This window comes from Brachybacterium squillarum M-6-3 (assembly GCF_000225825.1).
GTDB lineage: Bacteria > Actinomycetota > Actinomycetes > Actinomycetales > Dermabacteraceae > Brachybacterium > Brachybacterium squillarum.
On the sequence record NZ_AGBX01000001.1, the window covers coordinates 1,136,630 to 1,362,527 of the forward strand.

Annotated in this window: 205 protein-coding genes, 1 pseudogene and 1 other annotated feature (2 of these 207 cut by a window edge); of the genes and pseudogenes, 104 read left to right on the plus strand and 102 right to left on the minus strand. The window is 72.5% G+C overall.

The features are described from left to right. The 13 genes in view from OM98_RS15485 to OM98_RS05030 are tightly spaced (at most 56 nt apart) and all read left to right on the plus strand, a layout consistent with a single transcriptional unit that may run on beyond the window. Positions 1 to 1,701: the 3' portion of a non-ribosomal peptide synthetase/type I polyketide synthase gene (locus OM98_RS15485; RefSeq protein ID WP_280990798.1), read on the plus strand. It extends 14,367 nt beyond the left edge of the window; the window shows 1,701 of its 16,068 coding nt (coding positions 14,368-16,068); the start codon falls outside the window, past its left edge; the stop codon is at positions 1,699 to 1,701. Then, a complete protein-coding gene (locus tag OM98_RS15820; RefSeq protein ID WP_010533485.1) occupies positions 1,698 to 3,572 on the plus strand; it encodes a polyketide synthase in 1,875 nt (624 codons plus the stop codon). Before OM98_RS15485 ends, OM98_RS15820 begins: the two co-directional genes overlap by 4 nt. Then, complete coding sequence (locus OM98_RS04980) at positions 3,569 to 3,808, plus strand: acyl carrier protein (protein ID WP_010533486.1); 240 nt, start codon at positions 3,569 to 3,571, stop codon at positions 3,806 to 3,808. Before OM98_RS15820 ends, OM98_RS04980 begins: the two co-directional genes overlap by 4 nt. Positions 3,809 to 3,833: 25 nt before the next feature. After that, positions 3,834 to 5,177: an aspartate aminotransferase family protein gene (locus OM98_RS04985; protein WP_010533487.1), complete on the plus strand. Its 1,344-nt coding sequence runs from the start codon at positions 3,834 to 3,836 to the stop codon at positions 5,175 to 5,177. Then, entirely contained in the window at positions 5,177 to 6,166 is a 990-nt protein-coding gene (locus OM98_RS14775) for a hypothetical protein (RefSeq protein WP_010533488.1), read from the plus strand. Before OM98_RS04985 ends, OM98_RS14775 begins: the two co-directional genes overlap by 1 nt. Continuing rightward, a complete protein-coding gene (locus tag OM98_RS04995) occupies positions 6,163 to 6,924 on the plus strand; it encodes a thioesterase II family protein (RefSeq protein ID WP_010533489.1) in 762 nt (253 codons plus the stop codon). Before OM98_RS14775 ends, OM98_RS04995 begins: the two co-directional genes overlap by 4 nt. Continuing rightward, positions 6,921 to 8,279 carry an MFS transporter gene (locus OM98_RS05000; protein WP_010533490.1) on the plus strand — a complete coding sequence of 453 codons (1,359 nt, stop codon included), beginning with the start codon at positions 6,921 to 6,923 and terminating at the stop codon, positions 8,277 to 8,279. The genes OM98_RS04995 and OM98_RS05000 overlap by 4 nt, the downstream gene beginning before the upstream one ends. Before the next feature lie 3 nt (positions 8,280 to 8,282). Then, complete coding sequence (locus OM98_RS05005) at positions 8,283 to 8,774, plus strand: DUF6790 family protein (RefSeq protein WP_010533491.1); 492 nt, start codon at positions 8,283 to 8,285, stop codon at positions 8,772 to 8,774. Continuing rightward, positions 8,771 to 11,179: an ABC transporter permease gene (locus OM98_RS05010; RefSeq protein WP_029362696.1), complete on the plus strand. Its 2,409-nt coding sequence runs from the start codon at positions 8,771 to 8,773 to the stop codon at positions 11,177 to 11,179. Before OM98_RS05005 ends, OM98_RS05010 begins: the two co-directional genes overlap by 4 nt. A 6-nt stretch (positions 11,180 to 11,185) precedes the next feature. Beyond that, complete coding sequence (locus OM98_RS05015; RefSeq protein WP_010533493.1) at positions 11,186 to 11,953, plus strand: ABC transporter ATP-binding protein; 768 nt, start codon at positions 11,186 to 11,188, stop codon at positions 11,951 to 11,953. Positions 11,954 to 12,009: 56 nt separating this feature from the next. Further along, positions 12,010 to 12,240: an acyl carrier protein gene (locus OM98_RS05020; RefSeq protein WP_010533494.1), complete on the plus strand. Its 231-nt coding sequence runs from the start codon at positions 12,010 to 12,012 to the stop codon at positions 12,238 to 12,240. Next, positions 12,237 to 13,457, plus strand: coding sequence for a beta-ketoacyl-[acyl-carrier-protein] synthase family protein (locus OM98_RS05025; RefSeq protein WP_029362697.1), 1,221 nt, complete (start codon positions 12,237 to 12,239; stop codon positions 13,455 to 13,457). Before OM98_RS05020 ends, OM98_RS05025 begins: the two co-directional genes overlap by 4 nt. Next, positions 13,454 to 14,182, plus strand: coding sequence for a 4'-phosphopantetheinyl transferase family protein (locus tag OM98_RS05030; RefSeq protein WP_010533496.1), 729 nt, complete (start codon positions 13,454 to 13,456; stop codon positions 14,180 to 14,182). Before OM98_RS05025 ends, OM98_RS05030 begins: the two co-directional genes overlap by 4 nt. Here OM98_RS05030 and OM98_RS14780 read toward each other — a convergent pair. The 3 genes from OM98_RS14780 to OM98_RS05045 are packed head-to-tail and all read right to left on the minus strand — an operon-like array spanning position 14,151 to position 16,046. After that, positions 14,151 to 14,675 (minus strand): P-loop nucleotide/nucleoside kinase family protein, encoded by a 525-nt coding sequence (locus OM98_RS14780; RefSeq protein ID WP_010533497.1) that lies wholly within the window; start codon positions 14,673 to 14,675, stop codon positions 14,151 to 14,153. The two genes, OM98_RS05030 and OM98_RS14780, sit on opposite strands and share 32 nt — an antisense overlap. A gap of 1 nt (position 14,676) precedes the next feature. Continuing rightward, a complete protein-coding gene (locus tag OM98_RS05040) occupies positions 14,677 to 15,147 on the minus strand; it encodes a SufE family protein (RefSeq protein ID WP_010533498.1) in 471 nt (156 codons plus the stop codon). Further along, positions 15,144 to 16,046 (minus strand): sulfurtransferase, encoded by a 903-nt coding sequence (locus OM98_RS05045; RefSeq protein ID WP_010533499.1) that lies wholly within the window; start codon positions 16,044 to 16,046, stop codon positions 15,144 to 15,146. Before OM98_RS05045 ends, OM98_RS05040 begins: the two co-directional genes overlap by 4 nt. Before the next feature lie 622 nt (positions 16,047 to 16,668). Here OM98_RS05045 and OM98_RS05050 point away from each other — a divergent pair. Then, the gene (locus OM98_RS05050) at positions 16,669 to 17,106 is read left to right on the plus strand and encodes a VOC family protein (RefSeq protein WP_010533500.1); all 438 of its coding nucleotides are present in this window, start codon (positions 16,669 to 16,671) and stop codon (positions 17,104 to 17,106) included. 22 nt (positions 17,107 to 17,128) lie between these two features. Here OM98_RS05050 and OM98_RS05055 read toward each other — a convergent pair whose 3' ends face one another. The 5 genes from OM98_RS05055 to OM98_RS05070 form a co-directional block, all read right to left on the minus strand. Further along, the gene (locus tag OM98_RS05055) at positions 17,129 to 18,157 is read right to left on the minus strand and encodes an asparaginase (RefSeq protein ID WP_010533501.1); all 1,029 of its coding nucleotides are present in this window, start codon (positions 18,155 to 18,157) and stop codon (positions 17,129 to 17,131) included. Further along, a complete protein-coding gene (locus OM98_RS05060; RefSeq protein ID WP_010533502.1) occupies positions 18,154 to 18,786 on the minus strand; it encodes an SRPBCC family protein in 633 nt (210 codons plus the stop codon). The genes OM98_RS05055 and OM98_RS05060 overlap by 4 nt, the downstream gene beginning before the upstream one ends. A gap of 84 nt (positions 18,787 to 18,870) precedes the next feature. Then, a complete protein-coding gene (locus OM98_RS05065; protein WP_010533503.1) occupies positions 18,871 to 20,034 on the minus strand; it encodes a methyltransferase domain-containing protein in 1,164 nt (387 codons plus the stop codon). Between the two features lie 139 nt (positions 20,035 to 20,173). Next, positions 20,174 to 20,956: an HNH endonuclease gene (locus tag OM98_RS15120; RefSeq protein WP_083837693.1), complete on the minus strand. Its 783-nt coding sequence runs from the start codon at positions 20,954 to 20,956 to the stop codon at positions 20,174 to 20,176. Positions 20,957 to 21,021: 65 nt separating this feature from the next. Continuing rightward, positions 21,022 to 21,450, minus strand: a complete 429-nt coding sequence (locus OM98_RS05070) for a hypothetical protein (protein ID WP_010533505.1) — start codon at positions 21,448 to 21,450, stop codon at positions 21,022 to 21,024. Positions 21,451 to 21,582: 132 nt separating this feature from the next. Here OM98_RS05070 and OM98_RS05075 point away from each other — a divergent pair, with 132 nt between their 5' ends. Further along, entirely contained in the window at positions 21,583 to 22,215 is a 633-nt protein-coding gene (locus tag OM98_RS05075) for a GPP34 family phosphoprotein (RefSeq protein ID WP_010533506.1), read from the plus strand. A gap of 27 nt (positions 22,216 to 22,242) precedes the next feature. Here the strand turns inward: OM98_RS05075 and hrpB are convergent, their stop codons facing one another. The 3 genes from hrpB to OM98_RS05090 form a co-directional block, all read right to left on the minus strand. Further along, positions 22,243 to 24,798 (minus strand): ATP-dependent helicase HrpB, encoded by a 2,556-nt coding sequence (gene hrpB / locus OM98_RS05080; protein WP_010533507.1) that lies wholly within the window; start codon positions 24,796 to 24,798, stop codon positions 22,243 to 22,245. Between the two features lie 25 nt (positions 24,799 to 24,823). Further along, positions 24,824 to 25,282 carry an Lrp/AsnC family transcriptional regulator gene (locus OM98_RS05085; protein WP_029362698.1) on the minus strand — a complete coding sequence of 153 codons (459 nt, stop codon included), beginning with the start codon at positions 25,280 to 25,282 and terminating at the stop codon, positions 24,824 to 24,826. Positions 25,283 to 25,547: 265 nt separating this feature from the next. Continuing rightward, positions 25,548 to 26,108, minus strand: a complete 561-nt coding sequence (locus tag OM98_RS05090) for a hypothetical protein (protein ID WP_010533509.1) — start codon at positions 26,106 to 26,108, stop codon at positions 25,548 to 25,550. 108 nt (positions 26,109 to 26,216) lie between these two features. On the opposite strand from OM98_RS05090, the gene OM98_RS05095 reads away from it, so the two are divergent. Further along, a complete protein-coding gene (locus OM98_RS05095; RefSeq protein WP_029362699.1) occupies positions 26,217 to 27,038 on the plus strand; it encodes a type II toxin-antitoxin system HicA family toxin in 822 nt (273 codons plus the stop codon). A 281-nt stretch (positions 27,039 to 27,319) separates the two neighbouring features. Here OM98_RS05095 and OM98_RS05100 read toward each other — a convergent pair whose 3' ends face one another. From OM98_RS05100 to OM98_RS05130, 7 genes are all read right to left on the minus strand, one after another. Further along, positions 27,320 to 28,087: a MerR family transcriptional regulator gene (locus OM98_RS05100; protein ID WP_010533511.1), complete on the minus strand. Its 768-nt coding sequence runs from the start codon at positions 28,085 to 28,087 to the stop codon at positions 27,320 to 27,322. A gap of 154 nt (positions 28,088 to 28,241) precedes the next feature. Next, positions 28,242 to 28,877, minus strand: a complete 636-nt coding sequence (locus OM98_RS05105) for a hypothetical protein (RefSeq protein ID WP_010533512.1) — start codon at positions 28,875 to 28,877, stop codon at positions 28,242 to 28,244. A 135-nt stretch (positions 28,878 to 29,012) separates the two neighbouring features. Continuing rightward, positions 29,013 to 29,936, minus strand: a complete 924-nt coding sequence (locus OM98_RS05110; RefSeq protein WP_010533513.1) for a sulfite exporter TauE/SafE family protein — start codon at positions 29,934 to 29,936, stop codon at positions 29,013 to 29,015. Positions 29,937 to 30,145: 209 nt separating this feature from the next. Next, the gene (locus tag OM98_RS05115) at positions 30,146 to 30,604 is read right to left on the minus strand and encodes an RrF2 family transcriptional regulator (protein WP_010533514.1); all 459 of its coding nucleotides are present in this window, start codon (positions 30,602 to 30,604) and stop codon (positions 30,146 to 30,148) included. Then, positions 30,601 to 30,954: an Rdx family protein gene (locus OM98_RS05120; protein ID WP_010533515.1), complete on the minus strand. Its 354-nt coding sequence runs from the start codon at positions 30,952 to 30,954 to the stop codon at positions 30,601 to 30,603. The genes OM98_RS05115 and OM98_RS05120 overlap by 4 nt, the downstream gene beginning before the upstream one ends. A 94-nt stretch (positions 30,955 to 31,048) precedes the next feature. Further along, complete coding sequence (locus OM98_RS05125; protein ID WP_010533516.1) at positions 31,049 to 32,053, minus strand: bile acid:sodium symporter family protein; 1,005 nt, start codon at positions 32,051 to 32,053, stop codon at positions 31,049 to 31,051. Positions 32,054 to 32,130: 77 nt separating this feature from the next. Next, a complete protein-coding gene (locus OM98_RS05130) occupies positions 32,131 to 33,630 on the minus strand; it encodes a glutamate-cysteine ligase family protein (RefSeq protein WP_010533517.1) in 1,500 nt (499 codons plus the stop codon). Between the two features lie 192 nt (positions 33,631 to 33,822). Here OM98_RS05130 and OM98_RS05135 point away from each other — a divergent pair, with 192 nt between their 5' ends. From OM98_RS05135 to OM98_RS05155, 5 genes are all read left to right on the plus strand, one after another. Further along, on the plus strand, positions 33,823 to 34,431 hold the full coding sequence (locus OM98_RS05135; RefSeq protein ID WP_217491403.1) for a DUF3500 domain-containing protein: 609 nt from the start codon (positions 33,823 to 33,825) through the stop codon (positions 34,429 to 34,431). Positions 34,432 to 34,530: 99 nt separating this feature from the next. Continuing rightward, complete coding sequence (locus tag OM98_RS15825; protein WP_010533519.1) at positions 34,531 to 34,878, plus strand: hypothetical protein; 348 nt, start codon at positions 34,531 to 34,533, stop codon at positions 34,876 to 34,878. Positions 34,879 to 35,310: 432 nt separating this feature from the next. Further along, positions 35,311 to 35,703, plus strand: a complete 393-nt coding sequence (locus tag OM98_RS05145; RefSeq protein WP_010533520.1) for a DUF2255 family protein — start codon at positions 35,311 to 35,313, stop codon at positions 35,701 to 35,703. A gap of 154 nt (positions 35,704 to 35,857) precedes the next feature. Then, the gene (locus OM98_RS05150) at positions 35,858 to 36,703 is read left to right on the plus strand and encodes a sugar phosphate nucleotidyltransferase (protein ID WP_139017576.1); all 846 of its coding nucleotides are present in this window, start codon (positions 35,858 to 35,860) and stop codon (positions 36,701 to 36,703) included. A 63-nt stretch (positions 36,704 to 36,766) separates the two neighbouring features. After that, positions 36,767 to 37,573 (plus strand): hypothetical protein, encoded by an 807-nt coding sequence (locus OM98_RS05155; RefSeq protein ID WP_010533522.1) that lies wholly within the window; start codon positions 36,767 to 36,769, stop codon positions 37,571 to 37,573. A 147-nt stretch (positions 37,574 to 37,720) separates the two neighbouring features. Here the strand turns inward: OM98_RS05155 and OM98_RS05160 are convergent, their stop codons facing one another. After that, positions 37,721 to 38,623 (minus strand): DMT family transporter, encoded by a 903-nt coding sequence (locus tag OM98_RS05160; protein WP_010533523.1) that lies wholly within the window; start codon positions 38,621 to 38,623, stop codon positions 37,721 to 37,723. 193 nt (positions 38,624 to 38,816) lie between these two features. Between OM98_RS05160 and OM98_RS05165 the strand changes: the two genes are divergently transcribed. The 6 genes from OM98_RS05165 (at position 38,817) to OM98_RS05190 (ending at position 43,039) form a co-directional block, all read left to right on the plus strand. Beyond that, on the plus strand, positions 38,817 to 39,701 hold the full coding sequence (locus tag OM98_RS05165; protein ID WP_010533524.1) for an aminodeoxychorismate lyase: 885 nt from the start codon (positions 38,817 to 38,819) through the stop codon (positions 39,699 to 39,701). A 95-nt stretch (positions 39,702 to 39,796) separates the two neighbouring features. Further along, positions 39,797 to 40,318, plus strand: coding sequence for a PTS sugar transporter subunit IIA (locus tag OM98_RS05170; RefSeq protein ID WP_245528719.1), 522 nt, complete (start codon positions 39,797 to 39,799; stop codon positions 40,316 to 40,318). Then, a complete protein-coding gene (locus tag OM98_RS05175) occupies positions 40,315 to 40,779 on the plus strand; it encodes an NUDIX domain-containing protein (protein ID WP_010533526.1) in 465 nt (154 codons plus the stop codon). Before OM98_RS05170 ends, OM98_RS05175 begins: the two co-directional genes overlap by 4 nt. A gap of 47 nt (positions 40,780 to 40,826) precedes the next feature. Further along, a complete protein-coding gene (locus tag OM98_RS05180) occupies positions 40,827 to 41,687 on the plus strand; it encodes an aldo/keto reductase (protein WP_010533527.1) in 861 nt (286 codons plus the stop codon). A gap of 88 nt (positions 41,688 to 41,775) precedes the next feature. Further along, a complete protein-coding gene (locus OM98_RS05185) occupies positions 41,776 to 42,195 on the plus strand; it encodes a hypothetical protein (RefSeq protein WP_010533528.1) in 420 nt (139 codons plus the stop codon). A 22-nt stretch (positions 42,196 to 42,217) separates the two neighbouring features. After that, on the plus strand, positions 42,218 to 43,039 hold the full coding sequence (locus OM98_RS05190; RefSeq protein ID WP_010533529.1) for a serine hydrolase: 822 nt from the start codon (positions 42,218 to 42,220) through the stop codon (positions 43,037 to 43,039). A 6-nt stretch (positions 43,040 to 43,045) separates the two neighbouring features. Here the strand turns inward: OM98_RS05190 and OM98_RS05195 are convergent, their stop codons facing one another. The 8 genes from OM98_RS05195 to OM98_RS05235 form a co-directional block, all read right to left on the minus strand. After that, a complete protein-coding gene (locus tag OM98_RS05195; protein WP_010533530.1) occupies positions 43,046 to 43,510 on the minus strand; it encodes an SRPBCC family protein in 465 nt (154 codons plus the stop codon). 171 nt (positions 43,511 to 43,681) lie between these two features. Further along, positions 43,682 to 44,827: a dipeptide epimerase gene (locus OM98_RS05200; protein WP_010533531.1), complete on the minus strand. Its 1,146-nt coding sequence runs from the start codon at positions 44,825 to 44,827 to the stop codon at positions 43,682 to 43,684. Continuing rightward, a complete protein-coding gene (locus OM98_RS05205) occupies positions 44,824 to 45,978 on the minus strand; it encodes a DUF819 family protein (protein ID WP_010533532.1) in 1,155 nt (384 codons plus the stop codon). The genes OM98_RS05200 and OM98_RS05205 overlap by 4 nt, the downstream gene beginning before the upstream one ends. Positions 45,979 to 46,132: 154 nt before the next feature. Next, entirely contained in the window at positions 46,133 to 46,453 is a 321-nt protein-coding gene (locus OM98_RS05210; protein WP_010533533.1) for a DUF3870 domain-containing protein, read from the minus strand. An 850-nt stretch (positions 46,454 to 47,303) separates the two neighbouring features. Beyond that, the gene (locus tag OM98_RS05220; RefSeq protein WP_010533535.1) at positions 47,304 to 48,806 is read right to left on the minus strand and encodes an NAD-dependent succinate-semialdehyde dehydrogenase; all 1,503 of its coding nucleotides are present in this window, start codon (positions 48,804 to 48,806) and stop codon (positions 47,304 to 47,306) included. A 127-nt stretch (positions 48,807 to 48,933) separates the two neighbouring features. Beyond that, on the minus strand, positions 48,934 to 50,040 hold the full coding sequence (locus OM98_RS05225; protein WP_010533536.1) for an alcohol dehydrogenase catalytic domain-containing protein: 1,107 nt from the start codon (positions 50,038 to 50,040) through the stop codon (positions 48,934 to 48,936). Beyond that, positions 50,037 to 50,456 (minus strand): FmdB family zinc ribbon protein, encoded by a 420-nt coding sequence (locus OM98_RS05230; protein ID WP_010533537.1) that lies wholly within the window; start codon positions 50,454 to 50,456, stop codon positions 50,037 to 50,039. The genes OM98_RS05225 and OM98_RS05230 overlap by 4 nt, the downstream gene beginning before the upstream one ends. A 12-nt stretch (positions 50,457 to 50,468) precedes the next feature. Further along, entirely contained in the window at positions 50,469 to 51,293 is an 825-nt protein-coding gene (locus OM98_RS05235) for an N-acyl homoserine lactonase family protein (RefSeq protein WP_010533538.1), read from the minus strand. A gap of 140 nt (positions 51,294 to 51,433) precedes the next feature. Here OM98_RS05235 and OM98_RS05240 point away from each other — a divergent pair, with 140 nt between their 5' ends. After that, positions 51,434 to 53,293, plus strand: a complete 1,860-nt coding sequence (locus OM98_RS05240; protein ID WP_010533539.1) for a helix-turn-helix domain-containing protein — start codon at positions 51,434 to 51,436, stop codon at positions 53,291 to 53,293. Positions 53,294 to 53,319: 26 nt separating this feature from the next. On the opposite strand, the gene OM98_RS05245 is transcribed toward OM98_RS05240, so the two are convergent. From OM98_RS05245 to OM98_RS05255, 3 genes are all read right to left on the minus strand, one after another. Further along, a complete protein-coding gene (locus tag OM98_RS05245) occupies positions 53,320 to 53,652 on the minus strand; it encodes a hypothetical protein (protein WP_010533540.1) in 333 nt (110 codons plus the stop codon). A 19-nt stretch (positions 53,653 to 53,671) separates the two neighbouring features. Next, positions 53,672 to 55,369 carry a sodium:solute symporter family protein gene (locus OM98_RS05250; protein WP_010533541.1) on the minus strand — a complete coding sequence of 566 codons (1,698 nt, stop codon included), beginning with the start codon at positions 55,367 to 55,369 and terminating at the stop codon, positions 53,672 to 53,674. 158 nt (positions 55,370 to 55,527) lie between these two features. Then, complete coding sequence (locus tag OM98_RS05255; protein WP_280990799.1) at positions 55,528 to 57,441, minus strand: glycoside hydrolase family 15 protein; 1,914 nt, start codon at positions 57,439 to 57,441, stop codon at positions 55,528 to 55,530. Positions 57,442 to 57,573: 132 nt separating this feature from the next. Between OM98_RS05255 and OM98_RS05260 the strand changes: the two genes are divergently transcribed. After that, entirely contained in the window at positions 57,574 to 57,843 is a 270-nt protein-coding gene (locus OM98_RS05260; protein WP_010533543.1) for a hypothetical protein, read from the plus strand. 17 nt (positions 57,844 to 57,860) lie between these two features. Here the strand turns inward: OM98_RS05260 and OM98_RS05265 are convergent, their stop codons facing one another. Continuing rightward, entirely contained in the window at positions 57,861 to 58,130 is a 270-nt protein-coding gene (locus OM98_RS05265; RefSeq protein WP_010533544.1) for a hypothetical protein, read from the minus strand. A 395-nt stretch (positions 58,131 to 58,525) separates the two neighbouring features. Here OM98_RS05265 and OM98_RS05270 point away from each other — a divergent pair, with 395 nt between their 5' ends. Genes OM98_RS05270 through OM98_RS05280 form a run of 3 tightly spaced genes read left to right on the plus strand, consistent with a single transcriptional unit; the run spans position 58,526 to position 61,670 of the window. Then, positions 58,526 to 59,869: an ABC transporter substrate-binding protein gene (locus OM98_RS05270; RefSeq protein ID WP_010533545.1), complete on the plus strand. Its 1,344-nt coding sequence runs from the start codon at positions 58,526 to 58,528 to the stop codon at positions 59,867 to 59,869. Next, positions 59,866 to 60,750 carry a carbohydrate ABC transporter permease gene (locus tag OM98_RS05275; RefSeq protein ID WP_010533546.1) on the plus strand — a complete coding sequence of 295 codons (885 nt, stop codon included), beginning with the start codon at positions 59,866 to 59,868 and terminating at the stop codon, positions 60,748 to 60,750. The genes OM98_RS05270 and OM98_RS05275 overlap by 4 nt, the downstream gene beginning before the upstream one ends. Then, positions 60,747 to 61,670: a carbohydrate ABC transporter permease gene (locus OM98_RS05280; RefSeq protein WP_029362702.1), complete on the plus strand. Its 924-nt coding sequence runs from the start codon at positions 60,747 to 60,749 to the stop codon at positions 61,668 to 61,670. The genes OM98_RS05275 and OM98_RS05280 overlap by 4 nt, the downstream gene beginning before the upstream one ends. An 80-nt stretch (positions 61,671 to 61,750) precedes the next feature. On the opposite strand, the gene OM98_RS15830 is transcribed toward OM98_RS05280, so the two are convergent. From OM98_RS15830 to OM98_RS05300, 6 genes are all read right to left on the minus strand, one after another. Next, the gene (locus OM98_RS15830; RefSeq protein WP_175285940.1) at positions 61,751 to 61,924 is read right to left on the minus strand and encodes a hypothetical protein; all 174 of its coding nucleotides are present in this window, start codon (positions 61,922 to 61,924) and stop codon (positions 61,751 to 61,753) included. Then, positions 61,909 to 62,151 (minus strand): hypothetical protein, encoded by a 243-nt coding sequence (locus OM98_RS15510; protein WP_139017578.1) that lies wholly within the window; start codon positions 62,149 to 62,151, stop codon positions 61,909 to 61,911. The genes OM98_RS15830 and OM98_RS15510 overlap by 16 nt, the downstream gene beginning before the upstream one ends. A gap of 45 nt (positions 62,152 to 62,196) precedes the next feature. After that, entirely contained in the window at positions 62,197 to 62,814 is a 618-nt protein-coding gene (locus tag OM98_RS05285; RefSeq protein WP_010533549.1) for a hypothetical protein, read from the minus strand. Positions 62,815 to 63,101: 287 nt separating this feature from the next. Next, the gene (locus OM98_RS05290) at positions 63,102 to 65,144 is read right to left on the minus strand and encodes a S9 family peptidase (protein ID WP_010533550.1); all 2,043 of its coding nucleotides are present in this window, start codon (positions 65,142 to 65,144) and stop codon (positions 63,102 to 63,104) included. 80 nt (positions 65,145 to 65,224) lie between these two features. Beyond that, positions 65,225 to 65,524 carry a hypothetical protein gene (locus tag OM98_RS15980; protein WP_010533551.1) on the minus strand — a complete coding sequence of 100 codons (300 nt, stop codon included), beginning with the start codon at positions 65,522 to 65,524 and terminating at the stop codon, positions 65,225 to 65,227. 183 nt (positions 65,525 to 65,707) lie between these two features. After that, entirely contained in the window at positions 65,708 to 66,292 is a 585-nt protein-coding gene (locus tag OM98_RS05300) for a helix-turn-helix domain-containing protein (RefSeq protein WP_010533552.1), read from the minus strand. 75 nt (positions 66,293 to 66,367) lie between these two features. Between OM98_RS05300 and OM98_RS05305 the strand changes: the two genes are divergently transcribed. Further along, entirely contained in the window at positions 66,368 to 67,255 is an 888-nt protein-coding gene (locus OM98_RS05305; RefSeq protein ID WP_010533553.1) for an NAD(P)/FAD-dependent oxidoreductase, read from the plus strand. Here OM98_RS05305 and OM98_RS05310 read toward each other — a convergent pair. The 7 genes from OM98_RS05310 to OM98_RS05335 form a co-directional block, all read right to left on the minus strand. Continuing rightward, entirely contained in the window at positions 67,233 to 67,997 is a 765-nt protein-coding gene (locus OM98_RS05310) for a class I SAM-dependent methyltransferase (RefSeq protein ID WP_010533554.1), read from the minus strand. The genes OM98_RS05305 and OM98_RS05310 overlap by 23 nt on opposite strands. Further along, positions 67,994 to 68,239, minus strand: coding sequence for an ATP-binding cassette domain-containing protein (locus tag OM98_RS16135; protein WP_245528720.1), 246 nt, complete (start codon positions 68,237 to 68,239; stop codon positions 67,994 to 67,996). The genes OM98_RS05310 and OM98_RS16135 overlap by 4 nt, the downstream gene beginning before the upstream one ends. A gap of 9 nt (positions 68,240 to 68,248) precedes the next feature. After that, complete coding sequence (locus OM98_RS14490; RefSeq protein ID WP_010533556.1) at positions 68,249 to 68,770, minus strand: ABC transporter ATP-binding protein; 522 nt, start codon at positions 68,768 to 68,770, stop codon at positions 68,249 to 68,251. Next, positions 68,767 to 69,753, minus strand: a complete 987-nt coding sequence (locus tag OM98_RS05320) for an ABC transporter substrate-binding protein (RefSeq protein WP_010533557.1) — start codon at positions 69,751 to 69,753, stop codon at positions 68,767 to 68,769. Before OM98_RS05320 ends, OM98_RS14490 begins: the two co-directional genes overlap by 4 nt. A 57-nt stretch (positions 69,754 to 69,810) precedes the next feature. Next, the gene (locus tag OM98_RS05325) at positions 69,811 to 70,854 is read right to left on the minus strand and encodes a FecCD family ABC transporter permease (protein WP_010533558.1); all 1,044 of its coding nucleotides are present in this window, start codon (positions 70,852 to 70,854) and stop codon (positions 69,811 to 69,813) included. Positions 70,855 to 70,957: 103 nt separating this feature from the next. Next, entirely contained in the window at positions 70,958 to 71,377 is a 420-nt protein-coding gene (locus OM98_RS05330) for an ArsR/SmtB family transcription factor (protein WP_010533559.1), read from the minus strand. A gap of 165 nt (positions 71,378 to 71,542) precedes the next feature. Then, on the minus strand, positions 71,543 to 74,200 hold the full coding sequence (locus tag OM98_RS05335) for an excinuclease ABC subunit UvrA (protein ID WP_010533560.1): 2,658 nt from the start codon (positions 74,198 to 74,200) through the stop codon (positions 71,543 to 71,545). 186 nt (positions 74,201 to 74,386) lie between these two features. Here OM98_RS05335 and OM98_RS05340 point away from each other — a divergent pair, with 186 nt between their 5' ends. The 3 genes from OM98_RS05340 to OM98_RS05350 are packed head-to-tail and all read left to right on the plus strand — an operon-like array spanning position 74,387 to position 77,456. Further along, the gene (locus tag OM98_RS05340; protein ID WP_010533561.1) at positions 74,387 to 76,081 is read left to right on the plus strand and encodes a carbon starvation CstA family protein; all 1,695 of its coding nucleotides are present in this window, start codon (positions 74,387 to 74,389) and stop codon (positions 76,079 to 76,081) included. Next, entirely contained in the window at positions 76,078 to 76,341 is a 264-nt protein-coding gene (locus OM98_RS05345) for a cory-CC-star protein (RefSeq protein ID WP_029362706.1), read from the plus strand. The genes OM98_RS05340 and OM98_RS05345 overlap by 4 nt, the downstream gene beginning before the upstream one ends. Then, on the plus strand, positions 76,332 to 77,456 hold the full coding sequence (locus OM98_RS05350; RefSeq protein WP_010533563.1) for an ArsA family ATPase: 1,125 nt from the start codon (positions 76,332 to 76,334) through the stop codon (positions 77,454 to 77,456). Before OM98_RS05345 ends, OM98_RS05350 begins: the two co-directional genes overlap by 10 nt. A 4-nt stretch (positions 77,457 to 77,460) precedes the next feature. Here OM98_RS05350 and OM98_RS05355 read toward each other — a convergent pair whose 3' ends face one another. Genes OM98_RS05355 through sbnA form a run of 3 tightly spaced genes read right to left on the minus strand, consistent with a single transcriptional unit; the run spans position 77,461 to position 81,693 of the window. Then, positions 77,461 to 78,900 (minus strand): alanine racemase, encoded by a 1,440-nt coding sequence (locus tag OM98_RS05355; protein ID WP_010533564.1) that lies wholly within the window; start codon positions 78,898 to 78,900, stop codon positions 77,461 to 77,463. Next, entirely contained in the window at positions 78,897 to 80,597 is a 1,701-nt protein-coding gene (locus OM98_RS05360) for an FAD/NAD(P)-binding protein (RefSeq protein WP_010533565.1), read from the minus strand. Before OM98_RS05360 ends, OM98_RS05355 begins: the two co-directional genes overlap by 4 nt. Further along, the gene (sbnA, locus tag OM98_RS05365; RefSeq protein WP_083837717.1) at positions 80,590 to 81,693 is read right to left on the minus strand and encodes a 2,3-diaminopropionate biosynthesis protein SbnA; all 1,104 of its coding nucleotides are present in this window, start codon (positions 81,691 to 81,693) and stop codon (positions 80,590 to 80,592) included. Before sbnA ends, OM98_RS05360 begins: the two co-directional genes overlap by 8 nt. 143 nt (positions 81,694 to 81,836) lie before the next feature. Here sbnA and OM98_RS05370 point away from each other — a divergent pair, with 143 nt between their 5' ends. The 7 genes from OM98_RS05370 (at position 81,837) to OM98_RS05400 (ending at position 88,689) form a co-directional block, all read left to right on the plus strand. Beyond that, positions 81,837 to 82,343, plus strand: coding sequence for a pyridoxamine 5'-phosphate oxidase family protein (locus OM98_RS05370; RefSeq protein ID WP_010533567.1), 507 nt, complete (start codon positions 81,837 to 81,839; stop codon positions 82,341 to 82,343). Further along, a complete protein-coding gene (locus OM98_RS14495; RefSeq protein WP_010533568.1) occupies positions 82,340 to 82,675 on the plus strand; it encodes a hypothetical protein in 336 nt (111 codons plus the stop codon). Before OM98_RS05370 ends, OM98_RS14495 begins: the two co-directional genes overlap by 4 nt. Before the next feature lie 89 nt (positions 82,676 to 82,764). Beyond that, a complete protein-coding gene (locus tag OM98_RS05380) occupies positions 82,765 to 83,736 on the plus strand; it encodes a PRD domain-containing protein (RefSeq protein ID WP_010533569.1) in 972 nt (323 codons plus the stop codon). Positions 83,737 to 83,953: 217 nt separating this feature from the next. Further along, positions 83,954 to 85,813, plus strand: coding sequence for a beta-glucoside-specific PTS transporter subunit IIABC (locus OM98_RS05385; RefSeq protein WP_010533570.1), 1,860 nt, complete (start codon positions 83,954 to 83,956; stop codon positions 85,811 to 85,813). A 37-nt stretch (positions 85,814 to 85,850) separates the two neighbouring features. After that, positions 85,851 to 87,284, plus strand: coding sequence for a glycoside hydrolase family 1 protein (locus OM98_RS05390; protein ID WP_010533571.1), 1,434 nt, complete (start codon positions 85,851 to 85,853; stop codon positions 87,282 to 87,284). Positions 87,285 to 87,390: 106 nt separating this feature from the next. Next, the gene (locus tag OM98_RS05395) at positions 87,391 to 88,266 is read left to right on the plus strand and encodes an HAD hydrolase family protein (RefSeq protein ID WP_010533572.1); all 876 of its coding nucleotides are present in this window, start codon (positions 87,391 to 87,393) and stop codon (positions 88,264 to 88,266) included. A gap of 180 nt (positions 88,267 to 88,446) precedes the next feature. Then, on the plus strand, positions 88,447 to 88,689 hold the full coding sequence (locus tag OM98_RS05400) for a FitA-like ribbon-helix-helix domain-containing protein (RefSeq protein WP_029362708.1): 243 nt from the start codon (positions 88,447 to 88,449) through the stop codon (positions 88,687 to 88,689). 61 nt (positions 88,690 to 88,750) lie between these two features. Here the strand turns inward: OM98_RS05400 and OM98_RS05405 are convergent, their stop codons facing one another. The 3 genes from OM98_RS05405 to OM98_RS05415 are packed head-to-tail and all read right to left on the minus strand — an operon-like array spanning position 88,751 to position 92,592. Continuing rightward, positions 88,751 to 91,075, minus strand: coding sequence for an AAA family ATPase (locus tag OM98_RS05405; RefSeq protein WP_010533574.1), 2,325 nt, complete (start codon positions 91,073 to 91,075; stop codon positions 88,751 to 88,753). 55 nt (positions 91,076 to 91,130) lie between these two features. Continuing rightward, positions 91,131 to 92,156, minus strand: coding sequence for a DUF3039 domain-containing protein (locus tag OM98_RS05410; protein WP_010533575.1), 1,026 nt, complete (start codon positions 92,154 to 92,156; stop codon positions 91,131 to 91,133). Positions 92,157 to 92,196: 40 nt separating this feature from the next. Then, complete coding sequence (locus OM98_RS05415) at positions 92,197 to 92,592, minus strand: helix-turn-helix domain-containing protein (protein ID WP_010533576.1); 396 nt, start codon at positions 92,590 to 92,592, stop codon at positions 92,197 to 92,199. Between the two features lie 155 nt (positions 92,593 to 92,747). Here OM98_RS05415 and OM98_RS15520 point away from each other — a divergent pair, with 155 nt between their 5' ends. The 4 genes and pseudogenes from OM98_RS15520 to OM98_RS05425 all read left to right on the plus strand — a co-directional run. Then, positions 92,748 to 93,059, plus strand: a complete 312-nt coding sequence (locus OM98_RS15520; RefSeq protein ID WP_010533577.1) for a transposase — start codon at positions 92,748 to 92,750, stop codon at positions 93,057 to 93,059. Then, positions 93,017 to 93,119: a sequence feature (AL1L pseudoknot), on the plus strand. It overlaps the preceding gene by 43 nt. Then, positions 93,056 to 93,805, plus strand: a complete 750-nt coding sequence (locus tag OM98_RS15140) for an IS3 family transposase (protein ID WP_010533578.1) — start codon at positions 93,056 to 93,058, stop codon at positions 93,803 to 93,805. It overlaps the preceding feature by 64 nt. The genes OM98_RS15520 and OM98_RS15140 overlap by 4 nt, the downstream gene beginning before the upstream one ends. Before the next feature lie 8 nt (positions 93,806 to 93,813). Continuing rightward, on the plus strand, positions 93,814 to 95,163 hold the full coding sequence (locus OM98_RS05420; protein WP_425358395.1) for an IS30 family transposase: 1,350 nt from the start codon (positions 93,814 to 93,816) through the stop codon (positions 95,161 to 95,163). A 4-nt stretch (positions 95,164 to 95,167) separates the two neighbouring features. Continuing rightward, positions 95,168 to 95,470, plus strand: a pseudogene (locus OM98_RS05425) (integrase core domain-containing protein); the annotation flags it as partial. 493 nt (positions 95,471 to 95,963) lie between these two features. Here OM98_RS05425 and OM98_RS05435 read toward each other — a convergent pair. Beyond that, a complete protein-coding gene (locus tag OM98_RS05435; RefSeq protein WP_010533582.1) occupies positions 95,964 to 96,167 on the minus strand; it encodes a cold-shock protein in 204 nt (67 codons plus the stop codon). Positions 96,168 to 96,705: 538 nt separating this feature from the next. Between OM98_RS05435 and OM98_RS05440 the strand changes: the two genes are divergently transcribed. Then, the gene (locus tag OM98_RS05440) at positions 96,706 to 98,046 is read left to right on the plus strand and encodes a NupC/NupG family nucleoside CNT transporter (protein ID WP_010533583.1); all 1,341 of its coding nucleotides are present in this window, start codon (positions 96,706 to 96,708) and stop codon (positions 98,044 to 98,046) included. 234 nt (positions 98,047 to 98,280) lie between these two features. On the opposite strand, the gene OM98_RS15145 is transcribed toward OM98_RS05440, so the two are convergent. The 3 genes from OM98_RS15145 to OM98_RS05455 form a co-directional block, all read right to left on the minus strand. After that, positions 98,281 to 98,592 (minus strand): CsbD family protein, encoded by a 312-nt coding sequence (locus tag OM98_RS15145; RefSeq protein ID WP_010533584.1) that lies wholly within the window; start codon positions 98,590 to 98,592, stop codon positions 98,281 to 98,283. 68 nt (positions 98,593 to 98,660) lie between these two features. Beyond that, the gene (locus OM98_RS05450) at positions 98,661 to 99,323 is read right to left on the minus strand and encodes a response regulator (RefSeq protein ID WP_010533585.1); all 663 of its coding nucleotides are present in this window, start codon (positions 99,321 to 99,323) and stop codon (positions 98,661 to 98,663) included. Further along, a complete protein-coding gene (locus tag OM98_RS05455; protein WP_010533586.1) occupies positions 99,320 to 100,606 on the minus strand; it encodes a sensor histidine kinase in 1,287 nt (428 codons plus the stop codon). The genes OM98_RS05450 and OM98_RS05455 overlap by 4 nt, the downstream gene beginning before the upstream one ends. A 104-nt stretch (positions 100,607 to 100,710) precedes the next feature. On the opposite strand from OM98_RS05455, the gene OM98_RS05460 reads away from it, so the two are divergent. From OM98_RS05460 to OM98_RS05505, 10 genes are all read left to right on the plus strand, one after another. Continuing rightward, a complete protein-coding gene (locus tag OM98_RS05460) occupies positions 100,711 to 101,451 on the plus strand; it encodes a GAP family protein (protein WP_010533587.1) in 741 nt (246 codons plus the stop codon). A 134-nt stretch (positions 101,452 to 101,585) separates the two neighbouring features. Beyond that, positions 101,586 to 102,905 (plus strand): alpha/beta fold hydrolase, encoded by a 1,320-nt coding sequence (locus OM98_RS05465; protein WP_010533588.1) that lies wholly within the window; start codon positions 101,586 to 101,588, stop codon positions 102,903 to 102,905. 143 nt (positions 102,906 to 103,048) lie between these two features. Beyond that, a complete protein-coding gene (locus OM98_RS05470; RefSeq protein WP_010533589.1) occupies positions 103,049 to 103,690 on the plus strand; it encodes a TetR/AcrR family transcriptional regulator in 642 nt (213 codons plus the stop codon). Positions 103,691 to 103,834: 144 nt separating this feature from the next. Beyond that, positions 103,835 to 105,520 (plus strand): purine-cytosine permease family protein, encoded by a 1,686-nt coding sequence (locus tag OM98_RS05475; RefSeq protein ID WP_010533590.1) that lies wholly within the window; start codon positions 103,835 to 103,837, stop codon positions 105,518 to 105,520. A 3-nt stretch (positions 105,521 to 105,523) separates the two neighbouring features. After that, positions 105,524 to 105,826 (plus strand): urease subunit gamma, encoded by a 303-nt coding sequence (locus OM98_RS05480; protein ID WP_010533591.1) that lies wholly within the window; start codon positions 105,524 to 105,526, stop codon positions 105,824 to 105,826. Between the two features lie 6 nt (positions 105,827 to 105,832). Then, the gene (locus tag OM98_RS05485; protein ID WP_010533592.1) at positions 105,833 to 106,228 is read left to right on the plus strand and encodes an urease subunit beta; all 396 of its coding nucleotides are present in this window, start codon (positions 105,833 to 105,835) and stop codon (positions 106,226 to 106,228) included. Further along, a complete protein-coding gene (locus OM98_RS05490; protein ID WP_010533593.1) occupies positions 106,225 to 107,928 on the plus strand; it encodes an urease subunit alpha in 1,704 nt (567 codons plus the stop codon). Before OM98_RS05485 ends, OM98_RS05490 begins: the two co-directional genes overlap by 4 nt. 89 nt (positions 107,929 to 108,017) lie before the next feature. Further along, entirely contained in the window at positions 108,018 to 108,770 is a 753-nt protein-coding gene (locus OM98_RS05495; protein WP_010533594.1) for an urease accessory protein UreF, read from the plus strand. Beyond that, positions 108,763 to 109,578 carry an urease accessory protein UreG gene (gene ureG / locus OM98_RS05500; RefSeq protein ID WP_010533595.1) on the plus strand — a complete coding sequence of 272 codons (816 nt, stop codon included), beginning with the start codon at positions 108,763 to 108,765 and terminating at the stop codon, positions 109,576 to 109,578. Before OM98_RS05495 ends, ureG begins: the two co-directional genes overlap by 8 nt. Then, positions 109,575 to 110,309, plus strand: a complete 735-nt coding sequence (locus OM98_RS05505; protein WP_010533596.1) for an urease accessory protein UreD — start codon at positions 109,575 to 109,577, stop codon at positions 110,307 to 110,309. Before ureG ends, OM98_RS05505 begins: the two co-directional genes overlap by 4 nt. A gap of 52 nt (positions 110,310 to 110,361) precedes the next feature. On the opposite strand, the gene OM98_RS15835 is transcribed toward OM98_RS05505, so the two are convergent. Next, positions 110,362 to 110,502: a hypothetical protein gene (locus tag OM98_RS15835; protein WP_175285941.1), complete on the minus strand. Its 141-nt coding sequence runs from the start codon at positions 110,500 to 110,502 to the stop codon at positions 110,362 to 110,364. A gap of 544 nt (positions 110,503 to 111,046) precedes the next feature. On the opposite strand from OM98_RS15835, the gene OM98_RS16140 reads away from it, so the two are divergent. The 3 genes from OM98_RS16140 to OM98_RS05515 all read left to right on the plus strand — a co-directional run bounded on the left by OM98_RS16140 (position 111,047) and on the right by OM98_RS05515 (position 112,303). Further along, a complete protein-coding gene (locus tag OM98_RS16140; protein ID WP_245528722.1) occupies positions 111,047 to 111,328 on the plus strand; it encodes a hypothetical protein in 282 nt (93 codons plus the stop codon). Then, positions 111,244 to 111,678: an aldo/keto reductase gene (locus OM98_RS15150; RefSeq protein WP_245528742.1), complete on the plus strand. Its 435-nt coding sequence runs from the start codon at positions 111,244 to 111,246 to the stop codon at positions 111,676 to 111,678. Before OM98_RS16140 ends, OM98_RS15150 begins: the two co-directional genes overlap by 85 nt. Before the next feature lie 127 nt (positions 111,679 to 111,805). Beyond that, positions 111,806 to 112,303, plus strand: coding sequence for an FBP domain-containing protein (locus OM98_RS05515; protein ID WP_010533599.1), 498 nt, complete (start codon positions 111,806 to 111,808; stop codon positions 112,301 to 112,303). Positions 112,304 to 112,329: 26 nt separating this feature from the next. Here OM98_RS05515 and OM98_RS05520 read toward each other — a convergent pair whose 3' ends face one another. The 10 genes from OM98_RS05520 to OM98_RS05565 all read right to left on the minus strand — a co-directional run bounded on the left by OM98_RS05520 (position 112,330) and on the right by OM98_RS05565 (position 127,228). Continuing rightward, positions 112,330 to 112,977 (minus strand): nucleoside/nucleotide kinase family protein, encoded by a 648-nt coding sequence (locus OM98_RS05520; RefSeq protein ID WP_010533600.1) that lies wholly within the window; start codon positions 112,975 to 112,977, stop codon positions 112,330 to 112,332. Then, the gene (locus OM98_RS05525; RefSeq protein WP_010533601.1) at positions 112,970 to 116,353 is read right to left on the minus strand and encodes a UvrD-helicase domain-containing protein; all 3,384 of its coding nucleotides are present in this window, start codon (positions 116,351 to 116,353) and stop codon (positions 112,970 to 112,972) included. The genes OM98_RS05520 and OM98_RS05525 overlap by 8 nt, the downstream gene beginning before the upstream one ends. After that, positions 116,350 to 119,310: a PD-(D/E)XK nuclease family protein gene (locus OM98_RS05530; protein WP_010533602.1), complete on the minus strand. Its 2,961-nt coding sequence runs from the start codon at positions 119,308 to 119,310 to the stop codon at positions 116,350 to 116,352. The genes OM98_RS05525 and OM98_RS05530 overlap by 4 nt, the downstream gene beginning before the upstream one ends. Before the next feature lie 73 nt (positions 119,311 to 119,383). Beyond that, positions 119,384 to 120,385, minus strand: coding sequence for an IS481 family transposase (locus tag OM98_RS05535; protein WP_010533603.1), 1,002 nt, complete (start codon positions 120,383 to 120,385; stop codon positions 119,384 to 119,386). A 220-nt stretch (positions 120,386 to 120,605) separates the two neighbouring features. Next, positions 120,606 to 122,120: a CotH kinase family protein gene (locus tag OM98_RS05540; protein ID WP_010533604.1), complete on the minus strand. Its 1,515-nt coding sequence runs from the start codon at positions 122,118 to 122,120 to the stop codon at positions 120,606 to 120,608. A 69-nt stretch (positions 122,121 to 122,189) separates the two neighbouring features. Continuing rightward, positions 122,190 to 122,786 carry a hypothetical protein gene (locus OM98_RS05545; RefSeq protein WP_010533605.1) on the minus strand — a complete coding sequence of 199 codons (597 nt, stop codon included), beginning with the start codon at positions 122,784 to 122,786 and terminating at the stop codon, positions 122,190 to 122,192. Positions 122,787 to 122,826: 40 nt separating this feature from the next. Beyond that, the gene (locus OM98_RS05550) at positions 122,827 to 124,011 is read right to left on the minus strand and encodes a hypothetical protein (protein ID WP_010533606.1); all 1,185 of its coding nucleotides are present in this window, start codon (positions 124,009 to 124,011) and stop codon (positions 122,827 to 122,829) included. A 184-nt stretch (positions 124,012 to 124,195) separates the two neighbouring features. Beyond that, positions 124,196 to 125,314, minus strand: a complete 1,119-nt coding sequence (locus tag OM98_RS05555) for an SPFH domain-containing protein (protein WP_010533607.1) — start codon at positions 125,312 to 125,314, stop codon at positions 124,196 to 124,198. A 142-nt stretch (positions 125,315 to 125,456) separates the two neighbouring features. Continuing rightward, the gene (locus OM98_RS05560) at positions 125,457 to 126,218 is read right to left on the minus strand and encodes a glutathione peroxidase (RefSeq protein ID WP_010533608.1); all 762 of its coding nucleotides are present in this window, start codon (positions 126,216 to 126,218) and stop codon (positions 125,457 to 125,459) included. 98 nt (positions 126,219 to 126,316) lie between these two features. Then, on the minus strand, positions 126,317 to 127,228 hold the full coding sequence (locus OM98_RS05565; protein ID WP_010533609.1) for a PfkB family carbohydrate kinase: 912 nt from the start codon (positions 127,226 to 127,228) through the stop codon (positions 126,317 to 126,319). Positions 127,229 to 127,310: 82 nt separating this feature from the next. Here OM98_RS05565 and OM98_RS05570 point away from each other — a divergent pair, with 82 nt between their 5' ends. Next, positions 127,311 to 129,266 carry a penicillin-binding transpeptidase domain-containing protein gene (locus OM98_RS05570; RefSeq protein ID WP_010533610.1) on the plus strand — a complete coding sequence of 652 codons (1,956 nt, stop codon included), beginning with the start codon at positions 127,311 to 127,313 and terminating at the stop codon, positions 129,264 to 129,266. 131 nt (positions 129,267 to 129,397) lie between these two features. Then, positions 129,398 to 130,372 carry an alpha/beta hydrolase fold domain-containing protein gene (locus tag OM98_RS05575; protein ID WP_050812615.1) on the plus strand — a complete coding sequence of 325 codons (975 nt, stop codon included), beginning with the start codon at positions 129,398 to 129,400 and terminating at the stop codon, positions 130,370 to 130,372. Positions 130,373 to 130,375: 3 nt separating this feature from the next. Here OM98_RS05575 and OM98_RS05580 read toward each other — a convergent pair whose 3' ends face one another. Beyond that, positions 130,376 to 132,544 carry an NADPH-dependent 2,4-dienoyl-CoA reductase gene (locus OM98_RS05580; protein ID WP_010533612.1) on the minus strand — a complete coding sequence of 723 codons (2,169 nt, stop codon included), beginning with the start codon at positions 132,542 to 132,544 and terminating at the stop codon, positions 130,376 to 130,378. A gap of 260 nt (positions 132,545 to 132,804) precedes the next feature. On the opposite strand from OM98_RS05580, the gene OM98_RS05585 reads away from it, so the two are divergent. Then, entirely contained in the window at positions 132,805 to 133,947 is a 1,143-nt protein-coding gene (locus tag OM98_RS05585; protein WP_010533613.1) for an ATP-binding protein, read from the plus strand. Positions 133,948 to 133,957: 10 nt separating this feature from the next. On the opposite strand, the gene OM98_RS05590 is transcribed toward OM98_RS05585, so the two are convergent. Beyond that, positions 133,958 to 135,010: a S66 family peptidase gene (locus OM98_RS05590; RefSeq protein WP_010533614.1), complete on the minus strand. Its 1,053-nt coding sequence runs from the start codon at positions 135,008 to 135,010 to the stop codon at positions 133,958 to 133,960. Positions 135,011 to 135,259: 249 nt separating this feature from the next. Between OM98_RS05590 and OM98_RS05595 the strand changes: the two genes are divergently transcribed. Further along, the gene (locus tag OM98_RS05595) at positions 135,260 to 135,922 is read left to right on the plus strand and encodes a hypothetical protein (RefSeq protein ID WP_010533615.1); all 663 of its coding nucleotides are present in this window, start codon (positions 135,260 to 135,262) and stop codon (positions 135,920 to 135,922) included. An 84-nt stretch (positions 135,923 to 136,006) separates the two neighbouring features. Here the strand turns inward: OM98_RS05595 and OM98_RS05600 are convergent, their stop codons facing one another. Both OM98_RS05600 and OM98_RS05605 read right to left on the minus strand, forming a co-directional pair. Further along, a complete protein-coding gene (locus OM98_RS05600) occupies positions 136,007 to 136,753 on the minus strand; it encodes a 3-keto-5-aminohexanoate cleavage protein (protein ID WP_010533616.1) in 747 nt (248 codons plus the stop codon). A gap of 40 nt (positions 136,754 to 136,793) precedes the next feature. After that, positions 136,794 to 137,309, minus strand: coding sequence for a GNAT family N-acetyltransferase (locus OM98_RS05605; RefSeq protein WP_010533617.1), 516 nt, complete (start codon positions 137,307 to 137,309; stop codon positions 136,794 to 136,796). An 81-nt stretch (positions 137,310 to 137,390) separates the two neighbouring features. Here OM98_RS05605 and OM98_RS14505 point away from each other — a divergent pair, with 81 nt between their 5' ends. The 3 genes from OM98_RS14505 to OM98_RS05615 all read left to right on the plus strand — a co-directional run bounded on the left by OM98_RS14505 (position 137,391) and on the right by OM98_RS05615 (position 138,971). After that, positions 137,391 to 138,212, plus strand: coding sequence for a GNAT family N-acetyltransferase (locus tag OM98_RS14505; protein WP_010533618.1), 822 nt, complete (start codon positions 137,391 to 137,393; stop codon positions 138,210 to 138,212). Between the two features lie 18 nt (positions 138,213 to 138,230). Beyond that, positions 138,231 to 138,434, plus strand: coding sequence for a hypothetical protein (locus tag OM98_RS16145; RefSeq protein ID WP_010533619.1), 204 nt, complete (start codon positions 138,231 to 138,233; stop codon positions 138,432 to 138,434). Between the two features lie 87 nt (positions 138,435 to 138,521). Next, complete coding sequence (locus OM98_RS05615; protein WP_010533620.1) at positions 138,522 to 138,971, plus strand: DnaJ family domain-containing protein; 450 nt, start codon at positions 138,522 to 138,524, stop codon at positions 138,969 to 138,971. A gap of 65 nt (positions 138,972 to 139,036) precedes the next feature. Here the strand turns inward: OM98_RS05615 and OM98_RS14800 are convergent, their stop codons facing one another. Continuing rightward, entirely contained in the window at positions 139,037 to 139,945 is a 909-nt protein-coding gene (locus OM98_RS14800) for a maleylpyruvate isomerase N-terminal domain-containing protein (RefSeq protein WP_010533621.1), read from the minus strand. Positions 139,946 to 140,032: 87 nt separating this feature from the next. On the opposite strand from OM98_RS14800, the gene OM98_RS05625 reads away from it, so the two are divergent. Further along, the gene (locus OM98_RS05625) at positions 140,033 to 140,782 is read left to right on the plus strand and encodes a VOC family protein (RefSeq protein ID WP_010533622.1); all 750 of its coding nucleotides are present in this window, start codon (positions 140,033 to 140,035) and stop codon (positions 140,780 to 140,782) included. Between the two features lie 40 nt (positions 140,783 to 140,822). Here the strand turns inward: OM98_RS05625 and OM98_RS05630 are convergent, their stop codons facing one another. After that, a complete protein-coding gene (locus OM98_RS05630) occupies positions 140,823 to 142,364 on the minus strand; it encodes an MFS transporter (RefSeq protein ID WP_010533623.1) in 1,542 nt (513 codons plus the stop codon). Positions 142,365 to 142,492: 128 nt separating this feature from the next. Between OM98_RS05630 and OM98_RS05635 the strand changes: the two genes are divergently transcribed. Continuing rightward, positions 142,493 to 143,038, plus strand: a complete 546-nt coding sequence (locus tag OM98_RS05635) for a TetR/AcrR family transcriptional regulator (RefSeq protein WP_139017580.1) — start codon at positions 142,493 to 142,495, stop codon at positions 143,036 to 143,038. A gap of 47 nt (positions 143,039 to 143,085) precedes the next feature. Here the strand turns inward: OM98_RS05635 and OM98_RS05640 are convergent, their stop codons facing one another. Then, a complete protein-coding gene (locus OM98_RS05640; RefSeq protein ID WP_010533625.1) occupies positions 143,086 to 144,873 on the minus strand; it encodes an aryl-sulfate sulfotransferase in 1,788 nt (595 codons plus the stop codon). Between the two features lie 171 nt (positions 144,874 to 145,044). On the opposite strand from OM98_RS05640, the gene hchA reads away from it, so the two are divergent. Beyond that, the gene (hchA, locus tag OM98_RS05645; protein WP_010533626.1) at positions 145,045 to 145,914 is read left to right on the plus strand and encodes a glyoxalase III HchA; all 870 of its coding nucleotides are present in this window, start codon (positions 145,045 to 145,047) and stop codon (positions 145,912 to 145,914) included. A gap of 24 nt (positions 145,915 to 145,938) precedes the next feature. On the opposite strand, the gene OM98_RS05650 is transcribed toward hchA, so the two are convergent. Continuing rightward, complete coding sequence (locus OM98_RS05650; protein WP_010533627.1) at positions 145,939 to 146,217, minus strand: hypothetical protein; 279 nt, start codon at positions 146,215 to 146,217, stop codon at positions 145,939 to 145,941. Positions 146,218 to 146,789: 572 nt separating this feature from the next. Here OM98_RS05650 and OM98_RS05655 point away from each other — a divergent pair. From OM98_RS05655 to OM98_RS05665, 3 genes are read left to right on the plus strand one after another with little or no spacing between them, the layout of a single operon-like run. After that, positions 146,790 to 147,161, plus strand: a complete 372-nt coding sequence (locus tag OM98_RS05655; RefSeq protein WP_139017581.1) for a hypothetical protein — start codon at positions 146,790 to 146,792, stop codon at positions 147,159 to 147,161. Between the two features lie 50 nt (positions 147,162 to 147,211). Beyond that, positions 147,212 to 149,647 carry a hypothetical protein gene (locus tag OM98_RS05660; protein ID WP_010533629.1) on the plus strand — a complete coding sequence of 812 codons (2,436 nt, stop codon included), beginning with the start codon at positions 147,212 to 147,214 and terminating at the stop codon, positions 149,645 to 149,647. 22 nt (positions 149,648 to 149,669) lie between these two features. Continuing rightward, positions 149,670 to 150,059, plus strand: coding sequence for a DoxX family protein (locus OM98_RS05665; RefSeq protein WP_010533630.1), 390 nt, complete (start codon positions 149,670 to 149,672; stop codon positions 150,057 to 150,059). Between the two features lie 65 nt (positions 150,060 to 150,124). Here OM98_RS05665 and OM98_RS05670 read toward each other — a convergent pair whose 3' ends face one another. After that, entirely contained in the window at positions 150,125 to 151,051 is a 927-nt protein-coding gene (locus tag OM98_RS05670; protein ID WP_010533631.1) for an NADP-dependent oxidoreductase, read from the minus strand. A gap of 60 nt (positions 151,052 to 151,111) precedes the next feature. Then, entirely contained in the window at positions 151,112 to 152,623 is a 1,512-nt protein-coding gene (locus tag OM98_RS05675) for an amidohydrolase (protein ID WP_010533632.1), read from the minus strand. A gap of 205 nt (positions 152,624 to 152,828) precedes the next feature. On the opposite strand from OM98_RS05675, the gene OM98_RS05680 reads away from it, so the two are divergent. From OM98_RS05680 to OM98_RS16150, 15 genes are all read left to right on the plus strand, one after another. Continuing rightward, the gene (locus OM98_RS05680) at positions 152,829 to 153,752 is read left to right on the plus strand and encodes an ABC transporter ATP-binding protein (protein ID WP_010533633.1); all 924 of its coding nucleotides are present in this window, start codon (positions 152,829 to 152,831) and stop codon (positions 153,750 to 153,752) included. 33 nt (positions 153,753 to 153,785) lie between these two features. Beyond that, positions 153,786 to 154,622, plus strand: coding sequence for an ABC transporter permease (locus OM98_RS05685; protein WP_010533634.1), 837 nt, complete (start codon positions 153,786 to 153,788; stop codon positions 154,620 to 154,622). Positions 154,623 to 154,744: 122 nt separating this feature from the next. Beyond that, the gene (locus tag OM98_RS05690; protein ID WP_010533635.1) at positions 154,745 to 155,974 is read left to right on the plus strand and encodes an ATP-binding protein; all 1,230 of its coding nucleotides are present in this window, start codon (positions 154,745 to 154,747) and stop codon (positions 155,972 to 155,974) included. Continuing rightward, the gene (locus OM98_RS05695) at positions 155,971 to 156,615 is read left to right on the plus strand and encodes a response regulator transcription factor (protein ID WP_010533636.1); all 645 of its coding nucleotides are present in this window, start codon (positions 155,971 to 155,973) and stop codon (positions 156,613 to 156,615) included. Before OM98_RS05690 ends, OM98_RS05695 begins: the two co-directional genes overlap by 4 nt. Before the next feature lie 150 nt (positions 156,616 to 156,765). Beyond that, a complete protein-coding gene (locus OM98_RS05700; protein ID WP_010533637.1) occupies positions 156,766 to 157,692 on the plus strand; it encodes a Na+-dependent transporter in 927 nt (308 codons plus the stop codon). A 261-nt stretch (positions 157,693 to 157,953) separates the two neighbouring features. Then, complete coding sequence (locus OM98_RS05705; RefSeq protein WP_010533638.1) at positions 157,954 to 160,221, plus strand: heavy metal translocating P-type ATPase; 2,268 nt, start codon at positions 157,954 to 157,956, stop codon at positions 160,219 to 160,221. Beyond that, positions 160,218 to 162,305, plus strand: coding sequence for a heavy metal translocating P-type ATPase (locus OM98_RS05710; protein ID WP_010533639.1), 2,088 nt, complete (start codon positions 160,218 to 160,220; stop codon positions 162,303 to 162,305). The genes OM98_RS05705 and OM98_RS05710 overlap by 4 nt, the downstream gene beginning before the upstream one ends. A gap of 78 nt (positions 162,306 to 162,383) precedes the next feature. Beyond that, positions 162,384 to 164,291, plus strand: coding sequence for an ABC transporter ATP-binding protein (locus OM98_RS05715; RefSeq protein WP_010533640.1), 1,908 nt, complete (start codon positions 162,384 to 162,386; stop codon positions 164,289 to 164,291). Between the two features lie 163 nt (positions 164,292 to 164,454). Continuing rightward, a complete protein-coding gene (locus OM98_RS14805; protein WP_010533641.1) occupies positions 164,455 to 165,384 on the plus strand; it encodes a class I SAM-dependent methyltransferase in 930 nt (309 codons plus the stop codon). Between the two features lie 181 nt (positions 165,385 to 165,565). Further along, entirely contained in the window at positions 165,566 to 166,807 is a 1,242-nt protein-coding gene (locus OM98_RS05725) for an SPFH domain-containing protein (RefSeq protein WP_010533642.1), read from the plus strand. A 6-nt stretch (positions 166,808 to 166,813) separates the two neighbouring features. Continuing rightward, positions 166,814 to 168,604 carry a hypothetical protein gene (locus tag OM98_RS05730; RefSeq protein WP_010533643.1) on the plus strand — a complete coding sequence of 597 codons (1,791 nt, stop codon included), beginning with the start codon at positions 166,814 to 166,816 and terminating at the stop codon, positions 168,602 to 168,604. A 28-nt stretch (positions 168,605 to 168,632) separates the two neighbouring features. Next, positions 168,633 to 168,956: a hypothetical protein gene (locus OM98_RS05735; protein WP_010533644.1), complete on the plus strand. Its 324-nt coding sequence runs from the start codon at positions 168,633 to 168,635 to the stop codon at positions 168,954 to 168,956. Next, on the plus strand, positions 168,956 to 169,480 hold the full coding sequence (locus OM98_RS05740) for an AAA family ATPase (protein ID WP_010533645.1): 525 nt from the start codon (positions 168,956 to 168,958) through the stop codon (positions 169,478 to 169,480). Before OM98_RS05735 ends, OM98_RS05740 begins: the two co-directional genes overlap by 1 nt. A gap of 98 nt (positions 169,481 to 169,578) precedes the next feature. Next, a complete protein-coding gene (locus OM98_RS15525) occupies positions 169,579 to 170,232 on the plus strand; it encodes a DUF6318 family protein (protein WP_010533646.1) in 654 nt (217 codons plus the stop codon). 46 nt (positions 170,233 to 170,278) lie between these two features. Continuing rightward, positions 170,279 to 171,232 carry a PKD domain-containing protein gene (locus OM98_RS16150; protein ID WP_245528723.1) on the plus strand — a complete coding sequence of 318 codons (954 nt, stop codon included), beginning with the start codon at positions 170,279 to 170,281 and terminating at the stop codon, positions 171,230 to 171,232. A gap of 52 nt (positions 171,233 to 171,284) precedes the next feature. Here the strand turns inward: OM98_RS16150 and OM98_RS05755 are convergent, their stop codons facing one another. Next, a complete protein-coding gene (locus OM98_RS05755; protein ID WP_010533648.1) occupies positions 171,285 to 172,031 on the minus strand; it encodes an IclR family transcriptional regulator in 747 nt (248 codons plus the stop codon). Positions 172,032 to 172,210: 179 nt separating this feature from the next. On the opposite strand from OM98_RS05755, the gene OM98_RS05760 reads away from it, so the two are divergent. Next, positions 172,211 to 174,907 (plus strand): GcvT family protein, encoded by a 2,697-nt coding sequence (locus OM98_RS05760; protein WP_010533649.1) that lies wholly within the window; start codon positions 172,211 to 172,213, stop codon positions 174,905 to 174,907. 382 nt (positions 174,908 to 175,289) lie between these two features. Here the strand turns inward: OM98_RS05760 and OM98_RS05765 are convergent, their stop codons facing one another. The 19 genes from OM98_RS05765 to OM98_RS05850 form a co-directional block, all read right to left on the minus strand. Then, positions 175,290 to 176,324 (minus strand): IS30 family transposase, encoded by a 1,035-nt coding sequence (locus OM98_RS05765; RefSeq protein WP_010533650.1) that lies wholly within the window; start codon positions 176,322 to 176,324, stop codon positions 175,290 to 175,292. A gap of 306 nt (positions 176,325 to 176,630) precedes the next feature. Beyond that, positions 176,631 to 177,464, minus strand: coding sequence for a 4'-phosphopantetheinyl transferase superfamily protein (locus OM98_RS16480; RefSeq protein WP_083837704.1), 834 nt, complete (start codon positions 177,462 to 177,464; stop codon positions 176,631 to 176,633). Beyond that, positions 177,398 to 177,745 (minus strand): hypothetical protein, encoded by a 348-nt coding sequence (locus OM98_RS05770; RefSeq protein ID WP_010533652.1) that lies wholly within the window; start codon positions 177,743 to 177,745, stop codon positions 177,398 to 177,400. Before OM98_RS05770 ends, OM98_RS16480 begins: the two co-directional genes overlap by 67 nt. A 7-nt stretch (positions 177,746 to 177,752) precedes the next feature. Then, on the minus strand, positions 177,753 to 179,330 hold the full coding sequence (locus OM98_RS05775) for a class I adenylate-forming enzyme family protein (RefSeq protein WP_010533653.1): 1,578 nt from the start codon (positions 179,328 to 179,330) through the stop codon (positions 177,753 to 177,755). A gap of 26 nt (positions 179,331 to 179,356) precedes the next feature. Then, the gene (locus tag OM98_RS05780) at positions 179,357 to 179,800 is read right to left on the minus strand and encodes a nuclear transport factor 2 family protein (protein ID WP_010533654.1); all 444 of its coding nucleotides are present in this window, start codon (positions 179,798 to 179,800) and stop codon (positions 179,357 to 179,359) included. Continuing rightward, a complete protein-coding gene (locus OM98_RS05785; RefSeq protein WP_010533655.1) occupies positions 179,790 to 180,200 on the minus strand; it encodes a nuclear transport factor 2 family protein in 411 nt (136 codons plus the stop codon). The genes OM98_RS05780 and OM98_RS05785 overlap by 11 nt, the downstream gene beginning before the upstream one ends. Next, positions 180,197 to 181,150: an MBL fold metallo-hydrolase gene (locus OM98_RS05790; RefSeq protein ID WP_175285943.1), complete on the minus strand. Its 954-nt coding sequence runs from the start codon at positions 181,148 to 181,150 to the stop codon at positions 180,197 to 180,199. The genes OM98_RS05785 and OM98_RS05790 overlap by 4 nt, the downstream gene beginning before the upstream one ends. Then, positions 181,147 to 182,055: an aromatase/cyclase gene (locus OM98_RS05795; protein ID WP_010533657.1), complete on the minus strand. Its 909-nt coding sequence runs from the start codon at positions 182,053 to 182,055 to the stop codon at positions 181,147 to 181,149. Before OM98_RS05795 ends, OM98_RS05790 begins: the two co-directional genes overlap by 4 nt. Before the next feature lie 17 nt (positions 182,056 to 182,072). Beyond that, positions 182,073 to 182,846 carry an SDR family NAD(P)-dependent oxidoreductase gene (locus OM98_RS05800; protein WP_033194813.1) on the minus strand — a complete coding sequence of 258 codons (774 nt, stop codon included), beginning with the start codon at positions 182,844 to 182,846 and terminating at the stop codon, positions 182,073 to 182,075. 18 nt (positions 182,847 to 182,864) lie between these two features. Beyond that, a complete protein-coding gene (locus tag OM98_RS05805; RefSeq protein WP_010533659.1) occupies positions 182,865 to 183,116 on the minus strand; it encodes a phosphopantetheine-binding protein in 252 nt (83 codons plus the stop codon). A 36-nt stretch (positions 183,117 to 183,152) separates the two neighbouring features. Further along, entirely contained in the window at positions 183,153 to 184,349 is a 1,197-nt protein-coding gene (locus OM98_RS05810; protein ID WP_010533660.1) for a beta-ketoacyl synthase N-terminal-like domain-containing protein, read from the minus strand. Further along, positions 184,346 to 185,671 (minus strand): beta-ketoacyl-[acyl-carrier-protein] synthase family protein, encoded by a 1,326-nt coding sequence (locus OM98_RS05815; protein ID WP_050812617.1) that lies wholly within the window; start codon positions 185,669 to 185,671, stop codon positions 184,346 to 184,348. The genes OM98_RS05810 and OM98_RS05815 overlap by 4 nt, the downstream gene beginning before the upstream one ends. 34 nt (positions 185,672 to 185,705) lie before the next feature. Continuing rightward, positions 185,706 to 186,398 carry a TetR/AcrR family transcriptional regulator gene (locus OM98_RS14810; protein WP_010533662.1) on the minus strand — a complete coding sequence of 231 codons (693 nt, stop codon included), beginning with the start codon at positions 186,396 to 186,398 and terminating at the stop codon, positions 185,706 to 185,708. Between the two features lie 1,063 nt (positions 186,399 to 187,461). After that, on the minus strand, positions 187,462 to 188,820 hold the full coding sequence (locus OM98_RS05825) for a flavin reductase family protein (protein ID WP_010533663.1): 1,359 nt from the start codon (positions 188,818 to 188,820) through the stop codon (positions 187,462 to 187,464). Beyond that, complete coding sequence (locus tag OM98_RS05830) at positions 188,817 to 190,121, minus strand: aromatic ring-hydroxylating oxygenase subunit alpha (RefSeq protein WP_010533664.1); 1,305 nt, start codon at positions 190,119 to 190,121, stop codon at positions 188,817 to 188,819. The genes OM98_RS05825 and OM98_RS05830 overlap by 4 nt, the downstream gene beginning before the upstream one ends. 199 nt (positions 190,122 to 190,320) lie before the next feature. Then, positions 190,321 to 191,115 (minus strand): sarcosine oxidase subunit gamma family protein, encoded by a 795-nt coding sequence (locus OM98_RS05835; RefSeq protein ID WP_010533665.1) that lies wholly within the window; start codon positions 191,113 to 191,115, stop codon positions 190,321 to 190,323. Beyond that, the gene (locus tag OM98_RS05840) at positions 191,108 to 194,059 is read right to left on the minus strand and encodes a glycine cleavage T C-terminal barrel domain-containing protein (protein WP_010533666.1); all 2,952 of its coding nucleotides are present in this window, start codon (positions 194,057 to 194,059) and stop codon (positions 191,108 to 191,110) included. The genes OM98_RS05835 and OM98_RS05840 overlap by 8 nt, the downstream gene beginning before the upstream one ends. Beyond that, the gene (locus tag OM98_RS05845; RefSeq protein ID WP_010533667.1) at positions 194,056 to 194,397 is read right to left on the minus strand and encodes a sarcosine oxidase subunit delta; all 342 of its coding nucleotides are present in this window, start codon (positions 194,395 to 194,397) and stop codon (positions 194,056 to 194,058) included. The genes OM98_RS05840 and OM98_RS05845 overlap by 4 nt, the downstream gene beginning before the upstream one ends. A 46-nt stretch (positions 194,398 to 194,443) precedes the next feature. Next, complete coding sequence (locus OM98_RS05850) at positions 194,444 to 195,661, minus strand: sarcosine oxidase subunit beta family protein (RefSeq protein WP_010533668.1); 1,218 nt, start codon at positions 195,659 to 195,661, stop codon at positions 194,444 to 194,446. 201 nt (positions 195,662 to 195,862) lie between these two features. On the opposite strand from OM98_RS05850, the gene OM98_RS05855 reads away from it, so the two are divergent. Beyond that, a complete protein-coding gene (locus OM98_RS05855; protein ID WP_010533669.1) occupies positions 195,863 to 196,510 on the plus strand; it encodes a GntR family transcriptional regulator in 648 nt (215 codons plus the stop codon). Between the two features lie 20 nt (positions 196,511 to 196,530). On the opposite strand, the gene OM98_RS05860 is transcribed toward OM98_RS05855, so the two are convergent. Further along, entirely contained in the window at positions 196,531 to 197,463 is a 933-nt protein-coding gene (locus tag OM98_RS05860) for a LysR family transcriptional regulator (RefSeq protein WP_010533670.1), read from the minus strand. Between the two features lie 215 nt (positions 197,464 to 197,678). Here OM98_RS05860 and OM98_RS05865 point away from each other — a divergent pair, with 215 nt between their 5' ends. Together OM98_RS05865 and OM98_RS05870 are read left to right on the plus strand one after the other, a co-directional pair. Then, the gene (locus OM98_RS05865; RefSeq protein WP_010533671.1) at positions 197,679 to 198,902 is read left to right on the plus strand and encodes an endonuclease/exonuclease/phosphatase family protein; all 1,224 of its coding nucleotides are present in this window, start codon (positions 197,679 to 197,681) and stop codon (positions 198,900 to 198,902) included. A 163-nt stretch (positions 198,903 to 199,065) separates the two neighbouring features. Beyond that, the gene (locus OM98_RS05870; RefSeq protein ID WP_010533672.1) at positions 199,066 to 199,902 is read left to right on the plus strand and encodes a sulfurtransferase; all 837 of its coding nucleotides are present in this window, start codon (positions 199,066 to 199,068) and stop codon (positions 199,900 to 199,902) included. 63 nt (positions 199,903 to 199,965) lie between these two features. On the opposite strand, the gene OM98_RS05875 is transcribed toward OM98_RS05870, so the two are convergent. Beyond that, the gene (locus tag OM98_RS05875) at positions 199,966 to 201,762 is read right to left on the minus strand and encodes an alpha/beta hydrolase (RefSeq protein ID WP_010533673.1); all 1,797 of its coding nucleotides are present in this window, start codon (positions 201,760 to 201,762) and stop codon (positions 199,966 to 199,968) included. A gap of 73 nt (positions 201,763 to 201,835) precedes the next feature. Between OM98_RS05875 and OM98_RS05880 the strand changes: the two genes are divergently transcribed. Continuing rightward, positions 201,836 to 202,774, plus strand: coding sequence for an NAD(P)-dependent oxidoreductase (locus tag OM98_RS05880; RefSeq protein ID WP_010533674.1), 939 nt, complete (start codon positions 201,836 to 201,838; stop codon positions 202,772 to 202,774). 29 nt (positions 202,775 to 202,803) lie between these two features. On the opposite strand, the gene mtnN is transcribed toward OM98_RS05880, so the two are convergent. Next, positions 202,804 to 203,562: a 5'-methylthioadenosine/S-adenosylhomocysteine nucleosidase gene (gene mtnN / locus OM98_RS05885; RefSeq protein WP_010533675.1), complete on the minus strand. Its 759-nt coding sequence runs from the start codon at positions 203,560 to 203,562 to the stop codon at positions 202,804 to 202,806. A 155-nt stretch (positions 203,563 to 203,717) separates the two neighbouring features. On the opposite strand from mtnN, the gene OM98_RS05890 reads away from it, so the two are divergent. Next, complete coding sequence (locus tag OM98_RS05890; protein ID WP_010533676.1) at positions 203,718 to 204,617, plus strand: alpha/beta hydrolase fold domain-containing protein; 900 nt, start codon at positions 203,718 to 203,720, stop codon at positions 204,615 to 204,617. A 66-nt stretch (positions 204,618 to 204,683) separates the two neighbouring features. On the opposite strand, the gene OM98_RS05895 is transcribed toward OM98_RS05890, so the two are convergent. Together OM98_RS05895 and argS are read right to left on the minus strand one after the other, a co-directional pair. Continuing rightward, entirely contained in the window at positions 204,684 to 205,394 is a 711-nt protein-coding gene (locus OM98_RS05895) for a lysoplasmalogenase family protein (protein WP_010533677.1), read from the minus strand. A 135-nt stretch (positions 205,395 to 205,529) separates the two neighbouring features. Further along, positions 205,530 to 207,296, minus strand: coding sequence for an arginine--tRNA ligase (argS, locus tag OM98_RS05900; RefSeq protein ID WP_010533678.1), 1,767 nt, complete (start codon positions 207,294 to 207,296; stop codon positions 205,530 to 205,532). A gap of 141 nt (positions 207,297 to 207,437) precedes the next feature. Here argS and OM98_RS05905 point away from each other — a divergent pair, with 141 nt between their 5' ends. From OM98_RS05905 to OM98_RS05935, 8 genes are all read left to right on the plus strand, one after another. Beyond that, positions 207,438 to 207,857, plus strand: coding sequence for a YccF domain-containing protein (locus tag OM98_RS05905; protein WP_010533679.1), 420 nt, complete (start codon positions 207,438 to 207,440; stop codon positions 207,855 to 207,857). A gap of 251 nt (positions 207,858 to 208,108) precedes the next feature. Further along, positions 208,109 to 210,094 carry a DUF7937 domain-containing protein gene (locus OM98_RS15985; RefSeq protein ID WP_010533680.1) on the plus strand — a complete coding sequence of 662 codons (1,986 nt, stop codon included), beginning with the start codon at positions 208,109 to 208,111 and terminating at the stop codon, positions 210,092 to 210,094. Positions 210,095 to 210,216: 122 nt separating this feature from the next. Beyond that, complete coding sequence (locus tag OM98_RS05915; protein WP_010533681.1) at positions 210,217 to 211,530, plus strand: uracil-xanthine permease family protein; 1,314 nt, start codon at positions 210,217 to 210,219, stop codon at positions 211,528 to 211,530. A 339-nt stretch (positions 211,531 to 211,869) separates the two neighbouring features. Next, on the plus strand, positions 211,870 to 212,394 hold the full coding sequence (locus tag OM98_RS05920) for an AAA family ATPase (RefSeq protein WP_033194814.1): 525 nt from the start codon (positions 211,870 to 211,872) through the stop codon (positions 212,392 to 212,394). A gap of 268 nt (positions 212,395 to 212,662) precedes the next feature. Next, positions 212,663 to 213,403, plus strand: a complete 741-nt coding sequence (locus tag OM98_RS16410) for an ABC transporter ATP-binding protein (RefSeq protein WP_342626424.1) — start codon at positions 212,663 to 212,665, stop codon at positions 213,401 to 213,403. Further along, a complete protein-coding gene (locus OM98_RS16415; RefSeq protein ID WP_342626425.1) occupies positions 213,343 to 213,663 on the plus strand; it encodes an ATP-binding cassette domain-containing protein in 321 nt (106 codons plus the stop codon). Before OM98_RS16410 ends, OM98_RS16415 begins: the two co-directional genes overlap by 61 nt. A 37-nt stretch (positions 213,664 to 213,700) precedes the next feature. Continuing rightward, on the plus strand, positions 213,701 to 214,627 hold the full coding sequence (locus OM98_RS05930; protein WP_010533683.1) for an ABC transporter substrate-binding protein: 927 nt from the start codon (positions 213,701 to 213,703) through the stop codon (positions 214,625 to 214,627). Between the two features lie 38 nt (positions 214,628 to 214,665). Then, the gene (locus tag OM98_RS05935; protein WP_083837722.1) at positions 214,666 to 216,699 is read left to right on the plus strand and encodes an iron ABC transporter permease; all 2,034 of its coding nucleotides are present in this window, start codon (positions 214,666 to 214,668) and stop codon (positions 216,697 to 216,699) included. Between the two features lie 4 nt (positions 216,700 to 216,703). On the opposite strand, the gene OM98_RS05940 is transcribed toward OM98_RS05935, so the two are convergent. Further along, on the minus strand, positions 216,704 to 217,780 hold the full coding sequence (locus OM98_RS05940) for an ornithine cyclodeaminase (RefSeq protein WP_010533685.1): 1,077 nt from the start codon (positions 217,778 to 217,780) through the stop codon (positions 216,704 to 216,706). A gap of 296 nt (positions 217,781 to 218,076) precedes the next feature. After that, on the minus strand, positions 218,077 to 224,220 hold the full coding sequence (gene pulA, locus OM98_RS16350) for a pullulanase-type alpha-1,6-glucosidase (RefSeq protein ID WP_010533686.1): 6,144 nt from the start codon (positions 224,218 to 224,220) through the stop codon (positions 218,077 to 218,079). Positions 224,221 to 224,692: 472 nt separating this feature from the next. Here pulA and exaC point away from each other — a divergent pair, with 472 nt between their 5' ends. Beyond that, positions 224,693 to 225,898, plus strand: partial view of an acetaldehyde dehydrogenase ExaC gene (gene exaC, locus OM98_RS05955; protein ID WP_010533687.1) — the 5' portion only. It continues 318 nt past the right edge of the window; the window shows 1,206 of its 1,524 coding nt (coding positions 1-1,206); it begins with the start codon at positions 224,693 to 224,695; its stop codon lies off the right edge, out of view.

A 225,898-nucleotide genomic window follows, 5' to 3' on the forward strand; every position in this document is an offset into this window, starting at 1 on the left:
CTGACCGGTTTCTGCACGGGCGCCGACGTCGACCCGGAGACGGTGCGACGAGAGCTCGCCTCCCTCCTGCCCGTCACCCTGGTCCCGCAGCATCTGCTCCCGGTGGACCGGTTCCCGCTGACGCCCCATGGGAAGGTCGACCACCGCGCCCTCGCCGATCGGATCGAGAAGGACGCGGGGACGGGAGGGGCCGAGCGGCACCGGGACTCCGGTCGTGGCACGACCGCGGCACCCCCGGGGGCAGACGCACCCCTCACCGATGCCGAAGGCGTGCTCTCCGTGATGCGGGAGGTGCTGCTCCTGCCCGAGCTCGGTCCGGAGGAGGACATCTTCGCCGCGGGTGCGCAGTCGATCCAGGCCATCGCCCTCTCCCGGGAGCTGCGTCGACGGGGGCTCGACGTCCCGGTCGCGGAGATCTTCCGCCGGCCCTGCGCCGCCCAGCTGGCCCCGGCCGCCGAGCCGGCGTCCGCCGCCACGTCCCCGGCCCCCTCCGAGGCCCTCTGTCCCGCACCGACCTCAGGGACCCGCACTCCGCAGCAGGCGGCGGAGGAGGCGAAGGGCCTGGCCGCGCGTCGGCGGGGTCCGGTGCAGGACACCCTGCCCCCGGGAGCCGTCTTCCGATGGCACGACCGGGGCGTCGTCGAGGCCTCCCTCCAGCACACCCTCCCGCACGCGGAGGAACAGGGGGTGCGTCGTGCCCTGTCCTCGGTGCTCGCTCGGCACGACGCCCTGCGCATGCGTCGGGAGGACGGGCGCCTCGAGGTGCTCGTCCCGGAGGCGATGGCGGGCATCGAGGACCAGCTGCCGCTGATCGACCTCGGCGAGGAGGACCCGGACGCCGTGGTCCGCGAGCTGCTGGCCGAGGAGACGGAGCTCGCGACCGCCGAGGGTCTGCTGTGGCGGCTCGTGCTGCTGCGGATCCCCGGGACGGGGATCCGGCTGCTGTGGCGACTGCACCACGGCATCTTCGACGCCGCCAGCGCCGCGATCCTGCAGGAGGAGATCGAGGCCGCCCTCGAGGACCGGCCGCTCCCGCCGGAGCCCGCCGGGATCGCACGCCACCCCGGTCAGCAGTCCGGGGACTGGCCCTCGGGGGAAGATCTGGACGGCGACCTGTGGGGCCGGCGGACCGCGGAGCAGCTCGATGCGCTGCGGCCCGCCCACGGGACCCTCGAGAGCCGCTTCCGGGTGCCCCTGGGCGAGGAGGACCCCTGGATGCTCGCGCTGCAGCAGGTGGTCCAGCATCTCCAGGGGCTGACGGGGGGCGAGGCCGCGCTCGCCGTCGTGAGCGACTGCCGGTCCTGGCGCGGGGAGCCGCGGATCCAGGCGATCGGCGAGTTCCTCGACCTGGTGCCCGTCCTCGTGCCCGAGGGCCTCGAGGGGGAGGAGACGGTCGCCGCGGTGGCGGACCGGCTCGACGGGTGCCGACGCCGCGGCGAGCACCATCTCGCCGGGCTCGAGGACCCGGATGCCGTGGAGGGGGACCCCGTCCGGGACGCCTTCCGCGCCCCGGAGCGTCCCGCCCTGGTGCTGCTCAACTACCAGGGCGTGCAGACGGAGGCCGAGCCCCCGCGGAGGGAACACCCCACTGTGGGGATCGCGGACGTCCACGTGAACGCCTGGAGCGACGGGCAGGACCTGCACCTGCACTGGATCTGCGCCGCTCGACCCGACGGCCCGGACGCGGAGGAGGCACCGTGACCGAGACACCCGTCGTCATCACCTCCCTGGCCCTGCGACTGCCCGGGGCCCGCAGCGCGGACGAGCTGTGGGAGCTGCTGCGGGAGGGGCGCTGCCAGATCGCCCCCGTTAGCCCGGAGCGGCGCGCCCTGACCGGCTGGTCCGACTGGGAGGACCCCATCGGCGAGGTGTCGGGGATCGACCGCTTCGACCACGAGTTCTTCGACATCCCTGCCGAGGAGGCGGCCCTCCTGGACCCCCAGCAGAGACTGCTGCTGGAGGTCGCCCACGAGGCCGTGACCGCCGCCGGGCTGGTCGAGGCCGGCGGCACGGAGCCCCGCCGCAGCGCGGTCGTGATGGCCCTGGCCACCAACTCCTACTTCGGCCTGCTCTGCGAGCGCCTCGGCCGCAGGGGGGAGGAGGTGCTGCAGCCGCGCACCATCGTGGACATCATGAACAGCGGGGTCGCCTCCCGCATCTCCCACGAGTACAACCTCACCGGCCCCGTCTACGCCATGGACACCGCCTGCTCCTCCTTCCTCGCCGCCCTGGTGCAGGGGATGACGGCGATCCGGCACGAGGGTTGCGAGAGCGCCGTGATCGGCGGGGCGAACCTGCTCAGCGCGCCGTACACCACGATGTTCTGCCGCTCGGCGGGCATCACCACGCCGGGCGGCCGTGCCCGCGTCTTCGACGCCGAGGCGGACGGCACGGTGATCGGCGAGGGTGTGGTCGTCGCCGTGCTGGAGCGGGAGGACCTCGCCCGGGAGCGGGGACGCACGATCCTGGCCCGCGTGGCGGGCGCCGCCATCACCAACGACGGGTCCTCCCTCTCCATCATGGCGCCCAACCCGCGGGGCCAGGCCGAGGTGATCCGGCGCTGCTACACCGACGGAGCCGGAGGGGTCGATCCCCGACGGGTGGGATGCATCGAGGCCCACGGCACCGGAACCCGCATCGGCGATCCCGTCGAGGTCCGTGCTCTCTCCGGCGTCTTCCACCGCGAGGAGCTGCTCGGCCGGAGTGTGGCGCTCGGTTCCGTGAAGAGCAACATCGGCCATCTGCTCGCCGCCGCAGGCGGGGCCGGGCTGGCCAAGCTGGTGCTCTCCCTGCGCCACCGTGCGGTCCCCGCGACCCTGCACGTGAGCACCGTCAATCCTCTGCTCCAGCTCCAGCGCACCCCCTTCGAGGTCGCCACCGAGGAGCGGGACTGGCCGGCGCCACCGCAGGGAGCCCGGCTGGGCGCCGTCACCTCCCTCGGCCTCGGCGGAACGAACGCGCACGTCGTCCTAGAAGAGGTCGAGGAGGGGCCGCGGACGGTCTCGGAGCGGTCCGCGGGAGGGGAGACCTCCCTGTGCCTGAGCGCCCGGGACCCCGCCGCCCTGGAGCGGATGATCGAGGCGCTGCCCCCGCTGCTCGCCGACCCCCGCTGGGCGCTGTCCGACATCGCCCACACCCTGAACCGTTTCCGGTCCGCGGAGCGATGGAGGGCCCGGGTCCGCATCGATCGGTCCCGCCGCGAGATGACCACGGTCGAACGCGCGGAGATCGGACGCCGGGTCCGCCGGGTGCTGCTTGACCCCGACCACGCCGCCGCTCCGGAGGCGGAGACGCTGCGCGCGCTTCTCGGCCCCGCCCTCCGACCCCGGACGGCCGATCCGCGTCCGGGAGAGCTCTCCGTCTCCCTGTCCGCCGCTCCGGCGGGGGAGCGGGGGCTGAGCATCGCCCCCGGGACGGATCCCGTCGGGATCGCGGCCGCCCTGTTCCTCCAGGGCTGCTCCGTGCGCTGGCACGTCGTCCACCCCGACGGCAGCGGCGTCGTCCTGCCCATCGTCCCCTATCCCTTTGCAGGCCCCTCGCACTGGATCCCCGTGGAAAGAAGGAACCCATGAACGACGACCAGATCCTCGATCTCCTCATCCGGCAGGTCGCCGCCGAGCTGGGGACGGATCCCGACCAGGTGGAGCCGGACGCCAGCTTCATGCGACTCGGGGTGTCATCCGTGCAGGCGCTGAAGATCGTGAACCGCCTGCGGCAGGAGCTGGGGCGCGACATCAACCCCGTGGCCCTGTTCGAGTTCACCACCATCGAGCAGATGAGCGAGTACCTGGCCGATGAGAGCTCCTGAGCCGACAGCGGCCCCCGAGGCCGACATGGATGCACCGCGCATCGAGGCCAACCGCGCCTACCACGAGCGTCTCAAGCAGGTGCTCGCCGGAGGCGTGCACTACAACTTCAACATGCCCTGGGAGGAGATCCCGCTGCACGTGGCCTCGGCCCGGGGGAGCCGGATGATCGACCTCGACGGCAGGGAGTACCTGGACCTGTATGCGCGGTTCGGGGCCAACATCCTAGGCCACCGGCACCCCGCCTACCTCGCGGCCCTGCACGCGGCGCTCGAGGACGTCCCCGGCGTCAGCCACGGCACCGAGGATCTGGCCCCGGCCCTCGCCCTCCAGCGCCACCTCCCCTCCGCCGAGCTGGTCCGCTTCGGGCTCTCGGGCAGCGAGATCGTGCAGATGGCCCTGCGTCTGGCCAGGGCGCACACCGGACGGGACGACTTCCTGCGTTTCGTCAACCACTACCACGGCAACGCGGATCCGCTGCTGGGCGGACGGGTCGAGGACACTCGGCATCCGGTCCCCGTCGAGTACCGCGGCGACTACCGGGGGACCCGCGGACGCGCCCCGGGGAGCTTCAAGAACTCGTGGATGATCCCCTGGAACGACCTCGAGGAGCTGGAGACCTTCTTCGTCCGTCACGGGGAGTCCCTGGCCGCGGTGCTCACGGAGCCCGTCTGCGTCAACGGGGGGTCGATCGAGCCCGTCCCGGGATTCCTGGAACGGCTCCGCGAGCTGTGCACCGAGCACGGCGTGGTCCTGATCTTCGACGAGATGATCACCGGCCTGCGCATGGGCCTCGGCGGCGGACAGGCGCACTACGGCGTCACCCCCGACCTCACGACCCTCGGCAAGGCGATCGCCGGCGGAGCCCTACCGGTCTCGGCCCTCGTGGGCAGGGCGGAGATCATGGCGCACCTGGAGTCCAAGAAGGTGATCCACGCGGGGACCTTCAACGGCTATCCGCTGGGGGGCGCCGCCGTGGCCGAGACCGTCGGGATCCTGGAGAGGGAGGAGGGTGCCGCGCTCACGACGATGCTCTGCCAGGGAGACGAGATCGGGCGGGTGCTCACGGAGTGCGCCGCCGAGGCGGGTCTGCCCTTCATCGTCCAGGGCCCGCCGGGGTGCGCCTCCTTCCACATCCGCTCCGCCCCGTTGACGGATCCGCGCCAGTACGACTTCGCCCTGATGGGGAAGGACATCGTCGCGGCCACGGCGCTGCAGCGTCACGGGGTGCTGATCTCCAGCATCACCCGGCTGTATCCGAACGTGCAGTGGGGCGAGGAGGACTCCGCGCTGCTCGCGGAGCGAGCCAGACCGGCCCTCGTCGAGGCGCGCGAGCTGATCGACCAGTTCTCCGGGACGGGGGCCGCCTGATGCCTTCGCTGCTCACGCGCCTCCGGGCGCCCCGACCCCTGCTCCTCCTCTTCCTGCTGCTCGGCGTCGCCCCGGTCTGGGCCCTGGCCGTGACCTATCTCGTCGCCTACGACCTCGCGTACAAGACGCTTGGGGAGCTCACACTGCGCAACCCGCTGGTGATCATCGCCCTGAACGCGACGGCCATCGCGGGGGTGGTCGTGCTGCTGGTCTATGACGGACCGCGAGCGCTGCGCAACCTCCTGGCCAGTCTGATCCCCCGCCCCCGGGACCTGGTCTGGGTGCCGATCCTGATCGCCGCGATGATCCTCTACCTGGTGGGCGTCCGGGCGATCTGCTCCCTGCTGGGGATCCCTGTCCCCGCTGAACCGGCGCCGGGTCTCGAGAAGGTCTCCATCTGGTGGGGTCTGTTCCTCGGGGAGACCGGGATGCTCGCCATCGCGCTCGGCGTGTTCGGAGTGCTCCTGCCGCTGCTGCAGCGCATCACCGGGGATCGGCTGAGGGCCGGTCTCGGCACCGGTCTCGTCCTGGGACTGATCGTGGCCCCCGGGAACATCTTCGCCAGCTTCGACCAGGCCACCGCGTGGCCGCTGTACACGGTGCAGTTCTGCGTGCTCGGAGTCTTCAGCAGCTATCTGCTCAGCGCCGTGAAGGGCAATATCCTGTTCTTCCTGCTGGCGTTCTGGGTCTCGGCCTCCGGCACCGCCATGGGGATGTACTACTTCATGCCTCTGACCCAGCTGGTGCAGATCGCCGTGTTCGTGGTGTTCACCCTCGTCCTGCGCGCCTGGCTGGGCAGGCGTACCGGGCCGGGCATGCCTCCGCCCCACACCTTCCCCGAGTACCTCGAGTCCCGGTACACCCGGGAGCAGGGGGCGCCGATCCCCGGACGGGGGGACCGCAGCCGCACGCTGTCGGGCTTCGCGCGGGGACCCGCCCCCAGGGACGCGGTCGGCACCGTGACGCCGGATCCGGGGACGACGCCATGAGCCCGGACGACCTCTGGTGGCACCTGCGTCCCCGACCCGGGGGGCGCCAGCTGGTGCTGGTCCCTTTCCTGGGGGGCTTCGTCGCCTCCTTCCATCCCCTCGTCGACGAGCTCGGGGACGACTGGGACGTGTGGTGCGCGAACCCTCCCGGTCACGCCTCGTCCTCCCGCCCTCCCGTGGTCGTGCTCCGGGATCTGGTGGAGCAGTACGCCCGTGCTCTGGCGCCCGTCCTGCGACCGGGGGCCGTGCTGCTCGGTCATAGCCTCGGGGCGTACCTCGCGCACAGGATCGCAGCCCTCCTGGCGGAGACGCCGACGGCGCGCCCCGCGCCCTCGCACCTGGTCCTCTCCGCGGCCGCCGCGCCGGAAGAGGTCCCGGCGCGCGGGTATCACCTGCTCGAGGATGCGGAGCTCGCGGAGCGGGCCGGCGGTGAGGACATGCTCTCCGGGGAGATCCTCGCGGATCCTTCGCTCCTCGCCGTCTTCCTGCCCGGCATCCGAGCCGACTTCGCGGTACTGGACGCGGTCGGATCGGCACCCCCGCCCCGGGTCGGGCTGCCGACGACCCTGGTGCTTGCAGCGGCGGATCCGCTGACCGCCGCTGGCCGTGCGGAAGGCTGGCGTGCGCACTGCACAGGCCCCCTGGACCGTGTGGTCCTGCGCGGCGTCGGGCACATGCACATCACCCGGGACCCCGCGGGGATCGCCGCCACGCTCGACCGCCTCGACCCGGAGCCGAGCCCGGAGGGGCGGCCGTGAGCGCCGCGCCGGAGCAGGCTCGGGCCACGGGGCACGGGCCGGGGACGACAAAGGCCCTGCGTGCCTTCCTCGCCATCTGGCTCGCGCAGATGATCGCTCGCCTCGGCAACGGGCTGACCGCCTTCGGGATGGCGATCTACGTCTACCAGCAGAGCGGGCGTGCCCTCGACGTCAGCCTGGTGACGCTCGCGGCCTTCCTCCCGGCCGTGCTGCTCGAGCCCTTCGCGGGGGTGGTCGCGGACCGCTACGACCGCCGTCTGCTGATGATCCTCTCCGACACCGGCGGCGCGCTCGGGCTGTTCGCGCTGCTCGGGGCGATGCACCTCGGTGTCGACTCGCTGACGGTGATCTGCGTCTGTGTGGGCGTGAACTCCGCCTTCGCGTCTGTGATGGATCCCGCCTACCGCTCCACCGTCACCGATCTGCTCAGCCCCGACCAGTACGCCCGTGCCGGAGGCCTGGTCCAGCTCGCCTCCGCCGTGCAGTTCCTTCTCGCCCCCGCCCTTGCCGGTGCGCTGCTGATCGTCGTGGACGTCTCCGTCCTGGTCCTGATCGACGCGCTGACGTCCGTGGTCACTGCGACGGCGATGGCCGTGATCTGGCGGCAGATCCGGGCGCATCCCCCGGAGGCGGGTCCCGGCTTCTGGGCGGACCTGCGCTTCGGGATCGCCTTCCTCCGGCAGCAGCACGGCGTCCTGGTGCTGATGGTGCTCCTGAGCCTGGTCACCTTCGCCCTGGGCGTGCTCCAGACCCTGCTCACCCCGCTCCTGCTCGACCTCTCCGACGAGCACGTGGCCGGGTACGTGCGGTCCCTCGCCGCCATCGGTCTGCTGGTGTCCAGCGTGGTGATCGGTGCCCTGAACCCCCGGGGCCGGATGCTGCGGATGCTCTGCCTGGGGCTGGCCGCCGGGGGTGCCGCCGTGATCGTGCTGGGTGCGACCACGTCCATCATCGTCATCACGATCGCCGCGTTCTCCCTGTTCCTGACCCTCCCCCCGATGAACACGGGGATCGAGGTGCTCGCACGATCGGCGATCCCGAACCACGTGCAGGGGCGGGTCTGGGGACTGATGGGCACCCTGTCCCAGCTCGGCTACGTGGCGGCCTACGCGCTCAGCGGGCTGCTGGCCGACGACCTCTTCACCCCCTCCCTCCGACCCGGGGGAGCGCTCGCCGACTCCGTCGGGGCCGTGCTGGGCACCGGGCCCACCCGCGGCATCGGTCTCATGTTCATCCTGATGGGCCTGCTGATGTTCGTGCTGGCCCTCGTCATCCCCCGTGTCCGCAGCGTCCGCGAGATCGAGCACCACTACCGCTCCTCGCTCTCCCCGTCCCCCCACCTCGAAGGAGCGTGACCCGTGGCCATATTCGTCGTCATCGGGGCCGGCGTCCTCACCGCCCTCGTCCACCTCGCCGTACGCGGATTCGACGTGTCCACCGTCGACCTGCTACGCATCCTGCTGCTGCACCAGTTCGTGGTGACCCACGGGATCATCGCCGCGATCGGCTTCGTCACCAACGTGCTCACCCCCGAGCGGACGGCCCGGCAGCTCGGCTGGCCCGGTGGTCCGTTCCAGATCAAGTACGGCTTCTCGCAGCTCGGACTCGGGGTGATGGGGGCGCTGTGCATCGTCCTCCAGGGCCAGTTCTGGGCCGCCATGCTGATCACCATGTACATCTACGGCGCCAGCGGTCTGTGGACCCACACCCTGGAAGTCCGGCGCAAACATCGGGAGACTGGTCGATGGGACCGGATCGAGATCAGCAACATGGTGCTGGACGTCGTCTACCACGTCGTCCTGACCGTGATGTCCCTGCAGATCCCTGGCGTCTGGGAGGTCGGACGATGACCATGAGAGCCCTGGGACGGCGCATGCTGTCCCGTGACCTGCGCAAGGACCTCGGTGTGACGCTGAGCCTGCTGGTGGTGCTCACGCTCAGTGCGCTCCTGATGGCCACCGGCGCCCTCGTCGTCGAACGCCTGACGGCGGCGAGCAACGAGCTCTTCGCGCAGACGAAGCCGCCCCACTTCCTGCAGATGCACTCCGGGGACTACGACACGCGCGCCCTCGAGGACTTCGCCGCCGACCACCCCGAGATCGAGTCCTGGTTCATCGAGGACATGGTCGGGGTGGACGGCTCCGCGCTGACCTGGTCCAGCGCGTCGAGCGGAGAGAGCGGCTCGATGGCGGACAGCCTCATCGACAACCTCTTCGTCACGCAGAGCACCGACTTCGACCTGCTCGTCGACGAGGACGGCACCGCCGTCCAGCCAGAATCCGGCACGGTGTACATCCCGGTGACCTACGCCCTGCGCTACGACCTGGCGGCCGGGGACACCCTCCGGATCGACACCGGGGACGAGGACCTCGAGCTCACCGTCGCGGGCACCGTCCGCGACGGCCAGATGGCCTCCTCGCTGTCCTCCTCGACCCGTTTCGTCGTCTCCGCCGAGGACTGGGAGACCATGTCCGGAGGCAGCGGCGTCACCTCAGAGATCATCGTCGAGTATCGCCTGCAGGACGAGTCGGAGATCCCGGCCTTCCAGAGCGCCTACGAGTCCGAGGCGGACCTGCCCCAGAACGGGCAGGCCGTGACCATCACCCTGATCCGACTGATCAACGTGATCAGCGACGGCCTGGTGGCGATCGCCCTGGTGTTCGTGAGCCTGGTGCTGATGGTGATCGCCCTGCTGAACCTCCGTTTCGTGATCCGCGGGACACTGGAGAACGAGGTCCGCCGGATCGGCACCATGCGCGCCATCGGGCTGCCGGCCGCCACCATCAGCGGCCTCTACCTGCGCCGGTACCGGATCCTCACCCTGCTCGGGTGCGTGCTCGGCGGCCTCGGCTCCCTGGGGGCCACGGCGCTGCTCACCCAGGGCATCGCCGCCAACTACGCCCGCGCCCCGATCGGGCTGTGGAGCGTGGTGGTGCCCGTGCTGGCACTCCTCGCGGTCTACGTGATGGTGATGCTGATGTGTCGGGGGGTGCTGCGCTCCGTCCGACGGGTCGACGTGGTCGGTGCACTCGTCCACGGCAGCCTGCTGGGCCCCGCCGCGACCGCCCGGCGGGCTCGACGACGCCTCCGGGCCGCTCGTCGGACCTCCCTCGCCTCGGCTCCCGGCGGGACCGTGAATCGCCGCCTGGCCCTGCTCACCCTGCGCGCTGAGGCGAGGCAGTGGGTCCTGGTGCCGCTGGTGTTCGCCCTCGCCGCCGTCGTCGTCACCGTTCCCTTCGCGGTCTACTCCACCTTCGCGAGCCCGCAGTTCATCACCTACATGGGGGCGCCTGACCGGGACATCCGGTCCGATGTGCGCTTCTCCGACGACGTGGCCGGGACCGCCGATGAGGTGGTCCAGGCCATGGAGGCCACCGATGGACTGAGCGCCGTCACGGTCTACGGCAGCGTGCTGCGGCAGATCGGAGGGGAGGAGGGCTGGCAGACGCAGGCGATCGACGTGGGCGACCACTCGGGCGACGGCATCCAGTACGTCCACGGCTCGGCCCCCGGGGACGACGAGATCGCCCTCTCGGTCCTGGCCGCCGAGGCTTTCGGGGTCGACGTCGGCGGGGAGATCGCCCTGCGCGACGGAGGGGAGGGCGGCGAGCTGACCACGCACGTCGTCAGCGGCATCTACCAGGACGTCACCAGCGGCGGGCTCACCGCCAAGATGCAGGGGGAGGCGCCCGACGACGCCTCCGCCTACACGATCTACGCCGATGTGGACGACGGGCTCTCCGCCTCCACCGTCGCGAGCGACCTCTCCGAGCAGGTGCCCGACGCCTCCACCATCCCGATGGCCGAATACGTTCAGCAGACCTTCTCCTACGTGACCGGGGCCCTGCGCAGCGCCGCCCTGATCGCGGTGGTCTTCGGGATCGGTGTGGCCGTGCTCATCACCGCCCTGTTCCTCCGCCTCCGCCAGGCGCAGGAGCGACCCCGCAGCGGGGTGCTGCGCGCCCTCGGCTTCAGCAGCGGGGAGATCGGCGGGCAGACACGGCTGCGCACGGCGATCGTGGTGATCACCGGAGTCGTCCTCGGGGCACTCGGTGCCGCCCTGCTCAGCCCGCCCGTCGTCGGCGTGGTGCTCAGCGCCGCCGGCCTTGGCCTGACCAACTTCGCCTTCCTCACCTCCATCCCGCTGACGTGGGGGCTCCTCCCGGCGGTCCTGGCCCTGGCCGGGTACCTGACCTCCCTCGTCCTGACCCGGAGCTCCCGCTCCGATGACCTCTCCGCCTGGCTGAAAGGGTGACACCCCATGACCACGACGATGCCCCCGACGACGTCCGAACCGGTGCTCAGCGCCCACGGGATCCGCAAGTCCTTCGCGACCAGCGACCCTCCCACCGAGGTGCTGCGCGGGATCGATCTGGAGGTGGCGACCGGGGAGTTCCTGGCGGTGATGGGCGCGTCCGGCTCCGGCAAGTCCACCCTGCTGTACGCCATCAGCGGGCTGGACCGGCCGGACACCGGGGAGATCGCGCTCGAGGGGAAGGACCTCACGGCCCTGACCGAGAAGGAGATGAGCGCGCTGCGGCTGCACCGCATGGGCTTCATCTTCCAGCAGGGGTACTTCCTGGACAACCTGACCATCCGCGACAACATCCTGCTGCCGGCGCTGAAGGCGGAGCCCTCCGGGGCCGATGCGGCGGTGGACGAGCTGCTCGAACGGTTCGGCATCGACCACATCGCGGGCCACGGGGTCACCGAGGTCTCCGGCGGGCAGCTCCAGAGGGCCTCGATCTGCCGGGCCCTCGCCACCGACCCCGCCGTGCTCTTCGCCGACGAGCCCACCGGTGCGCTGAACAGTGCCATGACCGAGGAGGTGATGACCGCGATCGGCGACGTGCACGCCCGCGGGACCACCGTGGTGATGGTGACCCACGACCCCCGGGTGGCCTCCCGCGCGGATCGCGTCGTCTACCTGCGCGACGGGGACGTCGTCGACGAGACCCGCCTGACGGGCGCCGACCCGGAGCAGCGCGAGCACGACCTGCAGGACTGGCTCAGCCGCAACGGGTTCTGAGCGCCATCCCACCCCCTCCCGCCCGCGAGAGCGGGCCCGCCCCGAAAGGCCCTTCCATGGACAGCGACTCCTACCTTGACGTCCTCGCCGATTTCGCGGAGACCCCGCGCGAGCGGATCACGATGGAGGCCGAACTCGCCGACATCGGGCTCGACTCGCTCAGCCTGCTCGAGATCATCATGCGCCTGGAGACGGCGACGGGAGCCTCCCTCGACGTCGACCAGGGCGTGACGACCGTGCAGGAACTCTTCGACCACGTCCGTGAAAGGGCGGGCGAGGCGTCATGAGCGCGCGGGTCGTGGTCACCGGAATGGGGGTCGTCGGACCGCTCGGGCCTGACCTGCCGCGCACGGCCTCCGCGCTGATGGCCGGAGAGCACGGGATCGTGCCCCGGGAGGCCACGTCGGAGGGGGACGACATCCGGGTGCACGCCCCCGTACGGGGCCTCGACGTCGCCGAGCACTTCCCCCGCCGCGAGCTGCATCGCATGGACCGATTCGCCCAGCTCGCCGTCGTGGCCGCGCGGGAGGCCGCCAGCCGGGCCGGCCTCGAGGAGAGCGTGGACCGTGACCGGCTCGCCGTGCTCCTCGGGACGGCGCTCGGCGGGGTCCACAGCGGCTTCGAGGCGCAGCAGCAGCTCACCGCGTCCGGCGTGCGGCGGGTCTCCCCTCTGACCATCCCGACCATGATGGGCAACTCGGCGGCCGCCGGGGTCGCCATCGACCTGGGCGCAGGCGGAGAGGTGGTGACCCCGGTCGCCGCCTGCGCCTCCGGCACCGTCGCCATCGGCCAGGCGATGCGGATGATCCGCCACGGCGAGGCCGAGGTGGTCGTGGCCGGGGGCAGCGAGGCGATGACGGCCCCCGTGGTCTATGCCGGCTTCCAGAACCTGCGCGCCCTCACCCGGGCCACGGACCCGGACCGGGCCTCCCTCCCCTTCGACCGGGACCGCTCGGGATTCGTCATGGGGGAAGGGGCCGCCGCGCTGGTCCTCGAGGCGGAGGACCATGCCCGGGCCCGCGGGGCCGCGATCCTCGGCGTCGTCGCCGGCTACGCCTGCACCGACGACGCCCACCACATCACCGCCCCCGAGGAGAGCGGCGCCGCGGTGCAGCGCGCGATCCGGGCCGCGCTCCGCGACGCCGGGGACGACGGTGCGCTCGTGCACGTCAACGCCCACGGCACCGGCACCGCCCTGAACGATCGCGTGGAGGCGCGAGCCCTCGCCGCCGAGCTCGGCGACCGTGCCGTGGTCACCTCCACGAAGTCGATGACGGGTCACCTCGCCGGCGCGGCCGGGGCACTGGAAGCCGTCGCGGGGCTCATCGCGCTCCAGGAGCAGCGGGTGCCCGCCACGGTCGGCACCCGGCAGCTCGACGAGGGGATCGACATCGATGTCGTCCTCGGATCGGCGCGCGCCGTCGCCTTCTCCACCGTGCTCTCCCTCTCCCTCGGGTTCGGCGGCCACAACGCGGCCCTCGTGCTCCGCCGTCCCGAGGCATGATCGACCTGGTCCTCTGCCGCTACCGGGAGTGCAGCCCCGCCGGGGTCCGGCGGCTGGCGGAGCGGCTGCCGCGGGAGCGCGCCGAGCGGATCTCCCGTCTGCACCGGGAGCAGGACCGACGCGCGGGGATCCTCGTCCACGGACTGATGGCGCACCTGTGGCGGGAGCGCGAGGGGGCCCCGATGCCGGCCTGGTCCCGCCGCCCCGGGGGCAAGCCCTGGGCCCCGAACGCCCCCGACCAGGGGTTCTCCCTGTCCCACGACGCCGAGCACGGTGCCTGCGCGCTCGCGCGGCGGGAGCTCGGCGTGGACGTGCAGGGACCTGTCGGCTTCGACGCGGCGCTCTTCAGCCGGATCGCCACGCGACGGGAGGCGGACCTGCTCCCTCGCTTCCGGATGACCGGCGACCTCTCGGTGCTGTGGACCCGCAAGGAGGCACGGGTGAAGTGCAGCGGTGCGGGGCTGCGCGCGGACCTGCGCACCGTGGACACCGGTCCCTGCCCGGAGCTGCTGACGGTCGGCGACGGCCCTGGAGGTCGTCTGCGCTGTACGCTCGCGGTGGAGCGGGAGCCCGGGCTGCGCGCGGAGCTGGTCAGGCTGCGCTGGGGCACCTGCGACGACGACGGCACCTGGTGGCTTCGGGATGCGCCGGGTCTGCGCCGGGCCGCGTCGGACGGCAGCTGGGGCGAGACGATCAGTGCCGCGTCCCCGGCAGTCCTCGGATGAGGGCCGTTTCGTCCACGGGGACCGTTCCGTCGAGGACCACCAGCGGTCCCTCCGCCGGCGTCGGCACCTCGAAGGAGTCGAAGAACGCCGCCGCGGCGGCCGGGTCGATCACCACGTCGTCCCCACCCGCCTCGGCGCGGCGGCTCAGGCGGTCCAGCGCCGTCGCCCGCGGCGTGCGCACGAACACGGTCACCGGCGTATGCCCGGGCAGCCGCCCGCGGAGGGTGTCGCGCATCACCGCGGTGGAGAAGGAGTAGTCCAGCACCACGTCCCGGCCCTCCGCGAGCAGGCCGTCCAGGCGCTCGCGGAGCTCGGCGTCGATGACCGCAGCCTGCTCGCGGGTGATCACGCCGTGCCAGCAACGGGCGAAGGCCTCCGCGTCCACCGAGAGGCGGGTGAAGCCCTCCGCCTCGAGGGCGCGGGCCGTCGTCGTCTTCCCGGACCCGGCCGCCCCGCACATGAACACCACGTGCGGGGGCCGGGGCGGGGTCATCTCAGAGCCCGGCCTTCTCGGACAGCTGGCGCTTGATGCGGGCGAGCATGCCCGCCATGCCGTTCAGCCGCAGCGGGCTGACCACCTCGGCCAGGCCCAGCTGGGTGGTCACCGCGTCGGGGGTGTCCACCACCTCGCCGACCGTGCGGCCGTCCAGGGCCTCCGCCAGGATCGCCGCGAAGCCGCGGGTCGTGGGGGCCTCCGGCGGCGCCGAGAAGAACAGGTGCGCGGTGGCCTCGCGGCCCGTGCCCTCCACCTCGGTGAGCAGGAAGATCGGGGACTGGCACTCGGGCACCGGCTCCAGCAGCTCGGGATGCTCGGCGTAGCGCTCCGGCAGCTCCGGCAGGGAGCGGGAGAACTCCAGCAGCAGCTGCAGGCGGTCCTTCGGGCCCAGCGCGTGGAAGTCGTCGGCGATCTCGGCGAAGGCCTCCGGCAGCGCGTCGCCGGCGGGGTTGGTCGGGGCGGGGCTCATCGGGTCGGGACCTCGCCGGGCTCGGTGCCGATGGCGATCGGGGTGCGCACGGCGTTGCCCCACTCGGTCCAGGAGCCGTCGTAGTTGCGGACGTTCTCGAAGCCCAGCAGGTAGCGTAGCACGAACCAGGTGTGGGAGGAGCGCTCGCCGATGCGGCAGTAGGCGATCACCGGGGCGGCGGCGTCGAAGCCCAGCTCATCGAGGTAGATGGCCTCCAGCTCCGCGCGGGGCTTGAAGCGGCCGTCCTCCTGGGCGGCGCGGGCCCACGGCACCGAGCGGGCGGTGGGGATGTGGCCGCCGCGGATCGTGCCCTCCTGCGGGTAGTCGGGCATGTGGGTGCGCTCGCCGGAGTATTCCTGCGGGGAGCGCACGTCCACCAGCTGCCCGCCGAGGAAGGCCTGGACGTCCTCGCGGAAGGCGCGGATCGGCGCGTCGTCCCGCTCGATCACGGGGTAGCCGGAGGTGGCGGCGACCTCGGGCGCGTCGGTGGTCATGGGGCGGCCCTCGGCCTCCCAGGCGGCGCGGCCGCCGTCCAGCAGGCGCACGTCGGCGTGGCCGAACAGCTCGAACACCCACAGGGCGTAGGCGGCCCACCAGTTCGACTTGTCGCCGTAGACGACCACGGTGGTGTCGCGGGTGATGCCGGAGGCGTCCATGAGCTGGGCGAAGCCCTCGCCGTCCACGTAGTCGCGGGTGACGGGGTCGTTGAGGTCCAGGTGCCAGTCCACCTTGATCGCGCCGGGGATGTGGCCGGTCTCGTACAGCAGCACGTCCTCGTCGGACTCCACCACCACCAGGCCGGGCTCGCCGAGGTGTTCGGCCAGCCAGTCGGTGGTGACCAGCTTCTCGGGGTGGGCGTAGTCCTGCAGGGCGGGGCTCGGGTCGTGGGGGACGGGCATCGTTCACCTCTTCGGATCGGGCGGCGCGCGGCGGGTCCCTGGTTCCGGAGCGTCGGGGCCGCGGCGGTGCCCGGTGGAAGTCCCGACCGGGCCGCGCATCCCCGCCCCGGACGCCGTGACCGGCGCGCACGCGGGAGCGGACCCCACCAGTCTGTCACCCCCGCCCACGCCCCGCGCCGACCGCGTGACCCAGGTGACGGCCGCGCGGCCGTGGCGGCGGTCTCGCCGCGCATCCCGGCGCCTCCGGCATCCCCGCCGCACATGGCGGCGCTCGCCAGCGCTTCCCCGTGCCCGTCCCTTCCCCGTGTCCATGAGATGGAGCGTGGGAGGCAGTGCCTCGATATGGGCGGGGCGCTGTCGCTCTGACTCCATCCTGTGGACGCGTCTCCCGCTGATCGGCCCCTTCTCGCACCGGGCGACCGGTGGTGCTGTCCACCGGATGTACTCAGGTGGCACGTCGCCTGCATATGACTTGCGACCTGCCAGCTGAGTCCATCCGATGGACAGGATGCTGACCGTCGGAGGTGTGTGAGGCGCTGGTGGTGGCGCGGGAACGGGTCCGGGCGCGGGTGTCGTGCCGGAAAGGCGCCCCGGCGGGAGGCCGGGGGCCTACGGTGGCCGCATGGAGACCCACGAGCAGGATCCCAGCGGCCCCGTCATCCCGAAGCTCGACCTGATCGTCCTGGACTGTCCCGATGCCCTCGCGCTCGGCACCTTCTACGCGAAGCTGCTGGGCTGGCAGATCGAGGAGGGGTCGGACGAGGAGTGGACCACCCTCGACCCGCCGCGCGGCGGCATCACCCCGGAGAACCCGGACGGCGAGGCCACCCTCGCCTTCCAGCAGATCGCCGACTTCTCCGCCCCCACCTGGCCGACCGGCACCCACCCCCAGCAGTTCCACCTGGACCTCTCGGTGCCGGACATCGAGGCCGCCGAGCCGCGCGCTCTGGCGCTCGGGGCCCGCCGCCACGAGCACCAGCCTTCCGGCAGTGGCTCCTTCGTGGTCTACCTCGATCCGGCCGGGCACCCGTTCTGCCTGGTCCAGCACGCAGTGATCTGACCGGCCCGGAGACCGCCCGGGATCAGTAGGCGAAAGCGGCGAACTCCTCGCGGATGCGGGCGGGGTCGGCGCCATCGGCGAGGAGCACCTGCAGTAGCAGGCGGGCCTTCTGCGCGGGCAGGGCGCCGGCCATCACGGCGCCGTGGGCGATGAGGTCGACCTCGCTGCCCGGGTAGTCGTAGTGCCGGTCGGAGGTGCCGCCGGTGGCCACGCGGGTCGCGATCACCACCGGCACCCCGGCCTCCACCAGCGCGGCCACCCGCGGCACGGCCCGGGCGGCGACGTGTCCCATGCCCACCCCGGCCACGACCAGGCCGTCGAGCACGCCCGGGGCGAGCCCGTCCAGCAGGGCGAGGTCCTCGCCGATGCTCGCCTCGAGGGTCACCACGCGCGGTAGCTCATCCGGCAGCGGACACGGCATCATCCCCGTGCGCTCCAGCGGGCGGTACAGCAGGCGCAGGTCCTCCTCGCCCACCAGGGCCACCGGCCCCGAGGGTTCCGAGGCGAAGGCGTCGATGGAGCGGGATGAGGTCTTGGAGACCCGGTCCGCCAGGTGCACGAGGGCGTCGAACACGGCCAGCACGCCGAGCCCGCGGGCGGCAGGGGCGGCGGCGGTGCGCACCGCGTCGCGGACGTTCGCGGGACCGTCGGCGCCGGGTGCGTTCGCGGGACGCATCGCCCCGGTCAGCACCAGCGGCGCCTCCCGGTCCCAGCGCCGGTTCAGCAGGAAGGCCGACTCCTCCAGGGTGTCGGTGCCGTGGGTGAGGACCACCCCGGCGGCCCCCGCGTCCACCGCCTCCCGGGCGCGGGCCAGCACGCGGGCGAGGTGCGCGGGCCGCACCGAGGGGGAGCCGACGTTGTCGATCTCCTCGTGGCTGACGGCGACGCCGTCGATCATCGTCCGGGCCAGGTCCGCGCCGGTGGAGGCGTCCGGGGCGGCCCGACGCCCCGACTCGTCCTGACGCATGAAGATGGTGCCGCCGAGGGACAGCAGCACCACGTGGGCGCGCGGCGCCCCCGGGACGGTCGCCGGCTGATCGGGCTCGCTCATGCCTCGGGGGACTCCTCGCCCAGGTAGAAGGCGGCGGTGCGCTCGGCGGCCTCGCGGGCGGCATCCGGGTCGGCCCCGGCGGCGATGTCGGAGGCGGCCCAGGCGGCGGCGGTGTCCCGGGTGAACTCGGCGGCCTCCGCGCTGGTCTCCCAGCCGGCGAACTGTCCGGTCTTGAGGTCGGCCGAGCGGTCCTCGAGGTGGGCGGCGAGGGCGAAGATCGCGCCGTCCCAGCCGCAGCCGGTCGCCGCGGGGCCGAAGCGGTCCCAGTGCTCCCCGGCCGGGTTGCGGTGGCGCAGGGTGAACCGGGATCCCTCGTCCGCGGCCTCGACGCCGAGCTCGAGCTCGCTGGTCGAGCCCATGGATTCCCAGCTCAGCAGCACCGACGACGGCTTCTCACAGCGCTGGACGGTGCCGGTGGTGCCCATCTCGGCGAGCTCGTAGCGGCCGCCCTCGCGCAGCTCGCCGGTGGGGCGGAGGAACCAGACGGCGAGGCGCTCCGGGTCGGTGAGCGCGTTCCACAGCTCCTCGGGGGTGACGGAATAGGTCTGGGCGAGGATCACGTCGTGGCCGCCGTCGACGGGGACGACGGTGCGGGTGACTTCGGAGAGCTGGGCGGCGGTGCTGGCCATGGTGACCTCCTGGATGCGGGAAGAGCGGATGCGGATGAGGCTATCGGGCGGCACCGACGAGCCTGCCAGGAGCAGGAGACGCTGTCAGGCGCGACGCAGCCGCACGATCACCTCGGCGTGCTCGGTGTGCGGGAACATGTCGACATAGCGGGCGGCGACGACCCGCAGCGACGGCATCGCAGCGAGGTCGGTGGCCAGGGTGCGCGGGTTGCAGCTGGAGTAGACGACGTCGCCCACCCCGCTGGTCTCCAGGAAACCGGCCAACGCGGCGCCGATGCCGCGGCGCGGCGGGTTCACGACGACGACATCCGCCGGGCCGTGGGCAGCGACCTCGCCCAGCGCCCAGGCGGTCGCGTCCTCCGCCAGGAACTCGGCGTCGATCCCTGCCGTCCCGGCGGCCTCGCGGGCCCCGTCGATCGCCTCGGTGGAGACCTCCACCCCGGTGACGCGGGCGGCGGGCACGGCGCGGGCGATGTGCAGGGAGAAGCCGCCGAGCCCGCAGTACAGGTCCCAGACCCGGGGTGCGCTCCGGCCGCGCGCGGCCACGATGTCGGCCACCCAGGCGGCGCCCTGGCGGTACAGCTCCCCGGCAACCTCGGTGTGGGTCTGCAGGAAGGAGCGCGGACGCGCGAACAGGGTGACGTCCCCGGTGCGCACCGGGATCGAACCCTTACCGGCCAGGGGGATCTCGGTGGCGCCCTCCACCTGGGTGGTGTGCTCGGGATGGATGTTCGCACTGAGGGAGACGATCGAGGGGTGCGCCGCCAGCAGCGTCGGGGCGTGCTCACGGATCCTGCTCAGTGCCTTCTCCGAACGCAGCACCAGACGGATCCCGTGCTGCCGATCAGGAGTCGCCGTGACCAGGACGTTCTTGATCTCGCCGCGGCGGCGGGCCACGTCGTAGGGCGGCACCTGTGCGCGACGGATCAGGGCCTTCACCCCGCCCAGCACCTCCTCGACGCCCACGGGGTACAGCGGGCAGTCGGAGAGGTCCGCCGTCTCGGGCTGCCCCGGCAGGCCCAGCACCGGGTCCTGCGCGGTGCCGGTCACCGCCATCTTGCCGCGGGCCCGGAAGCCCTGCTCGGCGCCGGTGATCGGCGCCTGCCAGACGGCCTCGGCCGGGGCGCCCAGATGCGGGGCGAGCAGGGTGCGGACGCGGTCCTCGCCCTCGCTGACCTGGCGGGCACGGGGGAGGGGCAGCAGGGTGCAGGAACGGCACGCGCCGGCGTCGAAGTGGTGGCACTGCACGGGCACGATCGTACGGGGCGGCAGGGTCGCGACGCGGGGTCGTCCCCGCGCCCCGGTCCACGGTGTGGGGAATCTGTGTCCCGAACACTCGAATAGAAGGGAGCGAGGAACGGGTTGGCTTTGCGCGGAAGACGAAGAGTTAGAATGCCCGATCGATATTAACCCAGACAGGTTTGTCGTCTATGATTCTTAGAAGTGGAGGCTTGGTGTCGAGTGCTCTGTGATGATTCGGGCAGAGTAGCCTCCCGTTTTCTATAGAAGACTCCCCACCCTTCGAGTCGGGGACAAGGTGGGCAGCCTCGAGTACCTGGACTTGATTTAATCCGCAGACATAGCACTCGTGCGGGTAATGAGTGAGCAGAAGTTGTCGGAATCTCTTCTGGTGCTTCCGTCGGCGAACTTCGGCGAGACCGTATTCGCGCAGAACGGATTCGTCTGCCGAGGAATCTTTCTGACTATTGTCAATTGATAGTAGGTGTGATTGCCAAGCGGCTTCGACTTGAGGAAGTCTGTCGCTCTCTATTTTGACGCCACCCCCTGGTGCCTGCCAGGCGGCCGATGGGGCGTCGATTTCAAGTTCCCGAAGCGGGAGAACCTCCTCAATGGGTAGCACTGTGTCCCAGAAAACCTGTATGAAGGAATCGTTGCGGTAGGGGAGTTTTGGCGCGTTCGCGTCGGCTTTAACTTTACTTGCCGCTCGACCGGAAGCTATTATTCCCCTGCCCCGATTGCCGGTTAGTCGCAGAAAGATTCGATCGCCTGGATTTATATTTTTCGTGCGGTTTCCGGTGGTCCATCGATCCTGAACAACACCCCCTGTACGGGTGGTCCTGACAGCTTCTTCGAACACCCCGTTTTGCTCCCAATTGAAATCCTTGGGATTCCACTGCAGGACGAATGCATGTAGGTTATTGATTGCCATTGTGTAGCTTCTTTTGCTGGGTGTTGCGACGAATTCGAGGAGGATCGTCAGTACGTCTCGCTTGCTCAGCCCTTGTCGATCTCGCCCTTCTTCGCGTCCTCGTCCTGCTCGGCCACGAAGGCCTCGAGGATCTCGGTGCGCAGGGCATCGACCTTCTTGCGCAGCGACTTGACGTCCGCAGCGGAGCTGCCCGGGGCAGTGAGGAGCTGGGCGGCACGGTCGTACTTCTCCAGCTGCGCGGCCCAGGCCTTCGCCCGCTGCGCCTCGGCCTCGTCATCGGCGGAGCGCTCGAGGAACTCGACCTGGTCGCGCAGCACCTCGATGGTCTCGATGACCTCCTGCGGGGTGGAGCCGCGGTTCTTGAACAGGGTCTCGGCCTGCTCGAGCACCCTGGTGCGCACCTGCGGGTTGTTCCAGACCTGCGTGAGCAGCCCGATCACCACCGGCCCCAGGAACTTCGCCAGCCTGATGAATGCCGATCCCTTGCCCGCCATGTGCCCTCCTCGCCGTGCGGTGCGTCGTCGGCACGACCGTACACGGCGGCCCTGACGAACCCCGTGCCCGGGCGGACACGCCTCCGCCGATGGTCGGATGCCGTCGCGCCCCGGGCCGCGCAGACTGTCCCCATGACGCATGCGACCCTCGCCGCCGAGCTGTTCCTGCTGCTGACCAATGACGCCGGTCGGCAGAACGCCACCATGGTGCGCCGTCCCGCGCTGAACGCGGCGGCACTGCTCGACCTGGAGCTGCGTGAACGGATCACGGTCGGGGAGGGACGCAACCCGCGCCTGGAGGTGCGCGACCGGACCGCCCCCGGCGACCCGGCCCTGGACGCGGCGCTGGCCTTCCTCGCCGGCCAGCGCAGCGCGAAGACCTACCAGACCATCACCCACCACAAGCTGGACCTCACCGGCCCCCTCGGCGAGCAGGCCGAGCTGGCCGGCTCCGTGGTCCGCAAGGACGGCTGGTTCACCACCTCCTGGCCGGTGGCCGATCCCGGCATCGAGCAGGACCTGCGCAACCGTCTCGCCGCCGCGATCGCCGACCCGGGCCTGGCCAGCCGCCAGGACGCCTACCTGCTGGAGCTGCTGCGCGCCCTGCGCGTCGAGCACCGGGTGCTGAAGGACGAGGCCGCCCCGCTGGGCCGCCGCGAGCTGGCGCGAGTGGTCGAGGACGTCTCCACCGGCCACCCCGTCACCCGCAATCTCCACACCGCCATGCAGGCGGTCGCGACTACCGCCACCTCGGCCAGCTTCTGATCTTCTACGCCGCCGGCGCGGCCCGGGTCAGCGCTCCCCGGCCCGCCGCACCCGTGCCGTCGCCTCCGCCGACCAGGGGTCCTCGGGCCAGGGGTGCTTGGGGTAGCGGCCGCGCATCTCCCTGCGCACCTCCCGGTAGGGGCCGTCCCAGAAGGAGCGCAGGTCGTCGGTGATGGCGAGCGGCCGACGAGCGGGGGAGAGCAGGTGGATCAGCACCGGCACCCGGCCCTCGACCAGCCGCGGCGTCTCGTCCAGGCCGAACATCTCCTGCAGCTTCACCGCGACGACGGGGCGCGCCTGTCCGTCCGCTGGGTCGGGGTAGTCGATCCGGGCGGTGTGGCCGGAGGACACGGCGAGGCGCTCGGGCACGAGGGCATCCACGCGGGAGGCCTCGGGCCAGGGCAGCAGCAGCCGCAGCCCGGCGGCCACGTCGATCCGGTCCAGCCGTGGGGAGCGGCCGGTGACCTGCGGTCCCAGCCAGGCATCGAGGTCCGCCAGCAGCGCCTCCTCTGACATGTCGGGCCATGGTGCCCCGAGCTCCCGGTGCAGCAGTCCCAGCCGCGCCCGCAGTGCGACCGCGGCGGGGGACCATTCCAGGGCGTCGAGCCCGTGCTCGCGCACCGCGGCGAGCACGGAGCGGCGGGTGTCCTCCGGCTCGGCGGTGACGGGCGTGCTGGTCAGCACGATCGCGCCGAGCGCCCGCTGCTGCCGCACGCGCACCGCACCGTCGTCGATGCGCGCCCGGCGCTCCTCGCGCAGGAGCCCCGCCCCGGCCGAGAGGGCGTCCGTCTCGCGCAGCGGGGAGGCGGCACGGATGACGGCGCCGGTGCCGTCCCCGGCGCGGCCCTCCACCCGCTGCACCTCCCAGACGGCCAACCACTCCCGGCCCAGCAGTCCGCTGCCCTCGGGCAGGGCCGCCCGGGTGCCGCCGGCCAGCAGGTAGCTGCGCGAGCCCGCGCCGGTGCGGCGGGCGATCCGTTCGGGCCGGCCCAGCGCCAGCACCAGGCCCGCCTCCTCGGCGCCCTCGCGGTCCTCCGCGGGCGCGCCCTGTGTCCCCGGTCCAGCCGCGGCGATCCGCGCCAGGCGGTCCCGCTCCCGCCGCCAGCGATCCGCCCCGGGCGTCCGACCCGACCGCAGTTCCCGCAGCAGTACCTGGAGGTCTGCGCCGCGGGGGCGATGGTCGCCGGCCACCGCGGCCACCACCTCGGCGGCCCGGCGCGCGGCATCCGCCCCGGGGAGCGCCGCCGCTCCGTCCAGCAGCGCCCGCGCCTCCCGCACCCCGACGGGCAGCGTCGCCACCCGGTCCCCGGACGCGGTGGTGCGGCCGGTTCCGTCCACCAGGCCGAGCGCCCGCAGCGTCGATTCGGCCGCGGTGATCTCGGCGGCAGGCGGCGGGGTCAGCAGGGCCAGGCCCTCGCCGCGCGGCGTGCCCCAGCGGGCCAGCAGCAGCGCCGCGTCGGTGAGGTCCGCGGTGGTGATCTCCGGCGGATCCTGGGCGGGCATCCCGGCCTGGTCGGTGGCGGAGAAGGCGCGCATGGCCCGACCGGGTCCCTGGCGGGCGGCGCGGCCGGCGCGCTGCTCGATCGCGGCGCGGGAGGCGGAGACGGTCACGAGCCCCGCCATGTCCCGTCCGCGGTCGCGCCGCACCTGCCGGGACAGGCCCGCATCGACCACCAGCCGCACCCCCGGCACGGTGAGGGAGGACTCCGCGAGCGCCGTAGAGACCACGATGCGTGGCAGGTCCCCGTCCCGCCGACCCCCGGTGGCGCGGTCCTGCGCCGCGACGGGCAGGCGTCCGTGCAGCGGCAGCACCTCCACCGCGCCGCCCACACGGTCCCGCAGCCGGGCCACCAGCTCGTCGACCTCCCGGGCACCCGGCACGAACACCAGGGCGTCGCCCTCGCCGGTGGCGTGCGCCCGCGCGGTCACCTCCGTCAGATGGTCGAGGAGGGCCCAGGTCACGCCGCGGTCGTGCAGCCGCGGCCCCGGCGGCGGGGCGTGCTCGACTTCCAGTGGGTGCAGGACGCTCGGCACCTCCACCACCGGCGCCCCGCCCAGCAGCTCCGCCACGGCCCCCGCATCGAGGGTCGCGGACATCGCCCCCACCAGCAGGTCCTCCTGCAGGGATCGCACCTCGGCGATCATCCCCAGCAGCAGATCGGTCTCCAGGGAGCGTTCGTGCACCTCGTCCAGCAGCACCGCGCCCACGCCCGGCAGCTCCGGGTCCGCGAGCAGGCGGCGCAGCAGCACACCCGGGGTGAGCAGCTCGATCCGGGTGTCGGCCCCGACCCGGCGCTCCCCGCGAACCGTGAAGCCCACCGGTCCGCCGACGGCGCTGCCGTCCAGGGCGGCGATCCGGCGGGCCGCGGCCCGCACCGCCACCCGTCGCGGCTGCGTGACCAGCGTCGTGCCCCGCGTCCGGTTCGCGACCAGCGGCGGCAGCAGCGTCGTCTTGCCGGTGCCCGGAGGGGCCGTGACCACCATCGCGCCGTGATCGGCGGCCGCCTCCAGTGCGGCGGCGGCCTCCGCGACCGGCAGACCCTCGCCGATGCGGGCCAGGTCGAAACGGTGCGGGGCGGTCATCCGCCCATCCTCCCGCAGGCCGGGCTCAGGCCGGGCCCAGGTGCCGAGAGGGCAGCGGCGAGGAGCAGACCACGCTCGTGGTGATCGACCCCAGCCCGGCCACGCGGCCGGTGATCCGCTCCAGGCCCCGCATCGAGCGGGCCTGCACCTTCAGCAGGAAGCAGTCGGAGCCCGTGGTGTGGTGCGCCTCGACGATCTCCGCCACCTGCTCGAGCATCTCGTGCACGGGCCGGTAGCGGCCGGAGGGGTAGGCCAGGCGCACGAAGGCCGTGATCGTGTAGCCGAGCGCCTCGGGATCGACTCGTGCCTCGTAGCCGGTGATCACCCCGGCCCCGGTCAGGCGCCCCAGTCGTCCCGCGGTCGCGCTCGCCGAGAGGGACACCTCCCGGGCCAGCGCTGCGGCGCTGAGCCGCCCGTCGCGCTGCAGTGCGGTGATCACCGCATGATCGGTGGGATCCAGGGTGATCCGGGGATGCGACGGCATGAGGCCGAGACGAGCGCCGATTCCCCGGCCGAAGACCCTGTTCGACGGGGATCCGATCTTCCGTGAGGTCGCCGAGATCGGCAGGATCGACCCCATGACCAGCAACGACAGCACCCGCGCCGCGCTCAGCCTCTCCGAGCTCGGCTACGGCCGCGTGCGGGAGCTGATCGGAGGCTACGAGTACTGGGTGCGCGAGGGCTTCGCCGTGGTCGACGACGAGGGCCGGCGCCGCGCCGCCCCCGAGATCCCCTCGCCGCGCCGGCGCTCAGTCGATGAGGTCGAACTCGACCTGCTCGGTGTCGGTGCAGACGCTGGTGATGGAGATGGTCCACAGATCGATGGTGACGGTCTCACCGAGAGTCGCCGGCTCGATCGGACGGGGATCGCCCCCGCCGATGGCGGCCTCGAGCTCGGCGTGATCGCCGTCGATGCCGGTCACCGTGATGGTGAGGGTCTCGCCGGAGCGCTCGGGCAGCTCGGGCTCGGCCGGGTCCTCGTCGACGCGGGCCGAGTAGGCGCCCTCGCCGGTGCAGGGCGCGGGAGCCTCGAAGCCCTCGGGCACCGGCGTGACGGCGTAGGCCTCCGCCGACGCGGTGCTGCTCTCCGCCGTGCTGCTCTCCTCGGTGGGCGACTCCTCGGCCGCGCCGCCGCCGGCGTCGGAGGCACCACCCGCATCGGAGGAGGCGCTGCTGCTCGCGCCGGCGTCGGAGGCGGAGCCGCCTGCCGGGCTCGCCTCCTCCTCGGCGCCGGCGCAGCCCGCGGCGACCAGGGCGAGGGCGGCCAGGGCGGTCGCGAGACGGGCGGGGCGGCGCACGGTGCGGGTCATGCGGGGACGTCCTTCGGGTGGGGGTCCGGATGGCGCCCAACCTAGCCGACGCCTCCCGACGTGACACCATCGGGTCACCGCCTCGCCCCGTCCCGGGAAGGAGCCCCCGTGGCCACCGATCCGCCGCGCCGCACCCCTCGCCCCACGCCGCGCGCCCTCGGCGGCAGCACGGACCCGGCCGCCCGCGTGCGCCCCGTGGACTGGTCGGCCACCCCGCGACGTGGGGCGTCCGACAGGGGAAGCGACACCGGGCAGACGTCACGCCGTACGGAGGGCAGGTCTCCCGATGCCGGCGCGAGCCCCTCCGACCGTCTGCCGCGGTCCGCGCCGCGCCGCCGGGCGGAGACCGTCGAGCTGTCCCGGCCCGCCCCGGCGCCGCCCGCGGACGCCGTGCACTCCCTGCTGCCCGAGGACCCCCGTCCCCGTCCGCGTCCGCTGCGGCTGGAGGACGCCGAAGTGCGGATGGTCGGCGTCGACGGGGTGGACCGCGAGGCCGTGGTGATGGCCGTTGCCGAGCCGGAGGATGCCTGGACCGCCGACGCGGGCAGCAGCGACCACTTCCTCCGCGGGGGCCTGGTGGTGCAGGTGCGCCGGGCCGACAACACGGTGATCGGCCTGTTCTCCGACCGCTACGCGCTGTCGGTGCGACCGGAGGAGTACGAGCCGGCCCCCGAGCTCGCGGAGCTGGCGGCCGGCCCCAGCACCCGCGGCGGACGCGGTACGCGGCACCCCACCTCGCGGCGGGAGCTGCTGCGGCGTATGGAGCAGGAGGGCTTCGTGGTCACTCCTGGGGCAGGCCACGGCCGGGTGCGCCATCCGGACCATCCGGGGTTGTTCGTCCCCTTCGCCTCCACCCCCTCGGACCGTCGCTTCACCCGGCACGCGGTCGCGCAGATCCGTCGCGTCTTCGGCATCGACCTGCGGCGCTGACCCGGCGCATCACCAGCCCCGACCGGCGAAAAGACCCCTGAACAGGAAAGTGCCCCGGCTCGTCCCCACGAGCCGGGGCCATCCCTTTCCCCCGCGTTCCGGATCTGTGGATCCCGCCTCCTCCTCAGTCAGCGGATCCTCCGGTAACGCGATGAGACAACTACACACCCCGACGCTCGGCATTCACTGGAGCGGGGCTGGCAAGGTCCTGGGAATCCCGGACCGGGCCGCCGTGCCGAGTGCGCGACGGGACGGTCGTCACGGCGTCCCATCGCCGTCGATCAGGTGGGGTCCTCGACCTGACCAGGAACTTCACCGCGATGCGCCGCCAGGATCGACAGCGAGGACTGGCCCAGGAGCCGCAGCGTGCGGATGAGGCGGTCGTAGGCGAGGCTGCCCGATATGGCTCGCATCACGGTGACATCCGCCGAGATGCCGGGCTCTGCGGCGTCCTCACCCTCCGCCTCGGCGGGGCCCGAGGCGGCGGTCGGTGCCGTCGGGTGCATCCCGTCGTACTCGCCGCGGTTGCTGCGCAGCAGCCCGATCTCGGTCTCGGCGATCGAGGCGACCGGCCGGGCGAAGCGCAGCAGCAGGTCGTTCTCGGTGCTCCAGCCCCAGGCGTCCAGGAAGCGCAGCACCTCGTCCAGGGCCTCGCGCGGCCGGGTCGGCACGTCGGGCCACCCCAGCTCCGTCATCAGGGGCAGAACAGCCGGGTGCTCGCCCGGCGACGACTCGACCTCGTCCGTGCCGGAGGACTCCGGGGCGGCGGGGGACGGGCCGAGCAGGATCATCTGCGCCTCGGTGAGGGCGTCCATGACGGTCTTCTCGGGGTCGTCGAGCACCGCAGTGAGGGCGGCGATGCGCGGGATGGGGGCGTCGGCCATCTCGCGCAGCACCTGGATCAGGGCGAGACGGTCCAGGTGCGCCTGGCCGTAGTCCTGCTGGGTGCTGCTCAGGCGGCGTCCGGGAGGGAGCAGGCCCTCCCGGCGGTAGAACTTGATGGACGCGGTGCTGACCCCAGAGGTCTCCGCGAGTTCGGCAAGCTGCATGTGCTGCTCCTTCGGGCGAAACGGCCCCCGTGGTCATCGGGATGAGTCCTACTATCTCGCGCCGATGGCCGAAGGGCTAGTACGAAAGGGGGAAATCGGACAGACGCAGGCCGGCATCCGGGACGGGATGCCGGCCTGCGGGGTGGTGCTGCGGTCAGTCCAGCGGGATATCCGCCGGCTCGCCGCCGGTGGCCACGGCGTCGGTGTAGGTGACGGCCTCGATGCTGACACCGGCGGGGATGTCGGCGTAGAGGTCGGCCTCGGCGGTCTCCCCGGGGGCGATCCATGGGCCGCTGGTCGAGAAGCTGCCGTAGTAGATCGGGTAGGTGGAGCCGTCGTCGCCGACCATCTGGAAGGCCTCGCCGTCCAGGCCGATGTCGGTGGTGTTGTAGTTGGTCAGGTCGAGGGAGACACCGACGAAGCTGCCGGAGGCGGGGTAGTAGGTCTCCCCGTCGATCTGGAGTGAGTCGAAGCTGCCGGTGTCGACCACCAGGACCGACACCGAGTCCTTGTCCCCCTGGGTGACGGGCTCCTCCTCGGGATCGCTCGGCGGGGCGGAGGTGGTGGTCGTGGTGTCCTCGCGGGTCAGCAGCCAGATGCCGACACCGCCCCCGCCGAGCACGAGGGCGCCGACGAGCAGCACCAGGCAGCCGAGAGCCACCCAGATCCCGGTGCGGCTCTTCCGCGGCGTCGCGGGGGTCGTGCCGGCGGGTCCGCTCGCGTAGACGCCGCCCTGGCCGGCGGGGCCGTAGGGGGAGGGGTGCTGCGGGGGGAACGGGGGCTGTGTCATCGCGGACCTCTTCGTGGTGGACTGCCGCCACGCTAGGTGCGCCCGGCGGTCACCGGCGATGGGGAGAGGTCCCCGGCGCCCCTGGTCAGAGCGTGGTGCTGTCGGTCCTTGAGCCCCTTGGATCCTGCGGTCCGGTCAGGACGTCGGCGCTGCCGTGACCTCCTGCTCGGCCCGGGCTGAGGCGGCGGGCAGATCCCGCTCCCCCCGATGGCGACGCACCGAGTGCACGACGGCGGCGATCCACGCCAGCACCACGAGCCCCAGCACCGCCGACCGCAGCAGCGGGTCGAGGCCGAGCGTTTCCAGGTTCACCAGGGTGCGTGCGTTGGTCAGCACGATCAGCCCGCCGACGGCGGAGCCCAGCACCCGTGGCGGCAGCAGGCGCACCAGCCAGGCCGCGATCGGGGCCGCGACCAGTCCGCCGAGCAGCAGGGCGAGCGCCCAGCGGTAGTCCACCCCGGCCCCGCCGAGGCCCACCAGGAAGCCCAGGCTCGCGGCGACGGCCACGAAGAACTCGCTGGTGTCGATGGAGCCGATGACCTTGCGCGGCTCCAGGCGCCCGCTGGCAAGGATCGCCGGAGTGCCCACCGGGCCCCAGCCGCCGCCCCCGGTCGCGTCCATGAAGCCGGCGAGCAGACCCAGCGGGGCGAGGAACCGCTTGCGCAGGGGCTGGCCGAGGCGGTCCGTGCGCAGGCCGCGGACCGTGAAGCGGATCAGGACGTACAGCCCGAGCGCGAGCAGCAGCACGGCCATCACGGGGGTGGCGATCTCCGTGGACAGCCAGGAGAGGAAGGTGGCCCCGGCGAAGGCGCCGATCGCGCCGGGCACGCCGATCTTCGCCACCACGCCCCAGTCGACGTTGCGGAACGTCCAGTGGGAGACCCCGGAGGCGACGGTGGTGCCGATCTCGGCGAGGTGCACGGTGGCCGAGGCCGCCGCCGGGTTGGTGCCGATCGCGAGCAGCAGCGTGGTGGAGGTGACGCCGTAGGCCATGCCGAGGCTGCCGTCCACGAGCTGCGCGGCGAATCCCACCAGGGCGAGGAGGACGAGGGTGCGCACGAGGAGATCTCCTGTCGTCGGGACGGCGGGGAGCGGCGTGCTCACGGTGGGCGGGTGGCTCACGGGGAGCGGCCGTGCCGTCGCGACGAGAGTATCCGAGTAAATCACTCGGATTCAACGGGAATGTCATTCGCGGACATCCGCCGTCACGCGCTGGCGGGACTGCGCGGGGGAGGGAGTGAGCCGGTGCGATGCGGTGCGGTGGAGGCTCAGGGGTTGTGCCAGGCGGCGTCGTCGTCGGTGAGGCCGACGACCTCGGCCGGCAGCGTGCCGTCCACGAGGTCCTGCAGGCTGACCTCCTCCAGCACGGCGCGCACGTTCACCCGCAGGGCCACCCACACCTCGCGCAGCGCGGCCGCGGAGCCGGTGTACTCCAGGTCGCCGGGGCGGGCATCGCGGACGTGCACCAGCGGGCCGTCGACGGCGCGGACCACGTCGGCCACCGTGATCGCGGTGGCGGGCCGGGCGAGTACGTAGCCGCCGCCGGCGCCGCGGCGGCTGGTGACGATCCCGCCCCGTCGCAGGGAGGACAGGATCGCCTCGAGGAAGCGGTGGGGGATCGCCTGGGCACGGGCAAGGGCCTCGGCGGGCACGGGGGAGTCGCCGCCCGCGGCGGCCAGCTCGACGGCGGCCCGCACGGCGTAGTCGGCCTTGGCGGAGATCCTCATCGCCGGGGATCGTCGTCGTCGGCGTCAGGGGTGGCGGTGTCGGGGGTGTCGCCGGGGGAGTGCTCGCCCTGGGCGGCGCGGTCGGCGTGGCCGAGGGAGCGCTCCGGGGCGACGAGGTCGCGCACCCGACGCTTGAGCTCGGTGATCTCGGGGAAGCCGCCCTCGCGCTTGCGGTTCCACACGGGGGTGCCGTCCACGTCGATGCGGAACATGCCGCCCGTGGCGGGGATCAGCGCCACCTCGCCGAGCTCCTGCTCGAAGGTCTGCAGCAGCTCCCCCTGGTACCACTGCGCGCGCAGCAGCCAGCGGCACTGCGTGCAGTAGGTGATGCTCAGGCGCGGGGCGGGCATGGACTCAGCCTGCCACAACGCCCCGAACCCGACGAGGTGCTGCCGTGCGGGCGCCGCCCGCCGCGCGCCGCCCCTGGCCCCGCGCCGGACGCCCTCAGTGCTCGCGGGTCGCGGCGCGGGCATCCATCCGGCGGTAGATCGCGGCGAGGATCGCCCCGGAGATGTTGTGCCAGATCGAGAACACCGCGGCGGGCAGGGCCGCGACGGGGGAGAAGTAGGTGGCGGCAAGCGTCGCCGCGAGGCCCGAGTTCTGCATGCCGACCTCGATGGACACGGTGCGGGCGCTGCGGACGGGCTGCTTCAGGGCTCGGGCCACGCCGTAGCCCAGCAGGTAGCCGAGCGCGTTGTGGAGCACCACGGCGGCCAGCACGGTGAGGCCCGCCGCGAGCACCTGGTCGGCGCTGTTGCCGACGACGGCGGCGACGACCAGGCAGATCGCCAGCACCGACACCCACGGCAGGGCCGGCAGGATCCGCGCCACGAACCGGCCCAGCAGCAGGCGCACCACCAGGCCGCCGAGCACCGGCAGCAGCACGACCTGGAGGATCGACAGGGCCATCGCCCCGCCGTCCACCGGCAGGTACTGCCCGGCCAGCCACAGCGTGAGCAGCGGCGTCAGCAGCGGAGCCAGCAGGGTGGAGATGGTGGTCATGGTGACCGAGAGCGCGGTGTCGGCCTTGGCCAGGTAGCAGATGACGTTCGAGGAGGTGCCGCCGGGGGCGCAGCCCACCAGGATCACGCCCGCGGCGAGCTCGGTGGGCAGGCCCAGCAGCAGGCTGACGCCCAGGCCGATCAGCGGCATGATCACGAACTGCGCGATCACGCCCAGGAGGACCGGCAGCGGGCGCCGCGCCACCAGGGTGAAGTCCGGGATGGTCAGGGTCAGCCCCATCGCGAACATGATGATGCCCAGCAGCGGGTTCACCACCTGGATCAGCGCGGAGGCCGGCCCCGGCAGCACGAAGCCGATCACCGCGGCGCCGAGCACCAGCAGCGGGAAGACCGTCACCGCGAGCCGGGCGGAGCGTTCCTCGGAGGTGCTGCCCGGGGCGTTCGGCGCGGAGGAAGCGGGGGTGCGGGGTTCCTGGGGCTGCGTCATCACCCGGCGACCCTAGGCCGGGACGCCACGATCCGAGACCCCGCTCCCGCATCCCGGACGCGCCCGGCGCGCAGGGGTCAGGCGCGGCCGCTGCGGGCGGGGACCGCCCACTCGTGCACGGGGGCGCCGGAGTCGACACCCTCGCGGTACAGCCGCGTCATCTCCGCCAGGGCCTGCGGGCGGTCCATGCCGCGCAGCTCCAGCGAGGTCACGGTGTCGATCTGCCAGCGGGCGCCGTTGCGGCCGGTGCGGGCGCGGGCGATGAGGATCCGCTCGTAGCGCTCCACCGCCTCGCCGGCGGCGCCGAGGTCGCGCAGTCCCTCCATCGCCTGCGGGATGAGCTGGTCCAGCAGCAGGTCGGCCGCCCGGATGCGGCCCACCCGGGGCCAGCGGATCCGCGCCTCCAGGCCCCAGCGGGCGCACTGCTGGAAGGCGTCCGAGGCCTGCTCGAAGCTCATCCGCGACCACAGCGGCCGTCGCTCGTGCACCAGGGAGTGCATGAGGCCGTAGAAGAAGGCGGCGTTGGCGGCCATGTCGGCCGGGGTGGGGCCGGAGGGCAGCAGGCGGTTCTCCAGCCGCAGGTGCGGAAGGCTCGTGCCGGGGTCGTAGATCGGTCGGTTCCAGCGCCAGACGGTGCCGTTGTGCAGCATCAGCTCGTGCAGCCGGGGGGAGGAGCCCTCGGTCAGCAGCGGCTCCTCCGCCATCTGCCGCGACTCCGGGATCAGCGCCGGGAACAGTCGTACGTTCTCCTCGAAGAGGTCGAACATCGAGGTGATCCAGCGCTCGCCGAACCACACCCGCGGCTGCACGCCCTGGGTGGCGTACTCGGGCGGGCGCGTGTCCAGGGCCTGCACGAAGGTGGGGATGCGGGTCTCGTGCCATAACCGCTTGCCCAGCAGGAACGGCGAGTTCGCGGCAAGGGCCACCTGCGGTCCGGCCACCGCCTGCGCCGCATTCCAGGCCGCGGCGAACTGCTCGGGCGGCACCTGCAGATGCAGCTGGAAGGAGGTGCAGGCCGACTCCGGGGCGATCGAGTCGAAGGTCGCGGACAGTCCCCGGCCCTCGCCGGAGATCTGCAGCTGGATCTCCTCGCCGCGGGCCTGCAGCACGCTGGACTCCAGCGCCTTGTAGCGGGCGCCCTCGGCGCGCCAGGCCTCGCCCTCGAAGAGGTCCTCGGTGATGGTGGGCAGGTGCCCGATGGGCAGGATCCGCGCGCCGTGCTCGCGGGCGGCGGCGTCGGCGGTGTCGATGCGGTCGCCGAGGGAGTCCTCCAGGTCCAGCAGCCCGATGCCCTGTGGGACGGTGACCGGCAGGTTCGCCTCCACGTTGAAGGCGCCGATCTCGTGGACGAAGTCCTCGTCGTCGATGGTGCCCAGCACCTCGGCGGCCTTCAGGGCCGGGGCCATCGAGTCCTCGGCGGCCAGGTTCATCTCCAGCTCGACGCCGATGGTGCCCTCGTCGACGAACTCGGCCGTGTCCAGGAAGGACTCGAAGATGTCGAGGTTGCGTCGCAGCTCGTGGCGGTAATGCGTGCGCTGGCCGCGGGTGTACTCGGTCGACCCTATCTCGCGTCCCATGCAGACCTCCTGCGGCCCTGTCGGCATGCCACGACGGCATGTGCTCCTCATCCTGGCACGAGCACGGGCGGGCAGTGCATATCGGGCCCGAGCCGCGAGACCCGTCCGGTCTGCGCCGATGCCCCGGACGCACAGCAGATGCGCAGGTTCAGGGCAGTCCGGTCGGGTCCGGCGATTGCTGGGTTCCCGGACATGAGCACGATGCAGCCTCTCCCCGACGGGGAGATGTCCAGCGACGGCGGCGGCGCACCTTCCGGTGGTAACCCCGACAGCGACTCCAGCGATGTGGGGGGCGCGGCCTCCGGCGGCACCGGGAACCAGGCGCGCGTCGGCATCAGCCTCGGCGACCTCGACGAGGACCAGCTCGCCGCCTTCGTGGAGCTGCTGGCCGCGGCCACCGGCACCTGGGAGTTCCAGTTCGGCGGGCACCACCTGGCCGTCGCCAACACCTACACCGACGGCGTCCTCGCGGGCGCCACCCCCTCCTTCCGCGGCCTCGAGCCCTGCGGGGAGTTCGAGTACGAGGGCGAGACCATCGACGTGATGGCCGTGAAGGCCGAGGCCTTCCGCGCCCTGTTCGCGGGTCCGGAAGACGATCAGCTCGCGTCCGCGGAGCTCGCCGACACCTACGTCGCCTCTTCGGGCTCCATCGAGTTCACCGAGCAGAACGACTACATCCGCGTCGACGGGCCCTCCGTCTGGATCGAGCTGTCCCTGCAGTCCGGGATCGTGCTCGAGGGCAACCACCCCCACACCGTGTGGCGCCACCGGAACACCGACTACGGCGGCACCCAGAGCTGATGACGCCCACGCCGACGACGGCCCCCGCCCCGCGCGAGCAGGCGGGGGCCGTCCCCGTCCCGGACCCCCCACCGGGGCCCCCTGGCCCGGCTGCTGGCCGTGCTCGCCCTCGCCCTGCTCGCCGCCCTGAACCTGGGTGTTGGTGCGGCCCGCGCCCACGTCGAGGAGATCACCGCCTACCTCGCCGACAACCTCGCGCCGACCACCGAGGACGGGGAGGCCTGGGACGTCGCGCTCGGGGAGCTCACCGCCTCCACCACCGGGAACACCGCCACCACCGGGATCTACCAGCAGGTGAGCACCACCGCGACGCCGACCCCGAGCAGGAGAGCGCGACCCAGCTCGGGGTGGTCCAGCGCGACACCGTCACCGGCGACGTCCTGCCCCTTCGGGTCGACCTGGAGGACGCCGAGGGGGAGGGGTCCAGCTCCTTCACCCTCGCCTTAACACTGGGGCATTCGGTGACCCTCGCCACGGGGTCCCTGGGGCTGCCGGTGCCGATCGGCTCCGTCGAGGCGCTGATCGCGCTGAATATCCCCATCGCCGCCGCCCACGCCGTGCGGCCGCTGTCACCGCCGTCGCCGCGATCGGCTGGCTGCTGGACCGGGTCGGGGCCTCCACCCCGCTCGCAGCCCTCGCCGACGGCCTCGGTGTGCTGTCGATCCCCGTGGTCATCGGCCTGTGGGTGTCCGCGCTGATCCTGCGCCGCCGCCGGGCCGGGCCCAACCGCCCCGGAGCGGGAGCTTCAGCCCGTGGGGTGAGCCCCCCGCTTCCGAGGGGGTCCCCGTCAGGCACTCCCTCCGTGGGGTGCGCGGAGGGAGTGCCTGACGGGGACCGGAGCGGACGTCCCGTTCGCTCTCCTCCCGAGGAAGGCATCCCATGACCGACCGCACCGCTCGCCCCGTGTTCGAACCCGCCGCCCTGAAGCGCTTCGACGGCGCCGACGACCTGCACGTCTCCCCCTTCCGGGAGGACGGCGCCACCTACGGCACCCCCACCTGGATCTGGAACGTGCTGGTGGACGGCCGCCTGTTCGTCCGCGCCTACAACGGGCCCCGCTCGCGCTGGTACCGCGCCGCGATGAATCAGGGCGCGGGCCGCATCCGTCTCGCGGACGAGACCCTGGAGGTCACCTTCGCCGCGGCCCCCGCGGAGCTCGCCGACCACATCGACGCCGCCTATCGGGAGAAGTATGCCGGCAGCCCCTACCTGGCGCCGATGCTCGCCTCGGGGCCGCGGACCGCGGCGGTCGAGATCTCTCCGGCGACCTGAGCGACGGGACCGCCACCGGCCCCACCCCGATCCCGGGCCCGGGGTGGGACTCGTGGCAGCTCCCCGGTGGCGGGACCGCACCGCGCCCCGCGCGGCGGCGTGGCAACGCGGTGGACGGGCCCACGGACCCCCTCCCATGGGGCAGACTCCGGGGATGGCCGATCGACGACACAGGGATCCGCAGCAGGCGCTCCGCCGGGCGGTGATCCTCGCCGAGGAGTTCCGCCTCGGCCCCCGCCCGCCGCGCGCGGACCCCGACGACCCTGCGGGCGAGGACGCGCCCCCCGGGCGGGAGCCGTTCCGCCCGGGACTGGACCCCGACGACGTCCGTGCCCAGATCGCCGTGCTCGCCGAGCTCGGCATCCGGGAGATCTGCCTGGTCCACGCCCCGGGGGAGCCCGAGGACCTGCTCGCCCGCCTCGTGCCCGCCGACGCCGAGATCCGCCTCACCCCCGTGGTCGAGGAGCAGCCCAAGGGCACCGCCCACGCCCTCGCGGCCGCCGCGGAGACCATCGGCCCCGAGCGCTTCCTGCTGCTGGACGCCGCCACCGGCTACCCCCGCGAGGCCCTCCTGGCTCTGCGCGAGGTGCCCGGCGCCGGGGTGCTCGGCTTCGATCGGGCCGCGCTCGCCGAGCGCTCGAACCTCCCCGAGGAAGTGCTGCGCGGCGCCCCCGTGATCGCCGCCGACTCCTCCTGGCAGCTGCGCAACGTGATCGAGAACCCCGACGGCGACACCTTCGCCTGCCTCGGCCCGGAGGCCCCCGTCGCGCTCGGCGCCTGGGTGTTCACCGCCTCCGTCTTCGAGGCCTCGACCCGCATCGAGCCCTCCGTCCGCGGCCGCTTCGAGATCCTGGATGCCGTGCGGCTGCTGGTCTGCGAGGGCGAGCCCTTCGCCGTGGTGCCGGTGAAGGCCGGGGTGCAGGTGCACGACCTCGCCGTCGAGGGCCTCGAGGACGCCGAGGACGCCTCCGAGGCCGAGCTCTCCCCGGCCGACCGCTGAGCCCTCCGCGAACCGGGGCCCGGCGCGCGAGGCGGCCGCGGCGCACTGTGCCACGATGAGCGCATGAGCACCCCCACGCCCGCCCTGTCCTGGCCCGACCCCGGGGAGGTGCTGCCCATCGCGGCGCTGCGCCCGGTGCTGGAGCGGCTCTCCTCCCTCGCGGTGACCCGCCCGGACGTCGTGGCGCTGATCCCGGGCCTGTCCACCGGCGAGGAGGAGGTCGCGGCCGATCCGCCGCCCGCGCTCGCACAGATCGTCGACGAGATCGGCGGGGTCCGCGTGGGGGACCGCGTCGAGCTGACCCTGCTGATCGAGGACCGCGTCGGCGAGGGCCCCTACACCCTGCTGCAGGATGCCACCGCCTTCTACCCCCTGCACGAGGGGGAGGACGTCGCCGTGGTGCTGACCCTCGCCGAGGATGGCACCCCCGGTGCCGTCTACGGGATCGGGGAGGACCTCGCCCTGCACCTGGCCGCCCCCGACCTCGGCGCCTACCTGTCCTGCTTCGCCGAAGCCCTGGAGCGGGCCCTCGTCGAGGCCGAGGAGGAGACAGAGGTCCGCGGGGAGTCGACCATCGAGGCGGTGCGCGCGCTGCTGGACCTGCACCTGTACCGCGACGTGCTGGGCCTGGACCCCGAGGACGACACCGTGCCCGAGGCGACCGTTCTCGAACCGGCGCCTGCCGAACAGGCCCCGCAGCCGCCCGCGGGGGAGACCCTGCCCGCGGACACCGTGGCCGTCGTCGACCTGCGCGGCGCCCCGCTCGGCGCCGTCGCCCCGGTGATGGACGCCGAGCTGCCCGGCGAACCCCTGGACTGGCACCTCGAGTGGCGGGCCGGCGGCCTGCTGCTCTGCATCGTCGCTGCCTGACCCCTTCACCCCGACGTCTCTCCGACGCCCCGGTTCCTCGCGGGACACATCGAGATCCACTTGTGGGTGGCTGTGGGGCGTCAGGACAACCCGAACGCAGATCGCGGCAGGGATGTCAAGTGAAGGACGCGGGGGACGATGGTGCGCTCAGGCGCGGGGGCGGCGGCTGGTGGCGGTGACGACGGCCGCGATCAGCGTGAGCACGGTGCCGGCCACCGTGAAGGGGGTGAGATGGCCGGGCGCGGCCACGGCGTCCAGGGTCACCGAGCCGATGATCTGCCCGGCGATGGTGGACATGGCCAGGGTGAGCACCCCCAGCGGTCCCGCCAGGTAGGCGGCCATCGCGATGAAGCCGACGCCGATCACCCCGCCCAGGTAGAGCAGAGGGTTGGTCGGCGGGGGCTGCGGTGCGCCGACGACGAGGATGCGGATCCCGGCCGCGATCACCAGCGCCGTGGTGCCCACGATGAAGTTGCCCAGCGTCGCCACCATGAAGTGGTCGCTGTGCTGGGACACCCGTCCGTTGACCGCCTGCTGCAGGCCCATCGCCACGCCCGCCACCATCGGCAGGGCCAGCAGGTACCAAGGGGCCTCGGCGGAGATGCCGCCGGACATCGCCAGCGCCACCGAGACCACCATCAGACCCGCCCCGATCAGCCGACGGGGTGTGAGGTGGCGGACGCCGCCGGGGCCCAGCCCCACCCGGTCCACCACCAGTCCGGTGACGGTCTGGCCCGCGACCACGCAGACGATGAACAGGGCCACGCCCACCAGGCCCACGGTGAGGCCCTGACCGAGCACGAAGATCGCCCCGCCCAGGCCGCCGAGCGCCAGCACCCAAGGGAACGCCCCCGAGCGCAGGTCGCGCCAGAAGGCCGCGGCCAGGCCCCGCACCCGCGGCATACCGATCAGCAGCACCAGGATCAGCATCAGCCCGGTGCCGAAGGAGATCGCCGCCGCCAGGAAGCCGTCCTGCAGCTCCGCCGCGAGGTCCGCGTTCAGCCGCGACTGGACCGCGCCCAGCACGCCGCCGACCACGGCCAAGGGCACTGCCCACCTGGGCGAATGCTGTGCGGCGGGGGTCGCGGGGGAGGGGCGGGAAGAGGGCGGAGCGGAGGGGGTCACGAGGGCTCACCCTATGCCCGCGCGCTCTCCCGGACCGGACGTGCCCGACGCCGCCGCGGTCTACCCTGGGAGCCGGGTGCCCGGCGTGACTCGTCGGCCCCGTCGACAGGAGGAAGCCATGCCGTCCGAACAGCCCCATCCGCCGGTGCTCATGCTCGTCCCCGGTGCCTACGACGCCCAGGCCGCCGAGCCCCACCTCCTCGCCGATGCCGACGCCCCCCAGCTCCGGGTCACCGACTTCGTCGCCACCCGCGGCGACGGCGTCTTCGAGACCATCGGCGTGTTCGACGGCACCCCCGTGAACGTCGGACCCCATCTGGCGCGCCTGGTGCGCAGCGCCGACCGCATCGACCTGCCCGCCCCGGACCTCGCCGTCCTGGAGGCCGCGCTGCAGGCCACCATCGACGCCCATCCGCCGGTGGAGGAGCTGACCGTCCGTCTCTCCCTCACCCGCGGCGTCGAGGGCAGCGGCGAGCCGAGCTGCTGGTACCACGCCCGCACCGCCGACGACTACGCCCCGCAGCGCGCCGGCATCGACGTGATCACCCTGGACCGCGGCGTGCCCAGCACCGTCAACGAGACCAGCCCCTGGCTGCTGGCCGGCGCGAAGACCCTCAGCTACGCCGTGAACATGGCCGCCTTCCGCGAGGCCCACCGCCGCGGCGCGCAGGACGTCCTGTTCGTCTCCGGCGACGGCTACGCCCTGGAAGGGCCGACCTCCACGCTGCTGGTGCGCCGCGGCGGCCGCTTCTCCACCACCCCCGCCTCGGCAGGCGTGCTGCCCGGCACCAGCGTCGCCTCCGTCTTCGAGGCCCTGCGCTCCGAGGGGTACGAGGTCGCCGAGGAGCTGATGACCCCCGCCGACGTCGCCGGCTCCGACGGCGCCTGGCTGCTCTCCTCCAGTCGCCTCGCCGCCCCGATCACGACGCTGGACGGCCACGCACTGCCCGTCGACGCCGAGCTCACCGGGCGCTTCGAGCAGGTGCTGCGCGGCCGCGGCTGACGTACCGGGGCGATCCCGGCATCTTCCGTTCGCGCGGTGGTACGGGCGGCGGTCTGCCCCTCCCGGGATCGGTGACGAGGTGTCAGAATCGGGGGATGGATCAGGGAGGCCCCATGCTCACCGACCCCCACCCGGGCGACACCGCGCCCGCCGCCGCGCTCGACGTCGTGCTCGCCGTCACCGGGCTCGAGGCCGCCACCGCCGCGGACGCCCTCGACGTCCTCGCCGCGCGGCTGCGCGCGATGGACGCCGTCGATACGGACTTCCCGGCCGCGCTGCGGGACCGCGAGGCCACCTACCCCACCGGTCTGGCGACCCCGGTCCCCACCGCCATCCCCCACGCCGAGCCGCAGCACGTGCGCACCTCGGGCCTGGTCGTCGCGACCCTCGCCGCGCCGGTGCCCTTCGGGGCGATGGGCGGCCAGGGCGAGAACGTCGCCGCCGAACTGATCGCGATGCCCCTGCTCGCCGACGCCCGTGCGCACCTGCGGGCCCTGCAGGCGCTGATGGGCCTGCTGCGCGACGAGGAGGCCGTGCGAGACCTGCTGGCCGCCGGCGACGACACCGAGCTGGCCTCCCGCGCCGCCTCCCGCCTGCGCGGCGGAAGCGCGGCATGAGCGGACCCCGCCTCGCCGTGAAGGCGCTGCTGCTCCGCGGCGGCCAGGTGCTGATGAACCACGTCGTCGATCCCGACGGCCGTGACGTGTACACGCTGCCCGGCGGCGGCCAGGAGCACGGCGAGAGCCAGCCCGAGGCGCTGGTGCGCGAGTGCGCCGAGGAGATCGGTGCCCGCGTCACCGTGCACCAGGTGGCCTGCCTGTTCGAGGTGCGGCAGGAGACGCGGCTGCGTGACGGCGCCCCGATCCCGCTGTTCCACCAGGTCAACGTCGCCTACTGGTGCGGCCTAGAGGACGGCGAGGAGCCCTCCGTCGGCAGCGACCCCGATCCCGGGCAGGTCGGCACCCGCTGGCTGCCCATCGAGCGCCTCGGCGAGTTCGCTGTGCACCCGCCCGAGCTGAGCCGCTGGCTGCGCTCAGACCCGAGCGCCCGCCCGATCTCCCTCGGCGTCACGACCTGATCCCGCCCACCCGCTCTCCCCACCCGCTCTCCCGAGATGAGGACCCCATGACCGAGACCGGCCTGCCCACGCCCCGCCTGACCTTCGCCGACGGCCACTCCATCCCGCAGCTCGGGCTCGGCGTCTGGCAGGTGCCCGCCGAGGACACCGCCGCCGTGGTCGAGACCGCGCTGAACGCGGGCTACCGCCACATCGACACCGCCCGCGGCTACGACAACGAAGCCGGGGTCGGCGAGGGCCTGCGCCGGGCCGAGGTTCCCCGCGAGGAGGTCTTCGTGACTTCCAAGTGCCCCAACCAGGACCAGGGGTACGAGGCGGCGATCGCCTCCTTCGACGCCAGCATGGCCGACCTCGGGCTGGACTACCTGGACCTCTACCTCATCCACTGGCCCTGCCCCGAGAAGGGCCTCACCGTGGAGACCTGGCGGGCGCTGGTGGAGCTGCAGCGTCAGGGACGGGTCCGCTCGATCGGCGTCTCCAACTTCCGCGACGTCGACATCGAGGCCGTGTTCGAGGCCACCGGCGTCGTGCCCGCCCTGAACCAGATCGAGCTGCACCCCTACTTCGCGCAGGCCGCCGCGCGGGAGGACCATGCCCGCCGCGGTATCCTCACCGAGAGCTGGTCGCCGCTCGGCCAGGGCGGCGGGGAGCTGGAGGACCCGGTCGTCGCCGAGATCGCCCGCGCCCACGAGGCGAGCCCCGCCCAGGTGGTGCTGGCCTGGAACCTCGCGCTCGGCAACGTGGTGATCCCGAAGTCGGTGACCCCGTCCCGGATCGCCCAGAATCTCGCGGCTCTCGCCCTGCCGCTGACCGCGGACGAGGTGGCCCGCATCAGCGGTCTCGACCGCGGGGAGGACGGCCGGCGCGGCAAGCGCCCCGACGCCTTCGAGGGGCACCAGGGCTCCTGACCACCGCCCGGACCGGCCCGGCTCGCCCGGGACCGGCGGCGGCTCCTACACTGCACCGCGCGAGAGACCAACCATCCAGGAGGACACCATGAGCGAGAACCCCTTCGACCCCGACGCCGCCGACCTCGAGGTCGGCGAACTGGACGGCGCCGCCGAGGAGACCAGCGGCCCCGACGGCATCGAGGGCGCCGACGACATCCTCGAGGCCGACCGCGAGCGCGACGCCGACGAGCTCTCCGACGACGCCGCCGACTACGACCTGGAGATCGGGGAGGACGAGTCCGTCGCCGCCGAGCAGGGCAACCGCGAGGGCGACGAGATGGTCTCCGAGGGCGACGACCCGGCCGAGGTGGCGGAGCTCGGCGGCGACGACCTCGACATCGACGCCATTGAGACGGAGACCCTCGGCGAGGGCGAGGAGTTCCGGGTGCAGGACGACCTGGAGGTCGGCATCACCGGCGACGTCGACACCGCCGAGCCCGGCGAGGACGACCCCCTGGCCCGCTGACCTCCTCCGCAGCAGCCCGCCGATGACCCTGCCGACCGCCTCCGCCCCTCGGGGCGAGGCGGTCGCGGCGTGCCTGCTCGGCGGGGATGGCGCCGTCCTGCGCGCCGAGGACGCCGACCGCCCCTTCTACGCCGCCAGCACCATCAAGCTGCACGTCCTGCTGGCGGTGCTGCGCGGGGCCGACCGCGGCGACCTGGACCTGGCGGAAGAGGTCGCCGCCACGCGCACCGTCATGGGCCCCGACGGTCGGCCCGTCACCCTGGCCGGCGACCACCTCGACCCGAGCCACCCGGCCGAGTGCACGCCGATCCCGGTGGGGGAGCTGGCCGTGCGGATGATCGACCGCTCCAGCAACGAGGCCACGAACCACCTGGTGGCCCTGCTCGGAGACGGGGACGCGCGCGCCGGGCTCGCCGTCGTGGGGGAGGAGATCGCCCGGCTCGGCCTCACCGCGACCCGGATGGAGCGGCTGATCGGGGACGCGCCCGCGATCGCGCGCGGGGAGACCAATGAGGTCTCGGCCGCGGACCTCGCCCGCACCGCCCACGTCCTGTCCCGCGGGGACGACCTCTCCCTCACCTCGCGGGAGCTGGCCCGGCGGGCGCTCGCCGCCCAGCGCATCCGGCTGATCGCCGCGGTGCTGCGGGCCGGCGTGCCGGTCGGCTCCAAGAGCGGCACCGTGCCCGGCTACCGCCACGACGTGGCCGTGATCGGCACCCCCGGCACGACGGTGCAGCGGGTGCTGGCCGTGCTCACCGCCGGCGGCACGGAGCAGCAGGCCACCGGCCGGATCCACGCGACCGCCCGCCGTCTGCTGCCGGAGCTCACGACCCCGGCGGGCTGAGAGCGATCAGCCGCGGGCGACGGCCGCGGCGGCGATGTCCTGCAGGTCCTGCTCCATCGCCCGCTGCGAGGCACGCAGGCCGATCCGTCCCATCACCGCGCCGAGTAGCTTTGCCAGGCCGCGCTGCGCGGGCATCTCGGACCCGAACACCATGGTCAGGTCCGTGCCGGTGGGCTTCTCCCGCACGGTGAAGACGGTGCGATAGGCGACCTCGCCGTTCTGGGCGGCGACGATGGTGCGGTGGCCCTCCTCGACCTCCGTCACCTCCATCTCCTCGCTCGCGGTCATGCCCATCATGGTGCGGGTCTCCCGCCAGCGGGTGCCCACCGCGTAGGGACCCTCGGTCAGCATCTCCACGGCCTCGACGCCGCTCAGGGTGTCGGCGGCGTGCTCGACGTCGGTGAGCACGGCCCACACGCTCGCGGCGGGGGCGTCGACGTGCTGGGTCAGGCGCAGCTGCGGGGTCTCCATGCGCCGCAGTGTACGGGTGCGCACTGGTGACCGGGTGGGCGGGGCACCACTGTGCTCCGCCCACCGCGGTCGTGTCCCCCTCATCCCCTGGGGTCCGTCCGGGTTCCCCTCCGGACGGACATCCCCGCACCACCCCTGGTCCGTGTGGATGCGCGTGACGCCCGGCCACGTCTATCCGGGCGGGGCCGGGTCCGCGTCCTCGGGCAGCCGGTCCAGACCCAGCCCCGGGCCGCCGAGCAGACGCAGCCGTCCGCCCGGCTGGGCGTAGCCGCCGAAGGGCAGAGCGGAGGAGAACCAGGCGGGCGGATCCAGGTCGATCGTGGTGATCGCCGGATGGGCGAAGGCCACGTGGGCGGCGGCGGTGATCGAGATGCGCGGCTCCATCATCGCGCCGACCATGCAGCTCAGCCCCGCCTCGAGGGCCACGTCGGCGATGGCCAGCGCCTCGCCGATGCCCCCGGTCTTGGCGAGCTTGATGTTCAGCATGTCGGCGGCGCCGGCCGCGACGATGCGGCGCGCGTCGGCGGCGGTCCACACGGACTCGTCGGCCATGACGGGGATATCGGTGGCCTCCCGGACCCGGGCCATGCCGGCGATGTCCGCGGCGGGAACCGGCTGCTCCACCAGGTCCACCGGCAGCCCCTCCGCGGTGAAGGAGTCGAGGATCCTGATGGCCTCCGGAGCGCTCCAGCCCTGGTTCGCATCCAACCGCAGCCGGGCGTGGGGTGCGGCCTCGACCACCGCGCGGAGGCGGCGGCGGTCCTCCTCGATGTTCCCGCCCAGCTTGATCTTCAGCACCTCGTGCCCGCCGGCGACGGCCTCGCGGGCGTGCTGGGCCATCGAGTCGGGGTCCTCCAGGGAGATGGTCATGTCGTTGGGCAGCTGACCGCCGGTGCGGCCGCCGAGCAGCTCGACCAGCGTCTGGTCGAGGCGGCGCGCCCAGGCGTCGTGCAGGGCCACGTCGAGAGCCGCCCGGGCGCTGCTGGCCCCCGGGGCCGCCCCCGCCACCGCGCGGGTGAGCTCGCGCAGGGTGCCGCGTCGCCCTTCGACCGCCGCACGCAGCGGACCGCCCAGGGCGGCGGCGATCGAGGCGGCGTCCTCCCCGGTCACGGCGACGGTCTCGGCAGCGGAGCCCTGACCGATGGTGCCGTCGTTCAGCTCCACCTCGGCCACCACGTACTCGACGCACTCGGTGCGTCGGGCGGCCGTGACGAAGGGACGCAGCAGGGGCGCGCGGTGGCGGTGGTGGCGCACCGCGCGGACCGCGAGGGGGTGCTCGGGGCGGATCGCGGACCGGGACAGGGCGGCGGTGCTCATAGGGCGGACATCACCTGCGCAGCGGCCAGGCCGATGAAGGTGCCGGCGAAGGAGCCGATCAGGCCGAAGAGGATGCCGACGGGCACCAGCTGTCGGTTGAAGGCGCTCGCGACCACCGGGGCCGAGGCGACGCCGCCGATGTTCGCCGTGGAGGCGACGGCCAGCGAGAACAGCTCGACCTTCGCGAGCTTTGCGTAGACCGCCATGATCACCACGTGCACCACCAGCACCAGCGCGCCGACCAGCAGGTACAGCGGCGCCTGGGTGATCGCGGAGAAGTCGGAGCCGGAGGCGATCTGCCCGATCACCACGAACAGCATCAGGGTGGCGACCTCCATCGAGCCGGCCGTCCGTCCGAGCGGCGTGAGGGCCACGACCAGGCCGAGCAGGGAGACGATGAGGATGGTCCAGGTGGTGGCGGTGATGACGATGCCGATCTCCGGCAGGTGCTCGCCGGCCCAGATCGCCAGAGTGGAGACCAGGATCGAGCCGAACAGGCAGATGGCCAGTGAGGAGGCGGTGATCGCGCGCTTCTCGTCCTCCTCGAGCGTCCCCTCGTGGGCGGACAGGTAGGAGGTGTCGGCCTTCGTCCACCGGTTGAAGCGCGGGGAGACCGCGGCCGAGGCGAACATCAGCATCAGCCACACCGAGTACATGATCGTGTCCGTCATCAGGGCGTAGCCGAAGATCGTCGGGGGCGCCTGCAGGATGTCCTGCACGGCCACCATGTTCGGGCTGCCACCGGTCCAGGAGGCCAGCAGCGCCGCCAGCGCCTTCCACGACTCCGGCGCGAGCGCCCCCTGGAAGACCAGGTAGACCAGCACCATGCCGAGGAACAGCGAGGCGGAGGCGATGAACATCGTCAGCAGCAGCTTCGGGCCGAGCCGGATGATCTTGCGTAGGTCGCAGCCGAAGAGGAACAGGAAGATCATCGCCGGCAGCACGACGTCCTTCACCGCGCCGATCGGAGCGCGCGCGGACTCCTCCGCGGAGAAGACGCCCAGGGAGTTCAGGGCGGCGCAGATCAGGTACATCAGCACCATTGCCGGGACGTAACGGAACAGCGCCCAGCCGCTGCGTCGTTCGAGCACGATGAGGCCGCACGACAGCCCCAGCAGGACGCCGAGCATGAGCAGACCGTCGGTGATCACGGGTGACTCCAGGGTCGGGGTGCTTCGTCCGCGAGGGGCTCGCAGAACGCGAAAAGCCGGAAGCGCCATGACCCGACGTCCCGAGGGCGCGAGTCGCAGTGCTTCCGGCGGATCCGGTTCGGTGAGGTCCCGGGCGGACGGAGGGGGATGGGAGTTATGAGGGGGAGCCGGCCGAGAGGTCGCGGTACTTCGTGGCGGCACTGCGCACGGAGGCGGCCAGTGCCCGCTGTGACGAGCCGTGATACCTCGCGGAGATGGACTCCACCAGGGCGTCGTCCTCGAGGAGGGACTGCCCCACCACGAGGTCCCGGACGAATCGCCGCGTCAGGTCGAGGGTGGTGGTGCAGTCGGCGTCGAGTATGACGTGCGTCTCATTATCGACCACGAGACCGATGAAGAACAGCCCCCACTGCGAGGTGATCGGATTGTTACTCGGCGATTTCGCCTCACCGGTCAGATAGATCGGGGTGCCCATCGTGGTCTCCTCGGGACAGGCGCAGATATCGGGATCCTGCGAACAACGAGACTGCTGGTGGCGTCGCACACGACGCCGAGGAGTGGAATGCCCGGTAACCCGGACAAAATGCCTCCACATTAGAAACCCGGGGTTTCTACTCGAAGGCGGAAATCCGGATCCCTCGCTATTGTGGGGTGTTGAATCCGGCGTCGTCGACACATCCCCCGATGTGGACACCGGCACGATCCGAGGGTCACATCGTGGTCGGGGTGCCGGACCGGTCCGCGACGGTGGCGACCGGGGCGAGGAGGCCGGCGCGGGGGCGTAGGGGCTCGGGGCGAACGGGGGGCGCCCCCGCCGAACAGTGCGGGCTGGCGCTTGAGCACCAGACGGTCGATCTCGTCGCGGAGCTGTGCGGCGAACACACCACCGCCGCACAGCCAGATGTCGCCGCCGCGCGCCTGCTTCATCGCACGGATGATGGTGACGGGATCCTCGCTGGTCGCCCGCAGGTTCTCGGCCGGAGCGAGCGCGCGATGGGTGAAGACCACCTGCTCCAGGTGCGGGTACGGGGAAGGCAGGTCCGGCAGTCCCACGGTGTGGGTGTTCGCGCCCATCACCACCGAGGAGAAGCGAGTCCCGGGCTGATCGATGGCCAGGTGCTCCGCGGCGGCACGGGGCAGCGCATCAGGAGCGGCCCCGAAGCGCTCGCCAGTGAATTGCGGCAGGCCCGGTCGCATCGCCCATGCCGACGCGGTGCAGGTGGTCGCCGTGCCCGGGTCCTATCCCGACGACTGGCGATTGGGGACGGGGGTGCCGAGATGAGCCCGACCGGTCCCCAGCAGGAGCGCCCGGAAGGCCCTCGAGCTCACAGCGGCAGCCGCACGTAGGTGGTCTCGAGGTATTCGGCCAGGCCCTCGTGGGAGCCCTCCCGGCCGAGCCCCGACTCCTTGACACCACCGAAGGGTGCGGCCGCGTCGGAGGCGACGCCCAGATTCACCGCCACCATGCCCGCCTCGATGCGGCCCGCCACCTCGGTGACCTCCGCGAGGTTCTCGCCGATCACGTAGCTCATCAGGCCGAACTCGGTGTCGTTGGCGGCGCGGACCATCGCCTCCACGTCGTCCATCACGATGATCGGGGCGACAGGGCCGAAGATCTCCTCGCGGTTGAGGCGGGCGTCGGCGGGCACGTCGGCCAGCACGGTCGGCAGGTAGAAGAAGCCCTCCGCGTTCTCGGCCGGCAGTTCGCCGGGCTCGGGGCGGCGCCCACCGGTGAGGACCCGGGCGCCGCGGTCCACGGCGTCGGCCACCAGCTCCTCGATGCCCTCGACGGCCTCGGCGCCGATCATCGGGCCCATCGTGGTGCCCTCTGCGATCCCGGCCCCGACCCGGAGTGACTCCGTGCGCTCGACCAGTCGGGCGGTGAACTCCTCGGCCACCGAGGCGTGCACGTAGAAGCGGTTGGCGGCGGTGCAGGCCTCGCCGTTGTTGCGGAACTTCGCGGGCATCGCCGCCTCGACCGCGGTGTCCAGGTCCGCCGAGGGAAGCACCAGGAAGGGGGCGTTGCCGCCCAGCTCCATCGAGGTGCGCAGCACGTGCTGGGAGGCCTGGGCGAGCAGGGCCCGGCCGACCCCGGTGGAGCCGGTGAAGGAGAGCTTGCGCAGCCGCGGATCCGCCAGCAGCGTCTCCGACATGCCCCGGGAATCGGAAGTGGCCACGGCATTCACCACGCCCGCCGGCACGCCCGCGTCGGCGAGGATCTGCATCAGGGCGAGGCTGGTCAGCGGCGTCTGCGAGGCCGGCTTCAGCACCACGGTGCAGCCCGCCGCGAGCGCCGGGGCGATCTTGCGGGTGCCCATCGACAGCGGGAAGTTCCACGGCGTGATCGCCAGCACCGGCCCCACCGGGCGCGACACGGTGAGGATCGCCTGCTCGGCCGCGGGCGCCTGCCGGAAGCGACCCGGCTGCCGCACTGCCTCCTCCGCGAACCAGCGCAGGAACTCCGCCCCGTAGGTCACCTCGCCGTAGGCCTCCGCGAGGGGCTTGCCCATCTCCAGGGTCATCAGCAGCGCCAGGTCGTCGGCCCGCTCATGGCACAGCTCGTAGGCCCGGCGCAGGATCTCGGAGCGCTCCCTCGGCAGGGCCGCGGCCCACGCCTCCTGCGCGGCGACGGCGGCGTCCAGGGCCTGCGGGCCGACGGTGCGGGCGTCGGCGTCGACCACCTGGGTGAGCGGCCGTCCGGTCGCGGGGTCCAGCACGTCCAGGGAGGCGGTGCCGCCCAGGAAGCGTCCGCCCACATGGGAACTGCGCGGGGTGGACTCCAGCAGGGCGGAGATGCGGGCGGGGGTGACGCGGGAGGTCGGGGCCATGAGGTACTCCTTCGGGTCGGTGCCGGACGGGCCGTGGCCGGGGTCGCCGGCCGACGGTCGGCCCCGCCATTCTGCGCCCTCCCGGACGGGGATGGTGGGGCCGACCTCGCTTCTCGGCTGGGCGGGCTCAGTCGAAAAGGATCACCTGGCGGACGGCCTCGCCGTCGGCCAGCTGGTCCATCGCCTCGTTCACGTCCTCGAGGCGGATGGTGCGGCTGATCAGCTCCTCCACCGGGAGCTTCCCCGCGAGGTAGAGCCGGGCGTACTCGGGGACGTCGCGCCGGGGCACGGCGGAGCCGAGGTACGAGCCGACGATCGACTGGGCCCGTGCGGTGAGCGGCAGCGGGGCGATCTCCACCGTGGCACGCGGGGACGGGAGCCCCACGGTGACCATCGTGCCGCCGAAGCCGATCGCACCGGCGGCGGTCTCGAAGGCCCGCGGGTGTCCTGCGGCCTCGATGACCCGGTCCGCGGTGATGCCCTGCTCGGCGACCTCCTGGGGGGTGCAGGTGCGGTGCGCACCGAGCTGGCGGGCCCGCTCCAGCTTCGCGGGCAGGGTGTCCACGGCGATCACCTCCCGCACGTCCTGGGCGAGGGCGGTGATGAGCGCGGCCATCCCGACCCCGCCGAGGCCCACGATCATGATCGAGTCCTCGGGGCCGGGACGGGCGGCGTTCAGCACGGCGCCGCCGCCGGTGAGCACGGCGCAGCCCAGGACCGCGGCGACTTCCGGGGGCACCTCCTCGGGGACGACGACGGCGCTCGCCTGATCGACCACCGCGTGCGTCGCGAAGCCGCTCACCCCGAGGTGATGGTGCACGGTCTCGCCGTCCCGGGTCAGATGCTTCGAGCCGCTGAGCAGGGTCCCCTCGTTGTTGGTCCGCGATCCCACGGAGCAGGGCAGACGGCCGTCCGTGCGGCACTCCCGGCACTCGCCGCAGCGGGGCAGGAAGCTCATCACCACGCGGTCGCCCACCTGGATGTCCTCCACGTCGTACCCCACCTTCTCCACGCGGCCGGCGGCCTCGTGCCCCAGCAGCATCGGCATGGGGCGGGGTCTGTTGCCGTCGACCACGGAGAGGTCGCTGTGGCAGACGCCTGCCGCCTCCATGCGCACGAGGATCTCGGTGGGGCCCGGTCCGTCGAGGTCGAGCTCGCCGACGGTGATCGGGCGGGAGTCGGCATAGGGGCGCTCCCGCCCCATCTCCTCGAGTACCGCCCCTCGGATCTTCATCGGGTGCCCCCCTCGGACGTGGAAGCGGGGGTCGTGGTCCCGAAGGTCGCCTGCGCGACCCGGGTGGCCAGGGGGTCGCCCGCCTTGAGCGGCCTGCCCTCGAAGTACCGCTCGTGGGCGAGGACCGGGCGGCGGTCCCCGGCGAGCTCGGGGTGCGTCTCCTCGAGCTTCTCGCGGCGGGTCATCTCGCGGTGCCAGCCGCGGACCACGTCGGGGTGGCCCTGCCGGATGCCGCGCCAGGTGGTGGGCATCTCCTCGCGGGAGCGGCCCGTGTCGGCCGTGCCGAGCTGCCGCACCGCGGAGGGGACGCGCGAGGTGGTGGCCCCGCAGGGGCAGTCGGGGTTGTCGTCGAACATCGAGGCCAGCCCCGCCTCGAAGCGGTGGCCCGCGGTGCAGCGGAGGTCGTAGAGGATCATCGGTTCATCCCCTCAGCGGTAGAAGCCGTCGGGGGCCAGGGTGAGGCCCTTCCGCTGCTCGGCGTCGTGGCCGAAGACGATCTCGGCCCCGGTCTCCTGCTGGATCCGGCGCAGCTTCTCGACGGACTCGAGCCAGCCCACGCTGTCCCAGACGATGCCGGCGCCGATCGCCGGCGGGCCCCAGCTCGCCCCGAGGTAGACCGCGTCGGAGGTGAAGATCTTGGTGCCGTCCTCCGGCAGGTCGACCCGCAGGCTCATCGTGCCCCAGGTGTGGCCAGGGGTGGAGATGACGCTGACGCCGGGCACGATCTCGGCGTCGCCGTGCACCGCCTCGAGGGGGAGGCCCGAGAAGTCGGAGACCAGATGGGCGCCGGCGAAGTCGCCCTGGATGCCCTTCACGCCCTCGATCTCGTCGGCCTGGGCGATGATCCGGGTCTTCCCGTTGTGGAACATCTTCGCGTTCGCCGCGTGGTCGAAGTGCAGGTGGGAGAGGACCAGGACGTCGATGTCCTCAGTGGTCAGCTCGAGATCGGCGAGGGCGGTGTCGAGGTATCCGGGGCCGGCGGGGTCCTCCTGCACGGGGAAGAAGTCCTGGAGGCCCGTGGGCTGCCAGCGCTGTTCCCAGTCGCGGGGGACCCCCGTGTCCCACAGGATCCTCCCCTCGGGGGTCTCGATCAGCACGGCATGGGTGGGGCACTCGCCCCAGGCCGCGGGCTTGTCCTTGTGGGCGCGGTCGGTGATCGTGTTCCCGGCCTGCAGCAGCAGCCAGGTGTGGTCGCACTCCATCACCCCGGTGGACAGGATGTGCAGCTTCATCGGTGCATCGGTCGCAGTCATCGGTGACTCCTCCTGGTCGGTGCCGCACGTCGGGCGACTCTGCCGGGTGCGACGCGGCGAATCCCCACGCTATGACCCGCGCCACATGTCGCCTATGGTACGCCGTGACAGCAATCCGGACGATCGATGGAGAACGGTCCATGAGTCAGCTCGATGGCCTGCTGCGCGCCGTCGCGGCCCCGGACGATCCGGCAGGCCTGGAGCGGGAGATCGCCGCGGCCCGCGAGAGCGCCCGAGGGCTCGATGAGTCCGATGCCGACGCCCTGCGCGCACTCGCCCGGCGCCTGGCCCAGGGGGCCCGACGCGAGGAACTGCTGCGCACGGTCTCCTCGATCGCGGTGGACGTCACCACCCGTCGTGACGTGGTGGGGGTGCTCCACGAGATCGTGCGCCGCACACGTCTGCTCACCGGGGCCGACATGGCCTACATCGCGCTGAACACGGCGGACACCACCTACATCCGGGAGTCCGACGGGGTGCGCACCGAGGAGTACCGCACCCTGCGGATGCCCATCGGGTACGGAGTGCTGGGCCGCGCCGCGACGGGGCGCGCGATCGTCACCACCGCCGACTACCTCGCGGATGCGGCACTCACGCACATCGAGGAGATCGACGAGATCGTGCGGGGCGAGGGGGTGCGGTCGATCCTCGCGGTCCCGATGACCCTGCGCGAGAAGGTGCACGGGGCGCTGCTCATCGCGGATCGCACGAGCCGGGAATACCCGCCGGAGACCGTCGACATCGTGGACACCCTGTCCCGGCACGCCAGCGTCGCCCTGGACAACGCGCGGCGGTTCGAGGAGGTGACCGGAGCCCTCGAGCGGCTCAGCGCCCAGCAGGACGAGGACGAGGAGCGCATGGTGGAGCTCCACGAGATCCTGGACCTGGACGCGGGGCTGCTCGAGGCGCTGCTGGACGGCGGCGACCTCGAAGTCTTCGCCCGCCGGGTCCGGGAGCTCCTGGGCGCGGACCTGGTGCTGCTGGACGCCGGTGGGGCATCGATGGTCGAGACCGATCCCGATGCCCGCCTCTCGGCCGGGGTGAGCGCGGAGGCCCTGCAGGCCGCCCGCGGCACGGGGACACCGGTGGCCACCGGGACGACCACCGTCGCCTGCGCCATGAGCGGGTCGGAGCACCTGGGCACCCTCGTGGTCGGCCGGGCCCTCGCCCCACGGCTGCTGCCCCGGGTCCAACGGGTCGCCGTGTTCTTCGGCATCCTGCTCCTGCTCGGCCGCGCCGAACAGGACGACAGGCGCCGCCACGACCGGGCGGTGATCGATGCGCTCGTCCGCGGCGGACGCGAGGTCGACATGGTGCGGGAGGACCCGCGCGTCCGCGCCGTGGGGCCCGATACCCCCGTCCGGCTGCTCACGATCGACGCCTTCGAGGCGGACGCCGGAGCGCTCGCCGAACGCATTCGCCGGGAGACCAGCGGGCGCATCGGCACGGGGGAGCTGGGCGTCGTGGTCGCCCTGCACGGTGACCATCTCTCCGTGCTCGTACCCGACGCCGTGACCGGCGTCGTCACGGACCTGCTCCGGTCCGCCGCCGACGGGGCGAACGCGGGCTGGTCCAGCCCGGTCGGGAGCCTCGAGCAGGTCCCGGTGGCGCACCGGTCCGCCGAGCGGGCCCTGCGCTCCCTCGCGGTCCTCGGGGTGCGCGGCCGGTCCGCCGACGGGGAGCGGGTGGGGATGGTCGGGGTCATCGCCGAGGCGATCCATCTGGACCCGAGCCTGACCTCGCCCCTGGCGGTGATCGGGCCGCTCGAGACCTACGACCGGGAGCATCGCACCGAGCTCACGCGCAGTGCCTGGGCCTTCGCCGAGTCGGGGCGGCACGTGCCCCGCACCGCGGAGATGCTGCACGTGCACCCCAATACCGTCCGGCAGCGCCTGGAACGGATCTCGGCGCTGCTGGGGGACGACTGGCGCACCCCCGCGCGCTTCCTCGACGTCCACGTCGCCCTGCGCATGTGGTCGCTCGGGCGGGAGGACTCCTGAGCGGGTCCCGGGTATCCGGGCGCGGCTCAGAGCGCCGAGATGTCCTTCTCGTCCTCGGCGCCGGGCTCGTTCTCCCGCACCACGATGCGGATCGGCTCCAGCTTCGCCCACAGCAGGAAGGCCAGGGCGACGACCACCATCGCCAGGCCCGCCCAGAGGTTCGCGTTCAGCCCGTCGGTCTTCGCGACCTCGGCGGCGTCGAAGGCGAACAGGCCCAGCAGCACCAGGATCACGCCGAACAGGCCGATCAGGGCGCCGATGAAGGTGCGGATGTCGAAGGCCCCGGCGGTCTGCACGGTGGCATCGGCGGGGACGCCCGCCGCCCCGGGATCCTGCGGGGAGTTCTGCGAGGAGTTCATGGCGTGCTCCTTCCCGGTCTCAGGCGAAGACCACGTTGAGGACGATGACGAGGACCAGGGCGATGCCGGCCATCGGCACCGGGCGGCGGAAGAACGGCAGGTCCTTCTCCTCCGGGTCGACCAGGTCGGCCCGCGGGGTCTCGGAGTACACCAGGCCCTTCAGCTCGTGCACCGGCTTCGGGGCGGTGCGCGTGGTGACCACCACGGAGACCACGATGTCCACCACGAAGGCGGTCGCGGCCGAGAGGAACGCCAGGCCCTGCCCGGGCAGCTCGAACACGCCGAAGAAGGTGGAGCTGGACCACAGCACGATCGCCGAGAGGGTGCCCGCCACCAGGCCCGTCCAGCCGGCGGTCGGCGTCATCCGCTTCCAGAACATGCCGAGGATGAAGGTGGCGAACAGCGGCGCGTTGAAGAAGCCGAACAGGGTCTGCAGGTAGTCCATCAGGTTGGAGAACTGCCCGGCGATCAGCGCGGTGAAGATCGCGATCACGCAGGCCGCCGCGGTGGCGATGCGCCCCACCCGGATGTAGTGGGCGTCGGGGGCGTCCTTCTTCACGTACTGCTGGTACAGGTCGTAGCTGACCACCGTGTTGAAGGCCGAGATGTTCGCGGCCATGCCCGCCATGAACGCCGCCAGCAGGCCGGCGATGGCCACGCCCAGCAGGCCGTTGGGCAGCACGTCCCGCATGAGCAGCAGCAGCGCGTCGTTGTAGGTGACGCCGGTGGCGGCGGCCCCGGCGGCGTCGCCCGCGAAGTCGAGCTGCTTGAACTGGGTGAGGTCCGTGACCAGCACGCCGGCGATCATGCCGGGGATGATCACGATGAAGGGGATGAACATCTTGGGGAAGGCGCCGATGATCGGCGTCATCCGGGCGGCGGTGATGGACTTGCTGGCCATCGCCCGCTGCACCTCCACGAAGTTCGTGGTCCAGTAGCCGAAGGACAGCACGAAGCCGAGGCCGAAGACGATGCCGACGACGGACAGCACGGGGGAGGCGAAGCCCGAGAGCTGCGTGCCCGGCCAGGTGTGCAGCTCCGCGGAGCCCAGCATCCCGTTGCCGGCCACCTTCTCGGTCAGACCCTGCCAGCCGCCCACCCGGTGCAGTCCGATCAGGGTCAGCGGCAGCAGCGCCGCGATGATCACGAAGAACTGCAGCACCTCGTTGTAGATCGCCGCCGAGAGGCCGCCGACGCTGATGTAGAACAGCACGAACGCTGCCGCGAGGACCAGGCCCACCCACAGCGGCCAGCCCAGCAGCCGGTTCACGATGGTGGCCAGCAGCGACAGGTTCACGCCCGCGATCAGCAGCTGCGCCACGGCGAAGCTCAGCGAGTTCACCAGGTGCGCGCCCGTGCCGAAGCGCATCCGCATGAACTCGGGCACCGAGCGCACCTTGGAGCCGTAGTAGAAGGGCATCATCACGACGCCCAGGAACAGCATCGCGGGGATCGCCCCGACCCAGAAGTAGTGCATGGTCGGCAGGCCGTACTGGGCGCCCGTGGCGGACATCCCCATGATCTCGACCGCGCCGAGGTTGGCGGAGATGAAGGCCAGGCCGGTCACCCAGGCGGGCAGCGAGCGACCGGAGAGGAAGAACTGGATGGAGTCGGAGGCGCCGCGCTTGGCGAACCACCCCACGCCGAGGACGAAGACGAAGTACAGCGCGATGATCGCGTAGTCGATCCATTGCGCGTCCAGGCGGACGTCGACCATGGGGCCCAGCTTTCGGGAGGAGGGGAAGGGGATCCCGGGCGTCGGACACGTCGTGGTGTCGGCTCCCGGGGCGGCGGAGGAGGGCGCCGTGCGGGCACGCTACCACCGCCCCGAGGGGCTCGCGGGGCCTGTGGACGGACCCCTCGGGGCAATCCGCCTCAGACCGGGCGGGAGGAATCGTCACAGGTCACGAACGCACCGGAGAGCGCATCGACGGCGCGGATCAGCCCCAGGTGGCTGAAGGCCTGGGGGAAGTTGCCGGCCATCCGCCCGGCGGCGGGGTCGTACTCCTCGGCCATCAGCTGCAGGTCGCTCGCGCAGCCCAGGGTGCGCTCCAGCATCGCCTCGGCGTCCCGCCGACGGCCGGAGGCCACGTACTGCTCGACCAGCCAGAAGCAGCACACCAGGAAGGGGTGCTCGTCGCCCTCCAGACCGTCCTGCCCGCGGGTGCGGTAGCGCAGCAGGAAGCCCTCCGCGGTCAGCAGGTCCTGCTCGATCCGCTCCACGGTGGCGAGCATCCGCGGGTCATCCGCGGGCAGGAAGCCGGTGTGGGGGATCTGCAGCAGGGAGGCGTCCACCTCCGTCGAGCCGTAGGTCTGGGTGAAGGCGCCGTCGCCGTCGACCCCGCGCGCGAGGATCTCCTCCCGCAGCCGGTCCCGGGTGTCGCGCCAGGTGGCGAGCTCCTCGTCCGACGCGGGCAGGCCGTAGCGCTCCACGGCGGTCACGGCGCGGTCGAAGGTCGCCCAGGTCATGACGCGGCCATGGGTGAAGAAGGCGGGATCGCCGCGCATCTCCCAGATGCCCTGGTCGGGCTCGTCCACGCGGGCCAGGGTGAAGCGCACCAGGGCCTTCTGCAGCGGCCAGGACCAGGAGTCCTCCGCGACGCCGCGCTCGCGCATCATCGCCAGGGCGATCATCACCTCGCCCACCACGTCGGCCTGGAACTGGGAGACGGCGCCGTTGCCGATCCGCACCGGCAGGGAGTCCTCGTAGCCGCTCAGGTGCTCCAGCTCCCGCTCGGGCAGGTCTCGGTCCCCGTCGACGGCGTACATGATCTGCAGGTGCTCGGGGTCCCCGGCGATGGCCCGCAGCAGCCAGTCCCGCCACTGCACCGCGGCCTCGGTGTGGTCGTGGGCCAACAGCGCCTCGAGGCTGAGGGCGGCGTCGCGCAGCCAGCAGTAGCGGTAGTCCCAGTTGCGCTCCCCGCCGAAGTCCTCGGGAAGGCTGGTGGTGGCCGCGGCGACGATGCCTCCGGTCAGGCGGTGGGTGAGGGCGCGCAGCACCAGCAGGGAGCGCTCGACGGCCTCCTCGTAGCGGTCGTGCACGTCCACCTGCCCCAGCCACGAGGTCCAGGCCTGCACGGTGGCACCGAGCGCGGTGTGCGGATCGAGTCGGGCCGGCACCGCCTGCCAGGAGGGGTACCAGGTGAGCACCCAGCTCTCCTCCTGGCCGGCGGTGAGGTGGTGACGGCCGACGTGGGCGTGGTCGGAGGGATGCAGCCGCGGTCCGTGCAGTGCCAGCGCCTCGCTGCCCGCCACCGCGGTGAGCACGGGCGCGCCCTCGGGGCCGGGGGACTGTCGCATCCAGGGCACCACGGCGCCGTACTCGAACCGCACCTTCAGCTCCTGGACCACGGCCACGGTGCCCTCGGTGCACTCGACGTGCCGCACCAGGTCCGCCTGGTCCCCGCCCTCGGGGCGGGCCCCGTCGTCCGGGCCGGTGACCGGCATGAACTCGGTGACGGTCGCGGTGCCGGTCCCCGCGCGCCAGACCGTCTCCAGCACCATCGTGCCGGGCAAGTAGCGGCGGGAGACGACGGTGCCGCCCTCGATCGCCAGGGACCAGTGGCCGTTCTCGGCCTCGCCCAGCAGCGAGCAGAACACGGCGGGGGAGTCGAAGCGCGGCACGCAGAGCCAGTCGATCACGCCCTCCCGGGTGACCAGTGCGCTGGTGCGCTGGTCGGAGAGCAGGGCGTGGTCCTCGATCCGGGGGGTGTCCATGCACCCAGTCCACCACGCGCGAGGGCCGGGGCGGGCCGGCTCGGCTGCGGGCGTCCGCGACCGGCCCCGCACCCGCGCCGATGCGGGATGCCGCAGGCCCGCATGCGGGAAAGGTGCGGGGCCGAGGGCGGCGATCGGCGACGGTGTCGACCTAGCGTGAATCCCGGGTGGTGATCGGCCCAGTCAGGCCGCTGTCCAGCAGTGATGTACACCGAGGTCACCCTGCCGCCCCCGCGGCCGACGCCGCCCCCCGCCCCCGCCACCGGCTTCAGCAACGGTGCACCCGCCGACGGCGTCTGGGCCCCCAGCCACGAGGAGGAACTCGCCATCATCCCGATCTGCGGCGGCCCCTTCGCCCTGCTGGACTGGCTGGTCAAGAACTTCTCCGACCACGGCAGCGACATCGGCACCGTCTTCCACGTCCCCGCCACCCCCGGGGACATCCTGACCTTCTGCTCGTCCCTGCGGTCCTGACCGGACCCGATCGTCCCTCACCCCCGCCGGGGTGAGCAGGTGGGGCGCCGACGCATGCCGTCGGCTCCCCACCTCCGTGACGCGGGGCCGCCCGCTCCCTGATCGACGTCCCCGCTCCCGGGGACGTGACCGTCGCGGGCGTGCTCGCCGTCGGCGGCCACGGCGTTGCCGCGCGCGTCCCCCGCGAGCGCGGACACCAGGGCGGGAGAGGTGCGGCGGAGCAGGTAGCCCAGCACCCGCTGGCTCATCGGGTCCATCTGGTCGGCATCGTCGATCAGGAGCAGCACGGTGGCGGTCCGGGGGGCAGCTCCGCGATGGTCCGCAGCAGGGTGGTGGTGCGGCCGGTGCCGCGGGACCCGTCGCGCACACCACGGGGGACGGGAGCCGGGGAGCGAGGCCCCGTCGGGCCTCCGGGGCGGGACCCGGGTGGGGGATGCACTGTATGCCGGAGTCGACCGACCGTGCACGGGCGGTCGCGGCGGTGGGGACGGGTGGGGCGGTGGCCTGCGCGACCGCTCGGGGATCGTCGTCCCGGGGAGACAAAAGTGACCGATGGGTCATCTCTGACCTGCGGCGGTGTCCGGTCGTCGCGGTCGTCCGAATCCTCCCGGTCGGAAATAGTGCGCTCGTTCGAATACCTGGGTAGTGTGACCCGCACCTCGATGACGAGGAGAGGAGAGCAATGAAGCCCACCATGTCCCGGCGCACCGCGCTCGCGGGATCCGCCGCGGCGCTCGCCACCGGCCTCGCCGCCTGTGCGCCGCCCAACCCCGGCGAGGTCAACGCCCAGGCCACCATCCCCGCCGCCGACGGTCGCGTGACCGTCTCCTACTGGGCCTGGCTGAAGGACCTGCACAAGGTCGCCGAGGTCTTCAACCAGACCCAGGACCGCATCACGGTGGAGACCACCTGGATCCCCGGCGGCAACAACGGCGGCTACGCCAAGATCCTCTCGGCCGTGGCCGCGGGCGGCGGCCCCGACATCGCCCAGGTGGAGCTGCGCTCCGTCCCGGAGTTCGCCCTCGCCGGCGCGCTGGTGGACGTCACCCGCTACGACTTCGCGAGCATCGCGGACCGCTTCGACCCCGGCGCGCTCACCCAGGCGCAGGTGGGCGACTCGACCTGGGCCCTGCCCCAGGACACCGGCCCCATGGCCACCTTCTACAACCGGGAGGTGCTCGAGGGGGAGCTGGGCCTGACCGTGCCCTCCACCTGGGAGGACTTCCGGGAGACCTGCGGCGCCGTCCAGGAGGCCGGCAAGCAGATGATCACGCTGGATCCCTTCGACGGCTCCCACCCCGTGGGCTGGGCGATGCAGTCCGGGGCGGTCTGGTTCCGCCCCGAGGGCGACGGCTGGATCGTGGACATGACCGACGACGCCTCGATGCGCGTCGCCGAGTTCTGGGACGGCATCCTCGCCGACAAGCTGATCGGCACCGGCTACGGCTCCTTCACCACCCCGTGGTACGCCGCGGCATCGGAGGGCAGCGTGCTCGCCTCCATCAGCGGCTCCTGGAGCGACGCGCTGATCGAGACCGTCCCCGGCGGCGAGGGCAAGTGGGCCGTGGCCCCCATGCCCGTCTGGTCCGGCGACGACCCCGGGTACGCCTCCGGCGCCCACGGCGGCTCCTCCGCCGCGATCCTCGCCAACTCCCAGCATCCGGTCGAGGCGCTCGAGTTCCTCACCTGGATGTGCACCGACCCCGCCGGCATCGACGCGATGATCGAGTTCTCCGGCATCGGCTGGTCCCCGGCCGCCGACTACATCGGCGCGCCCCGGCAGGAGCCCTCGGAGTTCTTCTCCGGACAGAACTACAACGAGGAGGTCATCGTGCCGATGGCCGAGGGGCAGAACCTCGAATGGACCTGGGCACCGCTCATGCAGCGGGCCATGGCCATCATCGGCGACGGCATGACCGCCGCCGTGAACGGCGAGGTCCCCCTGGTGGACATGTTCGCCGATGCGCAGACGGAGATCGTCGAGATCATGCGCGGCATCGGCCTGAACGCGGAGGAGGCACGATGAGGTCGAAGACCGCCCCCTGGCTGCTGCTGGCACCCTTCATGGTGCTGTTCCTGGGCACGGTGATCGTGCCGATCATCATGGCCATCGGCTACTCCTTCACTCGGGTGGAGCGTTCCGGCCTGCTCGGCGAGGAGGGTTTGACCAGCGTCTTCGCCGGCTTCGAGAACTACGCGGCGGCCCTGGCCAACCACAACTTCATCGCCTCCATCGGGCGCATGGTGCTGTTCGGGGTGGTGCAGGTGACCGTCATGATCGTCGCCGCGACGATCCTGGCGCTGCTGCTGGAGAGCGCCGCCGCGCGCTGGCCCGGCTTCTTCCGCGCCACCTACTTCATGCCCTACGGCATTCCCGGCGTGATCGCCACGATCCTGTGGTCCTTCCTGTACATCCCGGGGCTCAGCCCCATCGTGGACGTGCTCGGACTGGTGGGCATCAACATCGACTTCCTGGCCCCCGAGGTGGTGCTGTGGTCGATCGCCAACATCGTCACCTGGACCTACACGGGCTACAACATGCTGATCATCATCGCCCAGCTGAAGTCGATCCCCGGTGACCTCTACGAGGCGGCCCGCATCGACGGCGCCGGCTCCTTCCGGATCGTCAAGGACATCCAGCTGCCGATGATCCGGCCGGCCCTGGTGCTCACGATCATCTTCTCCATCATCGGCACCCTGCAGCTCTTCGCGGAGCCGCGGCTGATGCAGACCATGAGCTCCGGGATCACCTCGGAGTACACCCCGAACATGTCGGCCTACGCCTACGCGTTCCAGTACAACGAGATCGGGATGGCCGCCGCCCAGGCCGTCATCATCGCGGTCTCCGCCTTCACCCTCTCGGCGATCGCCCTGGGGATCTCGCAGTGGACGGAGCGCCGCCGATGAGCACCACCCCCGACACCCCGCGCACCGCGGGCCGCTCGAAGGCCCGCTCCGACGAGCGCTCGGGCAGCCGCGCCGCCGGGCGCAGCCCCGCCACCACGATCATCGTCACCGCGGTGCTCGCGATCGTGGCGATCTATTTCCTGATCCCCGTGTACTGGGTGGTCGTCAACGCCACCAAGACCACCGAGGACCTGTTCGGCACCAGCGGCTTCTGGTTCGGGTCCAGCTTCGAGCTGGTGGACAACATCCGCGCCGTGCTCTCGGCCAACGGCGGGATCTTCCCCCGCTGGGCGCTGAACTCCCTGGTGTACTCCGGGATCGGCTCGGTGCTGGCCACCTACTTCGCCGTCGCCGGCGGCTACGCCCTGGCCAAGTACCGCTTCCCGGGCAAGCAGTTCGTCTACGCCCTGGTGCTCGGCGGGGTGCTGGTGCCCGGCACCGCCACCGCGCTGCCGCTGTTCTTCCTGTTCAGCTCGGTGGGCCTGACCAACACCTACTGGTCGGTGCTGATCCCCTCGCTGGTGAGCCCCTTCGGGCTGTTCCTCGCCGCGATCTACGCCGGGGCCGCGATCCCCGACGAGATGCTGGAGGCCGGCCGGATCGACGGCATCGGGGAGCTGGCGCTGTTCCACCGCATCGCCCTGCCGCAGCTGGTGCCGGCCATCGTCACCATCGTGCTGTTCCAGTTCGTCGGCATCTGGAACAACTACTTCCTGCCCCTGGTGATGCTGGCCGACGAGAACCTGTACCCGATCACCCTGGGCCTGGACAACTGGCGGGCACAGACGGACCGGCTGCCGGAGTTCTACCAGCTCACCGTGGGCGGCGCGCTGCTATCGGTGATCCCGCTGGCCATCCTCATCCTGGTGCTGCAGCGCTTCTGGCGCGGCGGCCTCACGGAGGGCTCCGTCAAGGGCTGAGCCCCGGTCGGACCCCGACGCGGCCCCTTCCTCCGAACCGGAGGGAGGGGCCGCGTCGGGGTGGGGTGTCGTGGCGGGGATCAGTGCCCGGCCATGAGCTTCAGGGCGATGACCACGAGGGCGAGACCCAGCAGCAGCAGGATCAGCAGCAGCTTGTGCAGGGGTCGCAGCGCGGTGCGGCGCACGCCGAGCCAGCCGACCAGCACCAGCGTCGCCGCCAGCAGCACGATGCCGATGGTCAGCGCCGTGCCCACCGACTACAGGCCGAGGGTGGCCAGGCCGATGGCCGCGAGCGGGGGGGGACGATGGCGGCGGCCGCACCGGCCCCGAGATCCTCGGCGTGGCTGCTGAGGGTCAGCGCCACGGCGAGCGTCGCGAAGGTGACGTAGATGCGTTCGCGGACGTGGAGGGCGGCGGATTCCCGCTCCTCCTCGTCCATGGAATCCAGGCGTGCGCGGGAGGAGGAGGGCGAGGAAGGCATGGCTCCAGTGTGCGCACTCCGGGTGGTTCGTCGGGGCCGGGGGGCTCAGGCGGCGCGGTCGAAGGCGTCCCAGCGGGCGAAGTACTCGCGGGCCCGCGCGGAGTCCCAGCCGTGACCCTGGGCGAGGCCCTCGGTGAGCATCCCCAGGTAGGTGGGGGTGGGCAGGCCCGGCTCGAGGTCCCGACCGCCGGCAGGGGCGGTGAAGGTGAGCATCGGCAGGCCGTCGCGCTCGCCGACCCGCAGCAGGGTCTCGTAGTGACCGGGTCCGACGGCGATCCCCTCGGCGGGCACCCCGGCGGCCACGACCTCGCCCAGCGGGTCCGCGGGGGAGGGGGCGCGGTGCATCTCCTGGGCGGCGATGTCCACGAACTGCGCGGCGGTGATCAGGTAAGCGCGGGCGGCGGCGGGGCCAGGGGTGTCGTGGTCGTAGAAGGCCATCGATCCGCCCCAGACCCGGGAGCGGGCGGCGAAGCGGATCCGTCCCGGCAGCATCACCCCGTCCGTCGCGCGGGGAGGGGTGGCGTCCCGGGCGCCCGGATAGGTGACCATCGCGCCCGGCGGGCGGCCTCCGCGCAGGTAGAAGGCGAGCCGCTCGGCGTTCGCGTTCGAGCCGTAGCTGACGTACCAGAGCAGGTCGGGGTCGGTCCGGGTCGGGGAGGTCATCGCCTCCATCCTGCCCCTCGCGGGACGGTCCACGGAGCCGTCGCGGTGCGAGGCCGCCCACAACCACCTGCCCTACGCATGGTGCATGCGCTTTCCAGCGCCGGTGGGCCGACCGGTCCCGGGCCGACGGCGGCCTCGCAGGCGGCCCTGCGATCACGCGCCGCGCGGTGGGGGAGGGCTCCGTCTGGTACGTCGCCGCGAGGCCCGCCGCCGACGGCACCGGCTACCTGCTGGTCCTGAACCACACCGCCCCGTCTCGTCAGCCCCGCGTCGTCATCCCCGCACGGTCAGCCCAGCGTGGCGGGCCGCGGGGTGATCTCGCCGCGCACGTGCTCGTCGAGGAAGGCCAGGAAGGTCTCGTACCAGACCTGCGCGTTGCCGCGGCCCTGGACCCAGTGGCCCTCGTCGGGGAAGTACAGGTAGCGGTGGCGGGTGCGGCCCTGCGCGTCCCGCGGGGTCGCCGAGAAGGTGAGCAGGTCGTACCAGAGGTGGTGTCCCTGGGCGATCGGCACCCGGTAGTCGATGCCGCCGTGGATCACGAGCATCGGCGCCACGATGTCCGCCACCGCGTCCCGAGGGTTGTAGCGCGCGTTCTGGCTGCGCATCGGCGGCTCCCAGCCGGAGTTGTCGGTGGTGGGGCCCATGGAGACGGTGTCCCACAGGGAGGCGTGGGTGACGATGCAGCGGAAGCGGTCACCGGTGTGCCCGGCCACCCAGTTCGCCATGTAGCCGCCGTAGGAGCCGCCCGCGAAGGCGGTGCGCTCCGCGTCGATCTCGGGGCGGGCGACCGTCTCGTCGACCAGGGCCATGATGTCGGTGAAGGGGGCGCCGCCGAGCTCCTGCTGTCCGCGGTCGATCATCGCGTGGCCGTAGCCCGTGGAGATCGCCGGATCCGGCAGCAGCACCGCGTAGCCGGCGGCGACGAAGGGGTCCGGGTTCCAGCGGAAGGTCCAGGCGTTCCAGGACCCCCAGGGGCCGCCGTGGGCGAAGACCACCAGCGGATGCGGGCCCTCGCCCTCCGGCAGCCGCAGCCAGGCGCGCACGGCGGTGCCGTCCTCGCCGGAGGCCTCGACCTCGGTGAGGCTCCCGGACTGCGGCAGCACGGTCGCGGGGTTCGCGAGCGCCGTGACGGTTCCGGTGGCCGGGTCGATGCGCAGCGGGTGCGGGGCGACGGCGACGCCGCTCGCGGAGGCCACCACCTGGCCGCCGGCCACGCCGACCGAACCGTAGGACAGCTCCTGCTCCGGCCCCCCGGCGAGGCGCCGCGGGGCCGGGTCGGTGGTGCCGCCGATCCAGAGGGAGCCGCGTCCGTGGTCGTCGGCGGCCCCGACGATCGTGTCCTCGTCCAGCCAGACGGCGTCCAGGGACTCCTCCAGCTCGGGCCACAGCGGGGTGATCTCGCCCGAGGCGAGGTCGAGCACCTGGGTGGCCGAGAGGGCCGAGGCCTGCGCGGTCCAGACCTGGTAGCGGTTCAGCAGGGCGCGGGAGCCGTCGGGGGAGAAGGCGCCGGGCTCCACCTCCACCTCGGCGGTGGCCTCGACGAGCAGGCGCGGCGGCTCCTGCCCGCGCAGGTCCAGCAGGTACAGGTTCGACATGCCGAGCAGCTCGCCGCGGGAGTCGACCATCGAGACCAGGGCGCGGTGGCCCTGACGGTCGGCCGTCCAGCCCCGGAGCCGACCGGGAGGCATCTCCAGGTGGCGCAGGTGCAGCAGCCTCTCCGGAACCTCGCCGCCGTCGTCCGCGCTGCCGGTGCCGTTCGGGTCGGGGGTCGGGGCGGCGTGGGAGAGGTCGTCGGGCAGCTCGGCGACCGCGAGCACGGGGCGCTCCGGGCCCAGGTCCTCGTCCCAGTAGCGGGTGGGGAAGCCGTCGTGCAGCACCGCGGTCACCTTCGCGTCCTCGCGCTGCTCGCTCAGCCGGGCGTGCTCGGCCTCGTCGCTCGCCTGGCTGTGCACCGGGATCTCCGCGACCAGGGTGGATCCGGCCAGGTGGAGGCCAGAGAAGCCGCCGGGGCGGGAGAGCAGCTCCCGGGCCTCGCCGCGCGGGGGCAGGGCCCACAGGCGGGCGTCCTCCGCTTCGGAGCCGTCCTCCCCGGGGCGCTTCGCGGTGAACAGGGTGGTGCCGTCCTCGGCGAGGGCCACGGAGCCGATCGAGGCGCTGCCGCGGCTGAGGGGGACGGTGCCGTCCGCGGTGATCTCCACCAGCTCGCTGCGGTAGGCGGTGCCCTTCGCATCCGGCCGGGACACGGAGGCGACGATCCGGCCTCCCGGGGTGGTGCGCAGCGCGCCGAAGCGGGCGGCGTCGAGCAGGGAGGTCAGGGCGACATCGGCCATCGGATCCATCCTTCGTCGGCGGGGGCTGTGCGGTCAGCATCTCATCCGCTCCTGTGACCTGCACGGACGAACCGGACCGGTCATCCGAAGAGGGACCGCCGGATCGCGTTGTCCTCCCGCCGACGCTCCTCCTCCTGGCTCAGCGGGGGCAGCACGTACGGCTCCTCCTCGAGCGCCTCGATGGCGCGCTGGTAGAAGTCGGCGGAGACCAGCACCGCCCGCAGGCGCACGCCCCGGCTGAGGATCTCCACGGGCTCGCGCTGGGCGATGTCGAGGGTGGAGTCGAGGGTGCGGAAGACATGTGCATGACGACCGTTGTGGGCATCATGTCGCCAGGGTGTCGGGGAGGGGGACGGGATGCGGTCGCCCTGCTTCCCCACTCACGGCGAGTGCTTCTTCGGCCGCGATCGTGACCAGCGCAGACGCACGGAGGGCAGCGACCACCGCGTCCAGGTCCGGCCAGGCCCTCGTAGGTGCCGCCTGGAGCCGAGAACATCATGGACATACTCGTGTCGTCATGGACGCCGATACCGGAGAGGAATCCCGGTCCGCGGCCGATGCGCTCACGCCTCCGTGGTGGCCGGGGCCGGGCCGTCCTCGTGGCCGCGCCGGGCCGCGTGATCCAGGATCATCAGCACCTCGCAGGGGCGGCCCTCGGCGCCGAAGGCGTGCGGCAGCATCGTGGAGAACTCCGCGGCATGGTCCTGCTCCACCCGGTAGCGGCGCGTCCCCAGCAGCAGGATCGCGGTGCCCTCGAGCACCAGCAGCCACTCGTGCCCGGGGTGGGCGCGCATTCCGGCGGTGTCCCGCGGCGGCGGACCGGTCAGGCGCCGCCGCATCACCACGGTGTCGGGGGAGGAGCGCACCGGCCAGCGCAGCGCCTCCAGCCCGTGGTCGCGCACCGGGGAGATCAGCACGTCCTCCGCCTCGGACTCCACGAGCTGGTCCAGTGAGGTGTCCAGCGCCCGGGAGAGCGCCACCAGCTGGTCCAGGGCGAGGCGACGCTGCCCCGTCTCGATACGGGAGAGGGTGGAGGCGCTCAGGTGCGCGCGGGAGGCCACCTCGTCCAGCGACCAGCCCTGGGCGAGACGCAGCGCACGCACCCGTTTGCGCACCAGGTCGTCCACCCCGCCGATGTCTTGCGTCATGCGCAAGATTCTATGCCGTATCGGCAAGTCGGGTCTAGCGTCGATCCCGGCATCGACCACCGGAAGGATCCCGTGATGACCGACCCCCGCACCGACACCAGCACCTCTCCCACCAGCACTGCCGTCCCCGCCCCCGTCGACGCGGAACAGTCCGACGTGCTGCCGACCGGCCTCGTGGACGTCGCCGTGATCGGCGGCGGCTCCGCCGGTCTGAACGGCGCCCTCATGCTCGGCCGCTCCCGCCGCAGCGTCGTCGTGATCGATGGCGACCTGCGCTTCGAGATCGTCCTGGAGGGCGGCGGCCGCCTCACCACCCGCCGCGTGCTCGTCGCCACCGGGGTGCGCGACGAGCTGCCCGCCGTCCCGGGGCTCGCCGCTCACTGGGGCCACGGCCTCATCCACTGCCCCTACTGCCACGGCTGGGAGGTGCGCGACCAGGCCATCGGCATCCTCGCCAGCGGGCCCGGCTCCGTGCACCAGGCGCTGCTGTTCCGTCAGCTCAGCGACGACGTGCTCTACTTCCGCCGCGGCACCGAGCTCGATGAGGAGGGGCGCGCCCGGCTCGAGGCCCTCGGGGTGCGGATCATCGAGGACGAGGTCACCGAGGTCGTCGCCGCCGGGGATGGCACCCTCGCCGCGGTTCGGCTCACGGACGGCACCCAGGTGCCGCGGCACACCCTGGCCGTCGCCTCCCGGCCGCTGCCGCGGCTGGAGGGTCTGGAGGGGCTCGGCCTGGAGGTCGAGGAGCTGCCCGGCGGCATCGCCGCGAAGGTTCCCTCCGGCATGGGCGGCGTGACCGGGGTGCCGGGCGTCTCCGTCGGCGGCAACGTCACCGACCCGATGGCGCAGGTCGGGGCGTCCGCCGCCTCGGGGGCCTCCGCCGGGGCCTTCCTGAATGCCTCGCTGGTGATGGCCGAGGCCGATGCCGCGGTCGCCGCGCTCAGCGGGGCCGGTGCCCGCTGATCCGGTACTGCAGCTGCGGTCGGTGGCCGGGGGCGACGCCGCGCTCCCGGTCCCGCGCCAGCACCTGCGGCAGCGGATCCACCCGCACCTCCGTGAAGCCCGCCGCCTCCCAGACGGCGACGATTGCGGCGGGCTCGGCCGCACCGAAGGGCAGCGCGGCGAAGGTCTCCGCGTCGTAGGCGACGGCGAAGGCTGCCTCCCGCTCCGTCGGCGGCTCGGCCGACATCGAGGAGGGTGAGCCCGCGGAGTCCCCCGGGGTTGCCGGCTCCTCGCGGAACCAGGGGCCGTCGACCGCGACCAGCACGCCGCCCGGCCGCAGCAGGTCGAACCACTGCCGCAGCGCCACCTCGGGCTCCCGCAGGGTCCACAGCAGGTAGCGGGAGACCACGGCGTCCACCGAGCCCCGCGGCAGGGGCGGGTGCACCGCATCGCCGAGGACGAAGCGCGGCGGGTGCGGGTGCCCCGCGGCCTCCTCCTGGGCGACGGCGAGCATCCCCCGCGACAGGTCCACGCCCGTCACCCGGTGCCCCGCGGCGGCCAGCACCAGGGCGAGGGTGCCGCTTCCGGTGCCCACGTCCAGCACGTCCCGCGGCGCGGCGCCGAGGACGTCCCCGTAGACCGCGGCCCACAGCTCCTGCTCACCGGCCTCGGCCAGGCGGGCGCTCTGGTGCGCGTCGTAAGCGCGCGCGAAGCGGTCCCAGTAGCCGGTCATCCGCGCCTGCACCGTGTCTTCTTCGCTCATGCGGGCTCTCCCTCGGCTCGTCGGAACAGGAACTGGCGGGCGCCGTCCCCGGCATCCCGCGGTTCGGTGCGCACCGCGTAGACCTCCTCGATCAGCGTCGGGTCCAGCACTGCCGCGGGCGCCCCGTCGGCCCGCACCCGTCCCTCGTGCAGCACCACCACCCGGTCCGCGTAGCGCGCGGCGAGGTTCAGGTCGTGCAGCACCACCAGCGTCGCCAGGCCCTGCTCCCGCAGCAGCCCCAACACCTGGTGCTATGCGCCGATGTCCAGATGGTTGGTGGGCTCGTCCAGCAGCAGCAGCCGCGGCTGCTGCGCCAGGGCCCGCGCCAGCAGCACCCGCTGCCGCTCCCCGCCGGAGAGGGTCGCCATCTCCTGACGGGCCAGGTGCAGGGCACCCACCCGTTCCAGGACTGCGGCGGCCACGGCCTCGTCCTCGTGCGTCGGAGTCCCCAGGCCCCCGCGGTGGGGAATCCGCCCGAGCAGCACCGCGTCGGCCACGCTCACCGACAGCTCGGGCTCCGCCTCCTGGCTCATCACCGCGATCGACCGGGCGCGCTCCCGCGCCGACAGTCCGGCGAGGTCGCGCCCCTCCAACTCCACGGTGCCCGTCTGCGGGACCAGCGCCCGGTGCAGGAGGCGCAGCGCCGTCGACTTCCCGGAGCCGTTGGGCCCCACCAGCGCCACCACCTCGCCGGGGGCGACCGCGAGGTCCACCTCGCGCAGCACCTCACGGGGGCCGTAGCGGTGGGTCAGCGCCGTGGCCTGCAGGATCATCCCTGCTCCTCGAGGTGGTCGCGGATCTGCTCCAGGCCGTCGACCACCAGCGGGGAGGCGGGTTCGCAGAAGTTGAACAGCAGCGGCAGCAGGGACTCCTCCCGGACGGCGCGCAGGCTGCCCAGCTGGTTCGAGGCGATCATCTCGGCGAGGACCGCCTCGCCGTCCTCCGCCTGGTGCAGGACGATCAGCAGGTCCGGGTCGGCGGCCAGCAGCGGTTCGGAGCCCACCTCGAAGACCCGGTCCGGGGTGTCCGCGAAGACGTTCTCGAGTCCGAGCGCATCGAATTGTGCGGTGACCATGCTGGCCGCGCCGTAGGCGTACAGCGGGCCGCCGCCGATCGAGGGATACAGCGCCGCCGCCGTGCGCTTCGTGCCCGTCCCGGCCGTCTGCTCCACGGCGGCGACGCGCTCGCCGAGCTCGGCGGTGAGCGCGGCGGCCTCCGCGTCCAGGCCGAGCACCTGCCCGATCACCGCGATCTGCGCGTCGAGGTCCGCGAAGCTCGCTCGCTCGGCGTCGCCGCAGTAGACGTTCTGCACCATCACCTCGGCGCCCGCATCCCGCATCCCGGCGCGGGTGATGCCGTCGGGCAGGCCCATCACCAGGTCGGGGCGCTGGGCGATCACCACCTCCTGGGAGATCTGCAGGTGCCCGGAGGCGTCCAGGTCCTCGGAGAGGGTCGGGATCTCCTCGATCCGTGCCGCCAGTTCCGGTGAGTAGTAGGCCCCCGGGAAGGTGCCGGCGCGGGCCACCACCCGGTCCAGGGCGCCGAGTCCGTCCAGGATCGTCACCGGGGCGCTCTCCAGCAGCACGATCCGCTGGGCGGGGGCGTCCAGGGAGATCGACGCCTCGCAGTTGGCGAGCTCGAGCGGGAAGCCGGCGGCGCCCCCGTCGGAGGCGCCCGAGGTCGTGCCGATTCCGGGGGTGCAGGCGCTCGCGCCGAGACCGAGCAGGCCTGCCAGCAGGAAGGGACGACGACGCATGGGAGGCCTTTCGGGAGCGTGGAGGAGGGGGCGGGGTCGGGGTCGGTCCCGCCGGGCTCAGCCCTGACGGGCGGAGAACCGTCGGACCAGGACCAGCAGGAAGGGGGCGCCCACGGCGGCGGTGATCACCCCGATGGGCAGCTCCTGCGGCGGCAGCACGGTGCGCGCCACCACATCGGCCCACAGCAGGAACACGGCTCCGAGCAGGGCGGAGGCGGGGATCACCGCCCGGTGGCGGGTGCCCACCAGGCGGCGTGCCAGGTGAGGGATCACCAGGCCCACGAAGCCGATCGAGCCCGCGCCGGCCACGGCGGCCGCCGTGCACAGGGAGACCAGCAGCAGGAAGCCGATGCGCGCCCGGTCCGGGGAGATGCCGAGGCCGTGGGCGGTCTCGTCGCCGGCCATCAGGGCGTCCAGGGTGCCGGCCCGGGCGACGAGCGCGGCGGTGCCCAGCACGGCCGCGAGCCCGGCCAGAACCAGGAACAGGTCGAAGCGGGCCAGGGACAGCGAGCCCAGCATCCAGAACATCACCGAGCGCGACCCCTCCGCGGAGTCCGAGGAGAAGATCAGCAGGCTGGTCAGGGCCGAGAGTGCGTAGCCCACGGCCACCCCGGCCAGCAGCAGTCGCAGCGCCGTGACCCGGCCGTTTGCGCGGGCGATCACGAACACCAGCAGCGCCGCCGTGAGCGCCCCGGCGAAGGCGAGTGCCGACTGCGCGGCCGCGCCGAGCGCCGAGCCGAGGCCGAACAGGATGGCGGCGGCAGCCCCGGTGGAGGCGCCCCCGGAGACGCCCAGGATGTAGGGATCGGCCAGCAGGTTCCGCACCAGCGCCTGCAGGGTGGCGCCACTGAGGGCCAGGCAGGCCCCGACGGCAGCTCCCATCAGCACCCGCGGCAGCCGCACCTCGACGACGATCGCGGAGGTCGCCGGATCCGACGCCGTGTCGCCGCCCGGCAGGGCGGCCAGCACGGCCAGGGTGTCGCGGGGGGAGATCGGCACCGGCCCGATGCCCAGGCACAGCAGCAGGCTCGCCAGCAGGGCCAGTGCGAGCAGGAGCAGGATCAGGCCGTGGCGGCGGGAGCGGGCGCGCAGTCCCAGCACGTCCCCGCCGGCGCGGGCGGGGAAGTGGGGCGGCGCGGTGCTCAGGGCGATCCTTCCGGGCCCCTCGCGGCGAGGAGCCGATACCTGCAGGATCGTACAAGTATCAGGGGTGGGGGTGCCCTGCACGTCCGTCGCCGGTGGGGTGCTCGACGCCGGGCAGGTGCCCGGAGCCGAGGTCGTGCAGCAGCTCGTGCACCAGGGGATCGGCCAGTTCGTAGCGCACCTCCCGGCCGTGGCGCACCGCGCGCACCCAGCCCGCCTCCCGCAGCAGTGCGAGCGCGTGGGAGGTGGTGGACTCCTGGGCGCCGGTGGCGCGGGCCAGGTCGGAGCTGCGCACCCCGGGGTGCGCGTGCAGGCAGAACAGCAGTCGCAGCCGGAGCCGGTCCGCCAGCAGCGCCATCCGTGCCGCCAGCGCTTCGAAGCCCTCGGCGTTCGCGAGCAGTCCCCGCAGCTCCGCCACCAGGTGCTCATCGGCGCGGTCCCGCGCGGCCGTGTGCACCGGGTGCGGGGAGGGCTCGCTCATGGCCTCACTGTACGAGGACCACGCGGCCGACGACCGGAGGATCCCGGTCGTTGTTCCGGGATCAGGGACGACAGTGGAATAGCGACATCGATCTTCCGTCATCGGACGCACGGGGGAACAGTGGGAGTGCCGTTCCCTCGTGTCGCGGGGGAGTGGAGGAGCCGGTCAGCTCGCCAGAGCGGCGGCGAGGTAGGGGGCGGTGGCGCCCGGCCCGGCCGCGACCTCGGCGGGGGTGCCGGCGGCGACGATCCGCCCGCCGTCCTCGCCCGCGCCGGGGCCCAGGTCGATCACGTGGTCGGCGACGGCCACCACCCGCATGTCCAGCTCGACGGCGACCACCGTGTTCCCGGCGTCGACCAGGGTCTGCAGGTGCTCCACCAGACGGTCGGCATCGGCGCAGTGCAGTCCCGAGGTGGGCTCGTCCAGCACGTACAGGGTGTCGCCGCGCTGGGCGCGCTGCAGCTCGCTGGCCAGCTTCACCCGCTGCGCCTCGCCGCCGGAGAGCTCGGTGGCGGGCTGGCCGAGCCGCAGGTAGCCCAGGCCCACGTCCTCCAGGGCGGCGAGCGAGCGCAGGATCTCCTCCTCGCCGGTGAAGAACTCCCGCGCCTCCTCGACGCTCATCGCGAGGATGTCGGCGATGGTGCGCTCCCGCCAGGTGATCTCGAGGGTCTCGGCCAGGTAGCGGGTGCCGTGGCAGTCGGGGCACTCGGTGTAGACGCTGGGCAGGAACAGCAGCTCCACCATCACCGAGCCCTCGCCCTCGCAGGTGGGGCAGCGCCCGCCGGCGACATTGAAGGAGAAGCGGCCGGGCTTGTAGCCACGGGCCCGCGCCTCGGGGGTCTCGGCGAAGCGTCGGCGCACCCGGTCGAACATGCCGGTGTAGGTGGCGACGTTGGAGCGCGGGGTGCGGCCGATGGGGCGCTGGTCGATCGCGACCACGCGGCCGATGCCCGGCGCCTCGCCCTCGACGGTGCCCTCCAGGCGGCGCGGCGCCTCCTCCAGCAGCATCGACTCCTCGTCCTCGGGGGCGTCGTCCAGCGCGACCGGCCGGCCCAGGTGCTCGCCGAGCACGGCCGGCAGGGCCTGGCTGACCAGGCTGGACTTCCCGGAGCCGGAGACGCCCGTGACCACCGTGAGCGATCCCAGGGGCAGGTCGAGGTCGAGGCCGTGCACCGTGTTGCGGGTGATGCCGCGCAGGGCCAGGTGTCCGCGCGGGCGCCGCGGCTGCCGTGAGGCGAGACCGCTGGTGCCCTGCAGGTAGCCGCGGGTCACGGACTCCTCCACCGCGTCCAGGCCCTCGGGCGGACCGCTGTAGAGCACGTGCCCGCCGCGCTCCCCGGCGCCGGGGCCGATGTCCACCAGCCAGTCCGCGTGGCGCATCACCTCGACGGCGTGCTCCACCACGAACAGGGAGTTGCCGGCGGCGCGCAGCCCGTCCAGCACCCCCAGCAGGGCGGTCCGGTCCTGCGGGTGCAGGCCCGCGGAGGGCTCGTCCAGCACGTAGACCACGCCGAACAGGTCGGAGGTGAGCTGGGTGGCCAGGCGCAGCCGCTGCAGCTCGCCGCCGGAGAGGGTGGGGGTGGTGCGGGCCAGCGACAGGTAGCCGAGGCCCAGCTCGAGGATCGGGCGCAGCCGCTCCCGCAGCTCCCCGGCGAGCCGGGCGGCCGCCGCCTGCTTCTCCGCCGAGCGGTTCGGGGTGCGGCGCACGTCGGGGGCGGCCGCATGGGCGGAGCCGCCCGCGGCCACCCGCTCCTCGACTGCCCGGCGGCGGGCGTCCGCATCGAGCCCACCCCCGTCGGCGCTCTCGCCGGTGCCCTCGCTCCCGGCCACCAGCTCGCCCAGCAGCGCATCGAGCTCGTGCAGCGGCAGGGCGGAGAGGTCCGCGATGTCCCGACCGGCCACCGTCACCTTCAGCGCCTCCGGGATCAGCCGCTTGCCGTGGCAGACGGGGCAGGCGGTCACCGCCATGAACTGGGCGGCGCGCCGCTTCATGGCGGCGCTGCCGGAGTGGGCGAAGGTGTCCAGCACGTTCCGCCGCGCCCCCACGAAGGTGCCGCGGTAGGTGGGCTCCGCGCCCACCGCCTCCGCCTCCCGCGCCTCGGCCAGCGACAGCCGCGAGTGCACGGCGACGTTCGGCTTCTCCTGCGTGTACAGGATCCAGTCGCGGTGCTCGCGCGGCAGGTCACGCCAGGGCACGTCGACGTCGTAGCCGAGCGCGACGAGGGTGTCGCGCAGCTGGTGGCCGTGCCAGGCCGTCGGCCAGGAGGCGATGGCGCGCTCCCGGATGGTCAGGGAGTCGTCGGGGACCATCAGCTCCTCGGGCACGTCGTAGACGCGGCCGATGCCGTGGCACTCGGGGCAGGCCCCCTGCACCGTGTTGGCCGAGAAGTGCTCGGCGTACAGCATCGGCTGGCCCTCGGGGTAATCCCCGGCGCGGGAGTACAGCATCCGCACCAGCGAGGAGAGCGTCGTGATCGAGCCGACCGAGGAGCGCGCGCTGCGTCCGCCGCGCTGCTGCTGCAGCGCCACCGCCGGCGGCATCCCGGTGATCGCCTCGACCTCCGGCACGCCGGCCTGGTCGATCAGCCGCCGCGCGTAGGGCGCGACCGACTCCAGGTAGCGGCGCTGGGACTCGGCGAACAGGGTGCCGAAGGCCAGGGAGGACTTCCCGGAGCCGGAGACGCCGGTGAACACCACCAGCGCATCGCGGGGCACGTCGAGGTCCACGTCCCGCAGGTTGTGCTGGCGGGCACCGCGCACCTGCACCACCGCGGCGGGGTCGGTCAGGGGCGCGGCAGGGGAGGTCGGGGCGGGATCTGGCATGACGGCGAGCCTAGCAACGGTCCCCGACGATCCGCGGTGAGCCGGCGGCGGGCACGTGGTTCGCGGGTGCTCTCCGCTACCGTGAGGGCACGCGCTCGACGGGGACGCACGCAGCTCCCCGCTTCCCAGGCCGTGGCAGAGCTGCCCGGCCCCGGGCGCTGCCCGTCACCGAAGGAGCCGCTCCTCATGAACTCCCTGATCCTCGCCGTCGTCGGCATCACGCTGATGATCGCGGGCTACCTCCTCTACTCCCGCTTCCTGTCCCGTCGCGTCTACCGGCTCGACGCCGGCTTCCGCACGCCCTCCCACGAGCTGCAGGACGGCGTCGACTTCGTCCCCACCAACAAGTACGTGCTGTGGGGGCACCACTTCACCTCCGTCGCCGGCGCCGCCCCCATCGTCGGGCCCGCCGTCGCCGTGATCTGGGGCTGGCTGCCCGCCTTCCTCTGGGTCACCCTCGGCACCGTCTTCTTCGCCGGGATGCACGACCTGGGCGCCCTGTGGGCCTCCGTGCGCAACCGCGGCCAGTCCATCGGCACCCTGTCCGCGCGCTACATCGGCAAGCGCGGCTCCCGGTTGTTCCTGGTGGTCATCTTCCTGCTGCTGCTCATGGTCAACGCCGCCTTCGCGGTGGTGATCTCCGGGCTGCTGGTCTCCACCCCCACTGCGGTGCTGCCCACCTGGGGCGCCCTGGTGGTCGCGCTGCTGGTCGGGCAGGCCATCTACCGGCTGAAGTGGAGCCTGCCGGTGGTCTCCGTGCTCGGCGTCGCCGCCCTGTACGGCCTGATCCTGCTGGGCGACCGCTTCCCGATCGTGCTGCCCGAGACGATCCTCGGCCTGTCCTCCAGCGCGGTGTGGATCCTGATCCTGTTCGTCTACGCGGGCATCGCCTCCACCCTGCCGGTGTGGGTGCTGCTGCAGCCGCGCGACTACATCAACGGCCTGCAGCTGTTCATCGGCCTCGCCCTGCTGTACGGCTCGGTGCTGCTGTTCCGCCCCGAGATCGTCGCCCCCGCCGTGAACACGAACCTGCCTGAGGGCACGCCCGGCCTGCTGCCGCTGCTGTTCGTGACCATCGCCTGCGGCGCCATCTCCGGCTTCCACGGCATCGTCTCCTCCGGCACCTCCTCCAAGCAGCTCGACCAGGAGACCGACGCCCGCTTCGTGGGCTACTTCGGCGCGGTCGGCGAGGGCCTGCTGGCGCTCGGCGCGATCATCGCCACCACCGCCGGCTTCCGCACCCTGGCCGACTGGGAGGCCGTGTACTCCGCCTTCAACGAGGGCGGCGTGGCCGCGTTCGTCACCGGCGGCGGCTCCATCCTCAACGCCGGCCTCGGCATCCCCACCTCGCTCTCGGCCACCATCCTCGCGACGATGGCGGTGCTGTTCGCCGCCACCACGATGGACACCGGCGTGCGCCTGCAGCGCTTCGTGGTGCAGGAGATCGGGCAGATCGTGGGCCTGCGCCTGGGCACCGTGGCCGCCACCCTGATCGTGCTGGCCGTGTGCCTGGGCCTCTCCTTCGGGGCGGGGGCCGACGGCTCCGGCGGCATGGTGATCTGGCCGCTGTTCGGCACCACCAACCAGCTGCTGGCGGGCCTGACCCTGTCGATCCTCGCGGTGATGCTGCTGCGCAAGCGCCGCCCGGTGCTGCCGGTCGTGCTGCCGCTGCTGTTCATCCTGGTGGTCAGCGTGTACGCCCTGCTGATCCAGCTCGGCGGCTTCTTCGCCGAGGGCAACTGGCTGCTGCTCGGCATGGACGTGGTGATCCTGGTGGCCGCCGTCTGGGTGATCGTCGAGTCCGTGGTGGCGCTCGGCAGGGCCCGCCGCGAGGCCCCCGAGGAGGAGGACGCGCCGGCCCCGACGGGCGGTCGCCGGTGAGCGCGGGCGGGCGCTGGGCGGCGCTGCGGGAGGGGATGCACGAGTTCTACGTCGCCCCCTACCGCCGCACCTTCGCCCGCGCCCGCCGCGAGCAGGAGGACCTGTTCCGCCTGCTGGTGATGGGGGAGATGCTCGGGGTTCCCAGCCCGGCCGCCGCGCTGACCCCGGAGCTGCTGCCGCTGATGCTCGACGAGTTCCATGACTGGCACCGGCGGATGGGCATGGAGCGCTCCCCGCTGGAAGGCGTCGGATGCTGCTGACCGACGGGCCCGATGCCGGCACCCGCGACGGGGACTCCGTGCCCGTGCTGCCGCGTCTGGCCGCCGAGAAGCAGGTGCTGTTCCTCGGCGGCAAGGGCGGGGTCGGCAAGACGACCCTGGCCTCTGCCGCCGCCTACGGGGCCGCCGCCGCGGGTCGTGACGTGCTGGTGATCTCCACCGACCCGGCGCACAACCTGGGCCACCTGTGGGAGCGGGAGGTGGGCGACCGCCGCACCGTGCTCGCCGCCGACCTGCCCGGCCGTCTGGAGGGCGTGGAGATCGACCCGGAGGCGACCACGGCGCGGCACCTGGAGCAGGTGGGCCGGACCATGCGCCGCCTCAGCCCCGAGCACCTGGCCGGGCAGATCGACCGCCACCTGGCCCTGGTGCGCGACACCCCCGGCACCCACGAGGCCGCCGTGCTGGAGCGGATGACGGAGCTCGTCGAGCAGGGCCGGGCCGAGTTCGACCTGGTGGTGCTGGACACCGCCCCCACCGGGCACACCGCCCGCCTGCTGGCCCTGCCGGAGATCATGACCGCCTGGATGGAGGGTCTGCTGGCCACCCGCGACCGCGCCGCGGGCTTCGAGGAGGCCCGCCGGTCCTTCGACGACGCCGGGGAGCGGGGCGGTTGGCTCCCGGGCCGGCGCGGCCGCCGGGACACCCGCGCCGAGGGCGACCTGGGCGCCTCGGTCCTCGGCACCCGCCTCGCCGAGGCGGCCCCCGCCCCGCGCGCCGACCGCGACGAGGAGATCCGGGCGGTGCTGCTGCGCCGCCGCGACCGCCTGGCGGGCCTCCGCGCCCTGCTCACCGACCCCGCCGCCTGCTCCTTCGCGATCGTGCTGGCCGCCGAACGGCTGCCGGTGCGCGAGAGCATCGCCCTGCACCGGGAGCTCGGGGAGCTGGGCGTGGACGTCGGCGGCCTCGTGGTCAACAAGCGCTCCCCGGGCGACCGCGGCGAGTTCCTGGCCGCGCGCCGCGCCGTCGAGGCCGAGCACCTCGCCGAGCTGCGGCGCGCCCTGCCCGAGGTGCCGCTGCAGCAGGTGGCCCTCGGAGCGCGGGACGTCGTCGGCGAGACCGACGTGGCGGCGCTGTCGCGCACCCTCGACGTCTGATCCGTCAGTCCCGCAGCGGACTGATCCGGTCGATGCCGTCGCGCTCGGCGCGCTCGCCGTCGAGGACGACGTTGGCGGCCAGCGGGATCTGGTGGGAGGCGCTCTCCAGGATGTGCATGAGGTAGCCGCCGGTGTTGGGCAGGGCGATCGCATCGCCCACGGCCACGCCGCGCGGGAAGGCGATGCGGCGCCGCAGGATCAGCTCCGCCTCGATGCAGTAGGCGCCCACCAGGAAGGCCTCGCCCGGCGCGGACGGCTCCCCGCCCAGCGGCACCAGCAGCGGGTCCACCAGGAAGTCGTCGGAGGTGGAGCGGCACTGGGTGCGGTTCATCTCCAGCCCCACCAGACCTACGCCGTCGCTGGTCGTGCTGCGCTGGATGACCCGGGCCAGGGTGAGACCGCAGCCGTCGAGCAGGGAGCGGCCGGGCTCGCAGCGCAGCTGCAGGCCGCGTCGGCGGAGGGCCTCGGCGGCGCTCTGCCCGGGGGTGAGCTCGGTGTCGAGCATCCGCGCCAGCCAGGCGCCGCGGACCAGCTCCTGGTGGTACGGGTAGACCTGCCGCAGCGGCTCGCCGCGCCAGGTCACCGGTTCGTCGGGTCTCTGGGCGTCGTGCGCCTCCCAGAAGGTCTCCCAGTCCGTCCCGCTCTCCAGGTAGGACATGGGGAGGCCGCCGCCGATGTCCACGAAGCGGGGGCGGTGGCCCTGCGCATGCAGGGCGTCCACCAGCTCCACCGCTTCGCCGAGCGCCTGCACGCGAGCGTCCGGGTCGTAGCCGTGCAGGTGGAAGTGCACGCCGTCGATGCGCAGCGGTCCGGCGGGGTCCTGCCGCCCGGCCCAGTCGCGCCAGGTGTCCCGGCGCTCGCCGAAGCGGGTGGGGACGACGGGACCGCCCGGGGTCGGGGCCAGGCGCAGCGCCACCGGGACGGGCTCCGCGGCCGCGGCGGCGAGCGGCGCCAGCGCGGCGACCTCGTCCAGGGTGTCCAGCACCAGGGTCGCCCGCGCGTCCACCGCCCGGCGCAGCAGGGGCTCCGGTTTGATCGCCGAGGTGACCACGACGTCCTCGGGCGGGACGCCGAGGTCCAGCACCTGCTGGAGCTCCCGCTCGCTGCCGACGTCGATGCCGTGACCGCCGCGGTGCGCGGCGCGGACCAGGCCGAGGGTCTTGTTGGCCTTGCGGGCCACGAACACCCGGGCGTCGACGTCCCGGGCGTTCGCCGCGGCGAGCAGCTCCTCGGCGTGGCGCGCCAGCGGCGAGAAGTCGTGGACGTTCACGGGGGAGCCGTGCTCGGCCAGCAGGTCCCGGCAGCGCTCCGCATCGCCCAGCAGCGCGGTCATCCAGGGCTCGAGGCGGGCGGGCAGCGGCGGCAGGCCGTGGGCGGCGGCGCGCAGCTCCGCGGTGGGCGAGGGTCCCGGGGCGTCCGGGCCCTTCGTGGGGGCGGCGGTCATCCGGCGGTCTCTCCGATCGGGGAGGGAAGGGTCGACAGGCGGCGGGCGAGGCGCTCGGCCCAGGCCTCCGGCTCGGGGTGCAGGTGACGGTTCAGGGTGTCGTGGCCGAACGCCTCGTCCTCGGCGGCGCGCCCGATGACGGCCAGGCCCTCGAGGCGGTGGCCGTAGGCGTCCACGGGCGTGCCGTCGCCGGCGGTGCGGACGCCGCGCCGTCCCGGGCGCACGTGCAGGCCGGCGTCGGCCAGCAGGGAGCCCAGCAGGGGGTCGTTCACCGCGATCGCGCCCGGCGGGGGCAGCACCGCGTCCAGCACCACGTCGGCCGGTGCGGAGCCCTCGGGGATGCCGTGCAGACCGTCGCCGGTGATCCGCACCCCGGCGTCGAGCCAGGAGAGGTCCAGCGCACCGGAGTCCAGCATCGCCAGCAGCCGGCGCGCGGTGTCCAGCGGGGGGCCGAAGGCGAGGCGCTCCAGGCGGGCGGCGTCGCCGCGGAAGCGCAGCATCGCCTCCTCGGGGGCGTCGGTGCCGCGCAGACCGCGCATCACGGTGGGCAGCAGGGCCGACCAGGTACGGCCGAGAGCCCAGGCAGGGCCGGGCGCCCGGCGGCCCTCGGCGACGGCGACGCCGCGGCGCAGCATCCCGGCCGCGCGTCCGGGGCCCCGGGGCAGGTCCGGCTCGCAGCCGTGGGCGAGCACGTGCGCGACCGCCTCCCGCCCCGCCGTGGGGGCGGTCCCGGCATCCGCGGCGGCGAGCACGGCGGTGGCCGTGTCCAGCACCGCCGCGTGGACCGTCGCCGGTCCGTCCTCCGCCCCGCGCAGCGCCGCGGCGAGGTCGTCGGCGCCCCGCTCCAGCACGGCGCGGACCTCCTCGGGCAGGGGCGTGCGGGGGTCGGGCTTGGCGTCCAGCAGCAGCCCCTCGCGGGAGGTCGGCAGCAGCACCGCGGGCTCCGCGGAGGCGCGCTCGTGCACCAGGCCGGAGCCGTCGGGCGCGGGGCGGAAGCGCCCGCCGCGGCCCTCGGTGAGGGCGAGCGCGGCATCCAGGAAGGTCAGCGCCGCCCCGCGCAGCGCCACCCGGGCCCCGGGGGGAACCGCCTGGGCGGAGAGCATCGCCGCGACCGGCAGCACTCCCTCCCGCAGCGGGATCGTCGACCGCCAGGCGGGGGCGAGGGCGCCGGTGTGCCCGCTCGCGTGGCCGGTCACCACCAGCACCTCCGCGAAGGGGCCGAGCACCTGCTCGCGGCCGTCGCCGTCGGGCAGCACCCGCACCCGGGTCTCGCCCTCGCGGCCCCGGTCCACGCCGACGGCGCGGCCCCGGTGGAGCGTCAGCGGCACCAGCGCGCGGAGCGCCGCCTCCAGTCGCTGCCACCGTTCGTGCAGGTAGCGGCCGACCAGGGCGCGCGGCGGGTACGGCTCTCCGGCGGCCTCGGGGTCCGCGCGGCGCACCCACTCCGCGAAGGAGGGCCCGTCGCCGGTGGCGGGGGCGTCGAGGATCCGGGCGTCGACGTTCAGCCGCAGGCAGTCGGGCTGGTCCAGGGCGTAGCCGGACCCGGTGCCGGGATGCTCGCCGGACTCGATCACGGTCACCCGCAGCCCGGTGGGAGGGGCGTCAGCCAGGCGCACCGCGAGGGCCTCCAGGCTGAACAGCGCGCGCGGCCCGGCGCCGATCACGGCCAGCTCCAGGGCGGCGGCGGGCTCAGGCACGGCTCGCCGCCTCCTGCAGTGCGGCGGTCGCGGCGGTGAGCCCCGCGGTGTCGACCTCGAGGGTGGCCGCCACCCAGGCGTCGTCGTAGACGGTCTCCAGGTAGGGCGCGCCGCCGTCGTGCACCACGAACACCACGCGGGAACCCTCCGGAAGATCCGCGACCGTGCGGCCGAGGGCGGCGACGATGCCGCCGGTGGAGGCGCCCGCGAGGATGCCCTCGCGACGGGCGAGCAGCCGTGCCCCCACCACGCAGTCCCGCCCGCTGACCCGGTGCACAGCATCGGGCTCGACGGTGCGCGAGTGGTCGGTGACCACGCCGGCGCCGAGACCCGGCAGGGGGCGGGGCGCCGCGGTGCCGCCGAACAGCACGCTGCCCTCGGCGTCCACGGCGAGCAGCCGGGTGTCCATGCGGTGCGCGCGCAGGTAGGCGGCGCAGCCGGCGAGGGTGCCGACGGTGCTGGTGGCGGCGGCGAGCAGGTCGAGCCGATGGTCCAGGGCCTCGGCGATCTCCCGCATGGTGCCGTCGCGGTGGGCGCCGGGATTGGCGGGATTGCCGTACTGGTGGAGGTTCACGGCGCCCGGGATCTCCACCAGCAGCCGCTGCACCCGCTGCAGGCGCGCGGTGAGCAGGTCGCCGGTGTCCGGGTCGGGCTCGGAGACCAGGTCGACCTCCCCGCCGAGGGCCTCGATCGTGCGCACGGTGGTGGCGTTGGTGCGGGCGTCGACCACACAGACGAAGCGCAGTCCGTGGGCGGTGCAGACGCGGGCCAGGGCCACCCCCAGGTTCCCGGAGCTGGACTCGACGACGGTCCCGCCGGGGCGGAGCCGACCGGTGGCGAGGGCGTCGCGCACCATCGCCAGGGCCGGACGGTCCTTGGTCGAGCCGCCGGGGTTCACCGATTCGAGCTTGGCGAGGACCTCCACGCCGCTGTCGGGGAACAGATGCTGCAGCCGGACCAGAGGGGTGTTCCCGACCGCCGCGGAGACCCCGTCGACCACCGGGGGAGGGGCGCTCGCCGGGATGCTGTCGACATGTCCGGCATCGGTGCCGGGAACGGGGTGGACACAGGGGGATTCGGCGTGAGCCGGGCGCATGGTCACGGAGGTCAACGTACGGGACGAACCCCGGAACGCCCCGATCGGGGCGGCAACGGGACCGGGCGGTCGGGAAGCTGGGTCGCCTCCCGGGGCGGGGGCATAGGGTCGCCCGCACCTGACCGCGAGAGGAAGGCCCGACCATGGCACAGGACGACACCGACCAGCCGGAGCTCACCCAGCAGGACGTCGCCGAGCGGCTGCGCTCCGCCGGCCCGGTCATGCTGACCACCGTGGGTGGGGACGGCAAGCTGCTCGCCCACCCGATGACCATCCAGGAGGTCACCGACGACGTCGACATCTGGTTCTTCGTCGGGCTGTCCGGGGACCAGGCCGGCGCCCTGCGCGGCGACGGCGGAGGCAGCGCCGTGAACATCGCCGTCTCCGAGGCCGGCTCCTGGCTCTCCGTGGCCGGCAGCGCCGCGTTCGTCGAGGACCGGGCGACGGTGGAGCGGCTCTGGAACGACGCGGCCACGGCCTACTTCCCCGGCGGCATCGACGAACCGGACCTCGGGCTGCTGCGGGTGGACGGCGAGTCCGCCCAGTTCTGGGGGCTGCCCGGCGGGAAGGCCTCCGCGCTCGCCCAGATGGTCAAGCACCGCGTCACCGGCTCCCGACCGGCCGGCGGCAGCGCCACCACCGAGCTGTGAGCGGCACCGGGTCGCCGGGCCCGGAGCGCACCGCCGACGGACGGCACATCGTGGTCGACGGCCGCCGCTGGCGCGCCACCGACCCGGAGCTGCCCGGGGAGCTGGCCGCCGCGCTGCGCCGCGAGCTGGGCCGGGCCCGCTCCGCGATCGGACGCAGCCGGGAAGCCGAGGAGACCGCGCGTCTCCGCGGCCGCGTCCAGGTGGCCAAGGAGGGGCTGGGGGAGCGGGGGACCCCCCTGGTGGGAGCTGCCGGTGCAGCAGCGGATCGCGCGGGTGAAGGACCGGCTGCGGGAGCTCACGGACGGCTGAGGATCTCCGCTGGCTGCGCCTGAGCCCCGCCCGCCGCATCGGTGCCGATCCGTGACCGGCATCGACCGGCCCGGCCCGGCCGCCCGTCGCCCGGCGCTCGTAGAATCCGAGCATGGCCCGCCGGAAGCAGGAGACCCCCGCCCCCGCGGCTCCGGACCTCGCCGCGGGCTCGCACAAGGTGCTGAACAACAACGTGGTGATCGCCGTGGACGCCGCCGGGCGCGAGCGCGTGCTGATGGGCCGTGGCATCGGCTTCCAGTTCACCCATGAGGGCGAGATCGCGCCGGACCGCGTGGAGAAGACCTTCATCCTGGACCGGGGCGCCGAGGCGGACCGCACCCGTCGCCTGCTCACCGAGGTGCCCTACCCGGTGATCGAGGCCGTCACCCGCGCGGTCGACGAGGCCGAGCGCTCGCTGGGCCGCCACCTGGGCCGGCACGTCACCATCGGGATCCTCGACCACGTGCAGTTCGTCCTCGAACGCCTCGACGGGGGGCTGCGCATCCCCGCCACCACGATGCCCCAGCTGCGGGTGCTGCACCCCGCCGAGTTCGCCGCCGCGCAGCGGGCCTGCGCGGTCCTCGGCGAGGAGCTGGGCCGGGAGTTCCCGCCCGAGGAGACGGTCTTCGTGACCATGCACCTGCTGAACGCGACCCGCGGGGAGCCGCAGGGCTCGGCGGCGCTGCTGTTCCGGCGGGTGCAGCACGTGGTGGACACCGTCGAACGCGGCCTCGGCGTGCAGCTGAACCCCGAGACACCCGGCTACGCGCGCTTCGTGCTGCACGTCCAGTTCCTGCTGCAGCGTCTGGTGGACCGCACGATGCTCTCCAGCGCCGACACCTCCTTCTACGAGTTCGCCCGCCACAGCTACCCCGTCTCCCACGCGATCGCGCAGGACGTGAAGGCCTACGTCGCCGCCGCGACGAGCTCGGAGCTCACCGACGAGGAGCTGCTGTACATCACGGTGCACGTGGAGCGGCTGCGCGGGCAGGTGGCGCCCGCTGCGACCGAGCCGGAGGGCTCCGGTGATTCCGGGCCCGGGACAGGGGTCCTTCCCGCGTCTCCCGCGGAGGATGTACGCTGACTCCCGCAGGAGCTGCTCCTGCCGAGATCTTCGGATTGTGACCGCGCGAGCGGGCAAGACCTGGACTCACGAAACCTCTCCCCCGGGAGGGGTGTCGCCTGACGGCGGCTTCTCGTGGGCCAGGTTTTTTTGTTGCCCGATCCGCCCGCTCGCGCCCTCCGGTCCCGACCCCCACAGCAGTCCCCGCACCGAGGCGGGGACAGGAAGGCGGAGTCCGATGGCGGATTACGCGAAGACGGCGCAGGGCGTGCTCGCCGGCGTCGGCGGCGAGGAGAACGTGACCTCGCTCGTGCACTGCATGACCCGGCTGCGGTTCGTGCTCAAGGACGAGTCCAAGGCCGATTCCGCGGCCCTCAAGGCCGTCCCGGGCGTCATCACCACCGCGCAGGCCGGCGGCCAGTACCAGGTCGTGATCGGCAATGACGTGCCCGAGGTGTTCGCCGAGATCGGCAAGATCTCCAGCTTCGGCGGCGGCGAGGGCGGCGAGGCCGAGGAGGCCAAGGGAAACCTCTTCAACCGCTTCATCACCATGATCTCCTCGATCTTCACCCCCGTGCTGTGGGCGCTGGCCGGCACCGGCCTGCTCAAGGCCTTCCTCTCGGCCGCGGCCACCTTCGGCTGGATCGACACCGAGTCCAGCACCTACGTGGTGCTGTACGCCCTCTCGGACGCCTTCATCAATTTCCTGCCGATGGCGCTGGCGATCACCGCGGCCCGCTACTTCAAGGCCAGCGAATGGACCTCCTTCGCGATCGCCGGGGCCATGATGTACCCGACGATCACGGCCGCGGTCGGGGTCGAGGGGCTCACCTTCTTCGGCGTCCCCTTCACGATGGTCAGCTACGTCTCCAGCGTCATCCCGATCATCATCATCGTCTGGCTGCAGAGCCACGCAGAGAAGGTCCTCTACGCGAAGCTGCCCGGCGCGATCCGCCGCTTCGTCACCCCGATGATCGTGGTGCTGATCGGCGTGCCGCTGGTCTTCGTCGTCATCGGCCCGATCTCCGACTTCCTCTCCAGCGGTCTCGGCAACGGTGTCGGCTGGGTGTTCGACGTCGCCCCCTGGGCCGGCGGCGCCATCATGGGCGGCCTGTGGCAGGTGTTCGTGATCTTCGGCCTGCACTGGGGCCTGGTCCCGCTGTTCCAGCTCGAGTTCCAGACCACCGGCCAGATGCTGCTGATCGCTCCCGTCTTCGCCGCCGTGCTCGCCCAGGCCGCCGCCGTGGCCGGCGTGTGGGTGCGCGCCAAGGATCCCAAGCGGAAGTCCCTGGCCGCCCCCGCCACCCTCTCCGGCTTCCTGGCCGGCATCACCGAGCCCGCCATCTACGGCCTGAACCTGCCGCTGAAGCGGCCCTTTGCCTTCGGCATCGTCGGCGGCGCCATCGGCGGCGCCATCATCGCGATGGGCGACGTGTTCTCCACGGCCTTCGTGGTGCCCTCCGGTCTGGCCGTCACCGCCCTGCTCGGTAACGGCAGCATGGTCTTCCTGTTCCTCGGCCTCGCGGTCGCGATCGTCGTCGCCTTCGGCCTGACCGTGATCGTCGGCTTCGACGAGCCCGTGGAGGAGGACGCCGCCCCGGCGGCCCCCAACACCGCCAACGACGTGGCCGTGATGAGTCCGCTGGACGGCACCGCGGTGCCGCTGTCCGAGGTCGACGACCCCGTCTTCGGCGGGGGAGCCCTCGGCAAGGGCGTCGCCATCAGGCCCCGCAGCGGCGCGCTGTACGCGCCCTTCGACGGCACCGTCGTCGCGGCGTTCCCCACCGGCCACGCCTTCGGCCTGCGCCACGCGGACGGCACCGAGCTGCTGATCCACGTCGGCCTGGACACCGTGAAGCTGAACGGCGAGCACTTCACCGTCGCCGTCACCTCCGGGCAGGAGGTCCGCGCCGGTGACCTGCTGGTCGAGTTCGAGACCGCCGCCATCGAGGAGGCCGGCTTCGATCTGATCACCCCGGTCATCGTCACCAACGGTGAGCTGTACCCGGAGATCTCCGGGCCCGCCGCCGGCCCCGTCGGCCACGGCGACCCGCTGTTCACGGCCGTCTCCGTCGACTCCCTCGTCACCACCAACTGATCCGCTCACGGACACGCACAGACAAGGAGCACACACCATGACCGACGCGACCACCACCCCGGTCCCGCGCTTCCCCGAGGGCTTCCTCTGGGGCGGCGCCACCGCCGCGAACCAGGTCGAGGGCGCCTACGCCGAGGGCGGCAAGGGCCTCTCCGTGCAGGACGTGATGCCCCGCGGCATCTCCGGTCCCCGCAGCGCCGAGCCCACCGAGGACAACCTCAAGCTCATCGGCATCGACCACTTCCACCGCTACGCGGAGGACATCGCCCTGTTCGCGGAGATGGGCTTCACCGTCTACCGCTTCTCCATCGCCTGGAGCCGCATCTTCCCCCGCGGCGACGAGGCGACCCCGAACGAGGAGGGCCTGGCCTTCTACGACCGGATCCTCGACGAGCTGGAGAAGCACGGCATCGAGCCGCTGGTGACGATCTCCCACTACGAGACGCCGCTGGCGCTGGCCGAGGAGTACGGCGGCTGGCGCAGCCGGGAGCTGATCGGCTTCTACGAGCGCTACGCCCGCGTGCTCTTCGAGCGCTACGGCTCCCGCGTGCGCTACTGGCTGACCTTCAACGAGATCAACTCGCTGCTGCACGCCCCCTTCATGTCCGGCGGCATCGACATCTCGCAGGGCGAGGTGCCGCGCCAGGAGCTGTTCCAGGCCATGCACCACGAGCTGGTGGCCTCCGCCCGCGCCACCCGCCTGGCCCGGGAGGTCGCCCCCGCGGCGCAGATCGGCTGCATGGTGCTGTCCATGCCCGTCTACCCGCTCACTCCCTCGCCGGACGACGCCCTCGCGGTGCTCGCCGCCGACCACGGCAACCTGGTCTACGGCGACGTGCACACCCGCGGCGCCTACCCCGGCTACTTCCTGCGAACCCTGCGCGAGGAGGGCATCGAGCTGGACATCACCGAGCAGGACCGCGAGGACCTGCGCAACACGGTCGACTTCGTGTCCTTCAGCTACTACATGTCCATCGCGGAGACCGCCGACCCGGAGCTGCGGGTCGAGGGCGAGGGCAACATCATGGGCGGGGTCACGAACCCGACCCTGCCCGCGAGCGAGTGGGGCTGGCAGATCGACCCCGTCGGCCTCCGCCTCGTGCTCAACCAGTTCTGGGACCGCTGGCAGAAGCCGCTGTTCATCGTCGAGAACGGCCTCGGGGCCCGCGACGAGCTGGTCCAGGTCGACGGGAAGAAGACCGTCATCGACGACTACCGCATCGCCTACCTGAACGACCACCTGGTGCAGGTGGCCGAGGCGGTCGAGGACGGCGTCGAGGTGCTCGGCTACACCGCCTGGGGCCCGATCGACATCATCGGCGCCTCCACTGCGCAGCTGTCCAAGCGCTACGGCTTCATCTACGTGGACCGAAACGACGACGGCACCGGCAGCCTCGACCGCTACAGGAAGAAGTCCTTCGACTGGTACGCCGAGGTGATCCGCAGCAACGGCGGCAGCCTGACGCGCTGATCATCCGGGTGGGCCGGGCGTACCGTATGGGACGCCCGGCCCACCCGTCGAGGGGTGCCTGGCCCCACCCGTCCTCCGTTCCCCGTTCGAAGGAAACCCGCCCCGCGTGACCAGCACCGCCAGCCCCCGCCGCAGCCTCTTCGTCGACGTCGACGGCACCATCCTCGACCACGAGCGCGGCATCGCCCCCTCCACCGTCACCGCCCTCCGGGCCGCCCGCGCCCGGGGCATCCCGGTGTTCCTGTGCACCGGCCGCGCCGCCGGGGACATCCCCGCCGCGGTCCGCGCCATCGGTGTGGACGGGGAGATCACCAACGGCGGCGCCTTCGCGGAGGACGACGGCGTGCTGGTGCTGGACAAGCCCATGCCCCGCGTCGACGCCGAGCGGATGCTCGCGTTCTTCGTCGCCGAGGGCCTGCCCCACTTCGTGCAGACCCACGACGCCGTCTTCGCCAGCGACGACATCCGCGACCTCTACCAGGGCTTCCTCGCCCGGATCCGCGAGGCCAGCCGGAAGGACCACGAGACCGTCGGCGCGCCGGCCGTCGAGGAGACCGGCCCCCAGCGCAGCTTCCGGCCCATCGAGGAGGTCGACCTCGACCATGTGGCCAAGGGGATCTTCGCCTCCGATAACCCCGGCACCGTGGATGCCGTGCACGCGGCGCTCGGCGACCGCTTCCTGGTGATCCCCGGTTCGATGCCCATGCCCACCGGCTCCAACGGCGAGGTCAGCCTGCTCGGCACGGACAAGGGCGAGGGCGTCCGCGCGATCCTCGCCCACCGTGGCCTCGACGCCGCGGACGCCATCGGCATCGGCGACAGCTGGAACGACCGCGAGATGTTCGACGTGGTCGGCACCTCCGTCGTGATGGGCCAGGCCGACCCCGAGCTGCAGCGCCATGCCGACCTGCTCACCGCCTCCGTCGGCGAGGACGGCGTCGCCACCGCCCTGGCACACCTGGGCCTCATCGGCCCCGCCTGACCCCCCGCCTGCCCGGGCCCGGCCCGGCCGTTCCCGCGCGCAGCTTCACCTGTCCCCACCCGGCCCCTGTCCCGTTTTTCGACGATCTCTGCCAGTTTCTGGCAGGGATCGTCGAAATTCTGGCGGCAGAGCTGGGGGGCCGGGGCGACGTACGCTGGAGGAGCGTGTGAGGCGGTGGTGATGAGCTCGATCGTGGTGAGGAACCTCGACCCGCTGGTGAAAGATGCCCTGACGGAACGGGCGCGCGAACGCGGCCGATCTCTGGAGGCCGAGGTGCGGGACATCCTCACCCGAGCCTCCCAGCAGCGGCGATACGCGAACCTCGGGCTGGCCTTCCTGGCCGTGGGCAAGGAGAACGGGGGAGTGGAGGAGCTGCCGCTGTCGCCACGAGCGGATGTGGCACGGGCTGCCCACCCCGAGTGACCCAAGCATCCCCGCGATCATCAACCCCTGGGACTGAGCGTCGCATGCCGATCGTTCCTGGTCAGGCGCGGGCGGCGGCCCAGTCGAGGAAGTCCTCGGCGGCGATGACGGGCTTGCCCCAGGCGGCCGCCTTCTTCGCCTTGGTGGACTGGCTGCCGCGCTCGGCGACCACCAGCACGTCGGTGCGGGTCTTGGTCACCGACGGCACCGGGCGCAGGCCCTGCTGCTCCGCGAGGCGCTCCATCCCGTCTCGGCCCAGCGCGCCGTGCACGGCGGAGGTCACCTCCCCGGTGAAGCACACCCGCGTGCCCGGCACCAGCAGCGCCGTCAGGTCCACCTCCGCCTCGGGCGCGAAGTCCGAGGGCAGGATCGGCAGCTCCAGGTGCTCCTCGAGGCCTCGGAGTCGAGCCACCACCGGCGCATCCCGGTCCGTGACCCGGCCCCACGCCTGCTGCAGCGCCGCGGCGAGCAGGGCGGCGGCATCGTCCTCGGCGGAGATGTTCCCGCCCACGACGAACGCCTCCGGGGCCTCGGTGCCCCCCGGACCGGTGGTGCGGGCCAGCAGGTAGCCGTGGCCGCGGGGGAGCGCGGCGAAGGCGGTTCCGGCCGGGGCGTCCCAGTGTCCGTCTTCGCGCAGGCGCCGCGCCGCATCCCGGATGGCGTGGGCGCGGTCCAGGGCGGTCGGGGCACGCAGCGCGGCGCGCTCCGCTGTCGTCAGGTCCGCGGCGGGCAGCTCGATGCCGAGCGGCATCGGCAGCACCTGCCCGTGCCGCTTGAGCTCGAAGTCGACCAGGTCCAGCTGCTCGTCGATGCCCACCCCGACCGGTACCCGCCCGGCCAGCAGCGGTCCGAGCGCCGGCCAGGCCTCGGTGAGCACCGGCGCGAGCTGCACGTCCCGCGTGGTCAGCGCGAAGTCGGTGGCCGCGGAAAAGAGGTCCTGGGTGGGGTTGACGACCGTGGTGGCCTCGTCGCCGTCGTCGGTGACCAGGGCGATCTCCACCGGACGGGGCCGATAGCGGTCGCCGCGGTTGCCGACCAGCAGCGCCGCCAGGTACACCTCGCCGACCGGTGCCTCGGGAGAGGCGGCTGCGGCGCCGGCCAGGAAGCGGCGCACCCGGATGTCGGTCTTCAGGTCCCGGGGCAGCACGTCGCGCTTCAGCACCAGACCCTCCAGCGAGGTGCAGCGGGACAGCGCGACGTACAGCTGGCCGTTGGCGAAGGTGCCGCCGGTGAGGTCCACGACCACCCGGTCCAGGGTCTGCCCCTGGCTCTTGTGGATGGTGATGGCCCAGGCCAGCTTCATCGGCAGCTGGGTGAAGGTGCCGACCACCTCGTGCACCAGACGGCCGCCTTCCACCTCCGGGCGGGTGACGTCCCAGGTGTGGGGGCGCACCGTGACCGCGGAGCCGTCGCGCAGCAGCACCTCGGCGAGCATGTCGCCCGGCTCCTCGGGGTCGGGGCGGATCGCGGTGATCCGGCCCAGGCTGCCGTTCACCCAGCGGTCCAGCGGGTCGTTGCTGAGCATCATCACCTGCGCGCCCTCCGCGATCCGCAGCAGGTCCTCGGTGGGATGCTCGAAGCCGGTGGTGTCCCCGGTGATGCGAGCGGGGATCGTGTCGACCGGGCCGGGAAGGCGGTCGAGCTGCTGCCGGTTGCGGGCGGTGACGATGCGATTGGTGGTGGCCAGGGTCAGCCAGAACTCGTCCAGCGGCGGCTCGAACTCCTTGTCGGTGCGGTCGTTCATGGCCGCGCGGGCGTCCTCCAGCAGGGAGCCCTCCCGCACCGCGTTCAACAGCTCCACCAGGGCGGAGTCCCCGGCCTGGCGGAACACCGTGCCCAGCTCCACCACCGCGAAGCGGTCCCGATCGAAGGAGTCGGCGGAGAAGAAGAACGGGGTGCCGTAGCGCTGCTCGATGTGCGCGGCCTCGGCATCGGTCACCACCGGCGGCAGCTGGTACAGGTCTCCCACCAGCACCAGCTGCACCCCGCCCAGCGGTGTGCCAGGTCGTGGGCCGAAGCGCTCCAGCGCCGCGGTGAGGGCGTCGAACAGGTCGGCGCGGACCATCGAGGCCTCGTCGACGATGAGGATGTCCAGCTCCGCCAGCACGGAGGCGAAGCGGCCCGGACGGTAGCGGGCCGAGCGCACGAACTCCTCGTCCACGCCGAGCGGGAAGGAGAACAGGCGGTGGATCGTGTACCCGCCGACGGTGAGCGCGGCGATGCCGGTCGGCGCCACCGTCAGCGCGGTGCGGTCCGTGGTCTCCAGGAAGTGCCGGATCAGCGTGGACTTGCCGGTGCCCGCGCGGCCGGTGAGGAACAGGTGGTCCCCGCCGTGCAGGTGGTCCAGCGCCGCCTGGAACTCCTTGGTGATCGTGAGGGTGGTCATCGGGTGTTCTTCCCGTTCCCGCAGTTCCCGCGTTCGCAGGGTCGTGTCATTCGTGTCATTCGCGGGCTTGAGCGTAGAGGGCTGAGCACTCAGGGCACTGCGGCATCGCTTCGTGATCTTGGCGGGGCACGAAGTACACGCCGCAAAGAGAACGAGCTCCGGTTCCATTGATGGTGCGCAGGGCGAGGTTCCGGCGATGGACGTAATGGGCGTGAGTCGTCGGCTCGGAGAGGGCGCGGATCCCCTGTCCGTTGAGCGCGCTGAGTTTGGCGACACGGCGTTCGAGAGTCCCCGTGGGGAGCATGTTCGAGAAGGAGGCTCGCGATTCACCGAAGTAGGCATCCCAGTCGGTTTCCGGGGGGTGGAGGACGGCGAGTAATGTGTTGCGGAGGCCCGTGGTGGTCCGGCTGCCCTTCCATCCGGGCTGTTCCTGCACGTCGATAACGACTTCCTCCCAGTTGTCGTCGTCCTCGACGTAGCGCACGACCTTGAGCCCTACGTGAGCGATCGTGGAGGACTGGGAACTGTCCGTGGTCGCGGCAGGGCGGGGGACATCGAATTCCACATAGCCGCCAGTTGCGACAGTCCGCAGGTGTGTGGTCAGCGCGCGCTGGATGTCGAGGTGCCATTCACCGACCAGTGCAGATGCCCTCTCGCGCTTCCAGAGCAAGGTGTCGTCTTCCGTCGGGAGCAGTGCCGCCATGCTCTCGTTCTGCTCGCGTCGCTCCAGGGCCTTGTAGAAGTCGTCGCGGTCCTCGTGTCCACCTTTCGCGAGGCCGGCAGCGACTACCCAGCAGACCCCGGCGGCATCGATCCAGATGGCACCTCGCCACTGGCCAGCGCGGATCTCGAAGAACGTCTTGCTGCTGACTGACTTAATGGTCCCGGCGTGAGTGTCCTCCGTCTGGTCCTCGCCGAAGCTCTCGGCAGCCTTCCGGAGAAGGGGGTGGTCCAAACCGGTGAAAGGGAGGGCATCGCCCGGGCGACCATCCATCACCGTGCGACGCACGAACGGCCCGCCCCAATCTGCGTCGAGTTCATCGGTGATAACGCGCAATGTGGGGCGGGCCGTGCGGTGCATGGACTCATGATGCCCGATAGGCGGTGAACTGCGGCGGGGCTCAGAGGAGTTCGGCGAGTTCCTCAGCGGCACGTGCGTCCACGGCATCGCGATGGGCGAAGTCGGCGGCGAGTCGACGTCGTGACTCGTGCCGTGCGATCTGGAAGTTCATGAGGTCGCGCATGAAGATGCGTCGATCCCGACCGACACGGTGTGAGGGGATCTCTCCGTCGTCCAGGAGCTTGTACAGATGCGTGCGGCTCATGCCCAGGCGCTTCGCGGCCGCGTTGGGCGACAGGGTGTCTGAGGGGTCGAAGGCGACGATGTCGTCGTCATTGCGCAGGCAGGCGACGAGGGCGTGGAGGAGTTCCTTCGATTCCACGGGCAGGTCATCGGCAAGGGATTCGAGGCAATCGACCTGGTCATCAGGGATCGGCAGCGAGGTGAGAGTTTCCATGGCTCCTTCTCGTCAAGTGACACCACTGCAACAGATGTCATAGATGACTCTAGGCGTCTCGTCGCCCCTCATGCAAGCTGGAGTGTCAACGCTGTGGAGGAACCCACTGAAGCGCCCTGGGTTCCGTTCCGAGTCTCAGCAAGGAGAATCGGAGCTTGCCCAAGAAGTTCAGTCCAGAGCTGCGTGACCGCGCCGTGCGCATGGTCCACGACCGTCAGGCCCGCGAGGGCGGTCCCCGTGCAGCATCGATCCGCGCCGTCGCACCACAGCTCGGCGTCGGCACCGAGACCCTGCGGATCTGGTGCAACCGTTACGGCCCCACCGAACCAACCGGCCCGGGAGAGCCGCTCGAGGAGGAGAACCGTCGGCTCCGGCGAGAGCTGGCTGAGGCGCGACGCGCGAACGAGATCCTGAAAGCCGCCTCAACGTTTTTCGCAGCGGAACTCGGCCGCCCCACGACGAAATGATCGCGTTCATCGACATGCACCGCGAGAAGTTCGGGGTCGAGGCCATCTGCCGCATCCTCGGAGCGACAGAATGTGGGTTCATCACCTCCCGCGGATACCGCGCAGCCAAGAGCAGGCCAGCCTCCGCTCGAAGCATGCGGGATGAGATCCTCGTGGAGGAGGTGATGCGGATTCATCAGGAGAATTACAGCGTCTACGGGGTCCGGAAGATGTGGCACGCCATGCGCCATGCGGGATGGGACGTGGGCCGAGACCAGGTAGCACGGCTGATGAAGATCGCAGGCCTCCAGGGCGTCCGCCGAGGTCGCAAGCCCGTCACCACCCGCCCCGCAGCCCGAGATGACCAGCGTCCCGACCTCGTCGAGCGGAGGTTCGTTGCGGACCGGCCGCAGCAGCTCTGGGTTGCCGATATTACCTATGTCCGAATACTCACCGGATTATGCTACGTCGCGTTCATCACCGATGCCTTCAGTCGGAGAATAGTCGGCTGGGCAGTCGCGCCAACCCTCCACACGGAGAACCTGCCACTGCTGGCATTGGAGCACGCACTTCTTTCAACGGGGGCGAGCAGGAATGAGAGCGGACTGATCCACCACTCCGACCGGGGCAGTCAAGGCGGATTCAACAGGTCGTCGCAACACCTTGATGTCGGAGGTGTTCGAGCATGGCCACAAAGGACTGGACCAAGAAGACGAGCGACGCGGCAGAGGAGCTTCGTCGGCAATGGCGTGCTGACCGGGCGCTGAGACCGCCGATGCGCTCGCCCGGACGTCCAGACCCGTCCCGGGAGGTGCAACGGCAGTTCTGGCGTCTGATCGCCACGGGCATCACGTCGGCAGAAGCGGCGCTCGCGGTCGGCGTGTCCGTGCCGGTCGGGTCCCGCTGGTTTCGCCACGCTGGCGGCATGCCGCCCATCTCGCTTGCTGAGCCCACCGGCCGATACCTGAGCTTCGAGGAACGCGAGGAGATCGCCATCCTGCACGCCCAGGACAAGGGCGTTCGTGAGATCTCCCGCGTGATCGGGCGTGACCCCGGAACCGTCTCACGCGAGCTGCGCCGCAACGCGGCGACTCGTGGCGGGAAGCTGGAGTACCGGGCCACGGTCGCCCAGTGGAAGGCGCAGCAGGCGGCCAAGCGGCCCAAGGTCGCGAAGCTTCTCAAGAACGAGAACTTGCGCCAATACGTCCACGAGCGGCTCGCCGGCGATGTTCGCCGGCCCGACGGCACGATCGTCACGGGCCCCACCCCGGCCCCGTGGAAGGGGCTGAACAAGCCGCACCGAGCGGACCGGCGGTGGTCGCTGGCCTGGAGCCCGGAACAGATCTCTCAGCGCCTGAAGCTCGACTTCCCCGATGATGAGTCCATGCGCATCAGCCACGAGGCGATCTACCAGTCGCTGTTCATCGAGGGCCGGGGGGCGCTCCAGCGAGAACTGGTCACCTGTCTTCGCACCGGTCGCGCGTTACGGCGTCCCCGGGCCCGGTCACGGAACAAGCCCGGTGGGCATGTCACGGCCGATGTGATCCTCAGCGAACGCCCCGCGGAAGCCGAGGACCGCGCCGTGCCCGGTCACTGGGAAGGCGACTTGATCATCGGCACAGGCAGGTCGGCGATCGGGACGATCGTTGAGCGCAGCAGCCGCTCAACGATCCTGGTCCACTTGCCCCGCATGGAGGGCTGGGCAGAGAAACCCCATGTAAAGAACGGGCCATCGCTGGGCGGCTACGGGGCCGTCGCGATGAACGCGGCGCTGAGTGCATCGATCACCACGCTGCCCGAACAGCTGCGCAAGACCCTAACCTGGGATCGCGGGAAGGAGCTCTCGGGGCACGCGCAGTTCGCGATGCAGACCGGCACGAAGGTGTTCTTCGCAGACCCCCATTCACCGTGGCAGCGACCGACGGACGAGAACACCAACGGCCTGCTCCGCCAGTACTTCCCCAAAGGCACAGACCTCTCGCGATGGTCCGCCGGGGACCTCGAGGCCGTCGCTCACGCACTCAACAACCGCCCCCGAAAGGTCCTCCAGTGGAATACACCCGCCGAAGTTTTCGAAGAGCAACTACGCTCACTACAACAACCCGGTGTTGCAACGACTGGTTGAACCCACGCAATACGTCTCTCTCGCCTACTCAGACGCTCTTCTCACTGCAGGTGTGAAAGCCTCGGTCGGCACCGTCGGTGATAGCTACGATAACGCGCTGGCCGAAACAGTGAATGGTCTCTACAAGGCGGAGCTGATCTACTCCAAGCGGATCTGGGAGTCAGTCAGCGAGGTCGAGCTCGCCACGATGGACTGGGTCCACTGGTGGAACACGGCCCGGCTCCACGAAGCTCTCGACTACCGCACCCCCGCAGCGGTCGAAACGTCCTACACTCACCCCACGACGACCGCGCCCGCGACCGTCTAACCACGGAACGAAACCCAGGGCGCTTCACTACGACGCGTTTCGCTGCAGCGGTGTACCCGCTGCTGTAAGCAAGGGGGAGGGTGATCAGCACCGTCGCCAGGCCTGCGCCCAGATAGACGGTGGCAAGGAGCAGGCCAAGCGGCGAACCGCTGATGGCTGCGCTCACGGCGATGAACGCTATGCCGAGTGATGTTGCAGAGATCAACGCAGCTGCACCCGCGATCAGGTTCTGGTCCTTCCTCTCGAGGAAGGTCGCGGCGGCCAGAGTTTCCTCGATCGCGCCGTGGACCGGCACCTGGCTGTACCCCTCCAGGCGGAGGTTGACCTGCCTCCGTTGACGGACGTCGAGGACGGTGCGCTTCTTCGTCATACGTCCATCGTGCGGACGGGTCTGACAAAGCAGACGGCCCGCACCCCGCCGAAGCGGGATGCGGGCCGTCGAGGCGGGGGCTGCGCGCGCCCCGGGGGACCGGTCAGACCGGTCCCGGAGGGATCAGATGCCCTCGATGTTGATCGCGGAGATGCCGCGGTCGGTGCGCTCGGTCTCGAAGGAGACCTTCTGGTTCTCCTCGAGGTTGCGGTAGCCGGAGCCGGTGATGTTGCTGAAGTGGGCGAACACGTCGGCGGAGCCGTCGTCGGGGGCGATGAAGCCGAAGCCCTTGTCGGCGTTGAACCACTTCACGGTGCCAGTAGCCATGCGGAATTTCCTTCGATACGAAGAGCAGCGTCTGCGCTCTGTGCGGGCGCGGCGGCGTCTCCGCCACGCGGCCCCGCACCGACGGTCCGGCGTGCGCCGGACCCGAGCGGGGAGTCTTGAGGGGTGCGTGCCGAGCCGGTGCCGTCGTCCGGGCAGACCGCAGCGGCCGCTCGGCGCGCAGTGCGCGAGGGCTCGTCGGTCGGGCGGGGAGGGCAGGGGATGGACGTCCGCGGGGCCCGATGGGGCTCGGTCGTCGTTCGGCTGGAGATCTCGATCAGATCCTCGGTATCACGCGGAGCGCACGGTGCGCTCATGGTCCGTAGACCAATGTTCAACGATAGGGGATCGATACTGTCCAAGGCAATCCCATGTGCCCCGCTCCACGCCCGTCGATGCAGATGGCGACCGTAATGCCCGGGATGTCGGTCCTTCGGTCCCGGACGGAGTGACCACTGGCTCGGCCACTGCCGCGAGCCCGCACCTAAACTGTCCGCGACGACCGCGGCCTGATCCCGATCCGTACAGCGAGGTGTGAGCGATGATCGACGTGCTCTGGGGCATCGGAGGGATGGCGGGGCTGCTGTTCATCGCCTTCGCCCTCTCCAGCAATCGGCGGGCCGTCCGCCCCCGCACCGTGATCGCGGCGCTCGCCCTGCAGGTGGGCTTCGGCGTGCTGGTGCTGTTCTGGGGACCCGGCCGCTGGCTGCTGCAGCAGGTCTCCACCGGCTTCCAGGCCGTCATCGACACCTCCGGCGAGGGCATCTCCTTCCTGTTCGGTTCGCTGATCCCCGAGGAGGGCAGCGTCTTCGCCCTGCAAGTGCTGCCGGTGATCGTGTTCTTCGCCTCGCTCACCGCGGTGCTCTACCACTGGGGGATCCTGCAGAAGGTGGTCGAGCTGCTCGGCGGTGCCCTCGGCAAGCTGCTGGGCACCAGCCACGCCGAGTCCGTCAACGCCGCCGCCAACATCTTCGTCGGCCAGACCGAGGCGCCCCTGGTCATCCGGCCCTACATCAAGCGCCTCTCCCGCTCCGGCCTGTTCGCCGTGATGGTCGGCGGTCTCTCCACCGTCGCCGGCTCCGTGCTGGTGGGCTACTCCCTGCTCGGCGCCCCGCTGGAGTACCTGATCGCGGCGAGCTTCATGGCCGCCCCCGGCGCCCTGCTGATGGCGAAGATCCTGGTGCCCGAGGACGACCCCGAGGCCGTCGCCCGCGAGCAGGAGCTGGTCCACGCCGGCCGCACCCGCCGTCGCGGCGCCGCCGGCACCACGGCCTCCCCGGGTGCCGCGGCCGAGGGGGAGACCCCGCTCGAGGCCGAGGCCGACGCGGAGGTGAGCGAGGAGGCCGACGAGCTCGCGGAGATGAAGCATCGCAACGTCATCGACGCCGCCGCCTCCGGCGCCTCCGACGGCCTGCGCCTGGCCCTGAACGTCGGCGCCATGCTGCTGGCCTTCATCTCCCTGATCGCCCTGCTGAACCTCCTGATCGGCGTGGTCGCCGGCTGGTTCGGCTACGGCGACCTCACCTTCGAGCAGATCCTGGGCTGGGTGTTCTCCCCGGTGATGATGATGATCGGCGTGCCCTGGAGCGAGGCGGTCGACGCCGGCAGCTTCCTGGGCCAGAAGATCGTGCTCAACGAGTTCGTGGCTTTCTCGAACTTCGCCCCCACCATCGGCGACTTCAGCCCCAAGACCGCCGCGATCATCACCTTCGCCCTCACCGGCTTCGCGAACCTCAGCTCCTTCGGCATCCTGCTGGGCGGCCTCGGCGGCCTGGCCCCCGAGCGTCGCAGCCAGATCGCCGAGCTCGGCATGCGTGCCATCCTCGGCGGCACCCTGGCGAACCTGATGAGCGCCACCATCGCGGGCGTGCTGATCGGCTGACCGCGCAGCGGAACGATCATCCCGGTGACGGCCGGCGGGCCCCGGTCCGCCGGCCGTCACCGAGTGCGTCGACCCCACGTGCACGGCGGGGTACGAGGAGGGGGCCTACACCGAGATCTCCACGACCGCCGCCCGGTTCACGGCCTCCGCGACCGAGGACCTCGAGGCGCCGGAGCTGACCGTCAGCCTGACCTCCGTCGTCGACGGGCCGCTGACCACCCTCACGCTGCGCTATCAGAACGCCGGCAGCGGGACCGACGGCCAGCAGCAGGACATCGGCATCTCGCCGATGACCTTCACCGCCGAGGACTGTCCGGCCTGATCCCGCCCGGACACGGCGACGGCGGCGGACACGGTGCCCTTGGCGTCCTCGACGGCCTCCTCGCCCTGCGCCTTGACCTGCTGGGTCTTGCCCTCGGTCTCCATCTCCTTGTTGTCCGTGAGCTTGCCCAGGCCCTCCTTGGCCTTCCCGGCCAGGCGGTCAGCGGTGCTGTTGTCGTTCGTGCCCATCAGGTTCTCCTCGGTCGTACGGGTGACGACGGTCACGTCGCCTCGGTCATTCTAAGGACGGCGGAGCACACAGCCCAGTCGGGACTGACCGCCCGGTCGCCGGCTCAGGACCGATGCCGGCTCCACCACAGCGCCGCCTGCACCCTCGACTCCAGACCGAGCTTGTCCAGCGCGTGGCCCAGGTGGGACTTCACGGTGGTGACCTCGACGAACAGCTCCCGGGCGATCTGCTGGTTGCTCATCCCGCGGGCGACCAATGCCAGCACCTCCTCCTCGCGGCGGGTGAAGCGCGGCGGCCCGCCCACCGGCTCCGGCTCCGCCTCAGGGGCGCGCTCGTGCAGGGCGGCGACGACGGTGCGGGTCGCGGCGGGGGAGAGCACCGCGTCGCCGCCGTGGACGTCGCGCACCGCCTGCACGATCCGGGCCGGCTGCTCGGACTTCACCAGGTAGCCGTCGGCCCCGGCGGCCAGGGCCCCGAGCACGGAGGCGTCGAGGTCGAAGCCGGAGATCACCAGCACCCGCGCCCCGGTCTCCCGCAGTCGCGGGGTGATCTCGATGCCGGTGGCGCCGGGCATGCGGACGTCGGTGAGCACCACCTCGGGGCGATGCTCCCGGGCGGCGGCGAGGGCGCTGGGACCGTCGGCCGCCTCGGCGACGACGGCGATGCCCGCGGCGGCCTCCAGCAGGGCGACCAGGCCGGAGCGGACCGCGGGGTGGTCCTCGGCGACCAGCACACGGATCGGCTGCCCGGAGGGACTGGTGCTCATGGCGTCTCCTGCGGTGTCGGTGTCGGGGACGAGGGCGAGGGCGAGGGCGAGGGCGGGGCCGAAGGGGAGGGTGCGGGCGCGGCGGGACGGGCGGGGAGGCGCGCCTCGACCAGCCAGCCCCCCGTGCCGTCAGTGCCGTCAGTGCCGTCGGGGACGTCGGACGGGCCGGAGCGGGCGGTGCCGCCGACGGCCCGGGCCCGGGCGGACAGCGAGTCCCGGCCCAGGCCGGTCCCGACGGGGCCGCCGTCCCGGGCATTGCGCAGCGTGAGCACGACCTCCTCGCCGTTCCGGTGCAGGCGCAGGGACATCGGCGCGCGGCCGTGACGCAGGGCGTTGGCGACGGCCTCGGTGGCGATGCGCAGCAGGGCCGCCCGCACCGCCGGGTCCACCCGCTCGGGGTCGGCGGCGGCCGGGTCCAGCTCGATCCCGGCGGCCGGGTCTCCGCCCCGCAGGCGTTCCGCGAGCGCCTCCCAGTCCACGGTGACCTCGGGGGCCGCCTCCGCATCCTCGGCCAGCACCGTGATCATCGCGCGCAGGTCCCGCAGCGCCGCCCGGGAGGACTCCCCGGCGGTGGCCAGGGAGCGGTCCCGCGCCTCGCCCGTGGGCAGGGTGGCGGCCAGGCCCGTGTGCAGGGAGACCGCGCCGAGGTGCCCGGCGATCACGTCGTGCAGGTCGTGGGCGATGCGCCGCCGTTCGGCCTCCACCTCCTGCTGGGCGCGGCTGCGGGCCAGGGCCTGCTCCGCGGCGGCCAGCGCCTCGGCGTCCCGGCGGGCCTGCCGGTGGTGGCGCACCTCCCAGGCCCACAGCAGCGGCGTCATCACCAGCAGCGTCGCCAGCAGCAGCACGCCCCACAGGTGCGGCCCGAAGCCGCCGATGATCCAGGCGAGGGCGAAGGCGAGCACGCTCAGCGCCGTGCCGAGGACCGTGGTGGCGCGGGCCAGGCGGCGGGAGCCGTGGTTCACCGGCTCGAAGAGGGCCTCGAACAGCAGCAGGTAGGCGCCGAGCTGCCCGCCGCCGAGGATCTCGATCACGGACAGCGGGCCGGCGACGGCCAGCACCACCACCGGCGCGCGGCGGCGCAGCACCGTCGAGGCGGCCCCCACGATCAGCAGGGGGAGGGAGACCGAGGTCGGCCAGAGCGGTTCCCCGCCGAGCACGGGATTGTTGTCCAGGCCGGCAGCCGCCAGCACCGTCACGATCGCCACGTACAGCAGTGCCACCCTCACGTCCCCGGCCTCCACCCGCGGGGGAGCGGGGCGCGGGTCGTCGGCGGTGGTCTCCATGTCGGCAGACTACGTGCGAATCCCCAGCTCCCGGCGGGGTCGGACCCGGTATCGGCACCTTCGGAGGAGGACGCGGCGCGGGGTGCCCGGGAAGGCTGAGGGACATGGACGCCCTCCCCCATGCCGCCGGCCCCCTGGGCCTGCTGATTCTCGCGCTCGTCGACTCCACCTCGATGGGCACCCTGGTGATCCCCGTGTTCCTGCTGATCGCCGCCCGCGGCGGCGCCCGCGCGGCCGCGGGACGCACCGTGCTCTACCTGGCCGTGATCGGCGTCTTCTACCTGGTGCTGGGGGCACTGCTGCTCGCCGGGCTGCTGCCGCTGCTCGGGGCCCTGATGGACTGGCTGAGCTCCGGGCCGGGCACGGTGCTGGCCGCGCTCGCCGGGGCCGGTCTGCTGTGGTGGTCCCATCGCAGCGACCCGGCCGTCATCCGCAAGCGCGGCGGCGACCCGGAAGCCTCCTCCCGGCGCTGGATCACCCGGGTGCGGGACACCGCGGGCCGACCCCGCGCGGTGGTCGGGCTGGCGCTGCTGGCCGGGGTGATCGAGGCGGCCTCGATGCTGCCCTACCTCGCGGCGATGGGGATCATCGCGGACCTGGGCATCGGCTGGGCCCGCGGTGTCGGTGTGCTCGTGGCCTACTGCGCGGTGATGATCCTGCCCGCCCTGCTGCTGAGCGGCCTGCGGGTGGTGCTGGGGCGCTCCGCCGACCGCGCCCTGGAGCGCCTGCAGGACTGGCTGGCCCGCTCGGCGGCCGGCGGGCTGTCCTGGACCACCGGCATCGTCGGGGTGCTGCTGCTGGTGCACACGCTCGGCCCCGCGATCGGCGCACTCACCGGGACCTGATCGCTCTGCCCGACCGGACCGACCCGACCGACCCGACCCGACTGACCTGATCGGCCACGCCGATCCGCCCGGCCTGCCCCGATCCCGGGGGCCGCCGACTTGGCCGCGGCCCGGCGATGCCGTAGAACCGCACCATGAGCACCGACGCCACCCGCCCGAGCCCCGCCCCCACCGCGACGGACTGGACCGTGCCCGGCCTCCGCCTGCGCGACGTCACCCTGCCGGTGCCGCTGGACCACGACGACCCCACCTCCCCGCGCCTCGAGCTGTTCGCGCGCCTGGTCACCGCCGAGGGTGGCGAGGACCGGCCCTGGCTGGTGTACCTGCAGGGCGGCCCCGGCTCCGAGGCGCCCCGGCTGCTGGACGCGAGCACCCCGCCGTGGCTGCCCCGGGCCCTGCGCGAGCACCGCGTGGTGCTGCTGGACCAGCGCGGCACCGGCCGTTCCACCCCCGTGGGCCTGAACGCCCCGCTGCCGGAGGGCGCGATCGACGGCGCCGCCACCCTGGCGGAGGCCACCCCCGCGCAGCAGGCCGCCTACCTCACCGAGTTCCGCGCCGACGCGATCGTGCGCGACGCCGAGCTGCTGCGGGAGCACCTGGGGGCCGAGCGCTGGAGCCTGCTGGGGCAGTCCTTCGGCGGCTTCACCGCCCTGCGCTACCTCAGCGCCGCCGCCTCCTCCCTGGACACGGTCCTGTTCACCGGGGGCCTGCCCGCCGTCGCCACCGACCCGGCCACCCTCTACGCCACCACCTGGGAGGGCATGGCCGCCCGCAGCGAGCGGTACTGGGCACGCTTCCCCGAGGACCGCGACCGCTTCCGGCGCCTCGCCGAGCGGGCCGCGGCCGGCACCCTGCGCCTGCCCGACGGCTCCGCGGTGGGCGTCGAACGGCTGCGCCGGCTCGGGCACCTGCTGGGCGCCTCCTCCGGGGCCGAGCGCCTGCACCTGCTGCTGGAGCTGGACCCCGACACCCCGGCCTTCGCCCACGACCTCGCCGCGGCCCTGCCCTTCTCCGGCCGCAACCCGCTGTACGCGGTGCTGCACGAGTCCTGCTGGGCCGACGGCGGCGCCACCGCCTGGGCCGCCGAACGCTCCCAGCCGGCCGCGGTGCGCGATGACCCCACCCTGCTGGCCGGGGAGCACATGCACCGCGAGGCCATCGCCGAGGACCCGGAGCTGGCCCCCTTCGCGGAGGCCGCCGCGCTGCTCGCCGAACACGAGTGGCCCCGGCTGTACGCCGAGGACGCCCTGCGCGCCGCCGACGTCCCCGCCGCGGCCGCGGTGTACTACGACGACGCCTACGTGCCGCGGGAGCACTCGATGGCCACCGCGGCCCTGCTGCCGCGGATGCGGACCTGGGTGACCAGCGAGTACGAGCACAACGGGCTCCGCGCGAGCGGGGAGGGCGTGCTGGACCACCTGCTCGACCTGGTCCACGGCCGCCGCGCCCCCTGAGCGCGGCGGGGCCGGACGCTCGTCCCGCGTCCGGCCCGGCCCGCGGTGGAATAGTGTGTGCCCACCATTGCGGGCCGCACCCACCCATGCCGGCACCGCTCCACCGGGATCGACGACGATCCCCGGCTCCTTTGAGGAGTGCCATGAGCGCAGCCGCCACCCCGGCGCCCACCCGTCGCCGCCGACCCGGACGCCCCCGCAACCAGGACTCCGCCGTGATCCGGGAGCGGATCCTGCTGGCCGCCGTCGACCTCATCGCCCGCCAGGGCTACGCCGCCACCTCCATGGCGCAGGTCGCCGAGGCCGCCGGGGTCTCGCCCTCGGGGCTCGTGCACCACTTCGGCTCCAAGAAGGCCCTGCTCGGCGCGGTGCTCGAGCATCGCGACGCCGTGGACAGCGACCCCCGTCCGCCCACCGGCCAGACCCCCTGGAACATGTTCGAGCACCTCGTCGGCGTCGCCCGGAACAACATGGACCGCCGCCAGATCGTGCGGCTCTACACGACGATGGTGGGGGAGGCCGTGACCCCCGAGCACCCCGCCCACGCCTGGATGGTCGGGCACTACACCGACGTGATGCACAAGCTGACCGAGGGCATGCGGATCGACCGCGAGGCCGGGCACCTGGACCCCGCGGCCCCGATCGAGCACCTGGCCCGGGAGATGGTGGCCCTGATGGACGGCCTGCAGGTGCAGTGGCTGCTGGACCCGGGGGTCGACATGGCCGGCATCCTGCGCGAGCACGTCGACCGACTGCGGGAGACCTGGGGAACGACCCCCGACTGACCTGACGGTGGCGACCGTGAGACGACATGTCACGGAACGGTCACGGCTTCCTGGGCGCAAGCGGGGAATCCGGGCACGCCCCTAGCGTGCGGATGTCCCCGGGCGGCCTCCGGCCTGCCCACCCCCTGCCCCGGAGGTCGAGCCATGAGCCTCGATGCCCAGCCCGCCGCGTCCACCGCCCCGCCCCAGGCCGCGGACGCCACCGAGATCTCCGAGGCACGTGCGGCCGCCGCGGAGTCCCTGGAGGACTACACCCTCCGCTTCGCCCCCCGCTCCTACCGGAAGTGGGGCCCCGGCGTCGTCGCCACCAGCGCGCTCGGCGGCATCGCCTACCTCGCGGACTTCTCCATCGGCGCCAACATCGGTCTCACCCATGGCACCGTGAACGGCCTGATCGGCATCCTGGTCGCCGCGACCATCATCTTCCTCACCGGGTTCCCCCTGGCCTACTACGCGGCCCGCTACAACCTGGACCTCGACCTGATCACCCGCGGCGCCGGCTTCGGCTACTACGGCTCCGTGATCACCAACGTGATCTTCGCGAGCTTCACCTTCATCTTCTTCGCCCTCGAGGGCTCGATCATGGCGCAGGGCCTCTACCTGGGCCTCGGCATCCCCCGCTGGATCGGCTACCTGATCTCCACCCTGATCATCTTCCCGCTGGTCATCTTCGGGATGAAGGCCCTGGCCAAGCTGCAGGTCGCCACCACCCCGGTGTGGCTGATCCTGATGGTGATCCCCGTCGTCTACCTGGTGGTCTCCCACCCCGACTCGGTCTCCACCTTCATCGCCTACGCGGGCGACAGCGGCGGCGGCATCAGCTTCGCCTCCGCCATGCTCGCCGCCGGCGTCTGCCTCTCCCTCATCGCGCAGATCGCCGAGCAGATCGACTACCTGCGCTTCATGCCCCCGCGCACCGCCGAGAACCGCCGCTCCTGGTGGGCCGCCACCATCCTCGGCGGCCCCGGCTGGGTCATCTTCGGCGCCACCAAGCAGATCCTCGGCATGTTCCTGGCGATCTACCTGGTGTCCACCGTGCCCGGCGCCCGCGAGTTCGCCAACGAGCCCGTCCAACAGTTCCTGGTCACCTACGAGCAGCTGATGCCGGCCTGGCTGGCCCTGGTGCTGGCCGTGATCCTGGTGGTCATCTCCCAGATCAAGATCAACGTCACCAATGCCTACTCCGGCTCCCTGGCCTGGACCAACTCCTTCACCCGCCTCACCAAGCGCTACCCCGGCCGCCTCGTGTTCCTCGGCGTGAACCTCGCGATCGCCCTGGTGCTGATGGAGGCGAACATGTTCGACTTCCTCAACGGCATCCTCAGCTTCTACGCGAACCTCGCGATGGCCTGGATCTGCGTGGTCGCCACCGACATCGTCATCAACAAGTACCTGCTGAAGCTCTCCCCGAAGAAGCCCGAGTTCCGCCGCGGCATGCTGCACGACTGGAACCCCGTCGGCATCGTCTCCCTGCTGCTCTCCGGCGGCATCTCGATCGCCATCTACTTCGGGGCCCTCGGCGAGACCGTCCAGCCCTACTCCCCGCTGTTCGCCGTCGGCATCGCCGTCCTCGCCACCCCGCTGATGGCCGTCGCCACCCAGGGCCGCTTCTATCTCCGTCGCACCGACGACGGGATCGACCTGCCGATGTACGACGAGGACGGCAACCCCTCCGGCGAGACCCTCACCTGCCACGTCACCGGGATGGACTTCGAGCGCCCGGACATGATCGCCTCCGCCGCGCCCGGCCCGAACGGTGAGAAGCTCTACCTGAGCTCGCTCGCCCTCGCGACGGACCGCACCGGTGAGCACGTCCTGCCCAAGGAGTGATCCGTGCAGTTCTCCCCGGCCGATGTCGAGAAGCTGCTGCTGGCGACGGCGGGCATGGTGGCCCGTGACCGCCTCGCCCGCGGCGTCCGGCTGAACCACCCCGAGGCGGTGGCCCTGCTCAGCACCTGGGTCATCGAACAAGCCCGTGACGGGGAGAGCGTCGAGCACCTCATGGTCGCCGGCCGGGAGGTGCTCACCCGGGAGCAGGTGATGGAGGACGTGCCCGCCCTGCTGGAGGACGTGCAGGTCGAGGCCACCTTCCCCGACGGCCGCAAGCTCGTCACCATCCACCACCCGATCGACTGAGGCCCCATGAGCACTGCGCACGAGACCCCGGGCGGGGCGGGGGAGCGCCCCGCCCCCGGCGCCATCCGGGTGCGCCCCGGCACCCGCAAGCTGAACCACCGCGCCGACCCCGACGACCGGATGGAGCTGGTGCTGGAGAACACCGGGGACCGGCCCGTGCAGATCGGCTCCCACATCCACCTGCCCGACGTGAACGCCGCGGTGACCCTGGACCGCGAGGCCGCCCGCGGCTTCCGCCTGGACATCCCCTCCGGCACCTCCCTGCGCTTCGAGCCCGGCGCCTCCCGCCAGGTCGCCGCGGTGCGCTTCTCCGGCAGCGGCCGTGTGCCCGGCCTGCAGATGCGCCCGGAGGGCCACGACGACGCGGCGGACGATGGTGCCGGGACGGGGGAGCGGGCATGAGCCGCCTCGACGCCGAGCGCTACGCCGCCCTCTACGGTCCCACCACCGGCGACCAGATCCGCCTGGGCGACACCGACCTCTGGATCGAGGTGGAGGAGGACCGCACCTACGGCGGCGAGGAGGCCGTCTTCGGCGGCGGCAAGTCGATCCGCGAGTCCATGGGTCAGGGGACCACCACCCGCGACGAGGGTGCCCCCGACACCGTCATCACCAACGCGATCGTGCTGGACCACTGGGGCGTCGTCCGTGCCGACGTGGGCCTGCGCGACGGCCGCATCGCGGCCCTCGGCAAGGCGGGCAACCCCGACGTCTCCGCCGGCGTCCACCCGGCCCTGCGCATCGGCCCCTCCACCGACGTCATCGCGGGGGAGGGGAGGATCCTCACCGCCGGAGCCTTCGACACCCACGTCCACCTGCTCTCCCCCTCGCAGATCCACGAGGCCCTGGCCACCGGCATCACCACCATCGGCGGCGGCGGCACCGGACCCTCCGAGGGCTCCCGCGCCACCACCGTCACCCCCGGCGCCTGGCACCTCGGCCGCATGCACCGGGCCCTGGACGCCCTGCCGGTCAACGTGCTGCTGCTGGGCAAGGGCAACACCGTCTCCGCGGAGGGCCTCGCCGAGCAGGCGCTCGCCGGGGCCGCCGGCTACAAGGTCCACGAGGACTGGGGCGCCACCCCCGCCGCGATCGACGCCTCCCTGCGCGCCGCCGCCGAGCACGGCCTGCAGGTGGCCCTGCACTCGGACTCGCTGAACGAGGCCGGCTTCGTCGAGTCCACCATTGGCGCGATCGACGGCCGCACCATCCACGCCTTCCACATCGAGGGCGCCGGCGGCGGCCACGCCCCCGACATCCTCGAGATCGCCTCCCTGCCGCACGTGCTGCCCGGCTCGACCAACCCCACTCTCCCGCACACGGTGAACACGGTCGCCGAGCATCTGGACATGCTCATGGTGTGCCACCACCTCAAGGCCTCCGTGCCCGAGGACCTCGCTTTCGCCGAGTCCCGCATCCGCGCCACCACCATCGCCGCCGAGGACCTCCTGCACGACATGGGCGCCCTGTCGATCACCTCCTCGGACGCGCAGGCGATGGGCCGCATCGGCGAGGTCATCGCCCGCACCTGGCAGGTGGCCCACGTGATGAAGCAGCGGGTCGGCCCGCTCGGGGGCACGCTGCCCGCCGACAACGAGCGCGCCCGCCGCTACGTCGCGAAGTACACGATCAACCCCGCCATCGCCCACGGCGTCGACGCCCACCTCGGTTCCGTCGAGGAGGGCAAGATGGCCGACCTGGTGCTGTGGGACCCGCGCTTCTTCGGGGTGCGACCCTCCCTGGTGATCAAGGGCGGCGCGATCGCCTGGGCCGCCCTCGGGGACCCCAACGCCTCGATCCCCACCCCGCAGCCGGTGCTCATGCGCCCCACCTTCGGCGACGCCGTCGGCGCGGATCTCTCCGTCTCCTTCGTCGCGCCCGCCGCGATCGAGGACGGCCTGCGGGAGCGGCTGGGCCTGCGCCGCGAGCTGCTGCCGGTGGCCGACACCCGCGGCGTCACCAAGGCGGACCTGATCAACAACGACGCCCTGCCGCGCATCGACATCCGCGCCGACACCTTCGCCATCTCCATCGACGGCGAGCCGGTCGAGCCCGCCCCCGCGGCCGAGCTGCCGCTGGCGCAGCTCTACCAGATGTTCTGAGCGGCATGACTCCGCCCGCCACCCGACCCGCGCCGCCGTCCGCTCCAGGACACGCCCCGCCGCCGGATCCGCAACCGGACCCGGCCACCGTGGCCCTGCTGCTGGCCGACTCCCGCCTGCCCGTCGGCGCGCACGTCACCTCCAATGGACTCGAGGCGGCCTTGCGCGAGGGCCTGGCGCCGGACCGCATCGGCGACTACCTGGCCTCGCGGATGCAGACCGTCACCGCGGTGGAGGCCGGCGTCGCCGTCATCGCTCGGCACCTCGTCCTCACCGCCGCCCCCGAGGAGCTGCCCGGCCGGGTCGCCTCGCTGCGCGCCCACTGGGCCGCCCGCACCCCCTCCCGCGCCCAGCGGGAGATCGCCGTGGTGCTCGGCGACGGGCTCGCGCGCCTGGCCGCGGTGCTGTGGCCCACGATCCTCGACGCCGCCACGGTGACCGCCGCTCCCGGGGCCGGCGGGGATGCTCCCGTGGGTCCGGGCGGGGACGACCCCGGGGGCGCGGCGCGCGCCGCGGACCGCCGGGCCCCCGCTCGCGGCCTCCCCCGCGCGCTCGTGCTCGGCCTGATCGCCGCCGCCGTGGGCATCGACGCCCCCGCCCTGGTGCGTCTGGTCGCCTACGACGACGCCCAGACCGTGATCGCCGCCCAGCTCAAGCTGGAGCCCTCCGATCCCCGGTTCGGGGCCGCCCAGGTGCTCGCCGCCTGCGCCGCCCTCGACCCCGAGGTGGGAGCCCTGGCGGCCCTCACCGACCCCGCGCAGCTGCCAAGCTCCGGGGCGCCCCTGACCGAGCACTGGGCCGAGGCCCAGGCCACCCTCCCGAGGAGACTGTTCCGTGCCTGAGACCGCCCTCTTGTCTTCCGCCTCCGCCGCCCCCGGCCCGTCTGCCCACCCCGCCTCCGCGCCGGCCCCGACCACGCCGCAGCGCTCCCTGCGCCTGGGCATCGCCGGCCCCGTCGGCACCGGCAAGAGCTCGCTGATCGCCACCATCTGCCGCGCCATGGCCGAGGAGATCCGCATCGGCGTGATCACCAACGACATCTACACCGACGAGGACGCCCGCTTCCTGCGCTCCGCCGGGGTGCTGGACCCCGAGCGCATCCGCGCCGTCGAGACCGGCGCCTGCCCCCACACCGCCATCCGCGATGACGTCACCGCGAACCTCGCCGCCGTCGAGGACCTCGAGGCCGACTTCGCCCCGCTGGACCTCGTGCTCGTCGAGTCCGGCGGCGACAACCTCACCGCCACCTTCTCCCCGGACCTGGTCGACGCCCAGATCTTCGTGCTCGACGTGGCCGGCGGCGGGGACGTGGCCCGCAAGGGCGGCCCCGGCATCGGCCGCGCCGACCTGCTGGTGGTCAACAAGATCGACCTCGCCCCGCACGTCGGCGTCGACGTGGAGCAGATGGTCGCCGACGCCGTCGAGGCGCGCGAGGGCTCTCCGGTGCTGGCCCTGTCGCGCCACCGCGAGGACACCGTGGACGCCCTGCGCGGCTGGGTGCATCAGATCCTCGCCGCCCACACCGGCGGAACCCACGTGCCGCAGGACCCGGGCCCGATGGCCCCGCACTTCCATGCGGAGGACGAGGAGCACGCTCACTCCCACGACCACGCGCACCCGCACGAGCACGCGCCGACCGCCGGGCGATGACGTGGATCGCCCTCGCCGCGCGCGAGGACGGCGCCGCGGGTCCCGCCCGGCTCGCCCTGCGGCCGGGCCTGCTGCAGCCCCGCGCCATCGCCCGCGGCACGCGGCACGCCCGGGTGGCGCTGGTGGCGGGCGGCGCGATGCTGCTCGGGGGCGACGCCGTGCGGGTGGAGGTCGAGGTGGATGACGGCTGCACCCTCGAGATCGAGGACGTCGGCGGCACCGTCGCCTACGAGAGCACCGGGGAGCCGAGCCGCTTCGACGTCGCCGTCACCCTGGGCCGGGACGCGCAGCTGCTCTGGCGGGCCCACCCCTTCGTGGTCGCCGCCGGGGCCGACGTGGACCGGCAGACCGTGATCGACCTGGGGGAGGACTCCTCCGTGCTGCTGCGGGAGACGTTGGTGCTGGGCCGCAGCGGGGAGCGCGGCGGACGGATCCGCAGCGGTCTGCACGCGAGGGTCCAAACGACGGATGCGGCGGCGTACCCGCTGCTGCACGAGGAGCTCGCGCTCGACGGTGCGGCCGGACGGGTCGGGGTGCTCGGCGAGCACCGGGTGCTGGACAGCGCGATCCTGCTGGGCCGTCGTCCGCCGGGGGCGACGCGACCGAAGGGGGTCACCGTACTGGAGCTGGACGGCCCCGGCGCGATGGCCCGGCGGGTCGCGGACGCCACCCACGGCACCGGGATCGACGCCGTGATGGAGGCGTGGGCCCCGCGGGTGGACCCGGCGTAGGGGTCGGAGATGCCCCGGTCGGTCGCGGGTGGGGACGCGCGGGGAGCGGGGCTCAGCCGCGGGCGCGGCGGTAGGCCACCCGGAACGGCGCGGGGTGGCTGAAACGGGTGCGCGCGCGGATGGACGTGCTGCAGGTGGCCACCGAGGGGTAGCGCACGCGGGACATCGGGAGGCAGCGCTTGGCGCGGCTCACCGGGCGGTCACCGGGCTGGTGCTCGAGACGATCATGCGGTCTCCTCAGTCGGCCGGACCGGGGTCCGGCGCGGCAGATGGTCGGGTCCGCAGCACTCCCGATGCGCGGGATGCCTGCCGGAGAGGACTCCGAAGCGGACGGTCACGGGTGCCCGACGTGGACGTCGGGGCAGATCCCCCATTCCCCCGAGCCCCCGTCCCGCGGCGGGGTCGCCGCCGGAGGGGTCGCTCCCTCCCCGGGGGTGCCGAGGCCCTGGCCGGGGCGGCTTCACACGTGGGGAGGTAGCGATCAGAGGATCACGAGATGATCATTGGACACAAGTCGTTGCCGGAGGGTAATAAAAGTATGAATGTCCTTTATCGCCGGACTGGAGGTCTCTGACCTGCGACGTTGTACTCGGAAAATAATGAGTGGGGGCTGTCACGCCGCGAGTCGGAACACATCGGCAACTGCGCGGAACGAGGAAATCGGGCGAAGGGGGATCCCTTTTGCCCTCTGTGTCCCGGGACACATCGGGCGCTGACCGGGCGCGTAGTCTCAAGCCTTGACCGCCATCGCGCCCGCCCCCACCCGCCCCATCGGCTCCCTCACCGTCTCCGCCCTCGGCCTCGGCGTGATGCCGCTGTCGATGGGGCGCACCCCCGCCGACGTCGTGCTCGCCACCAAAGGCGGCATCACCCGCGGCGAGGGTGAGACCTGGGGTCGCGACGGCTCGCCCGGCTCGGCGTCGACGCGATCGACCTGTACTACTGGCACCGGCCCGACCGCCGCCTGCGCTACGCCGACTCCGTCGAGGCCCTCGCAGCGCTGCAGCAGGAGGGGCTGATCCGTGAGATCGGCATCTCCAACGCCGACGTCGAGGAGATCGACGTGGTCCGCGAGCTGCGCCACTGCGAGGAGCACGGGATCGCCTTCGTGCCCTGGTCGCCGCTCGGCGGCATCGGCGGCGGCTCGGCCGGGGTGGGGGAGCGCTCCCCCGCGATCGGCGAGGCGGCCCGCGCGCACGGCGTCAGCCCGCAGCAGGTGACCCTGGCCTGGGAGCTGTCCCTGGGCGAGCGGGTGGTGCCGATCTCCGGTGCCGGACGCCCCGCCTCGATCCTCGACTCCGCCGGCGCGATGACCCTGCGCCTGGAGCCGGCCGAGCTGGAGGCCATCGGCACGATCCTGGAGGGCTGAGGCCTCCCGCTGCCGGACGTCTCTCCACCCGGCCGCCCGTGCCCCGGGCGCCCACGCCCCCGGGCCCCCACCCGGGAGCGGGGCGGCGGCGGGAAAAGTGCTTGCGAGGGTCTGCGAGGATCGAGGCATGATCCCGATGACCGCCGACGACCTCCGCGCCGCCCTCGTGAACGGCTCCAAGGGCGACGCCAAGCGCGCCACCCTGCCCGAGCTGGACGGCGTGGACTGGGAGTCCCTGGACTACCTGGGCTGGCAGGACGCCAAGCGGCCCCGCCTGCACTACGTGGCGCTCGAGCTGGACGGCGCGCCCGCCGTGATGATCCTGCGGGGCGCGGAGAACCCGCCGGCGAAGAAGGTGCTGTGCTCCTGGTGCGAGGACGTCGTCGAGGGCATCCGCGCCGCCTCCTTCGTGGCGCCGCTCGCCGGGGACTCGGGACGCCGCGGCAACACCGTCGGCACCATGATCTGCGCCGACTTCCGCTGCTCCCGCAACGTGCGCCGCGCCCCCAGCTCCTTCGAGCTGCGCACCGAGGACCCGGAGCTGCTGGCCTACCACCGCGAGGAGAAGATCGCCGGACTGCGGGAGCGGTCCAGCGCCTTCGTCCGCGCCGTGCAGCGCGGCTGAGCCGTCCGAGCGGCCCGAGCGGCGTCTCAGTCCAGGTGGATGACGGCGTCGGCGCGGTGGGCGCTCGCCGCGACCCGGCGCGCGTTGTCCTCGTCGGGGCCGAGCGCCCAGGCACGGGCCCGCCGCGGTGACTTGCCGAAGCGCTCGTGCCGGGCGATCAGTCGCTGGTGGCGCAGCTCCTCTGGGGTCTCGACCAGCCAGCAGGCGTCCAACAGGGCGCGCACGGGCCCGAAGGGCCCGTCCTCGAGCAGCAGGTAGTTGCCCTCGGTGATCACGAGCGGCACCTCGCCCGGCACCTCGATGGCCCCGGCGAGGGCCTGCTCGAGGTCCCGCTCGAACATCGGCGCCCAGACCGAGGCGTCCTGCGGGCGGCCGGTGCGCAGCCGCTGCAGCAGCGCCGTGTAGCCCTCGGCGTCGAAGGTGTCCGGGGCGCCCTTGCGGTCCAGGCGTCCGAGCCGGTCCAGGGCGACGTCGGCCAGGTGGAAGCCGTCCATCGGCACCACCACGCAGGATCCTGCCGGGAGCTGCTCGACCAGGGCCGCGGTGAGCGTGGACTTGCCGGCGCCGGGCGCCCCGGCCACGCCGAGCAGGCGCCGCCCGTCGCGGAGGGCCGCATCCAGCAGGGCCCGCGCCGCCTCGGCGACGGCGGCGGGGGTGGTCAGGATCTCAGGCATCGGGCACTTCCAGGCCGGGGATCGTGCCGGCGCGCGCCTCCGCGGTGACTGCCGCGGCTGACGGGGGCAGAGCCGACCGGTCGCCTCGTGTCATCGGGGCGGGCCGCGGCTCCGCGTCATCGGCGTGCGGCTCGACCTGGTGCAGATGCACCTCGACCACCTCACCGCGCAGGGGCAGGTGGACCAGCACCCGGTCGGGGCGCTGCCCGGCGGCCGCGAGGGCGTCGGCGTAGGTGGCGAGCTGGCCCAGGTGGTGCTCGCGCACGTGCGCGGCCGGGTCCTCGCCGGGGTAGGTCTTGTGGTCCACCAGCACGGTCGAGCCGTCCGGCCGGCGCAGCAGCGCGTCGATCCAGCCCTCCATCGTCTGACCGTCCTCGTTCCACCAGGCGATGGGCTGCTCGGTGACCTGCTCGGCACCGGGCAGCTCGGCGGCGAGGAACCCCATCCACGCCTCACCCGCGCGCAGCAGCGCCTGGGGCCCGACGGCGCGGCGCACGGCCCAGCGGTCCACCAGGCGCTCCGCGGCGCGCTGCCGCAGCGCCGGGGTGAGCTCGGCCAGCGGCAGTGCGAGGTAGGCGTGCACGGCCTCGCCGACCCGGTCCCAGCCCTTCCCGCCTCCGCTGACCAGGGCCGGGCCGATCGTCCGGGGTTCCGCGACGGTGCCGAGCTCGGCGGCGGAGGCGACACCGGAGGCCTGCATCCGCGCCCCGGGCCCGGCGGCGACCTCGGGGCGCGGACCGGTGAGGTCGCTGGCCACCAGGGCACTGCGCCCGGCCGCATACCGGGGCCGCGCGGTGTCGTCCGGATCAGCGGGATCGGTGGGCAGCCCGCGGGAGCGGACGGGCAGCGCCGTCCCGCCCGCGAGGTGCAGCAGGTCCTCCCCGGGGGACCAGCGCAGCAGCGGCTCCTCGCCCCCGACCAGGGCGTCGAGCACGGGGGCCGTGCCGTCGCCGCTGAGCACGGTGACGTCCCGGGCGCGGGTGAGGGCCACGTACTGCAGACGGCCGGACTCCTCGCGCTCCTGCCGGGAGCGGCGCTCGGCGTGCGTCGTGGCGGCGAGGGCCTCCTGCACCGGCGGGAAGCCGCCCAGCACCGCGGGCCAGTAGCGCAGGGAGCGCCCGGCCAGCGGATCCAGCACGTCGAGCTGCGGGGCGGGCACAACCATCACCCCGCTGGTGTGCGCGCGGTCCTTCACGGCGGACTCCAGCATCACCACCACGCGGGACCACTCCAGGCCCTTCGCGCCGTGCACGGTGCCGACCCAGACGGTGTCCGGCAGGCCGTCGAGCTCGGGCCCGCGGTCGGTGGCGTCCAGCGCGGCCCGCAGGCCCGGCAGGGTGACGGGCGCACCGGCGGAGCGGGTCTGCTCGGTGTACTCCGCGGCCAGGGCGCGCAGCGCGTCCAGGGTGCGCAGCCGCTGCTCCGGCACCGACCAGCCGCGGATCCGCTCGGGCAGGTCCAGGGCGTCGATCAGGGCGGTGATCATCTCCCCAGGCGTCAGCAGCACCGCGGCCGCCCGCAGCGCGTGCAGGCCGCGCAGCGTGGCGTCCTGCCACCAGTCTGTGAAGACCTGCTGCCGGGCGACGGCGTCGGGCGCGGCGGCGAGCTGCGCGAACCAGCCGACGTGCGCGGCATGGTCGGGCAGCAGGTCCACCAGTTCGGTGAGGGCGAGGGTGTCGGAGAGATCGAGGGTGACGGCCAGGGCCGCCCGCACCAGACGCCCCTCGCGGGAGTCCAGCAGGCCGATGCCCTGCCCGGAGGCGGGGACGCCGCGGGCCGCGAGCGCCTCGGCCACCCGACGGGCCTGCGCGTTCGAGCGCACCAGCACCGCCACGTCGGCCGGGTCGGAGCCGTCCTCGGCGAGCAGGGCGGCCACCCCCTCGGCCAGGGCCTCCGCGTGGGCGCCCTGGGAACGGCGCCCGCTGTACTGGGGGGTCCAGACCTCCACCCGGCCCGGGGCGCGGCCCGCCGCGGCGCGACGGGCGACGGCACCGGGGGCCGCCTCCAGCACCACCTGCTCGCGCGGCAGTTCGGGGAAGACGGCGGGGAACACGGCGCCGACCAGGTCGAGCACCGGCTCCTGGGAGCGCCAGGACTCCCGCAGGTCCTCGGCGACGGCCTCGCCGAGGGCGGTGCCGCCGCCCGTGACCAGGTCGAGGATGCCCCGCATCAGCTCGGGATCCGCCTCGCGGAAGCCGTAGATGGCCTGCTTCGGGTCGCCCACCCAGATCAGGTCCTCGACCAGGCCGGCGAGCTCGAGGAACAGGGCGAGCTGGACGGGGGAGGTGTCCTGGAACTCGTCGACCGCCAGCAGCCGCACCCGGGCGGCGATCACCTCCCGCACCCGCGGACGCTCGCGCAGCAGCCGCAGGGCCAGGACCTCCTGGTCGATGAAATCCATCAGGCCCAGCTCGTCCTTGTAGCGGGCGTAGGCGTCCAGGGAGTCGGCGGCCGTGTCCATCACCAGGGTGATCAGGCCCCGCACGTCGTCCTGCAGGACGGGGTTCGCGGCCAGCTCCGCCTCGACCATCCGGGAGGTGCCCAGCAGGATCTCGTCCACACCCTTGGAGTAGGCGTACTTCCCACCGGCCTCGGGGTCCCCGGCCTTGCCGCGGGCGACCCGCGTCAGCTTCGCCCAGCCGGACCAGGGGGCACGAGCCGGGTCGGCGAGGTCGCGGCGGAGCTGCTCGAGGCCGCCGAGGTGCCGCTCCAGGGTCGAGGCGCCCGTGCCGCCCTGGGCGATCCCGGCGCGCAGGGCGTCCAGGGCGGTGTCGAACAGGGACAGCCAGGCGCCGCGCCGGTCCTCGCCGGGGGCGGGCAGGGCGGCCGTGCGGTACTCCTCCCAGGCCGCCGCGGCGGACTCGCGCAGCGTGACGGGGGAGAGGTCGTTGGTGCGGGCCTTCTCGGCGAGCTGCCGCACCGGGGTGCGCCAGGAGGCGGTGGCGAGGTAGGGCAGCGCCGGGTCCTCCTCGCCGTCGTGCTCGGTGCGGGCCAGCAGGTCCCCGGCCCGCTCCCCGGCGCGGGCGGCGGCCTCGTCGATGGCGGCGGCGAAGGCGGCGCGCTGGCGCTCCTCGTCCAGCTCCTGCACCTCGGGGGAGATGCCGGCGTCGAGCGCGAACTCCCGCACCAGCTGCCCGGCCACCGCATTGACCGTGCCGATCAGGGCGCTGTCGATGCCGCGGGCGGCCTCCGTCTGGCCGTCCTCGAGCAGGGTGCGGTGGACGCGGTCCTGCAGCTCGGCGGCGGCCTTGCGGGTGAAGGTGGTGGCGATCAGCTCGGAGGGCCGCAGCCCCTCGCGGATGCGGGCGGCGATCTCGTGGGTGAGGCGGTGGGTCTTCCCCGAGCCGGCCGAGGCGTTGATCAGGGTGACGCTCATCGGTGGTCCTCCCGCAGCCCGCAGAGCTGGGCGTAGTCGCTGGTGGCGCAGTGGTCCTCGACGAGGATGCCGCCGTCGGCGCGGGCCGCGGCCCGGGCATGCTCGACGGCGCGATGCCGCTGGGGGTAGGGGGCGTCGGGCGGGAGGTCGGCGTCCTCGAGCAGGCCGCGGCAGCCGATCCGCACCTCGCCGTGCGCGATCTCGGCGAGCACCCGTCCCGTCGCCGTGAGCGCGCGGGCCCAGCTGTCCTCCGTGTCCATCGGGGTGCGGCGGTGGGGATCCAGCTCCGGGTCGGCGGCCACGAACTCGCCGCTGCGCAGCAGGAAATAGCCGACGGCGGCGGGCTCGGTGACGGCGTCGGCGGGGGCTGCCTGGGTGGAGGCAGCCGGGTCAGCGGGGTCGGTGGCCGGGTCCTCCTGCCCGAGCGCCCAGGCGTAGGAGGCGAGCTGGATCGCCTCGCCGGTGTCGTAGAGGTCGCCGTAGCGGCGACGGCTGCGGGACCACTTGAGGTCCAGCACGGTGGCGCGGCCGGTGGCGTCGCGGGCATCGAGGTCGCGGCTGCCGACGAAGGTGGCGGCGTGGGTGGTGCCGTCCGGCAGGGGGATCGGCAGGGGCAGCTCGAAGCGCCGTTCGCTGCCGGTGATGCGCAGACCCGCCCGGGCCGCGCGGGCGAACAGGGTGTGCAGGGAGCGCACGGCGCGTTCGCGGATCTCGGCACGCTCCGTGGCGCGTCCGGGCAGGTCCAGCTCGGAGGCGAGCTGCGGCACCAGGGCGTCGAAGGTCGACCCGATGCGTGCGGCCGCGGGGGCCTCGAGCGGGGTGCCGCCGCGGGCGGGGTCGAGGGTCTCGCCGACCAGCTGCTCGACGACGGCGTGGACCAGGGAGCCGATCATGCGGCTGCCCGTCGGCAGGGCGGCGACGGCGGCGGGGCGCACCCCGAGGCGGTGTTCGAGCATCCAGTGGTGGGGGCAGCCCAGCAGCGAGTCGAGCTGGGTGAAGGAGAGGCGCTCGGGGCGGGCGGCGGCCGATCCCGGGGCGATGCGGCGCCGGGGAGGGGCCGGGTCCCCTGCGGTGGACGCGCCGGGGCGGTGCAGGGGGCGGCTGCGTCCGGCGAGGCGCCAGACCTCGCCGTCCACGAGGTCCTCGGGGGGGAGACGTGGCGTGCCGGCGGTCGCCTCGAGATCGGCCAGCAGGCCGCTGGGCGGCGGAGCCTGCTCCCGCACCCGCCCGGGAAGCACCGCGATCACCTCGGCGGCGCCGCGCAGTCCCCGGCCGGCGGCCTCGACCTGCAGGGCCACCGACTCCTCCGGGGTCGGCACCCGGGCACCGGCCGCGGCGAGGGCCGCGACCTCGGAGGGGTCCCAGCGCGGGGAGGGACGGATGCCGTCCTCGCCCGGTGCCCACCACAGCACGCGGGTGCCGGGTCGGAGCTGGGCGGGGGAGGAGGTCACCGCCCAGGGGGTCACCTCCCGGCGGGAGAGCGGCGAGGTGCCGCCCGCGGCGCAGGCCTCGACGATCTGGCCGAGGGTGCGGCGGCGCAGGGGCGTGTCCGGGGGCAGCAGCGCCAGCACCTCGCGCAGGGTCGCGGTCTGCGCGAGCACCGCGGTCAGCTCGCTCTCCCCGCGGGCGACGGCGCGCAGGCGGGCGGTCAGCCAGTCCAGGCGGCGGTCGAGTGCGGCCGGGGTGAGCGCCTCGGGCTGCAGAGGGTCGGTGACCAGGGCGTCGAGGGCGCGGGCGGCCTCCAGCGCGCGCTCGGCGGCGTCGTGGCGTTCGGTGGGTGCTTCCCGGACGTCCTGGGCGAGGCGGTCCAGGGCGTCGCGCCAGGCGGGGCCGCCGATGCCGGGCTCCTGGGCGAGGGCGCGCAGCAGCCGTCGCCGCGCGGCCGCGGGCACCAGCCCCACCGGCTCCGCAGCGTCCTCGGGGGCGGGCAGGATGCGCAGGTCCAGCAGCGCGGCGAGCTGGTGCACGTCCACCGGGGCGATCGCCACGTCCAGGAACAGCCCCAGCAGCTGCTGCGGCGCCCGGTCGGCGGAGCGGTCCACCAGTCCCACCGGGGGCAGGCCGCGACGGCGCAGCGCCTGGTCGAGCACGCTGGTGTCGGCCGTGGCGAGCACGGTCGTGCCCGGGGCCGCATCGTCGGTGGTAGGACGGTCCGGGGCAGGCTCGCCCGGTTCGGAGTCGCCCGTGCCCGTCTTCGGCGTGGTGTCGGCGGCGAGCAGCCGCGCGGCGACCTCGGCCGCGGAGAACTCCTCGCGGCACTCCACCACGTGCAGGGCGGGCGCGGACGATGCCGGGGACGGGTCGACCTCCACGGCGACGCCCGCCGCGGCCAGTTCCCCGAGCAGCGAGGGCCAGCGGCCCTGGAGCCGGGACGGGTCCTCCGTCAGGGTGATCGCGGTGATGCCGAGCGGCCAGCCCGCCCCGCCCTCGCGCAGCGCCCGCAGCTCGGCGTGCACCTCGCGGAGGTCATCGGCGGCGCCCGGGGAGAGGGTGGCCGCGCGGCCGTCACCGTCCTCGGTGCCGGGCATGCCGACCACGACCCGCCCCTCCAGGACCGCGAGGGCCGCCAGCCGCGGCGGCAGCGCCGGGACCCCGGCGGAACCTCCCGCCCCCTCGCCGGGTCGATCGGCGCTCTCCCCGGCGTCCCAGCCGGCCTCCACGGCGGCGTCGCGCAGCCGCAGCAGGAGGGCGGCGGTGGACCAGGGGTCGGTGCGCATCGAGGCCGCAGGCCAGAAGTCGGAGGGGTCCGGGAGCTCGGCGAGGTGCTGCTGGACCAGGCGCAGGTACTGGGTGGTGCGCACGACCGGCTCGACCGCGGGATGGGTGAGGCCGAGGCGACCCTGCAGCAGGGTCAGGAGGCCGCGCGGCCCCTGCCGCAGGCGGCCCGCAGCGGCCCGCCCCGCGGAGGCTTCCCCCCAGGCCGCGCCGTCCAGGGACCAGCCGAGCTCGATCTGCATCCCCGCGGCTCCTCCGTCGACCCCGCCCCGACCACCGGCCGGAGCCGCCCCTGCTCAGGAGCGTGTCCCCAGCCTAGGTGTAGTTGGCCATGACGTTACCGACGCCGGTGTGGAGGCGTGAGGCTGGGGGCTGATCGCTGCAGGCGGTGTGGGGGCGATGGTAGTCGTAGTGGTGGGCCCAGATCCTGATCGCGTCTCGCCGCTCATTCTCGGAGGCATAGGCGCGGGCGTAGAGGCATTCGTCGGTCATGATCCGCTGGTAGCGCTCGACCTTCCCGTTGTGCCGAGGCGTGTAGATCCTGGTGCGCTGGTGCCGGCCGATGAACGCCCTGGTTGAACGTCGGAACGCTTTGGCGGTGTAGTTGCTGCCGTTGTCGGTGATCAGGCGGGAGATTCGCGTGATCCCGTGGGCGGTGAAGAATGCCCGGGCGCGGTGGAAGAACGCGATGGTCGTTGCGGCAGTTTCGTCCTCGAGTGCTTCGGTGTAGGCCAGGCGGGAGAACCCGTCGATGATCGAGTGGAGGTAGGTGTAGCCAATCCGCTGCGAGTGCTTCTTCTTGTCCTGCACGGAACCGCGGCCATGCGCCCACCAGCCCCCGCCGTCGCGGAGCTTGCCGATCTTCTTCACGTCCATGTGGACCATGTGCCCGGGATACCGGGCGTGGATCTTCCCTGGTCGACGCAGGTTCTCTCCGTCCGGGGTGATGTCTCGGATCCGGTTCAATCCCAGGCGGTCCAGCCAGCGAGTCACCGTCCGCACGCAGCATGCGAAGCCGTGGCCGTCGGTGAGTTCGCGGGCGATCCGGCGGGCGGACCACTTCTTCTCTCGCCGCCAGGACTCGATCAGCTCGAGCACCCAGACCGGGAGCCGGGTGGGTCGGTTCGCTGGCGCGCTGGAGCGGTCCTGCAGACCGAGCTCGCCGTGCTCGCGGAAGCGGCCGACCCATTTCGAGAGCGTCGTTCGGGCGATGTGGAACTCCGCGGCGACGTGCGCGATCGGACGGCCTCTCTCGATCACCTGGTCGATGGCTCGCTGTCTCCCAAGCGTCGTCAGCGGGGCATTACGGTGGGTCATGGAACGGGCCTCCTGCCGCGAGATGGCTGTCTAGACACCACCCATCGTGCCGGTCACGGGGCCCGTTCCTTCATCCCCGGCCAGCGTCTACAACGTCATGCCCCGCAACACCTAGGGGAGGGGCCGACGAACGATCGCGGTCGCCACGGCCCGACTCCCGACCGGCCCCGGGAACGGCATCGGCCGGGTGTCGAGCCCTCGCGCCAGGACGGCGCGCCGCTCAGGACCCGCCATCGCTCGCGGCGTCCCCGCCGGCGTCCGAGGCCGCCGATCCCTGCCCGGTGGTCTCCGCCGTCCCGTCCAGCACCGCGGTGATCTGCTCGGCATCGGTCGTGACGTCCTCCGCGGAGACCAGCTCCGAGGCCTGGTCGGTGAGCACGGCGGCGCGGGCGTCGAGGATCTCCTGGGCTCGCCCGCTGTCCACCAGCTCCTCCTGCAGCGTGGTGGTCTGCTTCTCGACCATGGCCGCGAACTCCGTGTTCTCGGTGAAGCGGCTGGCCAGAGGATTGTTTCCCTGCATGCCGCCGCCCCCGGGGCCGCCCTGGCCGCCTCCGCCGTCGCTCGCGCCGCCGGCGTCCGAGGGCATCGCGCCCCCCGCATCGGAGGGCATCTCGCCATCGGTGGGCATCTGGCCGCCGCCGGGCATCTCCCCGTCGGTCGGCATCTGGCCCCCGCCCGGCATCGCCCCACCGGCGTCCGAGGGCATGGCAGGCATCTCCCCGTCGGCGGGCAGCTCGCCGCCGCCCGGCATCTGGCCTCCGCCGCCGTTGCTGGCCCCGAAGGCGAGGTTGTGGTCCCAGGCCACCACGGTCATCGTCCCCGCGTCGGGGCCGTAGTACAGGTAGGAGTTGTTGCCCGGACCGTCGATGTCGTCGAAGTTGGACATCATGTCCTCCAGCGCCAGGTAGCGCGCGAAGGCCTCGACCTCCAGGTACTGCTCCAGCTGGGCGGCGAAGTCCTCGTCGCTGGAGGAGTCCAGGAACTCCAGGAAGGCGATCAGCGGGGTGTAGTCCTCCTCGCCGGCCTCCACGTCGAAGGCCTCCTCGTAGGAGGCGGGGTCCTCGTCCACGTAGGACCAGTCGCCGTCCGCATCGGACTTGTACAGCGTGCCGTCGGCGGAGAACACCGAGGCCATCCAGGCGTCGTCCATGTGCTCCAGGGCGAGCCGCAGCTGCGGATCGCCGCCGTTCACGGTGAAGGCGGTCGCCACCGAGAGCTGGGAGGCGAGCCCTGCTTCGGCCAGCAGGTCCAGGGCCACGGCCTCGTTCAGGGAGGTCGCCGTGGTGGTCGAGCGCACCACCAGGTCCGCCGCCCCCTCGAAGGACTGGTCGTCGACGTACTTGTCCAGGCGGATCCGCCAGGGCAGGGTCGCCGGGTCGTCGTCGGTGGAGATGCCCTGCAGGGAGGAGTTGCCCTTGAGCTTGAAGCCGACCTCCTCGAAGGCGGTGCCGTCGATGGTGACCTGGCCGGTGATCCACTCCTTCTCCTCGGAGTCGAGGTAGGTCTCGATCATGGCGGCGAGCTCCTCCTCTTCGAGGGTCGCCTCGATGGTGTGCAGGGTGCTCGCGTCCCACAGGGAGGAGACGTCGGTGCGGTCGGAGCCGGTGGTGGGGGTGACGGCGTCGCCGCCCTCGCTCGCACCGGTGCCTCCCGCGGAGCTGCAGGCGGCTGCGGTGCCGGTGATCGCCGCGGCCAGCAACAGGGAACGACGGGTCAGGCGGGGCGAACAGGGCACGGGAACCTCCAGGTGACGAGCGAGAGGTTCCACGAGACCGCGCGGAGCTGTGCATCGCCTATGTCCGGGCTACGCCTGACCTGTGGCCCGCTCTTCGCCCGGGCCACCCGCGGCTCGTCGAGGGCCCGGCGAGGCTGCGGGCGGATGCACGAGGTCGAGGATCGCCACCGCCAGCTGGCCCGTGCGCAGCACCGAGCCGAGCCCGAACAGCGCGAGCAGCGCGGCAACGCCGAGCCAGGTGGCCAGGTCGTCCCGGTCCGTCGCCGTCGAGATCGCCGCGCCGCCGACCAGGGCGAGCGGCAGCAGCGAGCTGAGGGCCAGGCAGGCCAGAGTGGTGACCGGAACGATCCGCCGCGACGCCCGCGCGGCGAGCAGGCGGACCGCGAGCACCCCCGTGATCAGGTCCGCGAGCAGGGTCAGGGCGGCGGCGACCAGGAGGGATACCTGCAGCACCGTGATCCACCAGGTGAGGCGGGACGAGAGCGCGGCTCCCTCCGCGGTGGGGGTGAGCACCTCGCTGACACCGATCCCGACCGCCACCAGGATCACGCCGGCAAGGGTGAGCAGCAGCAGGATCGCCCCTGTCCAGAGCAGCGCGGCGGCCAGGGCGGTCAAGGCGTGGGGACGCCGGGAGATCGCACGGCCCGGCCCGTCCTCGATGCCCATGGGAGGAGGCTATGTCGAGGACGGGCCGGGCCGGGGCGGATCAGCGGTTGAAGGGGTCGTCCGGGCGGATGCTCCAGGAGAAGCCGCGATCGAAGAGCACCGAGCCGTCCTCGTCGGGGGCGAGCACCAGGTCGACCCCCTCGCCGGTCACGTGCAGGGTGCCGTCGGCCTGCTCGGTGAAGGTCAGGACGATCTCGGTGGGGGTGATGCTGAGGAAGTCGGCGACGCGCTGCCCCTCCTCGCGGGGCGGGGTCATCGAGAGGGTGACCGTGCCGTCCGGGTTCCTCACCCCCATGCCGACCAGCAGGGTGCCGTCGGCCAGGCGCAGCTGCGCGGGGGCGCGGTCCCCGTAGACGTGCTCGTCGTAGGCGAAGGACTGCCAGCGGGTGTCCTCGGAGAGCTGGGCGGCGGGCTCCGCGGTGTCCTCGACGACGGTCCACACTCCGGCGGGCGTCGATTCGTCGAGCATGCGCGAGGGGTACATCTGGGCGGTGACCACGCCTATCAGGACCACGAGGGCCAGGCCGGCGATCGGACCGAGCACGTTCGTCACCCGCGCGACGGGCCGCCAGGGGATCAGCGTGGGCAGCGGGGAGGGGTCGATGGGTCCGCGACCCAGGAAGGCCCGCGCCACGCGCGGCATCCAGGGGATCAGCACGATCAGCGCGAGCACAAGCCACAGCAGGGCGCCCTGCTTGACGGGCACGTCGTAGCCGAGGTTCAGCACCAGCACCAGGCTCATCGAGGCGGCGGCGATCGTTGCGCCCAGCGGCGCCGAGCGCCGCCACAGCAGGGCGATCGCCGCGCCCACCTCGGCCACCCCGGCGAGCACCTGGAACAGCGGGGAGAAGGCGACCATCCGCCACAGCAGCCCCATCGGGCTCATCTCCCCGAAGGCGATCAGGGCGTCCCCGGAGCCGGTGACGCCGAACTGGCCGAGCCACACCTTCGCGAAGCCGTAGTAGAGCATCGCCACGGCCAGCAGCAGGCGCACGCCGCCGTGGGCCCACCAGGCCAGGGTCACGGCGACCAGGCGGCCCATGCGCTTCTCGGCGGAGTAGTCGGCGGCGGGGTCCCCGCGGTCATCGGGGACGGAGGGCTCCGCGGCGCGCCCCGGTTCGTCGTCGGCGGTGTCGGTCGGGGGAGCGGCGGCCCAGGAGGAGGTCCCGGGGCGAGGGTCGGCGGTGGCGTCGGAGGTCTCGGGGCGGGGGCCGGAGGTGCTCATGGTTCATGGCATCACCGCGGCCCCGCGGTGGGCATCAGACCCCGGGCGCAGGGCGCGGCCCGGAGGTCGATGACCGCGGTCGCCGGATCCGACGAAGGTCGACACCCGGGCGGTGAAGGGCCGGGACGCGACGACGCCCCCACGGCCGGGCCGTGAGGGCGTCGAGGTCAGAGCGGAAGGGCGGTCAGTTCGCGCTGCCGGGGTGCGCCCACGGCGGCAGGTCCCCGTCGTTCGGGAGGTTCCGCTGCGCCTCGCGGGCGGCCTGCTCGGCCTGGCGACGCGCGGCATCGGCCCGCTGCTGCTCGCGCTGGGCCCGCTGCTGGGCGGCGGCCTGCTGACGCTGCACGCCCTCAGCGGTGTCTGCCCCCTCGTCGGCGTCGTGCGCGGCCTGGGCCTGCAGCATCGCGGTGCGGATCTCCTCGCCCATGGAGCCGACGGCGCCGGGGTTCGAGGGCAGGTACAGCACGTTGGAGCGACCGTTGCGGGCCACGTCCTGCATGGTGTCGAAGTACTGCGTCATCAGCAGCAGCTGCTCGGCGGAGTGCTCGATGCCGACCTTGCGCAGCATCTCGTACTGCTCGGCGATGCCCATCGCGATGGCCTTGCGCTGGGCGGCGACGCCCTCACCCTGCAGGCGCTTGGACTCGGCCTCGGCCTCGGCCTGGGTGACGCGCTTGATCTTGTCGGCCTCGGCGAGGGACTGCGCGGCCACCCGGTCGCGCTGGGCGGCGTTGATGGAGTTCATCGAGTCGCGCACGCGGCCGTCGGGGGAGATGTCCTGGACCAGGGTGTTGACGATGTTGAAGCCGAACTCCTGCATCCGGGCGGAGAGGGTCTCCTCCACGTTGCGGGCGATGTCGTCCTTGGACTCGAAGGCCTGGTCGAGGTTCAGGCTGGACAGGGCCGAGCGCACGGTGTCGAAGACGTAGGAGCGGATCTGCGCCTCGGGGTTGGAGAGGCGGTAGTACGCATCGACGACCTGCTCCTCCTTGATGACGTACTGCACCGCCACCGGCACCGTCACGAACACGTTGTCCTTGGTCTTGGACTCGATGTTGACCTCGAGCTGCTGGATGCGCAGCGAGATCGGGCGGGTGGTGGAGTCGATGAACGGCGCCTTGAAGTTCAGGCCCGGGCGGGCGACGCGACGGAACTTGCCGAAGCGCTCGACGATCACGTTCTCCTGCGTGTGCACGGTGAACATGATCGAGGTGCGCAGGCCGCCGAAGAGCAGGGCGGCGAGGACGCCGAGGACCACGACGACGATGACGAGGACGATGAGGATGGCGGCGATACCTTCCACGGTCCCCCCTTTCCTGGATGGTGAACGATGTGAGCCACGCTACCAAGGGGTCCTGACGAACGGTGGCCCCGCGCCGTCCGGTCGCTGACCTCGTCCGATGCGCACCGGTTGGCCGGGCGCGAGGGGCGGAGGACGGCGGCGCTCAGCCCAGCGGCGTGCTGCCCGGCGCCAGGCCCAGCTCGGTCTCGATGCGCCGGGCGATGCGCACCGGCGGCACCGGCGGGGCGAAGCGGCGCAGCACGCGGCCCTCGGCGTCCACCAGGAACTTGGTGAAGTTCCAGGCGATGCGGCCGCCCATCACGCCGCCCTTCTGCTCGCGCAGCCAGGCCCACAGCGGATGCGAGCCGGCGCCGTTCACGTCGACCTTCGAGAACAGCGGGAAGGAGATGTCGTAGGCGGAGGTGCAGATCTTCGCGATCTCCTCGTCGGTGCCGGGGTCCTGGTGGAACTGGTCCGAGGGGAAGCCGAGCACCGTGAAGCCGTGGTCCGCGAAGGCCCGCTGCAGAGTCTGCAGGCCCTCCAGCTGCGGGGTCAGCGCGCAGCGGGTGGCGGTGTTGACCACCAGCACCACCCGGCCGCGGTAGATCGAGAGGTCCTGCTCGGCGCCGTCGATGGTGGTGGCGGTGAAGTCGTGCAGGGTCAGCGGGCCGGTCCGGGGACGGGGGATCGTGCGCTCGCCGTCCTCGTCCCCCGCCGCGGAGGCACCGGGGGCAGGCAGTTCGCGGCCGGGCCGCGGGGTGCGCACCCCCTCGGGACGCGGAGCGATCGGGCGGCGCGGCGCATGAAGGGCCGCGGGAATCCCCACGCCCGTGGCGGGATCCCCGTGGCCTGCGGTGACGTCCTCCCCGAGGGGGTCGGAGGGGTGTCGTTCGTCGCGCACTCTGTCCATCGGCTCGCTCTCCATCGGAGTATCCATCCTAGGACGCAGGTCACGTCGCGGCCACCGGATCGGGCGGATTCGCCTCCGGGCGAACCCGTCATCGGGGCGCTCGGCCGGGGTGTTCAGCCGAGGAAGGCGTCGACCTCCGCGCGGGTGGGGGCGTCCCGCGGTCCCCAGCGGGTCACGGCGATCGCGGCGGCGGCGTTGGCGCGGGTCGCGGCGGACTCCCAGTCCCCGCCGAGGGCGCGCTCGGCCAGCAGCACCCCGGTGTGGGTGTCGCCGGCCCCGTTGGTGTCCACGGCCTTCTGCGGGAAGGCGGGGATCACGGTGCCGCGGCCGTGGTGGAAGACGGTGCAGCCGCGCTCGCCCTCCCGCACCACCACGACGGCGTGGGAGCCGATACGGCGGCGCAGCGCCTCCGGGGTGTCCTCCACCGAGTCCAGGCCGGTCAGCGCCCGGGCCTCGTCGGCGTTGGAGGTCCACACGGTGGTGCGGGCCAGCACCCGGTCCTGCAGCGCGTGGGGGAAGCCGGCGAAGGGCTCGCCGGGGTCGAGCACCACCTCCACGCCCTCGGGCACCGTGTCCAGGAAGTCCAGCAGCGGATCCCGGGTGGGCTCGAACAGGCTGTAGCCGGACAGGCACAGCAGGTCTCCGGGCTCCGGTGCGAGTCGGGCCAGGGACTCCGCGGTGACCTGCCGCTCCGCGCCGTAGACGGTGACGAAGCTGCGCTGGGCGGAGGGCTCGACCAGCACCACGCAGTAGCCGGTGTCGAGGTCCGGGCGCGGCTGGTCGGACAGCTCCACCCCGTCGGCGGCGAGGGCCTCGCGCACCAGGTCCCCGTGGGGCCCGGTGCCGTGTGCGCCGCCGTGGACGGCGCGGGCGCCGCTGCGGGCGGCCGCGACCAGGATGGTGGTGGCGCCGCCCGCGTAGCGCTCCTCGCTGACTGCATTGGTGTTGCCGCCGCTCGGGGGCAGGGCGGGCACCTCGAGCACCATGTCGACCAGGGCCTGGGCGGTGTGCAGGACGCGGGGCATGGGCCGAGTGTAGGGGCCGCCACGGGGAGCGGGCGGCCCGGTTCCGTGGACGTTCGTCGGACCCCTCCGCGACAATGGCGCCATGAGCACCACCGAGCCCACCGCCGACGCTCCCGTCGAGGGCGCGCCCCGCCGCCGCTGGGCCCTGCCCCTGGTGATCGTCGCCGGCCTGGCCGTGATCGCCCTGGTGGCCGGCGGCATCTGGTGGTGGCGCAGCGGCGACGGCTCCGAAGAGGCCGAGCAGCTCGCCGCCGCCCTGGAGAGCGGGGACTACTCCGGCCTGGCGCTGGCCGCGGGCGATGCCGCCGCGGCAGCCGAGGAGCACGAGCGCATCCTCGGCTCCCTGCTCGAGGACTCCGGCGCCAGCCCGCAGGTGGAGGTCAGCGGCAATGCCGACGCCGAGGGCGAGCGCGCCCTCACCCTCGCCTGGACCTGGGACCTCGCCGACGACGTCACCTGGGAGTACGAGACCCCGGCGAGCCTGGCCCGCGCCGACGGCGGCTGGGCCGCGCGGCTCGACCCCGCCGTCTACGCCCCGGACCTGACCGACTCCGAGCACCTCGAGCTCGACGCGGTCGCCGCCGAGGCCGGGGAGATCCTCGACCGCGACGGCGTGAGCCTCTACGGCCCCCGCGACGTGCTGGTGCTCGGCCTGGACCTCTCCCAGCTCGACACCGCGGAAGAGGAGGACGCCGCCGCTCGCGAGCTCGCCGACGCCCTGGGCATCGACCCCGACAACTTCGCCGCCACCGTCGAGGCCTCCGGGGAGGACGCCTTCGCCTCCGCCCTCACCATCCGCGCCGAGGACGCCGGGGACTACGACCTCGACGCCGCGGAGCAGATCACCGGCTACCTCGCCCAGGAGGAGACGATGCCGCTGGCCGCCGAGCGGGACTACGCCCCCGGCGTGCTCGGCTCCCTCCGCGAGGCCACCGCCGAGGACATCGAGGAGTCCGAGGGGGAGGTCGCCGCCGGGGACCTCGTCGCCACCGGCGGCGTCACCGCGGCCCGCCGCGACCAGCTGGTCGGCACCAATGGCCTCGAGGTGCTCGCCGTGGACGAGGACGGTGCCGAGCGCTCCCTGCTGTCCACCGATCCCGTCGCCGGGCAGGACGTCACCATCACCCTGGACGACGAGCTGCAGCGCCTGGCCACCGAGGCCATCGCCGGGGAGGACTCGCCGGCCGCCGTGGTCGCCCTGCAGCCCTCCACCGGCGACCTGCTCGCCGCGGCCCTGGGCCCCGAGGGTCAGGAGTACCCGATCGGCCTGGTCGGCCAGTACGCCCCCGGCTCCACCTTCAAGACGGTGACGTCCCTGGGTCTGCTGCGGGCCGGGCTCACGCCCGCCTCCGAGGTCCAGTGTCCCGAGACCGCCACCGTGGAGGGCCGCTCCTTCAAGAACGCGGACTCCCTCTCCTCCGACCTGTTCGGCACCATGACCCTCGCCGAGGCCGTCGCCCACTCCTGCAACACCGCGATGGTGCTCGAGTCCGACACCGTCAGCCAAGAGCAGCTCGCCGCGGCCGCCACCACCCTCGGCATCGGTCAGGAGACCCCCGAGGGACTGGACGCCTTCATGGGCTCGGTCGATCCGGAGGACACCGGCACCGAGCACGCCGCCGCGATGCTCGGCCAGGGCCGCGTGCTGGCTTCGCCGCTGGCGATGGCGACCGTGCTGGCCAGCGTCCAGAACGGCGCGGCCGTGAGCCCTCGTGTGCTGGCCGACGACGACTCGGCGGCCGTGGAGGTCGACGAGCCGCTCACCGAGGACGAGACCGCGCAGATGCAGGAGATGCTGCGCGGCGTCGTCACCGACGGCAGTCTCGACGACTTCGCCGACCTCGACGGGGAGCCGGTGATCGGCAAGACCGGCACCGCCGAATGGACCGACGAGAACGGCGAGACCAAGCTGCACTCCTGGGTGATCGTCGCCCAGGGCGACCTCGCGATCGCCGTGTTCGTCGAGGACGGCAGCTACGGCTCGGTCACCGCCGGGCCCATCGCCCGCGAGGTCCTGGAGGGCGCCGCCGCCCTCTGAGGTGTCTCGCGCCCGGAGGGTCGTGCGGCGTCCGGAGAGGTGTGCCGCGTCCGGGACCGTCGGATCCCCCGGTGGATCCCGGGCGCGCGTGATCTGCTGGGAGTCCGTCATCGGCCCGGAAGGGAATGGTCATGCCGCGGTTCCACCCCGATCTCGCGCTCGCGCGCTGGATCCCGCCCACGAACATCCCGGCCCGCCTGGTGCCGCTCCTGCAGCGCGTCTCCGGCCGCTTGCCGGTGGCCCCGGCCGATGTGGAGATCCGGCAGGTCGACGTCCCCGGACCTGATGGGGCCCCACCGGTGCCGCTGCGCGTCTACCGCTCCCGGCTCGCGCCCGCCGTGACCCCGGCCCTGCTCTGGATCCACGGTGGCGGGCTCATCATGGGCAGCCCCGCGCAGGATGAGCGACATTGCCTCGAGCTCGCCCGGACGCTCGGCATCGTGGTCGCCTCGGTCGACTACCGGCTCCCCCCCGCGCACCGCGCCCCGGCCGCGGCGGAGGACTGCTACGCCGCGCTGACCTGGCTGCACCGGCGTCGGGCGGAGCTCGGCATCGACGCCGCGCGCCTGGCCGTCGGCGGCGCCAGCGCCGGGGGCGGACTGGCCGCGGCGGTGGCCCAGATGGCGCTCGACCGAGGGCAGGTCCCCCTCGCCTTCCAGCTGTTGGTCTACCCGATGCTCGACGACCGCACCGGGACGCGGCCGGAGCACGACACCCCGGGCATCCGCGTGTGGACCCCCCACAACAATCGCCTCGGATGGCGGTCGTACCTCGGTGTCGAGCCGGGCGCCGAGACCGTCCCCGACCATGCGGTGCCCGCCCGTCGCGAGGACCTCCACGGCCTCCCGCCGGCCTGGATCGGCGTGGGGTCGCTGGACCTCTTCCACGACGAGGACGTGCGGTACGCCGCCCGGCTGCGCGGCGCAGGCGTGGACTGCCGGCTCGAGATCATCGGCGGAGCCTTCCACGGTTTCGACGCCCTGTTCCCCCGCGCGGACGTCACCCGGGACTTCCGGCGGTCCCAGGCGCGGGCGCTGCAGGAGGCGCTGGGCACGCCGGGCTCGGTGCCCGCGGAGCCGGAGGAGGCGCCCCCGCCGGGGACGTGAGCCTCAGAGGTCGGCCGCCACCTCGACGGCCTGGCGGATCGCGCGCTCGGCGTCCAGCTCGGCGGCCACGTCGGCCCCGCCGATCACGTGCACCCGCGGGGCGCGCCCGGTGGGGTGCTCGCGCAGCTCGTCGGCCAGCTCGGCGACGCTGACCTGCCCGGCGCACAGCACCACCGTGTCCACCTCCAGCACGCGCGCCTCGCCGTCCTCGGTGAAGTGCAGGCCCTCGGCGTCGATCCGCTCGTAGGTGACACCGCGGTGCTCGATCACCCCGGCGCGGCGCAGCTCGGCGCGGTGCACCCAGCCGGTGGTGCGGCCCAGGCCCGCGCCGATCTTGGTGTCCTTGCGCTGCAGCAGGTGGATCTCGCGAGCGCGGCGGCCGTCCCGCGGCAGGGTAGCCACGGCGTCCCGTTCCTCCTCTGCGCCGTCGGGTGCCGGGGCCGCGGGGCGTCGGTGGCCGCGCAGGCCCCCGCGCCGCTCGGCCGGATCGACCACGCCCCAGTGCTCCCGCCAGGTCTCGACCTCGAGGGTGGGGGAGGGGATCGCGGCGGAGAGGAACTCGGCGACGTCCACCCCGATGCCGCCGGCGCCGATGATCGCGACCCTCTCCCCGGGCACCACCTGCTCCTCCAGCAGGTCCATGTAGGTCACCACCTGCGGTCCCGTCGCGGGCGGGGCCGCCTGCGGGGTGAAGCCGGGCAGCTCCGGCAGGCGCGGGGCGACGCCGGTGGCGACGATGACATCGTTCATGCCGACCAGCTCGGCGGGGGTGGCCCGCACCCCCAGGTGGACCCGCACCCCGGCCTCGGCCAGGCGCATCCGCCAGGAGCGCAGCGCCAAGCCGTAGTCCTCCTTGCCGGGGATGCGGGCGGCCAGGCGCAGCTGCCCGCCGATCTCCTCCCGCGCCTCCAGCAGGGTCACCCGGTGCCCGCGCTCGGCGGCGGCCAGGGCCGCCTCCAGACCCGCCGGTCCGGCGCCGACCACGGCCACGTCCCGCACACGGCGGGGGCGGACGGGGGTGAGCACCAGCTCGGTCTCGTGGGCGGCGCGCGGGTTGACCAGGCAGCTCGCCCGCTTCCCGGCGAAGATCTTGTCCAGGCAGGACTGGTTGCAGGAGATGCAGGAGACGACCTGACCGGCGCGGCCGGCGGCGAGCTTGTTCGGCAGGTGCGGGTCGGCCAGCAGCGGCCGCGCCATCGAGACCAGGTCGGCCTCGCCGTCGGCGATCACGCGCTCGGCGAGGTCGGGGTCGTGCACCCGGTTGGAGGCGACCACGGGCACCTGCACCTCCTCGCGCAGGCGGGCGGTGAGCGGCACGAAGGCGCCGCGCGGCACCGAGGTGACGATGGTCGGCACCCGGGACTCGTGCCAGCCGATCCCGGAGGAGAGCACGTCCACCCCGGCTGCGGTGAGGCCCCGTGCCAGCGCCAGCGTCTCCTCCCAGTCCTGCCCGCCCTCGACCAGATCCGTCAGCGAGATCCGGTAGGAGAGCAGGCCGTCCTCGCCGAGGGCCTCGCGCACGGCGGCGGCGATCGCCAGTGGCACCTCGCGGCGGGCGGCGGCGGTGCGGCCGTAGCGGTCGCGACGGCGGTTGGTGCGGGGCGCGAGGAACTGGTTCAGCAGGTAGCCCTCGGAGCCCATGATCTCGACGCCGTCGTAGCCGGCCTCCCGGGAGCGGGCCGCGGCGGCCGCGTACTGCCCGATGGTGCGACGGATCCCGGCGCGGGTCAGGCGACGGGAGCGGAAGGGGGAGATGGGCGAGCGGCCCGCGCTGGCGGAGGCGGCGAGCGGGTGGAAGGCGTAGCGCCCGGCGTGGAGCAGCTGCAGCAGGATCCGCCCGTCGGCCTCGTGCACCTCGCGGGTGATGCGGTCGTGCTTGGCCAGCTGGTGCTCGCCGGCCTGGGCGCCGTGCGGGGTGAGGCGGCCGCTGCGGTTGGGGGAGTAGCCGCCGGTGACGATGAGACCCACCCCGCCGCGGGCGCGCTCGCCGAGGTAGGCGGCCAGGCGGCCGACGTCGCCGGGGTGGTCCTCGAGGCCCACGTGCATCGAGCCCATCACCAGGCGGTTGCTGACGGTGAAGCGGCCGAGGTCGAGCGGGGAGAGCAGGGAGGCGTACCGCGACGGTGCGGTGGCGGGATGCTGCGCGACGCCGGTGCCGAGCGAGGTGGTCATGGAGGGGATTGTGTCAGGCCCGCGCGCCCCGTTGGACCCTGAAACCCGAGGTCAGCGGGCCGTGGCGGGCTCGGAACGCGGGATTTTTCCGCGGACTCCGCGCCCTGACCTGGGCGCCCGGCGGCCTGGTTCGTCGGGGCCGTGCCGGAGAATCGTCCCGTGACGGTCCGCGTGGCGGGACGGTGGGCGCGCGCCCGCGTGGCGCGGGCCGATGATTCCTTATCGTGGGCTCCATCTATCGACGAGCATCGGAGGTCCGGATGCAGCTCAGTCCCTTCACCCCCGGCGAGGTGGCCCGCGAGATCCCCGGCCGCGAGGCGCAGCTCGAGGAGATCGGCGGCCTGCTCACCCTCCCCGCCCTGCACGGCCGCTTCGCCGGACGGATCCGGGTGGACGTCGGCCCCCGCGGCGTCGGCAAGACCAGCCTGCTGCGCCGCACCCGCGAGGACGCCCGGCGCCTGGGCCTGGCGCCGATCTCCGTCACCGCCGGGAACGGCGCCCTGCCCGCCGTGATCGCCGACGAGGCCCGCGCCCTGATGCAGACCTGGGGTCATCCGGACGGCCCCGACGACTGGCTGGAGAGCGTCTCGCTCACCCTCGGGGTGCCGGGCCTCGCCCAGGTGACCGCCGAGGCCCGCCCCGAGGCGCCGCTGCCGCAGGCCACCCGCGCCTTCCGCGAGCTGATCGAGCGCACCGCCCAGGCCGCCCTCGACCAGGGGCTGGCCGGCATCGTGCTGCTGATCGACGAGCTGCAGGACGCCGACGAGCACGGCCTGCGCACCGTCGCCTTCGCCTGGCAGGAGCTGCAGGGATCGCGGACCCCCGCCGCCCTGGTCGCCGCCGGCCTCAGCCACACCGCCGACGTCGTCACCGCCGCCGTGACCAGCGCCGAGCGCTTTCGCTTCCGCACCATGCGGGACCTCGAGGACCATGAGGTGCGCGAGGCCCTCACCCGCCCTGCCGCGGACCTCGGGGTGCGCTGGGAGACCTCCGCCCTGCAGGAGGTGGTGGCGCGCACCCAGGGCTACCCGTACGCGGTGCAGCTCTGGGGCGAGGCGATGTGGACCGCCGCCGGGTCCCCCGATCCCGAGGGCGTGCTCGGCGCCGACCACGTCGAGCCGGCCGGCCTGGTCGTCGCCGAGGACATGGCCGCCCTGCACCGCGCCCGCTGGTCCAAGGCCTCCCCGAAGGAGCGGGAGCTGCTGGCGGCGATGGCACGCCTCGGCGGGGAGGAGGTGGCCCGCGCGGACCTGGCCGCGGCGCTCGGCACCACCTCCAGCGCCCTGAGCGGCCCGCGGCAGTCGCTGCTGGACAAGGGCATCGTCCAGATCGCGGGCCGCGGTCTGCTCTCCTTCACCGCCCCCGGTTTCGCCGAGCACGTGCTCTCCCTGCGCGGCCGCTGAGGCGGTTCGCTCAGGAGTAGTCGGCGACGACGGTGCGGGCGGCCCCGTCCAGGCTGATCTGCCCGCCGTGCGGCAGGATCCACTGCGGCCGGGTGTGGCCGAAGGGCACCCCGACGCACACCACGGCCTCCGGGTTGTAGCGCGCCGCCTGCTCGATCACGGCCTCCCGCTGCGCCACCCGCAGCGCCTCCCGCTCCTCGGCCGAGGCGCGGGGCACCTCGAAGCCGCTGACCGGCGGCCGGGCCAGCAGCACCCCCGCCGCGGCGGCGAGCACGCCGCGCTCGCCGAGGGCTCGCACCCACATGGAGACGTAGTCCGCCGACGGCCGGAGCTCGCTGGTCTCCAGCAGCAGGATCGACCCCTCCAGTGCGGAGGTCTCGGGCAGGCGGCCGGCGAGGGCGATCAGGTCGATCACCTCCAGGCAGCCGCCCCAGCTCGGGCCCTCCACCGTGCGGGCGGGCCCGGCCCAGGTCCACGGCGTCGTCGGCTCGCGGTCACCGTATTCGACCAGCGCCCGCGGGTCGTCCCAGGGCCGGCCGACGTCCTCGGACTCGCCCGGGTCGCTCAGCAGCAGGCGGCCGCCGTCCAGCAGGGCCGCCCGCAGCGAGCTCAGATGCACCTCGTCCAGGTGCGGGCCCGGCCCGATGTGCACCTGCGTGGAGCCGCCGTAGTAGCTGGGCACGCCCAGCTCCCACAGCAGGTGGTGCAGGTTCGTGTTGTCGCTGTAGCCGAGGAAGGGCTTGGGATCCGCGGCGAGCACGGCCCGGTCCAGGTGGGGGATCACGGTGATCTGGTCGTCCCCGCCGACGGTGGCGATCACCGCGCGAATCGTGGGGTCCGCGAAGGCGGCGTTGACGTCGGCCGCGCGGTCCTCGGCGCTCGCCCCGGCGCGCCGCGTGGTGGGGTACTCGACGGGCACCAGTCCGGTGGCCTCCTGCAGGCGGCGCAGCGCCTGCTCGTGCAGCGCCTCGGAGACGCTGGGGGCGGCGAAGGCGGGGGAGAGCACGGCGATGCGGTCGCCGGGGCGGGCCTTGGGGGAGGGGATCGAGGGCGCGGGGCTCATCGCCCGATCCCACCACCCGGCGCGGGGCCCGTCCACCGCTTTCCGGCCGCCGGCCCGTCCCACCCCGCATCCCGCTCCGCGTCTCGCATCCTGGCTCGCTCCCTCTCCCGCGCCGCGTGAGGGTGCGCCACGTCCGTGCGGGAATGGTGCCGGCGCCGTCACGTCTGTGCTGGATGGAGGACCGCTATCCAGCACGAACGTGGCGCGGGTGCGCCCCCGGGCGATGGTCGCCGCGGATAGGCTCGCCGCATGGTCTCGGAACGACGTCGTCGCCGCGCCGCCCGCCGGCTGCGCAACGGCGACGGCCGCGCCCTGCCGCCTTTCCGCGTCTGGCAGCTGCTCACCCGCTCCCTGTTCCACGTCCGCCTGCAGGAGCCGGGGGAGGGGACGGCCCTGTGGTCGGTGGACACGCGTCACGGAGGGAACGCGAGCGGCGAGATCTGGGTGGACTTCTATCGGGATCGTCGGCAGGTCGCCCGCTCGAAGCCGCCCGCGGTGATGCCGGTGACCGGGGGCGTGATCGAGGTGGCGGTCAGCCACTACGGCCTCAAGCGCTGCCACCTCGTCCGCGACGACGGCGGAGAGCAGCCCCTACAGCCCGACCCGGCCTCCGCCGCCGGGGCACGCGCGCGCCTCGCAGAGCGCTTCCCCGGAGCGAGTCGCGCCCTGGGAGTGGTCTCCGTGGTGATCCTGCTGATCGCGCTCGTCCTCGGCATCCCTCAGCTGGCCGAGCAGATCACGGCGATCCCTCCGATCGGCGACCGGGTCGGGACCTTCACCTCGCCTCTGCAGCTTCCCTGGTGGGTGAACGCCTCCCTGATCGTGGCGGCCATCGTGGCGAGCACCGAACGGGCTCTCCGGCTGCGCTACCACCGGCTCCTCGACGGAGGGATGCTCGACGGCAGCGAGTGAGGCCTGGCCGACGGTCGATCCCGGCAGGCCTCACGCTCCGAACTGCCCTCGGGGCAGAGCCAAACACTCCGGCGTCGACGCTGTTCAGGGCACGGCGTCGCGCAGTTCGACGGCGGCGGCGACCAGCTCCGCGTTGCTCGCGGCCCGGCGCCCGGAAGGCAGTAGGACGCCGTCCTCGAAGCCGACCCGGGTCTCGTGTCCGCGGGCGAGCGCGGCCCGCACCAGCGGCCAGGTCCAGCCCTCGGTGCCGTGCACGAGGCGCGGGCAGGTCACCCCGATCTCGTCCAGCCCCTGCTCGGCGCGGTCCAGGTGGGCGAGCGGATCGCCCTGGAGGTGATGCGGCGGGGCGTCCTCGTCCAGCTCGATGCTGACCCGCTGGGCGATGGCGCCCACACCCGAGGCCTCCAGCAGCGGCAGCTCCGCGGGAGCCCACAGCCCCACGTCGATCCCGATGCCCACCTCGTGCATCGCCTCCATCACCCGCTCGAAGCCGGGCTCGCAGAGGTTCACGGTCGCGCAGTCCACGCCCTCCCACTCCCGGATCATCGCCACCCGGTCGCGGACGTCCGGCACGATCCACGCGCCCGTCGTCAGGCCGATCTCGACCTCCCGCCCCAGCTCGGCGGCGAGACCGTGCACGCGGGCGCACACCTCGGCGACGCGCGCCGGGTCGAGGGTCTCCGCCCCGTCCTCGTCCCGGACGTGGAGGTGCACCCCCTCCGCCCCCGCGAGCAGGCATCCCCGCAGGTCGGCGAGCAGGTCCGTCGTGGTCAGGGGCAGGGCGGGGTGGCGGTCACGACCCCAGGCACCGGTCGGGGTGATCTGCAGCATGGCCCCACGGTAGGGGCGGGCTGTGACGGACGAGGGCGGGTCAGGCGGTCGGCACGAGGTAGCGGCGCTTGTGGTCGGGCGGGCTCTCGAGCACCCCGCCGGCCGCCTCGATGATGCGGGCCGAGGGCCCGTTGCCGGCGTCGCAGGTGACCAGTGCCTGCGCGACGCCGATGCCGGCCAGCTCGTCCAGGCCGGCCTGCATCAGGGTGGTGGCGATGCCGCGGCGGCGCGCGCTCGGGCGCACCGCGTACCCCAGGTGGCCGCCCTCGCGGCGCAGGGCATCGTTCAAACGGTGCCGGATCGACACCCGGCCCAACCACTCATCGCCCTCGACGGCCCACAGCGTCGCCACGGGCACGAAGCCGGGCGGCGGCGAGTCCACCTCGCCGCCGCGCCGGGCGCACATCGCGGCGAAGCCCTCGGCGTCGGCCACCTGCGCACGCTCATGGCCGAAGGCGGCGGTCCAGTCGGCGCCCTGGCCGTCCTCGGCGTCGAATTCGTCCCAGGCGGCGAGGAACGAGGCGTGGACGCGGGGCGTGGGCGGGACGATCTCCATCGGCCCACGGTAGGCCCGTCGGTGCACGGGCGCCGGGTTATTCCGTCGACGGTGGCCGCGGGCCCGTGGTCCACTGACCCCATGCACGTGCAGATCCGGCCCCTGGACCTCGCCTCCGAGACCGACATCGCCCAGCTCAACGCCCTGGACGAGGCGATGGACCGCGACCGCTTCGGCGGCAGCGAGCCCTTCACCGTGGAGCAGCGGCGCGCCGTCCTGCGGGACACCCCGTACTGGCGGATGCAGCATTGGGTGGCTGTCGCCGAGCCGATGGACGGCGGCGAGACCATCGTCGCCACTGCCTCCACCCACGAAGCCCTGCAGGAGAACCTGGAGGCGATCCACGTCGGCATCGAGGTGCACCCGGCCTTCCGCGGGCACGGCATCGCGACTGCACTGCTGGAGCAGGCGCTGATCCCCGCGATCCGCGCCTCCGGGCGGACGCTGGTGGATGCCGGGGCGGAGATCCCCGCCGAGGGCGACCCCGACGACCCCGCCCTGCCCGCGAACCGGCTCGCGGCACGCCTCGGCCTGAGCTGCAAGAACATCGGCGTCTGCCGGATGCTGCCGCTGCCGCTGGAGGAATCGCTGCTGGAGCGCCTGGCCGCCGAGGCCGCCGAGAAGCAGGGCGCGTACCGCATCGAGCGCTGGGACGACGGCGTGCCCGAGGAGCACCTGGCCGCCTACGGGCGACTGCTCACCCAGCTCGAACTGGACGATCCCTCCGAGGAGCTGGAGTTCGAGGCCCCCGAATTCCCGGCCGAGCGGATCCGGGTGATGGAGCAGCGTCATCGGGAGCAGGGCAAGCGCTCGATCCTCGCGGTCGCCATCGCCCCCGACGGCACCCTGGCCGGGAACTCCGAGGTGCAGTTCCAGGAGGGTGAGGCCACGACCGTCGGCTAGCAGGAGAACACCCTGGTCATGCCCGAGCATCGTGGGCACCGACTGGGCCTCGCCCTCAAGGTCGCCACCCATGCCGCCCTGCGCGAGCAGGCCCCCGGGCTCCGCGCGCTGGCCACCTGGAACTCCCACGTTAACCCCTGGATGATCGCGATCAACGAGCAGCTCGGCTACCGGGTGGCCTTCCGGGAGCTCGGCCTGCAGGGGCGGCCCGACCTCGGCTGACTCAGCACCCGCCGCGTGGGGAGCCCTGTCCTCCCGGCCCCGGGTGCGGGAGGATGGGGCCACGGCGACGACGGGAAGGGGCCGGTCATGCGGGACCAGCGCTGGGTGGACGGCGCCGTCGAGGAGGCCATCGCCCGCGGCGACTTCGCGGACCTGCCCGGGGCCGGGAAGCCCCTGGACCTGCCCGCCTCCCACGACCCCGACTGGTGGATCAAGCAGCGCCTCTCTGAGGACGACGTGGACCGCGATGCCCTCCTGCCCGTGGTCGTGCTGCTGCGCCGCGAGTACGAGCGTCGCGACGACACCCTGGCCGCCCTGCGCGACGAGGACGCGGTGCGGGAGTACGCCGAGGACTTCACCGCCCGGGTCCGGGCCGACCGCGCCGCGAACCCGCTGGCCCGGATGCTGGCCCCCGAGCTGGACGCCGAGGCGGCCGTGAAACGCTGGCGGGAGCTGCACCCCGACCCGCTGCCGCCTCCGGAGCCCGAGCCCGCGCCGCCGCGGCGCCGCCGCTGGTGGGCCTTCGGTCGGCGCTGAGCCTTCTCCGGACACCGGGCAGCTCCACGTGCTCGAGCCTCTCGAGGCCCGAGGCAGTCATGGGGTCAGTCGATCCCCTGCGCGATGAGCGCCTCCACCGCGGCAACGGCCTCCCGGTCCCCGCTCACCTCGACGGCGGCCGGTCCGCCGTCGAGCCGTGCCAGAGCGTCGCCGCGGCCCCAGGCCCACAGGTACAGCGCGGTCACAGGGCCGGTGGCGGTGGCCCGGGGCAGGCCGGTCGGGTCCGCGCCCGCCGGCCACGGCCGCGCCACCAGCGCCTCGAAGGTCTGTCCGTCGCGGGGGCGGGTGCCCGACCAGCGGGCGATCTCCACGTCCTTGCCGGCGCCGTCGTCGTCCGGTTCCACGCGCAGCATCGCCAGGGTCTCGATCTTCCCCCACTCCGGGATCCAGTCGTGCCCCGCCGCCCACATCACCGCGAGCACATGGTCCAGGCCGTCCACCGCCACGGCGCGGTCGATGGGGGAGAGTGCGGGGAGGTCCGCCGTCATCTCGGCGTCCACCCGGTGCACGGTCGCCTCGTGCACCTGCATCCGCCGGGTGAAGCCGACGCTGCGGTCCGCCGGGAACCAGGTCCACGCCTCCTCGGCGTCGTCCCGGACGGCGAGCTGATCGAGCAGCGCCGCGGTGGCTGCGCGGCGACGCTCCAGGATCCGCTCCCGGGCGTCCGGGCCCTCCGGGCGAGGTGCCGCGGCGCCCTCGGCGGCCTCCGCATCCTCATCGGTGAGCGCGCCCGCGGCCAGCAGTGTCGACCAGAACTCGTGGACCTCGGCGCCGTGCCAGAGCAGGTCCAGCGCCGTCCAGTCCGGGCAGGCCGGGACGGGCGCGGCCGGGTCCGCCTCGGCGAGGACCGCATCGAAGCGGGCGGCCTCCGTGGCGAGGCGCTCCGCGGCGGACGGTTCGGCGGTGGAGCGGGACGCGGCGGGGTCTGGGGTGGGGTGATCGTCGGTGACCATGCGGCCAGTCAAGCACCGGGGCCCGGCGAAAGACAGCGAAAACCGGGGCGAGCGTGGTTCGTCGGGGCCGCTCCGTAGACTCCCGGCATGCGCCTGGACAACATCGGCATAGACGCCGCGGACCCGCACGCGGTGGGGGAGTTCTGGGAGGCCGCCCTCGGCGCCACCCGGCTCACCACCGAGCCCGACCTGCTTGAATCCCGCCTGGTCATCGACGGGGACGCCTCCCTCGACATCTGCGTGGTGAAGGTCGCCGAGGCCGACCAGGAGCCGCTGCGGCTGCACCTGGACCTGCTCGGCGGCACCCCGGGGAACCCCGGGGGCCAGGCGGAGGCCGCGACGCGGCTGCGCGCCCTCGGCGCCCACGACCTCGACATCGGCCAGGGCGAGGTGCCCTGGACCGTGCTGGCCGACCCCGGCGGCACCCCCTTCTGCGTGATGGAGGCCCGCGCGGCCTACGTCGGCACCGGGCCGATCGCCGCCCTGCCGCTCGACGTCGCCGACCCCGACCGGGACGCCGAGTTCTGGGCCTGGCTGACCGGCTGGCAGGACGCCCCCGGCATCGCCCCGCGCACCCTGCGCCATCCTTCCGGCCGCGGCCCGCTGCTGGAGTTCTGCCCCGAGCCGGCGCCGAAGCCCGCGGGGCCCGCGGCGAAGAACCGGATCCACCTGGACGTGCGCCTCGAGGAGGGCGACGACGTCGAGGAGATCCACGAGCAGATCCTCGACCTGGGCGGCCGTGTCCGCGAGCACGACTGGGGTCCGCTGCCCTGGCGGGTCTACCTCGACCCCTCCGGCAACGAGTTCTGCGTGCTCGGCGGGGGCGGCGTGGCCTGAACCGCCCCCACCGACCGGCAGGCGCGATACGGACGGCGGCTCAGGCGCGCTCTGCGATCGCGCTGCGCGGACGCATCGCCACCAGCACCATCACGGCCGCGCCGAGCATCGCCAGCAGGCCCACGCTCGCCGTGATCACCACGCCCGAGTCGAAAGCGTGCCGGGCCGAGGCCAGCAACGCCTCGCCGGTCGCCACCGGCAGCTCACCGGCCACCGTCGTCGCCCCGCCCAGGGTCTCCCCGGCCGCGGCGCGCTGGGAGGCGTCCAGGCCCGTCGGCAGCTCGACGTGGGCGCGGTAGGCGGCGTTCAGGATGCTGCCCAGCACCGCGGTGCCCAGCACCGCCCCCGTCTCGTAGGCCGTCTCGGAGATCGCGGAGGCCGCGCCCGCCTTCCGTGCCGGCACGGAGGACAGGATCAGGTCGTTCGAGATGGTCTCGGCGAATCCGACCCCGGCGCCCAGAATCACGAAGGCCAGGACCAGGGCGAGGTCCGAGCCGGAGCGACCGCCGGTGAGGATCACCGCATAGCCCACGGCGTTCAGCAGCAGGCCTGCCGCCATCGCGTGGGAGGGGCGGACGCGGCGCACCACCCGCACCACCAGCAGCCCGGCCGCGATCGTCACCACCAGGCCCGGCAGCAGCATCAGCCCCGCCTGCATCGGCGTGCGGCCGGAGACCAGCTGCAGGTGCTGGGAGACGAAGTACAGGAAGCCGACCATCGAGAACACGCTCAGCAGATTCGCCATGATCGAGGCGGAGAAGGCCGGCACGGTGAACAGCCGCACGTCCAGCATCGGGGTCTCCCGCATCAGCTGACGGCGCACGAAGGCGACGCCCGCGAGCAGGCCCAGCCCGGCCGCGAGCACCACCGGGATGCTCACGCCGCCGTGCGCGACGGTCTTGATGGCCCACACCAGCGGCACCATCGTCGCCATCACCAGCACGATCGAGGCGGGGTCGACGGGACCCGGCCGCGGGTCGCGGGACTCCGGCACCAGCACCGGGCCGAGCACCAGCAGCGGCACCAGCATCGGCAGGGCCAGCAGGAACACCGAGCCCCACCACAGGTGCTCGAGCAGGAAGCCGCCCACGATGGGGCCGAGCGCCGCGCCCCCGGAGAAGCCGGCCGCCCACACGGCGATCGCGATCCGCCGCTCCTCGGGGTCCAGGAAGATGTTGCGGATCAGCGAGAGCGTGGCGGGCATCAGCATTGCGCCGAACACGCCCATCGCGGCACGCAGGGCGATCAGCGCCCCGGCGGTCGGCGCGAAGGCGGCCACCGCGGAGACGGCCGCGAAGCCGGCGGCGCCGATCAGCAGCAGGCGGCGACGGCCGATGCGGTCGCCGAGGGAGCCCATCGGCACCAGCAGCCCGGCCAGCAGCAGCGGGTAGACGTCCACGATCCACAGCAGCGCCGTGCCCGAGGGTTGCAGCGCGGTGGACAGGGCGGGCAGCGCGAAGGACAGCACCGTGTTGTCCACCGAGACCAGCAGCACCGGCAGCATCAACACGGCCAGCGCCGCCCAGCGACGGCGGGAGCTGGTGATCACGGGGATCTCGGAGGTGGGGACCTGGACGGACATGGGGCCTCCCTCGGGCTGGCGCCGGGCGTGGTGTCCGGCGCATCGGGGTCCCCGGGGAGCGGGGACGACACCCCGACCCTAAACCGTCCAGACGGTACAGTGAAGCGGGAGCGCCTATGGTGCTGGTCATGTCCGCGAGAGAAGACGTGCTCGACGCCCTGGAACGCGTGCTCATCGAGGAGGGCGAGCGTGCCGCCACCCTGGAGGCCGTCGCCGCGCGCGCCGAGGTCTCCAAGGGCGGGCTGCTCTACCACTTCGGTTCCAAGCGCGCCCTGGTCGAGGGCCTCGCCGAGCGGATGCTGGACCTCGCCGCCCTCGACCTCGAGCAGATGGCCGCCGCCCCCGACGGCCCCTCCGCCTACTACGTGCGCTCCTCCGTCTACGAGGACAGCCCCTTCGACCGCGCCCTGGTGGCCGGCTCCCGCCTCAGCCACGGCGAGGACGCCCCTGTCCGGGCCGCCTTCGACCGCATCCGTGAGGACTGGCTGCGCCTGATCCGGCAGGAGGTCGGCGACGACGCGATCGCCGAGGCGATCATGCTGATCGGTGACGGGCTGTACTACAACGCGCTGCTGGACTCGACCGGGCACCCCGACGCCGCCCGCCGCGAGCAGAACCTCGAGGCGCTGCTGGCCGTCGTCGCCCGGATGCGGGAGCGGGCCGGCACGGACTGAGTCCGCACCGGCCCGCCCACCTCAGCGGCCGGACACCCCGTCGGGCATCAGGCGTACCAGAAGCCCTCGAAGCTGTCCTTGTAGACCCGGTAGCCGAAGTTCGAGGAGTCATAGCGGTAGGCCGCGACCAGCTCGCCCTCGGCGGTGCGCTCGGAGAACTCGTTGGCCTTGCCGGAGTTCACCACCATCGGCTGATCGATGCCGCCGTCGCCCAGGCGCTGCACGCTGGAGACCACCGAGGAATAGGGGATCTCCACCATCAGGTCCTCCGAGTAGGTCCCGGCGTTCTCGTCCACCAGGTAGCGCAGCACCTGGCTGACCCCGTCGAACTCGCTCTCGGAGGCGTTGGCCGGGCCCTTGCCCTCCCAGACCTCCGCATCACGGGTGCCCAGGTACCAGTGGTTGTTGTTGAACATCTCCAGGTAGAACTGGCCCTCGTCCAGCGAGTCGTCGTCGATCCGCTGCACGGTGTGCTGGCCGGCGTTGCCGTTCGGATCGCCCTCCGCGGCCAGGAAGTGCTCCTCGTAGCCGGTGCCCTCCCACAGCACCTCCCCGCCGATCAGCCAGCGCACGCTCGGCTCGCCCCCGGGCTCGAGGGCGCCGTCCAGCGCGATGATCGTCGAGGTCTCGCGGGCGGAGAGCACCATCACCCCGTCGGTGATGTCGATCGAGTTGATGTGGATCCAGTCCTTGCCCTTGACCGCGGAGCCGCCGGCCTCGCCGCCCTCGCGGGCATGGGCGATCTCCTCGTAGGCCGGGAAGACGGTCTGCAGGTCCACCACCTCGTCGACCTGGCCGGATGCGAGGTCCACCCGGATCACGCGGTCCTCGACCCGCTCGTTGCCCACCTTCGAGGTGAGCACGTAGGCGATGCCGTCGACGACCTCCAGGTCGTGGTGCACCGACTGGTCGCCGAGGTCGATGATCGTGCCCGCGTGCCCGAAGGCATCCAGCACGCTGACCTGCCGCGAACCGGTGGTGACCACGAGGTTCCCCTCCTGCAGCCGCACGCGGTGCTGCGGGGAGTCGCCGGAGGGGATCTCGGCGCGCATGGTGCCGGTGCCGTCGTAGAGGAAGGAGGCGTTGCCGGGACCGGAGATGCCGGAGAGGGCGAACAGCCCGGGAGCGATCGCCTCCGCGTCCTCGATCTGCGTGTCCAGCACCGTGCCGTAGCCGGTGGCCGCCTCGGGGGTCTTGATGCGCATCGCGCTGGCGACCTCGTCGCCCCCCTCGGGGCGCCACCGCAGCGTCAGCTCGTTGATGGCCCCGGGCACCATCGCGATGGCGAGCCCCTCGAAGCCGGTGTCGGCCTGGTTGGCGATCGTGGCGGTGAAGTCCTCGGTGGCGGCGACCTGCGCGGTCACCTCGACCTCGCCGGCCGCGGCGTCGGTGAAGTAGAGGTACAGGCCGGAGCGGGTGGTGCCGTAGGGGTCCATCACCAGCAGCGGCTCCGCCGCCGTCCACTCCTGCTCCTCCTTCTTGGCCTGCAGCGCCTCGTGGCGGGCGGCCTGCGTGGTCGCGTCGAACAGCTCGGGGGACTCCTCGTCGTCCCCGAGCTCGTAGCGGACCTGCCACAGGGTGTGGTCGCCCGAGTAGTCCTGGAACTCGTCGATGACGACCTCGGGGCCGGTGGGTCCCTCGGCATCGGTGGAGGGGGTCTCCATGCCCTCCTCGCCACTTCCGTTGTCGCAGGCGGTCAGCGTCACGGCCCCGGCGACGAGGACGCCGCCCCCGGCCAGGAAGCGGCGACGGGCCAGCACGGCCCGGCTGGTGGTCACGGTCGGCAGGGAGGTCCCGGGGGACTCACCGGGGGAGGGCGTGGTCGGTGTCGGCATGGTCGCGAGTCTAGGAGGTGGCGCGGCGCGGGCATCGCAGGCGCCCCCACAGGCAGGGCTGGAAGGAATGTCGGGACCGTGCGCTAGGGTGCCGGACCCGGGCCCCCGCGAGGACGCCCGGCCGGCCCCGTCACCCCGGGTCCGGGAACCGCACCACCCCAGGAGGCACCCGTGTCCACCACCCCCACCGCCGACGCCCAGGACCGCGAGCCCACGCCCGATACCGCCGAGGACCAGGCCTTCTTCCCCTCCCCGTACTCGCTCAGCCAGTACACCGCGCCGCGCACCGACTTCGACGGCCTCTCCACCGACGCCACCACCGCGGGCCGCTGGAAGATCCTGGTGCTGGCCACCGAGGAGCGCTACATGCTGATGCAGAACGGGCGCTTCTTCTCCACCGGCAACCATCCCGTCGAGACCCTGCTGCCGATCCACCACATGGCCGAGGCCGGCTTCGAGATCGAGGTCGCCACCCTCACCGGCGCCCCCGGCAAGTTCGAGTGGTGGGCCTACCCCCACGAGGACGAGGCCGTCGCCCGCACCTGGGAGCGCCTCGCCGACCAGGTCAAGGCGCCGCGTGCGCTCGCCGAGGTGCTGGACGGCGACCTCGAGGACTACGCCGCCTTCTTCGTGCCCGGCGGGCACGGCGCCATGCTCGGCATCCCCGCCTCCACCCTGGTGCGGGACGCGCTGGATCGCTTCCTCACCGAGGACCGGCTGATCATCTCCCTGTGCCACGGCCCCGCCGCCTTCATCGCGGGCGGCCTCGGGCGGGAGACGAACCCGCTGGCCGGCTACGAGATCGTCTCCTTCCCCGACGGCCTGGACGCCGGAGCGAACCTGGAGATCGGCTACCTGCCCGGTCGCATGCCCTGGGCGCTCGGTGAGGCCCTCACCGCGCAGGGGCTCACGGTGCTGAACGACGACATGACCGGCGCGACCCACCGCGACCGCAACGTCCTCACCGGCGACTCGCCGCTCGCCGCGAACCAGCTCGGCAAGGACTCCGTCGCCGCCCTGCTGGAGCGCTTCGGCTCCTGAGACCGACCGGCGGCGGGCCCGCCCTCAGCGGGGGTCCGCCGCCCGCGCCTCCCGGAAGTCCTTCACCCGCCGCCCCTCCGTGTACGCGGCGGAGCGGTGGAAGGAGGAGTGCCGCGCGGAGCGGTAGCGCTTGGCGACCATCAGCGTCGCCTCCCCGGGCGCGCCGGTGCGGTCCGGCTCGGGGAGCGCGCGCTCGATCAGGTAGGCGTCGACAGGTGAGGTGGAGCTGGTCGCTCGGGTCGACGATCGGATCGCTCTGCTGATCACCGTGAGCCCGGAGGAGGGCGACAGCGTGCCGAGCATCGTGCTCAGCCCCGATGGCTGGTCCAGCTGGAGCGATCCCGGGCTCTGCCGACCACGGCCGACGGGACGACCGCCGCCTCGATCGTCCGCGTCGGCGACGGGGAATGGATCATCGCCGACCAGAACTCCGGGAATCTCCTGGCCTCGGAATCGGTGACCATGGCGACACGGGGAGGGACTTCGCCGGGCCGCCGTGAGGCGTCATGGCCTGGTCATGGATCGACCTGTCCCGTTCGTCAGAGCTGATCTCCTCCCCGAGTTGTTCAGGTACCGGCTCCTTGCCGTCGATGCGGACCGGCTGGTGCAGGCGGCCGGCCTTCCCACGAGCTGACGGAGGAACCCAGTCTCCGCGTGCACTCCCTGCGTGATGACCTCGCGCTCGCCCTGGCGATCCATCAGGAGGATGACGGCAGTTGGGGCCCTCTGGTCGCCGGGGCACGCATCGGGGACGAGGACTGGCTGTAGACCGAGGGCCTTTGGCCGACGGGGTCGAAGGCACCGGACGGCTCAACGCCGTCCCGGGGCCGATCCTCGCCGAGGGCTCACTGACCGCGGAAGGAAGCACGGACACCGTGCAGGTGGAGATCGCCGCGGACGGCACGACCACCGAGCACTACCGGGCCACCGATGCCGAGAGCAGGTCGCTGCCGCTCGACCTCGGCGACGGGGCGCTCCCGGCAAGCGGCTGGGTCAACCACCCCGAGGGCGACGAGCACGCCGAAGACGTGCAGACTGCGATCGGTTCCTGCCTCCCGGCCAGCGCCTACGGCGGGGAGACCTGGGGAGCGACCATCGTGCCCGGCCAGCAGGGGAGGGATGTGGACCTCACCCTGCTGCGCAATGGGGATGACCTGGTGCTCCTGGACGAGGACCGCGACACCCCGCACGCGTACCGGATCATCGATCCGCGCGGGCAGATCCCGGGGGAGTCCTCCCCAGGCTGAGAATCTGGACTCCGCCCCACTTTCCCCAGGTCACGTGATCGGATAGGCGGATGACGCCGACTCCCCTGCCGCAGTCCCGACGCCCTCTGTCCGCCGCCACGACGTCCCGTCCCCGGCGGCGCAGTCTCCTCGGGGGCGGCGCCCTCGCCGTCGGCGCCGCGCTCGGCCTCTCCTCCTGCGACGACATCGGGGAGATCGGCGGCGGGACCACCGGAGCTCTCGCCGCCGACGTCCCCCTCACGCTGACACCCTTCACCACAGAGGGCTCCCTGGTCTCGCCCCACCCGGCCCTGACCAGCTTCCGGGGCGTCATGGTCGGCGACACGAACGCCCCGGCGGCGCTGGCCACGCTCGAGCAGTCCTTGGAGCTGCGCGTCGCGGTCATCCGCGCGGACTCCGAGGACGTCACCGACCTCCCCGTCGATCCCACGACGATCGACACCACTGTCGACGAGAGCCCCGAACGGGTCCGGGTCTACGCCCGCCGCATCGTCGAGGACCGGCACGTGGTCACCATGCACACCTCGACCACTCTGGACGACTGGGAGTCCCTCGACCTCGAGGGTGAGCACCTCCACCGCGTGAGCGCCGCGGGCGACGGCCTGCTCGTCCTGGGCCGGTACGCCCACCAGCTCCGGATCATCGACGTCGCCGACGACGGAGCCCTCACCGAGCTCGAGCCCGTGTCGATCCCGGAGCAGCAGGACTGGTACATCAACCACATCGCACGGATCGAGCAGACCATCACGCTCCTGGTGAACATCGAGACCGCGACGGAGTCGTGGGCCCCGCACACCATTGCCAGCACCGACGGCGGGGCCACCTGGTCGGATCCTGTGGCCCTTCCGACCTCGGGCGACAGCACCGACGCCGGGTTCCTCGTCTCGGTCGGCTCGGAGCTCGTGGCCATCGGCACCCATCGGCAGGCCCCCAGCTGGGACGAGGACGGTCCACGGTCCACGCGACCCGTCGCGTGGAGCAGCACGGACGGGTCCACCTTCGAGCAGCAGGAGATCCCGCTGCCCACCTTCGGGCTGGAGAACTGGGTCTACGAAGGTCCGGGCGAGGTCGCCGCCGACAGCCCGGTGGACTTCCTTAGGGTCGAGGCCGGGGCGCCGGTGCGGAGCACCGCCGGCGACGAGCTGTACCTCGCCGTGACGTTCTACGACGACTGCCGCGTCGCCACCCGTTCCGTGGAGGGGGAGTGGACCGTCTCCGACAAGGTCGATGGCGTGTTCGCCTCGGACTCGGTCGCGAGTGCCGTGGCATCGCCCGGGGGAGCCGTCGTCAGCACCCGCACCTCGATCGACCAGCGGGCCGGTGAGAACGCCTTCGTCCCCATTGTCGACATCGTGACGCCGCTGAACCTGGATGTGGATCGAGCCGGGTTCATCGGGAAGTTGTCCGCCATGGTGGAGCGGAGCGGGTGGCGGCAGTCCCGATCCGACCAGCGACTGCACTCGGTCGAGGTCTTCGAGAGGAGCGGGGTCGCCCTCGACGGGGACAAGCTGGTGGAGGGCGGGGACCTCGACGAGACCCTGGCCCGGGAGCGGACCTCGTGGGTGCTCCAGCCCAGCGCGGAGGTGGGGTTCGTGATCAGCCGTCCCGAGGTCGACGGTTCGGCCGCCGGGGTGGCCGGCGAGGTGAGCATCGAGGGAGGCGACTGGCAGGAGATGACGGGGCTGCCCGAGGAGGGATCCCTCTCCGTGAGCGAACCCTTCTGGGACGGGGAGCGGTTCCTCCTGCCGATCAGCGCCGATGAGGAGGACGGCGACGCGACGATTCACCGTGGGCGGATCTTCGCCTCTCCGGACGGCGTGACCTGGGCCGATGCGGAGGAGAGCATCGACCTGGACGCCATCAGCGACGGTCTCGCCGACCACGGGAGCAGGATCGTCGGCATCGGGGAGATCGACGGCACCCTCATCGGTGTGGGCTGGGTCCGGTCCGGCGACGACGAGAGACGCTCGGCCACCTTCGTGCGCGGCGACTCCGGGTGGACCGCTCAGGTGGTGGACGGGGAGTCCCTCGAGTACACCTTCAGCCAGGTGGTCCCCGTCCCCGACGGACTGCTCGCCATGCAGCAGGGGCCCGGAATCGGCCTCCGCCATTGGACGATCGCTGCGGACGGCACGGCGAGCGAGGCGTACCGGACGAGCCACGCCGAGCAGCGGGCCCTCCCGCTCGACCTCGGCGGTGGAGCGCTGCTGGCCTGGGGAACCCTCGATCGCGCGGCAGATGCCCCGGGCGGTGACGAGGTGCAGGTGGGTGTCGGCAGTTGCCTCTGGGCCAGCGCCGACGGCGGGGAGACGTGGGGTGCCACGTTGGTCCCCGGTCAGAACGGTCGGTTCTGCGACATGGGACTGCTGTACGACGGCGACGACGTGGTGGCCTTCGTGGAGGACCCCGAGACCCCGCACGCCTACCGGATCGCCGGGGCACGGGCGCAGGTCCTCGGGGAGGACTCCGCAAGCGACGGCGGCTGACCCTCGCCGATACCCTCGGGTGATGAGCACCCGCGACGACGCCCCGCGACCCGCCACCGGCACCCGCCTGTTCCTCACCGCGCTGTTCGGCGGGATGGGCGTGCTGCACTTCGCGCAGCCCGAGCACTTCGACCGGATCGTGCCGCGGGCGCTGCCCGGCGAGGCCCGCCGCTACACCGAGGCCTCCGGGGTCGCCGAGCTGGTCGTGGCCGGTCTGCTCACCGTGCCCCGCACCCGGAGGCTCGGCGGGCTCGCCGGCACCGCCCTGGCCGTGGCCGTGTTCCCCGCGAACCTGCAGATGGCCTGGGACTGGCGGCACGAGGCGCCGCGGAAGCGCGCGATCGCCTGGGGGCGACTCCCGGTCCAGGGCCTGCTCATCGTGCAGACCCTGCGGGTCGCCCGCCGCGGCTGATCCCTGACATGCAGGAGGGCCCCGGACCGTGAACGGTCCGGGGCCCTCCCACTGCGCGCGTCGGCTCAGCTCTCGCTGACGCGGATCGCGATCTTGCCGCGGGTGTGCCCGTCCATCGAGGCGCGGAAGGCGTCGGCCGCCTCGGTCAGCGGGAAGCTGCGCGCCACGTCCACGGTGAGCACGCCCTCGTCGACCAGCTCCGCGAGGACGGCCAGGTCCTCCGGGTCGTGGCGCACCCAGATCGACTGGCCGCCGTGCTCCAGCACGGAGGGGTCGGTGATCGAGGCGTGGCGGCCGCCGTCGGCCAGCACCGCGAGGGTCTGCTCGAGCACCCCGCCGACGAAGTCCGCGACCGCGTCCACGCCCTCCGGGGCGAGCGCCCGCACCTGCTCCACGAGGCCCTCCCCGTAGGTGACGGGCTCGGCGCCCAGCTCGCGCAGGCGATCCGCGTTCGCCGCGGAGGCGGAGCCGATGACGCGGGCGCCCAGGTGGCGGGCGATCTGCACGGCGAAGGAGCCGACGCCGCCGGAGGCCGCGTGGATCAGCACGGTCGAGCCCTCGCCGACGCCCAGCCGGGCCAGGGTCTGGTAGGCGGTGAGGCCCGCGAGCGGCAGCGCGGCGGCCTGCTCCCAGCTCAGCGAGGCGGGCTTGCGGGCCAGGGTCCGCACCGGCAGCGTCATCTGCTCGGCGAGGGAGCCCTCGCCCACGCGGTCCTTGCGGCCGTAGGCCATGACCTCGTCGCCCACCTGCAGCTCGGGCACGTCCAGGCCGACCGCCTCGACCACGCCGGCGACGTCCCAGCCCGGCACGACGGGGAAGTCCACGTTCATGATCGGATCGAGGTAGCCCTGCATGATCTTCCAGTCCACGGGGTTCACGCCCGCGGCGCGCACGGCGATGCGCACCTCCGCGGGGCCCACCTTCGGGGTCTCGCGATCGGTGAGGGACAGGACGCTGGGGTCGCCGTACTCGGCGTAGGTGATGGCCTTCATGCCCGCCGCAACGTCGCGATCCGGCGGTGGCATTCCGGCTGCGGCGAACAGCGACGCGGGTCACGCGCAGCGGGTGGCGGCGAGCTCCCCCGCCACCACGGTCGCCAGCGGCCGCACCGCTCGCAGCCGTGCCGCGGCCTCCCGTGCCGCCTGCTCGAGCATCAGCCCGTCCGCCCCGCACGGCACGGGGGCGAAGACGTCCTCCTCCAGCAGCACCACGTCCGCCTGGCCGCCCACCCGCAGCGCGGGCACGCCGTCGGTGGAGGCGGCGAGCGCCTCGGCCGGCTGCAGCTGCTGGGCCGGGAACCAGGCCTCGCGGGCGTCGGCGCTACGGTGCACGGCCGCGGCCATCGCCAGCCACGGGTCGACGGGGGCGACGGGGGAGTCGGAGCCCATCAGCAGCGCCACCCCCGCGTCCTGCAGGTCCCGCAGGCGGTACGACTCGGCGGCGTGCTCCGGCCACACCTCCTCGGTGGGGTCGCGGTCGTCCAGCAGGTGCGCCGGCTGCACGGAGGCGCGCATCCCGAGCGCCGCCATCCGTGCCACGTCCTCGTCGGCCAGCAGCTGCGCATGCTCGATCCGACCCGCCGACCCGTGGGCGGCGAAGGCGTCCAGCACCACCCCCACCGCCGCGTCGCCGATGGCGTGCACCGCCGCCCCGAGCCCGCGTTCGGCGGCTCGCGACAGCAGTGCGACCAGGTCCTCCGCCACTTCGGAGAGCACCCCGTAGCCGCCGCCGAGCGGATGCGCATCGGGCTGGCCGGAAAAGGCGTAGGGGTGGCGGCAGTAGGCCGAGCGGGAGCCCAGGGAGCCGTCGGCGATCACCTTCAGCGGTCCCATCGTGACCAGGCCGTCCGAGCCGAGCGGGGTGCCGCTCGGGCCGGGCACGGCCTCCAGGCCGGAGGCGTAGGTCGCGGTGCGCACCCGCATCCGCGCCTCGCGCCCCTGCCAGAGCCGCCAGTTCGTCGCCCACTCCATGTCGGTCAGGCCCACCACGCCGCGGGCCAGGGCGTCCTGCTGCATCCGGGTGACGCCGGCCTCGAGGTCGCGGCTGACGCCCGGCAGGTCGTCCAGATGGGCGACCGCGTCGAACCACTCGTCCTCGGCGACGATGCCGCGCCGCGGCGCGAGGCCCAGCCCGGCCAGGGCCGCCGAGTTCATCCAGGCGTGGTGCGCGTCCCCGCCGATCAGCACGACAGGGCGGCGCTCGCCGGTGACGGCGTCCAGGGCCGCGACGGTCGGCTCCCCGGCCATGTCCACCAGGCGGTGGCCGAAGCCGACCAGCGCGTCCGGGCCGTCCCCGCGCTGCTGCAGGGCCGCGTGGAGGTGGCGCAGCATCTCGTCCACCGAGGCGATGCCGGCGGTGTCCAGCCGGGCATACCCCTGGGCGGTCTGGCCCACGTGCACGTGGTGGTCCCACAGCCCCGGGATCGCGAGCGCCCCGCCCGCCTCGTGCACGGCCTCGCCGGCGTGGGCGGGCAGGCCGGGGCCGATCTCCGCGATTACGCCGTCGCGCAGGCGCAGGGAGGTGACGGCGGAGGAGCCGGGCAGGGTGACGTCTCGCAGCAGCACCCGCCGAGCCTATCCAGCCCCGCCCCGTACACAGACCTGGCTGTGGTGGTAGGCAACGTGCACATATGCAGGCTGCCTACCACCACAGCCAGGTCTGTGCACGGTCCCTCTCCCCTCCGTGCTCCCGGAGCCATGACAGCTGTCATGACGCCTCCGTGACGACGCCCCCTGGGGGCACCACCCGGCCGCGCCGCAGGCTGGAGCCATGAACACCACCGGCCCCGCCACCCCCGCCATCGAGATCCGCGACCTGGTCAAGTCCTTCGGCGAGCTGACGGCCGTCGACCACCTCGACCTTTCCGTCCCCCGCGGCCAGATGCTCGCCCTGCTCGGCCCCAACGGCGCCGGCAAGTCCACCACCACCGAGATGATCCTCGGCATCACCGCCCCCAGCTCCGGCAGCGTGCAGGTCGCCGGGATGAGCCCCGCCAAGGCCGCCCAGCAGGGACTGGTGGGGGCGATGCTGCAGAACGGCGCCCTCCTGGAGGACGTCCCCGTGCGGTCCATGCTCTCCCTGGTCGCCGGCGTCTGCGCGCACCCGCTGCCCCTGGACGACGTGATCGAGCGCGCCGACATCGCCCCGCTGCTGCGCCGCAACACCTCCAAGCTCTCCGGCGGCGAGGCCCAGCGGGTGCGCTTCGCCCTCGCCCTGCTGCCCGACCCCGAGGTGATGCTGCTGGACGAGCCCACCGTCGCGATGGACGTCGAGACCCGCCGCCGCTTCTGGGAGCGCATGCGGGCCGTCGCCGCCGAGGGCCGCACCATCGTCTTCGCCACCCACTACCTCGAGGAGGCCGACCAGCAGGCCGCCCGCGTCGTGGTCATGGACCGCGGCCGGGTGGTCGCCGACGGCACCGGCGCCGAGATCAAGTCCCGCATCGGCGGCCGTGCCATCACCCTCGTCCCCCTCGACGGACCCGAGACGGTGGACGACCTGGCCCGCCTGGCCGGCGTCACCTCGGTGGACCTCCTCGAGGACGGCCGGCTGCACCTCTCCTCCCGGGACTCCGACGCCACCCTCGCGGCGCTGTTCGCCCCCGGCGGGCCGGGCGCCGAGGGCAGGGTCCGCGACCTCGCGGTCTCCCAGCCCAGCCTCGAAGAGGCCTTCGTCCAGCTCACAAGCCACTGACCCCCACACCCCACCCCTGTCCAGGAGGACGCCATGACCACCGCCGACCTGACCTCAGCCGACCGCACCACCCTCGTCCCCAGCTCGCCCGCCGAGCGACCCTCGCGGCCCCGGGTCTCCGACACCCGCCGCACCATTCGCTACACGGGCATGACCACGGTGCTCACCCTCCGCAACGGCATGTTCGTGTTCTTCACGGTGGCGCTGCCGATCATCATGTTCCTGCTGCTGGACGCGATGTACGGGGACTACAGCGCCGGGGACGCCACCGTCGGCGCCGTGCTGATGACCAACATGGCGGCCTACGGCGGCCTCGGTGCGGCGCTGAACGCCGGCTCGATGATCCAACTGGAGCGGGCGAGCGGCTGGCTCCGTCAGCTCACGGTGGCCGGGCTGACCCCCCGCAGCTTCGTGATCGGCAAGCTGGTCGCCGCGATGGTCGTGGTGCTGCCCGCGCTGATCGGTGTGTTCCTCGCCGGTGTGCTGGTGGCCGGGGTGGAGCTGACCTGGCCCGTCGCCCTGCGCACCCTCGGCCTGCTGTGGATCGCGATGCTGCCGCTGGTGCTGCTGGGCCTGGCCATCGGCCTCGCGCTCAAGCCCAGCGCCGTCAGCGCCGTGACCACCATCGGCTCCCTGCTGCTGGCCCTGCTCGGCGGCCTCTGGTTCCCGCTGGAGATGTTCCCCGACTGGACCCTCACCGTCTCCCGCCTCACCCCCACCTACTGGGTCGGACAGCTCGGCTCCTGGGGCATCGGCGCCGGCGAGGGATCGCTGATGGCCCTGGCGGTGCTGGGCGGCTGGACTCTCGGGCTCGGCCTGCTGTGCGCGCTGCTGCTGCGCCGCGCCACCCGCGCCGCCTCCCGGCGCTGACCGCGAGCATCCGCTCCGCCCGAGGATCCCGGTGCCCGACCGGGAGCCTCGGGTCGTCGCCCGGCCTGCCAGAATCACCCCAGCGAGCGTCCCCCGCGGACCCGACCCGGAAGGAGAGCCCCGTGCCCCGTCGGCCCTCCCCGCACTTCCAGGACATCACCGAGCGCCCCCACCCCCTCACGCCGCGCGGCGTGGCACGGGCGGCCGTCGAGTCCCAGGCGATGCTCTACACCGGCCCGCCGCTGCTGTTCATGCTCTACACGCTGATCCCGGCATGGATCGCCGGGCCGCCGTGGCGCGCCGCGGGCGTCACCGTCCTGGTGCTGGTCTTCGCGCTGCTGTTCCTGGGCAGCACCGGCATCCGCGCCTACCCGCCGCGGGACCGCCGCCGCTGGCTCGCGGCGAGCTGGCTGATCATGGGCCTGCTGGCCCTGCTGATCGGGCCCGGCACGCTCTACCTGGTCATGTACATGCAGATGCTGCACGGCATGCTGCTGCCGCAGCGCTGGGCCCGCCCGACCGTGGTGCTGCTGACGGCGGCCGTGATCATCGGCGGTCTGATCAGCGAGAACCTGGTCGCCGTGGTCCTCGCCGCGATGGGCATGGCCCTCGCCATCGGCATCGGCAGCGCCATCGAACGGGACATCCTGAAGGAGCAGCTGGAGACCGTCGAGCAGCGCAACGCCGTGCTGGCCGTCGCCGCCGAGCGCGAGCGCATCGGACGGGACCTGCACGACATCCTCGGCCACTCGCTGACCACCATCACGGTCTCCGCCCAGCTCGCCCAGCGCCTCATCGACGCCGACCCGGAGGCGGCCCGCGCGCAGCTCGCCGAGATCGAGCGCCTCTCCCGGCAGTCCCTCGCCGACACCCGGGCCACCGCCAGCGGCATGCAGCAGGTGCGGGTCGCCACGGAGGTCGCCTCCGCGCGCAGCGTCCTCGCCGCCGCCGGGATCGAGCCGGAGGTGCCCGTCGCGCTGCCGGCCCTCGACGAGCAGCGCGCCGAGCTGTTCGGCTACGTCGTGCGCGAGGGCGTCACCAACGTGGTGCGCCACTCGCGGGCCACGACCTGCACGATCAGCGTGGAGGAGGAGTCCGTGGAGGTCCGCGACGACGGCGTCGGCATCCCCGCGGGGCGCGGCCGCACCGGGCTGGAGGGTCTGGCCGCCCGGGTCGCCGAGGCCGGGGGTGCGCTGCACGTCGGTCCCGCCGAGGAGCCGGACGGTGCGGGGCCCGGTGCCTCTGACGCTGCTGCGGCTCGGCCCGGCACGGACCCCTCCCGTCCCGGGACCCGCCTGCTCGCCACGCTCCCCGTCCCCCAGCCCACCCCGACCGTCGGAGGTTCCGCATGAGCACCCCGATCCGTGTCGCCCTCGCCGACGACCAGGCGATCCTCCGCGGCGGCCTCGCCGCGCTGCTCGCCATGGAGACCGACCTCGAGGTGGTCGGCCAGGCCGCCGACTGCGCCGCCACCTGCGACCTCGTCGCCGCCGACGCCCCCGACGTGCTGCTGCTGGACGTGCAGATGCCCGCCGGCACCCGCGCCGACGGCAGCCCCGGCCCGGCCGACGGCATCGGCGTGGCCGAAGGGCTCCGCGACGCCGGGTCCGCCACCCGCGTGATCGTCCTGACCACCTTCGGCCGCGCCGGCTACCTGCGCCGCACCCTTGAGGCCGGGGCCAGCGGCTTCATGGTCAAGGACAGCCCCGTCGAGCGTCTGGTCGACGCCGTGCGGCGCGTCCACCAGGGCCTACGCGTCGTCGACCCCGAGCTGGCCGCGCAGTCCCTCGCCGCCGGACCCAACCCGCTCAGCAGCAAGGAGACCGCCGTGCTGCAGGCTGCCGCAGGCGGGGGCACCACCGCCCAGGTCGCCGCGGCCGTGTTCCTCTCCGAGGGGACGGTGCGCAACCACATCTCCTCGGCCATCGGGAAGCTCGGCGTCACCAACCGCGCCGAGGCCGTCCGCGCCGCCACGGAGAACGGCTGGATCTGAGCCCCGGCCGCTCCGATGAACGGGCGCCGCCGATCGTCGAGGAGTGTCCACCCGACGCCTGGGTCGCGGAGGGACCTGACCCCGGCGCCGTCGCCGTCCACCCCGACCGCCGTCCTGCGGCCCCCGCCGCCGACCCCGTAGGCTTTCGTGGTGCACACGCTCGAATCCGTCCTGACCATGCTGATCCACATCAGCGTGCCCGGATTCGCGATCGCCTCGATGTTGTCGATGGGCCTGCGCACCCCGCTGCAGTCCTTCCGGAACCAGCTGCGCGACCGTCGCACGGTGCTCGCCCTGCTCGGCGCGAACTTCGTGGTCGTCCCCGCCGTCGGCACCCTCATCATCGGCCTGCTCAACGGGCTGCTGCCCGAGCAGACGGGGGAGGGCTTCATCATCGCCCTGTGCGCCGCGGGGGCGCCCTTCGTGCTGCAGCTCGGCGCGATGGCGCGCATCCCCTACGGCGAGAGCGCCGGACCGATGACGGTGCTGCTGCTCGGCTCGATCGCCTTCATCCCGCTGGTGGTGCCGTTCCTGCTCAGCGACGTGGACGTGCACGGCTGGGCGGTGGCGCGGCTGCTGCTGGGCACGATGCTCTCCCCGATGATCGCCGGGATCGTGATCGCCGCCGTCTGGCCCGGCAGGGCCGACCTGCTGGCCCGCATCGCCGGCTCCACCGCCGCGGTGTCGGCCGTGCTGATGTTCCTCTCCGGCTTCGGCTCGAACACCGAGCTGCTGCTCACCGTGCTGATGTCCCCGGCGCTGCTGGTGGCCGTGGGGCTGATAGTGCTGGCCTTCTTCACGGGCCGCGCGGCGGGCGACCTCGCCGGGGACTCCCTCACGGTCTCCGACGGGCCTGCCATCCTCACCTCCCAGCGCAACATCGCCGCCGCCCTGCTGGTCGCGCGTGCCGGTGGCACCGACGACTCGGTGGTGGTGGCGATCCTCGTGCTCAGCGCGGTGGGCTTCGTGATGCTGGTGCCCTACGCCCTGGTGATGGGCGCCCTGCGCCGCCGTCGTGATGGGGAGAAGATCACCCTCGGCGTGCTCCTCGGCATCGTCGGTCCCAAGTCCGACTGAGCCCGGACGAGCTCACCGGCCCGGGCGGAAGCGGCCCTCGCCCTCCCTGGCCCTGGGAGGAACGCGCCCGCGCCCCTGCGGGCTGAGCTTTTCCTCGGCTCCCTTCCACCAGCGGAAGCCAGCCGACCAAAAGCTCGCGCCTCGGGGTGAGCCACGCGCCCCGCGCCGGTCCGGTCGGCGCGTGAGGCGGGACGCGGGGCCCGTGACAGATACCCCCAGGGGGTATAAACTGGCGTCGTCGCCACGTCGGAGGAGGAGTCCGTGAGCACCGCATCGGAGCCCGTCACGCCCGTTCAGGTCATCGACCTCGAGGTGGGCGGGATGACCTGCGCGAGCTGCGCCGCCCGCATCGAGAAGAAGCTGGGCAAGCTCGAGGGGGTCACCGCCTCGGTCAACTATGCGACCGAGAAGGCCAGCGTGCAGGTGCCGCCCGGCACCACCGCCGAGGACCTCATCGCCGTCGTCGAGCGCACCGGGTACACCGCCCAGGTGCCCACCCCGCCCGCGCCGGACCCCGTCGAGTCGCAGGCCGACGAGGACGAGGACCCCGAGCTGCGGAGCCTCCGCCAGCGGCTGATCGGTGCCGCGATCCTCACCGTGCCCGTGATCGCCCTGGCCATGATCCCCGCGCTCCAGTTCGACTACTGGGGCTTCGCCTCGCTCGTGCTGGCCGCGCCCGTCGTGGTCTGGGCCGGTTGGCCCTTCCACCGCGCGGCCCTGATCAACCTCCGCCACGGCGCCGCCACCATGGACACCCTGGTCTCGCTCGGCACCTCCGCCGCCTTCCTCTGGTCCGTCGTCGCGCTGTTCCTCGGCACCGCGGGCGAGCCCGGCATGCACCACGGCTTCAGCCTCACCCTGCAGCGCAGCGACGGCCTGAGCAGCATCTACCTCGAGGTCGCCGCCGGGGTCATCACCTTCGTGCTGCTCGGCCGCTACCTCGAGACCCGCTCCAAGCGGCAGGCCGGCGCGGCCCTGCGCGCCCTGCTGCGGCTCGGCGCCAAGCAGGTCGCAGTGCTGCGCGAGGGCCGCGAGCAGACCATCCCCGTCGAGCAGCTCGCCGTGGGGGAGGAGTTCGTCGTCCGCCCCGGTCAGACCATCGCCACCGACGGGCAGGTCGTCTCCGGCTCCAGCGCCGTCGACCGCTCGATGATCACCGGCGAGTCCGTGCCCGTCGAGGTCGCCGAGGGTGAGGAGGTCACCGGCGGCACCGTCAACGCCGGCGGGCGCCTGATCGTCCGTGCCACCCGCGTCGGCGCCGACACCCAGCTCGCGAGGATGGCGAAGCTGGTGGAGGACGCCCAGTCCGGCAAGGCCGCCGTGCAGCGTCTGGCCGACCGGGTCGCCTCCGTGTTCGTGCCGATCGTGCTGGTCATCGCCGCCGTGACCCTGGTGGCCTGGCTGGTCACCGGCCACCCGCTGGCCACCGCCGTCACCGCGACCGTCGCGGTGCTGATCATCGCCTGCCCCTGCGCGCTGGGCCTGGCGACCCCGACGGCGCTGCTGGTCGGCACCGGCCGCGGCGCCCAGCTCGGCGTGCTCATCAAGGGCCCCGAGGTGCTCGAGTCCACCCGCCGCGTCGACACGATCGTGCTGGACAAGACCGGCACCGTCACCACCGGCACCATGACCCTGCAGGAGGCCGTCCCCGCCGAGGGGACCGACCGGGCCGAGCTGCTGCGCCGCGCCGGCGCCGTCGAGGCCGCCTCCGAGCACCCCATCGCCCGCGCCGTCGCCGAGGCCGCCCGCACCGAGCTCGGCACCCTGCCCGAGGTCACCGACTTCACGAACCTCCCGGGGCAGGGCGCCCGCGGCACCGTCGACGGCACCGAGGTGCAGGTCGGCCGCGGCATCTCCCTCCAGGACGCCGACGCCGCCCTGATCGCCGCCCAGGACCGAGCCCGCGCTGTCGGCCGCACCACCGTGCCGGTCGCCTGGGACGGTCGGGTGCGCGGCCTGCTCGCCGTGGCCGACGGGGTGAAGCCCACCAGCGCCGAGGCCATCGCCGGGCTGCGCGCCCAGGGCCTCGAGCCGGTGCTGCTGACCGGCGACCATACGGCCGTCGCCCGTGCCGTCGCCGCCGAGGTCGGCATCGAGCGGGTCATCGCCGAGGTCATGCCCGAGGACAAGGTCGAGGCCGTGACCGCACTGCAGACCGAGGGGAAGGTCGTCGCGATGGTCGGGGACGGCGTGAACGACGCCCCCGCGCTCGCCGCCGCCGACCTCGGCATGGCGATGGGCACCGGCACCGACGTCGCCATCGAGGCCGCCGACATCACCCTGGTGCGCGGCGACCTGCGTTCCGCCGTCGACGCCATCCACCTGTCCCGTCGCACCCTCGGCACGATCAAGGGCAACCTGTTCTGGGCCTTCGCCTACAACGCCGCCGCGATCCCGGTGGCCGCGCTGGGCCTGCTGAACCCGATGCTGGCCGGCGCCGCGATGGCCTTCTCCAGCGTGTTCGTGGTGAGCAACAGCCTGCGCCTGCGCGGCGTGCGCTCCCGTTCCGGGGCGGGGGAGGCGCGATGAACGAGCACGACCACACCGGTCACGGCGACCACTCCGGTCACGGCGACCACTCCGGTCATGACGGCCACTCCGGTCATGACGGCCACTCCGGGCACGGCGGCCACGCCGCGATGTTCGGCCGGCTGTTCTGGATCATGCTGGCCCTGGCGATCCCCGTCGTCGCCTTCGACGCGATGTTCGCCCACCTCCTCGGCTACATGCTGCCCACCACCGGGATCGTCCCCTGGATCTCCCCGGTCCTCGGCACCGTCATGTACGTCTGGGGCGGCAAACCGTTCCTGACCGGCGCCGTCTCCGAGATCCGCGCCCGCGCGCCCGGGATGATGCTGCTCATCGGACTCGCGATCACCGTCGCCTACCTCGCCTCACTGGGCTCCTCGTTGGGCCTGCTCGACGCCGAGCTCGACTTCTGGTGGGAGCTGGCCCTGCTGGTGGTCATCATGCTGCTGGGGCACTGGGTGGAGATGCGGTCCTTGGCCAGCACGTCCTCCGCCTTGGACTCCCTGGCCGCGCTGCTGCCCGACACCGCCGAACGACTCGAGGACTCGGGCGGCGAAGAAACGCTGGTCGAGGTGGCCCCCGCAGACCTCACCGTCGGCGACCGGGTGCTCGTGCGTCCCGGCGCCTCCGTGCCCGCCGACGGCCGGATCGTGTCCGGCGGCGCCGCGATGGACGAATCGATGATCACCGGCGAGTCCGTGCCCGTCCGCCGCGGCGAGGGCGAGGACGTCGTCGCCGGGACCGTCGCCACCGATGCCTCCCTGCGCGTGGAGATCACCGGCGTCGGCGAGGACACCGCGCTCGCCGGCATCCAGCGCCTGGTGGCCGACGCCCAGAGCTCCAGCTCCCGCGCCCAGCGCCTCGCCGACCGCGCCGCCGCCCTGCTGTTCTGGTACGCCCTCGGCGCCGCCGTGATCACCGTGATCGCCTGGTCGCTGCTCGGCACCCCCGACGACGCCGTCACCCGCGCCATCACCGTCCTCGTGATCGCCTGCCCCCACGCCCTGGGCCTCGCGATCCCGCTGGTCGTGGCCATCTCCACCGAGAAGGCCGCCCGCGCCGGGGTGCTGGTCACCGACCGCCTCGCGCTGGAGTCCCTGCGCACCGTCGACACCGTCGTGTTCGACAAGACCGGCACCCTCACCCGCGGCGAGCCGACCGTGCTCGAGGTCCACCCGGCCGCGGATGCCGGCCCCGACGAGGAGCGGCTGCTGGCCCTCGCGGCCGCCGCCGAGTCCGAGAGCGAGCACCCGCTGGCGCAGGCGATCCGCCGCGCCGCCGAGCAGCGCGACCTCGACGTGCCCCGCGCCACCGAGGTCACCACCGACGCCGGCTCCGGCGTCACCGCGCTGGTCGAGGGCCGACGGATCGCCGTCGGCGGCCCCCACCTGCTGGACACCCACGGCGCGATCGAACTGGACGTCGCCGCCACCTGGCGCGAGGACGGCGCGATCATCCTGCACGTGCTGGACGGGGACGCCGTGATCGGGGCGCTGAAGCTGGCCGACGAGATCCGCCCCGAGTCCCGCGCCGCCGTCGACGCCCTGCACGAGCGCGGCGTCGAGGTGGTCATGATGACCGGCGACGCCGAGGCCGTGGCCCGCAGCGTCGCCCGCGAGCTCGGCATCGACCGGGTCCACGCCGGGGTGCGCCCCGAGGACAAGGCCGGGCAGGTCGCCGCCCTGCAGGAGGAGGACCGCAGGGTCGCGATGGTCGGCGACGGCGTGAACGACGCCCCGGCGCTCGCCCGCGCCGACGTCGGCCTCGCCATCGGCGCCGGCACCGATGTCGCGATCGGCTCCGCCGGGGTGGTGCTCGCGAGCTCCGACCCGCGCGGCGTGGTCGTGGTGCGCGAACTCTCCGCGGCCGCCTACCGGAAGATGGTGCAGAACCTGTGGTGGGCGGCCGGGTACAACCTCCTCTCGGTGCCGCTCGCCGCCGGGGTGCTCGCCCCGATCGGGTTCGTGATGCCGATGAGCGTCGGCGCCATCCTCATGTCTCTGTCCACCGTGGTGGTGGCGCTGAACGCGCAGCTGCTGCGGCGGGTGGACCTCAGCGCGGAGGCGGTCGCGCCGGTGCGGTGAGGAGGGCTGCATTGCGCGCCCCGCGAACCTCGCCTCACCGGTGCCGGAACCGTCGGACCCTGCCCCTACGCTGAGCCCGTGTCCTCCCTCCTCCGGATCATCCGTTTCACCCGCTCCCTGAACCCCCTGTACCTCGCGATCGTCGTCTGCTCCGTGCTGACGGCACTGGCGGGCCTCGCGGTGCCGTTCATCATCGGCCGCGCCACCGACGTGGTGACCTCCGCCGTCAACGGCGAGATGAGCGCGGGCGACGCCGTCCGCGCCGTGATCCTGCTGGCCCTGGTGCTGCTGGCGGTGGAGCTGGTGAACACGGTGGTCTCCAACGTCGGCGGCTGGTTCGGCGACGTGATGAGCAACCGGCTGCGCACCATCCTCTCGGTGCGCTACTACGACAAGCTGCTGCACCTCCCGCAGCGCTGGTTCGATGCCGAGCTGACCGGCACCATCGTGGCGCGGCTGAACCGCTCCATCGCCGAGATCTCGATGTTCGCCAAGACCATGTCGAACAGCTTCGCCACCATGCTGATCACGACGGTCGCGGTGCTGGGCATCTCCGCCTACTACTACTGGCCGCTCGCGGTGCTGCTGCTCATCGTCTTCCCGGTCTACGTCTGGCTGACCTCGCTGACCTCGGTGAAGTGGCAGAAGCTGGAGGGCGAGAAGAACGAGCAGGTCGACATCGCCTCCGGTCGCTTCGCCGAGGTCATCGGCCAGATCCGGGTCGTGAAGTCCTTCGTGCGGGAGCGTTCCGAGCTGAGCGACTTCTCCCGCCGCTTCTGGTCCACCGACGCCACCACCCGCGCCCAGTCCACCCACTGGCACCGCATGGACGTGCTGCGTCGCGCCGCCCTGAACCTCGTGTTCTTCGGGGTCTACGCGATCATCTTCGTGCGCACCGTGCAGGGCGCCTTCACGCTCGGCGAGATGGTGCTGCTGATCCAGCTGATGTCGATGGCGCGCCAGCCGGTGCAGTCCATGAGCTGGGTCGTCGACTCCTCGCAGCGCGCGATCGCCGGCTCCAAGGACTACTTCCGGGTGATGGAGACCCCCATCGACGAGCGCACCGCCGCGATGCTCGCCGCCCGGGTGGGGGTGCGCGACACGGCCGGCGCCGACGCACGCTCCGGGGCGGCCGACGGCGACGAGCCCGGCACCCGGACCGGCGGTCTGACGACGCTTTCGGAGCATCCCGACGAGGCGGCGCTGCACCCGGTCGCGGGAGCCCCCGTGGTCGCCTTCCGGCACGTCGACTTCGCCTACGAGGGCGATGCCGACGTGCTGCACGACATCGACTTCGCCGTGGCCCGCGGCGAGAAGGTCGCCCTGGTGGGGGAGTCCGGAGGCGGCAAGTCGACCATCGTGAACCTGCTGCTCGGGCTGTACGAGCCGCGCGAGGGTGCGGTCGAGGTGGTGGGCCACGACAGCGCCGACCTGCCGCTGGACGTGCTGCGCTCCCGCATCGGTGTGGTCTTCCAGGACGCCTCGCTGTTCTCCGGCACCATCGCCGAGAACATCGCCTACGGCCGACCCGGCGCCGGCGAGGAGGAGATCGAGGCCGCCGCACGCCGCGCCAACGCCGACACCTTCATCCGTCGCTTCCCCGCCGGCTACGAGCAGATCATCGGCGAGCGGGGCCTCAAGCTCTCCGGCGGCCAGCGGCAGCGCATCGCCGTGGCCCGCGCGATCCTCAAGGACGCCCCGCTGCTGGTGCTCGACGAGGCCACCTCGGCGCTGGACACGAAGGCCGAGCGGCAGGTGCAGAAGGGCCTGGACGAGCTGATGGAGGGCCGCACCTCCCTGATCATCGCCCACCGCCTCTCCACCATCGCGGCGGTGGACCGCATCATCACCCTGGACGAGGGCCGCATCGACGAGATCGGCTCCCCGGCCGAGCTCGCGACCACCGGCGGCATCTACGCCCAGCTGCTGGCGCTGCAGGACTCCGGCCAGACCAAGCGCCTGGCCAAGTACGGCATCACCGGCTGAGCCCGGCGCCGGGGCGGCCCTGCCCCGCGCGAGTCGACGCCGCACGCCGGTCACGTCGGGGCCTGTCCATCGGATGGACTCAGGTGACAGGTCGCGTGGATATGACAGGCGACCTGTCGCTCAGGTGCATCGGATGGACAGGGCCTCGCGGCACCATGGGGCCATGAGCACCTGGACCGGCGCCGCCGAGGCCTATCGCCGCTCCTTCGCGACCCTCTGCGCCGGCACGATCGACACCCTGCTGGACGCGACCGTGCCAGCGGATTCCCTGCTCGACGTGGGCTGCGGGACCGGCGAGCTCGCCCGCGCCGCCGCCCAGCGCGGCCTCGCCGTGACCGCCGTGGACGCGGATGAGGACATGGTGGAGGCGACCCGAGTCGCGCTGGGTCGTCGCGACGATCCGCCATCGCGGTCGGAGCCGCTCGCACCCGCGCCGTCCCCCTCCGCGCAGCTCTCCACCGAGTCGGCTCGGAAGACAGGGACGGCACCGAGGTCGGACGAACGGCCCGGGCGACCTGACACCGGGTCGACCGCCGCGGTGCTCCACGCTGCCGCGCCCACCCTGCCGATCGCCGACCGGTCAGCCTCCGCGGTCACGGCGAACTTCCTGGTCAACCACGTGCCCGACCCTCACGCCACCACGGCCGACCTGGCGCGGGTGCTCGCCCCCGGCGGCCGTCTCGCGATGACCATCTGGCCGGCGGAGCCCGGGCCGCACCTCCGCGCAGTCCAGGCCGCCGCGCACGAGGTGGGCGCCGTGGCCCCTCCGTCCACCCGGCTCTCTCTCGAGCGGGACTTCCGCCGCAGTCCCGAGGGCCTCGCGAGGCTCGCCGAGCAGGCGGGACTCCAGGTGCTTCGCGCCGAGGAGGTCACCTGGACCTGGCGCACCACCGCGGAGGACATCCTGGCGGGCATCCGCGCCAGGATCGCCGGGCCGGGGCGGCTGTACCTCGCCCAGCCCCCGGATCGTCGCGCCGAGCTCGACCGGGCCACCCGCGCCCACTGGCAGGCACACGCTGAGGGCGGAGGCCTCGCCTTCCCCGTCACCGTGGTGCTGGTGCTCGCAACGATCTGTCCACAGGATGGAGTCTGAGCGACAGCGCCCTCGATATACGGAGGCACTGTCTCCTGTGCTCCATTCCGTGGACACGACTCCCTCGCACCGGCCGCCCAGCCGCCGTCCCGGCCGGGTCCACCCGCCTCCCGGTCCGCGTCCAGGGCTCGCGGCTACGATGATGGGCGTCACATGGGGGACGGACACGAAGGAGACACCGATGGGCTTCATCCAGGCATTCAAGGGCGCGATCGGCGGCATGTTCGCCGACCAGTGGCAGGACTTCCTGACCATCCCGAACGGCCTGCCGCAGACCGCCGCGCTGTTCCCGGCCGTGCCGCGCGGCACCAACGCCGGCCGCGGCTCGAACACCCGCGGCAGCGAGAACGTCATCACCAACGGCTCGCGCATCCTGGTGCCGCAGGGCTACGGCCTGATCACCGTGGTCGACGGTCGTGCGACCGGCCTGATCACCGAGGCCGGCGGCTACGAGTTCAACGACCAGTCCCCGGATTCCCGCTCGGTGTTCGCCAGCGACGGCATCCTCGCCTCGACGGTCGGCATGTCCTGGGAGCGCTTCAAGTTCGGCGGCCGCCCCACCTCGCAGCAGCTCGCCTTCTACGTGAGCCTCAAGGAGATCCCCGACAACCGCTTCGGCACCCAGTCGGAGATCTACTGGGACGACGCCTACCTGAACACGCAGGTCGGAGCCATCTGTCGCGGCTCGTACACGATGCGGATCATCGACCCGCTGCTGTTCGTGCACAACTTCGTGCCGGCCTCGTTCATCTCGCAGAACGCCCCGGTGTTCGACTTCTCCGACCCCGACAATGCGGCCGGCAACCAGCTGTTCCGCGAGGTCGTCGGCTCGCTCGCGCAGGCCTTCTCGCGCTACACGAACGACCCCGACAAGGGCAATCGCATCACCCGCATCCAGGGCGACTCGGTGGGCTTCGCGCAGTCCCTCTCCGCCGCGGTGGAGGAGGGCTACCGCTGGTCGACGGATCGCGGCCTGACCATCGTGAAGACGGCCATCGCCTCGATCGAGTACGACCAGCGCACCCGCGAGCTGCTGGCCGACGTGCAGAAGGCCGACGCCCTCTCCGGCAACCGCTCGCAGTCCTTCCTGAACCAGGCGGCGGCGCGCGGCGTGCAGGCGGCGGGGGAGACCGGCGGCGGCGCAGGCCTGGCCATGTTCGGCATGGGTGCCAACGCCGCCGGTGGCCTGGTGAACCCGGTGCAGCCGTATCAGCAGCCCCCGGGCACGGCCGCTCAGCAGGGCCAGCCGCAGCAGGCCGCCCCGCAGCAGGGGCAGGGCCAGCCCCAGCAGGCAGCGACCCAGCAGGCCGCCGCGCAGGAGGATCCGGTCGCAAAGCTCGCGCAGTACAAGCAGATGCTCGACCAGGGCCTGATCAGCGCGGAGGACTACGAGGCGGCCAAGAAGAACGCCCTCGGGCTCTGAGCCGTCATGACCGTTCCTCCGCAGCCGCCGACCGGGGGCGCCGACTGGGCGCGCCCGGAGGCTGAGGCCGCGCGGGCGCAGGCGGCGCAGAACCACCGGGAGCACGACCCGCGGACGCAGCATCCGCCGGGGCAGCAGGACCGACCCACCGCGCAGGACCCGCGCACCGTCGTCGACCCCGTCTCCGCAGGCGCCGGCGACCCGGAGCGGCCCGACGCCCGCCCCGCCGCGATGCCCCACCCCCGGCAGGCCCAGGCGCCACGCGCCGCGGCCGGCCCCGCCCCCGAGCGGCAGGCGATCCCCGGGGGCCGCGGCGGCACGCAGACCGGTGCCGCTCCGGCCTGGCCCGGCGCCCGGCCGGCCGGCAGCGGTCCCGTGCCGACCGGCGGGGGACCGGCCCCCGGAGGCAGCGGCCCCGTCCCGACCGGCGGCGGTCCCGTGCCAGGCCAGGCGCCGCCCGCGGGAGCATCCGCCCAGGCCCAGGCCCAGGCCCAGGCCCAGGCCCAGGCCCAGGCTCCGCAGCAGCGCGCCGCCGGAGGGCAGCAGAGCGGGCAGATGCTCGGAGACGATCAGCTCGCCGCCGCGGCCCAGGCCGCCGCCCGCCACACCAGCAGCCGCATCATCGACACCAGCTCCGGCCGCGAGGACGGGCTGAACAAGTGCCCCCGCTGCGGCAGCAGCGACATCCACTACTCGCTGACCTCGCACGCGCTGGTCTGTTCCTACTGCCGCCACGAATGGAACGAGGACGTCGCCGAGCAGAAGTTCGGCCTGGACTCCTCGATCGCCGAGCTGCAGGGGCACACCCTGGCCTCCGGCACGGCCGACGTGCGCGAGGACCTCACCGTCGTCACCCTGAAGTGCCAGGGTTGCGGCGCGGAGGTCGTCATCAATGTCGACCAGGAGATGCAGGCGCGCTGCCACTGGTGCCGCCAGACCCTGTCGATCAACTCGCAGATCCCCAACGGCTCCGTGCCCGATGCGGTGCTGCCGTTCCTGCTCACCCGCGAGCAGGCCGTCGAGCAGATCGGGGACTTCGTCGGTTCGCGCCGCACCTTCGCCGATGCGCGGTTCAAGCGCGAGTTCGTGCCCGAGAACGTCATGGGCGTCTACATGCCGTACATGGTGGTCGACGGGAACCTGCACGCGGTGCTGCGCGGCACCGGCGAGGTCACCACCCGGCAGTACACGGTGCGGCGCAAGGTCGGCGACCGCACCGTCTCGGAGACCTACTACGACGCCGACGTGTACACGGTGCAGCGGGCCTTCGACCTGCTTGTGGACGATCTGGCCGTGGAGTCCGCCCGTCGTTTCAACGCGGAGGACAACACCGCGGCCACGAACAACATCCTCAACGCCGTGCAGCCGTACGACACCGAGCAGGCCGTCGTCTACAACTCGAACTACCTCAAGGGCTTCACCTCGGAGCGGCGCGACCTGAACGTGCGCGACATCGACGGACGGGTGGAGGACCACTTCCTCTCGATCGCCCGCGCGAAGGTGCGGCCCACTGTGAACCGCTACGACCGCGGCGTGCGCTGGCAGGAGGAGGGCCTGGCGGTGCGCGGCACCCGCTGGGTGTCCGTGTACGTGCCAGTGTGGCTGTACAGCTACTACGACGCGAGCAAGGGCCAGGACTCGCTGGTGCACTACATCGCGGTGAACGGCCGCAACGGCACCACGATGGGCTCCGTGCCGGTCTCGCACCCGAAGATCGCGGCGGTGTCCTGCGTGGCCGGCGCGGTGGCGGCGGTGCTCGGCGGCCTGGTCGGCATCGCGATGTTCCTGGGCGGATGATCATGACGACGACGGACGGTGGTGCGGCATGAACGAGGTGCTCCTGGCGCTGGCGGGCGATCCGGGCGCGGCGGCGATCCTGGCCAGCGGCTCCGGCGACGGCGCGGTGGGCCTGGCGATCCCCTTCGTGGCTGGCCCGGCCGTGTTCGTCGGCGTCTACTACGCGATCTACCGCTACTACCGCAACACCGACAAGCGCCACGAGTACGAGCGCGAGACCGAGGTGTCGGTGGGGAACCTGCAGGCTGGAGACCATCGCCGCGGCTCGAAGAACCGCCAGCGCAACCGCACCATGAACGGCGCCAACGAGGACGACCACCTGCAGCGGGTGCGCCGGATCGACGTGCGCTGATGCCGGAGGAGGGCCCGCGCTCGCTGCTCATCACGGGTGCGGTCGGGGTCGGCAAGACCACCACGATGGAGGCTTCCGCCGCGCTGCTCGCCGAGCGCGACGTGCCGGGCGCGATGGTCGACATCGACGCGATCCGCCGAGCCTGGCCGGCTCCGGCGACGGACCGCTTCCACGAGGGGTTGCAGCTCGCGAACCTGCGGGCCATGTGCCGGAACTTCCGCGCCGCAGGGGCCGAGGTGGGGCTCGCCGCCGGGACCATCGCGGACCGCGCCGCGCGTGCCCGGTTCGAGGAGGCGATGGGGGCGCCGCTGCGGGTGGTGCGCCTGGTCGCCCCGGACGACGTGGTGCGCGAGCGGATCCGCCGGCGCCACGCGGATGATCCGGGAGGGCGCGACTGGCACCTGGCGCGCTACGACGTGCTGACGGCGATCCTCGATGCCGCCCAGGTGGAGGACGTGCAGGTCACCGTGCAGGGCGCGCCGCGGGACACGGCCCGTGAGGTGCTGTCGGCCGCCGGTCTCTGAGGGCCGCGGAGCGTCCACAAGCCAGGGGGTGCCCTGGCGGTGATGCGCCGGAATGACTACGGTTCGAGTGATCTGCCGCACCCCGGAAGAGGACTCCTATGCGCCGACGTCTCGCTGCCCCCGCCGCCCTCGCCGTGCTCACGCTCGGCCTCGCCGCCTGCGCCGGTGACGACGGCACCGGCCCCGTCACCGAGGCCCCACCCACCCTCATCGACAACGACGACGCCTCTGACGGGGGAGGGGGCTCCGACGGCGGCGGCTCCGAGGCTTCCGATGGCGGGGGCTCCACGGAAGCCGCGCCTGACATCCCGGCGCCCGACCCGGACGACTATCCGGGGATGGATGAGGAGACGCCGGAAGGGGCTGAGCAAGCTTTCAAATACTTTATGGATATGGGTTGGTGGGGCCATCAGACCGGAAGCTCGGAAAAACTCCGAGGACTCTCTACGGAAAATTGCCTGGTCTGCAACAATGCGCTTGATGACATTGATCAGCTGGCCGCCAATGGGGAGTACTGGTCGGAATTCGAGACCAATGTCGTGAGTGTTTCCTCTCAAGAGGCCCCGAATGAAGAGATTTCGAGCTACGTGGTTTCGTATATTGCCGACAATGGGGAACACCAGGAGCCGAACGAGAATTTTGAAGGCGAAATCGAGGTGCCCGCTCAACGCTACTATATTGCGGCTGGGATGGCCTGGGTTGACGGCAAGTGGCTCGTGGACGGGATGTCAGTAGATGTTGAGGATGTTTAGTAGGTATTGGAGCCGGAGGGTAATCTCTACTGCGTCTGCCTCTTCCGTGGTTCTCGCATTTTTTATGGCTGTGAGTTCACGCGAAGCTGCTGCAGACTACACCGGAAGCGGAGGTGATGGGTACCTAGAGGTTTCGTTATCGCAAATACTCGGCCACGCGAAAAATTTGGTAAGCGGATCTGAGGGCGAGGGTGGAGGCCCTCGGAATCCATACATTGATATACGGGACCACGATGCCGGCAGTGAGTACGGCTGCGACGATCTTAGTGATGGAAACTCCGTCGCTGAACTTTTCTGTGGGGCTAACAATGCTGCTTGCGTCGCAGGTGGGGCGGTGCAGGGTAATGGTCAGAGCGTCGTCGAGGAAATTCGTGTCGACCCCGGCGCTGGAACTGAGAGCCTTCGTAGTTTCGGATGTGACACTCTCGTCCCCGCCAACTCTGGCGATCCGGCGGGCGGAGAGTCTGTCGTAGTGGAGGTGACGGCAGAGGACTTCTCTCGAATGCCCATTGCGCCACTTGTGGCCAACGCGGGTCCACCCGAAGGCTGGATCCCTGTGAATATGGTCAATATTCTATACGTTGAGCCAGAGGCTCAAGTGTTGGATGTAGAGCTGCTGGAAACGCCCGTAGAAGTCCGTGCAACCCCAGTCTCGTACCACTGGGACCTCGGTGACGGGAACACAATCAACACCGACAAGCCGGGGGAGCCGTATCCGTCCGAGCAGGTGTCCTCCGAGTACACGTACGAGGGTTGGTACGACATCACGCTGACCACGACCTTCGAGGGGGAGTTCTCGGTCAACGGAGGGGAGTGGCAGCCGATCGACGGGACGATCGAGGTGGCGTCGGAACCCATCGAGATCTTCGCGAAGTCCTTCGAGTCTCGGCTGGTGAACCCTGAGGTGCCCGTTGACGAGGAAAAGGCCCCCTACGTCCCGGAGCGCACGCCGGACACCGAGGGGCCGAAGGATCCCGAGGCCCGACATCGCGAGATCTGAACGCACGAAGCCGCTGGGGCTTCGCGCTCCGTTCGGACAGGCCTCCCTGGTCTCACGGATTCGGCGACGTCCACCGCCCGCTGGTCGCCGCCAGGGCGCGCAGCTGGCCCGCCACTTCCGCGAATCGTTCCGGCGGCAGCGTGTGGGTCGGTCCGGTGACGGTGAGGGCGGCCTCGACCCGGCCGTCCGGCAGCTCCAGCGGCACGGCGACCGCGGTGATGCGGTCCTCCCACTCCTCGTTCGAGGCGGCCCAGCCCTGCCGTGCCACGCGCGACAGTTCGGCGTCCAATTCCACGTCGCTGGTCAGCGTCCGTTCCGTGAACGCCGGCAGCTCACCCTCCCGAGCACGTAAGGCAGCGGCCGCGCTGCTCGCCAGCAGCACCTTGCCCGAGCTCGTCGCGTGCCCAGGTGTGCGCAGGCCGACGTAGTGGCGGGGCGCGAGCAGCCCGTCGCCCACGGCCTGGGCGACGTTGACGGCATAGACGTCGTCCAGCACGGCCACGTTCGCGGTGAGGTGCAGCTCGGCGGCCACGCGCTCGCTGAGCTGCTGCGCCACCTGGGAGAAGTCCATGCGGGAGGTGACGGCGCTGGCCAGTCGTACCAGGCCGAAGCCCAGCCGGTACGGCCCACCAGGGCCGACCGCCGTCACCAGGTCCCGCTCGGCCAGGGAGGCGAGAAGTCGTGAGGCGGTGGACTTGTGGACGTCGAGCGCCTCGGCCACCTCGCCGGTGCCTGCGGCGCCGCGGGCAGCGAGCACGTCCAGCACCTCGAGGGCGCGGTCCACGGACTGGATGCCCATCTCGCCTCCCGCTGATCCCGATGCGCGCGTCCTCTTGACGGCCACGGCCCCGCGCGCTTGACTGGTTGCACGATACGCGGCGGTTGCGCAATAAGCAACGTAAGCGGGTGGCGACCATCATGACCACCCGAGCAGCGGCCACCGAGAGCGGATCACCGGACCGTCCCCGAGGAGTCCCCATGACCATCCCCTCCACCACGCCGGCCGGCCCGCGCGCGGACCTCCCCACCGCCGCGCCGATCACCGCGCAGGACGCCACCACCGCCGGACCCGTCGTCCCCGCGGACACCGACGCGCGCATCGTCGTCATCGGCGCCGGCGTCGTCGGCGCGGCCCTGGCCCGCCTGCTCACCGAGCGTGGCTGCACCGACGTCACCGTCATCGACCAGGGCCCCCTGCCCACGCCCGGCGGCTCCTCCTCCCATGCGCCCGGCTTCGTGTTCCAGACCAACGGCTCGCGCACCATGTGCCGCCTGGCGCAGCGCACCCTCGACATGCTCGACGGCATGGAGCTGGACGGGAAGGCCCTGGTCGACCGCGTCGGCGGCCTCGAACTCGCCACCACCGACGGCCAGCTCACCGAGCTGAAGCGCCGCCACGGCTACGCCACGGCCTGGGGCGTGCCCGCCGAACTCATCGGCCCCGAGAAGGTCGCCGAACTCTGGCCCGGCCTGGACACCAGCCTCGTCCTCGGCGCCCTGCACACGCCCACCGACGCCGTCGTCCACTCCTCCTGGGCCGTCGAGGCGCAGCTCAAGGCCGCAGAGGCCGGCGGCGCCACCGTCCTCGGCCTCACCCGCGCCGTCGACGTCACCACCGAGGACGGCCACGTCACCGGCGTCGTCGTTGAACCCGCCACCTCCCAGGAGCAGACCGGCGAGCCCCGCACCCTCCCCGCCGACGTCGTCATCGCCACCGGCGGCATCTGGGGCCCACTGCTGGGCCGGATCGGCGGACTCCGCCTGCCCATGCACCCGATGGAGCACGGCTACGCCTGGACCGCCGAGGTGGACGAGCTGCCCGGCACCACCGCCGACGGCACGCCCCTGCACCACAAGCAGTCCGCCCGCCCGATGATCCGCCACCAGGGCTCCGGCCTGTACTTCCGCGAGTTCAACAAGCGCATCGGCATCGGCGCCTACGAGCATCCGGCGCTGCCGCTGCCCCCGGAAGACATCACCGACACCGATCACCTGCTGGCCGGTGGCCAGGAGCCCGCCAAGCGCGAGTTCACCCCCGGCGACTTCGCCTTCTGCCACGCCGAGGTGGCGCGACTGTTCCCCGCCATCCAGGACCTGCCGCTGGAGGACGAGTTCAACGGCGTCTTCTCCTTCACGCCCGACGGCGGCCCGCTGCTCGGCCCCTCACCGCGGCTGGAGGGCTTCTGGTCCGCGCAGGCCATCTGGGTCACCCAGTCCGCGGCCTGCGCCGAGGTGGTGGCCGACTGGATCCTGAGCGGCGACCCCGGGATCGACACCCACGAGCTGGACCTGGCCCGCTTCGACCCGGCGCTGCTCTCGCGCACCTGGATCCGCGAGCGCGCCGCCGAGAACTACGACGAGGTGTACGACGTGCACTTCCCGCGGCAGACCACTCTGGTCACCCGCGGCCTCAAGACCAGCCCGTTCTACCCGCGCATCCAGGCCGCAGGCGGCGTGTTCAACGAAGCGAACGGGTGGGAGCTGCCGCAGTGGCACGCCTCCAACGCCGCGATCTTCTCCGACCCCGGCTTCCGCTCCCGCCCCGTGCGGGACTTCGCCGAGGGCGCGCCGACGGACATCGCCGACCTGCCGGGCCTGGCGGAGGAGGTGCCCGTGGTGGTGCCCCGCCGCGACGCCTGGGACCAGGTGAACTGGTCGCCGATCGTCGCCGCCGAGGCCTGGGCCACCCGCAACCGCGTCGCGATGTACGACATGAGTTCGCTGACGCGTCTGCGGGTGCGTGGCCCTGGGGCGACTGCCTGGGTGAGCTACCAGTGCTCGAACGCGGTGATCAAGAAGCCCGGCGGCGTCACCTACGCGCTGATGCTCGACGAGCGCGGGGGCATCCTCTCCGACGTCACGGTCACCCGCCTGGCCCCGCAGGAGTACCTGATCGGCGCCAACGGGGCGCTGGACGTGGACCGCCTTAGCCGCCTGCTGCCCGAGGACGGGAGCGTGGTGCTGGACGACATCACCACCTCTACCTGCTGCCTGGGCCTGTGGGGCCCCCACGCCCGCGACGTGCTCGAACCCCTCACCGAGGGCGACATCAGCCACGAGGGCCTGAGCTACTTCAAAGCCGCCCGTATCCGTGTGGCCGGGGTGCCCGTGCTCGCCGCCCGCGTGAGCTACGTGGGGGAGCTGGGCTGGGAGCTCACCACCGAAGCCGCCCACGGCCTGCGCCTCTGGGACAAGATCGCCGCCGCCGGCGCGCGCTACGGCATCGTCCCCGCCGGCCGCGCCGCCTTCAACTCGCTGCGCCTGGAGAAGGGCTACCGCTCCTGGGGCTCGGACATGACCAGCGAAGACACCCCCGACGACGCCGGCCTCGGCTTCGCCGTCCGCATGGATAAGAAGAACGGCTTCGTGGGCCGAGACGCACTGGCCGAGCAGCCCAGCCGCGGCCGCAAGCTGGTGGCCCTGGGCATGCGTATGGATGCTGGCCGCCCCGAGCCGGGATCGCCGGTGCTTGACGCCGACGGGTCTACGGTCGGCTGGGTGACCAGCGCGGACTTCGGGTACGTCACGGGACAGGTCCTGGCACTGGCCTGGGTGCCGAGCGAGCTGGCCGCGGAGGGGACGACGCTCGGCATCCAGCGGCTCGGCCGGGTGCAGCCCGCCTGGGTGCTCGCGGAGCCGGTGTACGACGGGGGGATGGAGCGGATTCGGCGGTGAGTGCCGCCGTTGCGAATCTGACGGCCCCGGAGCGCCTGCGCACCTCGCGACGGCGTTGATCCCTCTCGCGTGGCGCGCGAGAGCCTTCCGAACGGGTTGCCTGTGCTGGGTACGCCTCTCGCAACGCGTCTCCGACACCTGGACCTTCTGGACCGCCGGAACACCTGCGCCAGGAGGTACGGGACGACGCCGGTCGGTGACCTCCTGACGATGCGGACGACACTGCAGATGCGTCCTCGCCGGGTTGTACGGAGCTCCCGGAGAACTCCGGAGGAGGAGCAGATCCGCCCGCGGCGACGGGCGGGACTGCTACAGAGGACGTGTCCCATCGATCCGACCGCTCATCCATCCCACCCTTCCACGATCTCGGCCATGGGTGGTGTCAAGGCGTGGAAGCAACATGAGGTTCGCCGACCAGTAGCCGGGTGAAGGCCTCTGTCGGGGTGAGGTAGCCCAGCCGGCGGCGGGGGCGGTTGTTGATCTCTTCAGCGATGGCGGTGAGGTAGGGCTGGTGGTCGGGGATTCTCGTGCCCTTGGGCAGGTACTCCCGGTAGAGCCGATTGGTGTTCTCATTCGATGGTCGCTGCCAGGGCGAGTGGGGGTCGGCGAAGTAGACCGGCATCGCGGTCGCGAGGGTGACCTTGGCGTGCTGGGCCATCTCGGAGCCCTGGTCCCAGGCCAGCGAGGACCGCATCATCGCCGGGAGGTCGTTGAAGTACTCGATCACCGCATCCGCAGTCGACTCTGCGTGCTTCGAGGGCAGGGCGAGCAGTCCGGTGAAGCCGCTCATCCGCTCCACCAGCGTCGCCGCGCACGAGGCGCCGTTCTTCCCGATGATCAGGTCCCCTTCCCAGTGCCCCGGGACCCGGCGCTCGGCGGCGTCTTCGCCCCGCTCGCTGAGCGGAATCATCCCGACGATCGGCCCGCCCCGGGACTGACCCGTCGTGCGGGGCTGCCGCGTGGTCCGCTTGGATTGCAGGAAGATGCCCTTGCGGGCGAGTTCTCCGCGGGGGATGGCGTAGATGTACTGGTAGATCGCCTCACCGGAGACGGTCTGGCCTGCTGCGTCGGGAGAGTTGCCCATGGGTTCAACGGTCGGGTCTGCGGCCTCCAGGCGCAAGCGGCCCGCGATCTCGTTCGGCGTCCACGACGCGATCAGGTCGGCCTCCACACGGGCCTGCAGCACTGGGTCAGCGGCGACCTTCCGGACCTGGGGTCGGGCTCGGCGGCGCTGGGCGGTCACGTCTGCGGTCACGGCCTGGTAGCCGCGAGTCTTGGTGGTGTTGCGGTGGATCTCCCGGGAGATCACCGAGGGGCATCGCCCCAGGTGGCGGGCGATTCTCCGGACTCCCCAGCCTGCCTTCGTGGCGGTGGAGATCTCCGACCGGTCCGAGAATGTCAACGCCATCCGCACCATCTGGCCACCCCGATCGATCGACCCCTGCCGACCAGGGGTGTTGCTACGACGCTAAGACACCACCATGCACCAGTCCCGACTGTCCGATGCGTCGCTGATTCGCCGATCTCTGGACTCTTCATCGATCCGGCCCCGGAGACCGCACGTCGAGGGCAGCGCCTCCTCCGGTCACGCACGCGTGCCGGACCTCCCGAGGCCAAGCGGGTACGGATGACGGCGACTGACGGATAGGGAACCTGACCTGGGAAGTCGGACGTGAAAGTGCCCGACCTCGCGTCGAGAACTTCCGACTCCATCCGCTCCGCGTCATCGGAGATATCGACTCCTACCGCACGCTAAGCCGAGAGGCTCACCATGAGCGCAAGGACGCACTCGCCACGCGATCACACGCGTGACATCGACGTCCTGCTGGAACATCCCGAGCAATGAGCACGCCCTGAGGCTATTGCTGGGAGCCTTCCCGCGAAAACGTCCGTGGAGAGATCCGCTGTTCCTTTCGGAGGCGAAGTCATTCACGCGAATATTCGAGAGCTTGGTGAGCGCTTGGCCACTGCGACATAAGGCCTTGTAGCATGCCTCCTTGGCGGAGAATAGAAGGATCTCTTCGACAGAATTCATCGATTCATGCTTCAGGCTGGTTCTGATCTCTTCGTACTCAGCGTCGGTGGCGATGGCCGAACGCACTTCATCGGGCAGGCGACGATGGACCTCTATGTCGACGCCCAGGCCGGGAACGTCATCACGCATCGCTATGCCGGCGGCGCAGAACGGTCTGCTGTGGCTCAAACTGCCGACGACCTCGGAAGATGGCCAGACGGGTTCTCCGCTTCTTCCCTTGAGTACCGGCCCGGGCGGCAGCCCTCCTGTCGCCATGGCCGCCCGCGCACACGCACGCGCACCTGAGTAGGCGATCCTCCGTGACGCAGAGGCCGAATGCATCGCGCGCCGCTCTGAGACGTGGAGGTCTGACTCTGAGTGGAACCGCCCCTCTGCCCAGATGAACGGAGGCGGTGAGGCGCCAGCGAGGTGAGGGGAGAAAGGACTCCAGACCGTGGCCACGTCCTGGCCCGGGCTCACAGGAGCCACGCGGTGAGGCTGTGGACGACGACCGCTGCGGCGGCGCCGCCCACCATTCCCCATTCCTTCTTCCCTGCTCCGATGACGACGTCGACGACCTGTACACCTGCGGCGGCGACCAGGACAATCGTGGCGGGCCATGGGTCGGTCGAGCCCATGAAGGGGAGGACTCCCGCGAGGATCCCGAAGGGGATCGCTCTGGCCGCGTACATCCGAGCGAAGAATAGCTCTCCGGCGACCACGTGACGGGAGCCGCTGAACATTGTCGGTCGCGCGAGCGCGAGGATGGCGGCGACCACTGTCGACAGCGAGATGACGGCGTTAATGATGTGCAGTATCAGCATTGGGTCCCTACTTTTCGGTGAGTGCATCAAGATCGATGGATCCCGCGCGTTCGTAGTTCGCTGTGCGAAGCAGTGGTGCGGCTGCCAGGATGGCTTTCCTGTCGACCTTCCCGTTGATCGGGAGCCGTGGAAGACGGTCGACGAAGTAGATCTCTCCGTTCTCCCTGAGACCCTCAAGCTCGTCAAGGAGTGGATCGTCGCCTGTGACGGCACTCCCGGCATCGTGCCGAACCAAGAATACGACGAGGTCCGTGGAATCCTGGCAACTGTCCTTTTCCAGCGCCACGCCCGCCTCCTTGACGGACGCGTACGTTTCCAGTCGGCGTTCGATCTCGGATGGAGAAATGACTTCACCGTTCCTGTACCCGATGTCGACGAGCCGATCAATGACGAAGAGATGTCCGTCATCGCTGAGCCGACCGACGTCACCGGTCATGAACCATCCGCCTTTGGCGAACGGCTCGAGATCGGGTCGATTCGTGTACCCCGTCATCATCTGCGGTCCCCGGATCTCGACCTCACCGACGGTTCCGAATGGCACGGGCTCCCGGCTGTTCGCGTCCACGATCCGAGTCTCTGTGTTCGGAAGGCTCCTCCCGACCGAGCCGTGCACAGGACGATCGGGATCGTCGACGTGCGAATGGTAGGCAGATTCTGTCTGACCGTATCCCTGGAACATCTTGACAGAGAATATTCGCTCGAGCCTGTCGCTGAGGGAGGGCGAGAGTGCCTTGGATCCGCACGAGAAGTACTTCACGGACGCGAACATTTCCGGTGCTAGGCCCTCTGCTTCCGCGAGACGCCCGAAAAGTGAAGGAATACCGTAGAAGTGAGTCACCCCGCAGCGCTCCAATCGCTCTGCGATGGCATGTGCGTCTCGGACCGGATCGATGACGAATGCCGCGCCGGCTGCGATCGCAGCGTTGAGATGCAAAGGGTTCAGGATGGGCATATTCGGGTAGATCACCGACGTGGAGTCGAAGCGGTGGCCCGCTCCGACCATGAACGCGTTGGAGACGATGTTCCGGTGGGAGAGACGGACGCACTTGGAGGGGCCCGTCGTCCCGCTGGTGAACGCGAGCACTGCCGGATCGCTTGGGTCGGGCGCAGGCGATCCCTCCGGAGCCTTCTCGGTGATGGGGATCCCGACCTCGTCGATCACGGTCGTGAGCCCGAGGGTTCGGATGGTCTGCGCAAAGGGGCCGAGTCTCTCGCGTGTCTGATGGTCGAGAATCAGGAGATCGGGCCGTGTCTCCTCGATGGCCCTGGTGAGCTCGGCGCCGGGCTTCGGAGGCATTAGGCCCACCATGACGGCTCCGGCGCGGAGCACTGCGTAATAGGCGATGACCCCGTCCAGGCTCGGGCTCCAGGTGACACCGACGCGTGTCCAGCGGTTCCCACCGACCAGCGGGCGAAGTGTCGCGGCCACCATGTCGATGCGCTGGTCCAATTCCTCGTAGGTGGTCGTCGTACCGCGATCGATGATTGCAATGGAATCCGGGAAGCGGGTCGCTGAGGCTTGGACGAGTTCTGCGACCACGATCTCTGGTATGCGCATTGTCGAATCGGGCGCGGGATGACTCATAATTGCTCTCCTGGGTTGTCTCGGCTTCAGCCGAATGGAGAAATAGACCGAAACTGGATACTCAGCGTTCCGCCCGCATCACGGGCGATGAGGTCGTCGCAGATGACGCTCGCGAGAATCGAAGTCTGCCCCTGCCTCGGGGTCTGCAGGATCAGGACGCGGGACAGAGCCCCCGTCAGACCGTTCGCCAGCTGGCGCGTGGAACGTGTGTACATGAGGTGCCGGGACTGGAGTCCCGCCTCGTGTCGCCGTGCAAAGTTCTCCAGCGCGGTCGTGTGAATGTTCTGACGGCCCGTCAAGCGGCTGCCGTTCACCGAGTTGACCACGATCGCCTTCTCCCCGAATGTGGAGGAGTATGCTGAGATGTCGCCCTCGTCGATGCCCTGGGTCTGTCGGGCGTAGAACTGACTGATCGCGAAGAAGCTATCCCGCGGATCTTTCGAATGCAGGTCCGTGTTCTCATCTCCCATCGAAAGTGATCTCCCGTCTCCGGACTTTCCAGCAGGTCGTTCGGACGAGGTGGTCCTGCATGACGGTGGACAGCAGCGTGGGCTGGGACCCGTCGGGTTCGACCGCGACCACCAGCACGTAGGACCGGACCTCGGCCGAGTCCTCCGTCGAATGCAGGATGTGGACCGCCGACTGAAGGTGCCGGTTGACGACGCCCCGCTCGCGACGGGAGCGGTGGGCGGCGACAGCTTTCTCCCGGATCTCGTCGGCGGATGCAAGTTCGGCCGTCGGGGACGAGAACTCTGCCTCGGACTCGAAATCCAAGGCCCAACCCTTGATGTCACCTTCGTCGATGCGTGAGAAATGTTCACCATAGAACTGGAGAATGCTCGGCAGGTACCGGCCTTTTGCCTCTGTCATCCTTGTTGTGTCCCTTCTGGGCTCGTGGACCCTTCTTGAATCGGGCCCGGTCCCTCGTGGCGTCGGACCTTCCATGTCTCCATGACGGCGAGATTTTCGACGATGTCGAAGTCCCCGTCGGCTCCGAGGTCCGCGAAGGCCCTGGCGATATTCGCAATGTTTCTCTCTGGATCGACTCCGACGCCGACCGTGCCGCGCTCGAATTCCTCGGCGGTTTTCCAGACGCTCGCACCCCTGCTGAGGCCTTTCTCCGCATACTCCAGGACATCATGCAGATAGCCGAGGGTGCCTCGGAGAATTTCTGGGCCCCCGACCGCGCCGTGGCCGGGAACCACTGTCTCAGGGTGGAGTTCGAGCAAGAATTCGAGTGACTCGATGGAACCTAGGATGGATCCCATGAGGACGAATGGAGTGACGCCGTTCCAGGCGATATCTCCGGTGAACACGACTCCTTCGGCGGGGGCGTAGACAGTGAGGTCGCTCGCGGTATGGGCGTGTCGGAACTCGTTGAGCTCGAGTCCGCCCCAATCGGTAGGAAGATGCTCCCGAGGGGAGACCAGCCGAGTCGGGGGGGTGACGCGGACGTCCCCGAAATCGATCATCGGCTGCCGGCGGACGAGGTCATCCCCTGAGATCTCCATCAGTTCGGCAGTCACCTGCGTCCCGATGATCTCTCCGTCCTCGAAGATTGAGTTGCCGAACGTGTGATCGCCATGGAAGTGGGTATTGATGACACTGATCGACGTCGCGCCGAGTCCCTCGATCGCACGGCGAAGCTGGCGATTCCTCGATTCTGTCGCGAAAGTATCGATCAGTGCGACCGACCCGACCTCGTCCAGCTGGACGATGCCTACGTTGCTCTGACACCAGGAGCCTGGCAGTTGTTGACAGGCGAAGATGTGGTCGCTGAGGCGGCGCGCGGACCTACCCCCATCACGCACTCGGTTCATGAGGCCGACGTCGTCTCGGTCGCGCTTCTGACGACCTCCAGGGTCGCGAGGCTGCTGCGACGGAGGTTCGTGCTCAGCCGGGTGCTGAGGTCGTGCAGGGCGGACGCCTCCACGCGCTCGAGGAGCGCGAGGTGCCGAACCATGACGAGCGTGCCTCCGTCCACGGCCGTCATCGTCCATGTGCCCGCGTGACCGTAGACCCCGTCCGGCGTCCGAGTCTGCTTGAACGCGATCCATTCATCGGTGCGTGCCACACGTACGGACTCGATGCCGTGTGCTGACGCCGAGCCGCCGGCGAGCGTCATCGAGAATCGGTGCTGGTCCTCGTCCTGGGAGTGCACCGTCACCGCATCGACATGGCGCAGAAGGCGTGGCCACGCGCTGACATCCCAGAGGAGTGCGAACACCTGGCTCGGAGCGGCACCGATGTGGATCTCGTCATGGGTCTGGATGAAGTGATCGGAGAGGGAGTCACCATAGGTCTCCGCGAGGGTCTTGATCCCCGCCAGTTCGGTGGTGCTGTTGAAATCCGTCGCCTCAGCAGCGGCCCGTAGGGCGTCCTGGTCGGCGGCCCCGAGAGCGTGGGTGAGGCCGAGCTCCGTGGTCCGTTCGTCGATCTGGCGAACGGTCCACGCGCCGGACATGGAGGTCAGTGGGGGCACCGGCTCGACCTGTCGAAATGCGACCCGTGTGCGGGCTGCATCGACCTCTCGCACGGAGCGCCAGGACACCACGTGATCGCTGTCCCCGTTTCGTGCCCAGAGCTTCAGCGACTCCTGACCGGGTTCTTCGAGGACCTGCTCGCACGCAATGGTGGGAGGGAAGTAGACCGGCCAGCGGGTGGCCTCGCAGATGATTTCCTGGACGGTCGCGGTGGGAGCGTTGATGGTAATGCTGTGTTCCATGAGGGTCCTTGCCCGTTCTAGAAGCGACCGAGTCCGCCGCATACGTTCATGGCTTGCCCTGTGATGGCCGCAGCTTCCGGGCGCACGAGATATTCGACAAAAGAAGCCACCTCGGCGGCCGTCGTGTAGCGGCCGATAGGGATCTTGCTCTCGAAGTCGCTGCGGACGTCCTCGAAGTCGCGATCGGCAATCTCGGCGTGACGTCTCACGACGGTGTCGGCCATCGGGGTCTGAACGTATCCAGGACAAATGGCGTTGACGGTCACGCCGCGCTTCGCGTATTCCAGTGCGAGGGATCTGGTGATCCCTATGACGGCATGCTTGGAGGCGTTGTACGGGGCCGCCAGGGGTATTCCCTGCTTGCCGGCCGTCGAGGAGATGTTGACGATCCGCCCGTGGTCCGAGTCGAGGATCCCTCCGTCGCGGAGGATCGCGCGGCTCATGAAGAACACGGAGTCGCAGTTCGTCGCCATGATCCGATGCCAGACCTCCGTGGGGAGGGAGTCGAAGGGTCCGCCCCCCGAGGTTCCGGCATTGTTGATGAGGTGGTCGATCCCGCCGTTGCGCGACACGATGTTCCGCACGTATCGGTCGACCGTTCCCTCATCCGTCACGTCGCACACCGTGCCCGTGACATCGAATCCCGCGGCACGCCATTGCTCTTGATGCCGGTCTACGTCATTGCGCTTTCGGGCACAGAACTCTACTCGTGATCCCGTGCGAGCCAGGGCCTCGACGATCGCCTCCCCGATGCCGGAGGTCCCCCCGGTGACAACAGCTACGGCGTTCATGCGTCCCCCTATGCCCGATCAGCTGCTCAGTTGAGCGTTGGCGATGTCGATGAGTTCGCGAGGGGTGACCAGCGCGTAGTCCTTGCCTTCTGGGAACTTGAAACCGTGCCCCTGTTCGAGCCGGGCGCTCACTGCGATGATGTGGAGCGAGTCGAAGTCGAGCCGCTCGAAGGGTGTGTCCAGGATCGACTCGTCTATCCTGATGTCGTCGTCCTCGCCCACGACGGTGTCAATTGTCGTCAGCAGTTCCTGCAAGGTGATGCGAGCCATGGTGTGGCCTCTTTCCGTGATCGAGATTGTTGGGTTTCAGTCGTTCAGCCGCAGAAGAGCTGCGGAGCGGTAGCCGCCGGTGCCGGTGGACACCACAAGGGCCGTGGGCTTCTGGGCGTTTTGTCCCCGGCCGATGACCATGTTCAGCGGTTCGTCGGAGTCACTCGGTCCGTATCGAGCCGCGAACGGAGGAATCCATTCCTCGCGGAGAGTCAGCGCCGCCAGAGCCACGTCCACCGCAGAGGCGCCGGCGAACAGTCGTCCGAAGCCGGTCTTCGGTGCCGTCATCGGTGGTTGGGCATCCCCGAAGATCCGCAGGAAGTCGGCTCGCTCCCGAGCATCCGACTCCGGCACACCGAGTGCATCGCCGTAGACGACCCCGATGTCCGAGGACACTGTCTTGGTCTCTGTCAGAAGTCGCTCGACGAGTGCGGGGAGGACGGAGCCCCGCTCCCTCCCCTGGAAGCCTCGTACGCACCCCAGCAGCTCGACCTCGCGATGGGTCGTCGGCGTGGAACGCTCGGACTGGACCATGAGCAGGGCGCCGCCCGCACCGGGGACGTATCCGGTGGATTCCTCGCGGTACGGCGCGAACTGTGCGGGATCGTCGCTCGGTGCGGGCGTTCCGTTCGTGGAGTACATCGATGCGATGCCGAACGGGCTCAGGGTGCCGTCCAACGCACCTGTGATCATGTAGTCGGCGCCCGAACGGATCTCGTGCTGCGCGAGGCCGATGGCGTCGATTCCACTGCATGCTTCGGTGGCCACGGTTCCACTGGGGCCTTTGAGCTTGTGGCGGATCGCGATCTGCCCGGTGTTCACTGAGTAGAACCATGCGAAAGACTGGTACGGGCTGACCGCACCAGGGCCACTGGTATGGAGGTTGGTCAACTCCCGCTGGGCGAAGGTCAGTCCTCCGTAATTGTTGCCGAGCTGGACACCGATGTCGTCCCTTCGCGAGAGGAGCTCGCCGTCGTCCTCCTCGAGGAGGCGGTCCGACATGACAAGAGCCGCCTGGGTGATCGGGTCCGTCTGCACCTTGATTCGGGAGGTCAGGCTTGAGGCCATCCGATCGGTGTCGAGAGCTCCGAACAGTGCTCGCTGCCCCGCGCCGTCGTCGACCTCGGAGAATGCAGTGCGTCCCTGGATCACGGCATCCCACACCTCGTCGGTCGTCACGCCCTGAGAGTTGGCGATGGCGATTCGAGTGATGAACGTGCGCTCTCGGCTCATGCTGCTGCCCCTCTGCGGCTCGAGTCCTCGATCACGATCGCTGACTGGAAGCCACCGAAGCCACTCGCCGTCGAGAGCGCTCCGTCGACGTCTCGCTGGAGAGGGGCGTTCGGAACGTAGTTCAGGTCGCAGCGCTCGTCAGGGTAGGTGTAGTTGATCGTCGGTGGCACCAGGTTCTCGGAGATCGCCAGCGCGCAGGCTGCGATCTCGATCGCGCCCACCGCACCTAGCGAGTGACCGATGGAGGACTTGATCGAACTGATCGGGACGTGGTGCGCGTGGTCGCCGAGGGCCTTCTTGAGCGCCTGGGTCTCATGGATGTCGTTCTGGGGCGTGCTCGACCCGTGCGCGTTGACGTAGTCGATACCCTCAGGACTGATGCCAGCTCGTTCGAGTGCCTTGGTGATGGCGGTGGCCAGTTCCGTCCCTTCACTGCTCAGACCCGTCATGTGGTACCCGTTGGCTGTTCGCGCAAAACCGGTCACCTCGGCGTACACCCTGGCCCCACGAGCGCGAGAATGCTCGAGATCCTCGAGGATCAGGGTTGCCGCTCCCTCGGCCAATACGAATCCGTTCCGCTTCACATCGAAGGGGCGCGAGGCCGCATGCGGGGACTCGTTCGACGGGCTCGTCGCCTTGATGGCGTCGAAACATGCGACGGTGATCGGCGAGAGGGGCGCATCGGTGCCACCGGCGATGACGACCTGGGCCTCCCCGCGCTGGATCATCTCGGCGCCTTGCCCGACAGCATCCAGTCCCGAGGTGCATCCCGCCGAGACGACGGACACGGGCCCGGTCGCGTCGTAGCGCTGGGCAAGGTGCACCCCGAGAGTGCTCGGAAGGAGTCCTTCGAAGAGGGACTCGTCCTTGGGTCCGAAGGGACATAGCCACTGGTCACCCTCGTCCGTGAAGTGGTCGAAGAGCTCCACCATCCGCAGGGAACCGCCCACTGCTGAGCCATAGGAGATGCCGAGGCGATCAGATTCTCCGACCGGCATCCCGTTGTTGCCGGCGGCGTCTTGCAGAGCTTCATCCGTCGCCGCCATGGCAATTCGAATACTCCTGTCCACGGGGTCGACCTCTCCAGGGACGGTGTCCGTCGGAAACCCCGTCGATTCCTCATCTACGTCGCATTCGCCGGCGATCTGAGAACGGAAAGGAGATGGATCGAACCTGCTGAGCCGACGGATTCCCGAGCGCCCGGAAGTGATGAGCGACCAGAACGCTTCCCGGCCCGGGCTGCCCGGCGCGACGACCCCGATACCGGTGATGGCGACCCTCCGGTTCGTCAGGCGTTCACGGGAGCCTGTTCTTGCAGACATAGTGATTCCTTTCCAGGGAGCGGAGCGGTCGATCTCAGTTCTCGGCCGGTGCTGAGGGTGTCGTGGAGTTCGCAGCGAGCCCGCTGATGAACGTCCGTACTGCCCATCGAGCTCGATCGCTGGGTGTCGACTGCATTGCCGCGTGTGAGAGTCGTGAGAGGTGGGGGAAGGCATCCGGGTCAAGTTCGGCGAGCACGTTCTCGGCCTCGTCGAGGTGTTCTTTCCCCCCGGTCATCTCGAAAGTAGATATTTCATTGGCTTCGGTGATCACCACCGAGTTGAGGACGTCGACTGCCAATAGTGCGGTGTTCACATCGTGCCCCGAAGTGATGAGAATGCGCAAGTAGGCTTCCGAGATACGCAGCAGAGCATGTGCGCTTGGAACGCGGCCCACCATTCCCGTGCCGAGTCCGGGGTGCCTCGCCAGAGAATGTATGCTCTCCATGGCGATAGGTTCGAGTTGAACTGTCCAGGGCATGTCGTCCTCGGAGTCGGGAATCTCCACATCGGTCAACGCCGCGTCGACGAGTGCGTCCACCAGATGCTGTTTATTCTTGAAGTAGACGTAGAGCGCAGAAGGACCGGTGTCGAGTACTTGCGCCAGCGACCTCATTGTCAGTGCGTCGAAGCCGCGATCTGTGATGAACTCCAGGGCCGTGTCGACGATCAGTCGCCGCGTGAGGGGGACCTTGCTGGCACCGCCTCGGCGGCTGCGTGGCTCCTGCATGACTTGCTCCTGCGGGCGACGTACGGAACGGTGTTCGTGACGAACACTGTTCAGGCTAGCGGCTCGGGTCTCAGTTGACCAGACCCCGTCTCCCACCCATGTTCCGTGCGCCGTCGTGAGCGCATCGACGTGCGGAGCCTGAGCCGAGGAGCGAGATCGTTCGTGCTCGCCATGGCTCGACTGTGGGACGAGAAGAGCCGGGGATGGCTCTCGTGTGGCATCTTCGGAGGGGTTGTCTTCTGTCAGGCGCAGCCGAGGGCACTCCTGCAGCTGTGCCCAACGCGAGAGCCCCCGACCTCCGACAGTGGAGCGTTGCGTCGTCCAGCAGGGGGAGAAATTCCGATCGACGTGTCCCGCTTGACCGGCCGGGACTGGGGCCCGAAGACGAGCGGCTAGCGTTGCTCGTCGAACAGGCGGGGGACGCCCAGTCACCTCCCTAGACCGGCGCGGGCCGGAGGGATATCGGAGCACGGGCCGCGGTACCTTCCAACCCCGAGTGGGGGGTGAAGCCGTGATCGATGGCCGCGGTAAGGAGCCTTGTGAGGATCTTGATCACGTCCGGGGTCGGTAGGAGAACTCGTCAGATACCTCTCTGCATCGGAGGTTCGGGTGTGGCCTGCGGCGAGAAAATCCTGCCGACCACGCCACCCAGGGAGCTCGAAGGCACGGCTTTGCGGCCGTTACCGTGTCGGAGGGAGGGCGTTCCGCCGGATGCTGCATACAGGCCAGAAGCGCAGATGTGCAGCCAAATTAGCCGGAGACGACACTGGTCTCATCGGCCAGGCGTCCCTGGCGTCGCGATCTCTTCCCGTCTGCCGGTCTGCGAAGTATGTCGCGGCGGGCCAGGTCGGCGGGGAAGATCAGGAGGCCGATCCGCTGTAGGGGTCACGGTGGCCGGACCCGGGGAGCGGTGCGTCGAAGTTCATGCCCAATGACATCCTCGCGATGGGCGGAGCGGAGATCGCCCTTCTGTGGGCTCCGGGAGGGTGTCGGTTCTGGCGGATGAGGGTTGGATGTGCGAGAGGGGTCCGCCTCAGGGGTCGCTATCACCCGTGCTCTGCTCCTACGCCTCCACCTCAACATCCGACATCACCCGGGAACAGCACGGCAGGAACATCCCCGCCGCCACTTCCCGCGCCCGGATGCCCCCCTGATGCTGCATGTCCACCTCGCCCGACAGCTTCAACGACTTGCACGACCCGCACATGCCCTCCTGGCAGTTCGCGCCGATGCGCACGCCTACCGACCGCGCCGCAGCCAGCACCGTCGTGTCCCCATCGGCCCGCACCGCCTTGCCGGAGCGCCGAAAGGCGATCGTGAACTGCCCGACCCCGGTCACAGGGATCTCGGTCGGATGCTTCGGTCCGTCCCCCGCCTCGAACGCACCGGTCGCGTCTGAGCCATCGGCATACTCCGACTCCGGGCCGGAGCCCATCTCCGGCGATCCGTACACCCCGAGCTCGGGAGCCAGCGGCTCCTCCTCCCAGGTCGCGGCGACCTCCTCGGCCAACTCCTCGGCGTAGGCGACCTCTTCGCGGTACTCGGCGCGCACGGAGCGGTCGCCGGTGAAGTACTCCATGTGCACGGAGGTGTCGTCCACGCCGGCGGCACGCAGCAGCTCGGCGGCCACGTCGAGATAGCCGGACGGGCCGCAGGCGAAGACCTGGCGGCCGTTGGCGTCGGGGGCGACGGCCTCGATCATGGCGCCGGTGAGGCGTCCGACCATGCCTTCCCACAGGCCCTCCACGCTGCGATCCCCCAGCGAGTAGTGGACCTTCAGTCGCGAGTCGACGCTGGCCAGGTACTCCAGCTCCTTGGAGAAGCCGAAGGCGCCGGGGCGGGGCCCGTGGTAGAGCAGCACCACGTCGGCGCGGCCGGGCAGGGCATGGAGGGTGCGCACCATGGACATCAGCGGGGTGATGCCGGAGCCGGCGCCCAGCAGCAGGTAGCGGGCGCGGCGGTCCTCGTCGGGCAGGTGGAAGGCGCCCACCGGGCCCAGCATCTCCAGGGTGGTGCCGGGGCGGATGTGCTCGTGCGCCCAGGGGGAGACCACGCCGTTCTCGTCGCGTTTGATGGTGACGGCGAAAGTCCACGGCTCCGTCGGCGCACTGGAGATCGAATAGGAGCGGTCCACCGGCGGCTCGTCGGGCCCGTGCACGGGGAAGGCGATGTTCAGGTACTGGCCGGCGCGGAACGCCAGGGGAGCACCGTCGAAGCGGCGGAACACGAAGGTCTTCATGTCCCCGGCCTCGTCGTTGACCATCACGCACTCGGCCCAGAACTCCTGCGGGTACCAGGGCCCCAGCGCCTTCGCCGCCCCCGCCGGGCCGGCCGCCGCGGACAGCACCCGGTTCCAGGGCATCTCGATCCCGCGGATGCGGTGCGCCACCGGCTCCGCGGTGAAGGCGATGCCGGAGGTCATGCCTGGTGGTCCCGCATCCGCGCGACGTACCAGGAGATGAAGGCCTCCACCTGGTACTCGCTCTTCATGTAGGGGCCGGGCTCGTAGGCGGGACTGTCCACGCCCTTCTGACACAGCTCCACGAAGGTGCGGTCCTGCACGTTGGTCTGCTTCCAGGTGTGGGTGAGGGTCTCCAGGTCGTAGTCCACGCCCTCCACCGCGTCGTCGGCCACGAGCCAGGTGGTGCGCACCAGGGTCCGGCCCGCGTCGACCGGGAACGCCGCGAAGGTGATGACGTGGTCGGAGAGCAGGTGGAACCAGGAGTTCGGCTGCAGATGCAGGGAGCAGCGGCCGAGGCGGAAGTCCGGCAGGTCGCCGAGCAGCTTCTTGGACAGCCGGTGCCCGTTGGCCGAGAACGATTCGCCGTCGCCGTCCAGCGGCTCCCGGGAGATCCGGTAGCCGGCCACGCGGGTGTCCAGCTCCTCGCGCACCGCGTAGGGCAGGTTGTAGCGGTCGCAGCGCTCCCGCAGGGACCGCTCCGCGTCGAGGTTCCGGTCCCACACCGCCTCGAGGTGCTTGGGGACGATCTCGTCGGTCAAGCCCCAGGTGGGGAACAGGGAGCAGGCCAGCTCGGGGTGCCCGTCGCAGTGGTAGCACTCCCGGTTGTTCTCCATCACCAGCTTCCAGTTGCCCTCCTCGATGAGGTCCTGCTGGAAGGCGACCTTGGTCTTGCCGAGCTCGTGGGGCGCCAGGTACGGCTCGATGATCCCGGCGACCTCCGCGAAGTCCTCGGGCGGCTCAGGCGCCATGCACACGAAGATCAGCCCGGCCACCTCGGTGGCGTGCACCGTGCGCAGGCCCAGCCCCGCCGTGTCGAAGTCCGTCTCGCCGGGGGCGGAGGCGTGCAGCAGCTCCCCGGTGGGGGCGTAGGTCCACGAGTGGTACGGGCAGACGATGTTGCCGGTCGAGCCCGCCTTCTCCGGCAGCACCCGCGCCCCGCGATGCCGGCACACGTTGTGCAGGGCGCTCACCGAGCCGTCGTCCGCGCGCAGCACGATCAGCGCGTAGGGACCGAACTCGACGGTCACGTAGTCGCCGGGTTCCGGCAGCTCCGCGGCGCTCGCGGCGAACACCCAGTGGGAGCCGAAGATGCCCTCCATGTCCGCCGTGAAGATCGACGGGTCCGTGTAGAACGGCGCCTCCAGCGACAGGCCCGGCCGACGATCCTCCAGCAGCGACCCGATGCGCTCCCGCTCGGCGAGGGGGAGGGCGGCGTCCAGCCGCTTCCGGGTCCAGGTGGGCGCTGGCGAGGTGGCGGTCATGGCATCCCTCCGCGGGAGTCATGCCGGGGGCGGCTCGGCGAACCGCCGACGGCCGTATCGGACGATGCGACCCCGAGGCGAGCCTCATGGGTCGTGTGGGTCACAGGCTAACCATCGGGTCACCCCCGCGGGCGCCCGATGCGAACGCACATTCCCGGGGAGAACCATGCGGGATTCGTGCACGATTCGACGGGGCGGATCAGGCGACGGTGAGCTCGCGCATCGCGTCGAGCAGCCAGCGGACCGTGAACTCGGCGAAGGAGGCGCGGGGGTAGATCCGCCAGGTGTCCCCGGCGCTGCGGTGCAGGATCACCGGCACCGGGCCGAGCAGGGTGCTGGCCACGTCGCCGACGCCGAAGGCCCGCGGGTGCAGGTCCAGGTGACAGCCCTTCTCCAGCACGGTGCGCGCCTCGGCCCCGGTCAGCTCGAGGATGGTGCGGTTGCCGGAGAGGTCCACCACCTGCCCGGCCGCGCGCTCCCGGGCGGGACCGTCCTCCGACGCCTCGCGGGGTTCCAGCACCTCCGCGAGCGCCTCGGCCTCGCCGAACGACTGGGGCCGGGAGACGTCCACGGCCAGGAACTCGTCGGGGGAGAGCCACAGCAGATGCAGCGCCTCGGCGTCCCCGGTGGAGGCGCGGGCCGCGGGCAGCGCCAGTCCGAGCGCCGCCTCCAGCCGGGCCGCCGCCTCGGAGCCGGGCACGGCGCGCAGACCCCACTGCGGGGCGCCGGGGATCTCCCGCAGCTCCGCCACCCCGGCGCGGCCGCCGGCGGCCATCTCGCCGGCCAGGTGGGCGGCGGGGGAGCGGCGCAGGCCGTGCAGGGGGTGCTCCGGCGGCAGGGCGGTCGGCCCCGTGGCGTGAGGCATCTGGTCCGGCTGGCCGGCGCCGCCTCCGCCCTGCGCGGAGGCGCCGGCCGGGGCCGGGGCGTGGGCGCCCGTCGGGGGTGCGGCGCCGGCGGCCGCGGTCGGATGCTCGGTGGTGGACTGCTCAGCCATCGCGGCGGCTCCCGTCGGGGTCGTAGAACACGGAGGGGACGATCTCCATCTCCAGCAGCGACCCGTCCTCGAGCACCGCCCGGACCTGTTCGCCGATGCGGTCGAAACCGCCGCTGACCAGGCCCAGCGCGATCGGATGGCCGAGCGTCGCCGAGTGGTAGCTGGAGGTGATGTGGCCCAGGTGCGGCACGGGGCCGGCCTCCGGGGTCATCGGGGTGTCCGGGGCGATCACGTGGGTGCCCTCCTCGACCCGCGTCCGGCCGTCCAGCGGCTGCAGGCCCACGAACTGCTTGCGGTCGCTGCGGGAGGTGTCGGGGCGGGAGAAGGAGCGCTTGCCGATGAAGTCCTTGAACGTCGAGACCGCCCACTCCATGCCGGCGTCCTGCGGGGTGACGGTGCCGTCGGTGTCCTGGCCGATGATGACCAGGCCCTTCTCGGCGCGCAGCACGTGCATCGTCTCCGTGCCGTAGGGCGTGATCCCGGCAGCCTCACCGGCGGTTCGGATGAGCTCCCATGCGGCCTGGCCGTGGAAGTTCTCCACGTTGACCTCGAAGGACAGCTCGCCGGAGAAGGAGATGCGGCAGATCCGCGCCGGGATCCCGTTCGCCAGCGTCGTGGCGCGGAACTCCATGAAGCCGAAGCCCTCCTGGCTGACGTCCAGCTCGGGCGCGACCTGCGCGATCACCTCGCGGGAGCGGGGCCCGGCCACGGCGATGGTGTTCCAATGCTCGGTGACGGAGGTCAGCACTACGTCCAGCTCCGGCCACTCCGTCTGCAGCCACTCCTCCAGCCAGTCCAGCACCTTCGCGGCGCCGCCGGTGGTGGTGGTCATCAGGTAGCGGTCCGGGGCGATCCGCAGGGTCACGCCGTCGTCGAACAGCATCCCGTCGGCCGTGCACATCAGCCCGTAGCGGCCCTTGCCGACGGCCAGCTTCGCGAAGCCGTTGGTGTAGACGCGGTTCAGGAACTCGGGGGCGTCGGCGCCGCGGATCTCGATCTTGCCGAGGGTGGAGACGTCCTGCATCCCCACCCCGCCGCGCACCGCCAGGCACTCGCGCGCCACGGCGGCGTCCATGTCCTCCACGCCCCCGCCGGGCAGGGCCTGCGGGTAGAAGCGGGGGCGCTTCCACTGGCCGACGTCCTCGAACACCGCGCCCTGATCCACGTGCCAGGGGTGGATGTTCGTGACCCGCACCGGGTCGAACAGCTCCCGGCGGCGCCGCCCCGCGAGCGCCGCGAAGGCGACGGGGGAGTACGGCGGACGGTGCCGCGGCACGCCCACGGCCGAGAGGTCCGCGGTGGAGCCCTCCTGCTGGGCGAGCAGGGTGGCGATGGCGCCGACGGCGGCGACTGCGCTGGTCTTGCCCTGATCGGAGGCCGTGGAGATCGAGGTGTAGCGCTTGATGTGCTCGACGGAGCGCATGCCCGCCCCGGTGGCGCGCAGGATGTCCGCGACGGACTGGTCGCGCTGCAGGTCCACCAGATGGTTCCGCCAGCGCTCCGGGTCCAGCGGCTCCCCCTCGGGCAGTCGCGGATCGGGTAGCAGCCACAGCGGACGCACCGCCCCGGTCGGCTCGGCGGGCGCGGTCGGCAGCTGCAGGGCGGTCTCCCAGCCGGTGGCCGCGGCGGCTGCCTGCCCGGCCCGGGCCCCGGTCTCCAGGGCGTCCGCGAGGCTCGGCAGCCCGGCGGCGGCACCGACCACCTGCTGGTGGGCGACGGCCCCGGTGGGCACGAAGCCCCCGGCCCGATCGCTCCAGGCGACGGGTCCCTGCCGCTGGGTGTGCAGGTGCAGCACGGGGGAGTGACCGCCGGAGATCGCCAGCAGGTCCGCCGCGATCCCCGTCGTCTCCGCCGAGGGGGCGCCGTCCGCATCGAGGTCCGCGACGACGACGCCGCTCAGCACGCCCTCCCCGTCGGCGTCGGTGCCGACGACGGCGGCGCCGTGCCGGGCCTGCACCCCGCTCGCGGCCAGCACCGCGGCGGCGCGCTCGCTCGGCGCGGGACGGGCGTCGACCACGGCGGCCACCTCGATGCCGGCCTCCACCAGGTCCTCCACCAGGGCGTAGGGGGCGTCGTTCGTGGTCGCGACGACCACCCGCTCGCCAGGGGCGACGGCCCAGCGGTTCAGGTAGGAACGCACCGCTCCGGCGAGCATGATGCCGGGCCGGTCGTTGTCGGCGAACACCAGCGGCCGCTCGTGCGCCCCGGTCGCGAGCACCACCTCGCGGGCCCGCAGGTGCCAGATCCGCTGCCGCGGCACCCCGGGGCGCGGCTCGGCGTCCCGCTCGCAGCGCTCCACGGCCACCACGAAGTTCGCGTCGTAGGCGCCGATGGCGGTGGTGCGGCGCAGCACCCGGGTCTCCTCGGCGGCGTCGAACTCGGCGGCGACCTCGGCCACCCAGTCCAGCGCGGGCCGGTCCTCGATCCGCTCGTGGCGGCCGGAGAGCAGGGAGCCGCCGAGCATGCTCTGCTCGTCCAGCAGCATCGTGCGGGCCCCGGAGCGGGCGGCCTCCCGGGCGGCGGCCAGGCCCGCCGGGCCGGCGCCGATCACCAGCACATCGGTGTGGACGTGGTGGTGCTCGTAGACCTCCTCGTCGCCCAGCGGGTCCAGCACGCCCATGCCCTGCAGCCAGCGGGCGCGCATCCCGTCGGTCGCCTCGAGGGTGGTGGCCGGGAGCATCGACTCGGCGGGGGTGCCGGGGGCAGTGGGCTCCAGGTGCAGCAGGGCGTTCGGCTCCTCGATGCCGGCGGTGAGGATGCCGCGGGGCCGCGCCCGGTACAGGGAGGGGCCGCAGACGATCGACCCGCCGGCGATCGCGGCGGAGGCCACGGTGTCCCCGGCGAAGCCCCGCACGGTGTCCTCGCCGAGGGTGAGGATCAGGGGCCGGGAGCGGTCGATGCCATGGCCGGGGGAGCGGGAGGCGTCGAGGCGGCGGCCGGTCATGCGCCCGCCCCGTCCGTCGTCGTCCCCGCCGCGTCGGTCGACGTCCCCGCCGCGTCGGCACCGCGCTCGCCGGGCAGCGGCCGGCCGAGGGCGGCGGTGGCCAGCACCTCGTAGCTGCGGGTGTCGCGCAGGGCGTGGAACCACTTGCGGCAGCCGGCGCTGTGCTGCCAGCGCTCGGTGAACTCGCCCGCGGGGTTCGCGCGGAAGAAGAGGAACTCGGCCCAGGCGCGGTCGTCCACGGCGTGCGGGTCCGCCGGGTACGCGACCCGGGCCTCGCCGCCGTAGTGGAACTCGACCTCGTCGCGGGGCCCGCAGTGGGGGCAGTCGATCAGCAGCATGTCCTGGCTCTCTTCCTGGCTCGAGGCGCGGGGGATCGGGGCGGGCTCAGTGGGCGACGGCGGCCGCGCCGTGCTCGTCGATCAGGTGGCCGGTGGTGAAGCGGTCCAGCACGAAGGGGGCGCTCAGTGGGTGCGGGGCGCCGGTGGCGATGGTGTGGGCGAAGGTGAGGCCCGCGCCCGGGGTGCCCTTGAAGCCGCCGGTGCCCCAGCCGCCGTTGACGAACAGGCCCTCGACCTCGGTGGGGGAGATGATCGGGGAGGCGTCCGGGGTGGTGTCCACGATCCCGCCCCAGGTGCGCAGCAGGTGCGCGCGGGAGAAGATCGGGAACAGCTCGACGGCGGCGGCCATCTGCTCCTCGATGACGTGGAAGGCGCCGCGCTGGCCGTAGCCGATGTAGCCGTCCACGCCCGCGCCCATCACCAGCTCACCCTTGTGGGCCTGGGAGACGTACACGTGCACGTGGTTGGACATCACCACGGTGGGGTGGACCGGCTCGAACAGCTCGGAGACCAGGGCCTGCAGCGGATGGGACTGGATGGGCAGGCGGATGCCCGCCTTCTCCGCGAGCACCGTCGAGTAGCCGGCGACGGAGAGCCCCACCCGGCCGGCGCCGATGCGGCCGCGGGAGGTCTGCACCCCGGTGACGCGGCCGTGGTCGATGTCGAAGCCGGTCACCTCGCAGTTCTGGATGATGTCCACGCCCATCTCGTCGCAGCGACGGGCGAGCGCCCAGGCCACGTGGTCGTGCTTGGCGATGCCCGCGCGCGGCTGGTAGGTGGCGCCGAGCACGGGGTAGCGGATGTCGTCCCCGGTGTTGACGATGGGGCAGACCTCGGCGACGCCGGCCGGGTCCAGGTACTCGGCGTCCACGCCGTTCAGACGGTTGGCGGCCACGCGGCGGCGGGACTCGCGCACGTCCTGCTCGGTGTGGGCCAGGTTCAGCACGCCGCGCTGGGAGAACAGGAAGTCGTAGTCGAGCTCCTCGGGCAGCTCCTCCCAGAGCTTCAGGGACTGCTCGTAGATCGCCGCGGACTCGTCCCACAGGTAGTTCGAGCGGATGATCGTGGTGTTGCGGGCCATGTTCCCGCCGGCCAGCCAGCCCTTCTCCAGGATCGCCACGTCGGTGATGCCGTGGCGGGAGCCCAGGTAGTAGGCCGTGGCCAGGCCGTGGCCGCCCCCGCCGACGATCACCACGTCGTAGGTGGCCTTCGGCTCGGGGTTCCTCCACAGGAAGTCCGGGTGCTCGGGAAGCGGTGTCGCCACGGGCGGGCTCCTTCACGGCGGGGGAGCGACGGACGACGATGCCGGGGTCCTCGGGAGACCCCGGGGCGACGACAGCCCCTCTGAACGACAACTGGTATATCAGTTGTGTGCTTAGACTAGGCCGCGGCCCCGCATCGGGCAAGCACCCAGCGCACACGCGGAGCGGGCACGGAGGGACGACGAAGGAGAAAGGGGGAGCGGTTGACGGCGACGACGACGGGCCCCACCCTGGCCGAGCGCGCCTACCGCGAGCTGCGCGCCCGCCTGCTGCTGCTCGACATCGCCCCCGGCGACCCCATCTCCGAAGCCGCGCTCGCCGCCGAGATCGGCGTGGGCCGCACCCCGCTGCGCGAGGCCGTCAAGCGCCTCGAAGCCGACCACCTGGTGGTCACCTACCCCCGCCGCGGCACCTTCGCCGCCTCGGTGGATCTCGCCGACCTGGCCGAGCTCACCGAGATCCGCGCCGCCGTGTTCCCCCTGGTCGCCCGCCGCGCCGCCGCCTCCCGTGGGGGCGCCGCGGCCACCGAGCTCGCCGAGGCCCGCGGTCAGGTGGCCGCCGCCGACGGCGCCGAGGGGCCGCGCGCGCTGCTGGAGATGGACCTCGCCGTGCACGCCCTCATCGACCGCGCCGCCGCCAGCCCCTTCCTCGAGGAGACCCTGGCGCGGCTGGACGGCCTGGTCACCCGCATGTGGTGCCTGATGCTGGACCGCCTGCCGCCGATGGGCGACCACATCGCCGAGCACACCGCTCTGATCGACGCGATCCTCGGCGGCGACGAGGAGCACGCCGCCGCGCTCGCCGTGGAGCACGTGCGCCACTTCGACGCCGCCGTGCGCGGGGTGCTCTGAGGGCACTGCCCGGGGAGGTGTCAGCCGTCCCCGGCGGGCGGGACCGCCGCATGCTGCGCCGCGGCCTCCCGCAGCGCCTCCACCGCCCGCGCCAGCACCGGACGGGCCAGGGAGCCCTCGCGGACGACGGCGAGCACGCGGCGGCTGGGGGCGGAGGGGCCGCTGAGCGGCACCCGCACCGCGCGGGCGTCGGCGGAGGAGCGCACCAGGCGCGGCACGAAGGCCACGCCCAGCCCGTCGCTGACCAGCGCCTCCTGGGAGCCCCAGTCGGAGACCTCGTGCACCACCCGCGGCGTGGCCCCGGCCGCCGTGAACGCCGTGGCGAACAGCGCGCGGTAGGGGGTGCCGACCCGGTCGGTGATCCAGTCCTCCTCGCCCAGCTCCTCCAGGCTCAGCGCCGCGCGGCCCGCCAGCGGATGGTCCTCGGGCAGCAGGACGTCCAGGGGGTCGTCCAGCAGGGGGATCTCCTCGGTGGGCCGCGGTTCGGCGCCGCCGGGGGTATGCATCGCGACGATGATCGCCAGGTCGAGCCGGCGGGCGCTCAGCAGCTCCAGGCAGCGTCTCGGATCGGCCTCGACGATGTGCACGCTCAGGCCCGGCTCCCGCGCCCGCAGACGCGCCGCGACCGGGGAGATGAGGGAGGCCGTGGCGGTGGAGAAGCCGCCCATCCGCAGCTCGGCGGGGGCGGCGTCCCCGGCGGCCGCGCGGACGTCTCCCTCGACCCCTTCCCACAGGGCCAGCAGCTCGTCGCTGCGCTCCACCAGGCGCTTCCCGGCGGCGGTCAGGACGAGGCCCCGCCCGTCGCGCTCCACCAGCGGCACGCCGAGGCCGCGCTGGTACTCGCGCAGCTGGGAGGAGACCGCCGAGGGCGAATAGCCGAGGGCCTCCGCGGCCGCGGTGACGGTGCCGCAGGCCGCGAGGGTGCGCAGCACGGTGAGGCGATGGTCGAGCATCCGTGGTCCCTTCCCGGGCGCGGTGCGAGGTGATGTCCTGGCGGGATTCTGCCCTCTGCGACGGTCCTCGGCACAGTCCGTCCGGGGCGGCCATCGGCGGGGATCTTCCGGGCACTCCCGGACGGGACGGGACGCAACGCCCTGGCCGCCCGAAGCGCATCCGTGCAGGTCAGCGACGGTGGTGCCGGGCGCGGAGGCGCGGCACAATGGATACCATGCTTCCTCGGCCCCCTCGCAGCACGCCTCGGATCTCCCGTCGCGGCGCCCTCGCCGCTGCGGCCGCCGCGGGCATCGGCGCCCCGCTGGCCGCGCGTGCGGAGCCGGCCCCGGCCGCCGGGAACCACGCCAGCAACGTCCGCGTCGCCACCTTCAACGCCGCCCTGAACCGCCCCGCGGCCGGCGAGCTGATCCGTGACCTGGAACCCGGCGAGGACGCCCAGGCGAAGGCCGTCGCCGAGATCATCCAGATCAACGACCCCGACGTGCTGCTGATCAACGAGCTCGACCACGACGAGGACGGCCGCGCCCTCGCCCTGCTGCAGGAGAAGTACCTGCAGGTGGGTCAGAACGGCTCGACCCCCGTCTACTACCCGTACACCTTCACGGCGCCCGTGAACACGGGGGAGCCGACCGGCCTGGACCTCGACGGGGACGGCAGCACCGACGGCCCGGGCGACGCCCACGGCTTCGGCGCCTTCCCCGGTCAGTACGGCATGGCCGTGCTCTCGCGGTACCCGATCCTCGCCGAGGACGTGCGCACCTTCCAGAAGCTGAGCTGGGCCTCGATGCCGCAGAACCTGCTGCCCCGCGACTACTACGGCGAGGAGGCGGCCGATCTCCTGCGGCTGTCCTCCAAGTCCCACTGGGATGTGCCCGTGCGCGTCGGCTCCACCACCCTGCACGTGCTCGCCTCGCACCCCACCCCGCCCAGCTTCGACGGCCCCGAGAAGCGCAACCAGCGCCGCAACCACGACGAGATCCGCTTCTGGGCCGACTACCTCACGCCGGGGCGGACCTCCCGCTGGATCGTCGACGACGAGGGGACCCGGGGCGGCCTCGCGGCGAACTCCTCCTTCGTGATCCTGGGCGACCTCAACGCCGACCCCCTGGACGGCGACTCCTGGCCCGGCGCGATCGACCACCTCCTCTCCCACGCGAAGATCCGCGACCCCCGCCCGGGCAGCGAGGGCGGGAAACGGGCCGCCGCCGACCAGGGCGGCGCGAACGCGGACCACGAGACCGGTCCGCGCCTGGACACCGCCGACTTCACCGACGACCCCGGCCCCGGCAACCTGCGCGTGGACTACGTGCTGCCCGCCAAGAAGCTGCAGGTGGCCGACGCCCGCGTCTACTGGCCCAGCCCCGGGCAGGCCGGCACCGAGCAGGTCGCCGCAGCCTCCGACCACCGCCTGGTGCGCCTGGACCTCCGCCTGCGCTGACCGAGGTTTCCGGATGGTGCCCCGGGAGCCGGGCGCGCCACTCCGTGATGTCCCGATATCTTCCGCGCAGGTGGAAGATGCGTGGACATCGCCGGGCTCAGGCAGGGCCAGACAGGTTTCGACAGGCTCCGGCGCCGCCGCACCGGCCCTCTAGGCTGGGGACATGACGAGTTCGCTGCCCCCGATCCTCGACGTCGACGCCCTGCGCGGCCTGCTCGCGGGCCCCGACCCCGTGCACCTGTTGGACGTGCGCTGGGCCCTGGACGGCTCCAAGGGCGAGCACACCTACCGCGACGGCCACCTGCCGGGCGCCGTCTACATCGACCTGCCGACGGCCCTTGCCGCCCCCGCCACCCCGGACGGGGGCCGCCACCCGCTGCCGTCGCCCGAGGACTTCGCCGCCACCCTGCGCGCCGCCGGGGTCTGCGAGGGGGAGACGGTGATCGCCTACGACGACGACAACGGCTCCCAGGCGAGCCGGCTGGTGTGGATGCTGCGCGCCGCCGGCCACCCCGCCGCCCTGCTCGACGGAGGCCTGGCCGCCTGGGACGGCGAGCTGAGCACCGAGACCCCGGAGCCCGCCCCCGGGGACGTCACCGCCCGGGACTGGCCCGCCGCCGCCCTCGCCGACATCGAGGAGGTCGCCGCGGAGGAGGCCGTGGTGGTCGATGCCCGCGCCCCCGAGCGCTACCGCGGGGAGGTCGAACCCGTCGATCCGCGCGCCGGCCACGTGCCGGGCGCGATCAACCTGCCCTTCACCGGCAACCTCACCGCGGGGAATCGCTTCGAGAGCCCGGAGGCCCTGCGCGAGCGCTTCGCCGCCGCCGGGATCGACGCGGACACCGAGGTGATCGTCTACTGCGGCTCCGGCGTCACCGCCACGCACGACGTGCTGGCCCTGCAGCGTGCCGGCATCGAGCAGGTGCGGCTGTTCCCCGGCTCCTGGTCGCAGTGGAGCGCCGACGCCTCCCGACCGGTCGCCACCGGCGAGGCGCCCTGAGCCCTCCGACGCCCGCCCTGCGCGGCGAGCGCAGCGCCCCGAGGTCCCGGGCCGCGGACGGGCTCAGCCGCCGGTGACCTGCCGGATCGCCTCCACGATCCGCCGGTGCCGCCGCCGCTGCGCGGCCAGCTCCGTCATGCCCTCGGCGTCCTGCCCCAGCACCGCGGCCCAGATCGGCACCATCTCCTCGTGGTACGAGTGGCCGTGCCCGCCGGGGGCCTTCACCGACAGCGGCATGTCCGCCGCGATCTGCCAGAAGGTGATCCAGGGGACCCAGCGCATCGCCGGGGTGACGTCGTGCCCCACCCGCTCCCGCAGCCAGGCCGGCTCCTCCCACAGCAGGGAGGGCCGCCAGCGGGCCACCGGGTCCGAGGGGTGCTGGGCGTAGACCACCCGCGGATGCTGCCAGGGCTCGTAGAGGCCGCCCCAGTAGTTGCGGTGCAGCTCCCGCGGCCGGGTCAGCACCCGGACGTGGCGCCCGTTGTCGATGATCGGCGCGAGCGCGGGGGAGCCGGGTCGGCCCCGCTCCGCGATCCGCTGCCAGACGGGGGTGAAAGGCGGGGTGCCGGTCCAGACGGCCCCGTCGACCAGGGCCAGCATCTCCTCGGGACTGGCGAAGGCGGCGTGCCCGCCGAAGGCGCCCAGGGACTCCCCGGCCACGAACAGGCGGGGTCGCTCCGCGGCCGGCATCCGCTCCAGGCGACGGCGCACCACCTCGAACAGCAGTCGTCCCGCCTCCTGCGGGGAGCGGCGGTCCACCAGGAAGCTCATCGCCGAGGTGTAGACCGAGTACTGCAGGGAGGCGGTCGCACAGTTGCCGCCGGTGAGGAACTCGATCGCGGAGAGCGACCACTCCTGCAGCCAGCCGGTGCCGGTGCCCGTGAACAGCACCAGCACCTCCCGCTCGAAGGCGCCGGTGCGCTCCAGCTCCGCGAGCACCGCCTGCACGGTCGCCTCCAGGCTGCGGGAGGTGGACTTCCCGGCGTACACCCGGATCGGCTCGAGCGCGGGGGCGCCGATGGTGGCCTCGATGAGCGCGGCGTCCGCCCCGCCGGCGACGATCTTCCGGCCCGGGGCCCCGAGCGAGTCCCAGCTCTCCAGCGACTCCGGGCCGCCAGAGCGCAGCGGCGAGCTGGGCTGCGGGATCTCCGGGGAGATGCGACGGTTGGCGGCCTCGGCGCGCTCGGCGGCCTGCTCCAGCAGGCGCCCGCGGCCCAGGCGGTCGATGAGCACCGCCACCGTTGCGGCCGTCAGCAGCAGCGAGACGGTGCCCAGCAGGCGCGGCGGCAGGTACGGCCGCAGCAGCGCCTGGTACATCGAGGCGGTCGCGCCGACGGCACGCACCATCGCCAGCACCGTGAAGGAGGCCCCCAGGCCGCCCGCGGTGCCCACCAGGTGGGTGGCGAGGTTCTTCGGCGGCTCCTGCACCAGGTGGCTGATCTCCCGCTGCCGCAGCACGCCGCGCACCCAGGAGTAGGCCGAGATGCCGATCAGGGCGGAGGCGCCGAGCATCCGGGCACGGGCCCGGTGGTCGGGGGCGATGTCGATGCTGACCCCCAGCGCCGAGCCGGTGCGGCGCACGATCTGCTCGGCGATCACACCGACGGCGTAGCCATAGCTCTGGGAGAGACCGATGTTCGCGGTCCACATCCACCAGGTGCGCGGCAGCAGGCTCGGCGAGGTGGAGATCCAGCCGGCCGCCGAGGCACCCAGGAACCCGCCCGTGGACAGGGGGCGGGTGATCGCGGTGCGGCGGATCCGGTGTCGGGTGGCGCGGGTGGCGTGACGGGCCAGGTGGGCGGCGCCCCGCAGCGACCGGGTGAGCAGGGACGAGGCAGCGGGCGAGGAGCCGGGTCTCATGCCGCTCAGGCTAACGGACCGCCCGAACGGTCGGGGCAGGGGGCTCGTGGTCCGGGCTCGTAGGGTGGGGGTCATGAAGATCCTGCTGCCGACCAGCACCGACCTCGCCCCCGCCCTCCCGGACGGCTGGGAGGGCGTCGCCGTGGACGCGCGCGCCGAGATCCCCGCCGAGCACCGCGACGCCGAGGCGATCGTGCTGTGGGCGCCCTCCCGCCGCCATCTCGCCTCCGCCGCCGCCCTGCCACGGCTGCGCCTGGTGCAGTCGCTCTCCGCGGGGGTGGAGAACATCGTCACCGCGGGCTTCGCCGAGGAGGTGCCGATCACCACCGGCGCCGGCCTGCACTCCCTCACCGTCGCCGAGCACACCGTCGGCCTGGTGCTCGCGCTGCTGCGCTCCCTGCCCGAGTCCCTGGCTGCGCAGGCCGAGCACCGCTGGGCCGGGGAGATCGGCGGACCGCAGCCGCTGAACCCGCCCGAGAAGCTGAACTCCCTGGTCGGCGCGCGGGTGCTGGTCTGGGGCTTCGGTGAGATCGGCCAGACCGTCGCGCCCGTCCTCGCGGGCCTCGGCGCCGAGGTGCGGGGCGTGGCCCGCAGCGCGGGGGAGCGGGCCGGATTCCCCGTCGTCGCCGAGTCCGAGGTGGCCGCCGAGCTGCCCGGCACCGACGTGGTCATCGACATCCTGCCCGGAGGCGACGCCACCCATCACGCGATCGACGCCGCCGTGCTGGAGGCCCTGCCGGACCGCGCCGTCCTGGTGAACGTCGGCCGCGGCACCACCGTGGACCCCGTCGCCCTGCGCGCGGCCCTGGAGGCCGGGACGCTGGGCGGCGCCGGGCTGGACGTCACCGACCCCGAGCCGCTGCCGGCCGAGGACCCGCTGTGGGACGCGCCGCGCCTGATCATCACCCCGCATTCCGCGGGCGGGAAGCCCGTCGGCGCGGACACCCGGATCACCGAGAACCTGCGTCGCCTGGACGCGGGGGAGGAGTTGCTGCACCTCGCGGCCCGCTGACCCCGCCCGCCGGGTCCTGCCGTCTGGGCTCAGCCGGCCGTGTGCCCCGTGGCCAGGGCCTCGACGGCGCGGGCGGAGGTCTCCGCGACCACGTCCAGCTCCAGGTGGAACTGCTGACCGGCCGCCGGGCCGCACAGGTCCGAGACCGCCCGCAGCGCCGTGAAGGGCACCCCGAACGCCTCAGCGGCACGCGCGTGGGCCGTGGTCTCCATGTCCGCGCTGAGCGCCTCGGGGAAGCGGTCCCGCATCGGCGCGGCGATGTCCGCGGTGACGAAGGCGTCCCCGGCCAGCATCAGCCCCGACCGCACCGCCGGATCCCCGTCCAGGCTCTCCGCGGCCATGCGGGCGCGGGCGGCCAGGTCCGCGTCGGCGTGATGGCGCACGGGACCGCCCGGCACCTGCCCGGGGGCGTAGCCGAAGGCCGTCGCGTCGGCGATGGACCAGGTGAAGTACTCCCCGACGATCACGGTGCCCACCTCCATGTCGGCGGCGAGGCCCCCGCAGGAGCCGGCCGAGACCAGCGCGCGCGGGGCCAGCGTCAGCAGCGCCCAGGTGCTCGCCGTCGTCGCCGCGGCCACGCCGATGCCGCTGGTCAGCACCACCGTGTCGGCGCCGCCGAGACGACCGCGCACCGCCGCCACCGGCTCCGGCAGCGGGCAGGGCAGCGGCGCGGCGTCCTCCAGGCGGGCGAGCAGCGGGGCCGCCTCCTCGGGCATCGCGACCACCACCAGCAGGGGACCGTCGGCAGCAGGGGCGATGGCAGGGGCGGGGGAGGCGGCATCGTGCATGGCGCCAGGCTACGGGAGCGGGCGGATGCCCCCTGCGCACGGGACACCCTGCCGCGCGGGGCCCCGGCCCTCCGCCCCGGGAGCGTGCAGGGAGGTTCGTTAGGCTGGGCGCATCGGCATCGAGGCGGCCCGTGGGCCGCGGACAGGAGGCAGTGATGGGTCGCATCCGGGACGCCGTGGTGACGGGCGCACGCACGGTCAGCCGCATCCCGATCCCCTCCGTGGTCTCCCTGCCGGCGCTGCGCGAGGCACGCCGCGCGCTGCCCCCGGGCGACGTGCAGAAGCGCCACGGCGTCGAGGTCGAGATGATCGGCCGCACCCGCTGCGTATGGCTCGACGGCCACCGCGCCGACCAGGGCGTGATCGTCCACCTGCACGGCGGTGCCTTCGTCTCCGGCCCCTTCGCGTCCGACTGGGCCTGGCTCTCCCGTCAGGCCGAGGCCCGCGGCTGCGCCGCCCTCATGGTCGACTACCGCACCGCCCCCGACCACCAGCACCCCATCGCCCTGGACGACACCGAGGCCGTGCTCGACGCGCTCGCCGCCGACGGCCGCCTCGCCGCGGCGCCCTGGGTGCTCAGCGGCCAGCACGCCGGCGGCGGCCTCGCCCTCACCGTCGCCCACCGCCTGCGCGAGCGGGGGGACGTGCCCGCCCCGGTGGCCGTGGTCGCCGTCTCCCCCTGGCTCGACATGGAGCTGGCCAACGCCGGGATCACCGAGACCACCGGCCAGGCCGACCCGGTGCACGAGCGCCGCCTGCTGCGCGACGCCGCCCGCAGCTACGCCGGCCGCACCGACCTCGCCGACCCGCTGCTGTCCCCGCTGCACGCCCAGCTCACCGGCCTGCCGCCGGTGCACCTGAGCGTCGGCACCAAGGACCTGTTCCTCTCCGAGGTCCGCATCGTGCGCCTGCAGCTCGAGGAGGAGGGCGTCGCCGTGACCTACCGCGAGGTGGCCGGCAAGCTGGGCCTGCAGTGGTTCCCGCGGCGCGGGGAGGACATCGACCGGCTGCACCGGGAGCAGGCCGCCGTCATCGGGCGGGCGCTGGGGCGCTGAGTCCCACCGACGCCGGGAGGGCCGGGGGCACCGGCCGCACCGCCGCCGGGCGGAGGCCCCGGACCATCAGCCCTCGACGATCACCAGCACTGGGGGCTCCTCCGGCTGCAGCTCCCAGCGCCGCTCCGGCAGCAGCTGGATCACGCCGCCGACCAGCATCGCCTGGCCCACGATGTAGGTGAACATCACCCAGACCGTGGAGTAGCCGATCGAGGCTCCCGGCAGGAACCAGGTCATCGCCAGCACCGAGCTGGACAGCAGGAACAGCGTGCCCCCGGTCCAGGTCATGCCGTTGCCGCCCGAGGACAGGAAGGCCATCGTGGCCAGGGCGATCGCGTAGGCCGCCACCAGCGGCAGCAGCGGCCCGGCGCCGTCGGCGCAGGCCAGGAACAGGCCGATCACCACCGCGCCGTAGGGTATCGCGAGCGCCAGCCGCAGCGGGTCGCGGTTGGTGCGCCACAGCGGCATCAGCGCCACCGAGTAGCAGATGATCGCCAGCAGGAAGAACTCCGCCGAGATCTGCTGCACCGCCTCCGGGGCGACCTGGCTCAGGGAGTCCCCGGCCGTCGCGGAGATCAGGCCGATCGCCATGAAGGTGGTGATGCGGGTCAGCCGCGGCGCGGCGGTGAGCAGGGCCGCCAGCAGCACCGGGGCCAGCATCATCTGGGTGGTCCGCTGCAGCACCGCGAGGTCGCCGAGGATCGCCCCCAGATGGGTCACGCCGATCACGGCGTAGGCCACCCAGAGGGCGGTGACGGCACTGCGGGAGGGACTCACCTCCCCAGGCTAGGGACCGGCCCCGGGGTGCGGCCAGACAGATTGCCGGGGATGTCGCTCACGGTTACATAACGGCTGGACACGGTCGCATAACGCGGTCCTGATGCTTGAAGATGAAACGGTTGGAACTCGCGCTCACATCTGCTGCGGAGCGCGCACGCCGAGGGCGTCCAGTCCCTCCACGAGGACCCGCTCGGCGAGCGTCGCCAGGGCCAGCCGGCCCGCCCGGACCTGTTCGTCGGACTCCTTGAGGATCGGCGAGGCGTCGTAGAAGGCGGTGAAGGCCTGCGCGAGGGAGAACAGGTAGGCGCACAGCCTGTGGGGCTCGAAGTCGGCGCCCACCTGCTCCAGCGTCGGCCCGTACTCCAGCAGCGTCAGCGCCAGGGCGCGCTCGGCGTCGTTCTCGACCCGCGGGGCGGCGCCGTCCGCGGTGATGCCCTGGGCGGCGGCCTTGCGGGCGATCGAGCGGATCCGCGCCACCGCGTACTGCAGGTACGGCGCGGTGTTGCCTGTCAGCGCCAGCATCCGGTCCAGGTCGAAGGTGTAGTCCGAGTCGTGCGCGGTGGAGAGGTCCGCGTACTTCACGCCGCCGATGCCGATGGCGTGCGCGATCGAGGCGCGCTCGTCGTCGGGCAGGTCGGGACGCAGCTCGTCGATCACGCCGCGGGCGGTGGCCGTGGCCTCCTCCAGCAGCGCCATCAGCCGGAGCGAGGCGCCCGAGCGGGTGCGCAGGATCTTGCCGTCCTCGCCCAGCACGGAGCCGATCTTCACGTGGGTCGCCTCGACCTCGGCGGGCAGCCAGCCGGCCGCCCGGGCGGTGGCGAAGACCATCTGGAAGTGCAGCTCCTGCGCGGTGCCGACGACGTAGGCGATGCGGTCCGCCCCCAGATCGTGCACGCGATGGCGGATCGCCGCGAGGTCCGTGGTGGCGTAGCCGTAGCCGCCGTCGGACTTGCGCACGATCAGCGGCAGCGGCTGCTCGTCGCGGCCCGTGAAGCCCTCCGGGAAGACGCACAGCGCGCCGTCGGAGATCCGGGCGATGCCGTCCTCCTCGAGGTCCGCGCAGACGCTCTCGAGCTGGTCGTTGTAGGTGGACTCGCCGGCCAGGTCCGCGTCCGTCAGGGTCACGTCCAGCATGTCGTAGATGCGGTGGAAGTAGCCCTTGGACAGCTCCACGAGGTGCGTCCAGATGCGCAGGCTCTCTGCGTCGCCCGACTGCAGGGTCGCCACGCGCCGGCGGGCCCGGGAGGCGAAGTCGGAGCCGTCCGCGGCCTTGCCCGCCGCCTCGGCGGCGTCGAACTTGGCGCGGGCCGCCTGGTAGAAGGCATTGGGGTCGGTGACCAGCAGCTCCGCCTCGGAGCCGTCCTCGCCCACCTCGAGCAGGTGCTCGATGAGCATGCCGAAAGGGGTGCCCCAGTCGCCGATGTGGTTCTGGCGGATCACTCGGTGGCCGAGCTTCTCCAGGGTGCGGGCCAGGGCGTCGCCCACCACGGTGGTGCGCAGGTGGCCGACGTGCATCTCCTTGGCGACGTTCGGCGCGGAGTAGTCCACCACCACGGTGTCCGCGTGCTCCGGCACCGGGGCGCCCAGGCGCTCGTCCCCGGCCAGCTCGGCGGCCTGCGCGGCGACCCAGTCGGTGCGCAGGCGGATGTTCAGGAAACCCGGCCCCGCGATCTCCGGCGTCTCGGCGATGTCCGTCAGGTCGACGGCGTCGAGGATGTCCTGGGCGATGTCGCGGGGCTTGCGGCCCAGGCGCTTCGCCAGGCCCATCGCGGCGTTGCACTGGAAGTCGGCGAACTGCGAGGGACGGATGATCGGATCCGCATCGGCGAATTCGGGCCCGAAGGCGGCGGCGAAGGCGGACTGGAAACGCTCGGTCAGCGCGATCTCGGGAGCAGGCATACTCCCAGGGTAATCGGGGTGCCGGGCGCGTCGCGGGGGCGGGAGCACCCTCGCGGAGGCGTCGGGGACGGGGGAGCCGGGGCTCAGGAACGGGGGATGGCCCCCCTTCCGTGTGTCGGGACCCCTTCCTAGGCTGGGGGCATGCGCGCACTCATCACCCTGATCCTGAACCTGATCTGGCTGGTCACCGCCGGATGGGCCCTGTTCCTGGGGTACCTGGTCGCCGGCGTGCTGGCCTGCCTGCTCATCATCACCATCCCCTTCGGTCTGGCCTCCTTCCGCATCGCCGGCTTCGTGATCTGGCCCTTCGGACGTGAGGTGGTCGACACCGGCCGCGGCGGCGCCATCGGCACCGTCGGCAACGTGATCTGGTTCGTCGTGGCCGGCTGGTGGCTGGCCCTCGGGCACGTCGTCACCGCCGTGGCCCAGGCGATCACCATCATCGGCCTGCCGCTGGCCTGGGCGAACATCAAGCTGATCCCGGTCACCTGCTTCCCCTTCGGCAAGGAGGTCGTCGACTCCGACGATCGCCGCGCCCAGATGCTGCCGACCGCCCGCTGAGCCCGCTCGGGGGCCGCGCCAGGACCGGCGTGGCCCGGGGTGCCGGGGCCCTCGACCCTGCCCCCGGCGATGAGCCCGTCCTGCCGCCGTGCCCGTCCTGGTCCCGCGGCACCGGGCGGCGACGGCTCCCTCACACCTGCCCGGTGCGCGGCGCGCCGCCCCGGGCATCTCCGGCACCCTCCCTAGACTTCCCGCAGACACGCCTGCGCACCCGCGCGGGCACGGCGCCACACCACGGGGGAGCAGGACTTATGGCCAGGGATCTGGACCGGGATCCGCACGAGGAGGAGAACCAGGACGCGGACTGGATCTTCGCCTCCTCGGATCCGCACACCCTCCCCACCGAGCGCCTCCCGGACCGCGCCGAGTTCGACCGCTACGCCGCGCCGCTGCTGGCCCGTCGCGCCGAGCCCAGCCTCCCCGAGGGTGGCGAGAGCCCCGCCCCCGGCGACCCCCGCGGCTCCTCGGACCCCCGCGGCGAGCAGCGCACCGAGGCCCCCGATCGCACCCGCACCGAGCAGGCACCGGACGCCCCCGCGCCCGCCGCGGACGAGCACGCCACCGTCGACCTCTCCCGCCTGGACCCCGCGGACCTCCGCCGCGGCGGCGCCGGCGACCTGCGCCGCAGCCCCTCCGGCGAGCGGCGCCCCCGCAAGCCCTGGGCGGGTGCCCCCGCGCCCGCCCTCGCCGGGGCCCGCCCCGGCACCGAGGACGCCCACGCCGAGCGCTCCCGCCCCGACGCCGAGCCGGACGCCGCCACCGGCGCCCTGCCCGCCCTGGACGAGGACGGCGAGGCCCCGGAGGAGCAGTCCCGCGAGGAGAAGCCCAGCTACGCCCGCTCCGGCACCACCCCCAACGCCGAGGAGCGCATCGACGAGCGCCTGGGCTGGATCTCCCTGCCCGAGCGCTTCCGCGCCATCGGCGTCTTCGACACCCTGCGCGACGTGCTCGCCCTGATCTGCCTGGTCTCGGCGCTGACCACCACCTTCACCCTCGGCGAGCTGCCGCTGCTGGACCTCGTCAGCCGCATCGCCATCGGGGTCTCCGTGGCCGCGATGCTCGCCGTGCACCTGCTGCGCTGGATCCCCTCCGAGCCGCCCCTGCGCCTCGTGCGCGGCGTGCGCTTCTTCGGCATGATGCCGGCGCTGCTCACCGCCCTCGGCGTCATCGTCGCCGACCTGGTGCTGTCGATCCCGGTGCTGTTCGCCTCCCTGCCCGAGGGGCCGCCCGTCGGCATCGGCGTCGGCGTCTCCCTGCTGCTGCTCGGCGCCCTGGTCGGCATCGAGCCCCGCGCCCACGAGGGCTACCTGCCCACCACCCGCGCCCGCGAGCGCTCCCGGCAGGCCCTCATCGGCATCGGCGTCGCCGCGGCCGTCTCCCTGCTCATCGCGCTGGTGATGATCGTGGGTCGCATCTTCACCACCGGCTGGGCGTACTCGCTGATGACCTTCGCCAGCGCCGTCGTCTCCGTGCTGCTGCTGCTCATCGTGCTGGCCTCGGCGCTGCTGCGGGACCGCTCCTGGTTCGTGTTCTGCACCGCCGCCGTCGGCGGACTGGTGATCGCGGCCTTGGCCGACAACACGCTGCGCCTGGAGTTCGCCACCCCGATCAGCTTCGCCACCGGCTACGTGTACCTGCCGTTCCTCTTCGCCGCATTCGGGCTGATGATCTCGCGGTCCTTCGTGCGCACCATGCCGATGTCCTTCCAGCGCCCCGACTGGCTGGTCTACACCGTGCGCGCCCTCGAGTTCAGCGTGATCATGCACGTCGCCGCCGTGTTCTGGCAGATCATGGCCGCCATCGCGGGCGGCTCCGAGGTCACCGCCGGCGGCACCGTGCTGCATCTGTTCGACGCCGCCATCTGCGCCAGCTTCGTCGTCGTCTCCCTGTTCGCGCGCCGCTCCCTGCTGGAGAAGCCGGCCGACCTCGCCCGCTCCAGCGGCGTCGTCGCCGGGGTGGTGCTGGTGGTCGTCGGCTTCCTCGACATCATCGTGAACTCCCTCGGTGCGGGCGCCGGCGCGGGCCTGACCACCGGCGGCGTGGCCCTCGCGATCGGCATCGCGGTGGCGCTCATGCTGACCGTGCCCGCCCCGGTGCGCGACGAGTTCGGTGCCCCCGACCTCGGCCAGATGTTCACCGACTTCCGGCTCCGCTCCGGCGGTCGCAGCCCCCTGTTCGACCGCGTTCCCGACGTCACCGAGGAGCGCTCCCGCAAGAAGGCCTTCCCCGGCGGCTGACCCGCGCGGGCGGCGCGCTCCCCGGGTGCCGCCCCGTCTCGTCCCCCCCCGGACGAGGGTCGGCGCGCTCCCTCGCAGCATCCCGCCCCCGCAGTCCCCTCCTCACCCCCCAGGACGGCCCCATGTTCCGCTGGACCCTGCACGGCGTCGGGCGATCCGTCGCCCCCGACGCGATCGTCGCCCCCGAGGAGCGGCTGGCCTGGCCGCTCACCATCGGCATCGGCGCCCAGCACGTGGTCGCCATGTTCGGCGCCACCTTCCTGGTGCCGCTGCTGACCGGCTTCCCGCCGTCCACCACCCTGCTGTTCTCCGGCATCGGCACCCTGCTGTTCCTGGTCATCACCCAGAACAAGGTGCCCAGCTACCTCGGCTCCTCCTTCGCCTTCATCGCCCCCATCACGGCCGCCACCGCCGCCGACTCGATGGGCGCGGCCCTCGGCGGGGTGATGGTCACCGGCGCCCTGCTGGCGCTGCTGGGCCTGCTCGTCTCCCGCATCGGCACCGCCTGGATCGGCGCGCTGATGCCTCCGGTGGTGATGGGCTCGATCGTCGCCCTGATCGGCTTCAACCTCGCCCCCACGGCCTACGAGAACTTCCAGCAGTCCGCCGTCACCGCCACCATCACGCTGTTCGCGGTGGTGCTGTGCACCGCCCTGTTCCGCGGCCTGCTGGGCCGGGTGTCCGTGCTGCTGGGCGTGCTGCTCGGCTACGGCGTGGCGGTCGCCCGCGGCGAGGTGGACTTCTCCTCCGTGCGCGAGGCCGCCTGGTTCGGTCTGCCCGAGTTCCACCACCCCACCGTCGAGCTCGGCCTGCTGCCGATGTTCCTGCCCGTGGTGCTGGTGCTGCTGGCGGAGAACGTCGGCCACGTGACCAGCGTCGGCCTGATGACCCGCCGCAACCTCGACCACATGGTGGGGCGGACCCTCGCCTCCGACGGCCTGGCGACCATGCTCTCCGCCGGCTTCGGCGGCTCCCCGACCACCACCTACGGCGAGAACATCGGCGTCATGAGCGCCACCCGCGTCTACTCCACCGCCGCCTACTGGGTGGCCGGCGTGGTCGCGATCCTGCTGTCGCTGTCCCCGAAGGTGGGCGCGGCGATCTTCACCATCCCCGCCGGGGTGCTGGGCGGCGTCACCTTCGTGCTGTACGGCCTGATCGGCATCGTCGGCGTGCGCATGTGGGTGGACGGCAAGGTCGACTTCTCCAAGCCCAAGAACCAGTTCACCGCGGGCGTCGCCCTGGTGGTCGGCATCGCCAACGTCACCTGGACCTTCGACGGCATCCAGCTCACCGGCATCGCGCTGGGCACCCTGGCGGCGCTGATCATCTACCACCTGATGACGCTGATCGGCCGCGCCACCGGCACCGACGCCGTCCACCAGGAGCCCGTGGCGCGCACCGGCGAGATCCCCGCCGTCCGCCCGGAGCACTGAGCCGGACGGGGAGGCGCACGCGCCGCCCCAGCGGTCCGCCCCGGCGCCCCCGATCGGTCCCGGCGGCTCCCGGCGGCCTTGTATTGGCCTGGCCCGGCCGACCTGGGCGCCTGCCCTCCCGGTCGGCCCATCCTTCCCCCGCCGCCCTCCCGAACGCCAACCTCTTCATTCGTGCGGGAATGGCGGCCCGAAGGCGCCATCGTGAAGAGTTCGGTGGGGGAGCGGCCGAGCCCGGCGTCGAGATCTGCGAACGGGTTGCTTCGGGGCGGTCAGGGCAACCCGAACGAAGATCTCGATGGCGAAGGGACGGTGGGGGAGGAGATGGGGAGAAGATGGGGCATGGCTGAACGGACATCGCCGACGCTGGTGATCCTGCGGGGGAACTCCGGCTCCGGGAAGTCGACGGTGGCGCGGCGGGTGCAGCGCTCCCTGCCGCGCGGGGAAGTGGCCGTGATCGGGCAGGACGTGGTGCGCCGGGACATGCTGTGGGAGCTCGACGAGCCCGGGCCGCAGACCCCGGGCCTGCTCCGGGCGATGGCCCGCCACTGCCTGGACCTGGGCCGACACACGATCCTGGAGGGGATCCTCGACGCCGAGCGCTACGGGGAGACGCTGCGCGGACTGTGCGCCGAGCACGAGGCGCGGGGCGGCTGGCGCCTGGTCGTGTACCTCGACGTCGGCCTGCCCGAGACCCTCCGCCGCCACGCCTCCAAGCCGCTCGCCGCCGAGGTCGGGGAGGACGAGGTGGCCTCCTGGTACCGCGAGCGCGACCTGCTCGGCACGCCCGGGGAGCTGGTGCTGGGGGAGGAGCACTCCGAGGACGCCCTGGTCGAGCGGCTCCTCGCCGAGCTCCCCAGTCGCTGAGCCGCGGCGAGCTCATCGTCACCTGGCGTGCCGCCCGGGCCGGTGCCCGCCTGCGGTATCACCGTTCCGGTCAACCCGCTCCCCTCCTCACCGAGCTCTTCGTGAATGCGCGAATGGGCACCCGAGCGCGCACTCCTGAAGAGCTCGGTGAGGAGATGGCGTGAGCAGGAGCAGGCGGAAGGGGTCGGGTGAGCCGGGCGGCCGGAGTCGGACGTAAGGCGCAGGGACGGCGTTTCGTTATTCGGTGAGGTAAGACTAAGCTTCCTTCGTGCCCACGCCGCCTCCCGTCCCCGCCGACCAGGCCGCGCCCGTCCCGCCGGTCCTCACGGGGGAGGGGCTAGAGCTCCGCTACGGGCGTGTGCCCGTCGTCCACGGCGTCGGCCTGACCCTGCGCCCCGGCACCGTCACCGCTCTGCTCGGCCCCAACGGCAGCGGCAAGTCCACCGTGCTGCGCTCCCTCGCCCGCCTCCACCCGCTCAGCGGCGGGGAGGTGCGCATCGTCGCCGGGGAGCACGGCGGCGTCGCGGCCCCGGGCGACACGAGCAGCGCGGCATCCTCCGAGGCCGTCGAGCGCAGCACCGCGCTGCTGTCCGCCAAGGACCTCGCCCGCTCGCTCACCCTGTTCACCCAGTCCCGCACCAGCCCCCAGGGCCTCTCCGTGCACGACGTCGTCGCCTTCGGCCGCCACCCCTACCGGCGCCGCTTCGCCGGCCTCTCCGCCGCCGACCGCGCCGCCATCGACCGTGCCATGACCCTCACCGGCATCACCGCCTTCGCCGGGCGCGGCATCGGCGAGCTCTCCGGCGGGGAGATGCAGCGCGTCTGGCTCGCCTCCTGCCTCGCCCAGGACACCGGCATCGTGCTGCTGGACGAGCCCACCAACCACCTCGACCTGCGCTACCAGATCGAGACGCTCGACCTCGTGCGCGACTCGCCGAGCTGCACGGCGTGGCCGTCGGTATCGTCCTGCACGACCTCGACCACGCCGCCCGCATCGCCGACCAGGTGATCCTGCTGCGCCGCGGTCACGTCCACGCCGCCGGCACCGCTGCCAAGGTCCTCACCGGCGCCCACCTCGGTGAGGTCTACGAGATCCCCGTCGAGGTCACGGCCGATCCCGGCAGCGGCCGTCTGCGCATCGACGCCCTCGGCCGCCACGGTGCCCGGCCCGCCGCTGCACCCGCCCCGGCCGATGCCGAGCCGTCGGCCGCCCCCACCGTCCCGGACCCCGGCGCCCCCGCGTCCGCCCCGGGCACCACCGCCCGCTGAGGGCACCCGTCCCGCTCGCCACCCCCGGAGGATCCCCATGAGCACGCCCGTCCGCCCCCGCCGCGCCGCGGCCACCGCCGCCACGGCCCTGGCCGCCCTGGCCCTCGCCGCCTGCGGCACCACCGACGTCGCCGAGGAGTCCGGCGCCGCCTCCGACGGCTCCGCGATCTCCGAGGACTGCGCCGCCGACACCACCGAGACCTCCACCGAGGCCGTCACCCTCACCGACGACTACGGCCGTACCGTCGAGCTGGACCAGCCCGCCGAGCGCGTCACCGACGTCGGCACGCGGCAGGAGCCCAGCATGGACGCCCTCGCCGGCGCCGACCTGGACCTGATCATCGTCGAGGCCACCGCCGAGGACGACCCGGTCATCGCGCAGCTCGAGGGGCTCGGCGTGCCCGTCCTCGCCACCCAGGGCGCCGACACGTCCGACCCGGTCACCCACATGACCGACCTGTTCTCCCTGATCGCCGAGGCCACCGGCCGCACCGAGCGCGCCGAGGTGGTCCTCGACGAGTTCGAGACCACCATCGCGGAGGCGAAGCAGCAGGTGGCCGACGCCGACCTGCCCACCACCGACTTCGTCTACCTCGACGGCTGGGTGGACGGCGGCAACGTCTCCATCCGCCCCTTCGGCGAGGGCGCCCTGTTCACCGCCCTCGGTGAGGAGCTGGGTCTGACCAACGCCTGGACCGAGGAGGTCGACCCCGTGTACGGCCTCGGCCAGACCGACATCGAGGGCCTGACCACCGTCGGCGACGCCAACCTGTTCTACACCGGCACGGAGGACGGCGAGGACAGCTACGTCACCCAGCTGGAGAGCAACGAGCTGTGGACCTCGATGCCCGCCGTCGAGGAGGGCCGCGCCCATGCCTTCCCCTCCGGCATCTGGACCTTCGGCGGCCCCCGCTCCTCGGAGCAGGCCATCGAGGCCTACGTCGACGTGATCTCCGGATCGTGACCGCCGCAGGGGGCCGGGCCGCCGTCGGCATCCCCGGGATGCTGGCCGGCCTGGCCACCCTGCTCGGCCTCGCCCTCGTCCTGATGCTGGCGGGCATGTGGCACCTCACCCAGGGCACCTCCGGCATCGGTATGGGTGACCTGCTCGCCGAGGCCGCGGGGGAGCGCAGCAGCGTGGACGGCGTGGCCGTGCACGACGTGGTGATCGCCTCCCGCCTGCCCCGGCTGCTGGCCGGGGTGGCCGTCGGCCTCGCGCTCGGCGTGGCCGGGACGCTGCTGCAGTCGATCGCCCGCAACGCCCTGGCCGCGCCCGACACCCTCGCAGTGACCGCCGGCTCCTACTTCACGCTGACCCTGGTGGCGGCGCTCGGCCTGGCCGTGCCGCTGTGGGCCTCCTCCACGGTGGCCTTCCTCGGCGGCCTCGTCGCCGCCGGGCTGGTGCTGGCCCTGGCGGGGGGCGCCGGCACCTCCACCACCCGGCTGATCCTGGCCGGCTCCGCCGTGGCGATGGCGCTGCAGGCCGGCACCTCGATGCTGCTGATCCTCTTCGAGGAGGAGACGACGGGGCTGTACGCCTGGGGCAGCGGCTCCCTCTCCCAGCTGAACCTCACCGCCTCCCTGCGCGCCCTGCCGGTGATCGCCCTGGTCGTGATCGGGGCGCTGCTGCTCGCGCGGCGCCTGGACGTGCTGGGCCTCGGCGACGATGCGGCCGCCTCCCTCGGGGTGCCGCTGCGCTCCACCCGGGTGCTGGCCGTGCTCGCCGCCGTGCTGCTGACCAGCACCGCCGTCACCGTCGCCGGCCCCATCGCCTTCGTCGGGCTCGGTGCGCCGGTGCTGGCGCGGCTGCTCGGCTCCCTGATCCGCTCCCTGCACCGGCACCTGCTGTTGATCCCCGCCGCCGGGCTGGTGGGCGCCCTGGTGGTGGTGCTGGCCGACGCGGTGCTGCGCGCGATCCTCGGCGCCCAGGAGGCCGCCTCCATTCCCACCGGCATCCCCACCGCCCTGCTGGGGGCGCTCGTGATCGTGCTGCTCGCGCGGCGCCTGCAGGACTCCGGACCCGCCCAGCAGCCGCCGCAGGCCCGCACCGGGCTGCGCTCGACCCGCCGCTTCTGGATCGTCCTCGCGATCACCGCGGCGGCCTGCGTGGGTGTCGCGGTGCTGGGGCTGCTCGCCGGGAGTCTCTGGCTGCGCCTCGGCGACGTGGTGCTGTGGGCCCAGGGCGGCGCCCCCGACCTGGTGGCGCGGGCGCTGGGGGAGCGGCTGCCCCGCATGAGCGCCGCCGTGCTGGCCGGTGCGGCGCTGGCGCTGGCCGGCTGCGTCGTGCAGTCCACGGTGCGCAATCCGCTGGCCGAGCCGGGGCTGCTGGGCATCACCGCCGGCGCCGGCTTCGGAGCGGCCGTGGTGGTGACCTCCCTGGGCGGTGCCCGCGCGCTGATGGTGCTGGTGGCGGTCCTGGCCGGGGTCGGCACCTTCGCGCTGATCTCCGTGCTGGCCTGGCGCGGCGGGCTGATGCCGGAGCGCTTCGTGCTGATCGGCATCGGTGTGGGGTATGGCCTGAGCGCGCTGACGACCTTCGTGCTGCTGCGGTCGAACCCCTACGACACCCCGCGCCTGCTGACCTGGCTCTCGGGCACCACCTACGGCCGCACCCTGGCCGACGTGGCGCCCGTGGCGGTGGCGCTGCTGGTCACCCTGCCGATCCTGCTGCTCGTGCACCGCGAGCTGGACCTGCTCACCATCGACGAGGACACCCCGCGCATCCTCGGGGTGCGGCTGGAGCGGGCCCGCTTCGGCGTGCTCGGCCTGGCGGCGGCGCTCGCCGCGATCAGCGTGGTGGCCGTGGGCGTGGTGGGCTTCGTGGGCCTGGTCGCCCCGCACCTGGCGCGGGCCCTGGTCGGCGGGCGGCACCTGCGGGCGATCCCGGTGGCGATGCTGTTGGGCGGGATTCTGGTGGGCCTGGCCGACGCCCTCGGCCGCACCGTGATCGCGCCCGCCCAGGTGCCCGCGGGCCTGCTGGTGGCGATCATCGGCGCCCCCTACTTCGTCTGGCTGCTCTGGCGCTCCCGCGCCTGAGCGGTCAGGGCCCTTGGAGCAGGGCGAAGAGGTCGCGGGGGTCCGGGGGATCGGCGACCAGCTGCACCGGGGTGACCAGGTCCGTGCCGGCGGTGGCGGCGTGGGCGAGGCGCAGCACCGAGAAGTCGGCCAGGGCGAAGCCCACCGAATCGAACAGCGTGACCTCCTCCGGCCCGCCGCGCCCGGTCGCCCGGCCCTCCAGCACCTCGGCCAGCTCGGTCACCGGGTGCTCGGCCGGCAGCTGCTGGATCTCGCCCTCGATGCGGGTCTGCGGGGCGTACTCCACCACGATACGATCCACCGCCGTGAGCACCCCGGGGTCGAGCTCGGTCTTGCCGGGGCAGTCCCCGCCGATCGCGTTCAGGTGCAGGCCGGGCCGCAGGTGCTCCGGACGCAGCACCGCCTGCCGCGCCTTTGCGGCGGTGCAGGTGGTGACCACGTCCGCGTCCTCCAGCGCCTCCTCGACGCTGCCCGCCGCGTGCACGCTGAGGCCCCGCGGTGCGAGGTGTCCGCGCAGCGCCTCGACCGCGGCGGGGTCGAGGTCGAACGCCCGCACCTGGTCCAGGCCGAGCACGGCGCGCAGGGCGAGGGCCTGGAAGGCGGCCTGCGAACCGGCGCCGATCATCGCGTGCACCCGGGCGCAGGGACGCGCCATCTCCCGCGCGGCCAGGGCGGACATGGCGGCGGTGCGCAGCGCGGTCAGCAGGGTCATCTCGGCCAGCAGCAGCGGGTACCCGGTGGCGACGTCGGCATAGGCGCCGAAGGCGGTGACGGTCTGCAGGCCGCGGGCAGGGTTGCCGGGGTGGCCGTTGACGTACTTGAAGGCGAAGTGCTCGCCGTCCGAGACGGGCATCAGCTCGATCACCCCGATCGCGGTGTGGCTGGCGATGCGCGGCGACTTCTCCACCCGGTCCCAGCGCGACCAGTCCTCCTCCAGGGCCGTGACCAGGCGCGCGAGTACGGTCTCGACTCCGTCGCGGCGCAGCCAGGCGGCCACGCCGGGCACGTCCAGCAGCGGCACCCGGGTGCTGGGCCCGGGGGAGGCGGCGCGCGGGCCGGGGGCGTCGGGGGTGGAGGACATCAGCGTCTCCTCTCGCAGGGGCCGGTCCGTTCAGGGTAGGCCCGCCCCTGGCGCGCCTCGAGGCCTCGACGGACCGGTCTGCTCCGAGGCGTGTCCATCGGATGGACACGGCGTGCTCGGTCGCCCGTCCCAGCGGGGTGCCGCGAACCTATCGAGCCCGGGAGGGCTGTCCACCAGATGGAGCGTGGGAGGCAGCGCCCCGCGCATTGCGAGGCAGTGTCTCCCACGCTCCATCTGGTGGACATGGCCGGAGTCGGTGGGCCCCAGTCGGGTCCGATCAGGCCCGGGGAAGTGGGTCAGTCGACGGTGCGGGCGGGGCCGCGGCTCTTGCCGTTGCCCTTGTCCTTCCCGTTGCCCTTCCCGTTGCCCTTCCCGTTCCCCTTGGACTTGTCCTTGTCCTTGCCGTTGTTGCCGTGCCCCTTGTCGTGGCCCTTGCCCTTGCCGTTGTTGCCGTGCCCCTTGTCGTGGCCCTTGCCCTTGCCGTTGTTGCCGTGCCCCTTGTCGTGGCCCTTGCCCTTGCCCTTGTCGTGCCCGTTCCCGTGGCCGTGACCCTTGCCGGGCTTGTCGGAGCCGTCGCCACCCCCATCGGAGCCGTCCCCACCTCCATCGGAGCCACCGTCGCCGCCGTCGCCGCCGTCGCCCGTGGTGGGCGTCACGAACACGGCCACGGACTGCGCGGGCACGGTGACGGTGCCGGAGGCCGCGTCCCAGGTGGACTCCTTGACCACCGGGTCGGCACCCTCGGCCTGCACGGGGGAGAGCTGCTGCTCCACGCCCTCCATGCCCTCGACGGCCTCGGTGATCGGCTCCCCGGAGGCGTTGAACACCACGGTCAGGCCGTCCAGCGCCGGGTCCGCGTCGGTGCCCACGGTGTCGTCGATCCGCATCACCAGCAGGCCGGGCGTGGCCTCCGGGCCGGCGTTGGGGAAGGAGACCTTCTGGAGGATGGCCTCCGCGTCGCCGAGGGTGAACAGGTTCGAGCTGGAGCGCAGACGCAGCAGGTCCAGCGTGGTCTCCGAGGAGAACGCGATGTCCTCCGTCGTGGGGGTCTTCGCCTCGTCCTCGAGCATCGGGGTCATCAGCTCCCAGGCCTCGCCGTTCTTGCCCTCCGGCGGCAGGCCCTCGCCGAAGCCGTTGCCCTGCATCGTCCAGTCGATCATGTTGAAGTGGTCGCCGGAGTTGCAGGAGTCGCGGTCCATCGACTTCGAACGCATCAGGTCCGTGCCGCCCGCCCAGAAGGAGGGCGACTGTCCCAGCGCGACCGTGGCCAGGGACAGCGTGTTCATCCGCACCCGGGTGTCCATGTCCGCGTCCTGCGGCAGCTTCCACACATTGATGTCGTAGAGCGCCTCGTTGTCGTGGGCGTCCACGTAGTTCACCGATTCCTCGGGCCGGGTGGCGAAGCCGGCGGGCGCCCCGTTGTAGTCCAGGGCGTCGCCGCGGGTGACCTCGCCGGAGCTGGCCAGCAGCTCGTAGTCGGAGAGGTTCCCGGCCAGGCCGAGCCGGATCAGGTCGGTGCGGTGGCGCAGGTCCGCCAGCTGCTCCTCCTCGCTCGCGGTCGCGTACCCGTTGGGCATGGTCACCAGGCCGTTGCCGAAGCCCTGGGCGGTGCGCTTGTCGGTGTCGAAGGGGCTGCCGCCGTGCACGGCGTCCCGCAGCCGGTCGTTGAAGGAGCCGATCGAGGTGCCGTCCAGGCCGCCCTGGGTGGCCTGGTCGAAGCGGGCGTCGTCGGCGACCTCGCCGAAGTTCCAGCCCTCCCCGTAGAGGTACATCGAGGCGCCGTCCACGCCGTCCTCGGCGAGGGTCAGTTCGTCCAGCGCCTCGCGCACGGCCAGCATGTTCTCCCGGGAATGGTGGCCCATCAGGTCGAATCGGAAGCCGTCCACCCGGTACTGGCGGGCCCACAGCACGGTGGAGTCCACCATCAGCTTCTGCGCCATCGCGTGCTCGGTGGCGATGTTGGAGCAGCAGGTGGAGTTCTCCACGTCGCCCACCAGGTTCAGCCGCTGGTAGTAGCCGGGCACCACCTGGTCCAGCACGCTCTTGGCGTCCTGCCCGCTGGCGGCGGTGTGGTTGTACACCTGGTCGAGCACCACCTGCAGGCCCATCTGGTGGAACTCGCCCACCATCGAGCGGAAGGAGGCGGTGCGCGCCCCGCCGGACTGCTCCCCGGCGGGGGCGTAGGAGCCCTCGGGGGTCATGTAGTGGAAGGGGTCGTAGCCCCAGTTGTAGGCGTCCTCGTCGGCGACGGCGGCCACCGCCTCCTGCTGCGCGGTGGAGGCCGGGCCGGCGTCGGCGGGGATGTCGGCGACGGCCTGGGCGTCGCGGTCCTCCTCGATGGTGGCGATGTCGAAGGTGGGCAGCAGGTGCACGGTGGTCACCCCGGCCTCGGCCAGCTCGGTGAGCCGCGCGGAGCCGGTGGAGTCCTCGTGGCCGACGGCCGCGTAGGTGCCGCGCAGCTCCTCGGGCAGGGACTCGTCCCCGCCGGAGAGGTCGCGCAGGTGCAGCTCGTAGATGGTCTGGTCGGCGAACTGCTCGACGAGGGGCGCGGCGGTGTCGGTCCAGACCTCGGGGGCCCAGCGCGGGTCGTCCAGGTCCACCAGCACGGAGGCGGTGGAGTTCAGGGTGAGCGCCACCGAGTAGGGGTCGGTGACCACGTTGGTGAGCACCGCGTCCTCGGCGGGGACGTACACCTCGACGGCGAAGCGGTAGGCGCGGTCCTCCCAGCCGGCCTCGCCGGCCACGGTCCAGGTGCCGTCCTCGCCGCGTTCCATCGCCACCTCGGTGACCTCGGCCGTGTCGGGGTCGCCGCCGGTGGCCAGGGCCGGGTCCTCGGCGTCCATCAGCTGCAGGGTGACGTTCTTCGCGGTGGGCGCCCACAGGGCGAGCTGCGGGGCGCCGTCCACGAAGCGCGGGCCGATCTCGGCCTCGGTGGCCGCCTGCCCGAACAGCGCGTCGAGCACGCCGGGGATCTGCACGCCGGTCAGCACCTCGACGCCCTCGGCGCCGGTGCGGACGACGGCGAGCTGTCCGGTCAGGGCCGCACGCAGGTCGGCGTCCTCGACGCCGGTGAGGTCCAGGGCGGCGTAGTCGGCCAGGTGGCCGCGGTCGGCCAGCTCCTCCTCGTCGAGGCCGCTGCCCCGCAGGGTGAGGGTGCCGAGCTGCTCGCCCCCGGTGACGGCGCCGTCGGCCACGGCGAGGCCGCCCTCGGGGGCTGTCCACAGGGCGTACTCGGCGCCGTCCGTGACCTGGTCGGCGGGCCAGGCCAGGGTGTCGGCGTCGACGAAGTGGGCGAGCTGCTGGCCGTCGCCCGCGGCGAGCGGGTCCTCGGCCTCGATGCTGAGCTCGTGGCTGTCCAGGTCGTAGCTGAAGGTCACGGTCTTCCCGTCCTGCGTGGAGAAGGCGATGTTGGCGCCGCCGGCGGCGCCCCCCTCACCGTAGCTCTCGTCCCAGGAGCGGCCGTGGGCGACCTTCACCTCGTAGGAGCCGGCGGGCAGGGCGTCGGTGGTGAAGGTGTAGGTGCCGTCCCCGTCGCCGTCCTGCATCCAGGTGGCCATGCAGTCGGGCATCCAGTCCTCGGGGCAGCCGAGGGCGGCGTTCATCGAGCCCGGCAGGGTGATGATCGGGCCGTCGGCGGAGGTCTGCAGGACGTGGGTGTCGGGGTCGTACCAGACGGTGAGCTCGCCGCCCTCGTGGGCGATGGCGATGTTCTCGCCGCCGGGGACGCCGCCGGCGCCGTAGTTCTCCTCCCAGCTGCCGCCGATGGCGACCTTCGCCTCGTAGTCGCCGGCGGGGATCTCCCAGCTGCCGGTGAACATGCCGGAGTCGGGGTCCTCGCTGAGCAGGGCGTCGGCGCAGTCGGGCTGCCAGTCGGCGGTGCATCCCATCGCGGCGTTCAGGGACCCGGGCAGGGTCACCGAGTCGGCGCCCACGGAGCCGGTCTCCTCCTCGGAGCCGGAGGCGGACAGGTCGGCGCCGACCACGCCGACGGTGGAGGCGGCCACGCGCTCGCCGGCGGCGTCGGTGGAGACGGCGCGGTACTCGACGACGGTGCCGTCGGGCAGTCCGCTCACGTCGTGGAAGACCCGCGGGGTGTCGTCCTCGGCGGTGCCCAGCGGCGTCCAGCCGGACTCCCCGGCGAGGCGGTAAGCGAAGGAGGTCTCGGCCCAGCGGTCCGCGGTCACGGTCGCGGAGACCGGGGCCATGCCCTCCAGGGCGGCTCCCGCGGCGAGGTCCAGCTCGATGGCCTGGGCGTCCCCGGCGGCGGCGACGGGGGCGTCGGCCACCAGCACCACGGCGTCCAGGGAGGGCACGGTGAGGGTCACGCTGCCCTCGGCGTCGGCGGTGACCGTCTCGTGCGCGCCGTACAGCGCGGTGTAGGTGGCGCCGGGGGTGAGGGTGGTCAGGGTGACGGTGCGCTCCTCGGCGGCGTTGTTCATCGCCACCAGGTGCTCGACCTGCTCCTCGCGGTCCACCCGGGCGGTGGCGTACACGCCCGCGCCGTCCTCGGCGTACAGCTCGATCTGCGCGCCCGTGGCCAGTGCCGGGGTGGAGTTGCGCAGGGTGGCGAGCTCCGCGATGTGCGGGTAGAGCTGCGCGGAGGTGTCGTAGTGGTCGCCCTCGCCGTAGGCGCTGCCGTCGACCAGGGTGTCGTCGAGGTAGGAGGGGGTCTGGCTGGCGAAGAGGGACTGGCGGGCGTCCTTGTCGTTGCCGTCGCCCACGAAGCCCTGCTCGTCGCCGTAGTAGATCACCGGCTGGCCACGGGTGAGCAGCATGGTGGTGTGGGCGAAAGCGGACCGTTCGTCGAGGCGGTCGCTGTCCTGCAGCAGGTTCCCGATGCGGCCCATGTCGTGGTTGCCGACGAAGGTGGGCAGGTCCGCGGCGGAGGAGTCGGGTGTCGTGTAGTAGTCGTCGGCGGCGTACAGCCCGGCCAGGCCCTGCGCGGAGTAGCCGCGCGCCCAGTTGGTGGCCGAGGACTGGAAGGCGAAGTCCAGCACCGAGTCCATCTCGGTCTCGCGCACGTAGGGGGAGAGCTTGGTGGCGTCGGCGTCGTAGACCTCGCCGAAGCTGAAGAACTCCTCGCCGGCGGGGGCGGTGGCGCGGTGCTCGTCGAGGGTGGCGGTGAAGGACTCCCAGAAGGCGAAGTCGACGTGCTTGACGGTGTCGATGCGGAAGCCGTCGATGCCGAAGTCCATCCAGGTCGTGTAGATCTCCTCCATGGTGGCCAGCACCCGCGGGTCCTCGGTCATCAGGTCGTCCAGGCCGTCGAAGTCGCCGAAGGTGACCGACTCGCCCTCCCACGTCGAGTTGCCGCGGTTGTGGTACAGCGAGACGTCGTTGAGCTCCTCGGGCACCATCACGGTGTTCTCCTCGGAGCGCACCGGGGTGTAGGGGAAGCTGGTCGCCGGGTCCAGCACCGGGAAGTCGGCGGACTGGGCGGCGGCGGTGACGTCGACGGGGTTGCCGTCCGCGTCGCGGTACGGGGAGGTGGCCTGGTCGACGTAGTCGTAGCTGCCCTCCTCGTAGTCGATGAGGTCCGCGGTGTGGTTGACGATGATGTCGAAGTAGACGTCGATGCCGCGGGAGTGGGCGTCGTCGATGAGGGCTTTCAGCTCCTCGTTGGTGCCCAGGTGAGGGTCGATGGTGGTGAAGTCGGTGACCCAGTAGCCGTGGTAGCCGGCACTGGCGTCCTCGCCCTCGCCCTGCACGGGGTTGTTGGTGAAGGAGGGGGTGAGCCAGATCGAGGTCATCCCCAGGTCCTCGATGTAGTCGAGCTGATCGTGCAGCCCGGCGATGTCCCCGCCCTGGTAGAAGCCCTTGTCGGTGGGGTCGTAGCCGGTCTCGGTGCGGTCGCCCTCCAGGCCGCCGGTGTCGTTCCCGGTGTCGCCGTTGGCGAAGCGGTCGGTGAGCACGAAGTAGAAGGTCTGCCCGCCGCCGGGGTGCCGGGAGGGGGCGGCGGCCAGCTCGGCGTCGTCCTCGGTGTACTCGCCGGGCTGCTCGGCCAGGGCGACGGAGAGGCGCTGGGTGTCCTCGTCGAAGCGGACGGTCACCGCGGTGGGGGCGGCGGCGGCGAAGGGGATGTTCTCCTCGCCGCCGTCCAGGCCGTAGGACGTGTCCCAGCTGCCGCCGATCGCGGCCTTCATCTGCCACTGCCCCGCGGGGATCTCGAAGGTCGCCTCCCAGAGACCGTCGGTGCCGGTGGCCTCGAGGCGGGTCTCCTCGCAGTCGGCCTGCCAGTCCTCGGCGCAGCCCAGCTCGGTCTGCAGGTCGCCCACGAGCACCGGCTGGTCGGGGCCGACGGCGCGGGCCGCGGGGGCGGCGCCGAGGAAGGCGATCAGCGCGATGGCCAGGGCGGTGAGGGCCGCGGCGGCCCGGACGGAGGGCCGTGCGACGGGGTGCGCGAGGGGGTGGGGGAGCGGGGTCGACCGGGGGACCGACATGCGGGGACTCCTTCGTCCGGGCAGGGGAGGCGGTGGGGGCCGCCAGGGCGGGGTCGGGGTGCTGCGGGGCGGGCCAAAGGCGGCGTCGATGCCGGGGGAACCCTGGGCCTGCAAGTTCTTGCGGAGTGTGCGACCGCTGCGATTCGGGTCACACGACTATGACCATAGAAGATGCCCGCACAAGCCTCCAGGGGAACCGGCAAACCTGCAAGAAGTTTCGGCGAGGGGTTCGCGGAGGGGCGGCGGGCGGTCGTGTCCATCAGACGGAGCGTGGATGACAGCGCCTCCGATGTGACGAGGCGCTGCCTCTCATGCCCCAACTCGTGGACACCCCCCGCGGTGACGCCGGCCCGCCATTGCCCGTCCCGCACCGGCTCGGTACCGTCGGGGATCCGACGACGACGTCGGTCCCGGGCCTCGGCCCGGTCTGGCGCTGCCGCCGGTGACCTCACTCCCCGACGGAAGGATCACCATGACCATCTACGCGCAGCCCGGCACGGACGGGGCGGCCGTGACCTTCGCCCCCCGCTACGAGAACTGGATCGGCGGCCGCTGGGTGCCGCCGGTGCAGGGGGAGTACCTGGAGAACCGCACCCCGGTGACGGGGGAGGTGTTCTGCGAGGTGCCCCGCTCCGGCGCCGAGGACGTGGAGCTGGCCCTGGACGCCGCCCACGCCGCGAAGCAGGCCTGGGGCCGCACCAGCCCCGCGGACCGCGCACTGCTGCTGCAGCGCATCGCCGACCGCATGGAGGAGAACCTCGAGCTGCTGGCGGTGGCCGAGACCTGGGACAACGGCAAGGCCGTCCGCGAGTGCCTGAACGCCGACATCCCCCTGGCCATCGACCACTTCCGCTACTTCGCCGGTGCGATCCGGGTGCAGGAGGGCGCGCTGTCCCAGATCGACGAGGACACCGTCGCCTACCACTTCCACGAGCCCCTGGGTGTGGTCGGGCAGATCATCCCCTGGAACTTCCCGATCCTCATGGCCACCTGGAAGCTCGCCCCGGCGCTCGCCGCCGGCAACTGCGTGGTGCTCAAGCCCGCCGAGCAGACCCCCGCCTCGATTCTGGTGCTGCTGGAGCTCATCGCCGACCTGCTGCCCGACGGCGTGGTCAACATCGTCAACGGCCTCGGCCCCGAGGCCGGCAAGCCCCTCGCCTCCAGCCCCCGGATCGCGAAGATCGCCTTCACCGGCGAGACCACGACCGGGCGGCTGATCATGCAGTACGCCTCCCAGAACCTGATCCCGGTGACACTGGAGCTGGGCGGGAAGAGCCCCAACCTGTTCTTCGCCGATGTCGCCGCCGAGAAGGACGCCTACTACGACAAGGCGCTGGAGGGCTTCGCGATGTTCTCCCTGAACCAGGGGGAGGTGTGCACCTGCCCCTCCCGCGCCCTGGTGCAGGACTCCATCGGTGACGACTTCCTGGCCGACGCGCTGGCCCGGGTGGAAGCCACCGTGCAGGGGGACCCGCTGGACACCGACACCCAGATCGGCGCCCAGGCCAGCGACGAGCAGTTCCGGAAGATCGTCTCCTACCTCGACATCGGTACCCAGGAGGGGGCGAAGGTGCTGGCCGGCGGCGCCCCGGCGGAGCTGGGCGGGAACCTCTCCGGCGGCTTCTACATCCGCCCCACCGTCTTCGAGGGCACCAACGACATGCGGATCTTCCAGGAG

Excerpts from the sequence above, each read along its gene's own strand:
- OM98_RS05415 (WP_010533576.1), bottom strand. The coding sequence starts at position 92,592 with ATGGAAACTCTCACCTCGCTGCCGATCCCTGATGACCAGGTCGATTGC.
- OM98_RS05505 (WP_010533596.1), top strand. The coding sequence starts at position 109,575 with ATGACGTGGATCGCCCTCGCCGCGCGCGAGGACGGCGCCGCGGGTCCC.
- OM98_RS05460 (WP_010533587.1), top strand. The coding sequence starts at position 100,711 with ATGGACGCCCTCCCCCATGCCGCCGGCCCCCTGGGCCTGCTGATTCTC.
- OM98_RS05570 (WP_010533610.1), top strand. The coding sequence starts at position 127,311 with ATGAGCACCACCGAGCCCACCGCCGACGCTCCCGTCGAGGGCGCGCCC.
- OM98_RS05685 (WP_010533634.1), top strand. The coding sequence starts at position 153,786 with ATGACCACCGCCGACCTGACCTCAGCCGACCGCACCACCCTCGTCCCC.
- OM98_RS05280 (WP_029362702.1), top strand. The coding sequence starts at position 60,747 with ATGAGCACCACCCCCGACACCCCGCGCACCGCGGGCCGCTCGAAGGCC.
- OM98_RS05680 (WP_010533633.1), top strand. The coding sequence starts at position 152,829 with ATGAACACCACCGGCCCCGCCACCCCCGCCATCGAGATCCGCGACCTG.
- OM98_RS14800 (WP_010533621.1), bottom strand. The coding sequence starts at position 139,945 with ATGGTCACCGACGATCACCCCACCCCAGACCCCGCCGCGTCCCGCTCC.
- OM98_RS05070 (WP_010533505.1), bottom strand. The coding sequence starts at position 21,450 with ATGGCGGGCAAGGGATCGGCATTCATCAGGCTGGCGAAGTTCCTGGGG.
- OM98_RS05550 (WP_010533606.1), bottom strand. The coding sequence starts at position 124,011 with ATGAGCACCTCCGGCCCCCGCCCCGAGACCTCCGACGCCACCGCCGAC.
- OM98_RS05780 (WP_010533654.1), bottom strand. The coding sequence starts at position 179,800 with ATGGGAGATGAGAACACGGACCTGCATTCGAAAGATCCGCGGGATAGC.
- OM98_RS16480 (WP_083837704.1), bottom strand. The coding sequence starts at position 177,464 with ATGGGGAATGGTGGGCGGCGCCGCCGCAGCGGTCGTCGTCCACAGCCT.
- OM98_RS05870 (WP_010533672.1), top strand. The coding sequence starts at position 199,066 with ATGACGAGTTCGCTGCCCCCGATCCTCGACGTCGACGCCCTGCGCGGC.
- OM98_RS05120 (WP_010533515.1), bottom strand. The coding sequence starts at position 30,954 with ATGCCCGCCCCGCGCCTGAGCATCACCTACTGCACGCAGTGCCGCTGG.
- OM98_RS05090 (WP_010533509.1), bottom strand. The coding sequence starts at position 26,108 with ATGACCCGCACCGTGCGCCGCCCCGCCCGTCTCGCGACCGCCCTGGCC.
- OM98_RS05755 (WP_010533648.1), bottom strand. The coding sequence starts at position 172,031 with ATGGGCATCCAGTCCGTGGACCGCGCCCTCGAGGTGCTGGACGTGCTC.
- OM98_RS05880 (WP_010533674.1), top strand. The coding sequence starts at position 201,836 with ATGAAGATCCTGCTGCCGACCAGCACCGACCTCGCCCCCGCCCTCCCG.
- OM98_RS05185 (WP_010533528.1), top strand. The coding sequence starts at position 41,776 with ATGAGCGAGAACCCCTTCGACCCCGACGCCGCCGACCTCGAGGTCGGC.
- OM98_RS15985 (WP_010533680.1), top strand. The coding sequence starts at position 208,109 with ATGGCCAGGGATCTGGACCGGGATCCGCACGAGGAGGAGAACCAGGAC.
- OM98_RS05340 (WP_010533561.1), top strand. The coding sequence starts at position 74,387 with ATGAACTCCCTGATCCTCGCCGTCGTCGGCATCACGCTGATGATCGCG.
- OM98_RS05380 (WP_010533569.1), top strand. The coding sequence starts at position 82,765 with ATGGCCCGCCGGAAGCAGGAGACCCCCGCCCCCGCGGCTCCGGACCTC.
- OM98_RS05225 (WP_010533536.1), bottom strand. The coding sequence starts at position 50,040 with ATGAAGATCCGAGGGGCGGTACTCGAGGAGATGGGGCGGGAGCGCCCC.
- OM98_RS05730 (WP_010533643.1), top strand. The coding sequence starts at position 166,814 with ATGACCGTTCCTCCGCAGCCGCCGACCGGGGGCGCCGACTGGGCGCGC.
- OM98_RS05060 (WP_010533502.1), bottom strand. The coding sequence starts at position 18,786 with ATGGCCAGCACCGCCGCCCAGCTCTCCGAAGTCACCCGCACCGTCGTC.
- OM98_RS05650 (WP_010533627.1), bottom strand. The coding sequence starts at position 146,217 with ATGCTCGGCACGCTGTCGCCCTCCTCCGGGCTCACGGTGATCAGCAGA.
- OM98_RS15120 (WP_083837693.1), bottom strand. The coding sequence starts at position 20,956 with ATGGCAATCAATAACCTACATGCATTCGTCCTGCAGTGGAATCCCAAG.
- OM98_RS05020 (WP_010533494.1), top strand. The coding sequence starts at position 12,010 with ATGGACAGCGACTCCTACCTTGACGTCCTCGCCGATTTCGCGGAGACC.
- OM98_RS05660 (WP_010533629.1), top strand. The coding sequence starts at position 147,212 with ATGACGCCGACTCCCCTGCCGCAGTCCCGACGCCCTCTGTCCGCCGCC.
- OM98_RS05825 (WP_010533663.1), bottom strand. The coding sequence starts at position 188,820 with ATGACCTCCGGCATCGCCTTCACCGCGGAGCCGGTGGCGCACCGCATC.
- OM98_RS05485 (WP_010533592.1), top strand. The coding sequence starts at position 105,833 with ATGAGCACTGCGCACGAGACCCCGGGCGGGGCGGGGGAGCGCCCCGCC.
- OM98_RS05210 (WP_010533533.1), bottom strand. The coding sequence starts at position 46,453 with ATGGGCACCCCGATCTATCTGACCGGTGAGGCGAAATCGCCGAGTAAC.
- OM98_RS05180 (WP_010533527.1), top strand. The coding sequence starts at position 40,827 with ATGACCGAGACCGGCCTGCCCACGCCCCGCCTGACCTTCGCCGACGGC.
- OM98_RS05695 (WP_010533636.1), top strand. The coding sequence starts at position 155,971 with ATGAGCACCCCGATCCGTGTCGCCCTCGCCGACGACCAGGCGATCCTC.
- OM98_RS05435 (WP_010533582.1), bottom strand. The coding sequence starts at position 96,167 with ATGGCTACTGGCACCGTGAAGTGGTTCAACGCCGACAAGGGCTTCGGC.
- OM98_RS05190 (WP_010533529.1), top strand. The coding sequence starts at position 42,218 with ATGACCCTGCCGACCGCCTCCGCCCCTCGGGGCGAGGCGGTCGCGGCG.
- OM98_RS05165 (WP_010533524.1), top strand. The coding sequence starts at position 38,817 with ATGCCGTCCGAACAGCCCCATCCGCCGGTGCTCATGCTCGTCCCCGGT.
- OM98_RS14490 (WP_010533556.1), bottom strand. The coding sequence starts at position 68,770 with ATGATCCTGCAGGCCACGGCGCTGACCCACCGCTACGGCCCCCGTGAG.
- OM98_RS05330 (WP_010533559.1), bottom strand. The coding sequence starts at position 71,377 with ATGAGCGAGCCCTCCCCGCACCCGGTGCACACGGCCGCGCGGGACCGC.
- OM98_RS05625 (WP_010533622.1), top strand. The coding sequence starts at position 140,033 with ATGCGCCTGGACAACATCGGCATAGACGCCGCGGACCCGCACGCGGTG.
- OM98_RS05150 (WP_139017576.1), top strand. The coding sequence starts at position 35,858 with ATGGCCGATCGACGACACAGGGATCCGCAGCAGGCGCTCCGCCGGGCG.
- OM98_RS05200 (WP_010533531.1), bottom strand. The coding sequence starts at position 44,827 with ATGAGCACCGCCGCCCTGTCCCGGTCCGCGATCCGCCCCGAGCACCCC.
- OM98_RS05790 (WP_175285943.1), bottom strand. The coding sequence starts at position 181,150 with ATGAACCGAGTGCGTGATGGGGGTAGGTCCGCGCGCCGCCTCAGCGAC.
- OM98_RS05145 (WP_010533520.1), top strand. The coding sequence starts at position 35,311 with ATGACCGACCGCACCGCTCGCCCCGTGTTCGAACCCGCCGCCCTGAAG.
- OM98_RS05805 (WP_010533659.1), bottom strand. The coding sequence starts at position 183,116 with ATGGCTCGCATCACCTTGCAGGAACTGCTGACGACAATTGACACCGTC.
- OM98_RS15140 (WP_010533578.1), top strand. The coding sequence starts at position 93,056 with ATGATCGCGTTCATCGACATGCACCGCGAGAAGTTCGGGGTCGAGGCC.
- OM98_RS05440 (WP_010533583.1), top strand. The coding sequence starts at position 96,706 with ATGATCGACGTGCTCTGGGGCATCGGAGGGATGGCGGGGCTGCTGTTC.
- OM98_RS05300 (WP_010533552.1), bottom strand. The coding sequence starts at position 66,292 with ATGACGCAAGACATCGGCGGGGTGGACGACCTGGTGCGCAAACGGGTG.
- OM98_RS05290 (WP_010533550.1), bottom strand. The coding sequence starts at position 65,144 with ATGGCCGATGTCGCCCTGACCTCCCTGCTCGACGCCGCCCGCTTCGGC.
- OM98_RS05195 (WP_010533530.1), bottom strand. The coding sequence starts at position 43,510 with ATGGAGACCCCGCAGCTGCGCCTGACCCAGCACGTCGACGCCCCCGCC.
- OM98_RS05320 (WP_010533557.1), bottom strand. The coding sequence starts at position 69,753 with ATGCGTCGTCGTCCCTTCCTGCTGGCAGGCCTGCTCGGTCTCGGCGCG.
- OM98_RS05250 (WP_010533541.1), bottom strand. The coding sequence starts at position 55,369 with ATGGTCGACGTCCGCCTGGACGCGCAATGGATCGACTACGCGATCATC.
- OM98_RS05760 (WP_010533649.1), top strand. The coding sequence starts at position 172,211 with ATGACCATCCCCTCCACCACGCCGGCCGGCCCGCGCGCGGACCTCCCC.
- OM98_RS05030 (WP_010533496.1), top strand. The coding sequence starts at position 13,454 with ATGATCGACCTGGTCCTCTGCCGCTACCGGGAGTGCAGCCCCGCCGGG.
- OM98_RS05310 (WP_010533554.1), bottom strand. The coding sequence starts at position 67,997 with ATGAGCGAAGAAGACACGGTGCAGGCGCGGATGACCGGCTACTGGGAC.
- OM98_RS05810 (WP_010533660.1), bottom strand. The coding sequence starts at position 184,349 with ATGAGCCGAGAGCGCACGTTCATCACTCGAATCGCCATCGCCAACTCT.
- OM98_RS05770 (WP_010533652.1), bottom strand. The coding sequence starts at position 177,745 with ATGCTGATACTGCACATCATTAACGCCGTCATCTCGCTGTCGACAGTG.
- OM98_RS05490 (WP_010533593.1), top strand. The coding sequence starts at position 106,225 with ATGAGCCGCCTCGACGCCGAGCGCTACGCCGCCCTCTACGGTCCCACC.
- OM98_RS05455 (WP_010533586.1), bottom strand. The coding sequence starts at position 100,606 with ATGGAGACCACCGCCGACGACCCGCGCCCCGCTCCCCCGCGGGTGGAG.
- OM98_RS15525 (WP_010533646.1), top strand. The coding sequence starts at position 169,579 with ATGCGCCGACGTCTCGCTGCCCCCGCCGCCCTCGCCGTGCTCACGCTC.
- pulA (WP_010533686.1), bottom strand. The coding sequence starts at position 224,220 with ATGTCGGTCCCCCGGTCGACCCCGCTCCCCCACCCCCTCGCGCACCCC.
- OM98_RS05275 (WP_010533546.1), top strand. The coding sequence starts at position 59,866 with ATGAGGTCGAAGACCGCCCCCTGGCTGCTGCTGGCACCCTTCATGGTG.
- OM98_RS05930 (WP_010533683.1), top strand. The coding sequence starts at position 213,701 with ATGAGCACGCCCGTCCGCCCCCGCCGCGCCGCGGCCACCGCCGCCACG.
- OM98_RS05565 (WP_010533609.1), bottom strand. The coding sequence starts at position 127,228 with ATGCCCCGCGTCCTGCACACCGCCCAGGCCCTGGTCGACATGGTGCTC.
- OM98_RS05235 (WP_010533538.1), bottom strand. The coding sequence starts at position 51,293 with ATGACTGCGACCGATGCACCGATGAAGCTGCACATCCTGTCCACCGGG.
- mtnN (WP_010533675.1), bottom strand. The coding sequence starts at position 203,562 with ATGCACGATGCCGCCTCCCCCGCCCCTGCCATCGCCCCTGCTGCCGAC.
- OM98_RS05800 (WP_033194813.1), bottom strand. The coding sequence starts at position 182,846 with ATGAACGCCGTAGCTGTTGTCACCGGGGGGACCTCCGGCATCGGGGAG.
- OM98_RS05795 (WP_010533657.1), bottom strand. The coding sequence starts at position 182,055 with ATGGAACACAGCATTACCATCAACGCTCCCACCGCGACCGTCCAGGAA.
- OM98_RS05355 (WP_010533564.1), bottom strand. The coding sequence starts at position 78,900 with ATGACCGCCGCCCCCACGAAGGGCCCGGACGCCCCGGGACCCTCGCCC.
- OM98_RS05815 (WP_050812617.1), bottom strand. The coding sequence starts at position 185,671 with ATGTCTGCAAGAACAGGCTCCCGTGAACGCCTGACGAACCGGAGGGTC.
- OM98_RS05285 (WP_010533549.1), bottom strand. The coding sequence starts at position 62,814 with ATGACCTCCCCGACCCGGACCGACCCCGACCTGCTCTGGTACGTCAGC.
- OM98_RS14505 (WP_010533618.1), top strand. The coding sequence starts at position 137,391 with ATGCACGTGCAGATCCGGCCCCTGGACCTCGCCTCCGAGACCGACATC.
- OM98_RS05400 (WP_029362708.1), top strand. The coding sequence starts at position 88,447 with ATGAGCTCGATCGTGGTGAGGAACCTCGACCCGCTGGTGAAAGATGCC.
- OM98_RS05105 (WP_010533512.1), bottom strand. The coding sequence starts at position 28,877 with ATGACACAGCCCCCGTTCCCCCCGCAGCACCCCTCCCCCTACGGCCCC.
- hrpB (WP_010533507.1), bottom strand. The coding sequence starts at position 24,798 with ATGACCGCCCCGCACCGTTTCGACCTGGCCCGCATCGGCGAGGGTCTG.
- OM98_RS05420 (WP_425358395.1), top strand. The coding sequence starts at position 93,814 with ATGCGCTCGCCCGGACGTCCAGACCCGTCCCGGGAGGTGCAACGGCAG.
- sbnA (WP_083837717.1), bottom strand. The coding sequence starts at position 81,693 with ATGCGCCCGGCTCACGCCGAATCCCCCTGTGTCCACCCCGTTCCCGGC.
- OM98_RS05410 (WP_010533575.1), bottom strand. The coding sequence starts at position 92,156 with ATGCACCGCACGGCCCGCCCCACATTGCGCGTTATCACCGATGAACTC.
- OM98_RS05175 (WP_010533526.1), top strand. The coding sequence starts at position 40,315 with ATGAGCGGACCCCGCCTCGCCGTGAAGGCGCTGCTGCTCCGCGGCGGC.
- OM98_RS05390 (WP_010533571.1), top strand. The coding sequence starts at position 85,851 with ATGACCGACGCGACCACCACCCCGGTCCCGCGCTTCCCCGAGGGCTTC.
- OM98_RS05530 (WP_010533602.1), bottom strand. The coding sequence starts at position 119,310 with ATGCAGATCGAGCTCGGCTGGTCCCTGGACGGCGCGGCCTGGGGGGAA.
- OM98_RS05525 (WP_010533601.1), bottom strand. The coding sequence starts at position 116,353 with ATGAGCGTCACCCTGATCAACGCCTCGGCCGGCTCGGGGAAGACCCAC.
- OM98_RS04995 (WP_010533489.1), top strand. The coding sequence starts at position 6,163 with ATGAGCCCGGACGACCTCTGGTGGCACCTGCGTCCCCGACCCGGGGGG.
- OM98_RS05305 (WP_010533553.1), top strand. The coding sequence starts at position 66,368 with ATGACCGACCCCCGCACCGACACCAGCACCTCTCCCACCAGCACTGCC.
- OM98_RS05335 (WP_010533560.1), bottom strand. The coding sequence starts at position 74,200 with ATGCCAGATCCCGCCCCGACCTCCCCTGCCGCGCCCCTGACCGACCCC.
- OM98_RS05055 (WP_010533501.1), bottom strand. The coding sequence starts at position 18,157 with ATGAGCGAGCCCGATCAGCCGGCGACCGTCCCGGGGGCGCCGCGCGCC.
- OM98_RS05370 (WP_010533567.1), top strand. The coding sequence starts at position 81,837 with ATGGCACAGGACGACACCGACCAGCCGGAGCTCACCCAGCAGGACGTC.
- OM98_RS05845 (WP_010533667.1), bottom strand. The coding sequence starts at position 194,397 with ATGCTGCTGATCGACTGCCCCCACTGCGGGCCCCGCGACGAGGTCGAG.
- OM98_RS05580 (WP_010533612.1), bottom strand. The coding sequence starts at position 132,544 with ATGACCACCTCGCTCGGCACCGGCGTCGCGCAGCATCCCGCCACCGCA.
- OM98_RS05015 (WP_010533493.1), top strand. The coding sequence starts at position 11,186 with ATGACCACGACGATGCCCCCGACGACGTCCGAACCGGTGCTCAGCGCC.
- OM98_RS05040 (WP_010533498.1), bottom strand. The coding sequence starts at position 15,147 with ATGAGCCCCGCCCCGACCAACCCCGCCGGCGACGCGCTGCCGGAGGCC.
- OM98_RS05545 (WP_010533605.1), bottom strand. The coding sequence starts at position 122,786 with ATGGGCATCGAGGACGGGCCGGGCCGTGCGATCTCCCGGCGTCCCCAC.
- OM98_RS05130 (WP_010533517.1), bottom strand. The coding sequence starts at position 33,630 with ATGGGACGCGAGATAGGGTCGACCGAGTACACCCGCGGCCAGCGCACG.
- OM98_RS05605 (WP_010533617.1), bottom strand. The coding sequence starts at position 137,309 with ATGGAGATCGTCCCGCCCACGCCCCGCGTCCACGCCTCGTTCCTCGCC.
- OM98_RS05240 (WP_010533539.1), top strand. The coding sequence starts at position 51,434 with ATGAGTCAGCTCGATGGCCTGCTGCGCGCCGTCGCGGCCCCGGACGAT.
- OM98_RS14810 (WP_010533662.1), bottom strand. The coding sequence starts at position 186,398 with ATGCAGGAGCCACGCAGCCGCCGAGGCGGTGCCAGCAAGGTCCCCCTC.
- OM98_RS05615 (WP_010533620.1), top strand. The coding sequence starts at position 138,522 with ATGCGGGACCAGCGCTGGGTGGACGGCGCCGTCGAGGAGGCCATCGCC.
- OM98_RS05890 (WP_010533676.1), top strand. The coding sequence starts at position 203,718 with ATGGGTCGCATCCGGGACGCCGTGGTGACGGGCGCACGCACGGTCAGC.
- OM98_RS04980 (WP_010533486.1), top strand. The coding sequence starts at position 3,569 with ATGAACGACGACCAGATCCTCGATCTCCTCATCCGGCAGGTCGCCGCC.
- OM98_RS05765 (WP_010533650.1), bottom strand. The coding sequence starts at position 176,324 with ATGGTGCGGATGGCGTTGACATTCTCGGACCGGTCGGAGATCTCCACC.
- OM98_RS05450 (WP_010533585.1), bottom strand. The coding sequence starts at position 99,323 with ATGAGCACCAGTCCCTCCGGGCAGCCGATCCGTGTGCTGGTCGCCGAG.
- OM98_RS05740 (WP_010533645.1), top strand. The coding sequence starts at position 168,956 with ATGCCGGAGGAGGGCCCGCGCTCGCTGCTCATCACGGGTGCGGTCGGG.
- OM98_RS05085 (WP_029362698.1), bottom strand. The coding sequence starts at position 25,282 with ATGCCGTCGCATCCCCGGATCACCCTGGATCCCACCGATCATGCGGTG.
- OM98_RS05520 (WP_010533600.1), bottom strand. The coding sequence starts at position 112,977 with ATGCCTGAGATCCTGACCACCCCCGCCGCCGTCGCCGAGGCGGCGCGG.
- OM98_RS14775 (WP_010533488.1), top strand. The coding sequence starts at position 5,177 with ATGCCTTCGCTGCTCACGCGCCTCCGGGCGCCCCGACCCCTGCTCCTC.
- OM98_RS05475 (WP_010533590.1), top strand. The coding sequence starts at position 103,835 with ATGAGCCTCGATGCCCAGCCCGCCGCGTCCACCGCCCCGCCCCAGGCC.
- OM98_RS05640 (WP_010533625.1), bottom strand. The coding sequence starts at position 144,873 with ATGCCGACACCGACCACGCCCTCCCCCGGTGAGTCCCCCGGGACCTCC.
- OM98_RS05385 (WP_010533570.1), top strand. The coding sequence starts at position 83,954 with ATGGCGGATTACGCGAAGACGGCGCAGGGCGTGCTCGCCGGCGTCGGC.
- OM98_RS05230 (WP_010533537.1), bottom strand. The coding sequence starts at position 50,456 with ATGATCCTCTACGACCTCCGCTGCACCGCGGGCCACCGCTTCGAGGCG.
- OM98_RS05170 (WP_245528719.1), top strand. The coding sequence starts at position 39,797 with ATGGATCAGGGAGGCCCCATGCTCACCGACCCCCACCCGGGCGACACC.
- OM98_RS05245 (WP_010533540.1), bottom strand. The coding sequence starts at position 53,652 with ATGAACTCCTCGCAGAACTCCCCGCAGGATCCCGGGGCGGCGGGCGTC.
- OM98_RS05935 (WP_083837722.1), top strand. The coding sequence starts at position 214,666 with ATGCTGGCCGGCCTGGCCACCCTGCTCGGCCTCGCCCTCGTCCTGATG.
- OM98_RS05260 (WP_010533543.1), top strand. The coding sequence starts at position 57,574 with ATGTACACCGAGGTCACCCTGCCGCCCCCGCGGCCGACGCCGCCCCCC.
- OM98_RS05725 (WP_010533642.1), top strand. The coding sequence starts at position 165,566 with ATGGGCTTCATCCAGGCATTCAAGGGCGCGATCGGCGGCATGTTCGCC.
- OM98_RS05025 (WP_029362697.1), top strand. The coding sequence starts at position 12,237 with ATGAGCGCGCGGGTCGTGGTCACCGGAATGGGGGTCGTCGGACCGCTC.
- OM98_RS05785 (WP_010533655.1), bottom strand. The coding sequence starts at position 180,200 with ATGACAGAGGCAAAAGGCCGGTACCTGCCGAGCATTCTCCAGTTCTAT.
- OM98_RS05515 (WP_010533599.1), top strand. The coding sequence starts at position 111,806 with ATGATCCCGATGACCGCCGACGACCTCCGCGCCGCCCTCGTGAACGGC.
- OM98_RS05670 (WP_010533631.1), bottom strand. The coding sequence starts at position 151,051 with ATGAAGGCCATCACCTACGCCGAGTACGGCGACCCCAGCGTCCTGTCC.
- OM98_RS05010 (WP_029362696.1), top strand. The coding sequence starts at position 8,771 with ATGACCATGAGAGCCCTGGGACGGCGCATGCTGTCCCGTGACCTGCGC.
- OM98_RS05710 (WP_010533639.1), top strand. The coding sequence starts at position 160,218 with ATGAACGAGCACGACCACACCGGTCACGGCGACCACTCCGGTCACGGC.
- OM98_RS05560 (WP_010533608.1), bottom strand. The coding sequence starts at position 126,218 with ATGGAGAGCGAGCCGATGGACAGAGTGCGCGACGAACGACACCCCTCC.
- OM98_RS05600 (WP_010533616.1), bottom strand. The coding sequence starts at position 136,753 with ATGCTGCAGATCACCCCGACCGGTGCCTGGGGTCGTGACCGCCACCCC.
- OM98_RS05100 (WP_010533511.1), bottom strand. The coding sequence starts at position 28,087 with ATGCAGCTTGCCGAACTCGCGGAGACCTCTGGGGTCAGCACCGCGTCC.
- OM98_RS05835 (WP_010533665.1), bottom strand. The coding sequence starts at position 191,115 with ATGGCTGAGCAGTCCACCACCGAGCATCCGACCGCGGCCGCCGGCGCC.
- OM98_RS05940 (WP_010533685.1), bottom strand. The coding sequence starts at position 217,780 with ATGTCCTCCACCCCCGACGCCCCCGGCCCGCGCGCCGCCTCCCCCGGG.
- OM98_RS04985 (WP_010533487.1), top strand. The coding sequence starts at position 3,834 with ATGGATGCACCGCGCATCGAGGCCAACCGCGCCTACCACGAGCGTCTC.
- OM98_RS05470 (WP_010533589.1), top strand. The coding sequence starts at position 103,049 with ATGAGCGCAGCCGCCACCCCGGCGCCCACCCGTCGCCGCCGACCCGGA.
- OM98_RS05155 (WP_010533522.1), top strand. The coding sequence starts at position 36,767 with ATGAGCACCCCCACGCCCGCCCTGTCCTGGCCCGACCCCGGGGAGGTG.
- OM98_RS05915 (WP_010533681.1), top strand. The coding sequence starts at position 210,217 with ATGTTCCGCTGGACCCTGCACGGCGTCGGGCGATCCGTCGCCCCCGAC.
- OM98_RS05270 (WP_010533545.1), top strand. The coding sequence starts at position 58,526 with ATGAAGCCCACCATGTCCCGGCGCACCGCGCTCGCGGGATCCGCCGCG.
- OM98_RS05590 (WP_010533614.1), bottom strand. The coding sequence starts at position 135,010 with ATGAGCCCCGCGCCCTCGATCCCCTCCCCCAAGGCCCGCCCCGGCGAC.
- OM98_RS05350 (WP_010533563.1), top strand. The coding sequence starts at position 76,332 with ATGCTGCTGACCGACGGGCCCGATGCCGGCACCCGCGACGGGGACTCC.
- OM98_RS05905 (WP_010533679.1), top strand. The coding sequence starts at position 207,438 with ATGCGCGCACTCATCACCCTGATCCTGAACCTGATCTGGCTGGTCACC.
- OM98_RS05135 (WP_217491403.1), top strand. The coding sequence starts at position 33,823 with ATGAGCACGATGCAGCCTCTCCCCGACGGGGAGATGTCCAGCGACGGC.
- argS (WP_010533678.1), bottom strand. The coding sequence starts at position 207,296 with ATGCCTGCTCCCGAGATCGCGCTGACCGAGCGTTTCCAGTCCGCCTTC.
- OM98_RS05465 (WP_010533588.1), top strand. The coding sequence starts at position 101,586 with ATGAGCACCGACGCCACCCGCCCGAGCCCCGCCCCCACCGCGACGGAC.
- OM98_RS05630 (WP_010533623.1), bottom strand. The coding sequence starts at position 142,364 with ATGTCCGTCCAGGTCCCCACCTCCGAGATCCCCGTGATCACCAGCTCC.
- OM98_RS05860 (WP_010533670.1), bottom strand. The coding sequence starts at position 197,463 with ATGCTCGACCATCGCCTCACCGTGCTGCGCACCCTCGCGGCCTGCGGC.
- OM98_RS05840 (WP_010533666.1), bottom strand. The coding sequence starts at position 194,059 with ATGACCGGCCGCCGCCTCGACGCCTCCCGCTCCCCCGGCCATGGCATC.
- OM98_RS05775 (WP_010533653.1), bottom strand. The coding sequence starts at position 179,330 with ATGAGTCATCCCGCGCCCGATTCGACAATGCGCATACCAGAGATCGTG.
- OM98_RS05075 (WP_010533506.1), top strand. The coding sequence starts at position 21,583 with ATGACGCATGCGACCCTCGCCGCCGAGCTGTTCCTGCTGCTGACCAAT.
- OM98_RS05050 (WP_010533500.1), top strand. The coding sequence starts at position 16,669 with ATGGAGACCCACGAGCAGGATCCCAGCGGCCCCGTCATCCCGAAGCTC.
- OM98_RS05735 (WP_010533644.1), top strand. The coding sequence starts at position 168,633 with ATGAACGAGGTGCTCCTGGCGCTGGCGGGCGATCCGGGCGCGGCGGCG.
- OM98_RS14805 (WP_010533641.1), top strand. The coding sequence starts at position 164,455 with ATGAGCACCTGGACCGGCGCCGCCGAGGCCTATCGCCGCTCCTTCGCG.
- OM98_RS05535 (WP_010533603.1), bottom strand. The coding sequence starts at position 120,385 with ATGACCCACCGTAATGCCCCGCTGACGACGCTTGGGAGACAGCGAGCC.
- OM98_RS05665 (WP_010533630.1), top strand. The coding sequence starts at position 149,670 with ATGAGCACCCGCGACGACGCCCCGCGACCCGCCACCGGCACCCGCCTG.
- OM98_RS05125 (WP_010533516.1), bottom strand. The coding sequence starts at position 32,053 with ATGACGCAGCCCCAGGAACCCCGCACCCCCGCTTCCTCCGCGCCGAAC.
- OM98_RS05220 (WP_010533535.1), bottom strand. The coding sequence starts at position 48,806 with ATGGCCCCGACCTCCCGCGTCACCCCCGCCCGCATCTCCGCCCTGCTG.
- OM98_RS05920 (WP_033194814.1), top strand. The coding sequence starts at position 211,870 with ATGGCTGAACGGACATCGCCGACGCTGGTGATCCTGCGGGGGAACTCC.
- OM98_RS05635 (WP_139017580.1), top strand. The coding sequence starts at position 142,493 with ATGTCCGCGAGAGAAGACGTGCTCGACGCCCTGGAACGCGTGCTCATC.
- OM98_RS05575 (WP_050812615.1), top strand. The coding sequence starts at position 129,398 with ATGCCGCGGTTCCACCCCGATCTCGCGCTCGCGCGCTGGATCCCGCCC.
- OM98_RS05405 (WP_010533574.1), bottom strand. The coding sequence starts at position 91,075 with ATGACCACCCTCACGATCACCAAGGAGTTCCAGGCGGCGCTGGACCAC.
- OM98_RS16145 (WP_010533619.1), top strand. The coding sequence starts at position 138,231 with ATGCCCGAGCATCGTGGGCACCGACTGGGCCTCGCCCTCAAGGTCGCC.
- OM98_RS05830 (WP_010533664.1), bottom strand. The coding sequence starts at position 190,121 with ATGACCGCCACCTCGCCAGCGCCCACCTGGACCCGGAAGCGGCTGGAC.
- OM98_RS05045 (WP_010533499.1), bottom strand. The coding sequence starts at position 16,046 with ATGCCCGTCCCCCACGACCCGAGCCCCGCCCTGCAGGACTACGCCCAC.
- OM98_RS05585 (WP_010533613.1), top strand. The coding sequence starts at position 132,805 with ATGCAGCTCAGTCCCTTCACCCCCGGCGAGGTGGCCCGCGAGATCCCC.
- OM98_RS05865 (WP_010533671.1), top strand. The coding sequence starts at position 197,679 with ATGCTTCCTCGGCCCCCTCGCAGCACGCCTCGGATCTCCCGTCGCGGC.
- OM98_RS05875 (WP_010533673.1), bottom strand. The coding sequence starts at position 201,762 with ATGAGACCCGGCTCCTCGCCCGCTGCCTCGTCCCTGCTCACCCGGTCG.
- OM98_RS14780 (WP_010533497.1), bottom strand. The coding sequence starts at position 14,675 with ATGACCCCGCCCCGGCCCCCGCACGTGGTGTTCATGTGCGGGGCGGCC.
- OM98_RS15510 (WP_139017578.1), bottom strand. The coding sequence starts at position 62,151 with ATGCCTTCCTCGCCCTCCTCCTCCCGCGCACGCCTGGATTCCATGGAC.
- OM98_RS05115 (WP_010533514.1), bottom strand. The coding sequence starts at position 30,604 with ATGAGGATCTCCGCCAAGGCCGACTACGCCGTGCGGGCCGCCGTCGAG.
- OM98_RS05595 (WP_010533615.1), top strand. The coding sequence starts at position 135,260 with ATGGTCTCGGAACGACGTCGTCGCCGCGCCGCCCGCCGGCTGCGCAAC.